Origin of the sequence: Sphingomonas sp. Root710 (assembly GCF_001429065.1) — a bacterium.
In the GTDB taxonomy this organism is placed as follows: Bacteria; Pseudomonadota; Alphaproteobacteria; order Sphingomonadales; family Sphingomonadaceae; genus Rhizorhabdus.
The window spans coordinates 1,634,913-1,859,927 of sequence record NZ_LMIB01000001.1 but is presented as its reverse complement, the minus strand read 5'-3'; the positions used below and the strand labels follow the sequence as shown (position 1 = coordinate 1,859,927).

At 63.4% G+C, this 225,015-nt stretch carries 223 protein-coding genes, 2 tRNA genes and 2 pseudogenes (2 of these 227 running past the window's edge); 107 read left to right on the top strand and 120 right to left on the bottom strand.

All coding sequences use genetic code 11. The features are described 5' to 3' along the window. A pseudogene (locus tag ASE00_RS24020) lies at positions 1 to 720 on the bottom strand (IS3 family transposase); its annotated part reaches 92 nt to the left of the window's first position; the annotation flags it as partial. A gap of 923 nt (positions 721 to 1,643) precedes the next feature. On the opposite strand from ASE00_RS24020, the gene ASE00_RS08725 reads away from it, so the two are divergent. Then, positions 1,644 to 2,474, top strand: a complete 831-nt coding sequence (locus ASE00_RS08725) for a DNA primase (RefSeq protein ID WP_200957892.1) — start codon at positions 1,644 to 1,646, stop codon at positions 2,472 to 2,474. Here the strand turns inward: ASE00_RS08725 and ASE00_RS22880 are convergent. From ASE00_RS22880 to ASE00_RS08700, 4 genes are all read right to left on the bottom strand, one after another. Then, positions 2,418 to 3,113: a GntR family transcriptional regulator gene (locus ASE00_RS22880; protein WP_082594534.1), complete on the bottom strand. Its 696-nt coding sequence runs from the start codon at positions 3,111 to 3,113 to the stop codon at positions 2,418 to 2,420. The genes ASE00_RS08725 and ASE00_RS22880 overlap by 57 nt on opposite strands. A 371-nt stretch (positions 3,114 to 3,484) precedes the next feature. Then, entirely contained in the window at positions 3,485 to 5,002 is a 1,518-nt protein-coding gene (locus tag ASE00_RS08715; protein ID WP_162256427.1) for a phytoene desaturase family protein, read from the bottom strand. A gap of 86 nt (positions 5,003 to 5,088) precedes the next feature. Next, positions 5,089 to 7,350 carry a TonB-dependent receptor gene (locus tag ASE00_RS22875; RefSeq protein WP_082594533.1) on the bottom strand — a complete coding sequence of 754 codons (2,262 nt, stop codon included), beginning with the start codon at positions 7,348 to 7,350 and terminating at the stop codon, positions 5,089 to 5,091. A gap of 428 nt (positions 7,351 to 7,778) precedes the next feature. Continuing rightward, the gene (locus tag ASE00_RS08700; RefSeq protein WP_056379082.1) at positions 7,779 to 8,528 is read right to left on the bottom strand and encodes an SDR family NAD(P)-dependent oxidoreductase; all 750 of its coding nucleotides are present in this window, start codon (positions 8,526 to 8,528) and stop codon (positions 7,779 to 7,781) included. 235 nt (positions 8,529 to 8,763) lie between these two features. On the opposite strand from ASE00_RS08700, the gene ASE00_RS08695 reads away from it, so the two are divergent. From ASE00_RS08695 to ASE00_RS08635, 13 genes are all read left to right on the top strand, one after another. Then, complete coding sequence (locus ASE00_RS08695; RefSeq protein WP_056379080.1) at positions 8,764 to 9,975, top strand: cytochrome P450; 1,212 nt, start codon at positions 8,764 to 8,766, stop codon at positions 9,973 to 9,975. Positions 9,976 to 10,228: 253 nt separating this feature from the next. Then, complete coding sequence (locus tag ASE00_RS08690; RefSeq protein ID WP_056379078.1) at positions 10,229 to 11,161, top strand: alpha/beta hydrolase; 933 nt, start codon at positions 10,229 to 10,231, stop codon at positions 11,159 to 11,161. 392 nt (positions 11,162 to 11,553) lie between these two features. Next, positions 11,554 to 13,614 carry a 3-hydroxyacyl-CoA dehydrogenase NAD-binding domain-containing protein gene (locus tag ASE00_RS08685; RefSeq protein ID WP_056379076.1) on the top strand — a complete coding sequence of 687 codons (2,061 nt, stop codon included), beginning with the start codon at positions 11,554 to 11,556 and terminating at the stop codon, positions 13,612 to 13,614. Next, positions 13,614 to 14,084, top strand: a complete 471-nt coding sequence (locus ASE00_RS08680; protein WP_056379074.1) for a MaoC family dehydratase — start codon at positions 13,614 to 13,616, stop codon at positions 14,082 to 14,084. The genes ASE00_RS08685 and ASE00_RS08680 overlap by 1 nt, the downstream gene beginning before the upstream one ends. A 23-nt stretch (positions 14,085 to 14,107) precedes the next feature. Then, positions 14,108 to 15,280 carry an acetyl-CoA C-acyltransferase gene (locus ASE00_RS08675; RefSeq protein ID WP_056379474.1) on the top strand — a complete coding sequence of 391 codons (1,173 nt, stop codon included), beginning with the start codon at positions 14,108 to 14,110 and terminating at the stop codon, positions 15,278 to 15,280. A 72-nt stretch (positions 15,281 to 15,352) separates the two neighbouring features. Further along, positions 15,353 to 16,171 (top strand): enoyl-CoA hydratase, encoded by an 819-nt coding sequence (locus tag ASE00_RS08670; protein ID WP_056379071.1) that lies wholly within the window; start codon positions 15,353 to 15,355, stop codon positions 16,169 to 16,171. Positions 16,172 to 16,411: 240 nt separating this feature from the next. Then, positions 16,412 to 17,203 (top strand): SDR family oxidoreductase, encoded by a 792-nt coding sequence (locus ASE00_RS08665; protein WP_056379070.1) that lies wholly within the window; start codon positions 16,412 to 16,414, stop codon positions 17,201 to 17,203. Positions 17,204 to 17,239: 36 nt separating this feature from the next. Beyond that, complete coding sequence (locus ASE00_RS08660; protein ID WP_200957891.1) at positions 17,240 to 18,859, top strand: FAD-dependent monooxygenase; 1,620 nt, start codon at positions 17,240 to 17,242, stop codon at positions 18,857 to 18,859. Between the two features lie 63 nt (positions 18,860 to 18,922). Continuing rightward, the gene (locus ASE00_RS08655; RefSeq protein ID WP_056379068.1) at positions 18,923 to 19,894 is read left to right on the top strand and encodes an NAD(P)H-dependent flavin oxidoreductase; all 972 of its coding nucleotides are present in this window, start codon (positions 18,923 to 18,925) and stop codon (positions 19,892 to 19,894) included. 210 nt (positions 19,895 to 20,104) lie between these two features. Continuing rightward, the gene (locus ASE00_RS08650; RefSeq protein ID WP_056379066.1) at positions 20,105 to 21,007 is read left to right on the top strand and encodes a hypothetical protein; all 903 of its coding nucleotides are present in this window, start codon (positions 20,105 to 20,107) and stop codon (positions 21,005 to 21,007) included. 145 nt (positions 21,008 to 21,152) lie between these two features. Then, complete coding sequence (locus ASE00_RS08645; protein WP_235538578.1) at positions 21,153 to 22,244, top strand: phosphotransferase family protein; 1,092 nt, start codon at positions 21,153 to 21,155, stop codon at positions 22,242 to 22,244. 38 nt (positions 22,245 to 22,282) lie between these two features. Further along, positions 22,283 to 23,506, top strand: coding sequence for an acyl-CoA dehydrogenase family protein (locus ASE00_RS08640; RefSeq protein ID WP_056379064.1), 1,224 nt, complete (start codon positions 22,283 to 22,285; stop codon positions 23,504 to 23,506). 209 nt (positions 23,507 to 23,715) lie between these two features. Then, entirely contained in the window at positions 23,716 to 24,366 is a 651-nt protein-coding gene (locus tag ASE00_RS08635; RefSeq protein ID WP_056379062.1) for a glutathione S-transferase family protein, read from the top strand. A 253-nt stretch (positions 24,367 to 24,619) separates the two neighbouring features. On the opposite strand, the gene ASE00_RS08630 is transcribed toward ASE00_RS08635, so the two are convergent. Both ASE00_RS08630 and ASE00_RS08625 read right to left on the bottom strand, forming a co-directional pair. Beyond that, the gene (locus ASE00_RS08630) at positions 24,620 to 25,816 is read right to left on the bottom strand and encodes an MFS transporter (protein WP_082594531.1); all 1,197 of its coding nucleotides are present in this window, start codon (positions 25,814 to 25,816) and stop codon (positions 24,620 to 24,622) included. A 90-nt stretch (positions 25,817 to 25,906) separates the two neighbouring features. Continuing rightward, complete coding sequence (locus ASE00_RS08625; RefSeq protein ID WP_056379058.1) at positions 25,907 to 26,767, bottom strand: fumarylacetoacetate hydrolase family protein; 861 nt, start codon at positions 26,765 to 26,767, stop codon at positions 25,907 to 25,909. A 269-nt stretch (positions 26,768 to 27,036) separates the two neighbouring features. Here ASE00_RS08625 and ASE00_RS08620 point away from each other — a divergent pair, with 269 nt between their 5' ends. The 3 genes from ASE00_RS08620 to ASE00_RS08610 all read left to right on the top strand — a co-directional run bounded on the left by ASE00_RS08620 (position 27,037) and on the right by ASE00_RS08610 (position 30,436). Then, positions 27,037 to 27,936 (top strand): VOC family protein, encoded by a 900-nt coding sequence (locus tag ASE00_RS08620; protein WP_056379055.1) that lies wholly within the window; start codon positions 27,037 to 27,039, stop codon positions 27,934 to 27,936. A gap of 162 nt (positions 27,937 to 28,098) precedes the next feature. Beyond that, a complete protein-coding gene (locus ASE00_RS08615; protein ID WP_235538577.1) occupies positions 28,099 to 29,190 on the top strand; it encodes an alcohol dehydrogenase catalytic domain-containing protein in 1,092 nt (363 codons plus the stop codon). Continuing rightward, the gene (locus ASE00_RS08610) at positions 29,138 to 30,436 is read left to right on the top strand and encodes an acyl-CoA dehydrogenase family protein (RefSeq protein WP_321164012.1); all 1,299 of its coding nucleotides are present in this window, start codon (positions 29,138 to 29,140) and stop codon (positions 30,434 to 30,436) included. The genes ASE00_RS08615 and ASE00_RS08610 overlap by 53 nt, the downstream gene beginning before the upstream one ends. 353 nt (positions 30,437 to 30,789) lie before the next feature. Here ASE00_RS08610 and ASE00_RS08605 read toward each other — a convergent pair whose 3' ends face one another. The 4 genes from ASE00_RS08605 to ASE00_RS22870 form a co-directional block, all read right to left on the bottom strand. After that, positions 30,790 to 32,508, bottom strand: a complete 1,719-nt coding sequence (locus ASE00_RS08605; RefSeq protein WP_235538576.1) for a class I adenylate-forming enzyme family protein — start codon at positions 32,506 to 32,508, stop codon at positions 30,790 to 30,792. 119 nt (positions 32,509 to 32,627) lie between these two features. Next, positions 32,628 to 33,425, bottom strand: a complete 798-nt coding sequence (locus tag ASE00_RS08600; RefSeq protein WP_056379047.1) for an SDR family oxidoreductase — start codon at positions 33,423 to 33,425, stop codon at positions 32,628 to 32,630. Between the two features lies 1 nt (position 33,426). Beyond that, positions 33,427 to 34,683, bottom strand: coding sequence for an acyl-CoA dehydrogenase family protein (locus ASE00_RS08595; RefSeq protein ID WP_056379467.1), 1,257 nt, complete (start codon positions 34,681 to 34,683; stop codon positions 33,427 to 33,429). 149 nt (positions 34,684 to 34,832) lie between these two features. Continuing rightward, a complete protein-coding gene (locus ASE00_RS22870; RefSeq protein ID WP_082594530.1) occupies positions 34,833 to 35,585 on the bottom strand; it encodes a tyrosine-protein phosphatase in 753 nt (250 codons plus the stop codon). Positions 35,586 to 35,815: 230 nt separating this feature from the next. Between ASE00_RS22870 and ASE00_RS08590 the strand changes: the two genes are divergently transcribed. From ASE00_RS08590 to ASE00_RS08580, 3 genes are all read left to right on the top strand, one after another. Further along, positions 35,816 to 37,093 (top strand): acyl-CoA dehydrogenase family protein, encoded by a 1,278-nt coding sequence (locus tag ASE00_RS08590; protein ID WP_235538575.1) that lies wholly within the window; start codon positions 35,816 to 35,818, stop codon positions 37,091 to 37,093. Positions 37,094 to 37,217: 124 nt separating this feature from the next. Continuing rightward, the gene (locus ASE00_RS08585) at positions 37,218 to 38,456 is read left to right on the top strand and encodes an acyl-CoA dehydrogenase family protein (RefSeq protein ID WP_056379042.1); all 1,239 of its coding nucleotides are present in this window, start codon (positions 37,218 to 37,220) and stop codon (positions 38,454 to 38,456) included. Positions 38,457 to 38,848: 392 nt separating this feature from the next. After that, a complete protein-coding gene (locus tag ASE00_RS08580) occupies positions 38,849 to 39,871 on the top strand; it encodes a LysR family transcriptional regulator (protein WP_056379040.1) in 1,023 nt (340 codons plus the stop codon). 382 nt (positions 39,872 to 40,253) lie between these two features. Here the strand turns inward: ASE00_RS08580 and ASE00_RS08575 are convergent, their stop codons facing one another. The 11 genes and pseudogenes from ASE00_RS08575 to ASE00_RS08525 form a co-directional block, all read right to left on the bottom strand. Beyond that, positions 40,254 to 41,465 carry a TrbI/VirB10 family protein gene (locus ASE00_RS08575; RefSeq protein WP_056379038.1) on the bottom strand — a complete coding sequence of 404 codons (1,212 nt, stop codon included), beginning with the start codon at positions 41,463 to 41,465 and terminating at the stop codon, positions 40,254 to 40,256. Further along, positions 41,462 to 42,298, bottom strand: a complete 837-nt coding sequence (trbG, locus tag ASE00_RS08570) for a P-type conjugative transfer protein TrbG (protein WP_056379036.1) — start codon at positions 42,296 to 42,298, stop codon at positions 41,462 to 41,464. Before trbG ends, ASE00_RS08575 begins: the two co-directional genes overlap by 4 nt. A gap of 2 nt (positions 42,299 to 42,300) precedes the next feature. Continuing rightward, positions 42,301 to 42,990: a conjugal transfer protein TrbF gene (gene trbF, locus ASE00_RS08565; RefSeq protein ID WP_056379034.1), complete on the bottom strand. Its 690-nt coding sequence runs from the start codon at positions 42,988 to 42,990 to the stop codon at positions 42,301 to 42,303. Then, positions 42,987 to 44,324, bottom strand: a complete 1,338-nt coding sequence (gene trbL / locus ASE00_RS08560) for a P-type conjugative transfer protein TrbL (protein WP_056379033.1) — start codon at positions 44,322 to 44,324, stop codon at positions 42,987 to 42,989. The genes trbF and trbL overlap by 4 nt, the downstream gene beginning before the upstream one ends. Positions 44,325 to 44,327: 3 nt before the next feature. Beyond that, positions 44,328 to 44,735 (bottom strand): putative entry exclusion protein TrbK-alt, encoded by a 408-nt coding sequence (trbK-alt, locus tag ASE00_RS08555; RefSeq protein WP_056379031.1) that lies wholly within the window; start codon positions 44,733 to 44,735, stop codon positions 44,328 to 44,330. Further along, positions 44,728 to 45,474 (bottom strand): P-type conjugative transfer protein TrbJ, encoded by a 747-nt coding sequence (gene trbJ / locus ASE00_RS08550; RefSeq protein WP_056379029.1) that lies wholly within the window; start codon positions 45,472 to 45,474, stop codon positions 44,728 to 44,730. The genes trbK-alt and trbJ overlap by 8 nt, the downstream gene beginning before the upstream one ends. After that, a complete protein-coding gene (gene trbE, locus ASE00_RS08545) occupies positions 45,471 to 47,924 on the bottom strand; it encodes a conjugal transfer protein TrbE (protein ID WP_056379027.1) in 2,454 nt (817 codons plus the stop codon). The genes trbJ and trbE overlap by 4 nt, the downstream gene beginning before the upstream one ends. Before the next feature lie 5 nt (positions 47,925 to 47,929). Continuing rightward, a complete protein-coding gene (locus ASE00_RS08540) occupies positions 47,930 to 48,193 on the bottom strand; it encodes a VirB3 family type IV secretion system protein (RefSeq protein WP_056379025.1) in 264 nt (87 codons plus the stop codon). Further along, a complete protein-coding gene (locus tag ASE00_RS08535; protein ID WP_056379023.1) occupies positions 48,193 to 48,507 on the bottom strand; it encodes a TrbC/VirB2 family protein in 315 nt (104 codons plus the stop codon). The genes ASE00_RS08540 and ASE00_RS08535 overlap by 1 nt, the downstream gene beginning before the upstream one ends. After that, complete coding sequence (trbB, locus tag ASE00_RS08530; protein ID WP_056379021.1) at positions 48,504 to 49,433, bottom strand: P-type conjugative transfer ATPase TrbB; 930 nt, start codon at positions 49,431 to 49,433, stop codon at positions 48,504 to 48,506. The genes ASE00_RS08535 and trbB overlap by 4 nt, the downstream gene beginning before the upstream one ends. Positions 49,434 to 49,718: 285 nt before the next feature. Further along, positions 49,719 to 49,979, bottom strand: a pseudogene (locus ASE00_RS08525) (endonuclease/exonuclease/phosphatase family protein); the annotation flags it as partial. Between the two features lie 205 nt (positions 49,980 to 50,184). Here ASE00_RS08525 and ASE00_RS23730 point away from each other — a divergent pair. Genes ASE00_RS23730 through ASE00_RS08510 form a run of 3 tightly spaced genes read left to right on the top strand, consistent with a single transcriptional unit; the run spans position 50,185 to position 52,255 of the window. Continuing rightward, entirely contained in the window at positions 50,185 to 50,379 is a 195-nt protein-coding gene (locus tag ASE00_RS23730) for a hypothetical protein (RefSeq protein WP_056379017.1), read from the top strand. Then, positions 50,376 to 51,554, top strand: a complete 1,179-nt coding sequence (locus ASE00_RS08515) for a nucleoside triphosphate pyrophosphohydrolase family protein (protein ID WP_056379015.1) — start codon at positions 50,376 to 50,378, stop codon at positions 51,552 to 51,554. The genes ASE00_RS23730 and ASE00_RS08515 overlap by 4 nt, the downstream gene beginning before the upstream one ends. Continuing rightward, entirely contained in the window at positions 51,551 to 52,255 is a 705-nt protein-coding gene (locus tag ASE00_RS08510; RefSeq protein WP_056379013.1) for a uracil-DNA glycosylase, read from the top strand. The genes ASE00_RS08515 and ASE00_RS08510 overlap by 4 nt, the downstream gene beginning before the upstream one ends. Here the strand turns inward: ASE00_RS08510 and ASE00_RS08505 are convergent. The 7 genes from ASE00_RS08505 to ASE00_RS08475 all read right to left on the bottom strand — a co-directional run bounded on the left by ASE00_RS08505 (position 52,222) and on the right by ASE00_RS08475 (position 58,842). Then, positions 52,222 to 53,013: a hypothetical protein gene (locus ASE00_RS08505; protein WP_056379011.1), complete on the bottom strand. Its 792-nt coding sequence runs from the start codon at positions 53,011 to 53,013 to the stop codon at positions 52,222 to 52,224. The genes ASE00_RS08510 and ASE00_RS08505 overlap by 34 nt on opposite strands. Beyond that, complete coding sequence (locus ASE00_RS08500; protein WP_082594529.1) at positions 52,985 to 53,671, bottom strand: C1 family peptidase; 687 nt, start codon at positions 53,669 to 53,671, stop codon at positions 52,985 to 52,987. The genes ASE00_RS08505 and ASE00_RS08500 overlap by 29 nt, the downstream gene beginning before the upstream one ends. Further along, on the bottom strand, positions 53,668 to 54,678 hold the full coding sequence (locus tag ASE00_RS08495) for an ImmA/IrrE family metallo-endopeptidase (RefSeq protein ID WP_082594528.1): 1,011 nt from the start codon (positions 54,676 to 54,678) through the stop codon (positions 53,668 to 53,670). Before ASE00_RS08495 ends, ASE00_RS08500 begins: the two co-directional genes overlap by 4 nt. 2 nt (positions 54,679 to 54,680) lie before the next feature. Next, entirely contained in the window at positions 54,681 to 55,046 is a 366-nt protein-coding gene (locus ASE00_RS08490) for a helix-turn-helix domain-containing protein (protein WP_056379009.1), read from the bottom strand. Further along, positions 55,043 to 55,378 carry a hypothetical protein gene (locus ASE00_RS08485; RefSeq protein ID WP_056379007.1) on the bottom strand — a complete coding sequence of 112 codons (336 nt, stop codon included), beginning with the start codon at positions 55,376 to 55,378 and terminating at the stop codon, positions 55,043 to 55,045. Before ASE00_RS08485 ends, ASE00_RS08490 begins: the two co-directional genes overlap by 4 nt. 71 nt (positions 55,379 to 55,449) lie before the next feature. After that, complete coding sequence (locus ASE00_RS08480; protein WP_162256426.1) at positions 55,450 to 57,222, bottom strand: caspase family protein; 1,773 nt, start codon at positions 57,220 to 57,222, stop codon at positions 55,450 to 55,452. Between the two features lie 396 nt (positions 57,223 to 57,618). Further along, positions 57,619 to 58,842, bottom strand: coding sequence for a hypothetical protein (locus tag ASE00_RS08475; protein ID WP_056379004.1), 1,224 nt, complete (start codon positions 58,840 to 58,842; stop codon positions 57,619 to 57,621). A 570-nt stretch (positions 58,843 to 59,412) separates the two neighbouring features. Here ASE00_RS08475 and ASE00_RS08470 point away from each other — a divergent pair. From ASE00_RS08470 to ASE00_RS08465, 3 genes are all read left to right on the top strand, one after another. Beyond that, positions 59,413 to 60,102 carry a restriction endonuclease gene (locus ASE00_RS08470; protein WP_056379002.1) on the top strand — a complete coding sequence of 230 codons (690 nt, stop codon included), beginning with the start codon at positions 59,413 to 59,415 and terminating at the stop codon, positions 60,100 to 60,102. Beyond that, positions 60,047 to 60,247, top strand: a complete 201-nt coding sequence (locus ASE00_RS24435; RefSeq protein ID WP_414819833.1) for a restriction endonuclease — start codon at positions 60,047 to 60,049, stop codon at positions 60,245 to 60,247. The genes ASE00_RS08470 and ASE00_RS24435 overlap by 56 nt, the downstream gene beginning before the upstream one ends. Before the next feature lie 420 nt (positions 60,248 to 60,667). Beyond that, positions 60,668 to 61,081: an EVE domain-containing protein gene (locus ASE00_RS08465; RefSeq protein WP_156405328.1), complete on the top strand. Its 414-nt coding sequence runs from the start codon at positions 60,668 to 60,670 to the stop codon at positions 61,079 to 61,081. Here the strand turns inward: ASE00_RS08465 and ASE00_RS08460 are convergent, their stop codons facing one another. The 3 genes from ASE00_RS08460 to ASE00_RS08450 all read right to left on the bottom strand — a co-directional run bounded on the left by ASE00_RS08460 (position 61,082) and on the right by ASE00_RS08450 (position 64,384). Beyond that, entirely contained in the window at positions 61,082 to 62,062 is a 981-nt protein-coding gene (locus tag ASE00_RS08460; protein WP_056378998.1) for a 50S ribosomal protein L11 methyltransferase, read from the bottom strand. Then, the gene (locus tag ASE00_RS08455) at positions 62,052 to 62,762 is read right to left on the bottom strand and encodes an SDR family NAD(P)-dependent oxidoreductase (RefSeq protein ID WP_056378995.1); all 711 of its coding nucleotides are present in this window, start codon (positions 62,760 to 62,762) and stop codon (positions 62,052 to 62,054) included. The genes ASE00_RS08460 and ASE00_RS08455 overlap by 11 nt, the downstream gene beginning before the upstream one ends. A gap of 260 nt (positions 62,763 to 63,022) precedes the next feature. Continuing rightward, positions 63,023 to 64,384: a methyl-accepting chemotaxis protein gene (locus tag ASE00_RS08450; protein WP_056378993.1), complete on the bottom strand. Its 1,362-nt coding sequence runs from the start codon at positions 64,382 to 64,384 to the stop codon at positions 63,023 to 63,025. A 163-nt stretch (positions 64,385 to 64,547) separates the two neighbouring features. Here ASE00_RS08450 and sdhC point away from each other — a divergent pair, with 163 nt between their 5' ends. The 4 genes from sdhC (at position 64,548) to ASE00_RS08430 (ending at position 69,114) form a co-directional block, all read left to right on the top strand. Further along, a complete protein-coding gene (sdhC, locus tag ASE00_RS08445; RefSeq protein ID WP_056378991.1) occupies positions 64,548 to 64,955 on the top strand; it encodes a succinate dehydrogenase, cytochrome b556 subunit in 408 nt (135 codons plus the stop codon). Further along, on the top strand, positions 64,955 to 65,344 hold the full coding sequence (sdhD, locus tag ASE00_RS08440; protein ID WP_056378989.1) for a succinate dehydrogenase, hydrophobic membrane anchor protein: 390 nt from the start codon (positions 64,955 to 64,957) through the stop codon (positions 65,342 to 65,344). Before sdhC ends, sdhD begins: the two co-directional genes overlap by 1 nt. Next, entirely contained in the window at positions 65,344 to 67,146 is a 1,803-nt protein-coding gene (gene sdhA / locus ASE00_RS08435) for a succinate dehydrogenase flavoprotein subunit (RefSeq protein ID WP_056378987.1), read from the top strand. The genes sdhD and sdhA overlap by 1 nt, the downstream gene beginning before the upstream one ends. 108 nt (positions 67,147 to 67,254) lie before the next feature. Continuing rightward, positions 67,255 to 69,114 (top strand): M1 family metallopeptidase, encoded by a 1,860-nt coding sequence (locus ASE00_RS08430; protein WP_056378985.1) that lies wholly within the window; start codon positions 67,255 to 67,257, stop codon positions 69,112 to 69,114. Positions 69,115 to 69,123: 9 nt separating this feature from the next. On the opposite strand, the gene ASE00_RS08425 is transcribed toward ASE00_RS08430, so the two are convergent. Next, on the bottom strand, positions 69,124 to 69,591 hold the full coding sequence (locus ASE00_RS08425) for a hypothetical protein (RefSeq protein WP_056378982.1): 468 nt from the start codon (positions 69,589 to 69,591) through the stop codon (positions 69,124 to 69,126). Between the two features lie 114 nt (positions 69,592 to 69,705). On the opposite strand from ASE00_RS08425, the gene ASE00_RS08420 reads away from it, so the two are divergent. Further along, positions 69,706 to 70,443 carry a sugar phosphate nucleotidyltransferase gene (locus ASE00_RS08420; protein ID WP_056378980.1) on the top strand — a complete coding sequence of 246 codons (738 nt, stop codon included), beginning with the start codon at positions 69,706 to 69,708 and terminating at the stop codon, positions 70,441 to 70,443. Here the strand turns inward: ASE00_RS08420 and ASE00_RS08415 are convergent. Next, positions 70,440 to 70,874 (bottom strand): HIT family protein, encoded by a 435-nt coding sequence (locus ASE00_RS08415; RefSeq protein WP_056378978.1) that lies wholly within the window; start codon positions 70,872 to 70,874, stop codon positions 70,440 to 70,442. The two genes, ASE00_RS08420 and ASE00_RS08415, sit on opposite strands and share 4 nt — an antisense overlap. Before the next feature lies 1 nt (position 70,875). Beyond that, positions 70,876 to 71,901 (bottom strand): CDP-alcohol phosphatidyltransferase family protein, encoded by a 1,026-nt coding sequence (locus ASE00_RS08410; protein WP_235538574.1) that lies wholly within the window; start codon positions 71,899 to 71,901, stop codon positions 70,876 to 70,878. Positions 71,902 to 72,089: 188 nt separating this feature from the next. Here ASE00_RS08410 and ASE00_RS08405 point away from each other — a divergent pair, with 188 nt between their 5' ends. After that, a complete protein-coding gene (locus ASE00_RS08405) occupies positions 72,090 to 72,821 on the top strand; it encodes an NTP transferase domain-containing protein (protein WP_235538573.1) in 732 nt (243 codons plus the stop codon). On the opposite strand, the gene ASE00_RS08400 is transcribed toward ASE00_RS08405, so the two are convergent. Then, entirely contained in the window at positions 72,818 to 74,341 is a 1,524-nt protein-coding gene (locus tag ASE00_RS08400) for a lipopolysaccharide biosynthesis protein (RefSeq protein WP_056378974.1), read from the bottom strand. The genes ASE00_RS08405 and ASE00_RS08400 overlap by 4 nt on opposite strands. A 121-nt stretch (positions 74,342 to 74,462) precedes the next feature. On the opposite strand from ASE00_RS08400, the gene ASE00_RS08395 reads away from it, so the two are divergent. The 8 genes from ASE00_RS08395 to lpdA all read left to right on the top strand — a co-directional run bounded on the left by ASE00_RS08395 (position 74,463) and on the right by lpdA (position 84,626). Beyond that, the gene (locus ASE00_RS08395; protein ID WP_056378973.1) at positions 74,463 to 75,245 is read left to right on the top strand and encodes a succinate dehydrogenase iron-sulfur subunit; all 783 of its coding nucleotides are present in this window, start codon (positions 74,463 to 74,465) and stop codon (positions 75,243 to 75,245) included. Between the two features lie 13 nt (positions 75,246 to 75,258). Then, entirely contained in the window at positions 75,259 to 75,705 is a 447-nt protein-coding gene (locus tag ASE00_RS08390) for a PaaI family thioesterase (RefSeq protein ID WP_056378971.1), read from the top strand. After that, a complete protein-coding gene (gene zapE, locus ASE00_RS08385; RefSeq protein WP_056378969.1) occupies positions 75,702 to 76,820 on the top strand; it encodes a cell division protein ZapE in 1,119 nt (372 codons plus the stop codon). Before ASE00_RS08390 ends, zapE begins: the two co-directional genes overlap by 4 nt. Positions 76,821 to 76,999: 179 nt before the next feature. After that, positions 77,000 to 77,962, top strand: coding sequence for a malate dehydrogenase (mdh, locus tag ASE00_RS08380; protein ID WP_056378968.1), 963 nt, complete (start codon positions 77,000 to 77,002; stop codon positions 77,960 to 77,962). A 64-nt stretch (positions 77,963 to 78,026) separates the two neighbouring features. After that, complete coding sequence (sucD, locus tag ASE00_RS08375; RefSeq protein ID WP_047165777.1) at positions 78,027 to 78,911, top strand: succinate--CoA ligase subunit alpha; 885 nt, start codon at positions 78,027 to 78,029, stop codon at positions 78,909 to 78,911. Positions 78,912 to 79,016: 105 nt separating this feature from the next. Continuing rightward, a complete protein-coding gene (locus ASE00_RS08370; RefSeq protein WP_056378966.1) occupies positions 79,017 to 81,938 on the top strand; it encodes a 2-oxoglutarate dehydrogenase E1 component in 2,922 nt (973 codons plus the stop codon). 1 nt (position 81,939) lies between these two features. After that, on the top strand, positions 81,940 to 83,193 hold the full coding sequence (odhB, locus tag ASE00_RS08365) for a 2-oxoglutarate dehydrogenase complex dihydrolipoyllysine-residue succinyltransferase (RefSeq protein ID WP_056378965.1): 1,254 nt from the start codon (positions 81,940 to 81,942) through the stop codon (positions 83,191 to 83,193). 41 nt (positions 83,194 to 83,234) lie between these two features. Beyond that, the gene (gene lpdA, locus ASE00_RS08360; protein WP_056378963.1) at positions 83,235 to 84,626 is read left to right on the top strand and encodes a dihydrolipoyl dehydrogenase; all 1,392 of its coding nucleotides are present in this window, start codon (positions 83,235 to 83,237) and stop codon (positions 84,624 to 84,626) included. A 61-nt stretch (positions 84,627 to 84,687) separates the two neighbouring features. Here the strand turns inward: lpdA and ASE00_RS24235 are convergent, their stop codons facing one another. The 12 genes from ASE00_RS24235 to ASE00_RS23390 all read right to left on the bottom strand — a co-directional run bounded on the left by ASE00_RS24235 (position 84,688) and on the right by ASE00_RS23390 (position 94,778). Further along, entirely contained in the window at positions 84,688 to 84,822 is a 135-nt protein-coding gene (locus ASE00_RS24235; protein ID WP_268801346.1) for a hypothetical protein, read from the bottom strand. 62 nt (positions 84,823 to 84,884) lie between these two features. Next, complete coding sequence (locus ASE00_RS23860; protein WP_156405327.1) at positions 84,885 to 85,034, bottom strand: hypothetical protein; 150 nt, start codon at positions 85,032 to 85,034, stop codon at positions 84,885 to 84,887. Between the two features lie 155 nt (positions 85,035 to 85,189). After that, the gene (fliL, locus tag ASE00_RS08350; RefSeq protein ID WP_056378959.1) at positions 85,190 to 85,795 is read right to left on the bottom strand and encodes a flagellar basal body-associated protein FliL; all 606 of its coding nucleotides are present in this window, start codon (positions 85,793 to 85,795) and stop codon (positions 85,190 to 85,192) included. Positions 85,796 to 85,812: 17 nt separating this feature from the next. Continuing rightward, positions 85,813 to 87,483, bottom strand: coding sequence for a flagellar hook-length control protein FliK (locus ASE00_RS08345; RefSeq protein WP_056378958.1), 1,671 nt, complete (start codon positions 87,481 to 87,483; stop codon positions 85,813 to 85,815). Continuing rightward, the gene (locus tag ASE00_RS08340; protein ID WP_056378956.1) at positions 87,484 to 87,909 is read right to left on the bottom strand and encodes a hypothetical protein; all 426 of its coding nucleotides are present in this window, start codon (positions 87,907 to 87,909) and stop codon (positions 87,484 to 87,486) included. Continuing rightward, positions 87,906 to 89,234: a FliI/YscN family ATPase gene (locus tag ASE00_RS08335; protein ID WP_200957890.1), complete on the bottom strand. Its 1,329-nt coding sequence runs from the start codon at positions 89,232 to 89,234 to the stop codon at positions 87,906 to 87,908. Before ASE00_RS08335 ends, ASE00_RS08340 begins: the two co-directional genes overlap by 4 nt. Further along, a complete protein-coding gene (locus tag ASE00_RS08330; RefSeq protein WP_056378954.1) occupies positions 89,231 to 89,872 on the bottom strand; it encodes a hypothetical protein in 642 nt (213 codons plus the stop codon). The genes ASE00_RS08335 and ASE00_RS08330 overlap by 4 nt, the downstream gene beginning before the upstream one ends. Beyond that, a complete protein-coding gene (fliG, locus tag ASE00_RS08325) occupies positions 89,865 to 90,899 on the bottom strand; it encodes a flagellar motor switch protein FliG (protein WP_056378952.1) in 1,035 nt (344 codons plus the stop codon). The genes ASE00_RS08330 and fliG overlap by 8 nt, the downstream gene beginning before the upstream one ends. Positions 90,900 to 90,903: 4 nt before the next feature. Continuing rightward, positions 90,904 to 92,634 carry a flagellar basal-body MS-ring/collar protein FliF gene (gene fliF / locus ASE00_RS08320; protein ID WP_056378950.1) on the bottom strand — a complete coding sequence of 577 codons (1,731 nt, stop codon included), beginning with the start codon at positions 92,632 to 92,634 and terminating at the stop codon, positions 90,904 to 90,906. Positions 92,635 to 92,637: 3 nt separating this feature from the next. Further along, on the bottom strand, positions 92,638 to 93,003 hold the full coding sequence (fliE, locus tag ASE00_RS08315) for a flagellar hook-basal body complex protein FliE (RefSeq protein WP_056378947.1): 366 nt from the start codon (positions 93,001 to 93,003) through the stop codon (positions 92,638 to 92,640). Between the two features lie 11 nt (positions 93,004 to 93,014). Then, complete coding sequence (locus ASE00_RS08310) at positions 93,015 to 94,316, bottom strand: sigma-54 interaction domain-containing protein (RefSeq protein ID WP_056378945.1); 1,302 nt, start codon at positions 94,314 to 94,316, stop codon at positions 93,015 to 93,017. A gap of 213 nt (positions 94,317 to 94,529) precedes the next feature. Continuing rightward, positions 94,530 to 94,778 (bottom strand): hypothetical protein, encoded by a 249-nt coding sequence (locus ASE00_RS23390; RefSeq protein ID WP_156405326.1) that lies wholly within the window; start codon positions 94,776 to 94,778, stop codon positions 94,530 to 94,532. A gap of 11 nt (positions 94,779 to 94,789) precedes the next feature. Here ASE00_RS23390 and ASE00_RS08305 point away from each other — a divergent pair, with 11 nt between their 5' ends. The 3 genes from ASE00_RS08305 to ASE00_RS08295 all read left to right on the top strand — a co-directional run bounded on the left by ASE00_RS08305 (position 94,790) and on the right by ASE00_RS08295 (position 97,900). Continuing rightward, the gene (locus ASE00_RS08305; RefSeq protein WP_056378940.1) at positions 94,790 to 95,614 is read left to right on the top strand and encodes a flagellin; all 825 of its coding nucleotides are present in this window, start codon (positions 94,790 to 94,792) and stop codon (positions 95,612 to 95,614) included. A 509-nt stretch (positions 95,615 to 96,123) separates the two neighbouring features. Beyond that, positions 96,124 to 96,948 (top strand): flagellin, encoded by an 825-nt coding sequence (locus ASE00_RS08300; protein ID WP_056378938.1) that lies wholly within the window; start codon positions 96,124 to 96,126, stop codon positions 96,946 to 96,948. Positions 96,949 to 97,132: 184 nt separating this feature from the next. Continuing rightward, complete coding sequence (locus ASE00_RS08295) at positions 97,133 to 97,900, top strand: hypothetical protein (RefSeq protein ID WP_056378935.1); 768 nt, start codon at positions 97,133 to 97,135, stop codon at positions 97,898 to 97,900. A gap of 75 nt (positions 97,901 to 97,975) precedes the next feature. Here the strand turns inward: ASE00_RS08295 and ASE00_RS08290 are convergent, their stop codons facing one another. From ASE00_RS08290 to ASE00_RS23725, 12 genes are all read right to left on the bottom strand, one after another. Next, positions 97,976 to 98,620 (bottom strand): sigma-70 family RNA polymerase sigma factor, encoded by a 645-nt coding sequence (locus ASE00_RS08290; RefSeq protein WP_414819841.1) that lies wholly within the window; start codon positions 98,618 to 98,620, stop codon positions 97,976 to 97,978. A 76-nt stretch (positions 98,621 to 98,696) separates the two neighbouring features. Further along, positions 98,697 to 99,560 carry an AAA family ATPase gene (locus tag ASE00_RS08285; RefSeq protein ID WP_056378931.1) on the bottom strand — a complete coding sequence of 288 codons (864 nt, stop codon included), beginning with the start codon at positions 99,558 to 99,560 and terminating at the stop codon, positions 98,697 to 98,699. Beyond that, the gene (gene flhA, locus ASE00_RS08280) at positions 99,557 to 101,701 is read right to left on the bottom strand and encodes a flagellar biosynthesis protein FlhA (RefSeq protein ID WP_056378929.1); all 2,145 of its coding nucleotides are present in this window, start codon (positions 101,699 to 101,701) and stop codon (positions 99,557 to 99,559) included. Before flhA ends, ASE00_RS08285 begins: the two co-directional genes overlap by 4 nt. A 186-nt stretch (positions 101,702 to 101,887) precedes the next feature. Next, positions 101,888 to 103,138, bottom strand: coding sequence for a multidrug effflux MFS transporter (locus ASE00_RS08275; protein WP_056378927.1), 1,251 nt, complete (start codon positions 103,136 to 103,138; stop codon positions 101,888 to 101,890). A gap of 129 nt (positions 103,139 to 103,267) precedes the next feature. Continuing rightward, positions 103,268 to 103,441, bottom strand: a complete 174-nt coding sequence (locus tag ASE00_RS23385) for a hypothetical protein (RefSeq protein ID WP_156405325.1) — start codon at positions 103,439 to 103,441, stop codon at positions 103,268 to 103,270. A gap of 277 nt (positions 103,442 to 103,718) precedes the next feature. Then, positions 103,719 to 104,765: a hypothetical protein gene (locus tag ASE00_RS23380; protein ID WP_156405324.1), complete on the bottom strand. Its 1,047-nt coding sequence runs from the start codon at positions 104,763 to 104,765 to the stop codon at positions 103,719 to 103,721. Between the two features lie 195 nt (positions 104,766 to 104,960). Further along, positions 104,961 to 105,275, bottom strand: coding sequence for a hypothetical protein (locus ASE00_RS08265; protein WP_056378923.1), 315 nt, complete (start codon positions 105,273 to 105,275; stop codon positions 104,961 to 104,963). After that, positions 105,272 to 105,550: a flagellar biosynthesis anti-sigma factor FlgM gene (gene flgM, locus ASE00_RS08260; protein WP_056378921.1), complete on the bottom strand. Its 279-nt coding sequence runs from the start codon at positions 105,548 to 105,550 to the stop codon at positions 105,272 to 105,274. The genes ASE00_RS08265 and flgM overlap by 4 nt, the downstream gene beginning before the upstream one ends. An 83-nt stretch (positions 105,551 to 105,633) precedes the next feature. Then, positions 105,634 to 106,182 (bottom strand): flagella basal body P-ring formation protein FlgA, encoded by a 549-nt coding sequence (locus ASE00_RS08255; RefSeq protein WP_156405323.1) that lies wholly within the window; start codon positions 106,180 to 106,182, stop codon positions 105,634 to 105,636. Positions 106,183 to 106,343: 161 nt separating this feature from the next. Next, complete coding sequence (locus tag ASE00_RS08250) at positions 106,344 to 106,844, bottom strand: flagellar motor protein MotB (protein ID WP_082594575.1); 501 nt, start codon at positions 106,842 to 106,844, stop codon at positions 106,344 to 106,346. After that, positions 106,841 to 107,530: a motility protein A gene (locus ASE00_RS08245; RefSeq protein ID WP_056379457.1), complete on the bottom strand. Its 690-nt coding sequence runs from the start codon at positions 107,528 to 107,530 to the stop codon at positions 106,841 to 106,843. Before ASE00_RS08245 ends, ASE00_RS08250 begins: the two co-directional genes overlap by 4 nt. Continuing rightward, positions 107,517 to 107,819, bottom strand: a complete 303-nt coding sequence (locus tag ASE00_RS23725; RefSeq protein WP_162256425.1) for a hypothetical protein — start codon at positions 107,817 to 107,819, stop codon at positions 107,517 to 107,519. Before ASE00_RS23725 ends, ASE00_RS08245 begins: the two co-directional genes overlap by 14 nt. Between ASE00_RS23725 and flgB the strand changes: the two genes are divergently transcribed. The 13 genes from flgB to ASE00_RS08180 all read left to right on the top strand — a co-directional run bounded on the left by flgB (position 107,793) and on the right by ASE00_RS08180 (position 118,560). Then, positions 107,793 to 108,146 (top strand): flagellar basal body rod protein FlgB, encoded by a 354-nt coding sequence (gene flgB, locus ASE00_RS08240; RefSeq protein WP_056378916.1) that lies wholly within the window; start codon positions 107,793 to 107,795, stop codon positions 108,144 to 108,146. The two genes, ASE00_RS23725 and flgB, sit on opposite strands and share 27 nt — an antisense overlap. Before the next feature lie 3 nt (positions 108,147 to 108,149). Next, a complete protein-coding gene (gene flgC / locus ASE00_RS08235; RefSeq protein ID WP_056378914.1) occupies positions 108,150 to 108,554 on the top strand; it encodes a flagellar basal body rod protein FlgC in 405 nt (134 codons plus the stop codon). Then, positions 108,551 to 109,231, top strand: a complete 681-nt coding sequence (locus ASE00_RS08230) for a flagellar hook assembly protein FlgD (protein ID WP_056378912.1) — start codon at positions 108,551 to 108,553, stop codon at positions 109,229 to 109,231. Before flgC ends, ASE00_RS08230 begins: the two co-directional genes overlap by 4 nt. Positions 109,232 to 109,255: 24 nt before the next feature. After that, complete coding sequence (locus ASE00_RS08225; RefSeq protein ID WP_056378910.1) at positions 109,256 to 110,563, top strand: flagellar hook protein FlgE; 1,308 nt, start codon at positions 109,256 to 109,258, stop codon at positions 110,561 to 110,563. 26 nt (positions 110,564 to 110,589) lie between these two features. Beyond that, positions 110,590 to 111,333, top strand: a complete 744-nt coding sequence (flgF, locus tag ASE00_RS08220) for a flagellar basal-body rod protein FlgF (protein ID WP_056378908.1) — start codon at positions 110,590 to 110,592, stop codon at positions 111,331 to 111,333. 25 nt (positions 111,334 to 111,358) lie between these two features. Continuing rightward, positions 111,359 to 112,147 (top strand): flagellar basal-body rod protein FlgG, encoded by a 789-nt coding sequence (gene flgG / locus ASE00_RS08215; protein ID WP_056378907.1) that lies wholly within the window; start codon positions 111,359 to 111,361, stop codon positions 112,145 to 112,147. Further along, a complete protein-coding gene (locus ASE00_RS08210) occupies positions 112,128 to 112,829 on the top strand; it encodes a flagellar basal body L-ring protein FlgH (protein WP_056378906.1) in 702 nt (233 codons plus the stop codon). Before flgG ends, ASE00_RS08210 begins: the two co-directional genes overlap by 20 nt. A 27-nt stretch (positions 112,830 to 112,856) precedes the next feature. After that, the gene (locus tag ASE00_RS08205; protein ID WP_056378904.1) at positions 112,857 to 113,957 is read left to right on the top strand and encodes a flagellar basal body P-ring protein FlgI; all 1,101 of its coding nucleotides are present in this window, start codon (positions 112,857 to 112,859) and stop codon (positions 113,955 to 113,957) included. Further along, the gene (locus ASE00_RS08200; RefSeq protein ID WP_056378902.1) at positions 113,954 to 114,319 is read left to right on the top strand and encodes a rod-binding protein; all 366 of its coding nucleotides are present in this window, start codon (positions 113,954 to 113,956) and stop codon (positions 114,317 to 114,319) included. The genes ASE00_RS08205 and ASE00_RS08200 overlap by 4 nt, the downstream gene beginning before the upstream one ends. Then, positions 114,319 to 115,674: a flagellar hook-associated protein FlgK gene (flgK, locus tag ASE00_RS08195; protein ID WP_056378900.1), complete on the top strand. Its 1,356-nt coding sequence runs from the start codon at positions 114,319 to 114,321 to the stop codon at positions 115,672 to 115,674. The genes ASE00_RS08200 and flgK overlap by 1 nt, the downstream gene beginning before the upstream one ends. Before the next feature lie 12 nt (positions 115,675 to 115,686). Beyond that, positions 115,687 to 116,544, top strand: coding sequence for a flagellin (locus ASE00_RS08190; protein WP_056378899.1), 858 nt, complete (start codon positions 115,687 to 115,689; stop codon positions 116,542 to 116,544). A 117-nt stretch (positions 116,545 to 116,661) separates the two neighbouring features. Continuing rightward, complete coding sequence (gene motA / locus ASE00_RS08185) at positions 116,662 to 117,525, top strand: flagellar motor stator protein MotA (protein ID WP_056378897.1); 864 nt, start codon at positions 116,662 to 116,664, stop codon at positions 117,523 to 117,525. Between the two features lie 30 nt (positions 117,526 to 117,555). Further along, a complete protein-coding gene (locus ASE00_RS08180) occupies positions 117,556 to 118,560 on the top strand; it encodes a flagellar motor protein MotB (RefSeq protein WP_056378895.1) in 1,005 nt (334 codons plus the stop codon). Positions 118,561 to 118,595: 35 nt separating this feature from the next. On the opposite strand, the gene ASE00_RS08175 is transcribed toward ASE00_RS08180, so the two are convergent. From ASE00_RS08175 to ASE00_RS08160, 5 genes are all read right to left on the bottom strand, one after another. After that, positions 118,596 to 119,468: a hypothetical protein gene (locus ASE00_RS08175; protein ID WP_056378893.1), complete on the bottom strand. Its 873-nt coding sequence runs from the start codon at positions 119,466 to 119,468 to the stop codon at positions 118,596 to 118,598. Positions 119,469 to 119,545: 77 nt separating this feature from the next. Next, the gene (locus tag ASE00_RS24230) at positions 119,546 to 119,668 is read right to left on the bottom strand and encodes a hypothetical protein (RefSeq protein ID WP_268801345.1); all 123 of its coding nucleotides are present in this window, start codon (positions 119,666 to 119,668) and stop codon (positions 119,546 to 119,548) included. Continuing rightward, positions 119,665 to 120,915 carry an adenosylmethionine--8-amino-7-oxononanoate transaminase gene (locus ASE00_RS08170; RefSeq protein ID WP_056378891.1) on the bottom strand — a complete coding sequence of 417 codons (1,251 nt, stop codon included), beginning with the start codon at positions 120,913 to 120,915 and terminating at the stop codon, positions 119,665 to 119,667. Before ASE00_RS08170 ends, ASE00_RS24230 begins: the two co-directional genes overlap by 4 nt. Beyond that, positions 120,912 to 121,541: a dethiobiotin synthase gene (gene bioD / locus ASE00_RS08165; protein ID WP_056378889.1), complete on the bottom strand. Its 630-nt coding sequence runs from the start codon at positions 121,539 to 121,541 to the stop codon at positions 120,912 to 120,914. The genes ASE00_RS08170 and bioD overlap by 4 nt, the downstream gene beginning before the upstream one ends. Then, positions 121,538 to 122,647: an 8-amino-7-oxononanoate synthase gene (locus ASE00_RS08160; protein WP_056379455.1), complete on the bottom strand. Its 1,110-nt coding sequence runs from the start codon at positions 122,645 to 122,647 to the stop codon at positions 121,538 to 121,540. Before ASE00_RS08160 ends, bioD begins: the two co-directional genes overlap by 4 nt. Positions 122,648 to 122,805: 158 nt before the next feature. On the opposite strand from ASE00_RS08160, the gene grpE reads away from it, so the two are divergent. Further along, the gene (gene grpE, locus ASE00_RS08155; RefSeq protein ID WP_056378886.1) at positions 122,806 to 123,348 is read left to right on the top strand and encodes a nucleotide exchange factor GrpE; all 543 of its coding nucleotides are present in this window, start codon (positions 122,806 to 122,808) and stop codon (positions 123,346 to 123,348) included. A gap of 162 nt (positions 123,349 to 123,510) precedes the next feature. Here grpE and ASE00_RS08150 read toward each other — a convergent pair whose 3' ends face one another. Together ASE00_RS08150 and ASE00_RS08145 are read right to left on the bottom strand one after the other, a co-directional pair. Next, positions 123,511 to 124,446: a sulfotransferase family protein gene (locus tag ASE00_RS08150; RefSeq protein WP_056378885.1), complete on the bottom strand. Its 936-nt coding sequence runs from the start codon at positions 124,444 to 124,446 to the stop codon at positions 123,511 to 123,513. Continuing rightward, entirely contained in the window at positions 124,446 to 124,898 is a 453-nt protein-coding gene (locus ASE00_RS08145) for a copper chaperone PCu(A)C (RefSeq protein ID WP_056378883.1), read from the bottom strand. Before ASE00_RS08145 ends, ASE00_RS08150 begins: the two co-directional genes overlap by 1 nt. A 162-nt stretch (positions 124,899 to 125,060) precedes the next feature. On the opposite strand from ASE00_RS08145, the gene dnaK reads away from it, so the two are divergent. The 3 genes from dnaK (at position 125,061) to ASE00_RS08130 (ending at position 128,894) form a co-directional block, all read left to right on the top strand. Beyond that, a complete protein-coding gene (dnaK, locus tag ASE00_RS08140; protein WP_056378881.1) occupies positions 125,061 to 126,956 on the top strand; it encodes a molecular chaperone DnaK in 1,896 nt (631 codons plus the stop codon). 198 nt (positions 126,957 to 127,154) lie between these two features. Continuing rightward, positions 127,155 to 128,294 carry a molecular chaperone DnaJ gene (gene dnaJ / locus ASE00_RS08135; RefSeq protein WP_056378879.1) on the top strand — a complete coding sequence of 380 codons (1,140 nt, stop codon included), beginning with the start codon at positions 127,155 to 127,157 and terminating at the stop codon, positions 128,292 to 128,294. A gap of 108 nt (positions 128,295 to 128,402) precedes the next feature. Then, positions 128,403 to 128,894 carry a methylated-DNA--[protein]-cysteine S-methyltransferase gene (locus tag ASE00_RS08130; RefSeq protein ID WP_056378877.1) on the top strand — a complete coding sequence of 164 codons (492 nt, stop codon included), beginning with the start codon at positions 128,403 to 128,405 and terminating at the stop codon, positions 128,892 to 128,894. Positions 128,895 to 128,992: 98 nt separating this feature from the next. On the opposite strand, the gene ASE00_RS23375 is transcribed toward ASE00_RS08130, so the two are convergent. Both ASE00_RS23375 and ASE00_RS08120 read right to left on the bottom strand, forming a co-directional pair. Further along, on the bottom strand, positions 128,993 to 130,027 hold the full coding sequence (locus ASE00_RS23375; protein ID WP_156405322.1) for an LPXTG cell wall anchor domain-containing protein: 1,035 nt from the start codon (positions 130,025 to 130,027) through the stop codon (positions 128,993 to 128,995). Positions 130,028 to 130,218: 191 nt separating this feature from the next. Beyond that, on the bottom strand, positions 130,219 to 131,628 hold the full coding sequence (locus ASE00_RS08120; protein ID WP_056378873.1) for a protein adenylyltransferase SelO family protein: 1,410 nt from the start codon (positions 131,626 to 131,628) through the stop codon (positions 130,219 to 130,221). Between the two features lie 37 nt (positions 131,629 to 131,665). Between ASE00_RS08120 and ASE00_RS08115 the strand changes: the two genes are divergently transcribed. From ASE00_RS08115 to ASE00_RS08085, 7 genes are all read left to right on the top strand, one after another. Continuing rightward, the gene (locus ASE00_RS08115; RefSeq protein ID WP_056378871.1) at positions 131,666 to 132,538 is read left to right on the top strand and encodes an alpha/beta fold hydrolase; all 873 of its coding nucleotides are present in this window, start codon (positions 131,666 to 131,668) and stop codon (positions 132,536 to 132,538) included. Positions 132,539 to 132,543: 5 nt separating this feature from the next. Continuing rightward, positions 132,544 to 133,674, top strand: a complete 1,131-nt coding sequence (locus ASE00_RS08110) for a glycosyltransferase (RefSeq protein ID WP_056378868.1) — start codon at positions 132,544 to 132,546, stop codon at positions 133,672 to 133,674. A gap of 115 nt (positions 133,675 to 133,789) precedes the next feature. Beyond that, positions 133,790 to 135,193 (top strand): NAD(P)H-dependent flavin oxidoreductase, encoded by a 1,404-nt coding sequence (locus ASE00_RS08105; protein WP_056379453.1) that lies wholly within the window; start codon positions 133,790 to 133,792, stop codon positions 135,191 to 135,193. 86 nt (positions 135,194 to 135,279) lie between these two features. Then, positions 135,280 to 135,978, top strand: coding sequence for a glutamine amidotransferase (locus ASE00_RS08100; RefSeq protein WP_056378866.1), 699 nt, complete (start codon positions 135,280 to 135,282; stop codon positions 135,976 to 135,978). A gap of 62 nt (positions 135,979 to 136,040) precedes the next feature. Beyond that, entirely contained in the window at positions 136,041 to 136,379 is a 339-nt protein-coding gene (locus ASE00_RS08095) for an STAS domain-containing protein (protein WP_056378864.1), read from the top strand. Between the two features lie 22 nt (positions 136,380 to 136,401). Beyond that, a complete protein-coding gene (locus ASE00_RS08090) occupies positions 136,402 to 137,367 on the top strand; it encodes an MBL fold metallo-hydrolase (RefSeq protein WP_056378862.1) in 966 nt (321 codons plus the stop codon). After that, entirely contained in the window at positions 137,351 to 139,387 is a 2,037-nt protein-coding gene (locus ASE00_RS08085; protein WP_056378860.1) for a CHASE2 domain-containing protein, read from the top strand. The genes ASE00_RS08090 and ASE00_RS08085 overlap by 17 nt, the downstream gene beginning before the upstream one ends. On the opposite strand, the gene ASE00_RS08080 is transcribed toward ASE00_RS08085, so the two are convergent. Together ASE00_RS08080 and ASE00_RS08075 are read right to left on the bottom strand one after the other, a co-directional pair. Beyond that, the gene (locus tag ASE00_RS08080; RefSeq protein ID WP_056378859.1) at positions 139,384 to 139,974 is read right to left on the bottom strand and encodes an OmpA family protein; all 591 of its coding nucleotides are present in this window, start codon (positions 139,972 to 139,974) and stop codon (positions 139,384 to 139,386) included. The two genes, ASE00_RS08085 and ASE00_RS08080, sit on opposite strands and share 4 nt — an antisense overlap. Further along, a complete protein-coding gene (locus ASE00_RS08075) occupies positions 139,971 to 140,402 on the bottom strand; it encodes a FecR domain-containing protein (RefSeq protein WP_056378857.1) in 432 nt (143 codons plus the stop codon). The genes ASE00_RS08080 and ASE00_RS08075 overlap by 4 nt, the downstream gene beginning before the upstream one ends. Positions 140,403 to 140,448: 46 nt before the next feature. On the opposite strand from ASE00_RS08075, the gene ASE00_RS08070 reads away from it, so the two are divergent. From ASE00_RS08070 to ASE00_RS08050, 5 genes are all read left to right on the top strand, one after another. Beyond that, complete coding sequence (locus tag ASE00_RS08070; protein WP_056378855.1) at positions 140,449 to 140,865, top strand: ATP-binding protein; 417 nt, start codon at positions 140,449 to 140,451, stop codon at positions 140,863 to 140,865. 31 nt (positions 140,866 to 140,896) lie between these two features. After that, a complete protein-coding gene (gene lgt, locus ASE00_RS08065; protein ID WP_056378853.1) occupies positions 140,897 to 141,760 on the top strand; it encodes a prolipoprotein diacylglyceryl transferase in 864 nt (287 codons plus the stop codon). 60 nt (positions 141,761 to 141,820) lie between these two features. Continuing rightward, positions 141,821 to 142,879, top strand: a complete 1,059-nt coding sequence (locus tag ASE00_RS08060; RefSeq protein ID WP_056378851.1) for a class I SAM-dependent methyltransferase — start codon at positions 141,821 to 141,823, stop codon at positions 142,877 to 142,879. A 124-nt stretch (positions 142,880 to 143,003) separates the two neighbouring features. After that, positions 143,004 to 143,264 carry a hypothetical protein gene (locus ASE00_RS08055; RefSeq protein ID WP_056378848.1) on the top strand — a complete coding sequence of 87 codons (261 nt, stop codon included), beginning with the start codon at positions 143,004 to 143,006 and terminating at the stop codon, positions 143,262 to 143,264. A 22-nt stretch (positions 143,265 to 143,286) separates the two neighbouring features. Next, the gene (locus ASE00_RS08050) at positions 143,287 to 143,481 is read left to right on the top strand and encodes a hypothetical protein (protein WP_056378847.1); all 195 of its coding nucleotides are present in this window, start codon (positions 143,287 to 143,289) and stop codon (positions 143,479 to 143,481) included. Positions 143,482 to 143,513: 32 nt separating this feature from the next. Here the strand turns inward: ASE00_RS08050 and ASE00_RS08045 are convergent, their stop codons facing one another. The 6 genes from ASE00_RS08045 to ASE00_RS08020 all read right to left on the bottom strand — a co-directional run bounded on the left by ASE00_RS08045 (position 143,514) and on the right by ASE00_RS08020 (position 148,121). Next, entirely contained in the window at positions 143,514 to 143,954 is a 441-nt protein-coding gene (locus ASE00_RS08045) for an EF-hand domain-containing protein (RefSeq protein WP_056378845.1), read from the bottom strand. Between the two features lie 31 nt (positions 143,955 to 143,985). Continuing rightward, positions 143,986 to 144,750, bottom strand: a complete 765-nt coding sequence (locus ASE00_RS08040) for a hypothetical protein (RefSeq protein WP_235538572.1) — start codon at positions 144,748 to 144,750, stop codon at positions 143,986 to 143,988. Then, entirely contained in the window at positions 144,662 to 145,099 is a 438-nt protein-coding gene (locus tag ASE00_RS08035; protein WP_056378843.1) for a response regulator, read from the bottom strand. Before ASE00_RS08035 ends, ASE00_RS08040 begins: the two co-directional genes overlap by 89 nt. 99 nt (positions 145,100 to 145,198) lie before the next feature. Further along, the gene (locus tag ASE00_RS08030) at positions 145,199 to 146,608 is read right to left on the bottom strand and encodes a pyruvate dehydrogenase complex E1 component subunit beta (protein WP_056378840.1); all 1,410 of its coding nucleotides are present in this window, start codon (positions 146,606 to 146,608) and stop codon (positions 145,199 to 145,201) included. A 1-nt stretch (position 146,609) separates the two neighbouring features. Continuing rightward, positions 146,610 to 147,731 (bottom strand): pyruvate dehydrogenase (acetyl-transferring) E1 component subunit alpha, encoded by a 1,122-nt coding sequence (gene pdhA / locus ASE00_RS08025; RefSeq protein WP_056378838.1) that lies wholly within the window; start codon positions 147,729 to 147,731, stop codon positions 146,610 to 146,612. Between the two features lie 105 nt (positions 147,732 to 147,836). Next, positions 147,837 to 148,121: an FtsB family cell division protein gene (locus ASE00_RS08020; protein WP_235538570.1), complete on the bottom strand. Its 285-nt coding sequence runs from the start codon at positions 148,119 to 148,121 to the stop codon at positions 147,837 to 147,839. Between the two features lie 434 nt (positions 148,122 to 148,555). Here ASE00_RS08020 and ASE00_RS08015 point away from each other — a divergent pair, with 434 nt between their 5' ends. From ASE00_RS08015 to cysK, 11 genes are all read left to right on the top strand, one after another. Continuing rightward, positions 148,556 to 149,191 (top strand): penicillin-binding protein activator LpoB, encoded by a 636-nt coding sequence (locus ASE00_RS08015; RefSeq protein ID WP_056378833.1) that lies wholly within the window; start codon positions 148,556 to 148,558, stop codon positions 149,189 to 149,191. 22 nt (positions 149,192 to 149,213) lie between these two features. Further along, a complete protein-coding gene (locus ASE00_RS08010; RefSeq protein ID WP_056378832.1) occupies positions 149,214 to 150,707 on the top strand; it encodes a hypothetical protein in 1,494 nt (497 codons plus the stop codon). A gap of 22 nt (positions 150,708 to 150,729) precedes the next feature. Next, entirely contained in the window at positions 150,730 to 151,206 is a 477-nt protein-coding gene (locus ASE00_RS08005; protein WP_056378830.1) for a hypothetical protein, read from the top strand. After that, on the top strand, positions 151,203 to 151,556 hold the full coding sequence (locus ASE00_RS08000; protein WP_056378828.1) for a hypothetical protein: 354 nt from the start codon (positions 151,203 to 151,205) through the stop codon (positions 151,554 to 151,556). The genes ASE00_RS08005 and ASE00_RS08000 overlap by 4 nt, the downstream gene beginning before the upstream one ends. After that, positions 151,553 to 152,386 carry a hypothetical protein gene (locus ASE00_RS07995; protein WP_056378826.1) on the top strand — a complete coding sequence of 278 codons (834 nt, stop codon included), beginning with the start codon at positions 151,553 to 151,555 and terminating at the stop codon, positions 152,384 to 152,386. The genes ASE00_RS08000 and ASE00_RS07995 overlap by 4 nt, the downstream gene beginning before the upstream one ends. A 33-nt stretch (positions 152,387 to 152,419) precedes the next feature. Beyond that, the gene (gene folK, locus ASE00_RS07990; RefSeq protein WP_056378825.1) at positions 152,420 to 152,902 is read left to right on the top strand and encodes a 2-amino-4-hydroxy-6-hydroxymethyldihydropteridine diphosphokinase; all 483 of its coding nucleotides are present in this window, start codon (positions 152,420 to 152,422) and stop codon (positions 152,900 to 152,902) included. A 37-nt stretch (positions 152,903 to 152,939) separates the two neighbouring features. Further along, positions 152,940 to 153,015, top strand: a tRNA-Lys gene (locus ASE00_RS07985). Positions 153,016 to 153,384: 369 nt separating this feature from the next. Further along, entirely contained in the window at positions 153,385 to 153,552 is a 168-nt protein-coding gene (locus tag ASE00_RS07980; RefSeq protein ID WP_056378823.1) for a Flp family type IVb pilin, read from the top strand. Between the two features lie 177 nt (positions 153,553 to 153,729). Further along, complete coding sequence (locus ASE00_RS07975; RefSeq protein WP_056378822.1) at positions 153,730 to 156,009, top strand: ATP-dependent helicase; 2,280 nt, start codon at positions 153,730 to 153,732, stop codon at positions 156,007 to 156,009. Between the two features lie 88 nt (positions 156,010 to 156,097). Next, positions 156,098 to 157,387: an MFS transporter gene (locus ASE00_RS07970; RefSeq protein WP_056378819.1), complete on the top strand. Its 1,290-nt coding sequence runs from the start codon at positions 156,098 to 156,100 to the stop codon at positions 157,385 to 157,387. After that, on the top strand, positions 157,384 to 158,301 hold the full coding sequence (gene cysK, locus ASE00_RS07965; protein ID WP_056378818.1) for a cysteine synthase A: 918 nt from the start codon (positions 157,384 to 157,386) through the stop codon (positions 158,299 to 158,301). The genes ASE00_RS07970 and cysK overlap by 4 nt, the downstream gene beginning before the upstream one ends. Positions 158,302 to 158,433: 132 nt before the next feature. Here the strand turns inward: cysK and ASE00_RS07960 are convergent, their stop codons facing one another. Then, positions 158,434 to 159,762: an AmpG family muropeptide MFS transporter gene (locus ASE00_RS07960; RefSeq protein WP_056378816.1), complete on the bottom strand. Its 1,329-nt coding sequence runs from the start codon at positions 159,760 to 159,762 to the stop codon at positions 158,434 to 158,436. 126 nt (positions 159,763 to 159,888) lie between these two features. Continuing rightward, complete coding sequence (locus tag ASE00_RS07955; RefSeq protein ID WP_056378814.1) at positions 159,889 to 160,548, bottom strand: GcrA family cell cycle regulator; 660 nt, start codon at positions 160,546 to 160,548, stop codon at positions 159,889 to 159,891. Positions 160,549 to 160,627: 79 nt separating this feature from the next. Between ASE00_RS07955 and ASE00_RS07950 the strand changes: the two genes are divergently transcribed. Then, positions 160,628 to 161,455 carry an ABC transporter permease gene (locus tag ASE00_RS07950; RefSeq protein WP_056378812.1) on the top strand — a complete coding sequence of 276 codons (828 nt, stop codon included), beginning with the start codon at positions 160,628 to 160,630 and terminating at the stop codon, positions 161,453 to 161,455. A gap of 336 nt (positions 161,456 to 161,791) precedes the next feature. On the opposite strand, the gene ASE00_RS07945 is transcribed toward ASE00_RS07950, so the two are convergent. Beyond that, positions 161,792 to 162,082, bottom strand: a complete 291-nt coding sequence (locus ASE00_RS07945; protein ID WP_056378811.1) for a hypothetical protein — start codon at positions 162,080 to 162,082, stop codon at positions 161,792 to 161,794. A gap of 144 nt (positions 162,083 to 162,226) precedes the next feature. Next, positions 162,227 to 163,225 carry a 2-hydroxyacid dehydrogenase gene (locus ASE00_RS07940; protein ID WP_056378809.1) on the bottom strand — a complete coding sequence of 333 codons (999 nt, stop codon included), beginning with the start codon at positions 163,223 to 163,225 and terminating at the stop codon, positions 162,227 to 162,229. Between the two features lie 86 nt (positions 163,226 to 163,311). Between ASE00_RS07940 and ASE00_RS07935 the strand changes: the two genes are divergently transcribed. The 4 genes from ASE00_RS07935 (at position 163,312) to ASE00_RS07920 (ending at position 165,744) form a co-directional block, all read left to right on the top strand. Further along, the gene (locus ASE00_RS07935; protein ID WP_056378807.1) at positions 163,312 to 163,833 is read left to right on the top strand and encodes an SH3 domain-containing protein; all 522 of its coding nucleotides are present in this window, start codon (positions 163,312 to 163,314) and stop codon (positions 163,831 to 163,833) included. 10 nt (positions 163,834 to 163,843) lie between these two features. Beyond that, positions 163,844 to 164,380 (top strand): GNAT family N-acetyltransferase, encoded by a 537-nt coding sequence (locus ASE00_RS07930; protein WP_235538569.1) that lies wholly within the window; start codon positions 163,844 to 163,846, stop codon positions 164,378 to 164,380. 92 nt (positions 164,381 to 164,472) lie between these two features. Further along, positions 164,473 to 164,943, top strand: a complete 471-nt coding sequence (locus ASE00_RS07925) for a VOC family protein (protein ID WP_056378806.1) — start codon at positions 164,473 to 164,475, stop codon at positions 164,941 to 164,943. 18 nt (positions 164,944 to 164,961) lie between these two features. Next, positions 164,962 to 165,744, top strand: coding sequence for a VOC family protein (locus tag ASE00_RS07920; RefSeq protein ID WP_056378804.1), 783 nt, complete (start codon positions 164,962 to 164,964; stop codon positions 165,742 to 165,744). Positions 165,745 to 165,882: 138 nt separating this feature from the next. Here ASE00_RS07920 and ASE00_RS07915 read toward each other — a convergent pair whose 3' ends face one another. From ASE00_RS07915 to ASE00_RS07900, 4 genes are all read right to left on the bottom strand, one after another. Next, entirely contained in the window at positions 165,883 to 166,482 is a 600-nt protein-coding gene (locus ASE00_RS07915) for a TIGR02466 family protein (RefSeq protein ID WP_056378802.1), read from the bottom strand. Positions 166,483 to 166,671: 189 nt separating this feature from the next. Then, on the bottom strand, positions 166,672 to 167,598 hold the full coding sequence (locus tag ASE00_RS07910) for a S41 family peptidase (protein WP_235538568.1): 927 nt from the start codon (positions 167,596 to 167,598) through the stop codon (positions 166,672 to 166,674). Beyond that, positions 167,595 to 168,539 carry a hypothetical protein gene (locus ASE00_RS07905; RefSeq protein WP_056378798.1) on the bottom strand — a complete coding sequence of 315 codons (945 nt, stop codon included), beginning with the start codon at positions 168,537 to 168,539 and terminating at the stop codon, positions 167,595 to 167,597. Before ASE00_RS07905 ends, ASE00_RS07910 begins: the two co-directional genes overlap by 4 nt. 11 nt (positions 168,540 to 168,550) lie before the next feature. Further along, on the bottom strand, positions 168,551 to 168,868 hold the full coding sequence (locus tag ASE00_RS07900) for a hypothetical protein (protein WP_056378796.1): 318 nt from the start codon (positions 168,866 to 168,868) through the stop codon (positions 168,551 to 168,553). Between the two features lie 421 nt (positions 168,869 to 169,289). Here ASE00_RS07900 and ASE00_RS07895 point away from each other — a divergent pair, with 421 nt between their 5' ends. After that, positions 169,290 to 169,685, top strand: a complete 396-nt coding sequence (locus ASE00_RS07895) for a hypothetical protein (protein WP_056379447.1) — start codon at positions 169,290 to 169,292, stop codon at positions 169,683 to 169,685. 294 nt (positions 169,686 to 169,979) lie between these two features. Here ASE00_RS07895 and rpsI read toward each other — a convergent pair whose 3' ends face one another. The 5 genes from rpsI to ASE00_RS07870 form a co-directional block, all read right to left on the bottom strand. Further along, positions 169,980 to 170,540: a 30S ribosomal protein S9 gene (gene rpsI, locus ASE00_RS07890; RefSeq protein ID WP_082594522.1), complete on the bottom strand. Its 561-nt coding sequence runs from the start codon at positions 170,538 to 170,540 to the stop codon at positions 169,980 to 169,982. After that, positions 170,540 to 171,019, bottom strand: coding sequence for a 50S ribosomal protein L13 (gene rplM / locus ASE00_RS07885; protein WP_056378794.1), 480 nt, complete (start codon positions 171,017 to 171,019; stop codon positions 170,540 to 170,542). The genes rpsI and rplM overlap by 1 nt, the downstream gene beginning before the upstream one ends. Before the next feature lie 118 nt (positions 171,020 to 171,137). Beyond that, positions 171,138 to 172,205 (bottom strand): COX15/CtaA family protein, encoded by a 1,068-nt coding sequence (locus tag ASE00_RS07880; RefSeq protein ID WP_414819832.1) that lies wholly within the window; start codon positions 172,203 to 172,205, stop codon positions 171,138 to 171,140. A gap of 217 nt (positions 172,206 to 172,422) precedes the next feature. Further along, a complete protein-coding gene (locus ASE00_RS07875; protein ID WP_056378790.1) occupies positions 172,423 to 172,824 on the bottom strand; it encodes a DUF6481 family protein in 402 nt (133 codons plus the stop codon). Positions 172,825 to 172,966: 142 nt separating this feature from the next. Further along, positions 172,967 to 173,173, bottom strand: coding sequence for a cold-shock protein (locus ASE00_RS07870; protein ID WP_056378788.1), 207 nt, complete (start codon positions 173,171 to 173,173; stop codon positions 172,967 to 172,969). 363 nt (positions 173,174 to 173,536) lie between these two features. Between ASE00_RS07870 and ASE00_RS23855 the strand changes: the two genes are divergently transcribed. Next, a complete protein-coding gene (locus ASE00_RS23855) occupies positions 173,537 to 173,713 on the top strand; it encodes a hypothetical protein (protein ID WP_200957887.1) in 177 nt (58 codons plus the stop codon). 34 nt (positions 173,714 to 173,747) lie between these two features. Then, complete coding sequence (locus ASE00_RS07865) at positions 173,748 to 173,987, top strand: hypothetical protein (RefSeq protein ID WP_156405318.1); 240 nt, start codon at positions 173,748 to 173,750, stop codon at positions 173,985 to 173,987. Positions 173,988 to 174,015: 28 nt separating this feature from the next. On the opposite strand, the gene ASE00_RS07860 is transcribed toward ASE00_RS07865, so the two are convergent. The 5 genes from ASE00_RS07860 to ASE00_RS07840 are packed head-to-tail and all read right to left on the bottom strand — an operon-like array spanning position 174,016 to position 179,147. After that, positions 174,016 to 174,918: a glycosidase gene (locus ASE00_RS07860; RefSeq protein ID WP_056378784.1), complete on the bottom strand. Its 903-nt coding sequence runs from the start codon at positions 174,916 to 174,918 to the stop codon at positions 174,016 to 174,018. 4 nt (positions 174,919 to 174,922) lie between these two features. Further along, entirely contained in the window at positions 174,923 to 175,714 is a 792-nt protein-coding gene (locus ASE00_RS07855) for an SDR family NAD(P)-dependent oxidoreductase (RefSeq protein ID WP_056378783.1), read from the bottom strand. 59 nt (positions 175,715 to 175,773) lie between these two features. Continuing rightward, entirely contained in the window at positions 175,774 to 176,478 is a 705-nt protein-coding gene (locus ASE00_RS07850) for a glutathione S-transferase N-terminal domain-containing protein (RefSeq protein WP_056378781.1), read from the bottom strand. A 30-nt stretch (positions 176,479 to 176,508) separates the two neighbouring features. After that, a complete protein-coding gene (locus ASE00_RS07845; protein WP_056378779.1) occupies positions 176,509 to 176,862 on the bottom strand; it encodes a hypothetical protein in 354 nt (117 codons plus the stop codon). A 14-nt stretch (positions 176,863 to 176,876) separates the two neighbouring features. Beyond that, the gene (locus tag ASE00_RS07840) at positions 176,877 to 179,147 is read right to left on the bottom strand and encodes a TonB-dependent receptor (RefSeq protein WP_156405317.1); all 2,271 of its coding nucleotides are present in this window, start codon (positions 179,145 to 179,147) and stop codon (positions 176,877 to 176,879) included. Between the two features lie 422 nt (positions 179,148 to 179,569). On the opposite strand from ASE00_RS07840, the gene ASE00_RS07835 reads away from it, so the two are divergent. Further along, on the top strand, positions 179,570 to 180,244 hold the full coding sequence (locus tag ASE00_RS07835; RefSeq protein ID WP_056378775.1) for a TetR/AcrR family transcriptional regulator: 675 nt from the start codon (positions 179,570 to 179,572) through the stop codon (positions 180,242 to 180,244). Between the two features lie 54 nt (positions 180,245 to 180,298). On the opposite strand, the gene ASE00_RS07830 is transcribed toward ASE00_RS07835, so the two are convergent. Next, on the bottom strand, positions 180,299 to 180,811 hold the full coding sequence (locus ASE00_RS07830) for a nuclear transport factor 2 family protein (RefSeq protein ID WP_082594521.1): 513 nt from the start codon (positions 180,809 to 180,811) through the stop codon (positions 180,299 to 180,301). Between the two features lie 193 nt (positions 180,812 to 181,004). Between ASE00_RS07830 and ASE00_RS07825 the strand changes: the two genes are divergently transcribed. Beyond that, the gene (locus ASE00_RS07825) at positions 181,005 to 181,955 is read left to right on the top strand and encodes a LysR family transcriptional regulator (RefSeq protein WP_056378772.1); all 951 of its coding nucleotides are present in this window, start codon (positions 181,005 to 181,007) and stop codon (positions 181,953 to 181,955) included. 333 nt (positions 181,956 to 182,288) lie between these two features. On the opposite strand, the gene ASE00_RS07820 is transcribed toward ASE00_RS07825, so the two are convergent. From ASE00_RS07820 to ASE00_RS07805, 4 genes are all read right to left on the bottom strand, one after another. Beyond that, positions 182,289 to 183,899 carry a hypothetical protein gene (locus ASE00_RS07820; protein WP_056378769.1) on the bottom strand — a complete coding sequence of 537 codons (1,611 nt, stop codon included), beginning with the start codon at positions 183,897 to 183,899 and terminating at the stop codon, positions 182,289 to 182,291. Continuing rightward, on the bottom strand, positions 183,896 to 184,609 hold the full coding sequence (locus ASE00_RS07815; RefSeq protein WP_056378767.1) for a hypothetical protein: 714 nt from the start codon (positions 184,607 to 184,609) through the stop codon (positions 183,896 to 183,898). The genes ASE00_RS07820 and ASE00_RS07815 overlap by 4 nt, the downstream gene beginning before the upstream one ends. Positions 184,610 to 184,857: 248 nt before the next feature. Then, the gene (locus ASE00_RS07810; protein ID WP_082594520.1) at positions 184,858 to 186,000 is read right to left on the bottom strand and encodes a vWA domain-containing protein; all 1,143 of its coding nucleotides are present in this window, start codon (positions 185,998 to 186,000) and stop codon (positions 184,858 to 184,860) included. A gap of 77 nt (positions 186,001 to 186,077) precedes the next feature. Continuing rightward, positions 186,078 to 186,617: a type 1 glutamine amidotransferase domain-containing protein gene (locus ASE00_RS07805; RefSeq protein ID WP_056378764.1), complete on the bottom strand. Its 540-nt coding sequence runs from the start codon at positions 186,615 to 186,617 to the stop codon at positions 186,078 to 186,080. A 273-nt stretch (positions 186,618 to 186,890) separates the two neighbouring features. On the opposite strand from ASE00_RS07805, the gene ASE00_RS24430 reads away from it, so the two are divergent. The 5 genes from ASE00_RS24430 to ASE00_RS07780 all read left to right on the top strand — a co-directional run bounded on the left by ASE00_RS24430 (position 186,891) and on the right by ASE00_RS07780 (position 191,772). Then, complete coding sequence (locus ASE00_RS24430; RefSeq protein WP_082594519.1) at positions 186,891 to 187,235, top strand: HGGxSTG domain-containing protein; 345 nt, start codon at positions 186,891 to 186,893, stop codon at positions 187,233 to 187,235. Between the two features lie 127 nt (positions 187,236 to 187,362). Further along, a complete protein-coding gene (locus ASE00_RS07795; protein WP_056378760.1) occupies positions 187,363 to 189,621 on the top strand; it encodes a xanthine dehydrogenase family protein molybdopterin-binding subunit in 2,259 nt (752 codons plus the stop codon). A gap of 20 nt (positions 189,622 to 189,641) precedes the next feature. Next, complete coding sequence (gene hemH, locus ASE00_RS07790; RefSeq protein WP_056379442.1) at positions 189,642 to 190,682, top strand: ferrochelatase; 1,041 nt, start codon at positions 189,642 to 189,644, stop codon at positions 190,680 to 190,682. 99 nt (positions 190,683 to 190,781) lie between these two features. Then, positions 190,782 to 191,504: an acetoacetyl-CoA reductase gene (gene phbB, locus ASE00_RS07785; protein WP_056378759.1), complete on the top strand. Its 723-nt coding sequence runs from the start codon at positions 190,782 to 190,784 to the stop codon at positions 191,502 to 191,504. Positions 191,505 to 191,520: 16 nt separating this feature from the next. Beyond that, the gene (locus tag ASE00_RS07780; protein WP_056378757.1) at positions 191,521 to 191,772 is read left to right on the top strand and encodes a ribbon-helix-helix domain-containing protein; all 252 of its coding nucleotides are present in this window, start codon (positions 191,521 to 191,523) and stop codon (positions 191,770 to 191,772) included. Here the strand turns inward: ASE00_RS07780 and ASE00_RS07775 are convergent. The 3 genes from ASE00_RS07775 to ASE00_RS07765 all read right to left on the bottom strand — a co-directional run bounded on the left by ASE00_RS07775 (position 191,766) and on the right by ASE00_RS07765 (position 199,012). Then, positions 191,766 to 192,728 carry a hypothetical protein gene (locus ASE00_RS07775; protein WP_056378755.1) on the bottom strand — a complete coding sequence of 321 codons (963 nt, stop codon included), beginning with the start codon at positions 192,726 to 192,728 and terminating at the stop codon, positions 191,766 to 191,768. The genes ASE00_RS07780 and ASE00_RS07775 overlap by 7 nt on opposite strands. Positions 192,729 to 192,922: 194 nt before the next feature. Then, positions 192,923 to 197,566, bottom strand: coding sequence for an NAD-glutamate dehydrogenase (locus tag ASE00_RS07770; protein WP_056378752.1), 4,644 nt, complete (start codon positions 197,564 to 197,566; stop codon positions 192,923 to 192,925). 207 nt (positions 197,567 to 197,773) lie between these two features. Then, positions 197,774 to 199,012 (bottom strand): hypothetical protein, encoded by a 1,239-nt coding sequence (locus tag ASE00_RS07765; protein WP_056378750.1) that lies wholly within the window; start codon positions 199,010 to 199,012, stop codon positions 197,774 to 197,776. Positions 199,013 to 199,188: 176 nt separating this feature from the next. On the opposite strand from ASE00_RS07765, the gene ASE00_RS07760 reads away from it, so the two are divergent. From ASE00_RS07760 to ASE00_RS07720, 8 genes are all read left to right on the top strand, one after another. Next, positions 199,189 to 199,264 (top strand) — tRNA-Thr (locus ASE00_RS07760). 154 nt (positions 199,265 to 199,418) lie between these two features. Further along, positions 199,419 to 200,636, top strand: a complete 1,218-nt coding sequence (locus tag ASE00_RS07755; protein WP_056378748.1) for a tyrosine-type recombinase/integrase — start codon at positions 199,419 to 199,421, stop codon at positions 200,634 to 200,636. A gap of 320 nt (positions 200,637 to 200,956) precedes the next feature. After that, entirely contained in the window at positions 200,957 to 202,090 is a 1,134-nt protein-coding gene (locus ASE00_RS07750; RefSeq protein WP_056378746.1) for a hypothetical protein, read from the top strand. A gap of 459 nt (positions 202,091 to 202,549) precedes the next feature. Further along, positions 202,550 to 203,632: a helix-turn-helix transcriptional regulator gene (locus tag ASE00_RS07745; protein ID WP_056378744.1), complete on the top strand. Its 1,083-nt coding sequence runs from the start codon at positions 202,550 to 202,552 to the stop codon at positions 203,630 to 203,632. A gap of 147 nt (positions 203,633 to 203,779) precedes the next feature. Beyond that, complete coding sequence (locus ASE00_RS07740) at positions 203,780 to 205,306, top strand: hypothetical protein (RefSeq protein ID WP_056378742.1); 1,527 nt, start codon at positions 203,780 to 203,782, stop codon at positions 205,304 to 205,306. 69 nt (positions 205,307 to 205,375) lie between these two features. Continuing rightward, positions 205,376 to 206,146, top strand: a complete 771-nt coding sequence (locus ASE00_RS07735; protein WP_156405316.1) for a hypothetical protein — start codon at positions 205,376 to 205,378, stop codon at positions 206,144 to 206,146. Positions 206,147 to 206,288: 142 nt separating this feature from the next. Next, positions 206,289 to 206,783 (top strand): c-type cytochrome, encoded by a 495-nt coding sequence (locus ASE00_RS22855; protein ID WP_082594517.1) that lies wholly within the window; start codon positions 206,289 to 206,291, stop codon positions 206,781 to 206,783. A 56-nt stretch (positions 206,784 to 206,839) separates the two neighbouring features. Beyond that, positions 206,840 to 207,343 carry a c-type cytochrome gene (locus ASE00_RS07720; RefSeq protein ID WP_235538567.1) on the top strand — a complete coding sequence of 168 codons (504 nt, stop codon included), beginning with the start codon at positions 206,840 to 206,842 and terminating at the stop codon, positions 207,341 to 207,343. Between the two features lie 114 nt (positions 207,344 to 207,457). Here the strand turns inward: ASE00_RS07720 and ASE00_RS07715 are convergent, their stop codons facing one another. From ASE00_RS07715 to ASE00_RS07650, 14 genes are all read right to left on the bottom strand, one after another. Continuing rightward, a complete protein-coding gene (locus ASE00_RS07715; protein WP_056378733.1) occupies positions 207,458 to 208,234 on the bottom strand; it encodes a quinoprotein dehydrogenase-associated putative ABC transporter substrate-binding protein in 777 nt (258 codons plus the stop codon). Further along, positions 208,231 to 209,187: a PQQ-dependent catabolism-associated beta-propeller protein gene (locus ASE00_RS07710; protein WP_056378731.1), complete on the bottom strand. Its 957-nt coding sequence runs from the start codon at positions 209,185 to 209,187 to the stop codon at positions 208,231 to 208,233. Before ASE00_RS07710 ends, ASE00_RS07715 begins: the two co-directional genes overlap by 4 nt. Continuing rightward, a complete protein-coding gene (locus ASE00_RS07705) occupies positions 209,187 to 209,762 on the bottom strand; it encodes a c-type cytochrome (protein WP_082594516.1) in 576 nt (191 codons plus the stop codon). The genes ASE00_RS07710 and ASE00_RS07705 overlap by 1 nt, the downstream gene beginning before the upstream one ends. After that, positions 209,740 to 211,611 (bottom strand): PQQ-dependent dehydrogenase, methanol/ethanol family, encoded by a 1,872-nt coding sequence (locus ASE00_RS07700; RefSeq protein ID WP_200957886.1) that lies wholly within the window; start codon positions 211,609 to 211,611, stop codon positions 209,740 to 209,742. Before ASE00_RS07700 ends, ASE00_RS07705 begins: the two co-directional genes overlap by 23 nt. Further along, positions 211,608 to 211,940 (bottom strand): c-type cytochrome, encoded by a 333-nt coding sequence (locus ASE00_RS07695; RefSeq protein ID WP_056378725.1) that lies wholly within the window; start codon positions 211,938 to 211,940, stop codon positions 211,608 to 211,610. The genes ASE00_RS07700 and ASE00_RS07695 overlap by 4 nt, the downstream gene beginning before the upstream one ends. Beyond that, positions 211,928 to 212,383: a hypothetical protein gene (locus ASE00_RS07690; RefSeq protein WP_056378723.1), complete on the bottom strand. Its 456-nt coding sequence runs from the start codon at positions 212,381 to 212,383 to the stop codon at positions 211,928 to 211,930. The genes ASE00_RS07695 and ASE00_RS07690 overlap by 13 nt, the downstream gene beginning before the upstream one ends. Beyond that, the gene (locus ASE00_RS07685; protein ID WP_082594515.1) at positions 212,380 to 212,991 is read right to left on the bottom strand and encodes a heme-copper oxidase subunit III; all 612 of its coding nucleotides are present in this window, start codon (positions 212,989 to 212,991) and stop codon (positions 212,380 to 212,382) included. Before ASE00_RS07685 ends, ASE00_RS07690 begins: the two co-directional genes overlap by 4 nt. Then, the gene (gene ctaD / locus ASE00_RS07680) at positions 212,984 to 214,927 is read right to left on the bottom strand and encodes a cytochrome c oxidase subunit I (protein WP_056378717.1); all 1,944 of its coding nucleotides are present in this window, start codon (positions 214,925 to 214,927) and stop codon (positions 212,984 to 212,986) included. The genes ASE00_RS07685 and ctaD overlap by 8 nt, the downstream gene beginning before the upstream one ends. Further along, the gene (coxB, locus tag ASE00_RS07675) at positions 214,924 to 215,889 is read right to left on the bottom strand and encodes a cytochrome c oxidase subunit II (RefSeq protein WP_056378715.1); all 966 of its coding nucleotides are present in this window, start codon (positions 215,887 to 215,889) and stop codon (positions 214,924 to 214,926) included. Before coxB ends, ctaD begins: the two co-directional genes overlap by 4 nt. Continuing rightward, positions 215,886 to 216,581 (bottom strand): cytochrome c oxidase assembly protein, encoded by a 696-nt coding sequence (locus ASE00_RS07670; protein ID WP_056378714.1) that lies wholly within the window; start codon positions 216,579 to 216,581, stop codon positions 215,886 to 215,888. Before ASE00_RS07670 ends, coxB begins: the two co-directional genes overlap by 4 nt. Before the next feature lie 102 nt (positions 216,582 to 216,683). Beyond that, positions 216,684 to 217,106 carry a GlcG/HbpS family heme-binding protein gene (locus ASE00_RS07665; protein WP_056378712.1) on the bottom strand — a complete coding sequence of 141 codons (423 nt, stop codon included), beginning with the start codon at positions 217,104 to 217,106 and terminating at the stop codon, positions 216,684 to 216,686. A gap of 348 nt (positions 217,107 to 217,454) precedes the next feature. Beyond that, positions 217,455 to 217,964, bottom strand: a complete 510-nt coding sequence (locus tag ASE00_RS07660; RefSeq protein WP_235538599.1) for a DUF305 domain-containing protein — start codon at positions 217,962 to 217,964, stop codon at positions 217,455 to 217,457. A gap of 380 nt (positions 217,965 to 218,344) precedes the next feature. Beyond that, on the bottom strand, positions 218,345 to 219,598 hold the full coding sequence (locus ASE00_RS07655) for a DUF2254 domain-containing protein (protein WP_056379438.1): 1,254 nt from the start codon (positions 219,596 to 219,598) through the stop codon (positions 218,345 to 218,347). A 135-nt stretch (positions 219,599 to 219,733) separates the two neighbouring features. Next, on the bottom strand, positions 219,734 to 220,138 hold the full coding sequence (locus tag ASE00_RS07650) for a glycine zipper 2TM domain-containing protein (protein WP_056379436.1): 405 nt from the start codon (positions 220,136 to 220,138) through the stop codon (positions 219,734 to 219,736). A gap of 196 nt (positions 220,139 to 220,334) precedes the next feature. On the opposite strand from ASE00_RS07650, the gene ASE00_RS07645 reads away from it, so the two are divergent. Further along, positions 220,335 to 221,606, top strand: coding sequence for a cation:proton antiporter (locus tag ASE00_RS07645; protein ID WP_056378711.1), 1,272 nt, complete (start codon positions 220,335 to 220,337; stop codon positions 221,604 to 221,606). Between the two features lie 51 nt (positions 221,607 to 221,657). On the opposite strand, the gene ASE00_RS07640 is transcribed toward ASE00_RS07645, so the two are convergent. The 3 genes from ASE00_RS07640 to ASE00_RS07635 all read right to left on the bottom strand — a co-directional run. Then, positions 221,658 to 224,039 carry a membrane-bound PQQ-dependent dehydrogenase, glucose/quinate/shikimate family gene (locus ASE00_RS07640; protein WP_056378709.1) on the bottom strand — a complete coding sequence of 794 codons (2,382 nt, stop codon included), beginning with the start codon at positions 224,037 to 224,039 and terminating at the stop codon, positions 221,658 to 221,660. A 75-nt stretch (positions 224,040 to 224,114) separates the two neighbouring features. Further along, positions 224,115 to 224,396 carry a hypothetical protein gene (locus ASE00_RS23365; RefSeq protein WP_156405314.1) on the bottom strand — a complete coding sequence of 94 codons (282 nt, stop codon included), beginning with the start codon at positions 224,394 to 224,396 and terminating at the stop codon, positions 224,115 to 224,117. 398 nt (positions 224,397 to 224,794) lie between these two features. After that, positions 224,795 to 225,015: the 3' portion of a translocation/assembly module TamB domain-containing protein gene (locus ASE00_RS07635; RefSeq protein WP_056378707.1), read on the bottom strand. The gene runs 3,982 nt beyond the window's last position; 221 of the gene's 4,203 nt are visible here — the last part of the coding sequence; its start codon lies beyond the right edge, outside the window; its stop codon occupies positions 224,795 to 224,797.

Sequence of the window (225,015 nt, the reverse complement as noted above, 5' to 3'; positions counted from 1 at the left end):
CCTCGATCGCCAGCGCCTCGCGGCTGAACACATCGACCACCGTCAGCATACGGATCTTCTGTCCATCGCTCAGCTGGTCGTGGACGAAGTCCAGGCTCCAAGCCTCATTCGGCTGCTGCGGCTTAGGCCGGGCTTGCCGATGCACGATCATCTTGCGTCGTCGCGGCTGTTTTGTCCGCAAAACCAAGCCTTCTTCGCGGTATAGACGATAAACGACGTTCTTGCCGACCTGCCAGCCTTCGCGCTTCAGCATGACATGGACACGGCGATAGCCATAGCGGATTCGCGTCGCCACGATCTCATGCATGCGCTGCCGGACCGCAGTGCGCGGGTCTCGCCTGCTCGGGCTACGCTGTGTCGATCGATGCTGTCGTGTCACCAGACAGGCCTTGCGCTCGCTGTAGCCGTGAGACGCCACGACATAAGCTACAACGTCCTTCATGAGCGCTGGCCGGGAAACTTTTTTGACAGCACATCCTGCAGCACGGCTTTGTCCAGGCTCAACTCGGCGACCAACTTCTTGAGCCGATTATTCTCCTCCAGAACCTGCTTCAGCTCACGGACCTGATCCGATTCCAGACCGGCATATTGCCGCTTCCACCGGTAGTAAGTCTGTTCGGTGATCCCAACGCGGCGGATCAAATCCGCTACCGGCATGCCAAGCTCGGCCTGCTTCAAAACCGACACGATCTGTTCAACCGAAAATCGCTGCTTCTTCATCGACGTACCTCCCTCCAAAAAGGAAATGCGCCGGAAAAACTAACTTACCGTTTGGACCAATTTTTCCCGATCACCTCACCGCCGATCACCTCANCGCACGTCGCGGGCAAGATCGGGATACAAAGCAGGGAGCTTTCCGACCCTGGCAGCCGCATCTTACGTTTCTGGCCTGCCCGTCACCCAGGAGGCCGACACGATCTGTTCAACCGAAAATCGCTGCTTCTTCATCGACGTACCTCCCTCCAAAAAGGAAATGCGCCGGAAAAACTAACTTACCGTTTGGACCAATTTTTCCCGATCACCTCACCTCACCAGCGGCACGAGAGCTGGGCGGAGCGCTTGCCCGACCAGCCGCAAGATCTCTGGGAGGCGCTGATCGCGCTCAGCGCCGAGGATCAGGCGGCGCTTTTCGCACATTGCGCGTCGTTCGGCATCAATGCGGTCTGGGAGCCGGCCAATCGCTATAATGAAGGCCGCGTCTCCGCACGGACCGTCTCAGGCCGGATCGAGCATGCCCAAGTTCTCGGCCGCGCCGCCGAGCTCGACATGGTCGCAGCGGGCTGGACCGCCACGGTCGACAATTACCTCGGCCGCGTCACGAAGGTCCGCATCCTGAGCGCGGTGGGCGAGGCCAAGGGTGCCGGGGTCGCGGCGCGCCTGACCGGTCTCAAGAAGCCCGACATTGCGAAGGAAGGCGAACGCCTGCTCGCCGGCAGTGGCTGGCTCGCCGAGCCGTTACGCACCCCGACCATCGAACCGGTCGAAGAACCGGCGGCCATCGACGGTGAACCGGCCGTGGAGTCCGAAGCGGCGCCGGAGCACGATAACGGGCAAGGCGAAGAGTCCTTCGCCATTGCGGCTGAATAGCTCGGACCAAGCTGGGGCCTGTCGCATGGCAGGCCCCATTTTCTTCGGAGACATCTATGGCCTCCATCGCTTCGAACCTGTCGCGGCAACTCGCCGACAATGCCGAGGCCGTATGCCGCCGCTATCTGTCCAAGGGTCACAAGGAAGGCCGCTATTGGCTCGTTGGCGATGTTCACAACACGCCCGGCCGCAGCCTCTATGTCCGTCTATCCGCGTCTCCGGACGGGCGCGGTGCTGCCGGCAAATGGACCGACGCGCAGAATGGCGATCATGGCGACCTGCTCGACATCATCGCCGCCGCCCGCGATTGCAGCACCATGCGCGAGACGCTCGATGAGGCTCGCCGCTTCCTTAGCATGCCGATCCCGCCGCCGACCGAGGATGCACCCACGCGTCGCGCCAAGGCTCCGACCGGGACGCCCGCCGCTGCTCGCCGTCTACGGGCGGCATCGCAACCGATCCTTCGCAGCCTGGCCGCGACCTATCTCGCAGGCCGGCACATCACCGATCTCTCCGGCTGCGAGGCGCTCGGCTACCATCCGCATTGCTGGTATCGCGCTTCGGAAGACGACGATCCCGATGTCTGGCCCGCATGGCCCGCGATGATCGCCGCCGTCACTGATCTGCATGGCACAATCACCGGCGTGCATCGGACCTGGCTGACGCCCGATGGGTCCGACAAGGCGCCCGTCGCCTATCCTCGTCGGGCCATGGGCCATTTGCTCGGGCACGGCGTCCGCTTCGGACGGAGTGGACGTGTCATGCTCGCCGGCGAGGGCATCCCGGCCGATCTAAGTGATGCTCCGCAGGGTCCCGATCCATTTCTCTGCTTATCCATTTTTCCCAAATGCATCAATAATGAGGCGTGTCGTTTCTTTAAAATGTGACGTTACAGCATCGACTAAGCCATCGGCATCGCGAGTAAGAGCTTTTTTTACGATTTTTCGGTGCTCATTATCAACATTCCTCTTCGGGCTAAATCCAGTTTTATAGGTCAAGCCCCGGTAACGCTCTGACTGTTCATATAGCGAGGCGTGAAGTGCAAGCAATCTGGGACTGCCGCACGCACTGACAAGGGCCGCATGGAACATCGCATGATTGTGAGCCCATGCCTGCCGAGGGCTGCTGTCAGGGTGGATTTCACTACGCAAACAATGCTCAGCCGCCAAAATCCTTCCCTCCCATGCGACGTCACCATTGTTAACCGAACGGCGCAGTGCAATGGCTTCAACTTCACATCGAAGGTCTGTAAGATCCTCAAGATCATTGACGGAGAGAGGGGCAACGACAAAGCCGCGCTGATCACGCGATAATACAAGTCTTTCAGGGACAAGCCGAGATAGTGCCTCGCGCACTGCACCGGGGCTGACATTTAGCTCGTTGGCCAACAACTGGATCTTGAGCTTTGTATCTGGAGCGTGCCTGCCCGATAAAATGTCTGAACGAATTACCTCATAGGCGAACGTAGCTTGGCTGCGAGGCTCCTCCGCAAACGAAAGCAGATTATCTTGATTCTGAGACAACATCGTTGGTTAACCAAATTATAGACGAAATGAGTATGGCACAGTGCCACTCCTGGCGCCACAGTTTACTACCGCATCCGCGACAGCCGCATAATGTGACCCGCGTTAAGGGTGTCGGCGATGGGTGTGCTGTAGGATGCCGTATCCGCTCCGTCTGCGGCAGCATCATGTCGTGCCTCGGCTTCGGCAACCGGGATGTTGCCGATGGAAATGAGCAATCGTCGATGGTTGAACCAGTCAAAACCCGATTGCGCCGTACCAGGCCGTTTCGAAGCTGCGCGGAAACAGATTCGTTCGGCGCCTTATCGAGAAATGCAAACATGACTGCGCCACCGCCGATCCTTTAAAGTGCGCTCGACAACACCCGTCTGTCGTCAATTATCTGAAGAAAATAAGTCCTTGAGCACGATTGCCGCAGCATTTCGTCCTCCGGCGCCATGTATGCCGCCACCGGGAAAAATGCCCGGGCCGGCGAGGTACAGGCGAGATACACTGGTCCTGTATTGATCCGCACCCATGCGCATGAGCATGCGACGTTCGACTCCGTTTGAGCGGTTGAAGCTTGCCTCAAATGGCATAAGATCGGAGCCGTTTATCAAGTGCCCGCGCCACATCTCAGCGAACGCTTCCGGATACATGTTTGCCACCATCTGCCATGTCGCTTCGTCCAACCGTTGTCCGGCGGCAAAGCTGCTCTCGGCTTCACCCAGGTGCTCGCCTGGCGGAGCCATGCTCCTGTCCCAAAGGCTATGTACGCGAACAATGCCGGCTGGCCGGGCGAGCCGCCCGCTACGGACATCAGCGAGATTGGCCAGAACGTCGGCAGGTGAAGTGAAACCGACCGCTGTTTTCAGGCAATGATTGATTTGGCCGTCATGTCGCGCCGAAAGGTAACTGGGCGGTCGGTGCAGGCGGAATGCGGCGCTCCCGATCGTAGTTGATTGCTGCGCGCGAAAGGCTGAAAGACTTGCCCGTTCCGTTGGCGAGATGCTGTCTGCAGGCAGCATCTCGTCGAAAAGCTGCAGGATTGGTGCAGCGAACACGACTGCTCGCGCAGCCCGGAAAGTGCCATCAGCCGTCTCGACACCCACCGCCTGATTGCCGTCGAGGAGAACGCGGACAGCTCGGGAAGATAGAATAAAGTCGACACCGACAGAAATTGCGACTCTGTGGAGAGCATGTACATAGCTCTCCATTCTTCCCAAAGGTAAAGTCCAGCGCCCCGCAATCCATATGGAGTACCCCAGAAAGGCCAGATCGCTTCCTGTCTCGTGCAAATCCACGCCAGTCTCGATGGCGAGTACGTAAAGTAAAAGTCTTATCTCAGGCGTCCGAAATAATGTGTCGATCAACGATTGGGCCGTGGCACGGCCCGATGCACTCCCAGGAAGCATCCCCTTGAACGTGCGCGCGATGGTAGAGCGCTGCCGTTCCATCCAGGCTGGATCGGGTGGCGCATACAAGCTATCCTGCAAGAGGGAGGACAGCGCAGCGCTACGAGACTTCAGCCGGACATAAGTGCGCGCATCTTCAGCCGAGTAGGCAGCCAAGCTTGCCCGGGTTAGTGGCAGCAGGTCCGGCCGGTGTAAGATGACTGGCGGGCGACCGTCGGCAAAAGCAACCCCAAGTTGAGCTTCAGGTTGCACCACGCTCACGCCAAGCGTGTCGGGCGCAACGGCTCTTGGCATGAGATCGGTGAACTGGAGCACGTTTGCGTGCGGACTATGCCGGTATCCGGGCTGGGGTTCCGCCGCCAGAGCGAGGCCGCCGACCTGTTCATGCTGTTCCACCAACGCAACCGACAAACCCGAATCAGCAAGATGGAGCGCGGCTGCTAAGCCATTATGGCCCCCGCCGACTATAATAACATCATAGGTATGCTGATCGCTCACCCGGCTTTGCACCGACACACGCCGAACCATTGTTCCGGCAGATCGTCAAAGCCGGGCATGCGCCTTAAATCCGAAAAAAAGCTCGATCAAAAGCCAATTCCGACAGTGACACCATATGTTCGCGGCGAGCGATAAGTGGTCTGCCTAAAAATGCCTTGAGAAGCACTGACCTCCGTCGTGGTGCTAATGATTCGCTTATTGGTCAGATTTCGCCCCCATAACGCAAGCGACAGCCCGGATTCAGTGTTGCGAAAGGATAGTCGCCCGTTTATTGTACCTACCGCCTTCTGGCTAGTATTTCTAAGATTTTCAAACGGTGTGTAATAGATACGACTCTGATAGCCATATTCTGCGCGAGCGCTAGACCTCCACGACCCACCAAGAGCTGCCTCATACTCCAGGCCGAGATTTGTGGAGAATTCCGGAGTGTTCGTCATGCGATTACCGGTAGCATCTCGCGTAATAGCTCCAATCGGCACATCGAAGGGGAACGTCGAAGGGCCGATCCCATCGGAAGCCGCCGGGAAGCTGGTATACACGGCGTGAAGATAGGACGCATTGCCATCCACCGAGAAGCCAGATCCAAGCGTGGCACGGAAGTCAGCCTCGACTCCTTTGATGCGTGCCTTAGCCGCGTTTATCACGCGAACCGCCGGAATACCGCTGGGCAATGCAAATATCGTCGTAACTTGAAGGTCGCTATAGTCCATCAAAAATGCCGCAACATTAAACATGACCTTTCTGTCAAAAAGCATGGACTTCAAGCCGATTTCGTAATTAGTCACCTTCTCCGGTGCGAACGGCGCCGTGTCGAACAGGCCGGCATTGAACCCACCCGCCTTGAACCCTCTGGCATAAGTCGCGTAGAAATTGAGGTCGCTAGTCGCTTTCCATTGTAATGTAACTTTCGGCGTGAACGAGTTGAAACTTTTGGTCTCGTCTATGACTTCCAGAGGGAAGGCAACTGGGGGAGTCAGAAGACTAAGCTGGCTAGTTTCGAAATCACTGTTTTTCTCGTGAGAGTAACGAGCGCCAAGTGTAATACTGAATCCAGACCCCAGTTCATAGCTAGCCTGCCCAAAGGCTGCATAAGATTTGGTACGGTAAGGATCGTAGGTAAGCGTAAGATCCAGGCCAGCGACCGGGATAATGGCGTTTTGGTAAAATGTACGCTTATTATCAAGGTAGAATCCGCCAATTAGCCATTGGAGCGGGCTATTGCTATTGGAAGATAAATTGAACTCCTGTGAGAACTCGGAGTTTGTCTCCTTGCGAATGTTCAGATTTACGAAATCAGCTGCGGATGCATCAGCGTCGAAGGGCGTATTTGATTTTCCGCGGCGCACTCCCGTCAAAGAGGTCATCGTTGCGAAACCCAAATCCCAGCTCAGCTTAAGGCGCGCACCATAGGCTATGATATCTTGGAAATTCGGCGAATTCCGCGTGGAGTCGTAACCCGTCGCGTTAGGAAAACCGGATAATGTGTTGAGAAGTGGCGCCTGCGGGAAGAGTGGAGTTACCTCTTCAGCAAACGTCGATTTCTGATGAGCATAATCTGCGGAAATCTGAACCGTCAAGTTGTCCGTGGCATCGAGCTCAAGTTTGGCACGCACGGCATTGACGTCGTTTCCATTGACGCGAGTGCCGTCATTCAGATTTCGCCCATAACCGTCGAGATTGCTCGTCTTAAATGCTACTCGAGCCCGAAGTCGGTCGCCGATGACTGGACCGCTGATGAACCCCTCAGCTTCGACTAAACCATAGTTTCCCACGGTTACCTGTGCGCCTGCTCGATTGTCGCTCGTCGGATCGCGAGTGATGATATTAATAGCACCACCGGTGGCATTGCGGCCGTAGAGAGTACCTTGTGGGCCGCGCAACACCTCTACGCGATCAACGTCAAAAAACGCCCCGGTCTGATCGTAACGGTTTGCAAGATAGATCCCATCGAGGTGGGCGGCAATTGCCGATTCCACACCAACATCGCTGTTTATTCCGCGAATTGATGTCCGGATTGTTCCGTTTCGATCCTGCCCGATGTTCAAACCCGCAGAAATAAACTGCAAATCAGCAAGGTTGCGCGTCCCCGAACTCGCTATGCGATCGCCACTGAAAGCGCTGATAGAGATCGGGACGGATTGGATCGTCTGAGAGCGCTTCTCAGCGGTGACAACGATTTCCTCGAGAGAACCATTCTGCTCTGTGACTTGGGAAGGCGTCCCATTTGCCTGAGCCTGAGCTGAGCTCGGCAGCATGATGGCTGCTACGCCAGCAGCTACAGCGATAGCTGAGCAGTCATTGGCAATTACAATTGTTTTTCCTTTACGTTTATCTGAGTAACAAGTCATATACCATCCTCCCTATATCTCGAATCTTACCGCATACTCAAAGTATGTTTATGTTATTTCAACATGTACTATATCAAAATAGATAATGTTGTGCAAGATATTGTTAAAAGTTGACGGTGACATTTATTGTATGCGAATAAATACTATTACCATATTTCTGTATATATAATCACCAACTAGCCATTAGATCTCAACACCCTCGACGCCTGATCCCTCGCCGAGCGCATAAAAATAAGATCAAGCTTAAAAAAAAATACTTTCTCTCGAAAAAGATGTCAAGCGGATTGCGGGGCTGGCGATAGATGCTATGCGCTGTCTCAATCTGGCGCGCCGCGCAGTTGCCGTGTCGGGCCGCCTCCAGCTTCACTGTCGACGGCCGGTCGGAATTGCCGGATGGTAAACGGGCACCGCGGACAGCGCGGCCGAAGTCAAACCTGGGCCATGCCGCCGTCGATAAAAATTTCGCTGCCTGTCATGAAGCTGCTCTCGTCGGATGCGAGAAACAATGCGCCGGCCGCGCTTTCCTCCGAATTGCCCATCCGGCCAAGAGGCGTCTGCGCAACGAGCGCGGCGACAATTTCGTCCTTATGTCCCGTGCTCTCAAGTCCGTTCATCAGGCCCGGCGTAGTCGTCGTCCCTGGTGATAATACGTTGACACGGATTCCCGTTCCCTTGAGATCAAGCGCCCAACTGCGCGCGAAATTCCGAATGGCGGCTTTCGTGGCGCTGTAAACACTGCACGCAGCCGCTCCCTTCGCGCCAGTCGTTGACCCAGTCAGGATAATGGAGCCACCTGCCGTCATGAGCGGAAGTGCCTTCTGAACCGTGAACAAGGTTCCTCTGACATTTATGTTGAAGACTCGATCAAACTCCTCCTCGGTGATGGTGCCTAGCGTTTCAAGCGATGCGACCCCGGCGTTCGCGAAAAGCACGTCAAGCCGCCCCGTCCGGGCTCTTATCGCCGCAAAGAGGCGGTCGAGGTCCGCTAAGCTAGATACGTCTCCCCGAACTGCGGTTACAGACGATCCGATGCTTGCGATCGCCTTGTCGAGCTCATCTTGACGACGCCCGGTGATAAAGAGTTCAGCGCCCTCGGCGACAAACAATTTTGCTGCAGCCAAACCAATGCCGCTGCTGGCGCCAGTTATTACTGCGGTCTTACCAGTTAGTCTTTTCATTACTGCACCCATCCTAAAATGCTGGATCAGATCATAGCTGACCCAGCGGCAATATGCATGGCGCAGAGCGACCGGACATACCCGGGAGCGCGCGTCGCCGGTGAAGTTTGAGAAATCATATTCTAATTGCCAAAAAGAATATTTTCTGTCAACAGTCGGCGTTGGCCTGATCAGGCGCTTTGGGTTCAAACCGAATGTGGACAGATGAGGCGGTCGTTCCGGAGAAGGTTAGCTTATGTTGGGCGAAACAAACTGTGTTGCAGAACTCGATCTCAATCTGTTCACTGATGAAAACCTTCGCGCGCCTTTCGAAGCGTATAGGACAATTCGAGATGCTGGGCCTGTGGTTCGCCTCCCGTTTTCTGACGTGTATGCCATTGGTCGGTTTGCCGATGTGCAAACCGCGCTTCGTTCATCGGCGTCCCTGATCAATGGAGAAGGTGTCGGGTTCAGCGAAGAATGGAACGCTACGCGTGGCACCAACGTGCTGCAAATGGACGGGCGCGCGCATGCGAAGTTGCGGGCAGTCGTCATGCGGCCCTTGGCGCCATCCAAACTCAAGGAAGTACGCAGTGAGCTAAAGCGTTTAGTGCGCGCACGAATTAGCGCACTCGTCGACGCAGGATGGTTTGATGCGATGAAGGACTTGGCGGCGTTTCTGCCAGTTGAGGCGGTGTCTCATCTGGTTGGATTGCCGGAAGCTGGTCGCGAACGGATGCTCGAATGGGCGGGAGCGAGTTTCAATATGATCGGGCCTAATCCTAACGATGCTGACATCGTTGCGACCGCAGGTGTGCGGCCATTTATGGCAAGCCTCACACCCGAGACAGTGAAAGACGGGGGTTGGACGGACGATCTGTTCAAGGCCGTCGACGCCGGCCGACTAACGCTTGCCGAGGCAACGAGCGCAATCAGCGCTTATGTCATTCCAAGTCTCGATACGACGATTCTGGCAAAGGGACATCTTCTGCACGATCTTGCTACTCATCGCGAGCAGTGGGACATGGTTCGCGCAAATCCAAGCAAAATACCTGCAGCGGTTTCGGAAAGTGTGCGTCGAAACTCTGTCTTGCGTTGGTTTGCGCGCGTTGCAGTTGAGGAGTATGGCGTTGACAATGTCACCGTGCCCAAAGGAGCCAGAGTGATGCTCCTTTATGGTTGCGCCAACCGGGATGAGCGTCGGTATCGAGAACCGGATAAATTCGACATCGACCGTGACGCGCGTGATCAGTTGGCTTGGGGCACCGGCACGCATATGTGCGCGGGAGTGCACCTGGCGCGCCTTGAGATGGAAGTCATGCTTGAAGCGCTTGTCGAGGCCGATGTAAGTTTGTCCTCCGCACCGCCCACACCCGGAATTAACCGCGGCCTTTTCGGGTATACGGAACTGCCCCTCCGGATCGATCGGCGTGGCACGCAAAGGACAGATCAAAATACCAATGGTTAGTTGTTTTGCTGTTGTCGGCCCCTCACCCGGGCCGTCTCGCTAATAAGGCATATAATCGCAACACATCGGCAAACTGCCTATCAGACAATCAAGGTGAAGCATGACTAGCGATAAATATGAGTCTTCGGATTTCACGGCTGTTAGACCAGATGCGCCACCAGCAATACCGGCCGGGAGCGGAAGATTACCCGTTCCGGGTTCGCTTCAGCCACTCCGTGCCAAGTTAGACTATGAGGCCCTGCGTCAACAACGCATGAAGGAAGTTGACGAGGAAACACGACTTATCAACGCACCGTTTGGCAGTATGCCTGAGTTTGATCCGGCTCCGCTGCCCGATCCTGGCGTTTTGGCTCCCGGCCTCAAGGCCTGGACTCTTAATGTTCCTGGCCCAGCGGGCGCGCTTCCGATGCGAATTTACATGCCTGAAGATCGCAGGGAGGGACCTATCGGTTTATATTTTCACGCGCACTCTGGCGGTTGGGCGACCAATGATGGTCTAGAGGCGTGCGACACCGAAAACAGCGCTTACGCAATCGCATGGGGCTGTGCCGTCGCCCACGTCGACTTTCGCGTGTCGTGGAAAGCGAAATTTCCTGCCGCCGTCGAAGATTGCTACGCGGCGTATAAATTTATTCTGGATCACGCCGACGATCTGGGCATCGATAGGACCAGGATTGGCGTCGGCGGCGGATGCACCGGAGCGAACCTGGCGACGGTCGTTTCATTGATGGCGCGCGATGAGGGCATTCAGGCGCCAGCTGTGCAGTGGTTGTGGTCGGCGGTTTTCGACACTAGAAATTGCGCACGCTCATACGACGAATATGCAAACTATGGTCTGACGCGGGAACTCGCGGAAACGGTCACCCGACTGTATCTGCGATCGACAGAGGACATGTTCGATTGGCGCGCTTCGCCAATACTTGCGCCTTCACTGGCCGGGCTACCTCCGGCGATCATTTGGGCCGGCGAGTGGGAAATCCTGCGTGACGAGGCCAGAGCCTATGCTGCACGCCTTTCTGAAGCGAGCGTGGACGTCACCTATATCGAAGGCCCCAAGCAGCCGCACGGCGGCATTTATGCCAACAACCCCAAAACGGGGAAGCCCACGCGCTACTCGCAAGAGACCTTGCCGAAGGTAAACGCACTGATGAGGCGCTTCATTGGGCCCGATGATCCCCTAGTCTAATTTTCCGGCGTAGGCAGTTGGCGAGAGTGGCAGACGCGGCATGCTGCCGCTGAGAATCTGATACGAAGGCGGAGGTCGTCCGCCGCGAGCCTGCCCAAACACAAGCATTAAAACGCGCAACCGGGGCACAACGGGCCACCTAATCCGTGCTGCTCCTCCAATTCGATATGAGCGCATCTGCGCAAACGATTTACCTAGAATTATATCTAGACACATTAAAAATATTTTTTTATAGCCTTAGTTAAGGGCGTTGCGGTTTGCCGGAATGCTTGGGCGCGTCATGAGCCGCGACGGTTCCTGAACGAGCAATCGAGCTGAGGTTGTGTCTCCCAAGTTCCGCGCTCCACCGCGCGCCAAGTGAGCAGGGCAGCGCCCCAAAAAAGGGATAAGGCATGATTGAGACAAGTCTCCAAGGATCTGTCCTCGAAATTTTGATCGCTAATCCTCCAGTGAACGCATTGGGGGCTGGGGTCCGCAAGGGGCTTGAAAGGGCGTTACGCGAAGCGATTCTTGACAGCGCGGTGAAGGCGATCGTGGTACGTGGTACCGGAAAATTCTTTTCTGCCGGCGCGGATATAAGCGAGTTCGACAATACGATTCCTGATCCGCAGCTGCCGGACATCATCAATCTGATGGAAACAAGTCCAAAGCCGGTTGTGGCCGCCATTCACGGATTAGCGTTTGGCGGCGGACTCGAACTTGCTCTTGGCGCGCATTATCGCATAGCCACACCTATAGCGAAACTTGGCTTGCCTGAAGTGGCGCTCGGCATTCTGCCTGGCGCTGGTGGGACGCAGCGGCTCCCGCGGATTGTGGGCGTCGAAGCTGCGCTTGAGATGATTGTGAGCGGCGCACCGATTTCCGCCGCCAAGGGCGCAGAAATTGGCTTGATCGACAAGCTAGCGGAAAATGAAGATTTGGCTCAGCAGGCCACCGCCTATGCGCGCACTCTGACGGCTCCGCGCCCAACTGGTGCCCGCGAGGTTACGGCTGACCCAGCCGTCTTCGAACAATTCGCTACAAAGAATGCTCGCAAAATAGATGGGTTGGACGCGCCCAAGGCGTGCATCGAAGCAGTCCGGGCTGCAGTAATCCTGCCGCTGGCACAGGGGCTTGAGCGAGAACTGGCATTCTTCCACGAATTGGTGGTTGGTCAGCAGTCCGAGGCGTTGCGGCATGTCTTCTTTTCCGAGCGGATGGCCGCTAAGATCGATGATCTGCCAAAGGAAACCACGCCGCGAAAGATTGCGAAGGTTGGCATCATCGGTGCTGGCACGATGGGCGGTGGAATTTCCATGAACTTCCTATCGGCCGGAATTCCAGTCACCATTGTCGATATGGCCCAGGAGGCGCTAGATCGCGGCATCGCTGTCATTTGCAGGAATTACGAAGCAACGGCTGCGAAGGGGCGCCTGACGACGGAGCAGGTCGGGACGGCGATGACGTTACTGACATCGTCGTTGGACTTCGGGGAACTCGCGGACTGCGACCTTATCATCGAAGCGGTCTACGAAGACATGGATATCAAGAAGCGGATCTTCGCTCGGCTCGACGAAATCGCGAAGCCGGGCGCGATACTTGCATCCAACACATCCTATCTTTCGATAGACGACATCGCCGACGTCACGTCGCGACCGGGTGACGTCGTTGGCCTGCATTTCTTTTCGCCGGCCAACATCATGAAGCTTGTCGAGGTCGTGAGGGGTGCGAAGACGGCGGCGGACGTGTTGGCAACGGCGATGGATTTGGCGCGTCGTATCGGCAAGCAGCCTGTCGTTTCCGGTGTTTGCTACGGCTTCATCGGCAATCGGATGCTTTTGCCACGGATCGATGGCGCGATAGACATGCTTGTGGAAGGCGCAACGCCTCAGCAGGTCGACCGTATCTCCGTGGACCTGGGAATGCCTATGGGGCCACTGCAGATGATGGATCTGGCGGGGCTCGATCTGGGTTGGCACCGGGACGTGAGCCGCATTGAAAGCGTGCGGGATGCGCTTTGCGCTGCGGGACGCTGGGGGCAGAAGACCGGCTGCGGCATCTACGACTATGATGATAAGCGCCGACCATTGCCTTCGCCTGCCGCTCAGTCGATCATCGACGCTTTTCGCGAGAAATCCGGGATTGTTCCACGCGCGATTTCCGATGAGGAGATCACGGCCCGTACGCTGTATGTCATGGTCAACGAGGGTGCCAAGATACTCGAGGAGGGCATCACCCAGCGTGCATCGGACATCGATGTCGTCTGGCTGAACGGATATGCCTGGCCGCGGCACACTGGCGGCCCGATGTATTGGGCCGAACATCTCGTCGGTCTTGAGGCGGTGGTTCAAAACCTGAATGCATATTCCAGGTCAATGGGCGAAAGCTTCTCGCTTTCGCCGCTGCTTGTGCGCGCAGCAACCAACCGGACGTCTTTCGAGGACGCCCGCGGCAAGCTCGGAGCGGGAAGCTGATGGCTGATCGTTTCGACGTGCCGAAAGGGGGCTTGAGCGCGACGCTGGAATACGCCTCAGCCCGGTACTCCGAATGGCTTTTGGTTGACCAGACGATGATCGACAGATTCGCGGATCTGACGTTGGATCGTCAGTATATCCATGTGGATCCGGTTCGTGCGGCTGAAACGCCGTTCGGGGGCACGGTCGCGCACGGCTTCCTGACCTTGGCGCTGCTGACACATCTTTTCGAAAACACACAAGGGGCGATTGCGCCCGGTGTTCAGATGCTGGTCAATTACGGCTTCGATCGGGTGCGGTTCATTCACCCTATCCGCGCTGGCGCTCGGATAAGGGGCGCCTTCACATTGATCGACCTTGTCGAAAAGCGGCCCGGCCAATTTCAGCAAACCCATGAGGTTGTCATCCAGGTGGAAGGCCTCAGCAAGCCTGCGATGGTAGCGAACTGGGTCACTCAATATCTTCAGTGAACTTGCAAAGAAGGGATTGCATCTTGCGCGAAGCCGTCATCGTTTCCACCGCCCGCACTCCGATCGGTCGGGCGTTTCGTGGCGCGTTCAACGCTACGCCTTCACCGACCCTCGCGGCTCACGCAATCCGCGCCGCGGTAGAGCGTTCGAGGATCGATCCAAGGGAGCTCCGGGACGTGGTATTTGGTTCGGCGTTGCCGCAGGGCGTGCAGGCGACCATCGGTCGTACCGCAGCGTTGCGTGCCGGACTTCCGATTGACGTCGCGGGCATGACGATCGACCGGCAATGTGCGTCTGGCCTCATGGCAATAGCAACAGCGGCCAAACAAGTGATCGTCGACCGCATGGATGTCGCGCTGGCCGGAGGTGTCGAGTCTATCTCGATGGTGCAAACCCCGGAACTGCGGGTGGACGCCGATCCGGAACTTGTCGCCCTGGTTCCGGCCATCTACATGCCCATGCTGCAGACCGCCGAAACAGTAGCCAAACGCTACGGTATTTCGCGTGAGCGCCAAGATGAATATAGCCTGCGGTCGCAGCAACGAACCGCCAGCGCGCAAGCTGCGGGAGCGTTCGACTCAGAGATCGTGCCAGTTACGGCGATAATGTCGGTTGCCGATAGAACCACCGGTGAGATTTCGCGCAAGGAAGTCACGCTCGACGAGGACGAGGGCAATCGTCCCGAGACGACCATAGAGGGGCTTGCTGCATTAAAGCCCGTCATTGAAGGCGGCGTCATCACAGCGGGCAACGCTTCACAGCTATCCGATGGTGCTTCTGCCTGCATAGTAATGGATGCGCGGCTTGCCGAACGACGTGGATTGGAACCGCTTGGCCGCTACGTCGGGATGGCGGTTGCCGGCACCGAGCCGGATGAGATGGGAATCGGCCCGGTGTTCGCAGTTCCCAGACTGCTGGATCGCTTCGGCTTGAAAAACGAAGACATCGGCCTGTGGGAATTGAACGAGGCGTTCGCCGTTCAAGTGCTTTACTGTCAGGACAAGCTTGGCATTCCCGACGAGCGGCTAAACGTCAACGGCGGCTCGATTTCAATCGGCCATCCCTATGGCATGACGGGAGCCCGTTGCACCGGTCATGCGCTGATCGAAGGCAAGCGGCGCGGCGCCAAATATGTAGTCGTCACAATGTGTGTCGGCGGAGGAATGGGCGCGGCGGCCCTGTTCGAGGTTTTCTGATGCGGAGGAGAACCGATTACGGGTGCATCCGATTGGACATTGGCAAGATCAGGCACAGATAAGGAACAATTCATGGACGTCACGACTGGCACGGACCATCTTCTTGCGACTCTTGACGGTGCCGTCCTCACATTGACATTGAACCGGCCACAGTCCCGTAATGCGATGTCTGACGAAATGCTGGAGGCGTTGGCCGAACAACTTGCTCGCGCCGAGGTATCTCCAGATGTGAGAAGCATTGTGCTGACCGGCGCCGGTCGTGGTTTTTGCGCCGGCGGGGACGTGAAGGCAATGGCCGATCCGCAGGCAGGCGCTGCGCCGGACATGTCCATTGACGAAAAGATCCATCTTCAGAGAATTATCCAGCGCCAAACGGCCGGACGGCTGTTTCATATGCCCAAACCGACTATCGCCTTCATCAACGGTGCCGCCGCAGGCGCAGGTTTGGTGCTCGCGCTTTCCTGCGACCTGCGAGTGATGTCGACCGATGCATTTCTCATGACCGCGTTCGCCAACGTGGGAGTTTCCGGAGACTTCGGTGGGACATATTTCATGACTAGGCTGGTTGGCGCCGCGATGGCGCGCGAGCTTTACTATCTTTCCGAGCGCGTTGCGGCAGATCGCGCGCTTCAACTGGGCCTCACGAACTGGTCCATCGAGCCAGACACTGCGGCATCATTCACGATGGAGATCGCCCACCGCCTCGCCAACGGTCCGAGCGTGTCTTATCGCTACATGAAAGAGAATTTAAATCGCGCAATATCAGGGGAAGCAGACGACTGCCTTGATATCGAAGCGACACATCACGTCCACTGCATGGCTACTGCCGATCACCGGGAAGCGACATCGGCCTTCGTGGAAAAGCGAAAGCCAATATTCGTCGGAGCGTGATCGGACCAGGCACTTAAGGGCTTGTCCGGCGGGACAAAGAACTGAGCAATGGCAAGCCATACAAGGGCTTAAAATCGGATTGATGAGCTAATGGCAACGCTTGGGATTCATCAATAAAGTATTGATCTTGTAAAAATATATATATAAGTTCAAGTTAGTACTGCTGGCGCAGTTCGAACCACGCCACAAAAAACGACTTCGCGTCACGGTTCCAGGCGCACCTAAGCGGGATTCCTAGGTATGACAAAAGATCTTTTTTCTCTTGAGGGCCGGGTTGCACTAGTTACCGGTGGATCTGCGGGGATTGGGAAAATGATCGCTGCGGGCTTTGTTGCGCGCGGTGCGCGCGTTTACATTTCATCCCGCAAAGCTGAGATTTGTGATGCCGTTGCCCGAGAACTCTCTGCATCGGGCGAATGCGTTTCCTTGCCTCAAGATATATCGACCGTGGACGGCTGCAAGGCTTTGGCTGCCGCGATCACGAGGAGAGAGCCAACGCTTGACATCCTCGTTAACAATGCCGGCGCGGCGTGGAATGCTCCGTTCGATACTTTTCCTGAGAGTGGATGGGACAAGGTACTCGATCTCAATCTGAAGTCACCGTTTTTCTTGGTCCAGGCGCTTCACGGCGCGCTGAAGAAAGCCGCCAGCCGAGGTTGGCCTGCGAAGGTAATAAATATAGCTTCCGTCGATGGCATTCGACTGAATCCGCTCGAAACCTATTCTTATCAGGCCAGCAAGGCTGGACTAATCCACTTGACGCAGCGCATGGCGGCGAGGTTGATCAAGGATAATATCTGCGTCAACGCTATCGCTCCAGGGCCATTCGCGTCCAATATGAACATTTTCGCACGTGACCAGGCCGATAAGGTGGCGCGCCACATTCCCGCCGGGCGCATCGGGCGCGACGAGGATATACAGGGTGCTGCCGTCTATCTCGCATCGCGCGCCGGTGACTACGCAGTCGGGATCGCGATCGCGGTCGATGGGGGCGCGACTTTCGCACAACCTCTCGAAAGCGGGCAAGGTTGATGATGGCAACTTGCAGATAGAGGGAGGGGTTAAGAAGTGGAAACGCTGCAGTCGACTCAGGTGCTGATCTCCGGAGCCGGACCTGCGGGTCTGGCTCTTGCCATAGAGTTGGGCAGCCGGGGAATTGCGTGTACCCTGATCGAGCGCAATGACCGCGTGGGATACGCGCCTCGCGCCAAGACAACCCACACGCGAACGCGAGAGCATTTTCGAAGGTGGGGGATCGCCGATGCGCTGGCTTCCGCTTCGCCACTGGGTATTGATTATCCTTCCGACATACATTTTGTCACTCGTCTTGGAGGATATCCGCTATCCAAGATCGAAAATGCGTTTAATTGCGCTCCTGATAGAAATGAACTTTACGCAGAGCACTCCCAGTGGATCCCCCAATATCTGGTCGAGCAGATCATGCGAGATCATTTGATATCATTCCCGAATGTGCGTGTTTGCTTCAAGAATGAGCTAATTTCGGCTGAACAGCGCGATCAAGTGGTGATCAGTCGCGTCCGTGACATTGCCAACGGCCAGGAATTCGACGTCGAAAGCGAATATCTGGTAGGCGCCGATGGAGCGCGCTCGTTGGTCAGGGACATTATCGGTGCGAAGATGGAAGGCCAATACGGCTTGGCGCACGCCTATAATATCGTGTTCCGTGCACCTGGACTGGCTGACGCTCACGGGCATGGGCCGGGCATCATGTATTGGCAAACCAATCCTGATATTCCGGGAACAATCGGCCCGATGGATCGGGATGACTTGTGGTACTTCATCCCCGGTAAGGCGGACGAAATAGATGTGCTGGACCAAGCGAGCGCCACTGACCTGATCCGGCGATCAACCGGAATTGACCTGCAGTTCGAGGTGCTCAGCGCAGATGAGTGGGTGGCCAGTCAGTTCATTGCAGACAAATATCGCAAGGGCCGAATGTTCATAGTGGGAGATGCCTGTCATCTCAATCCCCCTACTGGCGGCTATGGCATGAACCTCGGGGTGTCAGATGCAGTGGATCTTGGCTGGAAGTTAGCCGCAGTGCTCCAAGGCTGGGGCGGAAGTGCGCTACTCGAAGCATATGAACAAGAGCGTGGCCCAGTACATAAATTTGTGATAGATGCGGCGGTATCCAATCACGCCACCATGGCACTTCACAGCGAACTGCCAGCGGAGATCGAAGCCGATACGGCGCGAGGCGAGGCGTTGCGAGCTGATCTAGGGAAGAAATTGGCGGCAGGCCGGCTCCAGGAGTTTCAAAGTCTGGGAGTCATGCTCGGATACAGCTATTCCGGATCTCCGATTATCGTGTCCGAACAATGTGAAAAGCCAGCATCGTCGATGCACGAGTATCATCCGACGTCTCGTCCCGGCGCCCGTGCTCCCCACGCATGGCTAGAAAACGGCTGTTCGCTCTACGACACCTTTGGTGAGGAATTCTCTCTGCTCGTCTTTGATGACGCACATGCGGGTGATGTTCAACGCGCGCTTGCCGATGCCGAAGCGCTGAATCTGCCACTGAAAATAGTAATGCTGCATGATGATCGTGTCGCAAAATTATACGAACGTCCTCTGGTTCTTGTTCGCCCTGACCAGCATATCGCCTGGCGCGGTGATCATTGGCCGGGAATATCCGTACTCCAATGCGTTACCGGCAGAACATGTTGACGGACCGACTTTGCCCTATCTCTTTGATGAGGTCGCAGGGTGGCAGTTATATGGAGAGATTTCGTGAAAACACGCATTACCGAACTTCTGGCCATCCGGCACCCGATCGTACAAGGTGGCATGCACCATGTTGGATACGCCGAGATGGCCTCGGCAGTGTCCAATGCCGGCGGACTTGGTATCATCACCGGATTGACGCAGCGCACACCCGCCGATCTTGCTCGGGAGATTGCGCGATGCAAAGAGCTCACTGACAAACCCTTTGGCGTAAATCTGACGTTCTTGCCGTCAGTCACGCCTCCGGATTACCCCGGCTATGTCCGGGTCATTATCGACTCCGGTGTGAAGGTCGTCGAGACGGCTGGAAACAACCCGCAGGCTTATCTCCCCGCGCTGAAGGAAGCGAGCGTCAAGGTCGTGCACAAATGTACTTCGGTACGGCACGCGCTGAAAGCGGAAGCGATCGGCTGCGACGCGGTATCGATCGATGGTTTCGAGTGCGGCGGCCATCCCGGCGAAGACGACATACCAAACATGATCCTGCTGCCGCGCGCCTCTGAGGAATTGAAGATCCCGATACTGGCATCTGGCGGCATGGCCGATGCACGGTCTCTCGTTGCGGCGCTGGCCCTTGGCGCGGATGGAATGAACATGGGGACGCGGTTCATTGCGACCAAGGAGGCACCTGTCCACGATAACGTCAAGGCCGCGCTCCTGGCCGCTGACGAGCGCGACACACGGCTGATCATGAGACCGCTGCGCAACACCGAACGCGTTCTCATAAATGCGGCGGTTGAACGGGTTCTCGAAACAGAGCGGCAACGCGGCGCGGAAATCACCTTCGAAGATGTCATCGATGAAGTTGCCGGTGTCTACCCGCGAATCTTGCAAGGTGGCGAAATGGATGCAGGCGCATGGTCGTGCGGCATGGTTGCCGGGCTCATCCATGACATTCCGACATGCGAGGAGCTGATTGATCGTATTATGAGCGAGGCTGACGAGCTGATCCGCGGTCGGTTGGCAGGCCTTATTTGAGTTTGGCCGGATGCGTTACGGTCACGACGTCGGCTGTTTAGCGATCGCCTTCGCCCACGCACAAAGATGGGCCGAAACGTCGATGTCCATTTTCGAAGGGGTGTACCGTTGCGCGGAATGCAGTCGGCCCTGACGAAGTGTAATAAATATTCTATTCGTTTTAATACTGAAAAATGAGGGAAGGCTAGAATTGGCAGATTAGGGAGAAACATGATCATGGTTGCCGAAAACGAAACCGCCGTGGTGGTCGGTCCCCCCCAAATTCTTAAAAATCAAGCACAATCAAGCATCCATGATCCGGTGGAGGCCCAAAAACTCGGTTTCCGAGGGCCTGCGGTCGGAGCCAATGTCCATCTGGATCTGTTCGTGCCGCCGCTGACCGAGGTCTATGGCAACTGCTGGCTAGAGAAAGGCGCGTTGTCGCTCTATTTCCTGAATGTCGTGGTGTCGGGTGAGCAGGCGCGAGGCGTCGTCGAAAGGCCGTCTCACGACGGTGCTCAAGTGAATATACGAGAGGAGAGGGCGGATGATCCAAGTATCGTCGTCAGTTCCGGTACAGCTTCGCTTGGGGATCATTCTCGATCGGCACTGCGCACGCGCGATTTAAAAACTTGCGATGACGGTCAGCTTCGCATGCTCAAGGGCCTGAAGGTAGGGCAGCCGTTTGCTAGTCGCCAGCTAATCATTCCCCGCGCCCGGCAGGAACGACAACTTGAAGTTGGCGAACTGGCTGATCAAATGGGTTGGTATTCCGGTCGGTCGCCCTGGGGCGATCCGATCGCCTCGATGAACAATACCTCTTTGATGATGACCTTTTTGATAAATGACGACGATACGGTTGTTCCGAAAGACACCGTATCACCACATATCGGAGATGCGCTGTCCATATTCGGAGCATTCGAAATTGCATTCGAGAATGGCCCAGTCTTCCTCGACCGTCCATATACGATTGAAGGAAACGTCGTTGGAGTAGGCGATAGCCCAAAGACGGAGTTGTTGTGGTGGGACGCAGTTGCGCTAGACGGAAAAGGTGTGCCTGTTGTGCGAATGCGCCATTTGTTCCGATTTATGAAGGCTTCGTCTCCGCTTTACCCAGAGCTCAGCGCAGAGTGATCGCAAATACATCGTACAACGGATAAATGCTGCATTGATTAGATCTTTTTTGGTATTGATCACATGGAACCAAGAATAGCGAGCTTAGGTGTTTAGTGCACTGCTCTCTACTTCCTTCCAGTTTACTCGACATGGACTGTCAAACATGACTGAACAGAATGAAGATGCCATGGCCGCCGGCCAACAACATGAAGCGCTCAACTCGGGAACGAAAACAGTCGCTGACACCCACAAGTTCGAGGAAGCGCGGCTGGCCTCATGGATGCAGTCCAATGTTGAAGGGTATCACGGGCCCCTTGAGGTACGGCAATTCAAGGGCGGTCAGTCCAACCCGACATATCAGTTGGTCACGCCGGCCAAGAAATATGTCATGCGGCGCAAGCCACCCGGCAAGCTCCTTCCCTCCGCCCACGCCGTCGACCGGGAGTATAGGGTCATCACGGCACTTTATCCGACCGGCTTCCCCGTCGCAAAGTCATATGGACTTTGCACTGATGACGCAGTAATTGGCACGTGGTTCTATGTCATGGAGATGGTTGAGGGGCGCGTTCTTTGGGATCAAAGCCTGCCACAAAACGCACCCGTGGAACGCCGAGCCATCTACATGGCGCAGGTCAAGACATTGGCCGATCTCCATAATATCGACCACGCAGCGATCGGGCTGGCGGATTTTGGCAGGCCGGGCAACTATTTCGCTCGCCAGATCGCGCGTTGGACTAAGCAGTATGAGGCCTCTGGAGCCCCGCGTGTCGAGGAAATCGACAGGCTTATTGACTGGTTGCCCGCGACCGTACCTGATGATGACAGGTCAAGTATCGTTCACGGCGACTACCGGCTCGACAACATGGTGTTCCATCCAACCCAGTCGCGGGTTGCGGCCGTGCTGGACTGGGAACTCAGTACGATTGGCAATCCGCTGGCTGATTTCGCCTACCTTCTTTTCAATTGGCATGCCGGAATTATCACCGCCATTCCAGACTTGACCACGCACGGCATTCCGACTGTCGAGGAATATGTCGAAGAATATTGCCGGCTCACTGGACGCAGCGGCCTTCCCGACCTAGACTGGTATTTCGCTTATTGCAGCTTTCGGAATGTTTGCATCGTGCAGGGTATCCTCGGCCGCGTGCGCGACGGCAATGCCAACAGCCCGCAAGCCCATGCTGCGGCACAGGCGCAGTTACCAACTCTTGCCAATCTTGCGTGGAAATTCGCCGAGCGGGCTGGAGCGCGTTAAGGATGCGCACCGCTGACGGAATGGGATGATAATACGCGATGACCCTCAATTTTGCTCTTGAACATGAAGCCTTCCGCCAGGAAGTTCGCGCTTTTATTGCCGAGAATCTGGACGAACACATGCGCGCGATGATGGCACAGTCGAAGAACCATTATCTCGATAAGGCCGAGCAGGTTCGATGGTTCAAGCGCTTGGGGCGGAAAGGTTGGATCGCGCCCGGGTGGCCTGTTGAGTATGGCGGACCGGGCTGGGATCTGACCCAACGATACATTTTCGACATGGAAATGGCTATCGCTGACGCGCCTGATGCAAACAACATGGGCGTCAAGATGTGCGGACCCGTGTTGATGGCGTTCGGCACGCCGGAGCAAAAGGCGCAGCATTTACCGAAAATACTCAATAGCGACGTTTGGTGGTGTCAGGGTTACTCTGAGCCGAATGCTGGATCGGATCTGGCATCACTATCGCTTAAAGCTGAGCGCGACGGCGACGATTATGTGCTGAACGGGTCCAAGATGTGGACGACGCACGCGCAATGGGCCGATTGGATGTTCTGTCTGGCCCGAACGTCGAATGAAGGCCGTCGCCAGAACGGCATCTCCTTTTTGCTGATCGATATGAAAACGCCAGGCATCACCGTCGCGCCGATCGCAACGCTGGATGGGCCAGCGGAAGGCCAGCAGGAGGTCAACCAGACTTTCTTCGACAATGTCCGGGTCCCGGTCTCCAATCGCGTCGGCGCAGAAGGTGACGGTTGGACCTGTGCGAAGCATCTCCTTCAGTTTGAGCGAGGAGGAGCTCTCGCCCCTCTGGTAAAGGCGCGTCTGTCGAAGTTGCGACGGATCGCCAGCGTCGAGCGTGCCGATGACGGTCAGGCGCTAATTGAAGATCCTGATTTCTGGAGAAAGTTCTGCGACCTGGAAATTAGAATGGAGGCGCTCAGTGCTTTCGAACTGCGGACTTTCGCTGTGGGTGCCAAGGGTCAACCATTGGGGGCGGTGTCGTCGGCGCTCAAGGTGATCGGCAGTGAGCTCGTTCAGGCGGTAACCGAATTGGCTGTCGAAGCCGTCGGCGTCTACGCTCAGCCTTTTGTGCGCGACACTTGGGAAATGCTCCGCCCCGGCACTCGCGCGTTCCGCGCTGGCCCGAATTATGCTGCTGCAATATCACCTACTTACTTCAATCACCGCAAATACTCGATCTATGCCGGCAGTAATGAGATACAGCGCAACATCATCGCAAAAATGATCCTGGGGCTTTAGAGCGCGCCAGAAAAGTATTCTTTGCACGCAGGTTGTTCTGTCGCGCACGGTTGAGAAAAATTCGCTCACAATCATCCTTTTGCTGTGAGTGAGAGAAAACGCCCACCGATTATTTCGGTAAATTAGCCGGAGAGCAATGCGGTTCGATGAGGATGATTTATCTTAGATAAGCCATCATTTCTCCGTTTTCCAAATCAGGAGAGGAACCAATGAGCGTTATCAAGCTTTATGGATTCGCTGTCAGCACTCATGTTCGCTCCGCCCGCCTTGCGTTTCATGAGAAACACCTAGCCGTCGAGCTGCAGGAGATCATGGGAGAGCAATTGCAGTCTCCCGAATATACACGCATCAATCCGTTTCAGAAGATGCCGGCGCTCGAGCATGGAAGTCTCCGGCTTTACGAGACGCCCGCGCTGATGGCTTATGCGAATGCCATCGGATTGGGACCTTCTCTAGAGACCCAAGATCGAGTCGAGCGTGCGCGGATGTGGCAATTTGTAGGCGTCGCACAGAACTATTTACATCCTGTGGGCTGCATGCAGCTTTACTTCAATTCAGTACTCGCCCCTCTTTTCGACATGACTCCGGATGAAGCTGCAGCCGAGGCGGCCGTGGCGCCAACAGCCATCCACCTCGATGTTCTCGAAGAGGCTCTCGTGTCCGGCTACCTAGCGGGCAACGCCTTGAGTTTCGCTGACCTTTATTGTGGTGCGGCGGTCGATTACATCGCCCGTGCGAGAGGGGGGCGCGCCTTGGTGATGGATCGACCTAGGCTCAATGCCTGGCTCGCGAAATTGCGCGGGAGGGAAAGCTTCCAATCAACGTTTCCAGCTATGTTGCTTGGTACGGATCACGCGTGAAGCGAACTATGGCTCCATGCGTGTTATGAATAGCGGGTCACCTGCTATCGGCCCGCGCGCAAGTCTCGTATAGCTGTACAGGTCCCGTCCGGCGATGCTGCGAATTTGGAATATCAGCAATTTCATGTACGGTGCAGTATAATAACTTAAGCAGAGAGACCCAGTATGTCAGGGGGAAGCGCCCTCGATACCAACGCGGAGGGGCGCCAAGCAACTCTTGATGGCCTTGGGGTGTCGACGACTTCGGCCTTTGTTAGGGTGCTTTGCGCGAGTATGCGCTCCTACGCCCAGCTGCAAAAATAAGCATTATTATTAGGTCCAGCGCTGCATACGATCTCATTGCCGCAGAACTACTCTGCAAGCTTATTGCCGCCGAGCGCGCGATCAGCGGGGCAGCAAAGAATGTGATCAGTGTTAGCGTCGTATAGACACCGACAGCGCGACCGCGCATTCGGTCTGGCGTTTCCTCTAAAAGCCAGATCGAGAGCGTCGGCCCCAACAAGCCCTGGCCTATACCTACCAACGCTGCGCCTATGAATAACGTTGTCAGCAGCGACGCTTGGGCAATTACTATTGTCCCTATGCCTGCGGCCCCAAAAGCAAGAACTATTTTTGTTGATGGGGTCAGGCGCTGCAGTCTGGCGACGCTGAATGCCGCCAGGGCACTAGTCGCCGATACGGTAGCCAAGGCTAACCCCGTAAGCAAGGAACTGCCGACGGCCTTCTCTTGGAGCAGCGCGCCCAGTTCAAATGACGGGGGCATAATAAGCGCATTGCCCGCGACAGCCAAGCCGAAGATAAAAAACCACGCTGCCCGTGGAACTGCTCCCGCCGACGGCGTAGCGGTTAACGCGTCAACGTGCCCACTCCGTGCGATCGGCGCACGAGCAGTTATCAGCCCCAAAAAGAGAGGTATGCCAACAAACAAAGGTAGGAAAGCATATCGCCAATTTAGTTCACCGAGCGCACCGCTCACAATCGATACAAACATGCCGGCGACGGCCACAGCGGCACCCTGAGCGCTGAGCCACTTTTGCCGTGCATGGCCGGAATAATAATCACCGGTCAATGCGACGGCTGACGTCATCATTGCTCCAACAGCCAAGCCGACCACAGCACGCGAAACCAATATGAGTGTGAAAGATTCGACCCAGATCGGCATAACGGCACTGGCCGCGAAAACCGCAGCGCCGGGTACCAAAAGTTTTCGACGGTCAAGTCTCTCACCCAGCACGCCTGTGGCAACGCTGGAAAGCGCTGATGTAAGGAATGGCAGCACGGCGATCAGCGGGGCGAGCTCGGCAATATGGGGTTCGTTAGGAAAAGCCAGAATAACGGCCGGAAGTACCGGAAGCGCCGCGCAAACGGTCGCAATGATCATCGTCGTTGCACAGGTTAATAGAATGCCAAGCTTCACTCCCGCATCTCGATGCTCGCTTGCGTTGTTCATAATCACCTAAATCGCTATGGTATTTTATTAAGCACGAACTCGCTGGGGATCACACTCTGCCTAAGCCCGAGCCGAGAATTCGCGATCAAGCTACGGGCGTGCGAGGGTCGGACTGACAACCCGGTTTTCAATCGTACCGATTTGATCGACTTCACACCTGACGACATCGCCGACCTGAAGAAACTGTTGCGGCTTCATCGCAAGGCCTACGCCGCTGGGCGTACCCGTCGCCAACAAATCTCCTGGCTCAAGCGTAAAGGCATCCGAGAGGTAGGAAATCTGCTCCCAGACATTGTATACCAGCTCGCTGGTATTGCTATCTTGGCGCACATCACCATTCACATAGCAACGAATGCCGAGGGAGTGGGGATCGGAAATCTCATCAGCGGTCACAATCCAAGGACCAACCGGGCCATGTGTGTCGAACGATTTGCCCATGGTGAACGTAGGCGAATGCCCTTGCCAATCGCGAGCAGAAACATCATTGCACACCACGTAGCCAAAAACATAATTCTTCGCATTATCAACACTCACATGCTTGGCAACGTGCCCAATGATAACGCCAAGCTCAACCTCATAGTCGACCTTTTCACTAACGCCTGGATCAATATCGTCGAAAGGGCCAGAAATACAGGTGGTCTGCTTATTGAACCAAAATTGTTTCGGAGGAATGGAGGCACCGACCTCTTCGATATGCTTACGATAATTCATCCCAATCGCGAGATACTTGCCGGGGCGCTCAATTGGCGCCAGCAAAACTGGCTTTTCAACGGTCGTCTGGTCGCTGGAATCGAGCACAGCCTGAACGGCGGCAAGAGCATCCTTTCCGCCAGCGATTAATGACAGCATCGAAGGAAAGCGCGAGGACAATGATGCGAGAGAAACGGCTACTGCGCCGTTCATGACGCCAAGCCGTGGCGTCCCGTTATCGTCAAATCGAATCAAGCGCATGCAATTCTCCCTGGCTAGCGCGATGCCTAGAAACCTAGTAAAGGCAAAAAACCTATTTGACCACAGAAAAAATACTTTTTATGGCGTGACTTCGATGCGTTTCGCTACAACGTCTGGGCATACAGAGATAATGGATTGCTGGTTTGCCTCTATGAGATTTGCGCAGGCGCGGGTGATTATGGCCGAAGGCGGGTCCGCTGCTGGTCGTATAATGTGGCAGTTGCACAAAGCACGGGACGCGCGACGAGGCAAACAACACGAGGCCTGATATGAGCATTGCTAAGATTGAAGATATCGCGTTCGTGCGCTTTAATGCACCTGACCTCGCGGAAATGTGCTCGTTCATAGAAGATTTCGGGTTCTCTAGCCTGTTACATGACGGAAAGTTGTACGGCAGGGGAGCAGATGGCTCGCCATATCTTCATGTGACAGAACCGGGAAGTCCGGGATTCGCAGGGGTGGGCTTTCGCGTTTCTTCCCGCGCCGAACTTGAGGCGCTGGCGGAGCGTGATGCCGTGCCTGTAGTGAATTCTAGCGCGCCGGGTGGCGGTGCTGTCGTTCGACTCCATGATCCGGACGGCAACTCGGTAGATGTCGTGGGGGAACAGGAATTCGCCCCCGCCAAGCTTCTTCCACCGGCGTTGGTCAATTCACCTGGCGAACGGCGCCGTCTGCGCAGCTCTGTCCGCATTTCGGCCGGCGCGTCGAGTGTCTACCGCCTCGGGCATGTCGTGCTCAATGTCCGTGACTTTGCCGTGTCGGAAGCCTGGTATAAAGAGCGATTTGGGTTACTGACTTCGGACCAGGTCGAGAACGAGGAAGGCAAGCCATATGGCGCTTTTCTTCGGTGCGACAGGGGGGATATTCCAACCGACCATCATACGCTTTTCTTGCTGCAGTCATCGGAGCAGCTTGGTCTGAACCACGCGGCGTTCGAGGTTGTCGGCTTCGATGACCTAATGAGGGGGCACAGCTATCTCAAGGCACGCAACAGGCAGCATGCGTGGGGGGTGGGCCGCCACCTCCTTGGCAGCGCGATTTTTGACTACTGGCAAGATCCTTGGGGTAACGTAGTTGAACATTGGACTGACGGGGATCTGTTCATTTCGGCCGACCAGCCTAATGTTGTCGGAGATAAAGAACTGATCGGAACATTGTGGATGACATAGCCTGGCCGTCACGCTCGCCTATTATGCTGTATCTTACACTCATAAAGATCAAGTGACCATAAATATGTAGATGGATATCTTTTTATGGATAAGCCTATACTAACTGTCTCTCATCATTGATTGGAGTGAATAATGGCCTACAGTGGACGCCAGTTGCATTCGATGATCGATGCATCCGGAAACTTGACCCTGTCTTTGAAGCAAGTAATCGTTCCAGATCCTGATGATGACGAAGTTATTGTTCGTGTCGAAGCAACCCCGATCAATCCAAGCGATCTGGGCTTGCTGCTTGGACCTGCGGATGTTTCATCCCTCAAAGAAGATAGCGCCGGCTCAAGACTTACGTTCACCATTCCTCCCGGGCGGCTTGGACCGGTCGCCGGCAGGCTCGGTCAATCCCTGGCGGCGGGGGGCGAAGGCGCCGGTACTGTTGTTGCCGCCGGAAAAAATGCGGCGGAATTTGTCGGAAAGACTGTCGCGATGCTCGCGGGCGGCATGTATTCTGATTATCGCTTGATCCGCGCTGAGAATGTCGTCGTCGTGCCCGACGGTGCGACTGCCGCGCAAAGCGCGTCCATGTTCGTGAATCCGCAAACCTCGCTGGGATTTGTCGAAACGGCGCGACTCGAAGGTCACAAGGCTATCATTCACGCCCCTGCGGCGTCGAACCTCGGCAGGATGCTGCAACGGATTTGCCTTGCCGACGACATACCCCTTATCAATATCGTCCGCTCGCAGGCGCAAGTCGAGATAATGCGCAGTCTCGGCGCGACCCGAATACTTAACAGCAACGACGATGATTTTGTCGCCCGCTTGACCGATGAGATCGCAGCCGTCGAAGCCACGGTCGCGTTCGATGCGATCGGCGGCGGATCGCTAGGTAGCACAATTCTGCATGCGATGGAGCGTGCAGCAATACGCAACATGAAGGTCTACGACCGTTATGGATCTGATACTTTCAAGCAACTTTATATTTATGGAAATCTTGATCAATCAGAAACAATCATCAACCGGGCGGGGCTGGGATACAATTGGGGGGCTTGTGGCTGGCTCCTCCCGCCCTTCCTGCAAAAGATCGGCGAAGACGGCGCGGATCGATTGCGCAAGCGTATTGTAGACGAGCTTACAACCACTTTTTCAAGCCACTATACAAGAACCATAACGCTTTCAGAGGCTTTGCAACCCGAAATCCTCCGAGCCTATGCGCGACGAGCCGCTGGAGAAAAGTTCCTGGTCAACCCAGCTCTGGGCTAGCGGGTTAGATGGCCAGGCAGGCACGGTCGGTGCGGTTTCAAGTAAAGTCCCGGATAGCCGTCGTGTTAACACCGCCTGCTTCACCGCTGTACCGGAGAGCCCGATGGAACTGACATTGACAGATGAGCAACTGATGCTGCGCGACATGCTTGCCGCCTATCTGCTCGATAATTACAGCTTTGACAAACGACAGGCGATACTGGCTGACCCGCTCGGCTGGCGGCCACAAATCTGGAAAGCCTTTGCCAGCGAGTTGGGCATTCTCGGTGCATCATTTCCGGAAGAACTCGGCGGCATCAGCGGCGGCATGATTGAAAATATGGTGATCATGACCGAGCTGGGAAAGGCGCTCGTGATCGAGCCTTATCTAAGCACTGTCGTTATCGCCGGTGGCTTCCTGAAGCACTCCGATCATCCCGCCAGTGCAGATCTCATAACTGCGATCATCGGTGGCGAAGCGATCTTCGCATTCGCTCAGGCCGAACCCGAAAGCCGCTACAACCTCGCTGCCGTCAGGACTGCTGCGGTAAAGCAAGGATCAGGGTGGGTCCTGAACGGGCACAAGGCGGTTGTCATCGGAGCGCCTTACGCTACCCATCTGGTCGTCAGCGCACGGACGGCTGGCGCCGAGCGGGACCGCGCGGGGATATCCATTTTTATCGTCGAGAAGAGTGCAAAAGGCTTGACGACGCAGGACTTCGCGACGGTGGACGGAAACCGGGCTTCCGAAGTTTTCTTCAACAATGTGAGTCTTGCCGAGGATGCACTGTTGGGGCCGCTTGATAACGGCTTGCCGTTGATCGAGAGGGTAGTGGACGAAGCCATCCTGGCTACATGCGCAGAAGCTTGCGGCGTGATGCAAAAGCTGCTCAGCGGCACGGTCGAATTCACGAAGCAACGCGAGCAATTCGGTGTGCCTATCTCCACTTTTCAGGTGCTGCAGCACCGTATGGTCGACATGTTCATGCATGTCGAACAGGCAGAAGCGATGACTTTCTTGGCCAGCCTCGAAATGGAAGACGCCGCAGGTCGGGCGAGAGCCGTCTCGGCCACTAAAGTACAGGTAAGCAGGGCCTGTCGCTTCATCGGCCAGAATTCCGTCCAGCTGCACGGCGGCATTGGCATCACGGATGAACTGATGATTGGGCATTTCTTCAAACGCGCAACCATGATCGAAAATGCTTTCGGCAATGTCGATTACCATTTGCGGCGTTACCAAGCGCTAGGCCTCGACACGGCCGCGTAGCACTACTTTGGCAGAAGAGTGATTTTATGGATTCCCGTTCATGTTGACGGGTGATTCGGTGATTCATAGAGAGCTGGCGTTGGACGGATGTCGGGGATGGATGGTGATTGGGGGGAGCTGGACCGTTGGCAGGAGCCGTATCTGAAGGGCCTCGGTCACTAGGCGCGGCGGTGGATATGCCCGGCCTATTTCGCCGACCTGATCGGAGCGGGAGATCACAAGATCATCCTCTGATGGCGGCGCGGACGAGCGAAGTCGGCTACGCGCCGCATCTGTAACTGGCAATCGCATGGGCTGAAATCACACGTGCTTGCTGCCCCTTGCCTGATAGCCCCGACCTCTTGACGGGATCGTTATTCCGTATCTGCGAAAATCCGCTTCAATTCGCTCTTGAGGATCTTTCCGTTAGCATTCCGCGGTAAATGCTCTGGCAAAAACGAGATTCTGACCGGCACCTTGAAGGCCGCTGCGCGGTCACCGACCCAGGTTTGAAGCTCTTCTTCGGTGGCGAATGCCCCCGTTCGCAGGTGAACGACTGCACCAGGCTCTTCGCCAAGCGTTTTGTGCGGGATACCGACAACCGCAGCATCGATGACGTCGGGATGATCGTAAAGAATGTTTTCGACTTCGATGCAATAGATGTTCTCGCCACCTCGAATTAGCATGTCCTTTATCCGATCGATGATAAAGAGAAACCCTTCCTCATCGATCCGCGCCAGATCACCTGTGCGCAACCAGCCGTTCTGAAACATTTCAGCGGTCGCCTCCGGCTTGTTCCAATACCTCTTTACCACCTGAGGACCTTTGACCCACAGTTCGCCCACCATGCCCGGGGGAAGAACTGTTTGCCCATCCGCGGGGTCTCGTATTTGCATTTCGCCGACTGGGGCGGCGATGCCAACGCTCTCAGGATGGTCTTCGTAGTCTGGCCCCATGTGGCCTGCGAAACTCGCGCTAGTCTCTGTCATCCCCCAACCGGTGCCGATGGCGACGCCGGGAAACGCCTCCCGGATTTTCCTGGGCAGCTCGGGCGCAGATGGTGCACCGCCGTAACTCACGGTACGCAATGACGACAGGTCGTAATCACGGCGCATCGGATGCTCGATCAGCTGCCAGGGGATAGTCGGAACACCACCGATGTGATTGATTTTATGATGTTCTATCATACGAAGCGCTTGCTCGGCATCCCACCGCCGCATGAATATGATCTTGCCACCCGAATTCATCGTCGGAATAAATATCGAAGCAAGTCCCGTGACATGGAACAAAGGCACGACCATCAATGTGGTCTCTTGAGCTTGTTCCACCCCAGTACTGTCCGAACCCGGCTCGCCTAGTCGCACCAGCTTTCGCGCGTTGGCGAAGCTATTGGTCCATATGGCCGTAGTGATGTTTCGATGGGTAGCCAGTGCGCCCTTCGGGTTGCCGGATGTTCCCGATGTATAGAGAATGGTGGCGTCGTCTTCTGGGCCCAAGGCTACGTCCGGCAGGGCCTTCGCGGCCAGATTAGGCCATTCCTTGACAGACCCGATCAACTGCTCCAGCCTCTCTGTTTTGGGCGGCAGATTTCCGTTTGCCTTGCGTGCTACATAGACTTTTTCGACAAACCCAGCTTTGGCAACGAAATCGGAAATCTGACCCAGCCGCTCGCCATCGATAAATATAACTCGCGCGCCTGAGTCGATCAGACCGTATTTCAGTTCAGCGGATGCCCACCGAGCGTTCAGCGGGGTGACAATCGCGCCCACGAGTGCGGCGGCAAAAAAGGCAACCGGCCATTCCGGCAGATTGCGCATGATTATCGCAACCCTGTCCCCCTTTTGCACACCGTCGTCGATGAGGTGCTGAGCTAGAGCAATCGTGGCGCGTCTGAATGCATCATAAGTTACAGCGTCATGCTCGTAGATCATCAATACACGATCGGCGAATTTCTCCGTATCAAGGAAAATATCACGGAGATTGTTCGGAGCGAACTTCCAGGTTGAGCAGGTCCTATCTTCGATAACTTTCTGCTCTAGTTCAAATATTTCTCCAGAAGCGGTCATGCATCGATGGGCTTCTGCAATCGACATTACTGGGTTATATGATTTTCCCATAAGAGAACCTCGCGAGTGTCGTTCCAACGTGGCGATGCATAGTGCCGCGCGCTCATTGGTCCATTTTCAGAATAATCGGTTCGTTGGCGACGAAATTAATCTCCTCGCGCCCCTCCCAACCTCGCGCGCAGCCGGCGCATTCCCTGAATCCAGCGATCGTAATCCGCAGCTTTGCGTTGCATATATGTCATGACGATCGGATGGGGGAGAATTAGGAAAACTTCGGCAGCCAAACCACGGATTACGCTGTCGGCAACCTGATCTGGTGTTAGCACTCCGTCTATATTCTCCGCTTGCGAACTGGCATCTCCTTTGCGTAACATCGCCGTATCGACGGCTTGGGGGCACAGGATCGATACCTTGATTCCTTGATCGCCTTGCGTGATGGCGAGAGACTCTGCAAAACCAACCGCCGCATGTTTGGTGGTCGCGTAGGCTGCTCCGCCGATTTGTGAAAGCAGTCCCGCAGCGGAGACCGTGTTCAGAAAATAACCATTGCCGCGCGCGCGCATCCCTGGAATGACAGCACGGGCGGCATAGACATGCGCCATGACGTTGACTTCCCATGCCCGGGTCCAGACATCATCAGGAGATGAGGCCGCATTTTGCTCGTCCGTGTCGGGTTCTCCCACGCCTGCGTTGGAGCAAAAAAGATCGATCCCGCCGTGACGTGATTCAATGTCGGCAACCATGTCGATCATGGCTTGCCCATCAGTGACATCCAAAGTCACCGTCTCGCCACCGATCGCTGCTGCCACAGCCGCGGCCCGCTCACCATCACGGTCGACGACCACAACGAGTTTGGCGCCCTCGCGCGCGAAGCGACGGGCCAGGGCCTCTCCGATTCCGCCGGCCGCTCCTGTAACGACGATCACTTTGTTTTTCGGGTCCATCTTATTTTCCGATCTCCACCGCGGCTTTATACTTTCCGAACTCTGCGCGCGCGATGCTGCGAGCGTGCACTTCGTCCGGCCCATCGGCAATGCGCAGCGTGCGGACTGCTGCCCAATCATAAGCGAGGTGGAAGTCGGCGCTCACGCCTGCTCCCCCGTGCGCCTGAACCGCGTCATCGATAATTTGAAGCGCCATGTGGGGCGCTTGCACCTTGATCATCGCAATTTCGTTGCGCGCTGCCTTATTGCCCGCCCGGTCCATCATGTCGGCGGCTTTCAGGCAGAGCAGGCGCGTCATCTCAATATCGATGCGCGCCCGTGCGATGCGCTCCTCCCATACCGAATGGTCTGCGATGCGCTTCCCGAACACTGAGCGCGAAAGCAGGCGCCTGGTCATCGCTTCCAGGGCCTCTTCAGCGATGCCGATCGTGCGCATGCAATGATGGATGCGGCCTGGCCCTAGCCGCCCTTGAGCAATTTCAAATCCACGTCCTTCACCAAGCAGGAGGCTTTCTGCCGGTACGCGAACATTGGTGAGTGTAACCTCAGCCTCTCCGGTGGGGGCATGATCGTAACCGTAAAACGAAAGTCGGCGCTCGATAGTAATCCCCGGCGTGTCGAGATCGACGAGAATCATCGCCTGCTGACGATGCGGCTCGGCGCCGGGGTCTGTCTTTCCCATAACGATAGCGACCTTGCAGCGCGGATCGGGCACACCCGTCGACCACCATTTTCGGCCGTTGATCACATAGAAATCTCCATCGCGCCGGATGTCAGTTTGGATATTGATGGCGTCCGAGGAGGCTATGTCAGGTTCGGTCATCAAGAAGGCGGACCGAATCTCACCTTCCATCAACGGCTTCAGCCAGCGCTCTTTCTGAGCCCTAGTGCCATACCGGTGGAGAACTTCCATATTGCCTGTATCGGGAGCGGAACAGTTAAAAACCTCTGACGCCCAGTGAATGCGTCCCATCTCTTCTGCACAGAGCGCGTATTCCAGATTCGTAAGGCGTTCGCCCGTAAACTCGAAGCTATCGTCAACCTGTACGTTTGATCCGGTCGGCGGCATGAAAAGGTTCCAGAGACCTGCAGCCTTCGCCTTTTCCTTAAGGGTTACGACGCTTTGCAAGACCGCAAAGCGACCGCCAGCCTCAAGCTCTTGCCGGTGAAGCGAAACCACAGGACGCACCTCGTCCGTCATAAAATCGTGCACGCGATCCGAAAAATTTCGCTCTCGTTCTGTCAAAGAAAAATCCACGTCGAGATCCAATCAATAGAGTTTTCTGAAAGATATATATATTATCTGGCCTGTCCAGCCGTTTGTGGGGTTCGCAGCGCCGTCAGCCTGGGACGACGGCATTGAGCTCATTTCCGCTGGGCGCCTTACGTGGCACCGCTTGCCCCTCTTTACACGAGCAAAATATCGCGAAGCCGTTTCAAATGGCCCGCATCCAGCCGTAGTTCTTCCATGAAATAGTCGCTGATGTGGGGGTATCTGCGGTCGATGGCGTCTAATGCCGCTTCGATATAGGCGGGATCAGCCGCAGTCATTACTGCGATGGCTTCTGGCGGTAATCGACGGCGTACTGCTTCCTCGTCGACACGAGGAGCAAAGGTCTGATCTGTCGTTGGCCTAGCATGAAGAAGGGGGCCAGATCTTATGTAGTCTTCAATTATGGACGACCGGGGTACTCCCAAGGCTGCAAGTAAGACCGCGCATACTATGCCAGTACGGTCTTTGCCCGCCGAACAATGGACGACACATGGCGTGCCCTCTTCAAGAATGGATGTGAACACGTCGGCGATCACAGGCGCAAAAACGAAAGGAAGATCGCAATAGAAATCGTGCATAAGACGGCGAATGCCGGGCACGTCTGCTGAATATTCCAGCGCCATATCGACCAGCCGGCGTTTGTGGGGCGGTCGATATGTCTTTGTAACCAATCCTTCGCAAGACCAAGCCGTGGGCGCCCCCTCCCGTTCGAGGCGAGCGCGAAGGTCGTGGACGACCTTTATTCCCAAACCGTTCAGCATAATCAAATCGCCTTCGGACAGTCTGGCTAAGGCATTGGAACGGAAGAGCGCACCCAGAATAAGCTTCCGGCCGTCTTCTGTGCCCCAACCGCCGAGATCTCGGAAATTTGCCGCACCTTCCAACATAACCACCGCACCTCCTCATAAATCAATCGCGCATTTCCCTCGGTCACCGACGAAATTCGGCGGCCCCGGCAGTCCTTATACGGACTCTGAGACTCGCATGCCGATGCTAGCCATAAAAATATTTATTGCTTGCATAAATCTATTATGGCAATCAGCAAATGCTGCTGAATGCCGGGAGCGTGGAGTGCGCGGGCTCAGCAGCATAAGTAAATTCTGGAGAAATTTCTGACGTGACCCCTGATCAATCTGATCAATCTGAAGCCTCCTCCATGTTTGGTCGTGATCCAAGCGATCCGCTGAACGACTTGCGCATGAGCGAAAAGGCGGCTCCCCTCTACGATCACGTGAAGCGATTTATCGCCCAGACGGTTGAGCCGATGTATCAGGAATATGTCCGCCTAGGCGAAGGCTGGACCGAGCGCTGGCAGTTCGCGCCGGGACAGTTAGAGATCCTCGAACAAGCCAAGGATAAGGCAAAGGCCGAGGGGCTTTGGAATTTCTTCCTGCCCGACGCCGAGACGGGCGAAGGCCTCAGTAATCTTGATTATGCGTATATTGCAGTCGAGTTAGGCAAAAACTCGCTGGCCTCCGAAGTGATGAATTGCGCCGCCCCGGACACCGGCAATATGGAAGTGCTTGAACGTGTTGGCACGCCCGCCCAGAAAGAGCGCTGGCTGAAGCCGCTTTTGAACGGCGAAATCCGGTCGGCCTATGCCATGACGGAGCCAAATGTCGCATCATCCGACGCCAAGAATATTTCGACGAGCGCCGTCCTCGACGGCAACGACTGGGTGATCAACGGTGAGAAATATTATATTTCAGGCGCGGGCGATCCGCGCTGTAAAATCATGATCGTCATGGTCAAGACCAGCCCAAACGCTGCTCCTCACCGGCAACAGTCGCAAATATTAGTTCCGAAGGACACACCAGGTGTAAACATCCTAGGACCCATGCATCTGTTCGGTCATGATGTCGCACCGAGAGGTCACATGCATATTCGATTCGAGAATGTACGTGTGCCGAAAGATAACATGCTTCTCGGTGAGGGGCGGGGTTTCGAAATCTCACAGGTGCGCCTCGGGCCCGGCCGTATACATCATTGCATGCGGGCGATTGGCAAGGCCGAACGCGCGCTGGACCTGATGGTGACGCGCGGTCAGTCTCGCGAAGCCTTCGGCAAGCCGCTGATCATGCTCGGAGGCAATCTGGAAAAGGCCTCCCGCGCCCGAATCGAGATTGAGGCCATGCGCTTGATGGTCTTGAAGGCAGCAAAAGCAATGGATGTCCTCGGCAACAAGCAGGCGCGCGTCTGGGTGAGCATGGCTAAAGCCCTGGTACCCGAAAAGGTATGTCAAATTATCGATCAGGCCATTCAGATATACGGCGGCGCCGGAGTCTCGCAATGGACGCCGCTTGCTGACCTGTACATCGAAAGTCGTGAACTACGGCTGGCGGATGGTCCCGACGAGGTGCACCACATGATCGTGGGCCGAAATGAGTTGCGCTGATTAAGCGTCCAGCAGGAAGCGACGGGACGGCCTTCTTTAAACACTAAGTCCCAACGAATTCGCGCGCTTCCGATAGCAGAGCAGTAAAATAAAGGGAAATAAAGACGTGCCAAAGGTTCCTTCCATGTTCGGTCCCGACCCTAAAGATCCGCTGAACGACTTGCGCATGAGTGAAAAGGCGGCGCCGCTCTACAATCATGTCAAGCGGTTCATCGCCGAAATCGTCACGCCCATGACCGAGGAATTTGATCGATTAGGTCAAGGCAATCCCAATCCTCGCGCATATACGTCGAGGCAGATCGAAGTGCTGGAAGTCGCGAAGCAAAAGGCCAAATCACAGGGCTTATGGAATTTTTTCCTGCCCAACGCGGAAACGGAAGAGGGGCTCAGCAATCTCGACTACGCCTATATTGCCGTCGAGCTTGGCAAGTCGCCCCTGGCTCCGGAAACCATGAATTGCGATGCGCCGAACACGGGCAACATGGAGGTGCTGGAGCGTGTTGGCACGCCTGCCCAGAAAGAGCGCTGGCTGAAGCCGTTGATGGACGGCGAAATCCGCTCGACCTATGCCATGACGGAGCCGAACGTCGCGTCGTCCGATGCAAAGAATATTTCGACAAGTGCCGTCCTTGACGGCGACGAGTGGGTGATCAACGGCGAGAAATTCTTCACATCAGGTTCCGGCGATCCGCGCTGTAAATTGATGATCGCGATGGTGAAGACCAACCCGGATGCGCCCGCACGCCAGCAACACTCCCAGATACTGGTGCCGATGGATACGTCCGGAGTGAACGTTTTGGGGCCAATGTATGTGTTCGGGCAGGATCACGGACCGCGCGGACCGATGCACGTCAGGCTTGAAGATGTGCGCGTCCCCAAAGAAAATATGCTGCTGGGCGAAGGGCGGGGCTTCGAGATTTCACAGGTACGCCTCGGGCCTGGCCGTATCCATCATTGCATGCGGGCAATTGGTCAAGCCGAACGCGCGTTGGACCTGATGGTGACGCGCGGTCAGTCTCGTGAAGCCTTCGGCAAGCCGCTGATCATGCTTGGAGGCAATCTGGAAAAGGCCTCCCGCGCTCGAATCGAGATCGAGGCCATGCGCCTTATGGTCCTGAAGGCTGCCAAGGCGATGGACGCCCTCGGCAACAAGGAAGCCCGCGTCTGGGTGAGCATGGTCAAGGCGATGGTCCCTGAAAAAGTCTGTCAGATTGTCGATCAGGCCATACAAATACATGGTGGAACTGGCGTATCGCAATGGACGCCGCTTGCGGACATGTACATCGAGGCACGCTGGTTGCGCTTGGCAGATGGTCCGGACGAGGTGCACCATATGGTTGTTGGTCGCAATGAATTGCGTTAATTTCAGCTGTTCGACCGACGAATGCGTGCAAAGCTCGCTGCATAAAGTTTTTTCGCTTTGATAGTACTATCGAGAACCACCGAAAGCTTAACTGCTCCGGATTTTCGATCGGACTGGTACATGTTGACGAAAAGTAAGCCACTTCCGACAAGATCCAACTGTTGATTAGCACTGCGGAAGTTTCGGCCGCGCAAACAGTGCGAGTGCGGATTAATTAATGTTTAATGAATTTGCGCGCCGCTTTGGCGTTTAAAGTCGGAATGCTGCTAGAGATTGTTTGATTCGACCTGCGGCCTAGCGAGGTATCTTTTGCATCTACTCAGACTTACGCCAGTGCAAAAGCTCGCATTTCGAACGGCGACAAACTAGTATGACGGCCGGGACCGTTGTTAATGGACGACTCGCCGCGAAACAATCGCCGCCTTAGCGCCAACCGGCCTAATTTCAAGCAACTCGAGATATTCTTGAAGGTGGCGGAGACCCGGAGCTTTGCCGCTGCCCGCCAACTCCGCGTTAGCCAGCCCGCCGTGAGCCAGACGATCGCACGTCTGGAAGAACTATACGGAGGAGATCTGTTCGAACGTCGCCGGGGGTCACCCGCGGCGCTCACCCCTATCGGTCAAGCGATCTTGCCTTCTGCGAAGCTGCTCCTCTTCACAGTAGAGCACCAGATCGAACGCGCGCTGGCAACCGCGCAGAGCAACGCTGGCTCTTTGACAGTCGGATTTCACCCTGCGCTCGCACACGGTCCGGTAGGCGATGGCATTGCAGAGATTTGCGAGGCCAAACCGGACATCGCTCTACGTTTTATAGAGGGGCCGCCGGGCGACCTCTACCGCCGGCTCAACGAACGGAGTGTCGACATTTTGTTTACTCCGCTGCACCCGGAAATTGGTGAGGGAAGCAACATCCAGGAGCGGCTGTGGCGCCAGTCCCTGGTCCTCGCACTCTCCGACCGACATCCGCTCGCACATGCAAAAAGCGTTAAGTGGTTGGACCTGTCCGCAATCCCTATGATGCTCAAGTCCTGCCAAGGTGATCTCACTGACTATCGCGCATTTACCGCCCGGATGGGTGACCTGCCGTTCGAATGCAACCTCCACGAGGTTTCGCGCGGTACACTCATCGAACTGGTGCGGCGCGGGATCGGCGGTACACTCCATCTGGCTTCGGCGGCCCTACCGCGTTCCGGGATTCGCTATATTCCTATCGATGAGGACGATGCCGTCCTGTGGATCGAGGCGATCTGGCCGAAGCATGGTCGGAATCCCTTACGTCACCGATTGCTGGGTTCCGTGCGGAGCCATGCATCTCGTCGGACGCCCTCAGCGATCCGTCTCCGCCCGGCTGATCAATTCGCAAGCGTCGATCTCAACGACGTCGGCAAACTGGTCGAGCAATGTCACACTCGGTGACACCCTGCACATCTCGATCGATTCAAATGGTGCGCACTCACCCCGAGAACATGTGCCATCTCCTCCTGGGTGAGCTCCGTCTCTTTCCGAATTCGTCGAAGATTGATCGCGCGATTTTCCCGGAGATCCGTCCGGCATTTAATCACGCGATAAGAGCGATCGTTCCGATTCGGAATGCACCGAGGTGCGCCAACACTTCAACCAGTTCGACCATATCATTGTCACCCCGTCCTCGATCACCACGCCACGCCGAGACCGAGCGTCTGATCGAATTGGCACGCCGGTTTCTGGACCGACGCGATGAGGGAATTCTCGTTGCATACGTCGACCACGCGATCGAGACGCTGCACATTTCCGCCAAAGCTAATCCGGATCTCTAGTTCTACGGCACCGACCGGACTTCACCCCATGCCGGCAGAACCAGATCGCGGCTCACCAACACTTGCACTCTCGCCCCCGGCCGGACTGTGATAGTCGGCTGCACATCGAGTTGGCGACTGACAATCTTGTCGCCCGCATTCTCGACCGACCGACCGGCACTTTCTCGGATTGCGTAGGCGATGTCGCTATTGTCGCCGCCGCCCACCGTCGCCGCATTGGCAACGACGCCGAACAGCGTCGAGAGCAATCCCGCCATCAGCAGCTTGCCGGTATGGTTGTTGACGCGATCGGCGAATCCAGACTGACCCGCCGCGTCCGTGCCCATAAGGCGATCAAGGTCAATCGAACGGCCATCGGCGAAAATCATCCGCGTCCAGACCACCAGCGCACGCGACTGGCCATAAGTCACCCGCGCATCATAGACGCCGATCAGCCTCGTTCCTTGCGGCACGAGGCGGGTTCGGCCGCTGACGCTATCGAACACATCCTCGGTCACCTGCGCCACGACCTGGCCGGGAAGGTCCGAAGACAGGCCGGTAATGAGCGCCGCGGCGATCGTCGAACCTGCCGAGACGACATAGCGACCGGCCGGATCGGTGACCCGACCGCTGTTCACGCTGGGCTCGCGCCCGCCGCCCGCCACGAACGCGGCTTTCCGCGCCTGGGCATCGCCATTGGCCCCGGCTTCAGGCGTATTGGTCGTCGCCTGACCCTGAAGAGGCGATGCGTCTTGCGCCGCTGGCGTCCCGGAAGAGTGCCCACCTTCGCCCGCCCCTGCGAACAGCTTGCTCGCCCGCGCGCTGTCGCGCTGCTGGCGTTGGCGCTGCCGATCCACGCTGGCTTCATTGTTGATCGTCGTCGGCGCGGACGGCGTACCGGTCGCTGGCGGCGGTGTGATCGGCTCAGTCGCAGCCGGTGGTGCGCCAAGGTTCGCCGAGGCTGTCCGCGCCAGGTCACCATAATCCTTGGGCGCGTCAGCAAGGGCATTCGTATTGCGGCGCTCGACCGAAACGGTCTCCTGGGGTGCTGGGCTGTAATGACCTGCGGTTAGGCTGTAACCGAGCGCGGCCGCGACCCCGAGCGCGCTGACGCCGCACAGCCCGGTCAAAGCCTTGCGCGACAGGCGTCGCGGCGTCGGCGCCGGCGCCCGCGTCGCGATCGGCGGACGGGGCGCGGTGGGATCGCTTGGCGGATGATCTTCGTCGCGGCTCATGAGCGCTGCTGCCGGCTCCGTGTGCGCTCGATCCGCACGATCTGTTGCCGCTTGCTGCCAAGGCGCAGCTCAGCGACCGAGAACAAGCGATCGACCACCATGTAGCGGCCCGACACGCGGTAATTGACCAGTTCGGCCTTCTTCTCGCCGATCAGGAAGAGCGGGGGCAGCTCGCTCTGCGCGATCGTCTCGGGGAACAGCAGATAGGTCTTGGCCCCATCGTCGAACACCTCGACCGGCTTCCATGGCGGGTTCGCGCCCGACAGCCGGTACGCGAAATCGAGCTTGGCCGGATCGATGCCGGTCTGGACCTGCGTGTTGGCGACCGCCGCCGCGGCCTCGATCCTGGCCCGTATCGCGATCAGCTCGTCCTGCGGATAGGACCAGCCGACGCTCGCCATATAAGTCGCCGACGTCGAGCGCAGCTCGACATGGTAGGTTCGCTTGTCGGTGTTGATGACCAGGTTGGTCCTGAGACCCGGATCGGTCGGCTTGACGAGGATATGCGTGCGGCGACCGGCCCCACTGCCGCTCGCCGCCTCGCCGATTACCCAGCGCACGGTATCGCCCGCCGCCACCGCGCCCGTGTCCGAGAGCGTCTCGCCGTCCTGCAGCACGATATCGGTGACCTGGCCGACCGCGGCATAGACCTGATAGAGGCCGCCCGGCGCATAGACGAACAACTGGGTCGCACCCTGCCAGCCCGCAGAGCGCGGACTGACCCGCGCCGCTTCGGTCGCAGCGGCGACCGGCCGCGCCGACGACGATGCAGTCTGTGCGAGTGCTGGCGCGGCCGCCAACAGAAACGGTAATGCGATGGGAACTATGCGCATGGTCATTCTCCGAGATCTTGCGACCAGTTGATCGCGTGGACGTAGAGGCCGAGCGGATTGCGGCTGAGCGTCGCCGCATCGCTGGGTGTGCGGATCACGATGGTCAGGATTGCCGACCAATGGGTAGTCGCCGCGAGTTGGCCGTGCTCGTACCGGCGCTCGTCCCAGGCGACGCGGAAGCTGTCGCCGGACGCGCGGACCACATTCTTTACGTCCACCGAAATCTGGCGGTCGGCCAATTCAGCGAACGGGTCATTTGCGCGGGCATAATCGTTGAGCCCCGCCGCGCCCTGCTCGGTCGTGAAATCATAGGCGGCCGCAAGATTCTGCCGGAGCACGATCGGATCGGCGGGCCGCGACCGGACATTCTCGATGAAACGCGCGAGATGCCAAGCGATCTGCGGATCGGTCGGCCGATAGTCCGTCGTCGCCGGCGCGACCGAACGCGCAGCACCCAGGCGATCGACCTCGACGATATAGGGCACGATATGCGAGCCGAAGCGCAGCCTAAGATTGTCGACGACCGACAGCGACAGCAGCGCGGTCGCGCCGAAGGCCATCAATCGCCAACTATGCGCCTGCACCCGCGCCGAGCCGATGCGATCGTCCCACGCCTGACCGGCGCGCTGATAAGGGGTTTCAGGAACGGGCTCGCGGCCGAAGCGCGATGAGGGGCGGCGAAACGGGTTCATGAACGATCCTCCAGCGAGATGTGGGCTGATCCGCCGTGATGGTCGGAGGACCGCAAGGTGTGGGCGGCGAGCGTCGCGCCCTGGATCATCGCCTGTCGGCGACGGAGCTGCTTGGCCCAGGCCGGGGCGGATGCCTGCGCTGGTGGCGCAGCCACGGCCGGCTCACCACCCTCCGCTCCAAGCGCCGCGCTGCTCTCGCCACCGCTAGGTGCCGGTTCAGCTTCGGACGCGGCGGGTTCCGTACCACCGCCACCTGCGCTCCCGCCACCGCCGCCACCTCCCGGCGCCCCGGACGGCGGGGGAACCGTCGGAGCGCCGCCCGTCGGCGCCGGGGGAGCGGGTGGCGCCGACGAGGATCCGCCTGGCCCAGAAGCACCAGAGGCGCGCGAGCCAGCGGACCGGGAGAGGGTTGAAGCCGCAGCGGAGCCCGCCCGTCCGGCAAGGCCCGCAGCGCCCGCCACGCCCATCGTGGCGGCAGCTCCGATCCCGGCGACGGTGGCGCCGGCAGCGACCGCCGCGCCGGCCCCAAGTTGCGGGCCGCCCGAGATGAGGCCGGAGGCAATGCCGGGGCCGAAGATGGCGAGACCAAGAAGCGTGAGCGCGGCAAGCGCGAGGCTGGCGACCTGTTCGAGCGTCGGCTGCGCGCCGCCGAAATCGATCACGAAGTCGCGGAAGATGGTGGAGCCGATCCCGATGATCACCGCGAGGACGAGCACCTTGACGCCGGTCGCCATCACATTGCCGAGCACCCGTTCGGCGAGAAAGGCGGTGCGACCGAAGAGCCCGAACGGCACCAGCACGAACCCCGCCAGCGTCGAGAGCTTGAACTCGATCAGCGTGACGAACAGCTGGATCGCGATGATGAAGAAGGCGAGCAGGACGATCGCCCAAGCGAGCAACAGCACCGCGATCTGGACGAAGTTGGTGAAGATGCCGACCGGGCCGACCAAGAGCGAGGCCTGGTCGAGCAAAGGCTGCCCGGCATCGATCCCGATCTGTGCGATCTTGCCGGGATGGAGCAGATCGTCCGCACTACCCGAGCCGGCAGCCTTCAGGCCGATGCCGGAGAAGCTTAGATAGATGATCTTGGCGAGGCCGTTCCAATTCGCGATCAGGAAGGCAAAGAAGCCGACCTGCAGCGTCTTTTTGACCAGCCGCGCGACGATGTCGTCACCTTCGCCCCAGGTCCAGAACAGGAGCGCCAGCGTTACATCGATGACGATCAGCGAGCTTGCCAGAAACCCGACGTCGCCATGGATCAGACCGAAGCCTGAATCGATGTAGCGCGCGAACATGTCGAGGAAGCGGTCGATGACGCCCGTGCCTTCGCCCATGGCTCAGTGCTCCCATGTCGTTGAGGGCGCACCGGCGCCGGCCGGAACGGTCAGCGGATTGGCGGGCGCGGGTTCGATCGGCGCCGGCTCAACCGGCACCACCAGGCTACGACTCTCACCCATGAAGCGGCGCCGGTTCACTTCCCACGCCGCCCGGCAACGCGCGTCGTCGGTATCGGCGGGAAGCGTCCGGCAGCGCGTGAGCTCGGCGAGGAGCGGATCGACGTTCGGCTTCGCCGGTTCGCCCGTGGTGTCGCCGACCCGATAATGTGCCGCCGGCGGCTGAGCGCCACTGAGCGTGATCAGCACGGCTACGCCGGTCGTCGCGGCGGCAGCGGCGATCGCCGCCGATCGCCAGCCGAGCGCGGCGAACCGGCGGCGCGGCTTCGCAGGCTGTTCCTCTTCAGTCATGGAACAGGCTGACGCTTTGCGCGACATAGCCCGTGCCGCGCGCGAGGAACCGCTTTGTCTGCTCGCGGCCCTGCGCTTCGTCGGCCGCAGCGCGTGCGGACTCGATCGCCGTGGCCCGCGCCTGCGCCGCCAGCATCGCGGTGAGATCTGCAAGCTGGCGCGTTTGCAGTGCGATCAACTGATTGCCCGCCTGCGCCGCCTGCAGCGCACCCGTCGCGCCCTGGCTCGCGGTCACCAGCGTGCCCGCCTGGGTCCGTGTACCGTCGAGATTGCCGGTGACGGTGGCGCCGGTCCGTAGCGAATCCTGATAGGCCGCGAGAGCGTCGGTCCAGCGCGTCTGCGCATTGGTCACCAGGGTGCCCGACGAGGTGCCGGACAGCGAGCCCGCCGGATAACGCTGGCGGAACACCTGGTCGATGTCCTGCACCCGATAGGCGATCTGCTGCGCCTGGGTGATCAACGCCCGCGTTCGGTCGATGTCCTGCTGGATGCTCGACAGGACCGAGGTCGGCAGGTTGGTGAGATTGCGCGCCTGGTTGATCAGGCTTTGGGCCTGATTCTGGATCTGGGTGATCTGGTTGTTGATCTGCTGGAGGCTGCGCGCCGCCGTCAGCACATTCTGCGCATAGTTGGTCGGATCGTAGACGATGCCGCCGAACTGGGCGCTTGCGGGGGAACTCAGCGCCAGCGCGAGCGCAGCGGCGCCGAGAGCGAGCTTGGTGGTACGCGGACGGGTCATGGAACAACCTCCTCGGGCTTGAGCGATTCTGTGGTGAGAAATTCGGCGGCCCAGCCGAGACCGCGGTGGCGCGCCCAGGCAGCCGCAAAGCCCTCGGTCCCATGCTGCTCGACCAACGCGGTGATGGCGTTCAGGTCGGTGCGCGACGACGCTGCCGTGAAGGCGAGCGCGACCGGTCCAAGGCCCAGGTCGAACAGTCGATTGCCGAGCGCGGATTGGCAATAATAGTCGCGCTTCGGCGTGGCCGAGGCGATGATCTCGATCTGCCGGTCGTTGAGCCCGAACCGGCGATAGACGCCGAGGATCTGGGGCTCGAGCGCACGCTCATTGGCGAGGAACAACCGCGTCGGGCAGCTCTCGATGATCGCCGGCGCGATCGCCGAGCCTTCGATGTCGGCCAGGCTCTGCGTCGCGAACACCACGCTCGCATTCTTCTTGCGCAGCGTCTTCAGCCATTCCTTGAGCTGGCGGCCGAACAGCGGGTCGTCGAGCGCGAGCCAGCCCTCGTCGATCAGGATCAGGGTCGGGCGACCGTCGAGCCGCCGCCCGATCCGGTGGAATAGATAGGCGAGCACGGCCGGCGCGGCCGGCGTGCCGACCAGCCCCTCGGTCTCGAACGCCTGAGCATCGCTGTCCCCGAAATGCTCGATATCGCCGTCGAGCAGCCGGCCATAAGGACCGGCCAGCGTATAAGGCGCCAGCGCGCGCTTCAGGCCGGACGCCTGGATCAGCACGGTGAGGCCCGTAAGGGTGCGTTGCGCAACCGGCGCATCGGCGAGGCTGCCCAGCGCCGTCCAGAGATGCTCCTTCACCTCCGGGGTGATCGCGAATCCCTCGCGGGCCAGGATCGCGCCGAGCCAGTCCGACGCCCAGGCCCGTTCGTCGGCTTCGTCGATCCGCGCCAGCGGCTGCAGCGAGAGCGGCGCGGCGCCGCCACCGAGGGCGCCGCCGAGATCGTGCCATTCGCCGCCGACCGCCAATATCGCCGCGCGGATCGAGCCGCCATGGTCGAAGGCGAAGACCTGGGCGCCGCGGTAGCGGCGGAACTGCAGCGCCATGAAAGCGAGGAGCACACTCTTGCCCGATCCGGTCGGACCGACGACGAGGGTATGACCGATGTCGCCGACATGGAGTGAGAAGCGAAACGGCGTGCTGCCGAGGGTGCGCGCATGGAACAGCGGCGGGTCATTGAAATGCCCGTCGCTGGTCGGCCCCGCCCAGACCGCCGACACCGGCATGATATGGGCGAGGTTCAGCGTCGAGATCGGCGGCTGCCGGACATTGGCGTAGGGATTGCCCGGCAGCGAGCCGAGCCAGGCTTCGAGCGCGTTCAACCCTTCGGCGATGCAGGCGAAATCGCGGCCACGCACGATCTTCTCGATCGCCTGCAGCCTGAGATCGGCATCCCGCGGGCTGTCGCCCAACACCGTGATCGTCGTGGTGACATAGGCATAGCCCGCGATATCGGCGCCGAGATCCTGGAGCGCCGCATCGGCCTCCGCCGACTTGTTAGCCGCGTCGCTGTCGACAAGGACGCTCGCCTCGTTGGTCAGCACCTCCTTGATGATCGCGGCCAGGCTCTTGCGCTTGGAGAACCAGAGCCGGCGGATGCGCGTCAGCATGCGCTGCGCCGACACCTTGTCGAGGCAGATCGCGCGCGTCGTCCAGCGATAGGCGAAGCCCAGCCGGTTGAGCTCGTCGAGCATTCCAGGCACCGTCGCCGCCGGAAAGCCGGTGATCGACAGGCAGCGCAGGTGCTTGGCGCCCAGCTGCGGGGCCAGTCCGCCGACGAGCAGTTCGTCGGCCAGGAGCGCGTCGAGATGCATGGGCGTCTCGGGGACCGCGATCTGCTGGTCGTGGGTCGAGATCGTCGAATGCAGATAGGTGAGCGTCTCGGCCGGCGACAGCCAGACCGCCTCGGGCATGACGCCCTCGATCATGTCGAGCACCCGGCCCGTCTCGCGCTCGAAATCGTCGAGATGGTCGGCGGCCGTCGCGACGCCCTCGGCCCCGCCTTCATAGAAGAGCGATGACGCCTTCGACGTATCGTCAGCCGGGGGCAGCCATTGCAGCGTCAGATAATAAGCACTGGTGAAGTTGGGCCGGGTGATGTCGCCGCCTTCGAACAGGTCGCGCCGTTCTTCGTCGATCAGCATCGAGACCGGATCGGCGAAGCCGTCCGAGACGGGATAGCCGGGCGACGCCGTACGTTGCGCCTCGACATAGATCGCCCAGCCGGTGCCGAGCCGCTTCAAGGCATTGTTGAGCCGCGCCGAGGTCGCGATGAGTTCGGCCTGCGTCGCGCTGTCGAGATCGGGCCCACGAAACCGCGCGATGCGCAGGAAGCTGCCATCCTTGTTGAGGATGATGCCGGGTGCGATCATCGCCGCCCAGGGCAGGAAGTCGGAAAGCCGCGACGCGCGGCGGGCATGTTCGCGCAGGAACAACATGGGGCTTAGCTTTCGAACAGGGTGGGAAGCGCGATGTGACGGCGGGCGACAGGGAGGATCTGCGCGTCACGGCGGGCGGCGAAGACGGCGAGGCCATGGCCGACCACCGCCATCACAATGCCGGCGATCCACAAGCGCAGACCGATTCCGACCGCGGCCGCGAGCGTCCCGTTGACGATTGCGAGCGCGCGCGGCGCCCCCGCCAGCAGGATCGGCTCGGCCAGCGCCCGATGCACCGGCGCCGCGAACCCGGGCAGATCCTCTTGCATCAGACCAGCGCCCCGCCACCGAAGCTGAAGAAGCTCAGGAAGAAGGACGAAGCGGCGAAGGCTACCGACAGGCCGAACACGATCTGGATCAGCTTACGGAAACCGCCCGAGGTGTCGCCGAACGCTAGGGTCAGGCCGGTGATAACGATGATGATCACGCCGATGACCTTGGCGACCGGACCCTGCACCGAGTCGACGATCGACTGGAGCGGCGTCTCCCAGGGCATGCCCGAGCCGCCGGCCCAGGCCGGCGACGAGGTGAGGATCGCGGCAGCGAGAAGGCCAGCGCGCTGGAGGTTTTGCAAACGGGTCATGAGGCTGCTCCTGTGACAAGGTGGATGGTGAGAAGGCGGTAGGTGCCGTCGGGCTCGAGGCCCTCGACGCGGACCAGTTCGGACAGTCGGCGCTCGACGCCACGCCCGGTCAGCACCGCGATCACGTCGATCGTCTCGGCGATCAGCGCACGGGGCACATGGGTGATGGCTTCGAGAATGAGCTGCTCGAGCCGGTGCAGCGCGGCGGTCGCGGTCCCGGCGTGGATCGTTCCGATCCCGCCGGGGTGGCCGGTGCCCCAGGCCTTCAGCAGGTCGAGCGCTTCCGGGCCACTCACCTCGCCGATCGGAATGCGATCGGGACGCAGGCGCAGGCTCGAGCGCACCAGGTCGGTCATCGTGACGCCCGGTGCGGTGCGCAGCGCCACGACGTTGGCCGCGTCGCAGCGCAGCTCGCGCGTGTCTTCGATCAGGATGATCCGGTCGCTTCCGCTGGATGCGACGCCGAGTAGCGCATTGGTGAGCGTCGTCTTGCCGGTCGACGTGCCGCCGGCGACGAGGATGTTCGCGCGCGTTTGGACGGCTTGCGCAAGGTATGCCGCCGCCGTCGCCGTCATCGTGCCGGCAGCCACATAGTCTGCCAGCGCGAGCGGCAGGCTGGCCGGCCGGCGGATCGAGAAGACCGGCTCGGTCACCACCGGTGGAAGCAATCCCTCGAACCGCTCGCCGCCTTCCGGCAGCTCCGCCGAGACGCGCGGAGCACCCCTGTGAACCTCAGCGCCGACATGATGCGCGACAAGCCGAATGATACGCTCGGCCTGAAGCGGGCTCAGTTTCTCGTCGGTCGCCGCGATGCCGGTGTCGAGGTGATCGACCCATAGTCGCCCATCCGCATTGAGCATGATCTCGGCGACGTTCGCGTCATCGAGCCAGGCCGCGATCGCCGGGCCGAGCGCGGTCCGCAGCATCGCGGTTCCGCGTGCGTGAACGATAGCCGATGGCTGGGTCACTTGAGGCTGTCTCCGTGGATCGAGAGCCGCACGAGCGGCGCCGGAGACAGGTAAAGAATGCCAAATTCGGCCGCCTACAACAGCATTCCACGGGCGTCGTACGGCCGGCGAGGTCTGGATATATTGGCGCGGACCAGAAACGCGCGCGCTCGCCGGGTGGACCTTATTTCAACGGGAATTCGGCGCGAATCAGCCGGTCGTCAAACGCAGTCGCCAGCGCGGCGCGGAAGCCTATGTTCTTCCTCAGGCGGCCGACGACGACTTGCGCCGTCGCTTCGGGTTATCGGCAAGCTCGACCCAAACCGGTGCATGGTCGCTGGTCTTCTCCCAACCACGAACATGACGGTCGACCTGCGCATCCACGAGCCGATCAGCCAGCGCCGGGCTCAGCAGCAGATGGTCGATACGAAGTCCGGCATTGCGGGCATAGGCGTTCCGGAAATAGTCGAAGAAGGTATAGATCACCTTGCCCGGGTGGATGGTCCGCAGCGCGTCGGTCCAACCCTATTCGAGCAACCGGAAATATCCGCCGACTCCGCCAGCATCGGCGTCAGGATGACAGCTTCGCCGTCACCATTGAGCGCCGAGCGCGCCAAGCCGCGGCACCCTGCCGCGCCATCATAAGCCTAAGATTCCACAGGTTTCGGCCGGGAGGCTGCGACTTCCGCCAATCCTCGCCTTGCTCATGATTCCATGTTATCTTAGTTTCATGAAATCATCAGATCACGAGGAGCCGGATGAGTTTCTTCAGGTCCAGGTTCCGGCCATTACCAAGCGCGACCTCGGCCATCGCGCCGTCGAAGCCCGCGAACCTATCCGCTTGATCGTACTGCGCGCGCTAGCCGCCTATGGTGTTCCCGTACCGGCCGACGCGATCGCGGACCGCCGGCGGAGACCACGATGACCGACGACGATTTTGCACCCCTCACAATCGCCGATTACGCCGCCCGAGCGCTTGGCACCGATCAGCGCAGCGACGGCGGATCGATCACCTTTCCCATGCTCGGGCTATTCGGCGAAACCGGCAGCCTGTTGAGCGAGGTCAAGAAGAAGCAGCGCGATAAGGCATCCTACCTCGGCTACGCCGATACCGTGGCCGAGGAACTCGGCGATGTGCTCTGGTACATGACCGTGCTCGCCTCGCGGGTCGGCATCGGCCTCGACGAGCTCTGCGCCAACGTCGAGACGAGCTTCGGCAATTGGCGGCAGGGCGGCGACGCGGCCCTCAGTTTCGCTGCGCTCCAGCCGGCGATCATGGATCGCAAGACCGAACCGTCACCTGCTTTCGAAACCACGCTGCTGCGCCTCGCCGGCGAAGTCGGAATGCTGGTCAGCGATCAGCAAGCTGGCCATCTGTCCGACAATCGTGCCGCCTTTGCCGGGCGCCTCGTCGCGATCCTGCGGACGATCATCCATGCGGCGACCGACGCCGGCGTGACCCTCGAGGCCGCCGCCATTAAGAACCTCGCCAAGACCGCCGACCGTTGGCCCAGCGAGCGCATCTATCCGCAGCCCTTCGATGAAAGCGCCTTGCCCGACGAGAAGCTTCCCCGCATCCTGACGCTGGACGTCTACGAGCGCAATGTCCGCGGCCAGAGCTACGTCTATCAGCGCTGCAACGGCATCAACATTGGCGACCGTCTGACCGACAATGCCTTGGTCGCCGACGATTACCGTTTCCACGACGTCTTCCATCTCGCCCACGTCGCGGTGCTAGGCTGGTCACCGGTCATTCGCGCACTGCTGCGCCTCAAGCGCAAAGAAGATCCCAAGCTGGACGAAGCCGAGGATGGTGCGCGCGCCATCCTGATCGAAGAGGGGGTGACCACTTGGATATTCGGTCAGGCTGCCCGCCTCGATTATTTCGAAGGCATGAAGCCCGGAGACTTGCCCTTCGACCTACTCAAACATATCCGCCAGTTCGTCGCCGGCTATGAGGCGGCCGATTGTCCCTTGTGGCTATGGGAGGAGGCCATATTGGAGGGCTATGCCGCATTCCGCTTCTTGCGCGCCCATCGCCGCGGGCGCGTCCATATCGACATGATTCATCATCGCTTGCGTATCGAGGCCCTGCCGTGAAAACTCCCCGTTCCTTCGTTGCCGCGCTCGCGCGCACCCGCCTCGACTCGGTCTTCAATCCCTATGCCGAAGCCTGTCCCGAACATGACCGCGCGGACGCTCCGGCGCTACGGCGCCGTAATCTCGAAGCCTGGTTAGAAGCCGCGCTCGTCGCCCGGGTCGACACCATCTGGATCGCACGTGACCTCGGCTATCGCGGCGGCCGACGGACCGGCTTGCCCCTGACCGACGAAGTGCATCTCAAGGACGCCGGGACGCTGCTTGGCGGGATCGAATTTCACCGTGCAACGCGCGGCCCCGTCGTCGCCGAGCGGACCGCGGCCATCGTCTGGCGCATGCTGACCGCCATCGCCGAGCCCGCCGTGCTTTGGAACGTTTTTCCTCTCCACCCGCACGGAGCGGGCGATCCCCTGTCGAACCGTTGCCACACCCGCACCGAGCGGGAGGCCACCGCGCCGCTGCTGCGCGGCCTGATCGCGATCTTCCGCCCGCGCCGTATCGTCGCGATCGGCCGTGACGCCCAGCTCGCGCTCGAAGGGCTCGACATCCCCGTCACCGGCGTCCGTCATCCAAGCTACGGCGGCCAGGCCGACTTTATAGCCGGCATCGCCGCGCTTTACGGCGTCGATCCCGAGCGGCCCTCGGCCTCGCCCCAGCTGCCGCTCGATCATGCGGCGAGCGCGGGTTTGGCGCTGGCCTGATCGAACGCGGCGATCATCGCCTCGATCTGTGCTCGCGTCGCCTGGCCCTTGGCCTTCGACTTGGGCTGGTCAACCACCGCATGGGTCGAAATGACGGTCAGGCTGCCGACCTTGAGACCTGCCTCGTGCGCGACGAACTCCATCAACCGTCCGAGGCCGATGAGATTGCCGAGCAGCTTTTCGACGTAATAGTGGTTGCGGTACATCGCCGTCAGCGTCAGCGTCTTCGGATCCCCCGGCAGCAGCTTGAAGCTGAGGAAGCTCAGGCACTGCCCGCCATAAGGGGACTCATCGACGTCGCGATCGGGATCGAACAGCGACAGCTCGAATTTGTTGTTCGCCTTGACCGAGGGCGCCTTCATCCGGCTAACGATTTCCCATAGCTGATTGATCGGCGGTCCGTCGGCCCGCGGCACACTGATCATCCGCTCGAAATAATATCCCGACCAGCGGCAATTCTTGCGCACCTTTGCGAGCACCCGGCTGGTGAAGGCCTCGAAGAACGCCGGCGCGCCGTAGCGGTAGTAGAATTGCGATGGGAAGATCGTGTTGGCCACCGTCTCGACCGTCTTCTCATAGGGCCGCAGGAATGCGTCGACCGCCGCGACCCGCGGATCGTCCGTCCTGGTGCCGGTCACGGCGTTCGCGACATCGATGATGACATTATAGGCGGCATGGCCGGGCAGCGCGTCGACCAACCGAACGGCCTCGCGCCACGCGCTCGCACAGTCAGGCTGCGACGGGACGGGCAGATACATCGATATCCTCCAAGAGTGTTGCCGCCGCGAACAGTCGCGGCTTGAGGAAAGATTCAGTGAGCCAGGCGCAGCCGCCGAGACCCCAGCGCGGCCCCCAACTATTACGCACCAACAGCGCCGGACAGCCGTCGACCGTACCGTGCCCGCACGCGATGACCGCATGCCGCCGTGCCGGCTCGGGATGCTCGCCGATCGGCGGATCGACGACGCCGTCGCCACTGGGCTCGAAGAAACACCGCGACAGCATCAGCAGCAGGATCACCGGCCGGTGGGCGTCGAGCGACGCGGCGACCTGGTCAATCGCGGTCGATGTCAACATGCCCGCGCGACCATGCAGCGCGCCGAGTTCGGCCGGCGGGACATAATGGGCCATATCGGCCGGCAGCGCCGCCAGATAGGGCCAGGCCACTTCCATCGGCTGCCCGTCTTCTGCTAGCGACTGCACCATGACCGGCAGGACCGCGCCCCGCGTCGGCGGGCGCCCCGCACGCCGCTGCGCCTGATAGAAGGCATATTCGCAACACAACGGGTCCCACCCATCGCGCAGCGCGGCATGGGTGTCGCTCGCCGCAAAGGCGAGGCAGGTCGGACGCCCGCGCTGGTCGCGCGCCGCGCCGAACATGCCCCGCAAATCCTGGTGAACGTCAATCAGGCTCATGCCGCCTCGAGACGAATGCGACGCTCGGCGCGCGACAGGCCGACCTCTTCCGGCCCTGTGAAATCATAGTCGACCGCCAGGCTCGCCAGAGGTTCGTCCGGTTCCCACGGCCGCCGCTCGTCGAGCACGAGCGTTCCCCGGTTGGCTTCGCGCGTCGCGGCGGTGACGCGGCGCACGACCGGACCGCCCACACCGTCGCCATCCATGTCCTCGACCGCATCGCCGACGATTGCAAAGCCGCTCTCGCGCAGCTGATCGATGTCCCAGAGATAGCCGCCGCCGCTATGCTCCTCGAGCCGCAGGACAAACAAGTCATTGCGGCTGCCATCGATCCGAGTATTGGCATCACGTTCGGTCAGCAGCCAGACGTCGCCGCGATAATCCTGCGGTTGATAGTTCGCCAGCAGCGCTGCCTTCACTTGCTTCGGTTGGGTTTTGAGCAGATCCTGAACCCTGTTCTGCGGCAGCAGATTGTAGCGGCCGAGCGTGTAGCAGGTCGCCGAATAGCTGGCGCCCATCCGCAATGCGAGCTGGTAGACGGTGCTCGGCCGCGCAAGCGTTTCGCCCGTCCAGCCCTGCCGCTCGCAGTGCCACGCGATCAGCCATTGCGGCATCATGAAGCCCACTGCGAACGCATCGGCTTCGACTTCCTGGAAATCCATCGCCGGCGCCAACGTCGCGGCCATCCGCCGCAGGATTGTTTCGTCGTCGAGACTCAGTTGATGGTCGAGACAGAAGTGGCCAAGCTCGTGGGCGGCCGTGAAACGCTGGATCGCCATCGGCCGCTGGGTGGTGATCAACACGCCGGGCGCCGGATCGCTGATATAGGCGCCGAGCAGCCCTTCGAGCGGGCGGAGCAGCACCGGAAGATCGAGCGCATGGATCGCCGCGAACACGTCGACATTGCCGCCGCGCGCTTCGATCCTTTGCTTCTGCTCGAGACGCTGATGCAGGCGGCTCGCCGCCATCATCCCGCCGCGCACCGATCGGGCATAGCTGCTCGCCATCGTCAGGCCCGCGAACGCGTACGCAGATATTCGGCGAATCTTCCGAGCTCCGCGCGATCGGTCGGCGACAGCTCCGACGCGGCGCGCGCAAGATGCGCCACGTCGGGCGCATAGCTGGCCGCGGCTTCGTCCTCGCCGGTAAAATAGCCGACCGACTGGCGGTACAGCCGGGCGAGACGCGTCAGCTCGATCGCCTCGACCCGGCGCTGGCCGTTTTCGATATCGGTCAGCGCGGTGCGCGGAATCTTAAGATAGGACGCAACCTCTTCCTGCCGGAGCCCAAGATATTTGCGGGCCTCGCGCAGGCGTTCGCCCAGAAGGCGGCGGGCTTCCTCGTCCGTATCGGTGGGGACTGCGACAGCGCTCATGGCTTGCCTCCTTTCTTCTTCCACTCGGCTTCAATGCGGGGAATCAGATTCTTGATGGCGTTGTCGATCGAGCCGTAGCCGCCCGCCTTGACGACGCTTTCGGGCAGTTCGATCCCGATGATCGGCTCAACCGCGCACAAGATGTCGACGCACACCAGCGAATCAACCTGCACCGGCATCGCGCGGATCTGCGCGTCAATCGAGGGCAGCGCGATGCCCTTGATCTTCGCCATCGACTTGATCGTCTGCATGAGCTCGTCGTGCAGGCAGGTTTCAACCGCCGTGATTGGAAACGCTGTTGTTTGTGGTGCGGCGGGCGCGATTGTCGCCATAAAGCCTCTGTCTGCTATGAAGACACGATGGCTTTATAATGTCGGATTATCCGACATGCAAGTGCAATACGTTACGCCACCGCTAACATCTGTTGTGGCCGATATCGGCCGCGACCCAAGACGTGATCAGGGTGCGTCTCGACACCCGCGCCGACGAACCGGCTGAAGCCGACGCTCGATTGTGCGAAGCGGCCGGCACGATCGACATATTCGAGCGCAGCGCGCAGATTGGACTGCTTCCCGCCGTCGAGAGCGTCATTTTCGACGAACGGCCGCCAGAGATCGGCCTGCCGGAGGGCCAGCCCTAGGCTGTGCGCCACCAGCGGTGCGCCGCGATCGCTAAGCATCGTAAAATAGCGGAGCGCCTCTTCTATAACCGGTTGGCCGAGATCAAGCTCATCGCCCTCGCGGCGCCTCAGGAGCGTCTCCGCCCACAGGACCGGGCCATCGGCCAACCATGGGAACCACTCCGCCAGGTTGCGCGGCCAATCGTGAAGATAATCGATGGCGCCTGCCCGCAGCAGAAGATTGGTGGCGAATGCCGCCGCGACCGGCGACTCGCGCTTGCCACTGACGACGTCCTGAAGATCCGCAAGCTGCTCGATCGGCCGGGCTGCCGAGGCGAGATCGGCAAAGGCTTCGATCCGCTGTGCCTCGAACAGCGTCTGCCAACTGGACGGCAAGTAAACCTCCGCGCCCGCCGGATCGGCCAAACGCGCGCTCATTTGCCGCAGTTTCCACGGTCCTTCGCTTGCGTCAAACTGGATATCTAGTCGCACCGGGATCGGCTGCCAGGCATCGCGCGGGATCGCAATCGCCGCGCCGGTCGTGTCCTCGTCGCCGCCGGCGCCGGCGGCGATCCAGAGCGCTTCACCCTGGCCGGGTTGAACCGTCATGTCGACCCATGCCGCGATCCGGCCGTCAATCTCCTGCCTATGTGCGGCAAAGATCTCGGCGACCGTCGGATCGACGCTCTCCCCGGTCCAGGCATCTAGGAAGCGCAGCGACCTGATCCACGGATCGGTTACCGATTCATGGCCGAGCACCTCGTGCATCACATTGAAGTTGAACAGATCGCCTTTCACGCCTCCCGGCGCCGGCCCGCGCAGATCGCTGATCGCGGCCGTGTTCAGCGAACGGATGTTCTTTAACACGTCCGCGGCGCTGCGCTCGACCACCTCCTCGACATTCGCTGGGGTGGGTTCGCTAACCGCTGGCACGTCGCCGGCATCGAGCGGCGGTCCGGCTTTCAAAGCCACCAGCATCTCCGCATTGTAGGGATTGCCGTAAGGCTCGACCAACTGGATCGCCAGTGGGCTGTGCTCGGCCAGCAGCCGGTTCACTGCCCGCTTCACATGACCTTCGAGGGCTGCGAATTTCAAAGCCCAGGGCAGGTTTGTCGTGTCGTAGGGCACATAGGCGGGCGGCTCGCCTTGCAAGCCGCTGAGCACCGCCTGGGTGAATAAGGTGCCGGTCTCGTCCTTGACCTGATAAGATTTTAGCCCAGACGCGGTCGAATGCAGCCTGATAAGTCCATCAGGGCGGCGAACGGCGTTTCGATTGGGCTTGAGCGCGTCGTCGCCGACCAGATTGAGCAGACGCGCCGCTTGCGGCGCATCGCGGCAGGCATCGATGAAAAACAGCCCGCGGCTAATATTGTAGGTTTTGACCGCAGCGGTGGTCGGCTCAACCGCAATCGCTCGGCTCGCGCCCCCATCGGCCGCCCGCTGGGTCAGAACGTCGCTGGCGAGGATTGCTGGCGAGGCCGCGACCTCGACGCCGTGCCCCGAATAAAACAGCAACGCCACATTGGGATCGCCGGCGAGCCGCCCGGCCAGCGCCATCTCGTCCGCCCAAGCCGTGAGCGCCGCGCGCAGCGTTGCATAATCCGCCGCGCCAAAATGGCCTTTGACGAGCTGTACGACACGATCGCGCTCGTCCGGTCTTGGCGCCAGGTGCAAACGGCAGCTCGCAAGTGGCGCTCCGGCGACTTCACCGGCTTCGCACAGCCAATCGAAGAACATGGCCGCCGACAGAGCCGAGACCTCGAGCTGCCCCAAGCCGCCGCTATCGCCGGCGCGTTCGTTCCCCGGTGCGGTGCCGTCGGACAGATAGGGATAATCGCTGATCCCGATGATCAGCGCATGTACCCCGCAGCTGTCCGCCGTGGCGGCGCGCCACAATCCGGGAGTGTCGGTATCGGCTTCCAGCGGCATCTCTCTCGCCCCTCTTCCCGCCGCCTACAGGCGATCCGCAATGGCTTTGAAGAAGCTCGGCCGCGCCAAGAACCCGGTATGGGCGAAGAACAGCCCATACCCGGTATCATAGGCTTGGTCCTTCACATCGTCGAAAACCGGCTCCATGATGAACCCGACCAGATCGTTGCGGTCATAATAATTGGTCCAAGCCTTCACCCGTGGCGGCTTCGCCAGTTTGCCACCCTCCAGTGGGAGAGCTTGGCCAAGAAACAGCTGCATCTCGGCGAACAGCGACACCTGCGATCCGCAGGTGATCCAATGATCGACCTCGAAATCGTCCAGTACGGGATCGCCCGCGGCAAAATGCGCCAGCGCGTCATACACCAGCTGGCCGCCCATCGAGTGACTGACCACCACAATCTTCTCGCCTGTCGCCTTCTTGCGCTCCTGAGCACGCCGTAGCGCCGCCAGCATGCGGCTCGGGATTGGGCCCGGCGCACCCTGGTCGACCCGCCGGGTCAGGTAAGTAAACACGTCGCCGACGAAGTACGCAACGAATTCGTTCATCACGGGCCGCGCCTCGCCGAGCACCGTGCTGACCGCGTCGCCAGGCCAGGTCGTTGCCCGTCGCACGACTTCGCCGGCCTTTTCCATCCAACCGGCAAAGCCGCCCATGCCGATCAGCGTGCCGCCCTTGAGCGCCTCATCGACCCTGGCCACGAGTTTTCGCGCGCGCGCGGCATCATCTGCCTCATGCGCCGCGATCGAGTCCCACTGGTCAGCGACGGCCGCAGCGGCATCGGCGAGTGCGGCAAGTTCCGGATCATCAACAATCGGGTCCCTCGAGCCCGCCGGAAAGCAAGCCAGATAAAGATCGGCTAGAAAATCCGGCCGTTTCTCGCGCGGGACCGCGGATAAAGGCGCAACGGGCTCTTGTTCCGGAACCATAGCTGCACCGAGCACCGGTCCTGCCGCAATCGGCGCGACGGGCGAACGGTCGAACAATTTGACGTCGCTTGCGCCGCGCAGCGATCCGAGACCGGCGAAATCATCCGCGCCCCCCATTCCGAGCAGCGCGGTCCGCGGGCGAGAAGCCAGGTTCCAGTGAAAGGTCGCCGCAAGATCGCCCCAATAGACCGGCTCATAGTCGGGCGCGGTGCCGCCGACTGATAATTTGGGTGCCAGCCAGCGCTGAAAGGACTTTCCCAGGGCAATACCGTGATCTGGCGATCGCACCTTGACGCCGTGAACATAAATAATGGCCATGCTTGCTGTCTCCGCTCGCGCACAATTTAGCTATATTCTCCTCGCTTGGCTTCCCGATTTATCGGCGAAACGTTGGATTACCTCTGCCGCGCCCCGCCGGGGACCGTTGGCGTCGGCATCCCCTGAATATCTGACCGCTGCCTCGGTGCGCTACGGCATCTTCCGGAGAAGCTTCTCCGTGCTTCTCCTTGAGCGGCCCGCTATCTGATGCTACCGTAACGAGAGTTGTTCGTCCGCTAGATCTCAGACAGCATGGTTACGGCAAATCCGATTTGGGACTACAGCGTCGTCGATCATCGGGGCCCTTGGGTCCCGGAATTGGAGGTGCGAGGCGATTATCTCAGCAGCCTCGCCTCAGCTGGCGCTTATGAGTTTGAGTGCGACGCAGAACACATTTCGCCTGAGCGATATGAGTTCTACGATACCGCCCGTTCTGCGCTCAGAGGCGCTCGGTGGAAAGGATTTTTCGAACAGGTTAGGGGCGACCGACTTACGACTGAAATGTAGGACACCATCGCCGCTTCGTGCCGCCTTGAGGGCATTCCTGTTGTCGGCGATTATCCGAAATCGATGCAGGCTGCGATCCGGAGCTACGGTCGATTTCTTGCGAAGTTTTACATGGTCACTGCCTACAACGCTTCAGAGATCCTGCCTACCGGCGACGATTCCGAGGAGGGCTGGACGAGACGACTGACACAAACGTTGAGAATTTTTGGCGGTTGGCGATTCGCTTTCAGCGAAAGCTACAACGGCCGGGTGCATTCGACGGACATTCCGGGTATTTCTGCCGACGAAGCGGAAGCACAGGAGTTCGCTGCGAGCGAGCTGGCCGCGTTCTCGGCAGTTTCGCACGAGCATCCCGACCTGCTGCAGGCTTATATCACTTTTGCCGACCATATCGCGGTCGATATCCCAAGCCTCATGCCCTTTTGCCAACTAACAACGGACATTTGGGCCGCGCTCGACGTCACATCCAGAAATTTTCTGTCGCTGGTGAAGGCGCAGCCCGGCTACTTTGCGGCAATGAGTGGTCACCAGTTCGAAGCCGTCGTTGCGCAGATATTCCGCAACAACGGCTTTGAGGTCATACAAACCAAGCAGTCCCGCGATGGCGGCTACGATCTGCGGCTGGTCGTTCCGCTCTTCAGCAAACTCAAAGCGTCGTACCTCGTCGGAATGCAAAAATCCTCGAAAGGGGCGAATAATGGGCGTCGATGTTGTGCGCGGGCTCAAAGGTGTGGCCGACAATGTCCGCCATGACACAGCGGGCGGTGTCGTGGTGACAAGCACAACCTTCTCTGCAGACGCTCAAAAGGAGGCAGGAGCGTCCGGATGGACAATCGCGTTGATGGATCGGGGCGATTTGCTCGAACTGATGGAGAACGCAGAACGGTTGCGCCCCTAGCCCTTCGCAGAGCTGGACATTGCCGGGCTATTGGAAGGCAGAGTCTTCGAATGATAGCGTAGTAGGCCGACGGTAGAAGTGTTTTGTAGCGTTGGGTCCAAGTCGGCATCTGACACGGGTCTTCTGACCAATAGTCTTCGATTGATTGCGAAGGGGTGAAAAAATTTTTCGCGGAAAAAATGGCGCATTTTCATAAGCATAGAGTTTTGACAGGCTAGGGGGCGGATTCCAGACTGCAAAGCTCAAGAAAATATAATAGAATCAATTTGTTAATTGGCGTGAAGACAATCGAGTGGGAGTGAGAGATGCGGACGGCGGGGTGGTAAGGGAGAGTGCTTTCGTACCGGCCAGCTTGTCCTTTGTCTTTTTCGCGTCGAGGCTATAGCCTTCGTCCGTTGGCGACGACACAGGGGACCGATAATGACCACCTCGCACTGGCTGGTGAAGTCCGAGCCCAACGCCTATTCCTATGGCGATCTGCAGCGCGACGGGAAAACCGTGTGGGACGGGGTCCGCAACAATGCTGCCGCGCTGCATCTGAAGGCGATGCGGGACGGTGACGAGGTCCTCTTCTACCATTCACAGGAGGGGCTGGCGGTGGTCGGGATCGCGAAGGTGATCCGTACCGCCTTTCCCGACAAGAGCGACCCGGCAGGCCGCTTCGTCGCGGTCGAGCTGGCACCGGTTCGCGCGCTCAAGCGTCCGGTGACGCTATCCGAGATGAAGGCAGAACCCGCGCTCGCCGAGATGGCGATGCTGCGTCAGAGCCGCCTGTCGGTGTCACCCGTCAGCCCGGATCAATGGAGGACGATCCTGAAGATGGCGGACAGCTGATCAGTTGCGCCGCTTGACCATCCGCAGCGTCGGCCAATCGCCGCGGACGATGCTGTCGGCAAGATACATGCCCTGACGACGATACGCCCGTGCCACCGCCTCGGCCTGGGTATCGAGCAGGCCGGCTAGGATCAGCGAACCGCCCGGCAGCACGGCGTGGCCGAACACAGGCGCGAGTTCGATCAGCGGACCGGCCAGGATGTTCGCGATCAGCAGGTCATAAGGCAGGCGCGCCTTGAGCCGCCGGTGAGCGAGCTCCGCCGCGACCACCAGTTCGACCTGCCCGCGCCCGCGCCCGATCGGGATGCGGTTCGCCACGGCGTTCTCGGCGGTAACCTCGATTGAGACCGGGTCGATGTCCGAGGCGATCACCTTGGCGGCCGGCCACAGCGAGCGCGCGGCGAAGGCGAGGAGGCCGGTGCCGGTGCCGACATCGGCGATATCGTCGAAGCGCAGCCCGCTGCGGCGCAGCTTGTCGAGCATCATCAGGCAGCCGGTGGTCGTCTCATGATGGCCGGTGCCGAAGGCGCGGCCCGCGTCGATCACGAAGCCGGTCATGCCGTCGGGGGCGTGATCGGCATTATAGGGGGTGTGGACGAAGAAGCGCCCGGCGCGGATCGGATCGAGCCCCGATTGCGACAGTGTCACCCAATCCTCCTCGGGGATATGGGTGATGGCGGGCTTCAGGCCCTTCGCGCTCGGCACCAGCGCCAGGATCATCGCGATCAGCGCCTTGTCGGGCTTGGCTTCGACATAGACGTCGAGCTGCCAATCGTCGGGCTTGTCGGGATCAGGCTCGCTGGTCATCAGCGTCGGCGGCGGATCGAGCAGGGCGATCTCCGGCACCTCGCCCGCGAGCATCTCGCCCTCCGCCTTGTTGCAGGGCAGGGTGATCTTCCAGCTTCCGGCGCGCTCGGGTGCGAAAGGGAAGCCGGTCACGCCATCACCCTTCGGCTCCTTGGCGCGGGTCTTAGCGGACATAGCTGGCTCCATTGACGTCGATCACCGCCCCGGTCATCGAGGGCGGCGCGTCGAGTGCCAGGAATTTGACGGTTTCGGCGACCTCGGCCGGATCGGCTACGCGGCCCAGCGGGATATCGGCGAGCAATTTGTCGCCGCCGCGGCTGGCCAGATACTCCTCGGCCATGCCAGTCATGGTAAAACCGGGGCAGACCGCAAAGGCCAGGATGTTCTCGGTTCCGTAGCCGCGCGCGATCGTCTTGGTCATCGCCACCATGCCCGCCTTCGACGCCGCATAATGCCAGTGCGCGGGGCTGTCGCCGCGATAGGCCGCGCGGCTGGCGATGTTGATGATCCGTCCGCCGCCATGGCGGCGGAAATGGAGGACGGCGAGGCGGCAAAGCTCGGCCGATGCCGTCAGGTTGATCTGCATCGTCCGGTTCCACGCCTCGGTCCAGGCGGCGTCGGGTGCGTCGATCGAGACGGCTTCGAAGATACCGGCATTGTTGACCAGCACGTCGATCCGCCCGTCGAGCTGCTCAAGCGCCTGCTCCCAGATGCGGCGCGGTGCGGTCGGGTCGGTCAGGTCCGCGGTGACGGTGACGTCGTCGGGATCAGCCGATCGATGGCCGATGATCCGGACGTCCTCTCCCGCGAAACGTTCGATGATCGCCCTGCCAATGCCCCGGCTGGTGCCGGTAGCGAAGATATTGATGGTCATGAGGGGCGGGATAGGCGCAGGCGAGGATGGTGGCAACGGCAAGTGGGGCTATCCGTCCCCACAGGCCGTCATCCCAGCGAAAGCTGGGGTCTCTTTGCCTTCAATCCGAAAGAGAATGGGAGATCCCAGCTTCCGTTGGGATGACGATAAAAACCAAACGAGGCCCTTAGGCCCCGCAAGGCCGAACGGCCGCCCGAGCATATGCGAGGCAGCCAAGCGAGGCGGATGCCTCGCGCCCGGCGTTTGAGGGCTAGATCAAATCAAGCTGCAATCTTCGATACGAAGTCGCCAGCGATCGTCTCCAGGTTGGACAGCTCGCCATCGACGCGGCGGAAACCGGCTTCGAGGTGATCGATCTCGCCCGCGACGCTTTCGGTGTCGGCGCGGATCGCGGAGATGGTCGTCGACATCGAGTCGGCGGCCAGTGCGGTCTCGTCGACGGCGGCGGTGATCATGGTGACGGTCTGCGCCTGGGTCTCCATCGTCGTACGGATGCGCTCGGCGGAGGTCTGGACCTCGCCGACGATGTCGCGGATCGCGCCATTCGCCTCGACGGTTTGGCGGGTCGCGGCCTGGATCGCGGCGATCTTGGCGGCGATGTCGTCGGTGGCGCGGGCGGTCTGGCTCGCGAGGCTCTTCACCTCCTGCGCCACCACCGCGAAGCCGCGTCCGGCGTCGCCGGCGCGGGCGGCCTCGATCGTGGCGTTGAGCGCAAGCAGGTTGGTCTGGCCGGCGATGTCGCGGATCAGGCCGAGGATAGACTCGATCGCCTGGGCATGATCGGACAGGACTTCGGAGATCGCCACGGCATGCACCGAGCGGTCGGCGGCGCGGGTCGCGATCTGCGCCGCGACCTCGACCTCCGCGCGGCTTTCCTCGATCGCGCGGATCAGACCCGCGGCGGTGTGGGCGGCTTCGCGCATGGCGAGGGCGGACTGCTCGGCGGCGGCGGCGACTTCGGAGGTCTTGCCCAGCATGCCGCGTGCGGCGTGCGAGGTCTGGCCGGTCCGCTCGCGCAGGCCACGGCTGTCACCCAGCGCGCGGCTGAGCGTCTCGGAGATGTTCGACCGGAACTCGCGGCTCTGATGCGCCAGGCCCTGATGATGGGTGGCGCGGTTCTGCGCACCGACCACGGTGAAGGCCAGGTCGAAATAAAGTGCGTTCATGGCGATGATCGCATCGCAGCTGCTGGCTACGAAATCGGGATCGTCGGGAAAACGCCGGATGAGTTCCTGGCAGATGAGCGACGTCGCGCCAGAGGTTTTACGCGCGATCATGCTATTGTCGCCGCCAGCCATGGCATATGCGAATGCATTGCTGGCATAGGCCCGGGGCTGGGCGATGGTAAAGCCTTCGCTGAGAATCTCCCGCCAAAGACGCGTGGCGCGCGTAACGACATCCTCTCCGCCGACGACGCTGTCATAGGCGGCTTGGCTCTGCTTATCGACCTCAAAGGTGGTTCCGTAATAATCGCGCAGGCTTTCCAGCAACTCTTCGCCGCACCGTGTCCAGATCGCCTTGAGTCGCGAGTCGAGATCGCCGCGGTGATCATAGACGCGCATCTTGCGGCTGATCTCCTGATCGGACAATCCGATCGCGCTCACCTCTTGACCGTCCATCATGACTCCGTACGTCCTCTGATTCTGCGAGTGACCGCCGTTTTAGGCGGCAATGGTAAACAGGGCGTTGAGGTTGTTTCGAAAAGGGCGGATAAACTGTGGTTAAGCGCCTTGCATGGCGTGGCGCTTCGTCTAAGAACGTCGCCGTCGACAGAGGGAGGGCATCATGTCGCGCAATCCAGGGCGTCCGCTTTCGCCACACCTCACAATCTGGAAATGGGGACCGCATATGGTGGTCTCGATCCTGCACCGGGCGACCGGCGTGGGCATGGCCGTGGTTGCGGGACTTGGCTTCATCTGGTGGCTGGTCGCCGCCGCGAGCGGACCGGAGGCCTATGCCACCTTCCTGACCGTAGCCAGGCATCCGCTCGCCTATGTCGTGTGGATTGGCCTGACCTGGGCCTTTTTCCAGCATATGTTCTCGGCGCTGCGGCACTTCGTGCTCGATATCGGTGCGGGCTATGAGCTTAAGACCAACAAGATGGGCGCACTGGCGACGATGGCCGGATCGGTCCTGGTAACGCTGCTGATCTGGGGGCCGATCCTGGCCCGGCTGGCGCGGGGAGCGGAATAATGGGTTCGGGAACGGGAATCGGCCGCGTCCGCGGTCTCGGCTCGGCCAAGCATGGCTCGATGCACTGGTGGCGCCAGCGGGTGACCGCAGTCGGCAACCTGCTGCTCGCCACCTGGTTCGTCGTCTCGCTGTTCCGGCTACCCTCGCTGGAGCATGCCGCAGTCCTGCAGTGGATCGGTGCGCCGCTAGTTGCTGTTCCGCTGATTCTGCTGACGATCTCGGTTTTCTATCACATGCGGCTGGGGCTGCAGGTGTTCATGGAGGACTATGTGCATGAAGAAGGCAGCAAGGTCTTCTGCGTGCTGTTGCTCAATTTCTACGCGATCGCGGGCGCCGCGCTGGCGATCTTCTCGATCCTCAAGATCGCATTTGGGGGAGTGCCCGCCTGATGCCTACAGAATCCTCTGGCTCGGCTTACAAGATCATCGACCACCTCTATGATGCGGTGGTCGTCGGCGCGGGCGGCTCGGGCCTTCGCGCCACCATGGGAGCGGCCGGCGCCGGTCTCAAGACCGCCTGCATCACCAAGGTCTTCCCGACCCGCAGCCACACCGTCGCGGCACAGGGCGGCATCGCCGCCTCGCTCGGCAATATGGGCCCGGATCACTGGACCTGGCATATGTACGACACCGTCAAGGGGTCGGACTGGCTGGGCGACCAGGACGCCATCGAATATATGGTGCGCGAAGCGCCCGCCGCGGTGATCGAGCTCGAACATGCCGGCGTGCCGTTCAGCCGCACCGCCGAGGGCCTGATCTACCAGCGTCCGTTCGGCGGCCATATGCAGAATATGGGCGCGGGCCCGCCCGTGCAGCGCACCTGCGCCGCCGCCGACCGCACCGGTCACGCCATGCTCCACGCGCTCTATCAGCAGAGCCTGAAGTATGACGCGGACTTCTACATCGAATATTTCGCGCTCGACCTGATCATGGAGAATGGCGAGTGCAAGGGCGTGATCGCGCTCTGCATGGAAGATGGCTCGATCCATCGCTTCCGCAGCCATGCCGTCGTCCTCGCGACCGGCGGTTCTGGCCGCACCTATTTCTCCGCCACCTCGGCGCACACCTGCACCGGCGACGGTGGCGGCATGGTGCTGCGTGCGGGCCTGCCGCTGCAGGACATGGAGTTCGTCCAGTTCCACCCGACCGGCATCTACGGCGCGGGCGTGCTCATCACCGAGGGCGCGCGCGGCGAGGGCGGTTATCTGACCAACTCCGAAGGCGAGCGCTTCATGGAGCGCTATGCCCCGTCGGCGAAGGACCTCGCCAGCCGCGACGTCGTGTCGCGTTCGATGGCGGCGGAAATGCGCGAAGGCCGAGGCGTCGGCAAGAATGGCGACTATATCTACCTGCACCTCGATCATATCGATCCCAAGGTGCTGGCGGAGCGGCTGCCCGGCATCACCGAGACCGGCAAGATCTTCGCCAATGTCGATCTGACGCGCCAGCCGCTGCCGGTCACGCCGACGGTCCATTATAATATGGGCGGCATCCCCTGTAACTATCATGGCGAAGTCGTCACGCTGAAGGATGGCAACCCGGATACGGTCGTCCCCGGCCTGTTCGCAGTGGGCGAGGCGGCGTGCGTCTCGGTCCATGGCGCGAACCGCCTCGGCTCCAACTCGCTGATCGACCTGGTCGTGTTCGGCCGCGCGACGGGCTTCCGTCTCGCCGAACTGATCAAGCCGAACAGCAAGCATGGCGCGGTCGTCAAGGAAGCCGACGACAAGGCGCTCGCCCGTCTCGACCATTATCGCAACGCCAAGGGCGGGACGCCGACGGCGCAAATCCGCCTGAACATGCAGCACACGATGCAGAAGCATTGCGCGGTGTTCCGCGACGAGGAGCTGCTGCGCGAGGGCCTCGGCCTGATCGACAATGTCTATGCCAATCTGCAGGATGTTGGCGTCACCGATCGTTCGCTGATCTGGAACACCGACCTCGTCGAAACGCTCGAGCTCGACAACATGCTGCCGCAGGCTGTGGTGACGATGCATTCCGCCGCCAACCGCAAGGAAAGCCGCGGCGCGCATATGCATGAGAGCTACCCCGATCGCGACGACGAGAACTGGATGAAGCACACCATCACCTGGTTCGAGAAGGGCGCGGTCTCGATCGATTATCGTCCGGTGCACGATTACACGCTCACCGACGAAGCCGAATATGTGAAGCCCAAGCCGCGCGTTTACTGAGCGGCGCTTCCATGCGGTCGGAAGAGGGGGCTTCGGCCCCCTTTTCTATATCCGCCGCCGGGCGCGGGGCGGGTTGCAGCCGTTCGGCATCATCGCCATCTTCAGCCGATGCGTATCATCCTCCCCGCCTTGCTGCTGCTCGCCGCACCGCTCAGCGCCGCCGCGCCGGTACCCTCGCCGATCCTCACCACCCCCGACGCGCGCGATGCGCTGTCCTATGCGCGGCCGGAGGTGGCGCGCGTCACCCACGTCGATCTCGATCTGCGCGCCGACTTCGCCGCGAAGGTGATGCGGGGCTCCGCGACGCTCGATATCGCTGCGAAGCCCGGCGCGTCGGAGATCATCCTCGACGACAAGGGGCTGGTGATCGAGCGGATCACCGATGCTGGCGGGCGGGCGCTGACATGGGCGGTCGGCAAGGCCGACGATTATAAGGGGGCGCCGCTCACCATCCGGATCGGCGCGGCGCGGCGGATCGTCATCGCCTACCACTCGAAACCCGACGCCAGTGCGCTCGGCTGGCTGCCGCCCGAACTCACCGCCGGCAAGAAGAAGCCCTTCCTGTTCAGCCAGGGCCAGTCGATCGAGAATCGCAGCTGGATTCCCACCCAGGATAGCCCCGGTATCCGCCAGAGCTGGTCTGCGCGGATCACCGTACCGGCCGATCTCGTCGCGGTGATGAGCGGCACGCGGCTGACGCCCAGAGGGGAGCCCGCCGGCAAGAGCTGGAAGCGTTACCGTTTCCGGATGGAGCATCCGGTGCCGCCTTATCTGATCGCCCTTGCAGTAGGCGATCTCGCCTTCAAGCCGCTGGGTGCACGCACCGGGGTCTATGCCGAGCCGGTGACGCTCGCCCCCGCCGCGCGCGAGCTCGACGACACGGAGAAGATGGTTCGCGCCGCCGAAGGGCTGTACGGACCTTATCGCTGGGGCCGTTACGACATGCTCGTCCTGCCGCCGTCCTTTCCCTATGGCGGCATGGAGAACCCGACGCTGACCTTCCTGACGCCGACGATCTTCACCGGCGACAAGGCCAACACCGATGTCGTCGCGCATGAACTGGCGCACAGCTGGTCGGGCAATCTCGTCACCAACGCGACCTGGTCCGACAGCTGGCTCAACGAGGGCTTCACCACCTATTTCGAGAACCGTATCGACGAGATCGTCTATGGCAAGGAGCGCGCCGCGGTTCTTGCCGACCTGTCATGGGATGATCTCCAGCGCGATCTGAAGGAAGCCAAGCCGCCGGCCACCCGCCTTCACGGCGAGCCCGAGGAGCTTTATGGCGAACTCGCCTACAACAAGGGCGCGATCTTCCTGCGGACGATCGAACATGCCGTGGGCCGGTCGCGGTGGGACGCCTATCTGCGCTCCTATTTCGACCGGCACGCCTTTCAGCCGCAGACCACCGCCAATTTCCTCAAGGACATTCGCGCCCGGCTGGTTAAGGGCGACGCGGCGCTCGAGAAGCAGTTGCAGCTCGATGCTTGGGCTTATCAGCCCGGCCTGCCTGGCAACGCCTACCGCGTCCGTTCGGCCACGCTGGCGCAGGTCGATCGAGCGATCGAACAGGTCAGCGAGGGCGCACCGGTCGGGACACTGCCTTTCTCGACATGGGGTACCCAGGAGTGGCAGCGCTTCCTCAACGGTCTGCCGCGCAAGCTGTCTACCGAACGGCTGGCCGAACTCGACGGCGCAATGCGGCTGTCGGCTTCGCCCAATGCCTATGTTCGGTCGGCCTGGCTCGTGTTGGCGCTCGGCAACCGCTATCAGCCGGCGGTGGTATCGGCCGAAGAATATCTGCCGCGCATCGGCCGGATGCTGCTGATCCGTCCGGTCTATCGGACGCTGGTCGAGCAGGGCGCGTGGGGCAGGCCGATCGCCGAGCGCATCTATGCTGGCGCCCGGCCGCATTATCACCCGGTGACGGTGGCCTCTGTCGACAAGATCGTCGGTTTCACGCCCTGAACTCCTGGATCACTTCGCGCCGCGGCGCTTGAGCCGGCGCGCATTGGCGGTGGCGGCGGCGTGGACCGGGGACAGGCCGAGGCCGCCGAAGCGGGCGGCGCGCTCGGTGTTGTGAACCGCGTAGCTCATCCCGCGCGAGGAAAGTTCGGTCAGTTCAGCGATGCTCGGCGGGCGGCCGCGCATCATGAGGCGGCCCAGATTCTGAGCCTCGGAAAGGAAGGCCGCCTGCATCGACCACCATTCTGAGATCATCGCCCCGCCTCCCTTCGAAAAGGCCTCGATCTTCTCGGGCGCCATTCTGGCCAGCTCGGTATAATCGGCGGTTAGCGGTGATCGCATTGCCTCCGCCATTATGCCGGTGCGACGGACGATGACTTCGTGTGAAGCCGTGATGGTCGCCGATGCCTTGAGGCCAGCTTGCGAAAGGTCGAAGGCGGCAGACATCAGTCGGGTCCAGGCCGTGAAGGGATCGAGCATGAAGGGTCTCCCGCGCGCCGGAAGGGCCGCGTCGCAACATAACGCGGGAAAGCGCCAATCGGGGCCGCCGCTTTTCATCTTCCTGCCGCAATTCCGGCTTAGGGGCCCGGCCCCATGAAGAAAGCCATCATCCTTTCGGCGGGACAGGGGTCGCGTCTGCTGCCGCTGACCGCCGACCAGCCCAAATGCCTGATCGATTTCGCGGGCAAGAGCCTGATCGCGTGGCAGATCGCCTCGCTGGCCGCGAACGGTATCAGCGAGATCGCCGTGGTCACCGGGTTCCGTGATGCCAAGCTCGCCGCCGCGCTGGCCGATCTCGACATGCCCTGCGTTACGATCAGGACGGTGTTCAACCCCTTCTACAAGGTTGCGGACAATCTCGGCTCCTGCTGGATCGTGCGTGAGGAGATGGATCAGGATTTCATCATCCTCAACGGCGACACGCTGGTCTCGCCCGATATCGTCGGCCGCCTGATTGCGGGTGCCACCGCGCCGATCACCGTGACGATCGACGTCAAGGACGACTATGATCTCGACGACATGAAGGTGCAGCGTGACGGCGACCGGCTGCTGCAGATCGGCAAGCGGCTGGAACCGCATGAGACCAATGCGGAATCGATCGGCATGCTCGCCTTCAAGGGCGAAGGCCCGGCGATCTTCCGAGGCCAGGTCGAGGCGATGATGCGAACGCCCGAAGGCGTGCTCAACTGGTATCTGAAGGCGATCCACGCGCTGGCGCCGTCGGGCGTGGTGGGCACCGTGTCGATCGAAGGGCTCGACTGGGCCGAGGTCGACTTCCCCGAGGACCTGCCGATCGCGCGCGCGCTGACCGAAGGGTGGGTAAAGGCTTAACTAGGCCAGAGCCCTTTCAACCAGCCTGACAGACCCCTGACCTGATCCTCGCTCAGAGCGACCGCCTGGCCGAGCGCGGGCGGGCCTGCCCAGCCGGCGTCGGTGACCGACAGATCGTTCCATTCGCGCTCGCCCTCATAGCGGGGGATGACGTGGAAATGGACGTGCGGGTCGACCATCATCAGCATCAGATAGTTGATCTTCTGATAGGCGACCGCCTGAGTCAGCGCCGCTTCGATCTCGGCGGTGATCGTCGCAAGTTCGGAATGCGCCTCGGGCGGCAGCGCGCCGAAGGCGATGGCGTCGGACTTGGCGGCCAGGATGAGCGAGCCGAGCGTCGGCTGGGCCGGGCGAAGCAGTACGACCCAGTGCCGATAATCGCGGATCAGCGTTGCCGGATAGCCGAACTTGGTGATCGTCGCATTGGCCATCTTACACCTCGAGCCAGGAACGGATCTTGATGCCGCGCTGCCGCTTGCGAGTTGCCTGACGCAGCCTTACCGCGTGAAAGATACAGGATAGCACGGTCCAGATAGCGATGGCGATGATGCCGATATCGGGCCTTTTCAGCGCAGTCGCGACGAACAGGATCACCATGTTCGGGTTGCGCCGCGCGGTGATCAGGCGGAAATCGCTGTCGACCTTTTCCCAGACATGGATGTGCATGTTGCCGAAGCGGCGCATGAACACCCCCTCGATCAGCCGCTGCACCACATAGCCGGCGACGATCGCGATCATCACCAGTGCGAATTCGTGCGGGGCCAGCGCCAGCCCCCAATGTGTCAGGCCGACGCCCCACGCCCACCACCAGAAGGGGGGATGGACCAGATCGAGTCCATGGTCGAAGATATTACCCCAATAGCTCGACGTGATCGTGCAACGGGCAAGCTTGCCGTCGACCGTGTCGAGCACCATGAAGCCGAGGCCCGCCGCCATCCCTTCCCAGAAGCGGCCTTCCCAGAACAGCCAGGTCGCCAGCACGCACAATATCGCCCCGATTGCGGTGACCATATTGGGTGTCATGTGCAGCCGGGCGGCGATCCGCGTCAGCACCAGCGCCCATTCGGGCCACAGATATTTGGTCAGGATATCGGTCACGCCCTTATAGGCGCCGAAATAGGTCTTGCGCTCGATCGCGCGGACGGTCGCGGGCTCGAGCCGTTCGAGGACGGGTTCCTCGCGCTTGCGCAGCGCCTCGTTGTAGAAGACCCGGTGATCCTCCGCCCGGACCTCGCTCAGGCCTTCCGGGAAATCGCGCGCGCCGCCCTTTTCGACATGGGCGATTACCTTCTCGCCGTTCAGCGTCAGGACGTGACCGGGACGCGCCGCCATGAACTTCAGCCAGGCGGGCTCGAACACATGGCTGGCGGCAACCAGCAGCGCCGGCCCATTGCCGGATTTGTCGAAGGAAAATCTCTGGGCTCGGGCGATGCGGCGAAGCCGCTCGGTGCTGGTCATGCCCCAGATCCTGGTGGGGTTGGTTCCGACCGGGCGAACGGTAAGCGAGGCTACTGTCATGCTGTCCTTGGAATCTGCCTGGGCCAGCTTCCTTGCCCATCGCTCAAGGGACTGGCAAGGCTGGAAAGATGCAAAATGGTGGCTTTACGGTAATTGTCCTCGCGGGTCAGCGGCCCGGCAAGGACCCGATGTCGGAACATTTCGGTGAGCCGCGCAAGGCGTTGATCGGCGTCGCGGGCCAGCCGATGCTCGCCTGGGTGGGGGCAGCGCTGGCGGCGCGGAGCGACGTGAAGCGGATCGTGATTCTGGCGCAGGACAGCGACGCGCTGCTCGATCATCCCGGCACGCGCTGGCTGCGCGACGAACCGCGCGTGACGACGCGCGACTCCGGCGCGTCGATCGTCGAGGCGATCGGCGATACGCTGAAGGCGATGCCGGCAGCCTATCCATTCCTGCTGACCACCGCGGACAACGTCCTGCTCGACGATGCGATGATCGGACAGTTCACGGCGCGCGCCGATGGCGCCGATGTGGCTGTCGCGCTGGTTGAACGGCGCACGCTCGAAGCCGCTTATCCAGGAAACAAGCGCACCTGGCTGCCTTTCCGGGGCGGGGCCTATTCGGGCGCGAATATGTTCTGGCTCGGCGGCCCCGCCGCGCTCGATGCGCTGGCGGTGTGGCGGCGGATCGAGCAGCAGCGAAAGAAGGCGCGCGCCGTGCTCGGCGCGTTCGGTATCGGCCTGGCATTGCTCATCGCGGCGCGGCTGGTTACTCTCGATCAGGCGATGGCGCGCGCGGGCCGCAAGATCGGGGTGAAGGCGCGGGCAGTGGTGCTGCCCTTCGCCGAAGCTTGTATCGACGTCGACAAGCCGTCCGATCACGCGATGGTCGAGGAGATATTGCGCAAGCGGAGCGCCTAGAGCAGCCGCAGCCGCCGCGCCGTCTTGCCCAGCGCCAGCTTGTCGTCCTGCGACAGGCCGAAGCGGCCCGATAGCCAGATGCCGCCCATCAGCAGCGCCGCGCCGATCGCGATGCGGATCAGATGGTGCAGCGGCAGCAGCAGGTGTGAGGCGAGCAGGATCGACGCGCCGACGCCCGCCGCCACCGCCGCTGCGCGAGCGAAGGGCGGCGCGAAGGGTTGGATGCGCTTGTCGATCCACAATTGGATCATCGGCGTCACCACGCTGATCGCGATGCCCGCCGACACCGCGACCGCCATCCCGTCCATGCCGCCCTGCGGCAGCAGCAGCGCGCCCAGCGCCAGCGCCGCGGCCAAGCCGATCGCGCTGCCGACCAGCGGATGATGATAGCGGCTGATCACCGACTGGATCGACGATGCCTGCCCCGCCACCGCCTCGATCAGCCGGGTGAAGGTGAGCAGGGCGAGCGCCAGATAGGCGGCCTGTGCGGGTGCGCCGAACAGAGCGAGCAGGGCCCGCCCGCCGCCCGCGATCGTGCAGACGACGGGGGTGGCGACGACGATGGTCAGCCGCGTCGCGAAGCCGTAAATCTCGGCGACATGGCGCAGATCGTGGCGCACCGCTTCGGATGCGAGCGGCGCCATGACGTAGGAGAAGGCCTGACGGATCAACTGCACCGCGCTGGCGATCTTGCGCGCGATCGCGAACAGGCCCGCCGCGCTCGCGCCGCCCGCGCCGGGAATGATCAGGTTGAGGATCAGCGGCGGCGCATCGGAGAACAGGCGGCTGACGATATTCGAAGGCAGCACCGACAAGCCGGCGTATAGCGTTCCCCGCACCGGCCCGCCGCCGCCGCGCAGCGCGAGATCGAGCCGGTAATAGCGGGCGAGCAGCCGGGTCGAGAAGACGCAGGTGATGGCGAGCGAACAGATATGCGCGATCAGCAGACCCAGCGTGTCCGCCCCCAGCGCATATAGCAGGATGGCCGCGCCCATGCGGATGAACTGTTCCCACATCACCCGCAGGCGAATCTCGGGGCCGAACGCCTTGCGGGCCCGCAGGGCCGAGGTCGATATCTCGACATAGGCCCAGAAGGGCAGCGCCCAGGCGAACAGCGCGATGCCGGTCGCCAGCTTATCGCGGTCCTTGGCGGCGACGTTGACGATTTCCGCGATCCATTGCGCGCCGAGGCTGATGCCCAGCGCGATGATGATGCACGGCACTATACCGAACAGCATCGCCTGGCGCAGCGAGCGGGCGCGTTCGGCATCATCCCTGGCTTGCGGCACGACGCGCTGCAACGCGCTGGTCATGCCCAGGTCGGCGATATTCTCGATCAGGTTCACCGCCGACCACAGCACCATATAAAGGCCATAGGTCGGCAAGCCGAACAGCCAGACATAGAGCGGCTGGGAAATGATCTCGATCACCCCTCCGGCGCGCGCCAGCAGCGCCGTCCCGGCGCCTTTGGCGACCTGTCGCGAGCCGGGCGGCGGCTCGTCGGGAGGGGGGGATGACATTGCGCGTTTCTAGCGTTTCCCCTTTCCCTTTCAAGGGACCGGATTTTTAGGCGGTTATCCGTTGAGCAGTGCGGATCTATTCGCTATCGCGGCTCCAACGAGATGCAGGGGGTTCCGAGTCATGGCTGAGTTCGCACTTCCGAAGAACAGCAAGATCACGAAGAAGGGCAAGGTCCACAAGACCCCCGGCGCCAAGGAGCCCAAGTCCTTCAAAATCTATCGCTATGATCCCGACACGGGCGAGAATCCGCGGTATGACACGTTCGAGATCGATCTGGCCGATTGCGGCCCGATGGTCCTCGACGCGCTGATCAAGATCAAGAACGAGCAGGATCCCTCGCTCACCTTCCGCCGCTCGTGCCGCGAGGGTATCTGCGGCTCCTGTTCGATGAACATGGACGGCAAGAACGGTCTCGCCTGCACCACCTCGATTGAGGACTGCAAGGGCGAGCTGCGCATCACCCCGCTGCCGCATATGGACGTGATCAAGGACCTCGTTCCCGACTTCACCCATTTCTACGCGCAATATGCGTCGATCCAGCCTTGGCTGCAGACGGTCAGCCCCGCGCCGTCGGGCAAGGAGCGGCTCCAGTCGCCCGACGACCGCAACAAGCTGGACGGCCTCTATGAGTGCATCCTGTGCGCCTGCTGCTCGACCTCGTGCCCGAGCTACTGGTGGAACAGCGACAAGTTCCTCGGACCGGCGATCCTGCTCCAGGCCTATCGCTGGCTGGCCGACAGCCGCGACGAGATGACCGGTGAGCGCCTCGACGAGCTCGAGGATCCGTTCCGGCTCTATCGCTGCCATACCATCATGAACTGTTCGAACGTCTGCCCCAAGGGCCTCAGCCCGGCCAAGGCGATCGCGGAGATCAAGAAGATGGTGGTCGAACGCCAGATCTGATCGTTCGTTCGGGATGAGCAGTCTCGAAACTTCTCTCTATCTGTTCGAGCCGCACCCCGACATGCCGGGGTGGACCCGCTGGCGCGTCACGGATGACGCGCGGTTCAACGGGGTGGTCGGCGACCTCGCCGTCCGCCGCGACGGCGACCGCGCCGTTATCCGGATGCAGCCGCAGGCACGCCATTCCAACCTGATCGACACGGTCCATGGCGGCGCGCTGCTGACCCTGATCGACAATGCCCTGTTCATCGGCCCGCGCTTCCTGGGCGATGTCGGAATGGGCGGGGCGACGGTCGATCTCAGCACCCAGTTCACGGCGCCGGCCAATCTCGACCAGCCCATCGACCTGACCCTGGAGATCATGCGCGAGACCCGGCGGATGCTGTTCATGCGCGGGACGCTGGAACAGGGAGATACTATGGTGGCCAGCTTCATGGGGATCGTCCGCAAGACATCATGACCAGCGTCGTCGCCCGTTATGAGGAACTGCTGGCGGCAGGCGAACTGCGTCCGGATCCCGACCAGCGCGCCACGATCGGTCGGCTCGACGCCCTGGCCGCCGCGTTGGCGCAGCAACCCGCCAAGGGCAGCCTGTTGTGGCGGATGCTGGGCAAGGCGCCTGCGCCGGTACGGGGCCTCTACATGTGGGGCGGCGTGGGGCGGGGCAAATCGATGCTGATGGATCTGTTCTACGATTGCGTGCCCGTAGAATCGAAACGCCGTGTCCATTTCCACGAATTCATGCTCGAAGTGCACGACAGGCTGCGCGGCGAGCGGGCGAAGGAGAAGGGGGATCCCATCCCGCCCGTGGTCGAGGCGATCGCCGCCGAAGCGAAGCTGCTCGCCTTCGACGAGATGGTAGTCAACAATATGGCCGATGCCGCGATTCTCAGCCGGCTGTTCACCGGCCTGATCGTCGACGCCGGGGTGACCGTCGTCACCACGTCGAACCGGCCCCCGCGTGATCTCTACAAGGACGGGCTCAACCGCGAACTCTTCCTGCCGTTCATCGATCTGATCGAGGCGAAGCTCGACGTGTTGTGCCTGAACGGGCCGACCGATTACCGCCTGGAGCGCCTGGGCGGCATGCCGGTCTGGTATACGCCGAACGGGCCCGAGGCGACCGCGGCGGTGGCGCAGGCCTTCTTCCGGCTTACCGACTATCCGCCCGAGGATCGCGCGCATGTCCCCACCGCCGACATCGCGGTCCAGGGCGGGCGCACGCTGCACGTGCCAAAAAGTCTCAAGGGCGTCGCGGTCTTCTCGTTCAAGCGGCTCTGCGCCGAAGCGCGCGGCGCGGCCGACTATCTGGCGATCGCGCGCCATTATCACACGGTCATCATCGTCGGCGTCCCGTTGCTGGGGCCGGAAAAACGCAACGAGGCGTCGCGCTTCAAGGTGCTGATCGACGCGCTGTACGAGCATAAGGTGAAGCTGCTCGCGACGGCCGAGGCCGATCCGGCGCGGCTCTATCCCGATGGCGACGGCGCCTTCGAATTCGAGCGCACCGTGTCGCGGCTGATGGAGATGCAGAGCCACGACTATCTTGCGGCTGGACACGGCGCCGACGACTGACGCGCGCTGCTCTGCGGCGCTGCGGCAAACGCAGCTTTCAGCGGACCCCAAAAAACTTCGTGCCTTCGCACATGCAACGGTTGCCCCTTCGGGGCGACGGGGCTAAGCGGACCCCGCACTTTCGGGCGACCGCAGCGCGGTGGTTGCCTTCCTTAGCGATTTCACATCGGAGGGGTCGGATGGCTCGTACAAAAATTGCGTTGATCGGTGCTGGCAATATCGGCGGGACGCTCGCGCATCTCGCGGCCTCGAAGGAGCTGGGCGACGTCGTCCTCTTCGACGTGGTCGAAGGCGTGCCCCAGGGCAAGGCGCTCGATCTGTCGCAGTGCGGCCCGGTCGAAGGCTTCGACGCGAAGCTCAAGGGCACCAATGATTATGCCGACATCAAGGGCGCCGATGTCATCATCGTCACCGCCGGTGTCGCCCGCAAGCCGGGCATGAGCCGTGACGACCTGCTGGGCATCAACCTGAAGGTGATGAAGGCGGTCGGAGAGGGCATCAAGGCAAATGCACCCGATGCGTTCGTCATCTGCATCACCAATCCGCTCGACGCGATGGTGTGGGCGCTGCGCGAATTTTCGGGCCTGCCGCACAACAAGGTCGTCGGTATGGCCGGCGTGCTCGACTCGGCGCGCTTCAGCTCGTTCCTCGCCGAGGAATTCGGCGTTTCGGTCCAGGATGTCACCAGCTTCGTGCTTGGCGGCCATGGCGACACGATGGTCCCGGTCGTCGAATATTCGACCGTCGCGGGCATCCCGATCCCCGACCTGATCAAGATGGGCTGGTCGACCAAGGAGCGTATCGACGCGATCGTCCAGCGCACCCGTTCGGGCGGCGGCGAGATCGTCGCGCTGCTCAAGACCGGTTCGGCCTTCTACGCGCCCGCCACCTCGGCGATCGCGATGGCGGAGAGCTATCTGAAGGACAAGAAGCGGGTCCTGCCCGCCGCGGTCCATCTGACCGGTCAATATGGCGTCGACAATCTCTATGTCGGCGTTCCGGTCGTGATCGGCGCCAATGGCGTCGAGAAGATCGTCGAGATCGAACTGTCGGACGAGGCCAAGGCCAACCTCCAGGTCTCGGTGGATGCGGTCAAGGAACTGCTGGTCGCCTGCAAGGCGATCGACGGCTCGCTGGCCTGATCAACGCAAAGAAACCCGATCCCCGGCCTTGTCTGGGTGAACATGAAGGGATGACGCGCAGCTTATGAGTATCCTGGTCAACAAGAACACCAAGGTCATTACCCAGGGGATGACCGGTAACACCGGTACGTTCCACACCGAACAGGCGCTGGCCTATGGCACGCAGATGGTCGGTGGCGTGACGCCGGGCAAGGGCGGCACGACCCATATCGGCCTGCCCAACTTCGACACCGTCCACGAAGCCGTCGCTGCCACCGGCGCCGACGCCAGCGTGATCTATGTGCCGCCGCCCTTCGCGGCCGATTCCATCCTCGAAGCGATCGACGCCGAAGTGCCGCTGATCGTCTGCATCACCGAGGGCATTCCCGTGATCGACATGATCCGGGTGAAGCGTGCCCTGCAGGGATCGAAGTCGCGCCTGATCGGACCGAATTGCCCGGGTGTCCTGACCCCGAACGAGTGCAAGATCGGCATCATGCCGGGTTCGATCTTCAAGAAGGGTTCGGTGGGCGTCGTCTCGCGCTCCGGCACGCTGACCTATGAAGCGGTGTTCCAGACCTCGGCGATCGGCCTCGGCCAGACCACTGCGGTCGGCATCGGCGGCGATCCGGTCAACGGCACCAACTTCATCGACGTGCTCGAGCTGTTCTTGGCCGACGACGAAACCAAGTCGATCATCATGATCGGCGAGATCGGCGGTTCGGCGGAAGAGGAAGCTGCGCAGTTCCTGCGTGACGAGGCCAAGCGTGGCCGCAAGAAGCCGATGGCGGGCTTCATCGCGGGCCGCACCGCGCCTCCGGGCCGCCGCATGGGCCATGCCGGGGCGATCGTCTCGGGCGGCCAGGGCGGCGCCGAGGACAAGATCGCGGCGATGGAAGCGGCGGGCATCAAGGTGGCGGCGAGCCCCTCGGAGCTCGGCACCACCCTCGCAGAAGTACTGAAGGGATAAGCCGGGGGGCTCGCTATCGGCGAGTCACCGACTATATGTAGAGCGTAACCGAATTGCTGCGCTTCGGGCCTAAGTCCCGGGGTGGGTGCAGACAAGGAAGGTATCATGGGTATCGAAGGCGTGGCTTTCGACGGGCCGGAAGGTGTGAGTCCTTCATTCGTCGAGTCTCTCTATCGGCAATATCGCGCCGACAAGAATAGTGTCGAACCGAGCTGGCAGGACTATTTCGCCAGCGTCGAGGCCGAGGTTTCGGGCCCGAGCTGGGCCCGGCCGGACTGGCCGCCCAGCGATACCGATGCCCTGACCGCCGGGCTCGACCCGACCCAGATGGCGCCCGCGGCGAAACCGGCCAAGGCCGCGCCGCCCGCGCCTGTCGGCGCGCCGGCCGCCCCCGCGGCGGCCTCCGGCGTCAGCGAAGCCGAGATCGAACAGCGCGCGGTCGATTCGATGCGCGCGCTGATGCTGATCCGGACCTATCGGGTTCGGGGTCATCTGCTCGCCAATCTCGATCCGCTGGGCCTGTCGAAGCGCGACGAGCCCGCCGACCTTACCCCCGAATGGCACGGCTTCAAGGAAAGCGACATGGACCGCCAGGTCTATCTCGGCGGCTTCCTGGGGCTGGAGCGCGCGACCCCGCGTGAGATCATCGCCATTCTCCGCAAGAATTACTGCGGCAATGTCGGCCTCGAATATATGCACATCGGCGATGTGGAGGAGCGGCGCTTCCTTCAGGCGCGGATGGAAGGCAAGGACGCCGAGATCAGCTTCACGCCCGAGGGCAAGAAGGCGATCCTCAACAAGGTGATCGAAGCCGAGCAGTGGGAGAAATTCCTGGGCCGCAAATATGTCGGCACCAAGCGTTTCGGCCTAGACGGCGGTGAATCGATGGTCCCCGCGCTCGAAGCGGTGATCAAATATGCCGGCTCCTATGGCGTCAACGAAGTCGTCATCGGCATGGCCCATCGCGGCCGCCTCAACGTGCTGTCCAACGTGATGGCCAAGCCCTATCGCGCGATCTTCAACGAGTTCGCCGGCGGCTCGGCCAATCCGGAGGACGTCGGCGGTTCGGGCGACGTGAAATATCACCTCGGCACCTCGACTGACCGTGAGTTCGACGGCAACCACGTCCACCTCAGCCTCGCACCGAACCCGTCGCATCTCGAATGCGTTAATCCCGTCGTGCTCGGCAAGGCGCGCGCCAAACAGACCAAGGTCGACGATCTTGATCGCTCGACGGTCCTGCCGATCCTGCTCCATGGCGACGCAGCCTTTGCGGGCCAGGGCATCATCATGGAATGCTTCGGCTTTTCGGGCCTGCGCGGTTATCACACCGGCGGCACGATCCATTTCGTGATCAACAACCAGGTGGGTTTCACCACCTCGCCGCAATTTGCGCGTTCGTCGCCCTACCCGTCGGACATCGCGAAGATGGTCCAGGCGCCGATCCTGCACGTCAACGGCGACGATCCCGAGGCGGTTACCTTCGCCTGCAAGGTCGCGACCGAATTCCGCGACACCTTCAAGCGCGACGTTGTGATCGACATGTGGTGCTATCGCCGCTTCGGCCATAATGAAGGCGACGAGCCGGGCTTCACCCAGCCGCTGATGTACGAGGCGATCCGCAAGCATCCGCCGATCAGCGCGATCTACAGCGCCCGGCTGATCCAGGAAGGCGTGATCAACGACAACTGGACCCCCGCCACCGAGGCTGCGTTCGTCGAGAAGCTCGAAGGCGAGTTCGAGGCGGCGAAGGCCTATAAGGTCAACAAGGCCGACTGGTTCGAAGGCGACTGGACCGGTTTCGCCGCGCCGCGCGAGGCGATCACCGAGCGGCGCGCAGCCCAGACCGGCATCGGCGAGGATCTGCTCGCCGACCTCGGCCGCCAGCTCACCACCGTTCCGGAGGGGCTGACGATCCACAAGACGCTTGGCCGCATCCTCGACGCCAAGAAGGAGATGTTCGCCAAGGGCGAAGGCTTCGACTGGGCCACCGGCGAGGCGCTGGCCTTCGGCTCGCTGCTCAAGGAAGGCTATGGCGTCCGCCTGTCGGGCCAGGATTCGGGCCGCGGCACCTTCAGCCAGCGGCACGCGGTCTGGGTCGACCAGAAGGACGGTCACAAATATATCCCGCTCTCGGCGCTCGACCGCCGTTTCCAGGTGCTTGACAGCCCGCTCTCCGAATTCGGCGTGCTGGGCTTCGAATATGGCTATGCTTCGGCGGCGCCGAACACGCTGGTGATGTGGGAAGCGCAGTTCGGCGATTTCGCCAACGGCGCGCAGGTCATCGTCGATCAGTTCATCTCGTCGGGCGAAGCCAAGTGGCTGCGCGTCAACGGCCTCGTGATGCTGTTGCCGCATGGCTATGAAGGGCAGGGCCCCGAGCATAGCTCGGCCCGTCTGGAGCGCTACCTCCAGCTGTGCGCCGAGGATAATATGCAGGTCGCGAACTGCACGACGCCGGCCAATTATTTCCACATCCTGCGCCGGCAGATGGTCCGCAAGTTCCGCAAGCCGCTGATCATGATGACGCCGAAGTCGCTGCTCCGTCACAAGCTGGCGGTATCGTGCGCGGCGGATTTCACCGGGGACAGCCGCTTCCAGCGTGTGCTGGGCGATCCCAACGCCCCGGCGGACAAGGATGTGAAGCGGGTCGTGCTGGTGTCTGGCAAGCTGTTCTACGAGCTGGCGGAAGCGCGCGACGCGGCCGGCGACCAGAACACGGTCATCCTGCGGCTCGAGCAGCTCTATCCCTTCCCGGCCGACGCGCTGATCACCCGCTTGGGCCGCATGCCCAATCTGGAGACGGTCGTCTGGGCGCAGGAGGAGCCGAAGAACCAGGGCAGCTGGACCTTCGTCGAGCCCTATATCGAAAAGGTGCTCACCGAGGTCGGCGGCAAGGTCGCACGTCCCGTCTATGCGGGCCGCAAGGCCGCGGCCGCGACCGCGACCGGTCTCGCTCGAAACCATGCCGTGCAGCAGGCGGCGCTGATCGCCGACGCGCTCGGTCACGAAACAAAGGGTAAGTAAGATGGCTACCGATGTAGTGGTGCCGACGCTCGGCGAATCGATCACCGAAGCGACGCTGGGCCAGTGGCTCAAGAAGCCGGGCGAGGCGGTGAAGGCCGATGAGCCCATCGCCAGCCTGGAGACCGACAAGGTCGCGGTCGAAGTGCCGTCGCCGGTCGCTGGCGTGGTCGGCGAGTTGGTCGTCGGCGAAGGCGATACCGTCAATGTCGGCGCGGTGATCGCGCGGATCGAGGCGGGGGCTACCGCTGCGACCGCCGCCACCCCGGCGGTCGAGGACCGCACCGCGGTCGGCCAGGCCGAGGCGGCCTCTCCGCCCGAGCCCGCCGCCGCGCCCGCCGGCGAGGATGACGGCGATCCGGTCACGCTGTCGCCGTCGGTGCGCCGCGCGGTGCTGGAGCACGGCGTCGATCCGTCGAAGATCAAGGGCACCGGCAAGGACGGCCGCCTGACCAAGGACGACGTGATCGCCGCGGCGAAGAATGCACCAAAGCCGGCCGCGCCCGCGGCGGCGGCGCCTTCGCCGATCAGCGTGCCTTCGGCCTCGCAGGCCAATGGCCGCCGCGAGGAGCGGGTCCGCATGACCCGCCTGCGTCAGACCGTCGCAAGCCGCCTCAAGGAGGCGCAGAACACTGCGGCGATGCTGACCACCTTCAACGACGTCGACATGACGGCGGTGATCGAGGCGCGGAACAAGTATAAGGACCTGTTCGAGAAGAAGCACGGCGTCCGCCTCGGCTTCATGGGTTTCTTCGTGAAGGCGGCCTGCATGGCGCTGAAGGACGTGCCCGCGGTCAACGCCTCGATCGAGGGCGACGAGATCGTCTATCGCGACTATGTCGACGTGTCGGTTGCGGTGTCCGCGCCGAATGGCTTGGTCGTGCCGGTGATCCGCGACGCGCAGGCGCTGTCGGTCGCCGGGATCGAGAAGACGATCGGCGATTTCGGTGCGCGCGCCAAGGCGGGCACGCTGAAGATGGACGATATGAAGGGCGGCACCTTCACCATCTCCAACGGCGGCGTGTTCGGTTCGCTGATGTCGACCCCGATCATCAACCCGCCGCAGTCGGCGGTCCTCGGCCTGCACCGCATCGAGGAGCGCCCCGTCGTCCGTGACGGACAGATCGTCGCGCGGCCGATGATGTATCTGGCGCTCAGCTATGATCACCGGTTGATCGACGGCCGTGAGGCGGTCACCTTCCTCGTCGCGCTCAAGAACGCGATCGAGGATCCGACCCGGCTGCTGATCGACCTGTAATAATGCGCTCCGCCGGCATGACGGCGTGAGAAAGGTTCAAAATGTCTGATTATGATTTCGACCTGATCGTCATCGGCGCGGGACCGGGCGGCTATGTGGCCGCGATCCGCGCAGCTCAGCTCGGGCTCAAGACCGCTTGCGTCGAGAGCCGCGAGACGCTGGGGGGCACCTGCCTCAACGTCGGCTGCATCCCGTCCAAGGCGATGCTCCACGCGTCGGAACTCTATGAAGAGGCGGCCAGCGGCAAGCTCGCCAAACTCGGCGTCAAGACCACGGTGGAGCTCGACCTCGACACGATGCACGCCCAGCGCCGCGATGCGGTCAAGGGCCTCACCGGAGGCATCGAGTATCTGTTCAAGAAGAACAAGGTCGAATGGCTGAAAGGAATGGCCTCCTTTACCGGCAAGGACGCGATCAGCGTCGCGGGCAAGAGCTATCGCGCGAAGAACATCGTCATCGCCACGGGTTCCAGCGTCACCCCGCTGCCCGGGGTCGAGATCGACGAGAAGGTCGTCGTATCGTCGACCGGTGCACTCGAACTGCCCAAGGTGCCCGGCCATCTTGTCGTGATCGGCGGCGGCGTGATCGGGCTCGAACTGGGCTCGGTCTGGAAGCGGCTCGGCGCGCAGGTGACGGTGGTCGAATTTCTCGACCAGCTGCTGCCCGGCATGGACGGCGAGATCCGCAAGGAAGCCGCCAAGATCTTCAAGAAGCAGGGCATGGCGCTCAAGCTGTCGACCAAGGTAACCGGCGTGAAGGTCGATGGCGGTAAGGCGACCGTGACGGTCGAGCCCGCCGCTGGCGGCGCTGCGGAAACGCTGGAAGCCGACGCGGTGCTGGTGTCGATCGGCCGTCGGCCGAACACCGAAGGGCTGGCGCTCGAGCGCGCGGGTCTCACCGTCAACAAGCGCGGCCAGATCGAGATCGACCACGACTTCGCGACCGCCGTCCCCGGCATCTGGGCGATCGGCGACGTCGTCCCCGGCCCGATGCTGGCGCACAAGGCCGAGGATGAAGGCATTGCGGTGGCGGAGAATATCGCCGGGCTGACTGGCATCGTGAACCACGACGTCATCCCCGGTGTCGTCTACACCATGCCGGAGATCGCGGGCGTCGGCCTGACCGAGGAAGAGGCAAAGGCGCGCGGCGACGTCAAGGTCGGCAAATTTCCGATGATGGCCAATTCACGCGCCAAGACCAACCACGAGCCTGATGGCTTCGTAAAGGTCATCGCTGACGCCAAGACCGACAAGGTGCTGGGCGTCCACATCATCGCCTCGGTCGCGGGCACTATGATCGCCCAGGCCGCACAGGCGATGGAGTTCGGCGCGACCAGCGAGGACATCGCCTACACCTGTCACGCGCACCCGACGCATTCGGAGGCGCTGAAAGAAGCTGCGATGGCCGTCACTGGCAAGCCGATCCACATCTGATTTGCTTCAAGCGCCGGAAGCCGGACGGATATCCGGCGCCGGCGCTTGAGGCGAAATCAAATCAGATCGGCGAGATGCCGAGGAACTTCAGCACGCCGAGGACCAGCAGCAGCAGGGCGATCGCGGCGATGATGCCGCCGATGTTGAAGCTGCTCTTTTCGACGACCACACGTTCGTCGCTATTCACGTCTGCCATAATCGCTCTCCTCCAAACCTCGGCCTTCTAACGAGCGGATTTGGCGCGCTGTTCCCGCGGCATCACTGGCGTTTGAAATACTGAACTTCGCGCTCATGCCTTTCGGCGGCGTCGCGAGAGGAAAACGTCCCGAGGTTCTTGCGCTTGTGGGTCTTCGGATCGACCTTGCGCGAATAAAGGCGATACTCACCGGACTTGAGTTTGCGGATCATGTCGGTCTCCTTTCCGGAGGAAACCGCCAAGCCACGATAGCCGTTCCGCTCGGTACGCGGCCAGAACCAGCGATGCACCCAAAGAAAACCCCCTCGCGGGACGGCGAGGGGGTTGATCTCTTTTAAAAGCTACAGAAGCCTACTGAACGTCGGGCTTATTGCACGACAAGCGTCGTGAAATAGACATTGTCGATGCCGCCGAAACCGGTGCGCTGCTTGAGCACGTCGTTGATCGCGGTCTTGAGATCCTTCTGGAGCTTGAGCTTGCCCTCGGGGGTCGAGATGGTGAAGCTGTCCTGCTGCGACAGCGCCATCAGGATCGCCGAACGGATCGGCATCTCATTGTCCTTGATGTTGTCGATCACCTTCTGGTCGTAGAAGGTCGACGCACCGAGGCCGACCTGGGTGAAGCCGTCGGAGTCGCGCAGATTGGCGGTGAAGGGCTGTTCGAAGGTGTAATAGCTCGCCTTGTACTTGGTCGGATCGGGCGACTTGTCGGTCTCCAAACCAACCGGCAGCGTCTTCTTCTCGCCATGGCTGTCGTCTTCGCCATGACCTTCCTTTTTGACCAGCTTCGGAGCGTTGGGGTCTTCCTCGACCTCTTCCTTGTGCCCGCCGGCCAAGCCCGCGCCCGCAGCGTACAGCCCCGCGCCGACGCCACCGCCCGCGAAGACGATCGCCATAATGAGCATCATCAGGATGCCCTTCATCTTGCCCTTCTTCTTGAGCGCCTCAGCGGCGGGTGCGGCGGCACTGCTCATCGTTCAAATCCCATGGATCAGGCGTAAAGTTCACCGTCTTCGCGCAGGGCCGAATCACCGGCATCGTCACGAATCACCGCCTGTGTACGCACAAAAGGTTTAGAATCTTCTGACGACTGGCGTTGCTGGCTCTGGGCGAAGGCGGAACTGCTCCCGCCCTGCTGGTTTAGATCGACATGCGATTCGGCGACGCGCACGCCCTGCGCCCGAACTTCGGCGATAAGGCGCGGCTGGGCATCGGCGATGATCGCGCGCGCCTGATCGGTCTCGGCCGACAGCTTGATCGCGGTGCCCGCGGCGCTGTTGGCGATTTCGACGGTCAGCGCGCCCAGATGCTCGGGATTGAGCTGGAACTTCAGATGGTTCTGCCGGGTGACCGACTGGCTGATGTCGCGCGCCAGCTGGTCTAGCCACTGCGTGTCGCGGGCGAGATCGAGATGGCGGGTCACTGTCTGATCGACATGGCTCGGCGCGGCAGCAGAGGCGGCATCGGTGACCGGCGCGGAGTTCCAGTCGGCGGGTGTCACCGGGACTGGAAGCACTGGCACGGCAGCGGCCGGCGCGGGAGCGACGGCGGGAGCACCGGCGGGCGCTGCGCTGGCGGCCGGCGCTGCCGGCTGCTGGGCATCGTCGACTATGGGTGCATCGGATAGCGGGGCAGGCGCCGCCGTGACATCGGGCGCGTCAGCCAGCCGTGCCGGTTCAACGCTGGTTGCGATGTGCGGCTGCACCTTGGCGGCAACCGGACGATCGGTCTTGCGCAGCGGAGGAGCTTCGGCGGCTAGGCTGGCCATGGCTGCTGGCGCGGTCATGGTCTCGGCGGCCGCCGGATCGGCAGTTGCCGCTGCGGCGACAGGCGCAGCTATGGCGGCGGGTGTCGGCGGCGTCGCGGCGGCAGGCCGGGGCTGGATGAAGGGCACGACGACGTTCGAAGCCGCCGGACCGGTCGCAGCGGCAGCAGGCGATGCGGCGCTCTGCGCGGCCAAGGCGGATGGAACCTCGCCACTCGCCTCTGCGGGATGGAAAGCGGCCTTCAGCGACGCGACGATCGCTGCGATGTCGCGGCGGAGCGTCATATTCGCGGCCGCGTCCGGCGCAGGTTCGCTGTTGTCGGTGGGCATGGTCAGCGCCGCCATGTCCGCGATCGCGGGCGGCAAGGGCTGACGGGCAGTCGTCGCCGCCGGATCGATGGGCAGATCGGGCGCGACGGGCTGCGCACCGCTGGTCTCGACCGGCGCCGACACGACGGCAGGGGCGACGGCCGGAACAGCGGGCGTCGTAGCGATCGTCGCGGCGCGAGCAGCGACAACCGGCGCCGTGTCGGTCGTCGCCGAGACCGGAGCGGCTACGCGCGCGGCTGCGGCGGGCGGCACATTGACGCCGATCTGCCCGGCAAGGGCGAACAGCGCCTCGAGCTCGGCAACCAGATCGACGGGCTTCTCCGCGGTGGCAGGCTTGGTCTCGCCATCGGCGTGGGCCACGGGGACGTCGGTGGTTGCCTCTGCGGTCTCGGCTTCGCCGTCGCCCATATGCGGCGCGGTTTCGCCCTGCGCGGCCTGCCCATCGGGCTTGGCGCGCGACACCAGCTTGGCGAACGCTTCCGGCGTCTCACCCGCGGCGGGGGCAGGCGCAGCAGCGGGCACCGTCGCAAGAGCAATCGCGGAAGTCGAAAGCGCGGCAACGGCCATTTAGTAATTCCCCTGTTTCTTCAATATCTTCGGACGGAAGGCGGCGGTCACACGCGCCTCGGTCCAATCGGCCATCGCCTGCACGGCGCGCGCGTCGAGCTTCGCCGCGCTCTCCTGCCGCTGGCGGGCTTCCAGCCGTTCGGCGACCTTCTGTTCGGCGGCGGCGCGCGCCGAGACGATCGCGCTGTTTAAGCCGTCGCGCGCCTTGTCGAGCCGCTGGGCCAGTTCCCCGCGATTCTGCAGCACCGCCCCCGTCGTTGTCCCGCTTTCGACGGTCAGGCTGTCGCGCAACGACGCCAGCTTTGCGGCATTGCTTTCCAGATGCAGCACCTGCGCCTCCGCGGATGCCGCCGCCGACGCCGCCAGCAGGTGCTGGGCGCTGCGGACGCGGGTGATCCGCGCGCGTTTGCGGACGAGGTCCTTCATCCGCCGAATGCCTCAACCACGGCCTTGACCGAGTCAGCATAATCGACCCGGTCCTTCTGGCCCTGGCTGATGAACTCGAGGATGTGATCGTGGCGGGCGATCGCCACGTCGACGATCGGGTCGCTACCGGTGCGATAGGCGCCCATCAGGATCAGGTCGCGATTTTCCTCATAGACCGCCCACAGCCGGCGCAGGATCTGCGCGGCCTGCTGATGCTCGGGGCTGACGATGTCGCTCATCACCCGGCTCAGCGATTTGCCCACGTCGATCGCGGGGAAGACGCCCTGTTCGGCCAGGCTGCGCGACAGGATGATATGGCCGTCGACGATCGCGCGCGCGGTGTCGACGATCGGATCGTCGGTGTCGTCGCCATCGGCGAGCACGGTATAGAGCGCGGTGATCGATCCGCCCGAAGCTGCATCGACGCCGGCCCGCTCGATCAGACGCGGGATCAGGCCCAGCGCGGAGGGCGGATAGCCCTTCATCGTCGGCGGCTCGCCCAGCGACAGGCCGATCTCGCGCTGCGCATGGGCGACGCGGGTGAGGCTGTCGATCAGCAGCAGCACGCGCTTGCCCTGTGCGCGGAAATATTCGGCGATCGCGGTGGCGCGCATCGCGGCGCGCAGGCGCAGCACCGGCGGATGATCGGCCGGAACCGCGACGACCACGCTCTTCTGACGGACCGGGCCGGCCAGCTTGGTGGCCAGGAAGTCCGAGACTTCGCGGCTGCGCTCGCCGACCAGGCCGACGACGATGATGTCGGCGTCGGCGCCGGCGATCATCTGACCCATCAGCACCGATTTGCCGACGCCCGAACCGGCGGCGATCGCGATACGCTGGCCGACGCCCGCGGTGAGCAGCGCGTTGATCGCGCGCACGCCCATGTCGAACGGTTCAGTCACGCGGGCGCGGTCGAGGGGGTTGCCGCGCTTGCCGGCCAGCGGCCAGCGTTCGGACGTGGCGATCGGGCCGCCGCCGTCGATCGGATTGCCCAGCGCATCGACGACGCGGCCGAGCAGGGTTTCGCCGACATCGACCGAACCGCCGCGCCGATCCGGCTCGACCCGCGCGCCCGCGCTGTGCGGCGCATCGGCATCGAGCGCCATCAGCAGGGTACGGTTGCCACGAAAGCCGACGACTTCGGCGAGCGCGGCATGGCCATCTGCGTCGATGACGCGCGCGTTCGATCCGACCGGAACCGGAAAGCCGGTCGCTTCGAGCATCAGCCCGTCATAGGAGGCGAGACGGCCAACCCGGCGCGGGCCGGCATGGTCGATTTCCAGTGTGCCGAGCATCGCGTCGGCCTGAGCGGCGAGACCCATCATTTCGGCTGCACCATCATGTCGAGCTGCTGGCGCAGCTTGGCGAGACGCACTTGGGGGCCATCTTCGATCCAGCCTTCGCCGGTTTCCAGGACAATCGTGCCAGAGGCGAGATGGTGGTCGGGCGCCATCGGCAGGCCGAGGTCGACGCCGTTGAGCATCGCGATATCATCGGGGTTCATGCGCAATCGGGCAGGGCCCGATTCCGCGCTCACCAGTTCGGCGATCGCTTCGGCGCGGGCCTTGAGCATCGCCGGATCGATCTGCACCTCGCCGACGATCTGCCGGACGAGGCGGCTGACCGATTCGGCCAGCACGGCTGCAAGGGGGCCGGTCGGCTCGGGCTGGAGCGCTTCGGCCGAGCGGATCAGTTCGGCCAGCGCCTCGCGCTCACGCATGAATTCCATCATCACCGCCTGGCGGCCCTGCTCGAACCCTTCGGCGAAGGCCTCGTTGCGCAGCGTCTCGATGTCGGTGACCGGCGAACTCGCCTTGGGCGCGCTCGGCGCGAAGTCGCTGGCGCGGCGGCGGGGATGGCCCTCGCTGCCCCAGGGGGTGAAGCTGCCGGTCGCTGCGGGACGCGCCCAGGCGTCGACGCGGGTGGCTTCGCCGATATTCTCGGGGGTCCAGACCTCAGACAAAGTCGTCGCCCTTGCCGCCGAGGCTGATCGTGCCTTCCGCCGCCAGCTTGCGGGCGACGGCAAGCATCGCCTTCTGCGCTTCCTGGACATCGGCCAGGCGCATCGGGCCGCGATCGGCGATCTCGTCCTGGATCGACTGGGCGGCGCGGCTCGACATGCAGCCGAAGATCTTGGCGCGCAGCTTCTCGTCGGCGCCCTTGAGCGAGACGACGAGGATGTCGTTGTCGACCGCGCGGAGCAGTGTGCCGAGATCCTTTTCGCCGACCGCCATGAGGTTGTCGAAGATGAACATCTCTTCCTCGATGTTCCGGGCGACCGATTTGTCGAGCTTCTGCAGCGCCTTGATGATCCGTTGCTCGGCGGCCTTGCGTGACGAATTGACGATCTTGGCCGCTTCGCCTGCGCCGCCGCGGCGTGTGGTCGATCCGGTCGACTGCGCGGTGGCGGGGCGGTTGAGCAGTTCGTCGAGTTCGGTCAGCGCGGCCTCGGTGATCGGCCCCATAGTGGCGACGCGATAGACGAGGTCGGCCTGGATATCCTCAGGCAGCAGCTGGAGAACGTCGGCCGCGCGCTGCGCTTCGAGGAAGGCGAGCACGGTGGCGGCGATCTGCGGATGCTCGAACTCGATCAGGTTGGCGATCGCGCGCGCATCCATCCATTTGAGGTTCTCGAGCGCGTTGACGTGCTGGACGGGGGTGATCCGCTGCAGCACCTGATCGGCCTTATCCTGGCCGAGCGCCTTGTGCATGATGCCCTTGATCTGACGCTCGACCCCGAAGCCCAGGGTGGTGCGCACGCGGGCGCGGTCGCAGAATACGTCGAACACGCCGTCGATCTCGTTCTCGGAGATATTGGCGACGCCGAACATCGCGCCGCCGAGATGCTGGACCTCGTCCGGCTCCAGCCGGCTCAACACGGTCGCGGCTTCCTCCTCGCCGAGCAGCATCAGCAGGATCGCGGCGGCCTGGCTGCCACTGGGGGCGACCGGGGTCGCGTTCTCGGTATCGATCGGGGTTTCGTCCGCCATGATGTTACGCGGCTCCCGGCATGTCGGCGCGGATCAGGTCACGGACGACCAGCGCGGCGCGGTCCGGGTCCTGCTTCACGAAGTTGCGGATCAGTTCGGCGCGATTGGCATAGCCTGGCGTCGCCTCGATCATGTCGAGGGTTACGGGTTTGTTCGGATCGTGCAGCGCCTGCTGGGCCAGCGCCGACGCGATCTCGTTGCGGATCGCGGGGTTGGTGCTCGCCGGGACGCGGCCGCCCGAGGCGAGCGCGGCTTCGAGCGCGGCCTTCTTCTCCTCGGCATAGGCCGCGCGGCGCTTGAGCAGGGGCTTGGCGACGCCGAAGACGAGCAGCGCGACGACGAGCAGCGCGGACAGGTTGCGGGCGAGGGTCGAGACCCACGGCGCTTCCCACCAGTTCGGCTTGACCTCGGCTTCTTCGGCGACCGCGAAGCTGCGGGCCGACAGGGCGACGACGTCGCCGCGCGCCTGGTCCGCACCGATCGCGCCGCGCACCAGCGTTTCGATCGAGGCGAGTTCGGCGCGGCTGAACTTGCGGCTGCCTTCGCGCAGCGCGACGGCGACCGACAGGCGCTTTACCGTACCGATCGGATTGTGCGTGACCGAGACCTCGCGGCCCAGCTCATAGGTGCGGTTGTAATTTTCCGAGGTCTTTCCGGCATTTGCCGCAGCCGTCGTACCAGCCGGGGCATTGACGGTCTGCTGCGGCGCGGCGGTCACCTGGCTCGCGGCCGGCGGCTGGTTAGACAACGCGCCCGGGATACCCGAGGCTTCGCCGCCCGCTCCGTTCTTGTCTCCGGTCCAGGCGCCCTGTTCGGAGCGGACCACCGCAGTGTCCTTGGGGAAGCTTTCGCGGGTCGCCTGGGTTTCGGTGAAATCGACGTCGGCATGGACCTCGGCGGTGAAATTGCCGGGGCCGACGATCGGCGTCAGGATCTTGTTGAGCGCGTCGAGATAGCGCTGCTCGATCTTGTTCTGGATATCGACCTGCCGGGTCGAGGCCGCGCTCATCGGGTCGTTGCCCGAGGCGGAGAGCAGGCGGCCGGCCTGGTCGACCACCGAGACGTCGTCGGGCGACATGTTCGCCACCGACGAGGCGACGAGGTGGACGATCGCCTGGACCTGCGAGTCCGCCAGGGTGCGGCCGGCGCGCAGGCGCAGCATCACCGAAGCCTGTGGCTTGGCGTCGTCGCGCAGGAACACGCTGGGCGTCTCGGCTGCGACATGGACCTTGGCGGTGTCGACCGCGTCGATCGCTTCGATCGTGCGGGCGAGATCCATTTCGCGGGCGGTGCGCAGCTTCTCGCCCTCGACCGCGCGGCTTGCGCCGAGCGGAAGCGACGAGATCAGCGCGTCGCCATCGGGCGCGGCCTTGGGCAGGCCCTGCTGCGCGAGCAGCATCTTCGCCTGGTAGAAGCTGGTCTCCGGCACGGTCAGCGCGCCGGTGCCGCGATCGACCTCATAGGGGATGTTGGCGGCTTTCAGCGCGTCTGCGACGGCAGCCTTGTCGGCATCGCCCATGCCCGCGAACAGGTCGCGCTGCGGCGCACCCGACATCGTCGACCAGAGCAGCGCCGCGCCGCCGAGCAGGCCGACCAGGCCGATCATCGGCAGGCTGCGCTGCACGGCCGGCTGCGCGGTGAAGCCCTTGACCCGTTCGAGAACGGCCGAGGTGCCGACGCCGGCGGGCGCCGAAGACGCCATGACGGGGGCGGGGGAGGGGATGATGTCAGCCATATATTATACCGGCATGCTCATGATGTCCTTGTAGGCGGACAGGAGTTTGTTGCGGACCTGCAGCGTGGCCTGGAAGCCGACGCTGGCCTGCTCGCGCTGGAGCATGACCGCCGCGATATCGGTGGTTTCGCCGCGCTCGTAGCTTTCGCTGATCGCGCTGGCCTTGGCCTGCTGGTTGTTCACCTCGCCGATCGCGCCGCGCAGCGTCGAGACGAAGCTGCTGTCGGGCGCGCTGGTGGCATTGCCGATCGCGGCGGGGCCGGTGAGCGGGTTCGGAGCCGGGGCGGCGGCGGCCTTCTGCAACGCGCTGTTCTGCTGCAATATGGCGTTGCGCATCGCCATGAGGTTGCTGGTGTTGACGGTCGTCATCTAACCCCTCCTCAAGCCACGGCGCGCATATCGGCCCCGCGGGCCACGGCACGCATATCGGCGATGCGATAGCGCAGCGTGCGTTCGGAAATGCCGAGCCGCTGCGCGGCGCGGAGACGGTGGCCGCCGGTAGCGGCAAGAGCTTCCTCGATCGCGCGGGCCTGGCTGACCCGGCGGGCGTCGGCGAGGCGAACCGGGGCGGCCTCGACGGCGGCGGGCGCCGCGCCGGTGATGGTCTCGACCGCGGCCATGCGGAAGGCAGGGGCGGCGGGTGCGGCGTCGATCATCAGGTCGGCGGCTTCGATCCGGTCGCCGTCGCGCATCAGCATCGCGCGCTGCAAAACGTTTTCGAGCTCGCGGACATTGCCGGGCCAGCCATGGGTCATCAGCCGGTCGAGCGCGTTGGCGGTCGGCCAGGCGAGTTCCTGCTGTTCGGGCGTGTGGCGCAGCAGCAGCGCGGCGGAAATGGCGCGAATGTCCTGGCGGCGCTGGCCCAGTGGCTTGAGCATCATCGGCATGACGTTCAGGCGCCAGTAGAGATCGGCCCGGAAGCGGCCGGCCTCGACCTCGGCGGCGATGTCGCGATTGCCGGCGGCGATGATGCGGACGTCTACCGCGATCGGCGCGGTGGCGCCGACGGGAAGGACTTCGCGTTCCTGAAGCGCGCGGAGCAGCTTGGCCTGAAGAGCGAGCGGCAGTTCGCTGATCTCGTCGAGCAGCAGCGTACCCCCTTCGGCGGCACGGAACAGGCCTTCGCCCGAGCCGCTGGCGCCGGTGAAGGCGCCCTTCTGGTGGCCGAACAGCATCGCTTCGAGCATCGTCTCGGGCAGCGCCGCGCAGTTGACGGCGACGAAGGGCTTGTCGGCGCGCGGCGATGCGGCGTGGATGAAGCGGGCGACACCTTCCTTGCCGGTGCCGGTCTCGCCGAGCAGCAGCACGGTCGCATCGCTGCGGGCGACGCGAGCGGCGATGGAAAGGAAGCGGGCGCTTTCCGGCTCGCCGCAGGCCGGCATGGCGCGCGGCCGGATCAGTTCGGCGATCAGTGCGTGGCCGAACGCCATGTCTTCGAAACCGAAGACGATGGTGGCCGGGCGGCCGATCTTGGCGCGGCGCAGGATGGGCGCGCCGTCGGCGAAATCGATCAGGATGTCGTGCTGGCGTGCCAGGGCGGCTTCGGTCACGTGCAGGATGCGCTGACTGTCGCGGCCCGCGGCGGCGGCGGGATCGACCGGCGCGGTCTCGATGCCCGCGCCTGCCAGCCATGCGGCGAGCGTGGGGTGCGAACCTTGCGCTTTCTCGCTGATGCCGATCATGCTTCCTGCCGTCCTCATCGGATCCGGCGTGCCAGCCACGCCAATTCCTTCACGGACATGATTACCGGCGAATTAACTTAAAAAGTCTTAATAGACCGCGCGCCCTGCGCACCCGCGATGGCGTCCACGCAGGCGCGCGCGCGTAGGAGCACTCCAAAACCCCGCTTTTCCTGGGCCTTTTGCCGGTCGGCAAAAAGCTGCTCATTCTTTGGTCTAAGACGGCAAGGCTTTGCCGGGCAGCGGCGCGATGACGTCGGCCGTGGTGGCCAGCTGGGGAGCGAAAACCCTTTTTAGCAAAAAAATCCGATAAAAATATCGCTGTTTTTCAAGGGGATGGTGGTAACTTTCGGGCCTGCAACGATCGTGGTGAAATTTTCTGGTTAAAGCGGGGGTAAGCACGGCCGTTAATGGGATCGAGGCGAGAACGGCCAGCACCGGATCATCGCCCCTTAACAGGAACAAGGACTGATCCAATGACCGTCATCAACACCAACATCTCTTCGCTGCGTGCCCAGAATGCGGGCCGTATGGCTGACAGCATGCAGGCCACCGCGATGGCCCGTCTTTCGAGCGGCAAGCGCATCAACAGCGCCAAGGACGACGCCGCCGGCCTCGCCATCGCTTCCTCGATGACCGCTTCGATCCGCGGCATGGGTGTTGCGGTCCGCAACGCCAATGACGGCATCTCGCTCTCGCAGACGGCGGAAGGCGCCCTGGGTGAAGCCGCCAACATGCTCCAGCGTATCCGTGAGCTGGCCGTGCAGGCCGCCAACGGCACCTACCAGTCGAGCGACCGTGCCAACCTGCAGACCGAGGTTCTGGCGCTCCAGACCCAGATCTCCAATGTCATCACCGGCACGAAGTTCAACGGGAACACTCTGTTCTCGGCGACCTCGACCGCGACGAGCTTCGCGATCCAGACCGGCATCAACTCGGGGGACACCACGTCGATCTCGATCGGCGGCCTGAACAGCGTTGCCGCGGCCTATGCCAGCACGGTCACGGTCGACACCACGACCAACGCCGCCGCCGCGATCACCGCGTCGGACACCGCGCTGACCCAGGTCGCCAACGTCCGGGCCAATCTCGGCGCGAACCAGAACCGTCTGGAAGCCGCCGTCAACGTGCTGACCGCGAACATCACCAATCTGTCCGAGGCCCGCTCGCGGATCGAGGATACCGACTTCTCGGTGGAATCGAGCACCCTGGCCAAGGCACAGATCCTGTCGCAGGCCTCCACCGCGATGCTCGCCCAGGCGAACCAGAGCCAGCAGAACGTGCTGAGCCTGCTCAAGTAAACCGATTACAATTGCTGGCCGAGACGGCCCCCGGTGCATCGCATCGGGGGTCGTTTCGGTTTTTGGCGTTTTGGTTTTCTCCCTCAGACAGCGGGCGGCCACATCCTCGCGTCACGGCTTGCTCGCTAAGGTTTCGGACGCGCTGCACCCGCTTGCCTCTTCGAGCTTCGCTGGGGGCGGTGTGTGCGGCAGCCTCTTCTCTGCCGTCAGACACCGTCTTCAGCACGGCCAGGACGGTGCGCAAGGCGGTTAAGCACGCGCGAGAAGATTAATTCGTCCGACGAAGATGCGGCCGCATTCGACATTGGTCGAACCCAAAAACGCCCCGGAATCATTGGATATTGCGCGCCCGCGCGTAAGAGCCGGAGCCCTCGGACGAAACTAATTTATGGTTAATCCGGGTTAACCATCTTTCTTCCTTAAGCCTGGTTTCCGGGCGTCGTTAACCGGATCGTGGCGAGGACGGACATGTAGCCGGAACGCCGAGTAGTAGCGGAAGGATTACATCAATGGCTGTTATCAACACCAACGTTTCGTCGCTTCGTTCGCAGAACGCTGGCCGTCTCGCCGACAAGGCTCTGTCCACCGCGATGGAGCGTCTGTCGAGCGGCAAGCGCATCAACAGCGCCAAGGACGACGCCGCCGGCATGGCGATCGCTTCCTCGATGACCGCGTCGGTTCGCGGCATGAGCGTCGCGATCCGCAACGCCAATGACGGCATCTCGCTGGCCCAGACGGCGGAAGGCGCCCTCGGCGAAGTCAGCAACATGCTGCAGCGTGTCCGCGAACTGGCCGTCCAGGCCGCCAACGGCACCTACCAGTCGAGCGACCGTGACAACCTCCAGACCGAAGTCGCTGCCCTGCAGTCGCAGATCACCAGCGTCGTCACCGGCACGAAGTTCAACGGGAACACCCTGTTCTCGGCGACCTCGACCGCGACGAGCTTCGCGATCCAGACCGGCATCAACTCGGGCGACACCACGTCGATCTCGATCGGCGGCCTGAACAGCGTTGCCGCGGCCTATGCCAGCACGGTCAAGGTCGACACCACGACCAACGCCGCCGCCGCGATCACCGCGTCGGATACCGCGCTGACCCAGGTCAACACCGTCCGTGCCGGCCTCGGTGCGACCCAGAGCCGCCTCGACGCCGCCGTCAACGTGCTGACCGCGAACGTCAACAACCTGTCCGAAGCCCGTTCGCGGATCGAGGACGCCGACTTCTCGGCGGAATCGACGGCTCTCGCCAAGGCGCAGATCCTGTCGCAGGCTTCCACCGCGATGCTCGCCCAGGCGAACCAGAGCGGTCAGGGTGTCCTGAGCCTGCTTCGCTAAGGAATAGGCGGCCAACCCACCTCGGCCGTCCGATAGGCCCCCGGCGCAATATTTCCCCGCGCCGGGGGCCTTTTCCTTGAAAGTGCCCGGGACGTTTCGTTCCGGGATGTTGTGTATCGCGATGATCTCCGGCCGGCCGATCCGGCCGGCCGGGACATCGGGCAGCGTTCGACGGGAATAGATGATGGATGCGTCTTCTTCGGCCGGCGGAAATGGTTTCGACGCAGCGCTCAAAGCCCTCGAGGATCTGGAGACCAGCGTGGTCCAGACCCGCGAGGAAAAGCCCGTGATAGCGGTGGCGGCGGTTGCCGCGCCGGCTATCGAACCGGTCAGCGCGATCGGCTTCTCCGACGGGGACGACAATGCCCCTCCCGCAGTGATTGCTCCGGCCCTGGCCGTTGACGTGATCGAACTTCCCACCGAGGCCGCTGCACCGGTGGCTGCGGCCGAAGCCGCGACCCACCCTCTGCCCGCACCCGCCGTGCCCGCCGAAGCCGTCCCCGCGACGCCGGTTCAGGCCGCGGCCGCGCCATCTGCGGGCCGGTTCACCAGGATTGCAATCGGTCTGGGCCTTTTGTCGAGCGCGGTTTCCGCCGCCGGTCTGGTGGTCGCCGAGCGCGTGATCATGTCCGCGCAGCTGGTCGTCGCCGACGCGCGCGAACGTGCGCGTCAGGCCGAACAGGCCAACAAGCTGATACGCGATTTGCAGCTGGTCCGCGACAAGCAGATCGAATTGCTTCGGCTGCAGCAGGCGCAAGCGGCCGCCACGCCGGTGAGCAGCGAAGAACTCCAGCATCGCATGGACGCGCTACAGACCGGGCTGCTCGCTAGAGATCCGATGAACAACGTCGTGTCCGCGATCCGCGAGAGCCAGTCGGGCACCAACGCGCGCTTCAACGAATTCGGAATGAAGATCGACCGGCTGGAAGCAGCGGTGAGCGGTAGGCATTGATTGGCCTCAAACGCCGGGCGCCGACATCCGTCGCCAAGGTCGCCGATGCGACCGCCGGCGCTTGAGGCAACTAAATTAACGCCATTCTTTCAGGGAGCCGCGCAGCTTGTCGAGCGCGGCCTTCTTGATCTGGCAGACCCGTGCGGCGCCTATGCCAAGCGTCTGGCCGATTTCCTCAAGGTTCATCTCTTCGACGAAATAGAGCTGGAGAACCATCGCCTCACGTTCGGGCAGGTCGGAGATATGCTCGGCCAAGGCCTCCGCAAGCTCCTCGCGCTCGATTGTTTGGTCGGCGCGCTCCTCGACGTCGGCGAACCAGATCGACTGGTCCGAATAGACCTCGTCGAGTGACTCCTGATAGGTCGCGGCGGTTTCTTCCATCAGCGCGCGGAATGCCGCCCCGTCGAGGCCGAGCGCCTGGGCAAGTTCGGACTCGCTCGGGCTGCGGCCATGGGTCTTCTCGAAATCGGCCTTGGCCTTGAGCATCTGTCGGCGCTTGCCCATCGCCGACCTGCTCATGGTGGCATGGCGGCGGAGATGGTCGATCATCGCCCCGCGCACGCGCATCGATGCATAGGTGGAGAAGGCGTGGCCGCGATCCTCATAGCCGTTGGCCGCCTCGACCAGCGATATCATGCCGATCTGGATCAGATCCTCGATGTCGATCGCCGAGGAGACCCGGCCGTGGACGTGCCAGGCGATCTTGCGGACCAGCTGCATATGGCCGCGGACCAGCTCCTCCGGCCGGGCCTTCTGGGGCTTGCGGCCATAGGTCAGCTGTTGGGATTCTCGCGTCTCAGCCAGCACGAAGCACCGCCTCCATCCCGAAGAAGCAGTCGCCGCCTGCCTGCGCGCCGATGTCGAGTGTGTCGATCGTGCGGGCGAGGTGGCCGATGGCCTGCGCCGCGCGCGCATTGGGATATTGGTCGACGACGAGCCGGCGGCGTGCCGCGGCGGTCAGGACGCGCTCATCCTTGGGAACGCCACCCAGATAGCTGAGCGTGGTATCGGTCAGGAAGCGTCCGGTCACCTCGCGGAAGCGGCGGAACAGTTCGCGGCCCATCGCCTCGTCGGCGATCCGGTTGGTGACGATCGCGATGTCGCGCACGCCATGGTCGAGCGCGAGCAGCTTGACGGTGCCATAGGCGTCCATGAAGCGCTCGGCATCGGGGGCTAGCACGACGATCGGCAGGTCGGCCGAGGCGACCATGTCGAGCGTGTCGGGATCGGCGCTGCCGGGGGTGTCGACGATGACATAGTCGAGCGAGCGGCGATGCGGGCGAAAGGCGTCGGCGAGCTTGAGGCGGGCGGCGAGATCCACCCGGCCGGCGGCGTCGACGGGCCCTGCGGGAACGACGAACAAGGCTTCGGGGCCGTCGACGACGATCTCGTCGATGGTCAGGCGACCGCCGATCACGTCATCGATCGATTCCTTGGGGTTGAAGCCCATCTGGCGGGTCGCATCGGTGGGCCCGGGGTCGCAGTCGACCAGCATCGCGCGGCGGTGCATCTTCGACAGCGACAGCGCCAGGTTGGCGGCGATCGTGGTCTTGCCGACGCCGCTGCGGCCGCAGGCGATGCTGATCACCCGGGCGCTGCGCTGCAGATGGGCTGTGCCCGGCAAGTCCCGGAGGACCGGGATGGAGGGAGCGAGGGTCATTCTGCCGTCTCCATGGGCCGCGCGCCAAGTGCGCCGGCGCTGCCATTATGGGTGGGTCCGCCGCCCACGACCGCTGCGACCTCCACCGCCTTGCCATCGGGAATCTCGAGGAAGGACATGACGGGAGTCTCCGGCAGGTGGGGTTTGAGCAGGCGGGCGAGCGCACGGCGCGCGATCGGCGAGGTGACGATCGCGAAGCGGGTCGCGCTGTTGACCAGCGGGGCCGATGCTTCGGAGATCGCCGCGACGACCTTGTTGGCGAGCGCGGGTTCGAAGGGGTGGGCGGCGCCGGGCGAGGTGCGGACCGCCTGGGCGAGCAACGATTCGAGACCGGCGTCGAGGGTGACGACCGGCAGCGGCATCTTCACCGGCACCAGCGTCTGGACGATCAGCGCGCCGATCCTCGAGCGGATATTCTCGACCAGCGAGGCGGCGTCGGCCGACATCGTCGCCGCATCGACCATCGCTTCGGCGATGCGGCGGAAATCCTTGAGCGGCACGCCTTCGGCGAGCAGGGCACGGCAGGCCGCGGCGATCTGCGCCAGCGCGAGCGGCTGCGGGGTGAGGCCGGCGACCAGTTGGGGGGCGGCTTCCTTGAGCGCGTCGAGCAGGCGCTGCGCCTCGTCCATGCCGAACAGGTCGGCGGCGGCGGCGGCGATCACCTGGTTGAGGTGGGTAGCGACCACGGTGGCGGGATCGACGACGGTGTAACCCGCGACGATCGCGTCGCCGCGCTTGTCGGGGCTGATCCAGACGGCTTCCAGGCCGAAGCTCGGATCGCGGACCGCGCGGCCGTCGACCGTGCCTTCGAGATCGCCGCTGTCGAGTGCGAGCAGCTGGTCGGGATAGGCCTCGTCCTCGCCCATGATCACGCCTGCGACGGTGATGCGATAGGCGTTGGGCGGCAGGCTGAGATTGTCGCGGACGCGGACCAGCGGCACGACGAAGCCAAGTTCGCGCGACAGCTGGCGGCGGATGCCGGTGATGCGCGCCATCAGCGGCGCCCCCTTGCGGTCGTCGACGAGGCTCACCAGGCCATAGCCCAGTTCGAGGCCCAGCGCGGCGCCGTCCGAAATCTCGTTCCAGTCGATGCTGTTGGGCGAAACCGGCGCGGCGGCGGCGGCTTCGGCCGTGGCGACTTCCAGCGCGGTCTCGGCACTCTTCTTCTTGCTCAGCTTCCAGGCGGCGAAGCCGGCGACGCCGGAGGCCGACAGGATGATGAAGTGCGGCATGCCGGGGACGACGCCTAGCAGGAACAGGATGCCGGAGACCGGCGCCCAGGCGCGGGCCGAACCGAACTGGCTGGTGATCTGGCCCGACAGGTCGAGTGGTGAGGACACGCGGGTGACGATCGACGCGGCGGCGATCGACAGCAGCAGCGCGGGCACCTGCGCGACGAGCGCGTCGCCGATCGCCAGGATGATATAGGTGGATGCCGCGTCCGACAGCGACAGGCCGTGGCTCATCGTGCCGAGGATCAGGCCGCCGAGGATGTTGATCACCAGGATCAGCACGCCCGCGACGGCGTCGCCTTTCACGAACTTGGAAGCACCGTCCATTGAGCCGTAGAAATCGGCTTCGGTGGCGACTTCCTGGCGGCGCAGCTTGGCTTCGTCGGGGGTCAGCAGGCCGGCGTTCAGATCGGCGTCGATCGCCATCTGCTTGCCGGGCATCGCGTCCAGGGTGAAGCGCGCCGACACTTCGGAAACGCGGCCCGCGCCCTTGGTGATCACGACGAGGTTGATCACCATCAGGATGCCGAACACGAACAGGCCGACGGCATAGTCGCCGCCGATCAGGAAATTGCCGAAGCTTTCGATGACATGGCCGGCGGCGGCGGGGCCTTGATGCCCGTCGACCAGCACGACGCGGGTCGACGCGACGTTCAGCGCGAGGCGGAACAGTGTGGCGAACAGCAGCACCGTCGGGAAGGATGAGAAATCGAGCGGCTTGGCGGCGTTGAGCGCCACCATCAGCACCGCGAGGCTGATCATGATGTTGGCGATGAAGCCCATGTCGAGCACGAAGGACGGCACCGGGATGACCATCAGGCCGACTAGCATCAGCGTCGCGAAGGGCAGGATCGCGCTGCGGCCGGTAGCCGCCCACAATTTCCGGGTTACCGAGGCCGGCGCCGCCATGGCTCAGGCCTCCCGCCGCGCGAGGCGCGCAAAGGGCCGGAAACTGGCGGAAATCGATGCTCTCGGCATTATATCCTCGATGGCCTTCGCGTGATTACGAAGCGAGGAATGCCCGGAACGTGGTTAATTTTGCGTTAGGAAGCGTGAATATCGCTATCCGGGTTTAAGACTTTGGGATGAGCGCCGTTAAAGTTTCGGTGCTGGGGCCGTAGGATAGGGCGTTTCCACCGCCGCGCCGGTCGATGCACGCGCATCCATCCAGCGCAACAGAAGCCATGCCGCAGTCAATTCCACAGCCATCAGCGACAGCATCGATACGCCGCCGGCGGGTGGCATGAGGGTTACGAACCAGGCGACCACACCACCGCCGGCATAGATGCCGCAACCGAACAAGGCGGACATCGACCCGCTGCGCGACCGGTCTTCGGCAAGGGCGCATGCCTGCATATTGGCGGAAACCAGACCGTAGAGGCTGACCGTGAAGATCATGGCGGCGGCGATCAGCGGTGGGCCTGCCAGGCCTGCACCCACGGTCGCCACCGTGCACAGGCAGGCGATGGCTCCCAGCGCCAGGATCGAGCGGATCACCTGTGCCGGCCTGTATCGCCGCAGCAACCGCCGGTTGAACTGAGTCGCGCCGACGATGAGGACGCCCATTATGCCGAACAGCCACGAACTCTCGCTCGCTGACCATCCAAAGCTGTCCTGAAACAGCGGGCTTGCCCCACTATACCAGGTCATGAGCGGCATTGCCGCAAGTGCCGCCGCAAAAAGATGGATCAGGACGCGGTGGTTGCGGAGCAACGCGCCATAGGCCGCCAGCCGCGATTCCGAGAGCGCGAGCAACGCCGTCTCCTTGGTGCGGCTTTCGGGCAACCGCAACCATATGAAAGCGAGCAGAGACGCGCCGAGCGCTGCGAGAATCCAGAATATCGCGCGCCATCCGAACAGCGAAAGAACGGCGGCGCCGGCGATCGGCGCGAGAACCGGCGCCACACCCATGATCAGATGTTGCCAGCTGAACATCATGGCGGCGTCGGTGCCTTCGAAGCGGTCTGACACGATAGAGCGGGCCATGGCCATGCCCGAACAGGCACCAAGCCCCTGAAACAGCCGCGCGACGATCAGCTGCGAGAGCGAACCCGCCGCGGCGCAGGCGCAGCATGAGAGAACAAACAGGCCAAAGCCGATCAGCAATGGCAGCCTGCGGCCGACCCGCTCGGAGAGCGCGCCCCAGAATAGCTGCCCCGAGGAGATGCCGATCATGAAGGCGGCCACCGTCAACTGAACCGAGGCGGTCGGCGTGTGCAGTGAGCGCCCGATAGCCGGAAGCGCGGGCAGGTACATGTTGATGGAAATGGCACCGAATGCGCTCATCATGCCCAGCATGATGATGAGCGGGGCGACCCGCCTGGCCGAGAAGGACGTCTGGTTCATCGCGCAAACTGTGTCTGCGTAGCGCATATACACAAGACGCGCGGACGGATCTGCTAAGGGAAAGTCGATCCGGATTAAGATCGGCCCCGATTTCGAGGCTGGCGGGGATGGTCGGGGATGCGGCGGTCTCTACCGCCCCGGCTTGTACGTCGCGGGCGTGAAGTCAAATCGCCCCGCCGCATTGGCGAGCATGTCGATCCGCTGCTGGGTGCGGTCCGCGAGATAGCGGACGCAGGCGCGGGCGGCGTCGGCGAGACCAATCGCTTCGGTCAGCCGCGCCTGGAGGCCCGGCGTCCTGTGCATGACGCCGGGTGATTTCAGCGCCGCGACGCTCTCGCCAAAGGCGGGAAGCGAGGAATGCCCGGAACGTGGTCAATTTTGCGTTAGGAAGCGTGGATATCGCTATCCGGGTTTAAGACTTTGGGATGAGCGCCGTTAAAGTTTCGGAGTTGAGGCCATGCGCGGAGACATCTGGTTCGTCAGGACCGGGCGCGCCAAATGTGGTAGCTCAGGTTGCACCACCACACGCGTTCCGGCAATCCGCGATGAAGCGCGCCTCTCCGCAGATTAGGCGCGTATTTCAGCTTCCGCCCAGCACGCGGCTCCGCAAATAGGAAATAACGATCGCGGGATCCGAGCGTCGTTCGATATGCCACAGCAGCTTGGCGCTCGCGGTGATGGCATCATCTACTGTCGCGCCGCTTTTACATGACGAGGCGAGCGCAGGCACCTTGTCGGCCTTGCTATGCTCCTTGCTGTTTTGCGTGCTGTAATCGTAAAAGCGGCTTGGCAGATTACAGTCGATCACGGGCCGATAGGCCGGTTCGCTCGTCGTTCCGCGCGCCGCGTGACTTTGGGAATAGGAATCCTGAACGAGGTGGAGCAGTGCGCCCGCAGCCGCTGAGCGTGCGAGGTCCGTCCCGGCGGGACCGATAACTTCCGTACAGGTTTCTGACGAAACAGGGTTACTGCATCGCATGGCGAATAAGGTAGAGATCGTCCACGGGTGTTTAGCGGTTGATCCGCCACAAAAGGCAAAGTTCGGCGGGCGCATAGATGTCGAAATCGACGAGCTATTGTCTTTCCAGTAGCCACAATAATCTGTCGCAGGATCGATAAATCCGGCAGCCACGCCATAGGTGAAAGCGGCCCAGTCGATCAGCTTGGCGCGTGTATTCTCGAAGGTCTCGCTGGAAGACGACGCCATTGCATGGAAGAATTGCAAGCGACCATGATGTGAACTGCATAGCAGCCCCACTTGTCCAATTTCCGGAGACCGTCGAAGCACCGATTTGCAATTGAGTTTTGCGTTGAAGCCGAACTTGATCAGCGTGCGAGCTTTGATCTGACGTGTTGGATCGTCGGGCCAGCGTGCCGCCTGTCCGATTCCTTCGATCCTGGGATTTTTGGCATCGGAAAGAGAGGCCAGCTTCGCGACATAAGCGCTGCAATCGAGAGGCTCGGCTCCGCCTGCCACGCGCAAACACTCTGCCGCCGCGAAGCTCATCGATTCGTGCAAAGCTAAAAAGGGTCGAATTTCGTATGAACTGGCTGGCTGGGACACGCACAGGATAGCTGTCCAAAAAGCCGCGACCGTTGCAAAAAACCGTTTAGTGCTTCGTTTCATCTATGTCGCCCGCAGCCTATCGTCGCCGGGACACTATCCGGCCCCGTTGACGTCATTTCCTGACCAAGATTCGTAATCAAGTCTCGGCCTGAGATGGGTTCCAGAGCCCTTATTGAAGGGCAAGCGCGGGCAAACACTTAACGGAACTGGCCGCGAGCCGACTGTAGGCTTGGGTGTACGTGTCAGCGCGCGGGTCTAGCGCCCCGGCTTATAGGTCGCAGGGGTGCAATCGAAGCGGCCCGCCGCATTGGCGAGCATGTCGATCCGCTGCTGGGTGCGATCCGCGAGATAGCGGACGCGGGCGCGGGCGGCGTCGGCGAGACTCATCGCTTCGGCCAGGCGCGCCTGGAGGCCCGGCGTCCTGTGCAGGACGCCGGGTGATTTCAGTGCCGTGACGCTCTCGCCAAAGGCGGGAAGCGCGGCTTCGATCGCGTCGATATCATGCGCATCGAGCGCGGCTATCAACGCCTCGCTCGATCCGATCAGCCTGTCGACGGCGTCCTCGTTCACGCGTTCGCCTTGGGCAGGTCGAGCGCGATCATCTTGGCGGCGATCGCCTTGGCGTCGATCGGATATTGGCCCGAGGCAATCGCCTTGCGGATCGCCTCGATCTTGTCGCTGTTGATCGGCGGCCCGGCTTGCGCCAGCACCGCGACGAGCGAAGGCGACATCGTCGTGTCGCTGCCCGCCGTCTGCACGGCGTCGACCGGGGCTGCCGCCTCGACCTTACCGTCCTTGACCTGACCGATGCGGGTCGGGCTGGTCGAACCTACCCCATTGATCATCTCTGGTCCTTTCAAATCCGGCCTTTCGGCCAACATGTTTCCCACCATGCCGATGTTAACGACAGGTTTCGAATTCCTTTAAATCATTTAAATCCGATCAGCCGCACACGGCCGACATCGATCACCTCGGCGAACAAGGTGCCGGGCTTCGACGCGGCGGAAACGCGGATGCGGCCGCCGATATTGGCATCTTCCATCGCCATCGCGTCGACGCTGATCGAATAGGACTGGCCCTGCGCGATGAGCTGGACCGGATCGCCCTTGCGGATATCGGCCCTGGCGGCCATCGGGCGGTCGCCATAGGATTGCGCGCCGCCCACGCTCACCATGTTGGCGCGCATCAGCGGCACGCGCAGGCGCCAGCCTGCGGTGGTGCAGCGGACGGTGACCGCGCCCGCGGTGGGCGGGTCCACCTGGATGCCGATCGGGCAGGCGGCGAGCCGCATCCGCCGGTCGATCGGGGCCAGCGGCCCGCCAGGCTGGCCGACATCGGCGCCCAGCGTCGTCACGACGATCTGCTCGAGCTGGTTCAGGTCCTGCGCTGGAGGCAAGGCGGCCTGCGCATGGAGCGGCGCGGCGGCGAGAGCGAGGGGCAGGAAGGCGATGCGCGTCATGGCAAAACTCCGGGTCATGCGCGGGAGATATCCGCAGACCTGGAAAGAAATGGTTAACGCACCGGTTACCTTATGCGTCACTCCGGGGGAGGGCGGAGCCCCGGGGGCGCCTACGGCCAGCGGGACAGGCGCTTCCTGAGGCTCCGGCCACCGCCGGAGTGACGCTCTATATATAAGGGCTACCGCGTGGCGGCCCCCGGCATTTGCTGGACGGCGATGCGCTGGCCCTTCGCGGGGCCGCTGGCGCGCATCGGCGGGATGCTGATCTCGATCATCGCATCGGGCACGCCGCCCATCCGGATCGCGCGGGCGACCGCGGTGGTGCGGGCCGCCGACAATTCCCAGCTGTCCAGCCGCGCGGTCTGGCCGTCGCGGCCCTGGCTGGCGACGATCACGCGCTGCTTCGCCTTGGCGGCGGCCGCGCCGATCGCTCTCAGGCGCGCGGCCTCGGCTGGCTTCAAGATCGCTTCGTCGGCTTCGAACGCCTTCGTGGCGAGCAGGCCGTGGACCAGCACGTCGCCGCCCTTGCCGTTGCCCGATCCGCCGAAGGCGTCGCGCATGCCCGCCGCGAGCTTCAGCCGGTCGCCCGCCTGCGCCTGCATCATTACGAAGAAGGCCAGCAGCAGCAGCGCGAGATCGGCGAAGCTCAGCACCCAGCGTTGAGAGATCTCCCGCCTCATGCCGCGGTCCGCAGGCCGGGACGGGCAGGCCGGGTCTGCGCAACGCTGTCGATCTCGTCGCGGGCGAGCAGTTCGAGCTGCTTGCACGCGGCGGTCTGCCAGGCGAGTTCGGTTTCCGACAGGCTCTCCAGCCGTCCAGCGATCGGCGCGGCGATGCCTGCGGACAGGATGATGCCATATAAAGTGGTCAGCATTGCTACCGCCATGGCGGGGCCGATCCTGGCCGGATCCTCCATCTGTGCGAACATCTGGACCAGGCCGATGATCGTGCCGATCATGCCCATTGCGGGGCCGGTCTCGGCGATCGAGCGCCACACGCCGATCGCGGCCTGGTGGCGCAGACGGCGGGCGTCGATCTCGTCGGCGGCCCAGCGGGCGAAGTCCTGCGAATGGCGCGCTTCGGACAGTTCGCGCGCGGCGCGCAGCAGGAAGCGCTGCGCGGTCTCGACGCGGTCGACGCAGTTGATGCTGCGGACCTCGGCGAGTTCGCGGATACGGCTGACCGATACGCGCGCGGCTGCGGCATCGGCGGCCGGGTCGGCGCGGCCGAGCAGGCCCAGCGCGGAAAAGGCGCGGCCGATATGCGCCCAGGGCGATCGGAAGATGCTGGTGAGAAGCGTGCCGCCGAACACGATCGCGATGGCGGCCGGGTCGATGAATCGGGCGATCTGGTCAAGCAGGAACATCATTTCCCCAATGCCCGAAACGGGTCAACGCGCCGTTGCCGAACATGGCTAACGGACCCGGCAGGATCGACCGGCAAGTCTTTGCCGCAACCGGCAAGTCTTTGCCGCTCTCGCGCCAAATGCAGGAAAAATAGGGGGTTTCGGCCCCGTTAACCACATTTGGCACGGCAGTTGCTTGGGATGTGCCCAAGGCAGCCGTCGAGCCTGTTCGAACATGATTAACGGCGGCGGCTGACAGACTTTTAGAGGACGAAGCGAAAAAATGGCTGATCCGCTTTTCGGGGTACATGGCAAGGCGCTGGCGATCCGTTCGCAGCGGCTGGCGATGCTCGCCTCCAACATCGCGAACGCCGCCACGCCCAACTACAAGGCGCGCGATATCGATTTCCAGAAGGCGCTGTCCGACGCGACCGGGAATAGCGGCATGACCGCCGACCAGGCCGCCGAGAGCAACATCGGATACCGCGTGCCCTTGGAAACCTCGCTCGACGGCAACACCGTCGAACTGTCCACCGAACAGAATCAGTTCGCCGAGAACGCGATCCAGTACCGCACCACGCTTTCCTTTCTGGAAGGCCGGATCGGCACGGTCATGTCGGCGCTGAAGGGAGAATAAGGCATGGCCAATAATCTCTCGGTCTTCGACATCGCCGGCCGCGCGATGTCCGCCCAGATGGTCCGGCTCAACACCTCGGCTTCTAACCTCGCCAATGCGGGTTCGGTCGCGGGCAGCAAGGCCGAAGCCTTCCGCGCGATCAAGCCGGTCTTCTCCTCGGTCACCGACAGCCCCGGCGTCGCGACCGTGAAGGTCGATCAGGTGGTCGCCTCCAACATCGAACCCACCAAGCGCTACGACCCCAACCATCCGAAGGCCGACAAGGACGGCAACGTCTGGGAAGCGGGCGTCGATCAGGCGCAGGAGCTGGTCGAGATGATGGAAACCGCCCGCCAGTACCAGAACAACGTCCAGGTCATGCAGACCGCGAAGACGCTCACTCTCGACACGCTGAGGCTCGGCAAATGACGATATCCACCGGCAATAGCTATCTGGATAGCCTCACCGGCAATCCGAAGAGCGGCGGCACGACGACCACCACGAAGAGCAACCAGACGCTCGACCAGTCGTCCTTCCTGAAGCTGCTCACTACGCAGATGACCACGCAGGATCCGTTCGATCCGGTCGACAACACGCAGATGGTCGCCCAGATGGCGCAATTCTCGTCGACCACCGGCATCGCCGAGATGAACCAGTCTCTGAAGTCGATCATGTCGAGCCTGGCGTCGTCGCGCGTCGGCGATGCGGCAAGCTGGATCGGCAAGGCCGCGCTGGTCGAATCCAAGACGGCCGCGCCGCTGTCCGACGGCTCTTACGCCGGCAAGGTCACGCTGCCCGACAATGCGTCGAGCGCCAGCGTGAGCCTCGTCGATGCCACCGGCAAGGTGGTCTACACCGGCCGCGCCGAGAATGTCGCGAAGGGCGATCTTCCCTTCTACTGGGACGGCAAGGACCAGGACGGCAACGCCGTCGCCGGCCCGCTGACGATCTCGGTCTACGCCAAGGACAAGGACGGCAAGACGATGGACAGCTCGACCGCGAGCTGGACCACCGTGCAGGGCGTCCAGTCCCCGGCCAGCGGCACCACCAAACTCGTCACCGCGCTGGGCACCATCGACCCCGCCGACGCCATCCAACTTTCCTGATTTTCGGTAACGGAGCCTAACGAAATGTCCTTCTACACCTCGCTTTCGGGCCTGAAGGCCGCGCAGACCGACCTCGGTGTCATCTCGAACAACGTCGCCAATGTCGGCACCACTGCCTTCAAGCGCAGCAATACCGAGTTCGCCGATCTCGTCTCCTCATCGCCGACGCAGAGCGCCGGCATCGCGGGGCAGGGCACCCGCCTGCGCGCCATCAATCAGCAGTTCACGCAGGGCGGCCTGGCCAGCTCGGAGCGTTCGCTCGACCTCGCCATCTCGGGTCAGGGCTTTTTCGTCACCCGCGCATCGGGGTCCAACGCTCAGATCGCTTATACCCGCAACGGCTCGTTCAGTGTCGACAAGTCGCGCTACCTGACCGACAGCTCGGGCGCCTATCTGCAAGTGCTGCCGACCGATTCGACCGGTACCGTGACCAGCAGCGGCATCACCGCCATCCGTCCTGTCCAGCTGCCGCTGACTTCTGGCACTTCGAAGGCAACCGAGGAGATCGACCTCGCCGTCACCTTCCCTTCGGCTGCCGATGTTCCCTCGGCGCGCTCGGCCTACAGTGCGAGCAGCCCCTATGCCTTCGATCGCAACGATCCGAACAGCTACAACCAGTCGACGACGACGACGGTGTACGACACCGCCGGCACTGCCTACCCGATGACGACCTATTACATCCGCGAGAATATTCCGTCGGGCTCGACCACCGACACGAACTGGACAGCGCATACCTTCATCGGCGATCAGGAGCTCAGCTATGATGCGTCCGCGACGACGCAGCCCGCGCCGCTGACCCTGACCTTCGACTCGGCTGGCGTCATGACCGCGCCGACCGGCACGATCACGACCGACGCGATCACGCCGAGCGGGGCTTCGGCGCCGCTGTCCTTCGAGCTGACCTATGGCGGCGCGACCAAGATGGGCGCGGTTCCGTTCACGATGACCAGCTTCGATCAGGACGGCTTTGCCGCCGGTCAGCTCGACAACATCTCGATCGGCACCGACGGCCTGATCACCGCGACCTTCTCGAACGGTGACACCCAGGCGCTCGGCAAGATCGTGGTCGCGAACTTTTCGAATCCCGAGGGTCTGCGCCAGCTGGGCGACAGCAAGTGGAGCGCGACCGGCAATTCGGGAGAGCCGATGATCAGCGAGGCGGCCAGCAACGGCGCCGGCACGATCCAGTCGGGCGCGCTCGAGCAGGCCAATGTCGACATCACCGAGGAGCTCGTCGCGCTGATCCAGGCGCAGCGCAACTTCTCGGCGAACGCCAAGGCGATCGAGGCGGCGAACACGATGACCACCACCATCGTCAACCTGCGCTCGTAAGCAACGGACGCTGAGGGAAACCGGCCATGGACAAGCTGATCTATAGCTCATTGTCGGCGATGCGGGCGGCGATGGCGCGTCAGACGACGACCGCCAATAACCTCGCCAACATCAACACGGCCGGTTTCCGCTCCGAAATGAGCTCGAGCACCGCGCTCTGGCTTAAAGGCGATGGTTTCGAGAGCCGCGCCACCAACTCGGGCGAGGTCGTTTCGGCCGACATGTCCGAAGGCACGATCAACGAAACCGGCCGCGACCTCGACGTGGCGCTGCAAGGCAAGGACAATCTCCTCGCCGTGCAGAGCCGCGAAGGCGACGAGGCCTATACCCGCCGCGGCGACCTGCAGGTCAGCGACAGCGGCCTGCTGACCACCGGCGACGGCATGCCCGTGCTCGGCGACAGCGGGCCGATCACGCTGCCCGCCTATGACAAGCTGACCATCGCCGCCGACGGCACGATCTCGATCGTGCCGCAGGGCGGGGACCCGACTCAGATCCAGCAGGTCGACCGGCTCAAGCTCGTCGCCACGAACGGTACCGATATCGCCAAGGGTCTCGATGGCCTGTTCCGCGCCCGCAACGGCGGCACGCTGGCAGGCGATCCCGAAGCGACCGTCCGCCAGGGCGCGATCGAGGGATCGAACGTCAACGCCTCGGCCACGCTGATCGACATGATCGAGGCGAGCCGGGACTGGGACATGCAGGTGAAGATGATGAGCGCGGCCCAGGACATCGACAAGGCGTCGACCAGCCTGATGAGCCTCGACTGACCGAATTAGAACGGAGTAGCTTTCGATGAGCAACGCAGCATTGCACGTCGCCCGCACGGGCCTCGATGCGCAAAATATGCGCATGCAGGTGATCGCCAACAACCTGGCGAACGTCAACACCACCGGCTTCAAGCGTGATCGCGCGAGTTTCGAAACGCTCGCCTATCAGGCGATGACCGCGCCCGGCGCGGCTTCGTCGGAGTCGACCAAATATGCCACCGGCACCAATCTCGGCACCGGCGTGCAGATCAACGGCACCGCCAAGATCGACACCCAGGGCAGCCTCCAGTCGACCGGCAACGCGCTCGACATGGCGATCGAGGGCCCCGGCTATTTTCAGATCCAGATGCCCGATGGCCGCACCGGCTATACCCGCGACGGCAATTTCAATCTGTCGCAGGACGGCACGCTCGTGAACAGCGACGGCTTCCAGCTCCAGCCGCAGATCCAGATACCCGAGGGCGCGCAGAACATCACGATCGGCGCTGACGGCACCGTCAGCGTCACCCTCGCGGGCCAGACCGAGGCGAGCGAAGTCGGCAAGATCGAACTCGCCCGTTTCATCAATCCGGCGGGTCTTCAGGCGGGCGGCAACAACCTGCTCACCGAGACGTCCGCCTCCGGCCAGCCGCAGGTCGGCGCCGCCGGCGTCGATGGCCGCGGCAATATCCGCCAGGCGTCGCTCGAAGGCTCGAACGTCAATATCGTCGAGGAACTGGTCGACATGATCGAGACGCAGCGCGCCTACGAAGTGAACAGCAAGATGATCTCCTCGACCGACCAGATGCTGCAATATGTCAACCAGAACATCTAATCTCGACGTCATGGCCACCGCGCTCAACGGCGTCATCGTCGGGCTTTTCCTGCTCGGCGCGGCGACCCAGCCCGTCGATGCCAGGCAGCGTGAGCGCGCCGTCGAATATGCGCCGACCTATGCGGCCGAGCCGGTCGCGCCGGTCGCCAATGGCGCGATCTTCCAGGCGGCCAATGGCTATTCGGCGCTGACCAACGGCGCGCGCGCCGCGATGGTGGGGGATATCGTCACCATCTCGCTGGTCGAGCGCACCCAAGCCGCCAAGTCGAACAGCGCGTCGACCGACCGCTCGGGCGAGATCGGCCTGACGCCGCCGACCACCGGCCCCGCCTCCTTCTTCAATCCGACCGACATCGGGGCGAGCGGCGGCGGCAAGTTCCAGGGCAAGGGCGCCGCGGCGCAGTCGAACCAGCTCAACGGTGAGATCAGCGTCACGATCGCGCGCATCTATCCCAACGGGACGATGCTGGTGCGCGGCGAAAAGCTGCTGACGCTGAACCGCGGCGACGAGAATATCGCGATCACCGGGATCATCCGTGCTGCCGATATCGGCCCGGACAACCGCGTCGCTTCCACCCGCGTCGCCGACGCCCGCATCACCTATTCGGGCAAGGGCGAGATCGCGCGGGGCTCCCGTCAGGGGTGGCTTAACCGTTTTTTCAGCATGTTGAGCCCATTCTGATTTAAGTTTTTCGAGGAAGTGCCGTTCATGTATCGCGCGTTGATCACTTTCCTGTTCTGCTTCTCGGGCTTCGTCGTCTCCGGCGTGAGCCATGCCGAGCGGATCAAGGACATCGGGACCTTCCAGGGTCTGCGCGCGAACCAGCTGACCGGCTATGGTATCGTCGTGGGCCTCGCCGGCACCGGCGACGACAGCCTCGATTATTCGACGCTGGGCATGAAGGGCGTCGCCTCGCGCTTCGGCCTGCAGCTTCCCGCCGGGGTCAATCCCGCGCTGAAAAATGCGGCGGCGGTGATGCTGACTGCCGAACTGCCCGCCTTCGCCAAGCCCGGCCAGCGCCTCGACGTCACCATTTCGGCGCTGGGCAAGGCCAAGTCGCTGCGCGGCGGCACGCTGATCATGGCGCCGCTGCTCGGCGCCGATGGTCAGATCTATGCGATGGCGCAGGGCAATCTCGCGGTCGGCGGTCTCGGCATCGACGCCGCCGACGGCTCGAAGCTCACCATCAATGTGCCCACCGCCGGACGCATTCCTGGCGGGGCGACCGTCGAGCGCAGCGTCGACTCCGGATTCGCGACCACGCCGCAGCTCCGCTTCGACCTGTCCGAAGCCGATCTCACCACCTCGCAGCGCGTCGCCGCCGCGATTAACACCCGCCTGGGCCCGATCGCGCGCTCGATCGACGCAACGACGATCACCGTCGAGGCCGCGCCGGGCGCGGAGGTCCGCACCACGCTGATGAGCCGGATCGAGAATCTCGAGGTCGACACCGCCGACGCCCCCGCGCGCGTCGTGGTCAACGCCCGCACCGGCACCGTCGTCATCAATGGCGCGGTCCGCATCGCACCGGTTGCAGTCACCCATGGCAAGATGACCGTCCAGGTCGACGAGAAGCCGCAGGTGATCCAGCCCAACGCCTTCTCGAAGGGCGAGACCGCTGTGCAGCAGTCGAGCGCGATCAAGGTCGACCAGGAAGCCCGCCCGATGTTCGAGTTTCAGCCGGGCGCATCGCTCGCCGAGATCGTCAAGGCGGTCAACGCCATCGGTGCGTCGCCGGCCGACCTCGTCGCCATCCTCGAGGCGCTCAAGCAGGCCGGGGCGATGAAGGCGGAGCTCGTGGTGCTATGATCGATGGCGTTTCCATCAAGAGCGGCGCGCTTTCCGACAAGAAGGCGAGCGAGCTCGACCAGCTCAAGGCCGCGGCGAAGCAGTTCGAAGCGATCTTCACGCGTCAGATCATGAAGTCGATGCGCGATTCCAAGCTGGCCGACGATGATCTGTTCGGCAGCGACGCGACCGACCAGTTCCGCGAGATGCAGGATTCGAAGCTTGCCGATCAGCTGGCCGACAAGGGCGCGATCGGCATCGCCGACCTGCTCGTCAAGCAGTTCGAGGCGCGCGTCTCGAAGTCCGCCCCTGCGGCCGCTGCGCCTGCGGGTGCCGCCCAGGCTGGCACCGCTGAGGCACCGAAGGCCGGCGGGACGAGCTGATGAGCGACCTGCTCAACATCGGACGGTCGGGCGTCATCGCTTATCGCGCGGCGCTGTCGACGGTCGGTGAGAACGTCTCCAACGCGGAGACGGAGGGCTATACGCGTCGCACGGTATCGCTCGGCGAATCCGCGGTCTCGACGTCCAACAATTATATCTACCGCTCGTCGGCGGTGTTCGGCGGCGTGGAAGTCGGCGGCGTCCAGCGCGTGTTCGACAATTATCGCTCCTCCTATGCGCGTTTCGCCAATTCGGAAGCGGCACGGGCCGACGTCAAGGCGACATGGCTTGCCACGGCGGAGGCCGCGCTCGACGATTCGGACGTCGGCCTCGGCGTCAAGATGGGCAGCGTCTTCACCTCGGCGGAGGCGCTGAGCGCCGACGTGTCGAGCGACACCAACCGGCAGCAGGTGCTGACCACGCTGACCGACGCGGCCTATCAGTTCAACGCCACGGCCAGCAAGCTGCAGAGCGCGGCAGAGGGCGTCGCCACCGCGGCGCAGAACACGATCGACAAGCTCAACGGCGATTTGCAGACTTTGGCGCAGATCAATTCGGCCATCCGGCGCGCCGAGGACGGGTCCGCCGGCAAGGCTCTGCTGATGGACCAGCGCGATGCGCTGCTGAAGAATATCTCGGGCGCGATCGGCATCGACGTGAAGCTGCAGGACGATGGCCGCGCCGATGTCACGCTGCAGGGCGACGCCTCGGTCCATCTCGTCGACGCCGCAAAGACGACCCCCAGCTATGTCGGTATGATCCAGGCCAGCGACGGGCGTCTGTCGCTGATGGCATCGGGCTATGGCGCCGCGGTCACCATGTCGCCGCAGTCGGGCGCGCTGGCGGGCCTGGCCGACGTGTCGAACTCGATCGCGGCGCGCCGGCAGTCGCTCGATGCCATCGCGGCGAACTTCGCCAACGTCATCAACAGCTGGAACCAGGCCGGCATCGATCGCGATGGCAATGCGGGCGCGGCGCTCGTCAGCGGAACGACGGCGGCGACGCTGGCCGTCTCCACCACCGATCTGTCCAAGATCGCGGCGGCGTCGACCGGCGGCGTGGCCAATGGCAACGCACTGGCGCTGAAGAACTATCGCAACTCGGCGGGGCCGGAAGCGGCCTGGTCGCTCCTCGTCTCGAACCATGCGCAGACCGTGGCAGCGGCGAAGGCCGAGCAGAGCGCGACGGCGAGCCAGAAGGACGGCGCCTTTCTGCAGCTCGACGAGGTCACCGGCGTCGATCTCGACGTCGAAGCGGCGCAGCTGCTGCGGTTCCAGCAAGCCTATAACGGTTCGGCGCGGATCATTCAGATCGCGCGCGAGACGCTCCAGGAAATCTTCAATCTGTTCAGCTGAAGGATTTGAGCGGTGATCACGGCTACCCGATACCGCGCAATGGCGGAAATCAACCGGCAGGCGAAGCTCAGCACCGCCATCGCGCGTGCCGAGTCGGACATCTCGACCGGCAAGCGCATTCAGGTCGCTTCGGACGACCCGATCGCCGCGGCGCGGGTCTCGGTCATTCGCGCCGCGCAGGCCGATCAGGCCGTCTGGGCCCGAAACGTCCAGACCGCGAAGTCGATCGCGGGTCAGGTCGACACCGCTTTGTCGAACGTTTCGGACATCTTCAACCGGGTCAAGGAACTGACCCTGGCCGGTGCGTCGGAATCGGTTTCCAGCAGCGATCGCGCCGCGATGGTGCAGGAACTCAACTCGCTGCGAACCGCGTTGACCAATATTTCCACGTCGACGACGCCGACCGGCCAGTCGCTGTTCCCGACCGACGCACCTTTGCTGGTCTCGACATCGGCGACCCAGCGCCTACCCGCCACCGCGCAGCGTTCGACGGTCTTCGACGGCATCGCCTATGCCCATGGGACGGCGTCGCTCGATTGGGTGATTGGATCGGCGGTCGACGCGATCTCGACCGACGACGTTGCCGCGCGCCGGACGGCGGCGGACACGGCGCTCAGCGACATCGACAAGGCGGTCAGCCACGTCACCACCCAGCACGCGGCCCAGGGCCTGCGCGCCGCGCAGCTCGATAGCGCGGCCGAATCACTGGAAAGCGCGTCGATTCAGCTGTCGGAAGAGCGGAGCACGCTCGAGGACACCGACGTCGCGTCGACGGTGATGAGCCTCAATGCAAAGACGTTGAGTCTGCAGGCCGCCCAGATGGCGTTCGCCAAGGTCAATCGAAACACTTTGTTTGATCTTCTGAGTTAAAAGATTCTCACGACGGTTGGATAAAGCCTGTGCTTATCCCGCCGTTAACGTTGAGGGGGAAGGCGCGAAACCCGCGCAGATGTCCCGATATCGATATTCGCGTGGGAGTGTGCGTTCATGTTTGCAGGCATCGGCCTCGTCATTCTTCTCGCCATGGTGTTCGGCGGCTTCGCCATCACCGGCGGCGATCTCGAACCTGTGCTTCACGCGATCCCGCACGAAATGCTGATCATCGGCGGCGCCGCCGTCGGCGCGCTTGTCGCGGGCAATTCGATGAAGGAGCTGAAGGCCTTTGGCGGCGGCTTCGCCAAGGTGTTCAAGGGGCCGAAATATAACAAGAAGGACTATCTCGACGTCATCTTCCTCGTCTCCAGCCTGATGAAGAAGCTGCGCACCGAGGGGCCCGTCGCGCTCGAACCGCATATCGAAGATCCCAAGGCGTCGACCCTGTTCGCCGAATATCCCAAGCTCCTCAAGGACAGCACGCTGATCCACATGATCACCGACACGCTGCGCCTGATCGTCATCTCGTCGGGCACGCTCGATCCCATGGCGGTCGAGGACGTGATGGATAATGCGCTGAAGACCCACCACCATGACGAGATCAAGCCCGCCGACATGATGCAGGGCCTGGCCGACGCGCTCCCCGCACTGGGCATCGTCGCCGCCGTTCTCGGCGTGGTGAAGACGATGGGCTCGATCGACAAGCCGCCGGCGATCCTCGGCGCGATGATCGGTTCGGCGCTGGTCGGTACCTTCCTCGGCATTCTGCTCGCTTATGGCATCGTCGCGCCCTTCGCCGGCCGCTGCCGCCAGGTGATCGAGGCCGACGCCGCCATCTACGGCGTCGTCAAGCAGATCATCATCGCGTCGCTCCACGGCCACCCGCTGCCGCTGGTGATCGAGGCCGCGCGCTCGGGCATCACCCATGCCAACCAGCCGGCCTTCGCCGACGTGTTCGACGGCATGCGCGGCCGCTAAGCCCAAGCCTGGACAGGAAGACAGACAGTCATGGCGCAATCGCCTTCCAAGCGCGGCAAGAATGAGCCCGAACCCAGACCGATAATCATCAAGAAGATTATCGCGGATGGTCATGGCGGCCATCATGGCGGCGCCTGGAAGGTCGCCTATGCCGACTTCGTGACCGCGATGATGGCGTTCTTCCTGCTGATGTGGATCCTCGGCGCCACCACCGAGAAGCAGCGCAAGGGCATCGCCGACTATTTCACGCCGACGATGGTCCAGCTCAAGGAAAAGAGCGCGGGCTCGAACGGCCTGTTCGGTGGCGAGTCGATCATCGACAAGGATAGCTATCCGCACCGCGCTGCACAGACCGGCTCCAAGTCGATCACCATCCCCAAGGATGCGTCGGGCGGTGACAAGGAAGGCGGCGCGGCGCTGCGCGCGAAGGAGCGCGTGGCGTTCCAGAAACTCAAGGCGATCCTCGAAAAGAAGATGGCGTCGACGCCGGGCATGGCAGGCATGGCGAAGAACGTCCGCTTCATGGAGACCCGCGAGGGGCTGCGCATCGACCTCGTCGACCAGGCCGACTTCGCGATGTTCAAGTCGGGTACCGACCAGCTGTCGGACAAGGCGCGCGAGCTGATGCGGCAGGTTGCCGAGGTCACCGATCTCGCCGACAATGCAGTGATTGTCCGCGGCCATACCGACGCCATGCCCTATTCGAAGGGCCGGACGGTCAACAACTGGACGCTGTCGGCTGCCCGTGCCGAGGCGACCCGCCGCGCGCTGTCCGACTTCGGCGTGCCCAACAGCCGCTTCGCCCGGATCGAGGGCGTCGCCGATCGCGAGCCCTATGTGCCCGGGGATCCCTATGATCCGCGCAACCGCCGCATGTCGATCACGCTCGCCTGGTCTTCGGACCTGGGTGTGGGTTCGGGCGCGGGCGGCGACGCCCCCCGCCAGCCGGTCGACCTGATGGCCGGCGCAGGCGCCAACGATCCGACCGCAATGCCTGCTGCGGCAATGGCGCAGCTGGCGGCGAAGAAGCACTGAGGTTGAAAGGTCCCCCCCGAATGGGAGGGAAAGCGTCAAGCGTCCAGATTGGTGTCGCTGATCGTACCGTCGCCGCCCGAGGCGAGCATCATATAGGCGAGCATCGCCGTATTCGGATTGGGCTTCAGCAGGTTGAACCGCTGGGCGCTGCCCATCATCGCCAGCATGTCGCTGGTGTCGGGCGATCCCTTGCCGTCGCCTTCGAAGACTTCGCGGGCATAGGCCAGGCGCATGCGATCGGACGACAGCGGATCGGCGGCGCGGACCGGCGCAGCGGACGAGCCGTCATCGTCGATCTTCTTCGCCATCAGCGCGTAGACCTGGCTCAGCGAGCGGGCGTTGCCGCCATTGTCGTAGAAGATCGTGCGGTTGGCGCGCGCCTCGCGCGGGAACAGCGCGGCGGCGTTCATGTCGGGCCGCGCATCGGCGGCCTTCAGGAATCGGGTCGCGCCTTCCAGCCCCAGGAAATGCGCGAAATAGAGATCGGCGGGGCGCGGCTGGCGGCCCAGCGCCGATTGCAGGCCCTGGGCGTTGTCGCTGGCGAATTCGGCGGCCATCAGCGACGACGCCTCGGGATGGTTCTTGAGCGCCATCACCTGTTCGCGGACCGATCCATCGACCTTCCAGCTGCCGTCGCTGCGGCGGCTGATCGCGTCGGCGGCCCAGCCGAGGCCATGCTTGGCCCCGTACATCTTGACCGCGCCGAGCCAGCTCTGGTCGATGAACTGGAACAGGCCGCCGGCCGAGCTCGACTGCGCCTTGGCGTTGGGATTGAGCCCGCTCTCGGACTTGGCCTGATTGAACAGATAGGAGAAATCGACCCCGACGCGCTGGGCGGCGCGGCTGATCGCGCCGCGCACGTCATTGACGTCGCGTTCGATACGGCCGCCGAAACCGGTCAGGCTCATGAGGGATATCCTGTTAACACCCCTTAATTGTCGCTGATCATGGTTAACGAAAGGTTGCCGGCTCTCGCGGCGGCGTCTCAGACTTTCGGCTTATCCTTCTCGTCAGGCTTGCGCGGCAAGCGCTTGATCCGGGCGATGCCCGCGAACATCGGCAGCAGCAGGACGAACAGCAGGATCAGCGCGACGATCTGCTTCTTCATATGGCCACCTCCCGCGCCGCCGCCAGGATCGCGTCATAGATCGCGTCGAGATCGGCGTCGTCGATACAATAGGGCGGCATCACATAGACGGTGTTGCCCATCGGCCGGAGCAACAGTCCGCGACCGCGGAAGAAACGCCCGAGGGCGGGCGCCATCGCCGACAGATAGTCGCCATAGGGATCGACGAACTCCATCGCGGTGATCGTGCCCAGCTGGCGCTTGTTGACGATCGCCGAATGATCGAGCGCGTTCAGCCGCTTCGTCTGGCGATAGGTCAGGTCGAGGATGCGTTTGCGCACCGGCTCCTCGCGCCAGATGGCGAGGTTCGCATTGGCGGCGGCGCAGGCGATCGGATTGGCGGTGTAGCTAGACGAATGAAAGAACATCTTGCCGCGATCTTCGGAGCGATGTGCGTCGAAGATATCGCGGGTCGCCAGCGTCACCGCCAGCGGCACCGCGCCCCCGGTCAGCCCTTTGGACAGGCACATGATGTCGGGCGCGATCCCGGCTTGTTCGCAGGCGAACAGCGTGCCGGTCCGGCCCCAGCCGGTCATCACCTCGTCGGCGATGAACAGCACCCCTTCGCGCGCGCAGATGTCGCGCAGCGCCTTCAGAACGTGCGGCGGGTAGATCAGCATGCCGCCCGCGCCGAGGATCAGCGGCTCGACGATCAGCGCCGCGGGCGGATCCTGGGCGCATAGCCGTTCGAGCGCGGCGATTGCCGCCTCCCCGTCGGCCGCCGGGAAGGGAATGGTGTCGACATCGAACAGCAGCGGCTGATAGGCGCGGTTGTAGACGCCCCGCTCGCCGACCGACATCGCCCCGATCGTGTCGCCATGATAGCTATGTTCCATCACCGCGATGCGATGGCGGGGCTCGCCGCGGTTGAGCCAATAGCCGAGCGCCATCTTCAGCGCGACCTCGACACTGGTCGATCCGCTGTCCGAGAAGAAGACATGCTGGAGCGGCGCGGGGGTGATCTCGAAGAGGTCCCGCGCCAGCGCCTCGGCGGGTGCGTGCGTCCAGCCGGCGAAGATCAACTGGTCGAGATGGTTCGTCTGCTCGCGGATCGCGGCCATGATCCGGGGATGGCAATGGCCATGCGTCGTCACCCACCAGGAGGAAATCGCGTCGACGAAGCGCCGCCCGTCATCGGTGTAGAGCGCCGCTCCCTCGGCTCGGACGACACGGGGTATGTCCTCGTTCAGCCCGTGCTGGGTGAAGGGATGCCACACCGGCGACGTCATGGCGTGAAATCCTTCATGTCGAAGGCATCGTCGAACGCGCGGGCCAACCCGGCGGCATCGAGCGGATCGATCCGGGGCAGGCGGCCCAGCCGCTTGACCCGGCCGATCCCGGCGATGGTGCGCTCGCTCTCCTCATTGGCCTCGCCGACGAAAGCGATACCGAGAATCGGGATGTCGCGCGCGCGCAGTGCCTCGATCGTCAGCAGGCTGTGGTTGATCGTGCCCAGCGCGGTGCGCGCGACGAGGATCGTCTCATAGCGCCACTGCGCGAAGATGTCGGCGAAGAGCAATCCGCCCGCGAGCGGCACCAACAAGCCGCCCGCGCCCTCGATGACGAGGCGGCGGTCGCAGGGCGGCGGGACGAGCAGCGCGGGATCGATCACGACATTGTCGATCGCGGCGGCATGGTGCGGCGAGGCGGGCGTGTTGAGCTTATAGGCTTCGGGCAGGATGCGCTCGGGCGGCAGTCCGGAGAGCCGCCGCACGGTGTCGCTATCGGTGCCGTCGGCCAGCCCGGCCTGGACCGGTTTCCAGTAGCAGCCATCGATTGCGCGGGTCAGGCCAGCCGAGAAGACGGTCTTGCCGACATCGGTATCGGTGGCGGTGACGACGATTGCGTGGGTCATCGAATAAGCTCGTCCATCCTGTCGGCCAGTTGCGATACCGTCGCTTCGTCGACGTTGAGCGTCAGCGATATCCGCAGCCGCGACGTGCCTGCGGGGACGGTGGGCGGGCGGATGCCCCGTACATCGAAGCCGCTGTGCTGGAGCGCGCCGGCGATCTCCATCGTCCGGGCGTCCTCGCCGATGATGACTGGGATGATCTGCGTGTCCGTTGCGCCGAGGCGGGCACCGGCGAAGGCGATCAGCCGGGCCAGACGCTCGCGCCGTTCGGGCTGGGCGCGCAGCAGCCCCAGGCTGGCCCGCACCGCGGCAGCCGCGAGCGGAGAGGGGGCGGTAGAGAAGATGAAGCCGCGCGCCTTGTTGACCAGCACGTCGGCGAGCACGCGCGGGCAGCAGACCAGCGCCCCCTCACAGCCCAGCGCCTTGCCGCAGGTGCGCAGCGTGACGACGTTCTCGCGGCCTTCGAGCGCATGAGCGAGGCCCCGGCCATCGGGGCCGAACACGCCCGTCGCGTGCGCCTCGTCGATGATCAGAAACGCCTCCTCACGATCGGCCAGCGCGGTGAGTTCGGTCAGCGGGGCAGTGTCGCCGTCCATGCTGTAGAGGCTTTCGACGGCGATCCAGACGCGGCCCTTGTTGCCCGCCGCGCGCCAGTCGCGAATCGCGTCGGCGAAGGCCTGCACGTCACCATGCGCGGCGGCTACGGTGGCGGCGCGGCCGAGCCGCATCCCCTCATGCGCGCTGGCGTGGATCAGTTCGTCATGGACGATCAGGTCGCGGCCCGCCGGCAAGGTCGAGAAGATCGCGCTGTTGGCGGCGAAACCGGTCGAGAAGAACAGCGCCGCCTCGGTGCCGAAATAGGCGGCGGCCTCGGCCTCCAGCGCTTCATGCTCCGGATCGTTGCCGCGCAGCAACCGCGACCCGCCCGCGCCGATCGCGACCCCGCGGTCGAGCGCGGCGGTGACGGCGTCGCGCAGTTCGGGGGCATTGGCGAGGCCGAGATAATCGTTCGACGCGAAATCATGCCCGCTGCGCGCGATCAGCTTGCGGCTGCGCGACCGGCGCGCGATCAGGCTCAGGGCCTCGCGGTGGGTGTCGAGGATCGACATGCGGTGCCGATAGCGCGTGTTTTCGCGACCGTCATGCGCGTTTCTTGCGATCGTGAACGTCAAATTGCGCGCAACCACTGGTCGATCGGCTTCGTTTGACTATATCAGCGCGCGAAACGATGTACGGGCGCAGCCCGAAAGATGAACCGGAAGCAGGTATGAGCGAAGAGAAGATCGGCGAGAACGAGCTGGAGACCCCCGTGGCAGCGGAAGAGGAGGGCGAGGGCGATAGCCCCTTCGCGAAGCTCGAGGGCGAGCTGGAGAAGCTGCGCAACGAGGTGCTCTATGCACAGGCGGAGACCCAGAATGTTCGCCGCCGCCTCGAAAAGGAGAAGGCGGACGCCTCGGCCTATGCCGCGACCGGCTTCGCGCGCGACATTCTCTCGGTCGCCGACAATCTGTCGCGCGCGCTGCACGCGATCCCCGCCGACCTGCGTGACGATGACCGGATCAAGTCGCTGCTGACCGGCCTGGAGATGACCGGCAAGGAACTCGACAATGTGTTCCAGCGCAATGGCATCACCAAGATCGAGGCAATCGGTGCGAAGCTCGATCCGAACAAGCATCAGGCGATGGTCGAGCTGCCTCATGCCGAAGCCGAACCCGGCACGGTGATTCAGGAGATGCAGACCGGCTATATGATCAAGGACCGGCTGTTGCGTCCTGCGCTGGTCGGCGTGGCGAAGGCGCCGGACGCGTAAGCAAGATAAGCCCCTCCCTGCCAAGAGCTTCAGGTCAGCCATGCCCCCGGCATGGCTTAAACAGTCTGGGAGACTGTTTACCTGAAACTGGGTTGGGGTGGGTTAGTCCGTCCTAGAATGTTGGTGGTACGCCATATTGGTGTGATCCACCCCTAACCCTTCTCACTCCTCGGTGCGCGCCATCATTTCGGCATGCTCGCGTTTGAGGCGCGCCTTGGCCTTCTTGCGTCCGAAGCGCGCCGTATAGGCGCTCTTCAGCCAAGGACCCGTTCCCAGCAACTCGCGGCGATGGTTGGCCAGGGCGAGCTTGTTCTGCAGGTTGAGCGCCATCCGCCGCAGGATCGCGGGCGGGCGCACCGTCGCGCTGAGGAAATAGCCGTTCTGCAGCAGCCAGCGCGCGGCGCGATGTTCGGCGGCCGATAGCTCGGCGGCGTCGGCCTTGCGCCAGCGTCCCATCGGTTCGCGCTGAAGCGCCTGGGCGGGCCCCAGCATCGCCGGATCGAAGGGCAGTCCCAGATAGTCGCACACCCGCCGCAGCTCATATTCGGTGTCGCTGGCCAGCACTTCGTAGCGCAGGCTCAGCTGACGGTCGGCGGGTAGCTTGTGCGACATCCGGTCCCACAGCACCTCGGCCTCCACCCAGTCGGCGATGCCGTGCCACAGATTGCCCGCCCGGCGCGCCGCCACATTCGCCTGCGCCACGTCACGTCCGTCACGGACGAGGTGGATGAAGCGGGCGTCGGGCCACAGCCACAATATCCGGTCGAAATCATGCTGGAGCACCGCGCCCGCCACGGCGGCGCCGGGCTTGGAAGACGTGGCCTGGGCGAGCAGCGCCTGGGCGATGCCGGTGAAGCCGACGCCCGGCGGCACCGTCAGGCCGAGCCGCTTGAAGCGGAAGTTGAAATCCACCGAGCGCAGGAAGGCCTCGCGCTTCATGAAGCGGCCTTCGGGGCTGATCGCCTCGATCAGGAAATCGAAATTGGGCGCGATCGCGATGGCGGGGTGCTGGACGAGCAGCTGCCGGAAATTCTCCGCGCCCGATCGCGACGCTGCGACCAGGAACACCGGGGAGGATATCGGCGGCGTGCTGGCCATCAGTGGTGCATGCCCTCCATGTCGCCGCCAGCGGCCTCGGTCTTGGCCTCGACTTCGACCTTGGCGCCGCTCTTGAACGTGAACAGCAGCGGGATCGCGGTGCCCGGCGTGATCCGCGCATCGACTCCGAACAGCATCGCATGCTTGCCGCCGGGGGCGAACGCGACGTCCGCTCCCTTGGGCAAAGGCACATCGGCCATTTGCCGCATCGTCATCACGCCCCCATCCATGGCTTCCTCATGCATCTCTATCTTGTTCACCACCGCGCTGTCGATGCTCAGCAGGCGATCGTCCGTCTGCCCGCCCTTGAGCACGAAATAACCCGCGGCGGGCCGCCCCGCCACGGCGGGAAGGCGCACCCAGGCATCCGCCACGACGGGCTTCTCACCACCCTGGCGGTGACAGGCGGCGAGCGCCAGAAGGGCAAAGCTGACGGCGAGCAGACGACGCATTCGGGACTCCTTGCAAGACTGAGGCTCAATTAGTCCGGCTTGCGACTTGCAGCAATCGAATCCCCACCTATATCGCCCCCGTTCAATGCGATCCGCGTGATGCTCGCCTCGTTATCTGGGGGTGTCGACGGGATCGGCCTTTGGGGGTTTGAAAGGACTGGAATGGCTAAGGTTATTGGTATCGATCTGGGCACCACCAACAGCTGCGTCGCTGTCATGGAAGGCGGCAAGCCCAAGGTAATCGAAAATGCGGAAGGCGCGCGCACCACGCCGTCTATCGTCGCGTTCGCCAAGGATGGCGAGCGGCTCATCGGCCAGCCGGCAAAGCGCCAGGCGGTCACGAACCCGGACAATACGATCTTCGCGGTGAAGCGTCTGATCGGCCGCCGGTTCGACGATCCGATCACCAAGAAGGACACCGAACTGGTTCCCTATCACATCGTGAAGGGCCCGAACGGCGACGCTTGGGTGAAGGCTGGCGGCGAGGACTATTCGCCATCGCAGATTTCGGCCTTCACGCTGCAGAAGATGAAGGAAACCGCCGAGAGCTATCTGGGCGAGACCGTAACTCAGGCGGTGATCACCGTTCCGGCCTATTTCAACGACGCTCAGCGCCAGGCGACCAAGGACGCCGGCAAGATCGCCGGCCTCGAAGTGCTGCGCATCATCAACGAGCCGACGGCCGCGGCGCTGTCCTATGGCCTCGAGAAGAATGACGGCAAGACGATCGCGGTCTACGACCTCGGCGGCGGCACCTTCGACATCTCGATCCTCGAGATCGGCGACGGCGTGTTCGAGGTTAAGTCGACCAACGGCGACACTTTCCTGGGCGGTGAGGATTTCGACGCCAAGCTCGTCGAGTTCCTGGCGGCGGATTTCCAGAAGGCCGAAGGCATCGACCTGACCAAGGACCGGCTTGCGCTGCAGCGGCTCAAGGAGGCCGCCGAGAAGGCGAAGATAGAGCTGTCTTCGGCGCAGACCACCGAGGTCAACCTGCCCTTCATCACCGCCGACGCGACCGGGCCGAAGCACCTCGTCAAGTCGATCAGCCGCGCCGATCTGGAGCGTCTCGTCGAGCCGCTGATTCAGCGCTCGATCGAGCCGGTCAAGAAGGCGCTGGCCGATGCCGGCATGAAGGCAGGCGATGTGGACGAGGTGGTCCTGGTGGGCGGCATGACCCGCATGCCGCGCGTCCGCGAGGTCGTGAAGAGCTTTTTCGGCAAGGAGCCGCACACCGGCGTCAACCCTGATGAAGTCGTGGCGATGGGCGCGGCGATCCAGGCCGGCGTGCTGCAGGGCGACGTGAAGGACGTTCTGCTGCTCGACGTGACCCCGTTGTCGCTGGGCATCGAGACGCTGGGTGGCGTGTTCACCCGGATGATCGACCGCAACACGACGATCCCGACCAAGAAGTCGCAGACCTATTCGACGGCCGACGACAATCAGAACGCCGTCACCATCCGCGTCTTCCAGGGCGAGCGTGAAATGGCGGCGGACAACAAGCTGCTCGGTCAGTTCGACCTGATCGGCATTCCCCCGGCGCCGCGCGGCGTGCCGCAGATCGAGGTCACCTTCGACATCGACGCCAACGGCATCGTCAACGTCCACGCCAAGGACAAGGGCACCGGCAAGGAACAGCAGATCAAGATCCAGGCGTCTGGCGGTCTGTCCGACGCCGACATCGATCAGATGGTCAAGGATGCCGAGCAGTTCGCCGACGAGGACAAGAAGCGTCGCGAGGCGGCCGAGGCGAAGAACAACGCCGAAAGCCTGATCCACTCGACCGAACGCCAGCTCCAGGAGCATGGCGACAAGGTCGATGCGAGCCTCAAGGGCGAGATCGAGGCCGCGATCGCCGAAGCCAAGACGGCCGTCGAGGGCGGTGATGCCGCTGCGATGACCGAGAAGGCCCAGGCGCTCGCCCAGGTCGCGATGAAGCTCGGCCAGGCGATCTACGAGCAGGAGCAGGCCGCTGCTGCCTCGCCCTCGGCCGACGAAGCGCCGAAGGACGACAATGTGGTCGACGCCGAGTTCTCGGAAGTCGACGACAAGAAGTAAGACGATGAAGAATTCGGAGCCCGCCTTCCCGGGTGGGAGGGCAGGCTCCGGCTTCGCATTAGCTGTTTTTTGTCACCCCGGGCTTGACCCGGGGTCCCGCTGCTCTTCCATGCGGGAGAAAGCGGGACCCCGGGGCAAGCCCGGGGTGACGGGTAAGTTGTTGATGACGATGGGGCCGGATAGCGGGCCGGGGGCACGATGAGCACGGACATCGATTATTACGAACTGCTGGAAGTCGATCGCACCGCCGACGACAAGGTCATCAAGTCGTCCTACCGGCGGCTTGCGATGCAGTTCCACCCCGATCGCAACCCCGGCGATCACGAGGCGGAAGCCAAGTTCAAGGCGATCAGCCAGGCCTATGATTGCCTGAAGGATCCGCAGAAGCGCGCCGCCTATGACCGTTTCGGAAAGGCCGCATTTGAAAATGGCGGCTTTGGCGGCGGTGGCGGCCAGGGCGGCGGCTTCGAAGGCTTCTCCGACATCTTCGAGAATATCTTCGGTGAATTCATGGGCGGCGGCCGTGGCGGCGGCGGCCGGTCCAGCGTGCGGCGCGGCGCGGACCTGCGTTATGATCTCGAGATCAGCCTCGAAGAGGCCTATGTCGGCAAGCAGGCTTCGATCACCGTCGACGTCGCGGCGCCGTGCGAGACATGCGACGGATCGGGCGCGAAGCCCGGCACCGGCACCAGCAGCTGCAAGACCTGCGGCGGCCATGGCAAGGTGCGCGCGCAGCAGGGCTTCTTCGTGGTCGAGCGCACTTGTCCGGCCTGCCACGGCGCGGGCGAAGTTATCTCCGACCCCTGCAGCGATTGCCGCGGCGAAGGCCGCATCGAAAAGACCAAGACGCTCGATGTCGGCATCCCGGCGGGCGTCGACGAGGGCACCCGCATCCGCCTCACCGGCGAGGGCGAGGCCGGTGCGCGGGGCGGCCCGCCCGGCGACCTCTACATCTTCCTTCACCTGTCCCGCCACGAACTGTTCGAACGCGACGGCACTACGCTGTTCGCGCGCGCGCCGATCAGCTTCACCACGGCGGCGCTCGGCGGCACGATCGACGTACCCGGGCTCGACAAGACCCGCCACGAGATACGCATCCCGGCTGGTATCCAGTCAGGCAAGCAGATTCGCCAGCGCGGCGCGGGCATGCCCGTGCTCAACGGGCGGGGCCATGGTGATCTTGTGATCCAGATCGATGTCGAGACCCCCACCAAATTGACGTCGCGGCAGAAGGAATTGCTGGAGGAATTCCGCTCGACCGAGACTGGCGACGAGAGCCCGCAATCGAGCGGCTTCTTCACGCGGCTCAAGGGTATGTGGGAAGACCTGACCGACTGATCGTCGATAGCGACCGATTTCAACGCAAGGGACGGGAAGCCACTTTCCGGCCTATCGTTTAGACCCGATTCGTTGGCGGCTCAGCCGCATCGAAAAAGGTCTCGAACGATGACTCTGGCTTTCACCATGCTGCACTCCCCGGTCGGTCCGCTCAAGCTCGTCGCGAACGATGCGGGGCTGGTCGCGATCTTGTGGCCTGACGACGATCCTCGCCGGGTGCGGCTGGGTCCGCTCGCCGCAGATGATCACCATCCCATCCTGGTCGAAACCGCGCGGCAGCTTGCGGAATATTTCGCGCGCACGCGGACCCGCTTCGATATTCCGCTAGATTTTCAGGGCACCGATTTTCAAAAGAGCGTGTGGCGGGCATTGCTCGCCATCCCCTTTGGCGAAACCCGCAACTATGCCGCTATCGCACGGGAGGTCGGCCGACCAGCGGCGGTGCGGGCGGTAGGGGCCGCCAATGGGCGTAATCCCATATCTATCGTTGCGCCATGTCACCGCGTGATCGGGTCGAGCGGAGCGCTGACCGGCTTTGCGGGCGGGTTGAAAGCAAAGGAGTTCCTCCTCCGCCTCGAAGGCAGCCGCGAAGCCGCATAGGAAAAGGGCGCCGCCTTTCGCCCGCCCCACTCCCGTCGTCCAGGGGAGAAGGTCGCGAAAGGCGGCGCCCGCCAGCCCTATCGGGCGAGGCCGAAGCCTCAGCTCGAATAGGCGGGCCGGAAGCTGGGCCGCGGCTGCTGCGGCGCCTTGGTGGTCACATATTCGGTGTGACGCTGGGGCGCGGAGGCAGCGGTAGGTGCGGGCGTGTAAGCCGGGCTCGGCTGCGTGCCTTGGGCCGCCATGCGCTCACGCTGGTCGAAGAAGTTCGCGCGTTTCAGGCGGCGGCGCAGCGACAGCGAGCGGTTGTCCGGGGTAGGCCCGCGATAGGCAGCCTGGGTATGGCGGCCATAGCGCGACAGATCGAAGCCTGCGGGGATCGCTGTAACTGGCGCGTCGGACGACACCTCCTCCGGACGACGGGGCGACATTGGCGGCGCGGCATAGGCGGATGGCGTAACGGCGACGGGTTCGGCGGCGAACGCGGTAGCTGGCGCCGCAACCGGCATCGGTTCGGGCTCTACGACAGTCGTCATGGCTGCAGGAGCATGAATCACATCCTCATCGTCGCGACGGCGGCGCGAGAAGGCATATGCACCCCCCGCCAGGAGCAGCAGCGCGCCGGCCGCGCCAGCGATAGGCAGGACGTCGTTAGAGGTGTCGGTCGCCGGTTGAGCGGCGGGCGTTGGCGCCGGAGCCACTACGGGCTCAGCGACCGCAGGCGCTGGGGCAGCCGTCGTCGCGACAACGGGCGGAGCGGCGACGGGCGCAGGAACTTCCGGCGCTGTGGTCTGGGGGGCGGGCGCAGCAGTGCGCGGAGCGGCAGTTGCAGCGCGCGGAGTCGCGGTCGTCCGCGTCACGGGCGCTGCAGCTACAGCGCTGGGCTCAGTATTGGCCGACATATCTGGGCCGAGATCGACCGAGACCGGGGCGGGCGCCTTGCTGACCGCAACAGGTGTAGCGGCGGGCGCGGCAGTTACCGCTGGGGCCGGGGTTTCGACCGGAGGCGGCGTGACGGTGACCGGCGCGGCTGGGGCCACATCGGCTGTCTGCGCGAAGAGGGGGGTGGACGACATGGCGAGGACAGCGGCAATCGCGGTCAGGCCGGGGCGGAGCTGGTTGTTTGCGTACCTCATGCCCCTATCAACCACAAAAACACGCGTGAGTTGCACTCATCTCCGACAAAAAGACAACTTCACGGGATGAATCGAAGCTAATTGTCTTTTTGTCGTGCCTGGATGAATGAAACTATATTGTTCTATTCATCTGCGATTAATTGAAATGTCGCCGAGTTAACGCTGGGCCACCAATATGAATAGATGTTCATCTAAAGCATGGCCACTCCGCGCATTGCTTCACCCATCCGCCTGATCGCATCCACCTTCATGTTCAGGGGCTCCCAATCGTCGCGTTCGTCGATCGCGCTCCAGATCGCCTCGACCTCGTCGATCAGCATCGAACAGGGATTGGCGTCGCTCCAATAGCCATGATCGAACGAAGCATTGCTACGATAGGGCGCGACCGCCGTTGCGAATCCCTTGAAAGCATCACTCTCGTAGATCGCATCGGCGGGGGACGCTGCACGCCGCTGGCCGCCGCGCCAGTCGAAAAAGAAGCGATCGACGCCCACTTTGGTCTGCTGTAGCGCTTCGTCCATTGCCTGGATCAGCGCGAGATCGGTTTCTGCGCCCTGCGATACGATGCCAAGCCGCGTGCACAGCGCCTGGATGACCTCACCCTCATAATGAGCGGGCCAGGCGTCGAGCGCCGGGGCCAGTTCCTCGGCTTCGGCCACCGTGCGCAGCGCCTTGGCGAGCTGGACGACGTCCCAGTGGATCGCCTGCGCCTGGCGGCCAAAGGCATAGAGGCCCTGGCTGTCGAAATAGGCGGCGGTGAAATTGGGGTCCCAGGTCGGCAGCCAGCGCCACGGGCCATAGTCGAAGCTCTCACCGGTGACGTTGATATTGTCGCTGTTGAGCACCCCATGGACGAAACCGGCCGCCATATAGCTTGCTGCCAGCCGCGCGGTGCGGCGGCAGACCAGATCGAGCAGCTGGCCTGCCGGGGTATTGCCGGGCGTCTCGTCATAGAGATGGGTGAGCGTGTAGCCGATCAGGTCGCGCATCACATCGGCCTCACCCAGCGTCGCGAGCCGTTGGAAGCTGCCGATGCGGATATGGCCATGGCTCAAACGCACCATCACCGCCGCGCGGGTGGGGGAGGGCTCGTCGTTGCGCTGGAGCGCCTCGCCGGTCTCGATGATCGAAAAGGTCTTCGAGGTCTCGACTCCCAGAGCCTCGAGCATCTCGGTCGCCAATATCTCGCGCATTCCGCCTTTCAGCGTCAGGCGGCCGTCGCCGAATCGGCTATATGGGGTCTGTCCCGATCCCTTGGTGCCCAGGTCGAGCAGCCGGCCCGCGCCGTCGCGCAGTTGCGCGAACAGGAAGCCCCGGCCATCGCCGATATCGGGATTGTAATTGCGGAACTGATGGCCGTGATAGCGCAGCGCGAGCGGCTGGGGGAGGTTGCGGGGCAGGGGTTCGAACCGCCCGAAATGGGCGATCCACTGTTCGTCGCTCAAGGTATCGAGGCCCACCGCCTTGTCCCAGCGCCGGTTGCGGAAGCGCAGGATCGTCTTCGGGAAGATCGCGGCGCTTACCGGATCGGACAGGCGGCCCTCCAATGTCTCGATCCGGGGATCGGCATGATAGGCGGCGGCTTGCGGGGCGATGGTCATGCGGCGATATGGGGGTGACGACCCCGGAGGTGCAAGCATGGCGGATTGGGAAGACGGTTATTGGTGGTCGAAGGATGGCCTGCGTCTTCATTATCGCGACTATCCGGCCTCGCCGCGCAGCAGGCAGCTGCCGATCATCTGCATTCCCGGCCTCACCCGCAACGCCCGCGACTTCGGCGAGCTTGCCGACCGGCTGGCCGGCAAGCGGCGGATCATCGTCGTCGAACTGCGCGGACGCGGCGAGAGCGAACGCGCCAAGGATCCGATGAGCTATGTGCCCGCGACCTATCTGGAGGACCTGACCGGGCTGATCGTCGAGCAGGCGCTCGACCGCTTCATCCTGTTCGGCACCTCGCTCGGCGGATTGCTGTCGATGCTGATCACGGCGACCCAGCCGGGCAAGGTGGCGGGGGTGCTGCTCAACGACATCGGGCCCGAGATCGACGCCGATGGTCTTGCGCGCATCCGCACTTATGTCGGCCGCAACAGCAGTTTCCCCACCTGGCTTCACGCCGCCCGCGCGCTCGCCGACGTGCACCGCGGCGCCTATCCCGATTATGGCCTGGACGACTGGCTCCTCATGGCCAAGCGGCTGTGCCGCCTCACCGCCGCCGGCCGTATCGTGATGGACTATGACGGCGCGATAGCCGAGCCGTTCCGGGTTCCGGGCAACGAGGCGCCCGCCGATCTGTGGCCGTTGCTCGATGCGATGAAGCCGATCCCCAGCCTGCTGCTGCGCGGTGCCCGCTCCGACATATTGTCCGCCGCAACTGCCGACCGGATGGCGGCGGCACTGCCGCTGATGGAGCGGGTGGAGATCGCGCGGACCGGCCATGCGCCGACGCTGTTCGAACCCGAGAGCGAGGCGGCGATCGACCGGCTGCTCGCGCGCATCGCCAAGGCGGGCTGACGGGCATGGCCCGCCCCGCGCGGATCCTCCATTGCCATTCGACCTTCACGCTCGGCGGCAAGGAAGCGCGTGCGGTGCGGCTGATGAACGCGTTCGGGGACGCGGCCGAGCATGTCGTGCTCAGTGCCATGTCCGGCGCGCTGGCGGCGCGCGAGTCGATCGATCCCGCCATCCGGGTCGCCTTTCCGGCGGACGCGCCGCCGCTCCACGGCAAACCCGGATTGCACCGCTATGCCGATCTCGCGGCTTATATGGCGGGCTTCGATCTGGTGCTCAGCTATAATTGGGGGGCAATGGATGTCGTCGGCGCGCGACGGCTGTTCGCCCCGTCCCGCCGCCTGCCGCCGCTGATCCACCATGAGGACGGCTTCAACGAGGACGAGGCGGAGCGTCAGAAGCCGGCGAGGGTCTGGTATCGGCGGCTGATGCTGCCCGCCGCGGCAAAGCTGGTCGTGCCGTCGCAGCGGCTCGAACGGATCGCGCGCGGCATATGGCGGCAGCCGGCCGTGCGGATCGAACGCATCCCCAACGGCATCCGCCTGCCTGATGAAGCCGAGATCGCCGCGCCCCTGCCGATTCCCGGCGTTGCGCCGGGGGGCGGGCTGGTGATCGGCACCGTGGCGGGGCTTCGCCCGGTGAAGAATCTGCGCCGGCTGGTGCGGATTTTCGCGAAGGGCGCGCCGGGTGACGCCCGGCTGGTGATCCTGGGCGAAGGGCCCGATCGCGGCGCGATCCTCGCCGAGGCCGCGCAGGCGGGCGTGGCGGATCGGGTGATCCTGCCGGGCTTCGTCCGCGATCCCGTCCGCTGCATGGCGGGCTTCGACATCTTCGCCCTGTCGTCGGACAGCGAGCAGTTCCCGATCTCGCTGGTCGAGGCGATGGCCTGCGGGCTGCCGGGGCTGATGACCGACGTCGGCGATATCGCGGCGATGGCCGCGCCCGAGAACCGGCCCTTCATCCTGCCGCCTTCCGACGAGGCGGGGCTCGCGGCGGGGCTGGCGCGCCTTGCTGCCGATCCGGCGCTGCGCCGTTCGGTCGGCGCGGCCAATCGCGGGGTCGCGCTCCAGGAATTTGCGGAACAGGCGATGATAAACCGCTATCATAAGCTATATTGGGACGTAATGCGGACGATCTGAGACGGTAACATGTCTCATAAAGATCCGGGCGCGGAGATTTTGCGCGCATTTTATGGCGCTTCGCCTTATAGGGCCCGGATTCTGCGGCGTCGCTCGCGCGTGTTTGGAGGTCTCGTTGTTCAAGGGTTTGCGGCCTATCGTCTATGGCGGGCGCGAAGTGTGGCCCCTGATCGAAGGCGGTAAGGGCGTCTCGGCCACGAACCACGCCAGTTCCGGCGCGTGGGCGGCGGCGGGCGGCATCGGCACCGTGTCGGCTGTGAATGCCGACAGCTACGATCCCGACGGCAAGATCATCCCGCAGATCTACAACGCGCTCACCCGCCGCGAACGGCATGAGGAACTCATCGCCTATGCGATCGACGGCGCGGTCGAACAGGTGAAGCGCGCCTTCGAGATCGCGGGCGGCAAGGGCGCGATCAACATCAACGTGCTGTGGGAAATGGGCGGGGCCCAGCGCATCCTGCACGGCGTGCTGGAACGGACCCGCGGCATGGTCGCCGGCGTCACCTGCGGCGCGGGCATGCCCTACAAGCTCAGCGAGATCGCGGCGTCCTACGGCGTCAACTATCTGCCGATCGTGTCGTCGGGCCGCGCCTTCAGCGCGCTGTGGAAGCGCGCTTATTCCAAGGCCGCCGAATGGCTGGCAGGGGTGGTCTATGAGGATCCCTGGCTCGCGGGCGGCCATAACGGCCTGTCCAACGCCGAAGATCCCAAGGCGCCGCAGGATCCCTATCCGCGCGTCAAGGCGCTGCGCGAGACGATGCGCAGCGGCGGCATTTCGGACGATGTGCCGATCATCATGGCCGGCGGCGTCTGGTATCTGCGCGACTGGAACGACTGGATCGACAATCCCGAGCTCGGCCAGATCGCCTTCCAGTTCGGCACCCGCCCGTTGCTGACCCAGGAAAGCCCGATCCCGCAGGGATGGAAAGACCATCTAACCAAGCTGGAGCCGGGCGACGTGCTGCTCCACCGCTTCTCGCCGACCGGCTTCTATTCGTCGGCGGTCCGCAATCCCTTCCTGCGCAACCTCGAAGCGCGGTCCGAACGTCAGATCGCCTTTTCGGGCGAGGCCGCAGGCGACCATCAATATCAGCTTGATGTCGGCGTAAAGGGCAAGAGCTTCTGGGTGACGCTGGGCGACCTGCACCGCGCCCGCGAATGGTATGGCCAGGGCTTCACCAACGCGCTGAAGACGCCCGACAACACGCTGGTCTTCGTCACCACCGACGAGATGAAGATCATCCGCAAGGATCAGGCCGATTGCATGGGCTGCCTCAGCCAGTGCGGCTTCTCGTCCTGGGCGGACACCGAAGGCAACTCCACCGGCCGCCTCGCCGATCCGCGCAGCTTCTGCATCCAGAAGACGCTGCAGGACATCGCCCATGGCGGCCCGATCGACGAGAACCTGATGTTCGCCGGCCACGCGGCCTATAAGTTCAAGCAGGACCCCTTCTATTCGAACGGGTTCGTGCCGACGGTGAAGCAGCTCGTCGACCGGATTTTGACGGGGGACTGATCTCTACCCAGCGAATAGAGTTTAACTTGGAGCCATTCAAGAAGCTCTGGCCTTGGTTTCCGGCGTTTTGTGGCTAGTCTTGCGCCATGAAGACCGCGCTGATCATCCGCCACACCCCCTATGAAGGCATTGCCGGTTTCCGCGCCCCCGTCGAAGCGGCGGGCTATGAGATCGACCGGATCGACGTCACCGATCCGGCCTTTCCCGATATCGATTTCGACGCGCCCGATCTGGTGGTGATGATGGGCGGGCCGATGGGGGTCTATGAGACCGACCGTCATCCCTGGATCGCATGTGAGATCGTGCGGCTGGCGCGGCGGATCATGCTCGACCGGCCGACGATCGGGGTCTGCCTTGGCAGCCAGATGATCGCCGCCGCGATGGGCGCGCGGGTCTATCCGGGGCCGGTCAAGGAGGTCGGCTATGCGCCGGTCTCGATCACGCCCGCCGGCTATGGATCGCCGCTGCGCCATATCGAGGATGTGCCGGTGCTGCACTGGCATGGCGATACCTTCGATCTGCCTGAAGGCACCGAACTGCTGGCCTCGACCGGCCATTATGCGCATCAGGCCTTCCGGCGCGGCAACAACATCCTCGCGCTGCAATGCCATCCCGAAATGGGCGAGGATCCGCGCTTCGACGTCTGGCTGAAGGATGAGCCCTATATCGAGGCGGCGGGCACCAGCGTCGCCGATCTGCGCGCGCAGAACGACGATCATGGCGTCACCGCCGTCGCGGCGGGACGGCGGCTGATGTCCGACTGGCTCGATCGGCTCGATCTGTAATTGCCACATTCCCTGTTGCGGCAAAGCAGGTTAGCATGGCCGTGACGAGGGGGAGTGTCCGCATGGATTGGACAGAAAACGCACGCGATGGGGCCATTGTAGGGCTGCCGAAAGGCAAGATCGACGAGAGCAGCGCACAGGATTTCGGCACGAAGCTGGAAGAGGCGGTCGGCCGCGCCGGCGCGGCATCGGCGAAGCTGGTCGTCGATTGTTCGGGCATCTCCTATATGTCGTCGCGCGGCCTGCGCGCACTGACCCTGGCCAAGCGCAAGGCTGATGGGCTTCGCGTTCGGATAGTGCTTGCCGCGCCGAACGATATAGTGCGCGAGATCCTGGCGATCAGCCGCTACGACAAGCTTTTCGGCGTGACCGATACAGTCGATGGCGCGCTAGCCGCCTGACAATCATTTCAGGGGATATCGCATGCTCGTCAGGTTTTGGGGAACGCGCGGATCGCTGGCGGTGGCCCCGACCGCTCAGTCGATAAAGGGCAAGATCGCCCGCGCACTGGTTGCAGCGGGCGGGCGCAGCTTTGCCGACGAGAATGAGGCGGCTGCCTTTGTCGAGGGCGAACTCGATTTCGCGACGGGCGGCACCTATGGCGGGGCCACCACCTGCGTCGAGATCGAAGCGCAAGGCGACGGATCCTTCATCCTGTGCGATTTCGGCACCGGCGCGCGCGAGTTCGGGATCAATGCCTTCGGTCGCATCCTTCAAGGCCATAAACGGGTCTTCAACGTCTTCATGTCCCACCTTCACTGGGATCATATCAGCGGTTTCCCCTTCTTCGGACCGGCCTTCGATCCCAATACCCGGATCGTCATCCATTCAGGCCATGCCGATGCGGAGAAGGCGTTCCGGCGGCAGCAGGAGGAGATCAGCTTCCCGGTCGCCTTCGATTGGCTGCGCGCCAAGATCGAGTTCGTCATGCTCACGCCGGGCAAGACCTATCATATCGGCGGGGTCGATGTTCAGGTGATGGAGCAGCATCACAGCCACAAAAGCTACGGCTATCGCTTCACCGATACCGCCGGGAAGACCGCGATCTTCTCGACTGACAGCGAGCACAAGATCGACAGCATGGAGGGCGAGGTCGAAGTCGCGGCCTTCTTCCGCGATGCCGATCTGGTGATCTGCGACACTATGTATTCGCTCGCCGATGCGGTCTCGATGAAGGAGGACTGGGGGCACAGCTCGAACATCGTCGCGATCGATATCTGTCACGAGGCTGGCGCGAAGCGGCTGGCGCTGTTCCATCACGAACCCGTCTACAGCGACGACGACATCCAGCGGATGCACAGGGAAAGCATCCGCTATGAGGAGCTGACCCGGCGCGAGCAGCCGCTCGAGGTGCTGTGCGCCTATGACGGCCTTGAAGTCCGCCTTTAAACGTCACCATCGCATCTGGCTCGCCGGGGTTGCGGGCCTGCTGCTCGCATCGCTGCTCAGCGCCTGGGGCGGAGAGGCGATGCGCCGCCCGCTGTTCGACCTGTGGCAGCGGACCGCCCCGCGCGACATGTCAGGCACGAAGGTCCATGTCGTGCTGATCGATGGCGACGGGCTGGCGGCGGTCGGCCCCTGGCCCTGGCCGCGCTATCATATGGCGCGGCTGACCGAGGAGATCGCCGCGCGCCACCCGAAGGCGATCGGCTTCGACATGCTCTTCCCCGAACCCGATCGCGTTCGCCCCGACATCTTCGCGGCGCTCTATCCTGAGCTCAGCCTGGCTGCCGCTGCCGAGGTGCAGGCGCTTCCGCCGATGGACCGGCTGTGGGGACAGGTGATCGGCCGCGCGCCGGTCGTGCTCGGGCGCGCGGGCGTCGCCGCGGGCGGGAGCGACCCCGGCCAGTTGTTCGTCGACGCAGAGGTCAAAGGCGCGTTGCCGCCCGCGCTTCCCGCCGAGCCGCGCGTGATCGCCAATATCCCCGATCTCGAACAGGCCGCGCTCGGCCATGGCCTGCTCAACGGCCGCCCCGACAGCGACGGCGTCGTCCGGCGCGTGCCGACGCTGATGAAGGTCGGCGGACGGCCGATGCCCGGTCTGTCGCTCGAACTGGCGCGGATCGGGCTCGACGCAACCGCGATCACCGCCGGGCCTGGCAGCATCGCGATCGGCGAGCGGCGCGTTCCGGTCGATGATGAAGGACGGCTGCTGCTCCACTTCGGCCATTTCCCGCCCGAGGCGATCAGCTCCGCCGCCGATGTGCTGCGGCAGGGCTTCCCCGCCGACGCCTTCGCCGGACAGATCGTGCTGGTCGGTCTCGCCGCCGAGGGCACCGCCGACATCGTCGCGACCCCGCTCGCGGCCGAATATTATGGCCCGCTCGTCCAGGCGCAGGCGCTCGATGCGATCCTGCGCGGCGGCTGGCTCGAACGGCCGCGCTGGGCTGCCCCCGCCGAATGGAGCTTGGGGCTGCTATTGGCGCTGCTTGTGCTGCTGCTCGCGCCCGGCAGGCGGCGACTGTGGCTGCTTGCCCCCGCCATGATCGCGGTCACCGTTCCGGCCGGGGCGTGGTTCGCCTTCGCTGGCCTGTCATGGCTGATCGATCCGCTGCGGCCGCTGCTGCTCGGCGGAGTGACGGCGGCGGGTGTCGCGGGCGGGATGTTCGTCGAGGCACGGCGCGAGCGTGAGCGGCTGCGCGAGACGCTGGTGCGCGAACGCATCGCCGCGGCGGCGACCGAGGGCGAGCTTCAGGCGGCACGCACGATCCAGCTCGGCATGCTGCCGCCGCGCGCCGACCTTGCCCGCATCGATCCGCGCATCGATGTCGACGCGCTGCTCGAACCCGCCAGATCGATCGGCGGCGACCTCTATGACGTGATCCGCCTCGATGCCGATCGCATCGCCTTCCTGGTCGGTGACGTGACGGGGAAGGGGGTGCCCGCCGCGCTGTTCATGGCGCTGTCGAAGGCGCTGGCGAAGAGCGTCGTACTGCGCGGAACGCCGAGCCTCGCCGACGCCGCCTTCATCCTCAATGAGGAGCTGATGCGCGACAACAGCGAGTCGATGAACGTCACGATGCTGGTCGGTATCCTCGACGCCTCGACCGGCGACCTGGTGCTGATGAGCGCGGGACATGAGGACCCGCTCCATGTCCGCACCGACGGCACGATCGCGATTCACAAGCTCGACGGCGGTCCGCCCTTCTGCATCGTCGATTTCCCCTATCCCGACGAGCCGATGAAGCTCGCCCCCGGCGAAACGCTGGTGCTGATCTCCGATGGAGTCAGCGAAGCGCTGAACGGGGCCGACGCGCTGTTCGGTCATGAACGGCTGCTTGCCGCGCTGGAGGGCCGCAACAGCGCGACCGCGATGATCGAGTCGGTCCGCGATGCGGTGCGCGCGTTCGAGGATGGGACCGATCCGACCGACGACCTGACGGTGATGGCGGTCCGCTATCTGGGTTAGCGGACGATCACCACGACACGGCGATTTGCCGGGTTCGGCACGCCATCCCCGGTCTGCTCGCGCAATTCGCGCTCGCCGCGCCCGACCGCGCTCATCATGTCGCGCTCGATCCCCTGCTCGGCCAGCGCCGCGAGAACGTCTTCCGCGCGGCGCTGCGACAGCCGGTCATTGTCCTCGTCGCTGCCGACCGTATCGGTATAGCCGGTCACCTGTACCTCCGCGCCGGGCCGGCCGGCGATTTCCTTCTTGAGAAAGTCGAGCCCCGGCCGCGAGTCCGGGGTGAGCTCGGTGGTGCCTTCCTTGAAATAGAGGGTCAGACGGACCGGGCGTGGCGGCAACGCCTCGATCAGCGCTCGCTGTTGAGCGCTCAGCTTCGACGGGTCGATCGCCTTGGTGTGCGGCTTGCCTGCAAGGTTGGTGCGGCTGTTCAGTTCGCTGACGACGACCTCGGCCGGCTTGCCATTCTCCTCGATCACCGCGACCGCGCCCTGCTTGCCTTCCTCGCTCGGCAGCAGGGTGAGCGACGGCGTCGCGCAGCCGCTCAACAGTGCCGCGAGCGCGAGCGGCGGAATCAGGCGGCGGCTCATTTTGGCACCTCGACGATGAAGCGCGTGCCCCGCACGCCCAGCAGCGAGGTCGGCGTGCGCACCTTCATCGCATCCTGCTTCGACTTCGCGATCTGCCCCGAGACCACCGCGAGCGAACCCCGGTTGACGCGGGTGACGAAACTGCCGGCCTGGGTGGTGCGGTTATAGTCGAACTGATCGACCGAGATGCGGCTGTTCGGCCCGACCGAGAAGCGCGTGTCGTCGATGAAGGACAGGCTCATCTGCCCGTCCTTGCCGGTCACCAGCGTATCGCCGGGCTGCAGCTGAAAACCGGGCGCGGGCTTCAGCTTTGCGCTGCCCCGCTCGACCGTTGCAACGCCCATGATCCGCTTGACGCGGCCGATCTCCGCCCAGGCGGGTTGGGCGAGCACCGCAAGCCCCGACGCGATCAAAATAATCCTGCGCATGATTCTCGCCATCCCCATGACCAGTAAGGCATGACATAGCGCAATTATGAGCGCTCGCGACTCCAAATCGCCGTCGGTGACGGTCCGCTGCAACGGAGCGGAGGCGATCGAAGCCGCTTTGGCGGCGACGCGCGCCTTCGGGCTCGATCATACGCTGCATATCGACCGGGCGGCGCGGCTGGCAATCATCGTCGAAGAGCTGGTTCTCAACCTCGTCGAACATGGCGGCGTCGATGCGGCTGGCGACATCGAACTGAGCCTGGCGCTGGACGGCGAGGCCATCGAGATCGTGCTGGCCGACACCGGCGCGCCGTTCGACCTGCGCGAAGCCGCGCCCGGCGAGGTGATCCCCGAACGCGGCGGCGGCGCCGGGCTCGATCTGGTCCGCGCCTGGGCGGAGATCATCGACTACCGGTCGGCGGACGGCTGGAACCGGCTCCGGCTGCGGATGGGCCCGGGCTGATCTACCCTTCCTCTTGCCCCATCCCCCGGCTATGGCAGGCGCAGTCTGTTTCCGGGGAACGCCCTTGCACCTGCCCGTCCTGGCCAATGCGGCCTCCGCGCTTCATTTCGACGATCTACACCTCGATCCGATCGCGCTCGATCTCGGCCTTCTTCAGATCCACTGGTATTCGCTGGCCTATATCGCCGGGATCCTGCTCGGCTGGTATTATCTGACGCGCCTGATCGCGCAGCCCAACGCGCCGATGGCGCGGCGCCATGCCGACGATTTCGTATTCTACGCGACGATCGGCATTCTTGTCGGCGGGCGGCTCGCCTATGTCCTCTTCTACCAGCCCGACATCCTCCGCAATCCGATCGATATATTGAAGCTGTGGCAGGGCGGCATGTCGTTCCACGGCGGCGCGGCCGGGGTCTCGCTCGGCATCCTCTATATGGCGCGGAAATATGGCCTCAATTGGCTACGTATCCATGACTATATCGCCTGTTGCGTGCCGTTTGGCCTGTTCTTCGGGCGCATCGCCAATTTCGTGAACGGCGAGCTGTGGGGCCGCCCCACCGACGTTCCCTGGGCGATCATCTTTCCCAACGCGCCCGGCGGCGACCCGCGCCATCCGAGCCAGCTATACGAAGCCGGGCTCGAAGGCCTGCTGCTCGGACTGGTCCTGGCCTTCTTCTTCTGGCGGACCGACGCGCGCAACCAGCCGGGTAAGCTCGTCGGCATCTTCCTGCTCGGCTATGGGCTCAGCCGCTTCTTCGTCGAATATTTCCGTGAGCCCGATCAGCAACTGGGCACGCTCAGCTGGGGGCTGACCATGGGACAGACGCTGACGGTGCCGATGATCCTCGGCGGCGCCTATCTGATTGCCACCGCCAGGCGGAGAGTCGCGGCGTAATGCTTTTCTAACCAAATAAGGTTATGTCTCGCGGCGATTTACGTCGACGAATAGAGATATATGCAGACACCCGCGGACCTGGCCGACGCGCTGATCCGAAGGATAGAGGAGAAGGGGCCCATCCCCGTCGCCGACTATATGGAGGCGGCGAACGGCTGTTATTATGCCTCGCACGATCCTTTCGGCGTGAAGGGCGACTTCATCACTTCCCCGGAAATCAGCCAGATGTTCGGCGAAATGATCGGCATATGGTTCGCCGATATGTGGGCGCGCTCGCGTGCCTCGACGGTCCATTATGTCGAACTGGGGCCGGGGCGCGGAACCCTTGCCGCCGACGCCCTGCGCGCCATGGGGGCGCTTGGCCGCCATCCCAAGGTCCATTTCGTCGAGACCAGTCCGGTGCTGCGCAAGCTCCAGCAGGATCGTCTGCCCGACGCCACCTGGCATGACGGTATCGAGACGCTGCCGACCGACGCGCCGCTGATCATCATCGCCAACGAATTCTTCGATGCGCTGCCCTACCGCCAATATATCCAGACCTATAGCGGCTGGCGCGAGCGGATGGTGGGGCTGGGCGACGAGGGCTTCGCGTCGGTGCCGGGCGCCACCCCCGCCGAGGACAGCGTTCCCGAGCATTTGCACGATGCCGTTGCGGGCAGCATCTACGAGACGTCACCCGCCGGCCTGGCGATCGGCAATGCGCTAGCGAAGCGGATCGTGCGGCAGGGCGGGGCGATGCTCGTCATCGACTATGGCCATGAGAATTACGACGCGGGCGATACGCTCCAGGCGCTCAATGCCCATGCCTATGCCGATGTGTTCAGCAATCCCGGCGCCAACGATCTGACGGCGCATGTCGATTTCACCGCGCTCGGCGAGGCCGGGCGGCTGGCCGGCGCGCGGATCGAGGGGCCGGTGTCGCAAGGATATTTCCTGGGAACGCTGGGCATCGCCGCCCGCGCGGCGGCGCTGGGCCGCCATCATCCCGACCGCGCGGACGAGATCGGCGCCGCCTATCGCCGCCTCACCGACGAGGAGGAAATGGGAACCCTGTTCCGCGCGATGGCGATGATCAATCCGAAATGGCCCAAGGCGGCAGGTTTCGAAGCTGCGATTTAACCGAAAAGAAGTGCGCCGGGCTTGAGATTCTGGCGGTAGACGCTAGGGAAGCTTCCATCGAAATTGGTAGAATCGCGTCCGTTGCATGACGGCGTGGCGCCGACCTCCGGCGACAGGATAATTAATGACCACCGAAACCCTCGTTCTCATCGACCCCGACAGCGCGACCGTCGAGAAACGGAACATCGCGTTCAACGCGCTGGTCGACGAGGACAGCTGCAAATTTCTGCTGAGCATCGCCGATTTTCAGCAGTTCGGCGTGGAAGATCCGAAGGCCGACCCCGTGGGCTCGGTCGCCGCGATCTCACGCAATCTCGAATCCCTCATCCAGAGCAAGGCGCGCAAGAACGAATTGCTGCCGACCACCCGGCTCGCGCCGCTCTGATCCTGTTCCGAAGGACCTTACCATGAGCAACGTCGAAATTTATCGCGCCAACGCGGCCGCACAGCGCGCTGCCGCTGCCAACGCCACCCTGCCGAACCGCAAGGCGATGCACGAGCGGTCGGCGGAAAGCTGGGAAGCCATGGCCGCCAACGCGGCGGATACCATGGCACGCGCCAGCGTCAACGAAGCCGCCAAGGCCGCCGGCGCGCCGCGCTGACCCGATAGACCGCTGACGGCGGTCCTTGTCGGCTAGCTGTCGCTGTCCGGCACGCACGGCGCGGGCCGCGCCGCCTTGCGGGCGATGCGCGTGGTGGCGAACTCCGCAGGCGTCAGGGCCGCCGATTTGTCGGCATCGGCCTTGGCGAAGCGGTCGCTGGTCTTGATCGACCATTCCTCGAAGCTGAGCTTGCCGTCGCCGTTCGCGTCGAGCTTCGCATAAGCCTTGCGTCGCGTGGCGAGGAATTCCTCGCGGGCGACCTTGCCGTCGCGGTCCTTGTCATAACGCTGGAACCGCTTTTCCTCGCGCGTCTTCTCGGTCGCCGCGGGCGGCTCGGCCAGCGGAGCCGGTTCCGGCGCGATCGCAGGGACGGGCGGGGCGATCGGCGGGCTCGCGCCAAGCTGCTGCCACAGCACCAGCCCGCTGCCCGCGAGCAGCAGCGCACCCACGCCACCGGCCAGATATCGCCACATCGGCTGTCTCCCCCCTCGTTCGAGACCTAGTCTAGCGTCCGGTCAGCCGGTAGGCGAGGGCCCGAAGCAACCGTTTTGGCGCACCCTGCCGCCGCAACCGGGCGGGCGGCATCCGGGCGTCGCCCCGCGCCAGCACCGCCAGCAGGCCCAGCGGGCGCAGCGTGCCCGGCCAGCTGGCGATATCCGCGTCTGACAGCGCCGCGAGTGCGCGCTCGCGCGCGAAGCGGCGCGCATCCGGGTCACGCAGGCGATGGCCCAGATCGGCGAGTGCCCAGCCCGCACCTGCGCGCTTCGTCTCCTCCGGAGCGCCGCCGAGCAGTTGCGCGGACAGCGCGAACAGCCGTGCACCGCGCAGTTCGCCATGCGCGACGATCTCGGCTTCGCCCGGCTCCTCGCTGTCCAGCAGCGCGGCCCAGCCTTCTTCGAGGCCCGCCAGCGCCTCGCCGGCGAGGCCGCCATCGACGAGCAGGGTGGCCGCCGCGTCGAGCAGCGGCTCGGCGGGGACCGGCGCCTTGATGTCGTCGAGCCTGGCCAGCGCGTCGCGCCACCATAGCAGCCGCATCGCTCCGATCGCGGGTTCGCGCGCTGCGGCGACGATCGCGCCCATCCGTTCGTCGAGCCGCCACAGGCATTCGAGCGCGGCGCGCTTTGACGGCGTCGCGTAGTTGATGGCGAGCTGGCGTTCGGGATCGGCTAAAATGGCGAAATCAGACGGTCTGGTAGAATTCGCCGTCGAGATGGCGTTGCAGCGTGCCGAGCAGCGCGCCGCGCGTGAACGGCTTGCGGAGCAGCTCATATTGCGCGCCATAGCCCGCGGCGAGTTCGTCGCTGAACCCGCTGACCAGCACGATCGGCAGGTCGGGCCAGCGGCGGTTGAGGCGGCGCGCGAGCTGGACGCCGCTGAGGCCGGGCATCACCACGTCGGTCAGCACCATGTCGAACTGCAACTCGCCGTCTCCGGCGATCAGCAATGCTTCCTCGGCGGACGCGGCCTGGGTGATTTCGAGGCCCATATCCTCCATCATCATGCAGGTGATCTCGGCGATCTGGGCATTATCCTCCACGTAGAGGAGGCGGCCGACAAGCTCGTCGCTCGATCGGTTGGAAGGGGTCTGCCTGACGCCAGGCATATGTTCACCGAGCATGTGCCGTCTCCCGAGTCGAAACCGACTCGGGAGACACCTTACCATGTTTTCCTGACCTTCCCTTCCGCAATATTCCGTATTGGAGGGGAAATGCTCAAATTAATCCTTGTACATCACGGACTTAGCCGCCGCGACGACATCGGATACCTTGAGCAGTGCCGCCTTTTCCAGATTGGCGGCATAGGGCATCGGCACATCTTCGTTGGTGACGCGGCGAACCGGCGCGTCGAGGTCGTCGAAGCCTTCCTCCATCGCGATGGCGATGATCTCCGAGGAGATCGAGCATACCGGCCAGCCCTCTTCGACCACGATCATGCGGTTGGTCTTCTTGAGGCTGGCGAGCACGGTCGCCTTGTCGAGCGGCCGCAGCGTGCGCAGGTCGATCACCTCCGCGTCGACGCCTTCCGCCTCGAGCTGCTTCGCGGCTTCGAGCGCGACGCCCACGCCGATCGAATAGCTCACGATCGTCACGTCGCTGCCCTCGCGGCAGATCCGCGCTTTGCCGATCGGCAGGACATAGTCGTCGATCTTCGGCACGTCGAAGCTCTGTCCGTAGAGCAATTCATTCTCAAGGAAGACGACCGGATCAGGCGAGCGGATCGCGGCTTTCAGCAGGCCCTTGGCGTCGGCCGCCGAATAGGGCGAGATCACGATCAGGCCGGGCACGCTGGCGTACCAGGGCGCGTAATTCTGACTGTGCTGCGCGCCGACGCGGGCCGCAGCACCATTCGGACCGCGGAACACCACGGGGCACCGCATCTGGCCGCCCGACATATAGTTGGTCTTGGCAGCCGAGTTGATGATGTGGTCGATCGCCTGCATCGCGAAGTTGAAGGTCATGAACTCGATGATCGGCTTGAGGCCGCCCATCGCCGCGCCCGTGCCGATGCCGGCAAAGCCATATTCGGTGATCGGCGTGTCGATCACCCGCTTGTCGCCGAACTCGTCGAGCAGTCCTTGGGTGACCTTATAGGCACCCTGATATTGCGCAACTTCCTCACCCATCACGAAGACGTCGCCATCGGCGCGCATCTCCTCGGCCATCGCATCGCGCAGCGCTTCGCGGACGGTGGTCTTGACCAGCTCGGTACCCGCCGGAACCTCCGGATCGTCGCGCGTGTCGGCGACCGCGGCAACGAGGTCGCGCGCGCCGGTCTCCATCTTGTGCGGGGTAGGTGCTTCGGGGGCGGGTGCTTCCGCCTCGGCCTTGGGTTCGGGCGCGGCTTCGGCCTTGGGGTTGGGCTGGGCGGCGGCGCTCACATCCTCGCCTTCCTCGGCGATCCGCGCGATCACCGCGCCGACCTTCACGCCCTCGGTGCCCTCGGCGACCAGGATCTGCGCGACGGTCCCCTCATCGACCGCCTCGAACTCCATCGTCGCCTTGTCGGTCTCGATTTCGGCCAGGATGTCGCCCGACTTGACGGTGTCGCCTTCCTTGACGAGCCATTTGGCCAGCGTGCCTTCCTCCATGGTCGGGGAAAGCGCCGGCATTTTCAGATCGACTGCCATCTCAATATTGTCCCACCAGCACGTCGGTATAGAGTTCGCCGGCCTCGGGCTCGGGCGACTGCTCGGCGAAGTCCGCCGCTTCGGTGACGATCGTGCGGATTTCCTTTTCGAGCGTCTTCAGCTCGTCCTCGGTCACCCCCGCCGCTTCCAGCTCGCGCTTGAGATGGTCGATCGGATCGGACTTGTCGCGCACCGACTGGACCTCGTCGCGGCTGCGATATTTGGCCGGGTCGGACATCGAATGGCCGCGATAGCGATAGGTCTTGAGCTCGAGGAGGATCGGCCCCTTGCCGCTGCGCACCCACTGCACGGCTTCCTCGGCCGCGCCGCGCACCGCGAGCACGTCCATGCCGTCGACCTGCAGACCGGGGATGCGGAAGCTTTCGCCCCGGCGATAGAGCTGGTCTTCGGCAGAGGAGCGGTTGACGCTCGTGCCCATGGCATACTGGTTGTTCTCGATCACGAAGATGATCGGGAGCTTCCACAGCTCGGCCATGTTGAAGCTCTCATAGACCTGGCCCTGGTTCGACGCGCCATCGCCGAAATAGGCCATCGCGACGCCGCCATCGCCGGCATATTTATGCTTGAAGGCGAGGCCGGTGCCCAGGCTCACCTGCGCGCCGACGATGCCATGACCGCCATAGAAGCGATGCTCGACCGAGAACATGTGCATTGAGCCGCCCTTGCCGCGGCTGATGCCCGCCGCACGTCCGGTCAGCTCCGCCATGATCACCTTGGGGTCGATGCCATAGGCCAGCATATGCCCATGGTCGCGATAGCCGGTGATGACCGAATCCTTGCCGACCTCCAGCGCGGATTGCAGCCCGACGGCAACGGCTTCCTGCCCGATATACAGGTGGCAGAAACCGCCGATCAGGCCGAGGCCGTACAGCTGGCCCGCCTTTTCCTCGAAACGGCGGATGAGCAGCATCTGCCGATAGAATTCGAGCATCTCCGCCTTCGACGCCTTGTACCGATCTGGTTCGTTCGGGCGTTCGCGATTGGATAGCGCTGGTTGGGTGGTCTTTTTCGCAGCGGCGGCTTTCGGGGCCGAAGCCCTTGCTGCTGCTGGCTTGCGCGGCGCTGCTTTTGCAGTTGCGCGCGGCTGTGCTGGTTTAGCCAAGCGGATTGCTCCTTGTCCCGGGGAGGGGTGACGCCGCGCTTATAGGCGTTGGCCCGCGCAGATATCAACGCATCGCCGCCATCGGCGCCTAATTTTATTACACGTCTAGTTTCGTGGAATGATAATTTCGTCGGGTCGCACCTGGCCGGTGGAGCGCCGGACGAGCTCATCACCGAAGTCTGGATCGACCTTGGCGGGGTTCAGCAGCTCGGCATGATGGCGCAGCCGGTCGCGCATTGCCTGGGTGCGCTGGAGTTCCTCGCTCTTCACCCGCAGCTCGCGCTTGTACCCGCCCAGCGCCAGCAGCCCGTTGGGCCCGACCAGCGCGGCGCTGGCAAAATAGCCGATGATGAGAATCGCCACCGCCGGCAGAGCCGCAGTGCGGGCCATCTGGAAAAGAGGGACGCGATTCATCCAGGCACAGAATCACCGATGAGTCGCCCGATCAAGCCTTTTCACGCCCTTTCGTGCTGGATTCCCGATATTTTTTCGGTGCTTGCTCGTAACGTTCGACACGGCCTGACCGGTCTTTTGTCCGGGCCGACACAAGATGTTGTGTGCAGCTCGGCCGATCCGGGGCGTTACGTCCAATTCTGGTATCGCTCGGCCACCCTGCAATCCGTGCCGCCGATTGACGTTCGTCCTTGGTCAGGCGGCGAAACGGTTCCGGGTTGATCCAGGTTAGGGGAACAGGGTGGCTGTTCGGCGTGTCGATCTCATTTGGGACTTGACCCTAGTTACGCTGCGCCTAGCGTCACGACAGTCCAATCAGCTTGGGACCGGAGCGGGGGCGTTCCAGTAACGAGCGTGCGAACGGGGGTAAAATGTTGAATATGCGCCAGGCGGCTTTTGCCGCTGTTGTGTCCGCGAGCCTGATCGTTTCTGGCGGCGCTGCGATCGCAAAGGATCGCTCGCATCAGGCGGTCGATCTTGATCCCGATGCGCGCGGAATCGTTTCTGGCGTGGGCATCGAAGGACAGGATCTCGGCCGTATGGCGGATCAGATGGTCCGCGACCTGATGGCCAATCCGGAGATTTCGAACCGGGCGACGCCGCCGCGTATCATCCTCGACAGCTCGGACCTGCGCAACCAGAGCTCGCAGCGGATCGACAAGGACATCATCACCGACGAGCTGCGCGGCAAGCTGATGAATGCCGCGCGCGGCAAGATGCGCTTTGTCAGCCGCGAATTCATCGCCGCGGTCGAGCAGGAACGTGCGCTCAAGCGCGGCGGCGTGGTCGACACCGGCACGACCGGGCTGACCAAGGCGACCGCGGGCGCAGATTACAAGCTCGTCGGCAAGATCACCTCGCTCGACAGCCGCAACAACGATACCGGCATGCAGGAGCGGCTGACCGTCATCTCGCTCGAAATGCTCGACCTCGAATATGGCACGCTGGTGTGGAACGGGACCTACAAGATCCGCCGCGCCGGGGCCGACGACGTCGTCTATCGCTAGTCTCACGCTGGACGAGGGTTCTATGAGGATGATCAAGGGGCTGGCGGCCGGGGCGGCCGCCGCATGTCTGGCATCGATGGCGGCGATGACCGCCCAGGCGCAGGAGCAGGCGGCTGGCGCTGCTTCCGCCGCCGCTGATCCGGCCGCCGCCAAAGCCGCGGCCAAGGCGCGCGCCGCCCAGCTGAAGGCGTGGAAGGCGCAATATGGTCCCGGCCCCTATCCCGACGAGATGGAAGCCTATCTCGCCAACCGGCAGGAAAAGCTGCGCGAATATTATCGCGTCCTCTATTATGACGGTGAGCATAATGCCGTGCTCAACTTCGAGCGGCTCGGCCTGCTGGCGATGGAGCTCGGCTATTATGCCGATGCCGAGAAGGCGTTCGACGGCGCACTCGACCGCATCGAGTCTTTTTACGGCAAGGACGCGCAGGCGCAGAAGGCGACCAGCACCACCCGGCTCGAAGTGAACAAGGATTTCAAGGGCGAGCCCTATGAGCGGGCGATGGCCTATTATTATCGCGGCCTGCTCTATCTGCGGAAGGGCGATTACGACAACGCCCGCGCCTCGTTCAAGGCGGCCGAATATCAGGACACCGTCTCTGCCGACGAGACCTATCAGTCGGATTTCGGTCTGCTGACCTATCTGCAGGGCTGGTCATCGCACTGCGCGGGCGACAAGGGCCAGGCCGAGGACAGCTTCGCCGACGCCGCGAAGATCGATCCCAAGCTCAAGACCCCCGGGCCCAGCGACAATCTGCTGATCCTGTCCGAACTGGGCAACGGACCGGTCAAGGCGACCGATGGCCAATATCAGGAAAAGATGGTGTTCCGCGAAGGCACCGGTTTTGCCGAGAATGGCGCGATCGTGACGCTGGGCAGCGGCGCCGCCACGCGCGCCTGGCCGATGGCGCAGGGCGCGAACCTCTACACCCAGGCGTCGACCCGGGGCGGCCGCGCGATCGACGGCATCCTCAACGGCAAGGCGCAGTTCAAGGCCGGGCTGGAAACCACCAGCGCGCTGGCTTCGACCGTCGGCTCATCCGTCGTGCAGCAGATGGGCGGCAACATGCTCTACGCGCAGGGCGCGGGCATGCTGCTCAACGCCTTCTCCAAGACCGTCCGCCCGAGCGCCGATATCCGCATGTGGGACAGCCTGCCCGCGACCATCCTGGTCGGCACGACGCGCTGGGGCGCGGGGGCGGCGCCGGCGAAGGGCAAGGCGGCCAAGGGCAAGAAGCCCGCGGTCGGCAAGGCGGTGGCGGCCGCCGCGGCTGCGGCATGGAGCGTGCCGGCGGTCAGCATGGCCTATCGCCGCGACGACAAGCCGCTCGAGGTCGCGGGGATCAAGCCGATGACCGCGAGCGCGGGCAAGTGTGGCATCGTCTGGTCGCGCTCGCGCAGCGCCGCCAGCTTCGGTCCCGCCGCGCCGGGCGACAATGTCAAGGTCGCCGCCCAGCGCAAGCAGGACAAGGCCGCCTGGGCCAAGGACGAGGCGTTTCGCGCAACCCTGCGCTAGTTGCTTTTTGGGGAGACGGTTGATGAGGATTTCACTGCTCACCGCGATCGCCGCCGGGGCGCTGATCGCCCTGCCGGCGCAGGCGCGCGAGAACCGGCCGGTCAAATGCGATATTGGCGACGCGAAACATTCGGTGTCGTCGGGCGGACCGGCGCTGGTCGCCAACGTGCCCTCGTCGATGACGCCGATCGATCTCAACGCGGTGCAGATGACCGACAAGAAGCTCGCCAACCGGGTCGTCGTCGAGGCGATGTTCGCGCGGCGGACCGAGACCAATTCGGTCGAGGTGATCACCCGCTTCGTCAACTGCACCAAGAAGGTGGTCGAGCTCGACGCGCGCTCCTCCTTCATGGACGCCGATCAGGTGCCGACCGAGGATTCGACCTTCTGGAAGAAGGTGATCCTCCAGCCCAAGGCCACCGGGGTCTATCGCGGGCTGTCGATCGGCCGCGACGAGGTCAAATATTATCTCGTCGAAGTCCGGACGTCGCAGCCATGATCCGGGCGGCTCTCACGCTCGCGGTCCTGTTCGCGGCAAGCGCGGCGCAGGCCGGACAGGATGTTCCTGCGCCGCGCGCCATCCGCCAGGTGCAGCCGCTGCTCGCCGCCGCCCCGCCGCAGGGCTTCGCGCAGCCGCGCTGGCGCGAGACGCCGCCCGTCATGCAGGGTTGGTCGGACGACCGCTATGTGCCGGTCGTCGGTTTCGGTGAAATGAGCGCCTGTGAGGCCCGCGCGCGCGCCGGGGTGAAGGCGCAGGGTGATGTCTGGGACGACGAGGGCGACGAGGGCGACGAGTTCGCCGCCTTTGACGACGACGATTTCGCTTCCGGTTGGGAGGATATGCGATGAGCGTGACGACGAAGCTGTCGGCGGCTCTGGGATTCGCGCTGCTGCTGGCGACCGGCGCCGCCGCCCAGGAATATCGCCAGGGCATGCCCGAGGTGCTGAAGGCGCCGCCGCCGCCGCCGAGTGCGGGGCAGGTCAACGCCGCCACGGCCAGCGCCTTCCGATCGGCCTATGCCCGGCGCAAAAGCCCGCGCATGGTGATCTTCTGGAACCGCCAGCTCACCGACTCGCTGTCGACCAGCTATGAGGAATGGTCGCGCTACACGCTCGCCGATGGGCGGGTGATCGACAAGACCCAATATTATGACGGCTCGACCACGGTCGCCGGACGCGGCGTGGAGGCCGAATACCGGTCGGGCCGCACCGCCGTCACTGCCGATGGCGCGCGCGAGACCGGCCTGCCCGAGCGTGCCGACTGGCGTGCAGCACAGGGGTTCAACCGCACGATGCTGTCGGGCGGGGCGCGGCTGATCGATCGCACGCTGATCATGCGTTCGACCGCGCTGAACAAGGGCGTCGACCGCGGCGACGCGCAGTCGGTCGAGATGTCTGCGCTGCTCGGCAAGGCCGAACTACTCGTCGAAGTACTTCAGACTCCTGACGACGACGCGCCGAGCGGCTATACCTTCCGCGTCGACGTCAAGGATATCCGCAGCGGCACCCTGCTCGCGACGGTCGTCACCCAGGGCAATCCGCCGCCATCGGGGCCGGGGCGGTTCGTTGCCGGACCCAATGGCTATCAGCGCGAACGGCCTGTGCCGCCGTCGATCGATCAGGTCGGTGCGCGCGTCGCCGCAGAAGTGATGCAGGCGCTCGTCGCCAACTGGGGGTAGAATAGGCGGCGTCCGTCGCTATAGGCGGACGCCGTGCCCCATCGTTACGCCATCGCGATAGGATCGAACCGCCGCCATGGCCGCCATGGCGCGCCGGCCGGCGTGGTGCGCGCGGCGATCGCGGCGTTGCAGGACATCGGGCTGGTAGTGATCGCGGCCTCGCCGGTCATTCGCACCCCCGCGCTCGGTCCCGCGGGGCGCAGTTTCGCCAATGCGGCGGCGATCGTCGAGGGTGATGTCGATCCGCCCGTGCTGCTGGCGCGGCTCAAGGCGATGGAGGCGGCATTCGGCCGCCGCCGGGGCCGCCGCTGGGGCGCGCGTGTGCTCGATCTCGATATCATATTGTGGTCAGGCGGGGCCTGGATCGGGGGGCCGCTCGTCATCCCGCATCGCAGTCTGGAGCAGCGCGACTTCGTCCTGAAGCCGCTGTCGCTGATCGCGCCCGGCTGGCGGGTGGGGCGGGGCGCCCGCACGGTCCGGCAGGCGCGGGCGCGGCTTATCCGTGCTTTGGGTTGACCGCCGCAGCCGCGCCCAATAGGGAGGCGGCGTCGGTGGGTCCGTAGCTCAGTCGGTAGAGCAAGCGACTTTTAATCGAGAGGTCCCGGGTTCGAATCCCGGCGGACCCACCAGACGCCTCCTCACGATATCGCTGATCAGTTGAGGAAGAGCCCGACCAGCTGGCTCACGCCCAGCCAGAACGCGCCCGAGGCAATCACTGCGGCGACGAGATAGGCGTGGGGCGGAAGGCGATCGACCATGTGAAGAAATCCCTGTTGGCTATGACCTCGCTCATGCGGGATTTATGCAAACGCTGCCAGCGATCACAGTTAATAAGTTTAATCGCTTTTCTAACTCAATATCCTGCGGCGGCATCGCTCAACGGCGGGAAACTGGCGGATTAACGTGGTTTCACCTCCCTTAACTCTAGCTTGTTACGCCCGCTTAATGGCGTCGGGTTTAGACCAAAGTCGTACGAGAGGCGAATAAAGGACAATTCCATGCAGAAGCTTTTTAGCCTGGCCCGCGACAGCCGCGGCGCGACGGCCATCGAATATGGCTTGATCGCTGCCCTGATCGCCGTCGCCGCCATCACCGCGATGACCGCGCTGGGCAATCAGCTTTCCACGACGTTCAATAACGTCAGCAACAATATGAAGGCGTCCTAACACCCTCTCTCATCGCCTTCCGCTGCCCGGGTCGGTTTAGCCGGCCGGTCCGGGCCCGTGGCGGCGGCCTTTCCATGGTGGATGGAGCGGCCGCCGCCACCTGGAGACGGACATTTTCGGGCAGCCCGGCGTGCGGCGGGCTTGCCCCGGAGACCGGCGTTCCCTAACTGTTCACGGGTGACTCAGGACATTCCCGCACCCGAACCCGGCTATCTGCGCGGCCTCAATGCGCCCCAGCGCGAAGCGGTGCTGACCACCGAGGGGCCGGTTCTGGTCCTGGCGGGGGCGGGCACCGGCAAGACCGCAGCGCTGACCGCGCGGCTCGCGCATCTCGTCGCGACGCGCCGCGCCTGGCCGTCCGAGATCCTCGCCGTCACCTTCACCAACAAGGCCGCGCGCGAAATGCGCGATCGGGTCGGCCGGCTGCTCGGCGCGGCGGTCGAGGGGATGCCCTGGCTCGGCACCTTCCATTCGGTCGCCGCGCGGATGCTGCGCCGCCATGCCGAACTGGTCGGTCTCACCCCCAGCTTCACCATCCTCGACACCGACGATCAACTGCGTCTGCTCAAGCAGCTGCTCGCCGCTGCCGACCTCGACGAGAAGCGCTGGCCGGCGCGCCAGCTGGCGGGGCTGATCGACCGCTGGAAGAACCGCGGCATGACCCCGCTCGATGTCGATGCGGGCGAAAGCGAGCTGTTCGCCAACGGCCGGGGCAAGGAACTCTACCAGCAATATCAGGACCGGCTGCGCGCGGTGAACGCCTGCGACTTCGGCGACCTGCTCCTCCACATGCTCGTCATCCTGAAGAGCCACCGCGACGTCCTTGCCGATTATCAGCAGCGCTTCCGCTATGTGATGGTCGACGAATATCAGGATACCAACAGCGCCCAATATCTCTGGCTCCGCCTGCTCGCGCAGGAACGCAAGAATATCTGCTGCGTCGGCGACGACGATCAGTCGATCTATTCGTGGCGCGGGGCCGAGGTGGCCAACATCCTGCGCTTCGACCGCGACTTCCCCGGCGCGGCGGTGATCAAGCTCGAGCAGAATTACCGATCGACCCCGCATATCCTGGCGGCGGCGAGCGGGCTGATCGCCAACAATGGCGGGCGGCTCGGCAAGACGCTGTGGACCGAGGAGGGCGAAGGCGAGAAGGTTCGCATCGTCGGGATCTGGGACGGGCCCGAGGAGGCCCGCCGGGTCGGCGACGAGATCGAGAGCCATGAACGCAACGGCGGCAAGCTCGACGACGTCGCGATCCTGGTCCGCGCCCAGTTCCAGACCCGCGAGTTCGAGGACCGCTTCATCGCGATCGGCCTGCCCTATCGCATCGTCGGCGGCTTCCGCTTCTACGAGCGCGCCGAGATTCGCGATGCGCTCGCCTATCTGCGGGTGATCAGCCAGCCCGCCGACGATCTCGCCTTCGAGCGGATCATCAACACCCCGAAGCGCGGCCTCGGCGACAAGGCGGTGGCGAAGCTCCACACCCTTGCCCGCGCCGAGGAAATTCCGCTGACGCTCGCCGCCGCGCGCATCCTCGGCACCGACGAATTGACCCCCCAGGCACGCCGCGCGCTCGGCAATCTGGTCGGTGACATCGCCCGCTGGCGGGACCTGCTCAGCCAGCTGCCGCATGCCGAGCTGACCCGCCAGATCCTCGAGGAGTCGGGCTATGTCGCGATGCTCCAGAACGAGAAGTCGACCGAGGCCGACGGCCGGCTGGAGAATCTGAGCGAACTGGCGCGGGCGATGGAGGATTATGAGAACCTCCCCGATTTCCTCGAACATGTCAGCCTGGTGATGGACAATGACGCCGATGCCGACGCGGCGAAGGTCACGATCATGACCATGCATGCCGCCAAGGGCCTCGAATATGGCACGGTGTTCTTGCCGGGCTGGGAAGAGGGCGTCTTTCCGTCACAGCGGTCGCTCGACGAAGGCGGACTGGCGAGCCTCGAGGAGGAGCGGCGGCTCGGCTATGTCGCGATCACTCGCGCGCGGCGGCGCTGCACGATCCTTCATGCCGCCAATCGCCGCATCTACGGGCAATGGACCTCGTCGATCCCGTCGCGCTTCGTCGGCGAACTGCCGCCCGCGCATGTCGAGAGCGAGACGACGATGTCAGGCGGGGAGTCGCTGTGGCGCGCGCAATGGTCCGAACAGGCCGATCCCTTCGCCCATGTCGGACGCGGAACCGGGCGTGGTCCTGGCTGGCAGCGCGCGACCGCCGCGGGCGGCCTCGGCAAACCCGCCTCCGGCTCCCGCGTGGTCGAAGCACGCGCCTCGGCGGTCAGCTTCGCCCAGCCGTCGCGCAAGGATATCGCGCTCGGCCAGCGCGTCTTCCATACCAAGTTCGGCTATGGCGCGGTGGTGGAGATCGAAGGCAACAAGCTGGAGATCGACTTCGAACATGCTGGCCGTAAGCGGGTGCTCGACAGCTTCGTCAGTCTTCCCTGATCTTATATTTCTATCGATATAGTAGAAATTGACCGCGTCGCCTCAGCGGCGGTTGCCGAGGGGCGCTGCTAAGGCCTAGAGAACAGCGATGGCGAAGCCGCAATCCCCCTTTTCGATTCCCGCCTTTCGCCATTATTGGCTCGCGCGTTTCTGCTCGACGATCGCGCTCAATTCGATGGTCGTGATCATCGGCTGGCAGGTCTACGACGTCGCTCGCCGTACCATGCAGCCGCGCGAGGCGGCGGTGCAGCTAGGCCTGGTAGGGCTGGCGCAGTTCCTGCCGTTGATGGCGCTGACCCTGGTGACGGGGCTGGTTGCCGACCGGTTCGACCGGCGCTGGATCGTCCGCGCGACCGTCGGGCTGGAGGTGATCTGCGCGACGGCGCTCGCGCTGCTCACCTGGCGCGATGCGGTCAGCTTGCCGGCCTTGTTCATGATCGCCGCGCTGCTCGGCGTCGCCCGCGCCTTTTCCGGTCCGGCGTTCCAGGCGCTGTCGCCCAATCTCGTTCCACCGGCGATCCTGCCGGCAGCGATAGCGACCAGTTCGGTGGCATGGCAGATCGGGGGGATCATCGGTCCGCCGCTCGGCGGGTATCTCTATGCTATTCATCCGCCGCTCGCTTATGCGGTCAGCGCGGGACTGCTCCTCAGCGCATGGATCAACCTGATGATGATCCCGCCGGTCCCGCGCACCGCCGGTGGTGGACGCGGCAATCCGTGGCCCCAGATGATCGAAGGGCTCGCCTATGTCCGGCGCAACCGGCTGGTGCTGGGCGCGATCTCGCTCGATCTTTTCGCGGTGCTGCTGGGTGGGGCGACGGCGATGCTGCCGATCTATGCCCGCGACATTCTGCACATCGGTTCGTCGGGGCTGGGCCATCTGCGCGCCGCGCCGGCGGTTGGCGCGACGGTCGTGGCGATCTGGCTGAGCCGCCGCCCGCTCCAGCGCAATGTCGGCGCGAAACTGCTGGTCGCGGTGGCGGTGTTCGGGGTGGCGACGGTGATCTTCGGCCTGGCCCACAAGACCCCGATGCCGATGCTGGTCGCGCTCGTCTGCCTCGCCATGCTCGGCGCGGCGGATATGGTCTCCGTTTTCATCAGACAGTCGCTGATCCAGATATATACGCCCGATGCGATGCGGGGGCGGGTGAGTGCGGTGTCGATCCTTTTCATTTCGGGGTCCAATGAGCTTGGCGAGGCGGAGTCCGGCTTCCTCGCCGCGCTGATCGGGCCGGTCGCCGCGGTGGTGGCGGGCGGCATCGGGACGATCATGGTCGCGGCCTTGTGGGCGAGGCTGTTCCCGGAGATATTGCGCGCGCGGACCTTCGATCCGCCCGCGCCGTTGGAAGAAGCATCCTCTTTGGAGAAGGCAGCATGACGAAATCGGCATCGATATTGGATACGATCGGCGGCACGCCACATGTGCGCATCAACCGGCTGTTCGGCGATGCCGAGGTCTGGATCAAGTCCGAGCGCAGCAATCCGGGCGGATCGATCAAGGACCGCATCGCGCTGGCGATGATCGAGGACGCGGAAAAGTCGGGCAAGCTGAAGCCCGGCGGCACGATCATCGAACCGACCAGCGGCAACACCGGCATCGGCCTCGCGCTCGTCGCGGCGGTCAAGGGCTACAAGCTGGTGCTGGTGATGCCCGAGAGCATGTCGATCGAGCGGCGGCGGCTGATGCTGGCCTATGGCGCGAGCTTCGATCTCACCCCGCGTGAAAAGGGCATGAAGGGCGCGATCGAACGCGCTCTGGAACTGCAGGCGCAGACCCCCGGCGCGTGGATTCCGCAGCAGTTCGAAAATCCGGCGAACATCGAGGTTCATGTCCGCACCACCGCCGAAGAGATCTTCGCCGATTTCAAGGACAGCCCGATCGACATCCTGATCACCGGCGTCGGCACCGGCGGCCACATCACCGGCACCGCGCAGGTTCTCAAGAGCCGCTGGCCGGGCCTCAAGGTGTTCGCGGTCGAACCGACGCTGTCGCCGGTCATCTCGGGCGGCCAGCCGGGCCCGCACCCGATCCAGGGCATCGGCGCGGGCTTCGTGCCGACCAACCTCCACACCCAGCTGCTCGACGGCGTGATCCAGGTCGATCCCGCCGACGCCAAGGACTATGCCCGCCGCTCGGCGCGCGAAGAAGGCATGCTGGTCGGCATCAGCTCGGGCGCGACCCTGGCGGCGATTGCCCAGAAGCTGAAGGAAGCGCCGGGTGCGCGGGTGCTCGGCTTCAACTACGACACCGGTGAGCGTTATTTGTCGGTCCCGGACTTTTTGCCGGAGTAAAAACCCCTCTCCCTTCAGGGGAGAGGGAGGGGCCCGCCGCGTAGCGGTGGGAGGGTGAGGGCACGCTGGAGGCTAGGCCCGCGACTCACCTGGCGCGCCGATTTCGGGCTGCGGACTGCCCCCGGCAGTCCGCTAATCGCCCTCGATCCCCGCACTCCCGATCGACTGATCGATCAGCCCCGCGCGCATCATCAGCCAGAACAGGATGATGCCGGGCAGCGCGGCGAGAGTGGTGAGCAGGTAGAAGTTCACATAGCCGACCGCTTCGATCATCGCCCCGGCGGTGGTGCCGGTGGCGATGCGGCCCACCACGCTGGCGGCGGCGGAGATCAGCGCATATTGCGCGGCGGTGAAGCGCAGGTCGCACAGCGCGGAGAAATAGGCGACGACACAGACGCCGCCGATGCCGCTGGCGATATTCTCGAAGCCGATCGCCCCCGCCATCGCCCAGTTGTCATGGCCGATCTGCGCGAGACCCGCGAAGCTCAGGTTCGATACGCCCATCAGGATCAGGCTGAACAGCACCGATCGCTTCATCCCCAGCCGCGAATAGAGGATGCCGCCGATGAAGATGCCGATCAGATAGGCCCAGAAGCCCATGCCGATGTCGTAGATTGCGATCTCGTCATTGCTGTAGCCGAGGTCGTCGAACAGCAGCCGGAAGGTGAGATTGGCGAGGGTGTCGCCGATCTTGTGGAGCAGGATGAACAGCAGCACCAGCGCCGCGCCGCGGCGGCGGAAGAATTCGGCGAGCGGCCCGACGATAGACGCCACCAGTTCGCTGCGCGTCTGCCGCATCGCCGGTTCGCGGTGCCGCTTGGGCTCGCCCATGATCAGCGCGGTGATCATCGCGGGCAGGGCGAAGGCGGCGCACAGGATATAAGCCGCGTTCCAGCCGAGCCGGTCCGCAGCCACCAGCGCCAGCGCGCCCGCCGCGGTCGATCCGATCCGCCAGCCATATTGCGACATGCCCGCACCGACGCCCAGTTGCCGGGCTTCGAGCAGCTCGATGCGATAGGCGTCGATGATGATGTCGAAGGTCGCTCCCGCCGCGCCCACCAGGATCGCGGCGATCGCCGTCTGGGCGAGACTGGCTCTGGGATCGACCAGCCCGAGATGGACGACCGCGGCGATCACCAGCACGCCGATCACCAGCATCCACGAGACGCGCTGGCCAAGCCGCCCGATCACTGGCAGGCGGACGCCGTCGACGATCCACGCCCAGAGAAATTTCAGGTTGTAGACGAGGAAAGCGAGGGTGAAGGCGGTCACTGCCTTCTTGTCGATCCCATCCTGCGCCAGCCGCGTCGTCAGCGTCGCGCCGATCATCGCATAGGGAAAGCCCGAACTCATGCCCAGGAACAGCGCGGCCAGCGGTGCCGGCTCCGTATAGGGCCGGATCGCGCCGATGATGCCTCGCCCCTGGACGGCCGCGCCGTCCGCCCCCGATGTGCTGCTCATCGTGCGAGCATAGCGGGATGGTGCATGGAGGGAAGGGGAAGCTGTCGAATGAGACCCGGGCCCGTGCGTGCGTGACCCGCCCAGCCCCGAGGATGAGCGGATCGGAATCCGCTCACACCGCGAGGATTATCGGACCCGTGGGCCACCGAACGGCAACGGCGGTGGCGGACGGCGGTCGCGGCGGGGCAACTGCGCCTGATAGGCGACCGAGCAATGGTCGAGGCAATAGGGGAAGCCGGGGTTGATCGGCTCGCCGCAGAAATGGAAGTCGGGCTCGCCCGGGTGGCCGAGCGGCCATTTGCAGATCTTGTCGTTCAGATCGAGCAGGCTCGTCTTGTCAGCCATCTCCGCCGACGGCTTGGCGGGGACCAGACGGCGCGGCGGCGCGGGCGCGATCGGAGCAGACTGTTCGCCCGGCGTCTGGCGCTGGAAGCCGCCGGGGCCGATCGAGCGCACCATAGGCTGCGGCGCGGCGGGCCGCTCAACGGGAGCCGGGGCTGCGACGGGCGCGGGGGCCGGGGCGGGGGCCGGGCGCGGCGCAGGGGCTGCGGCGCGTTCGGGGGGCGGGGCTGCGGGGGCGGCTGGGGCGCTGGGCGCGCTCGGCGATGCGGCCGCAGCGTCACCGCCCTTCACCGGAGAAGGGCGTGCTTCGAGGCCAAGGCGGTGCGCCTTGCCGATCACGGCGTTGCGGCTGACGCCGCCCAGTTCGTCGGCGATCTGGCTGGCGGTCATCCCCTGACCCCAGAGGCGCTTGAGCTGATCGATCCGTTCGTCGGTCCAGGACATGTCTTACCCTCGGTTTTCGCCTGCATCCGGCGAGCCGGGCTCTTGCAGGCGGAGCGGGGAGCCGATAGGCGAAATGCCCATGAGCGACCAGCCCAAAAAAATCATGATCCCTCCGCCAGGCGTGCCGGTTATCCCGTTCTTCAACTGGGGGGGAATGCGTGCCCTCTATGTGAAGGAGGTGAAGCGTTTCTTCAAGGTCCAGCTGCAGACAATCTGGGCCCCGGCGATTCAGACGCTGTTATATCTCGTCGTCTTCACCGTGGCGCTGGGCAGCGGCGACCGTCAGGTGATGGGTCATCCCTTCGCCAGCTTCATCGCGCCGGGCCTGATCATGATGGGCATGATGCAGAACGCCTATGCGAATGCCAGCTTCTCGCTGCTCGTCGGCAAGATGCAGGGAACGATCGTCGACTATCTGATGCCGCCGCTGTCGACCGGCGAAGTGCTGACCGCGCTGGTCGGCGCGTCGGTCACCCGCGCGATCCTGGTCGGCTTCGCGGTATGGCTCGCCATGGCCTTCTGGCCGGGCGTCGACGTCACCCCGGTGCATCCGCTGGCGATGATCTGGTTCGGGATCATGGGATCGCTGATGCTCAGCCTGTTCGGCGTGCTGACCTCGATCTGGGCCGACAAGTTCGATCATGCCGCCGCGATCCAGAATTTCGTCATCGGCCCGCTGTCGCTGCTGTCGGGCACCTTCTATTCGGTCGAAGCCCTCCATGCCGGTTTCCAGACGGTCAGCCACCTGAATCCGTTCTTCTACGTGATCTCGGGCTTCCGCTATGGCTTCCTCGGCATCACCGATTCGCCGATCCTGATCGGTGCGGTGGCGCTGCTGGTGGTCAACCTGGCGCTGATCGCGATCAGCTATACCGCGCTCGACAAGGGCTGGAAGATCAAGAGCTAGGGGTTTCTACCCAACGTCCTAAACCGTTATGCTGAACTTGGGCGTGTCATCACTTGGCCGTGACGGTTACCGTCACCCTGAACTTGTTTCAGGGTCCACCATGCCACCTGCTCCGGCGCTCCCGTGGAGGAGTGGATGCTGAAACAAGTTCAGCATGACGAAGGTAGAATGTGATGGTCCGGAGCCGCAGGCTCCGCAAGCGCGAACGCGCGCCCGAGCTTATTGCGAGGAAGCCAAGCCGGGCGGATGCCCGGCGCCCGGCGTCTGAGGGCGCAAACAAAACACATAAATAAGGCCGCCCCTGCCGGAGCGGCCTTATCGAGACCTCAGTCGGCCTTATTTATAGTGACGGCGACCGTGCTTATCGACCCAGTATTTGCGGCCGTAGCTATCGCGATAGTAACGATGCTTGTTCTTGTTCAGCGCGGTGATGGCGGTACCGCCCACGGCGCCGATGATCGCACCGTCACCCGTGCTCAGGCCCGGAATCACCGCACCAGCGACCGCGCCGCCGCCTGCGCCGATCAGCGCGCCCTTGGCGAGGTCGCCCGCGCTCTGCGCAAAAGCAGGGGTTGCACCAGCAACGGACAGGGCAACCGCCGTTGCGATCAGCTTGTTCGTCTTCATGACCTATTCCCTTCTCCAAAAAACCTGCTCAGAGAACGTAGCCTAATCTACTATGTTCCACCGTTCATCTGACGTAGTTTTTCTAGCGATCGGAGAATGAACGCGGCCTGAAACGACCGTTCATTTGCGGGCTAGTGTTTGCGGCTAGACCCAGCCCTCGAACACCTGGTCGCGCGGGCGGTGCCCGTCGACCCAGGTGCGGATGTTGGCGATCACCTTGTCGCCGGTCGCGGCGCGCCCCTCGAAGGTCGCCGATCCCATGTGCGGCAGCAGCACGACATTGTCGAGCGCCAGCAGGCGAGGGTCGATCGCGGGCTCGTGCGCGAAGACGTCGAGCCCCGCGCCGCCGATCGCGCCACGCTCGAGCCGCTCGACCAGCGCTGCCTCGTCGATGATCGTGCCACGCGCAGTGTTGATCAGATATTGATGCTCGGCCAGCAGGCCGATGCGGCGCGCGTCGAGCAGATTGTCTGTCTCGGGCGTGTGCGGGCAGTGGACCGAGACGATGTCGTTCTCGGTCAGCAGCCGGTCGAGATCGGGCTGATAGGCCGCCCCCAGCTCCTGTTCCAGGCTTTCGGGCAGGCGATGGCGGTTGTGATAGCTGATCGCCAGGTCGAAGGCGCGGGCGCGACGGGCGACCGCCTGGCCGATCCGCCCCATGCCGATGATGCCCAGCCGCTTGCCGTTGATCCGGTGGCCCAGCATCGACACCGGGCCCCAGCCGGTCCAGCGGCCCGACCGGACCAGTTTCTCGCCCTCGGCCAGCCGCCGCGGTACCGACAGGATCAGCGCCATCGTCATGTCGGCGGTGTCCTCGGTCAGCACGCCGGGGGTGTTAGTGACGATGATGTCGGCCGCGCGCGCGGCGCGCAGGTCGATATGGTCGACGCCATTGCCAAAATTGGCGATCAGGCGCAGCCGACCCTTGCCCGCCTCGATCACCGCCGCGTCGATATGGTCGCTGATCGTGGGAACCAATATGTCGCAGCGGGCGGCGGCGGCGGCCAGCGCCCCGGCGTCCATCGCGACGTCCCCGTCGTTCAGCTCGACGTCGAACAGCTCGCTCATCCGCGCCTCGGTGTCGGCGGGCAGGCGCCGCGTGACGATCACCTTGGGGCGGCGGGGGCGGTCTTGTTCGGCCATGGTCCGTCGCTAATCCCGCCGGCTGCGGAGCGCAAGCATGTCGGCATGCCGCCTGGACTCTTGAACGGCGGCGGCGGGACTCTACTATGGCCCCGGGGGCCCAACACATTGGCCGAACACAGGGGACGATCGTGAAGAAGCTGGGCTGGTTGCTGCTGGCGGCATTATCGGTGGCGACGGGGGCGGAAGCGCAGGAGCGCGCCGTGCCCTACTGGGCCTCGATCGCGACCGGCGATGCGCTGCTGCGCACCGGGCCGGAGCGCACCTACCCTGCCACCTGGCGCTACCGCCGCCGCGATCTGCCGGTGCAGGTGGTGCAGGTCTATGGCAACTGGCGGCGGATCCGCGAGCAGGACGGCACCGAGGGCTGGATGCTCGCGACCCTGCTCAGCGCGAAACGGACCGCGGTGGTGACCGGCACCGCTCCCGCGCCGATGCACGCCGATCCCAGCAGCGGATCGGGCCTCAACTGGCGCGCCGAGCCCGGCGTGGTCGGCAAGATCAGCGAGTGCGAGAGCGGCTGGTGCCTGTTCGATGTGAACGGCAAGAAGGGCTATATCGAGATCAACCGGATCTGGGGCGTCGATCCCGGCGAAGTGGTCGAATGAAGCGTCGCATATGGTGAATCTGGGCCCCACGCTGGAAACGCCCCGGCTGATCCTGCGTCCGCACCGGCTAGACGATTTCGAGGCCTGCTGCTTCCTCCACACCGATCCCGAAGCGGTGCGGATGATCTATCAGAAGCCGCCGACCCGTGAGGAAAGCTGGCAGCGCATGCTGCGCTTCGTCGGTCATTGGGCGCTGCTCGGCTATGGCCTGCTGCTCGTCGAGGAGCGCGCGACGCGCCGGGTGGTGGGGGAGGTGGGCCTCGCCGATTTCCATCGCGGCCTCGGCGATGATTTCGATCCCTGGCCCGAATTCGCCTGGATGATATCGAGCGACGTCCATGGCCATGGCTATGCGACCGAAGCGGCGCAGGCCGTGCTGCACTGGATGGAGGCGACCCACGCGCCGGAGCGGATGGTATGCATCATCGATCCCGACAACGCGCCGTCGCTGCGCGTTGCCGAGAAGCTGGGTTTCCACCATTTCGGCAGGGCGGAGTATAAGGGCAAGCCGGTCGTCAAGCTGCGCCGCCACATCCCGGCCCGCTGACGTTTCGCCGCAAAAAATTGTCGCGGCTGTAGGATGGCGTAGCCTTGGGCCGTCGTGGCGGCGTTCTGGCTCTTGCGACAAAGGAATATGCCATGTCCCGGATTACGCCCTGCCTGTGGTTCAAGGACCAGGCTGAGGACGCCGCGCGCTTCTATGTCTCGATCCTGCCCGATTCCCGCATCGACGCCGTCTACACCTCGCCGGTCGACTCGCCCGGCCCGAAGACCGGCGATACGCTGATGGTCGAATTCACCCTGGCCGGGCAGAAATTCCAGGCGCTCAACGGCGGGATCGACGCCGGCTATAATCTGTCGGTGTCGATGTCCTTCGGCGCGCGCGACCAGGCCGAGCTCGACCGGATTTGGGATGCGCTGCTCGACGGCGGCAAGCCTCAGGAATGCGGCTGGCTGTCCGACCGCTACGGCCTTCACTGGCAGATCGTCCCCGAGAATTTCAGCGCGCTGATGGCGGACCCCGTCAAGGCCAGGGCGGCGATGACAGCGCTGTTCACGATGGTGAAGATCGACATCGCGGCGATCGAGCGCGCCGTCGCCGAAGCTTGAGAAGAGAGGAGAGGCAACATGGCCAACAGATTCTTCTGGTACGAACTGATGACCAGCGATCAGCAGGCGGCCGAGGCGTTCTACGCCGACGTCGTCGGATGGAAGCTCCAGCCTTTCCCGGCCAACGGGCATCCCTATACGGTGCTGGAGGTTGATGGGCGCGGCGTCGGCGGGATCATGCCGATCCCGCCTGAGGCCGCCGCGAACGGGATGCAGCCCTGTTGGGTCGGCTATGTCCATGTCACCGATGTCGACGCCGCCGTGGCGAAGCTGCGCGCCGGCGGGGGAACGGTCCACCACGTCCTCGATCCGATCCCCCATGTCGGCCGCATCGCGGTGGTCGCCGATCCGCAGGGCGCGATGTTCAACCTGCTCCAGCCCGACGGGCCCGATATGCCGCCGCTGCCGATGGGAACGGCCGGCACTGTCGACTGGCACGAACTGCACAGCAGCGATTGGGAAAAGGCATTCGCCTTTTACGCGGATCAGTTCGGCTGGACGAAGACCGACGCGATGGAGATGGGGCCGCTCGGCACCTATCAGATGATCGCGATGACGCCGGTCGGGGGCGATACGAACTGCGGCGTCACCAACGGCGCGATGTACAACGACGCCCAGGCCCCGCACCCCTATTGGAGCTTCTACGTCCATGTCGACGCGATCGACGCGGCGGTTGGCCGGATCGAGGCCGGTGGCGGCAAGGTCCTGATGGGCCCGCAAGAGGTGCCCGGCGGTATGTGGGTCGTCAACGCGCAGGACCCGCAGGGCGCCAGGTTCGATCTGGTCGCGCCGAAGCGGTAAATCCTATCTTTTCTAAAAGCCCCGCTCATCCTGAGGAGCCATTGAGCGTAGTCGAAATGGCGTCTCGAAGGACGTCTCTCTCCTTCGCCAAGGCTCAGCCCCTCTTCAGGATGAGCGGATATGTTCAATCGATCGCCCCTAGCTATAATTGAAACTCACGCTGATCCGGTCGCCCTTCGCCGCGCTCGGCGGCACCTCGTGGCGCAGCCAGCTTTCCCACAGCAGCACCATGCCCGGCTTCGGCTCGGCATAGACGAAGCTCTGTGCTTCCTCCGGCGCGTCGTGGGTGCGTTGCGGGGCGGCCATCATCAGCGGCAGGCGCGGGTCCTCCAGCTTCAGCCCGCCCGATCCCGGCGGCACCGCGACATAGAAGGTGCCCGAAATCACGCTGTGCGGGTGGATATGCCCCGAATGGGTGCCGCCGGACTTGAGCAGGTTGACCCACAGGCTGTCGAGCCGGAGCCTGCGGCCCAGCTCCATATGCGAGGCTTCGGCGAAGCGGCGCACATGGGTATTGAGCAGCTTCACCAGATCGGCGAACGCCGGATCGCGCGACGGCAGGTCGTTGAGCGAGGCATAGGATGTGTAGCCGCGATAGCCATGCGCCTTCGACCAGCCTTGCCCGGCGCGATCCTCATCGGCGAGCATCCGCACCGACTGCTCGAGCTCTTCGACCAGCGCGTCATTGTCGATCATCGCCTCATAAAGGCGTGTCACGAAGAGGGATCGGATCGTCATCCCGCGTCATGAGCATGGTGGCGGCGGAGTTTCAAGCGAACCCTTTTCCCTACTCCGTCATGCTGAACTTGTTTCAGCATCCACCGGGCGGCAGGAGCGAAGCAGGAGGAATGACCCGCAGGCGCCCGTTCCTTCCCATCTGTTGCTCGTTCCTGCTGGTGGATGCTGAAACAAGTTCAGCATGACGGCTTAGGTTTGAGCTTTGGTCCCCAGCAGCAGCGCCACCGCCTTGGCCAGCGCCGCGTCGTTCGGCGTCTTCGCGGCGGACACGCGATATTTCGGCGTGAAGCCGTTACCCTCCAGCCGGGTGCCGTTCGCCGTGCGGATGTCATATTCGGCGACGGTCAGCTGCCCGCCGCCGGGCAGCGTGTAATCGACCCCGCCAGTCACCGCGCCCGCGCTCCGCTCGCCGACCGTATAGGCGCGCCCGCTCTCGCCCAGATAGAAGGCCAGGATCTCCGCCGCACTCGCCGTCTGCGGGCCGACCAGCACCGCGAGCGGCCCGCGATAGGCATCGGCCCCCGCGCCGCGCGTGCTCTCCTCGATCACCTTCTTGCCGGTCAGCCGGATCAGCAGCGCCTTGCGCGGCGAGAACAGCCCGGCGATCTTGTCGAGCACGTCGTCACGCCCGCCGCCATTGCCGCGCAGGTCGAGGATCACGCCGCGCAGATCGGGCGCATCGGCGATGGCGTCCGCAATCCACTTGTCGTCGCCCGGATCGAACTGGTCGAAGCCGATCAGCAATATCCCGCCCGGCATGTGCACCAGCCGCCGGTTCGGCTCCATATCACGCTCCTCGGGCGTCTCGCGCGACCAGCGCAGGTCGGCGGGGGAGGTGGCGTAGACATGGCTGTCGTCGAGCTGGTCGAGCATCCGGTTGACCACGGCGTAGAGCTGCTTCTCGTCGCGCGCCGCCATCGCCTTGGGATAATATTCGTCGCGGATCGCGTTCCAGTCATTGCCGCCCATCGTCCGGTCCCAATAGCGCTCGGCGACCAGCGTCCACGCCTTGTCGAAAACCCGCTCGTTGAGTGAGCCCCGCGCTGCGGGCGAGGAGGCGGACAGGCCCATGGTCAGGCCCAGCAGCAGGGAAAGGCGGGTCAGGGGACGCATCATGGTCTTCCGTCAAAGGCGCAGCGCAGCGTCAGCCGCTTCGCGATCGTGTCGAACAGCGCCTCGCTGCAGCGATCGAGCCGGTCGCGGCCGATCAGCACCACCGGCCAGGCGCGCTGCTGCTCCACCTTCTTCTGCACGACGATGTCGCCGTCCTCGGCTGGATCGGCGGGAAAGGCGATGTTGCCCGCGAAATCGGCGGTGCGGACGCGCAACTGGTCGAAGCGGAAACCCGCGATGCTCACCGGCTGCGCAAAGCCGAGAGTCGCGGTCGGCCGCTCGATGCCGAACGCGGCGACAGTCGGCGCACCCTCGCTCAGCCGTCCGCCATGCGCACGGGCGAGCAGTGCCCCGGCAGAGGATGTCGCGACGCTGTCGGCGCGGTTGAGCGAGAATTGCACGAGGATATCGCTGCGCGCGACCCGCACGGGGGCCTGTGGCCCCTGCTCGTCATTGTCGTCGATCCGGAAATCGGCGCTCTGCCCCGGATCGGCCATGGCGGGTCGCGCAAAACGGATCGTCGCATAGGGAAGCAGGCCGATGCCGATCTCGCCATCGACGCCCGCGCAGCAATCGCGGCCATTCGATGCGACGGTGACGATCATCTTGCGCTCGTTGATCTCGATCGGCGCCGCGGCTTCCACGCCCTTCAGCGTCTCCCGCCCGATCTGCGCATCCGCGCCAGGCTCGAAGCGGAACCTCTCGTCGGGCGGGCTGGCTTCCAACCGGGCTGCGGCGGCGGGGTTGAGCTGGATCAATCTCTTGGCCTCCAGCCCAACCCGCAGCCGCAGCGGCACGTCGCCGATGCGGAGCTCGATCACCGGATTATCCATGTCGAGCCGCAATTGGCCGGTCGGCGGCGGCGGTTTCTTTGCCGAAGCCGCCGCCGTCATGATCGCCAGCACGAGCGGCCATCCCGCCCGCACCGGCCTCATGCCCATCATCGTGCGCCGGATCAGCGGTGGCGATAGCTGCGATAGCGCTCCGCCGTCGTGCGCGAACCCGTCGCATGGCGCGGCGCATAATAGCTGCGGCTGCGATAGGTGCGGTGGTGGCCCTTGTTGATCAGCGTGTTGTACAGCGCACCGCCGGCCGCGCCCACCAGCGCGCCTTCGCCGACCGACAGGCCCGGGATCACCGCGCCCGCCACGACGCCGCCGGCCGCGCCAATCCCGGCGCCGCGCAGGATGTGCGACGCGCTTTGCGCATTCGCAGGGGCCACAGCGCCAAAGGACAGCAGGGCGGCGCCGCCAAGCACAAGCAACTTATTCATGGCAGTCACTCCTCAAAGGTTCCGGACAGGCAACGGGCAACAAACCCCGCGGTTCCCGCGTTCATCGGAGGGCAAGGAAATCGCCCTGCAAGTCCGTCTATGGGTGCAGACCCCCTATTTGCGAGGGCGAGATGGAGACTAAAAAGGCTGCTGGAAGAGAGGACGTGCAGCCAGATACAGATAGTATCTGGCAATCGGCCGACCGTGCCAGCAGCCTTTTTAGTCCCACCCGAAGGGCAGGGCCATGCGAGCGCCGGGGTGTGTCGAAACGCTCGAACGGAGTGTGTCTCCATTCTTCGCGCTTCTCCTGCCCCAGCATCTCGCATGGCCCTGTCTCGCTCCTCGCAAATAGGGGGTCTGCACCCATACATTGTCGGTTCAGTTGATGAACGGCATATTGCTCGCAGAAGGAGAGTTCATCATGCGCGCTACACTGTGCCTTATCGGCGGTATGTTGATGGCCGCCGCCGTCCCTGCCCATTCGGCGCCGCGGGTCGAGCCCGAGGCGCGGCTGGCTAAGGCGCTCGCCGGGCGGGTCGCCGGAAAACCGGTCGATTGCATCCAGCTGCGTCAGATTCAGTCGAGCGAGATCTTCGAGCGGACCGCGATCCTCTACAAGTCGGGCAGCACCTGGTACGTCAACCGCCCCGCCTCGGGCGCGAACTTCCTGAACCGCGACGATGTGCTGGTCACCGACACGCACAGCTCCAACCTGTGCAGCATCGACATCGTCCGTTTGCTCGATTCAAGCTCGCACTTCCCCAGCGGCTCGCTCGGCCTCGGCAAGTTCGTCCCCTACACCAAGCCCAAGGGCTGAGGGGCTCGTCCTTCTCTTCCGTCACCCCGGACTTGATCCGGGGTCCCGCTTCTTCCTCCAGCCTGGCCAAGAAAAGCGGGATCCCGGATCGAGCCCGGGATAACGAATAAAAAACGGGCCGCCATCGCTGGCAGCCCGTTTTTTGTGTCCAAGACGGATCGACATTCGGTCCAGATCGAGCCGAAAATGGTGGTCCTTCGTGACCCGGAGCGCAGCGTACGACTGTACGTGAGCACCGGAAGCGCGGAGGACCGCCATTTGCAGGCCGATATGGGCCGAATGGCGGTCCGGCTTTTAGCGCTTCGAGAACTGGAAGCTGCGGCGGGCCTTGGCCTTACCATACTTCTTACGCTCGACCGCGCGGCTGTCGCGGGTCAGGAACCCGGCGGCCTTGATCGGCGCGCGCAGGATCGGCTCATATTTGGTCAACGCCTGGCTGATGCCGTGCTTGACCGCGCCGGCCTGGCCCGAAAGGCCGCCGCCCTTGACGGTCGCGATGACGTCATAGGCGCCCTCGCGCTCGGCCACGCCGAACGCCTGATTGATGACGAGACGCAGCGTCGGACGCGCGAAATAGACTTCCTGGTCACGGCCGTTGACCGTGATCTTGCCGGTGCCGGGCTTGATCCACACGCGGGCGACAGCGTCCTTACGACGGCCGGTCGCATAGGCGCGGCCCTGGGCGTCGATTTCCTGCTCGCGCAGCGGGGTGGTCGGCAGGACCTGGACCGGCGCGGCCGCGATCGGCGCTTCGTCGGTGGTGTAGGCCGGGGTCTCGGCGGCCGCGACGGGGGCGGGGGCCTCCGCGCCGGTCAGCGCGGCGAGATCGGAAAGCGACTGGCGGTTATCGGACATTATGCGCCCACCTTGTTCTTGCGGTTCATCGACGCGATGTCGAGGACTTCGGGGTTCTGGGCGGCGTGCGGATGCTCCGCGCCCTTGAAGATGCGCAGGTTGCGCATCTGCTGACGGCCCAGCGGCCCGCGCGGGATCATGCGCTCGATCGCCTTTTCCAGCACGCGCTCGGGGAAGCGGCCTTCGAGGATCTTGTCCGCGCGGGCTTCCTTGATGCCGCCGGCATAGCCGGTGTGGCGATAATAGACCTTCTGGCCCAGCTTCTTGCCGGTGAAGCGAACCTTCTCCGCGTTGATGATGATGACGTTGTCGCCACAATCGATGAACGGGGTGTAGCTCGGCTTGTGCTTGCCGCGCAGGATGTTGGCGATGATCGAAGCGGCGCGGCCGACGACCAGCCCTTCCGCGTCAACGATATGCCACTTCTTTTCCACCGTGTGCGGCGTTGCCACCTTGGTGGTCTTCATGAGCGCCTTCATGGGCCTGGACCTTTTTCAAACGAATGACGCCGCCCGGTTGAGAGGCGGCGTGAACGGGGCGCTAATGCACAGAGACACCCAAAAGAGTCAAGCAAATTGGGCCCAAATTAATGAGGTATCATGATACCTTTCGATATCCGGTTCCGCTGCCGATGCCATGCGCCGCCCACAGCAGCGCGCCCAGCAGCAGCACCGCGACCCCCTGATGCGCGACCGCGACATGGATGTCGACGCCGGTCAGCAGCGTCGCGATGCCCAGTGCGATCTGGACGATCAGCAGCGTCGCGACGGCATGGACGGGCCCCGTCGCCCCGCGCGCCTTGGCTACCCGCGCCACTGCGAGCGCGGCGATCAGCGCCACCCACGCCCACCAGCGGTGGATGAACTGCACCACCACCGGATTGTCATAGAGATTGGCGATGCCCAGCGCCGGGTTCCACCCGCCCGCCGGAAACCATTCGTCCCCCATCTTCGGCCAGCTCGCAAAGGCATAGCCCGCGCGCAGGCCGGCGACGAACGCCCCCAGCATGATCTGGACGCCCAGGATCAGGACCGCCGCCAGGCCCAGCCCGCCGATCCGCGCCGGCCGCGCCGCCGGATCACGATGCAGCCGCAACAGGTCGAGCGCGGTCCACAGCAGCGCGGAAAAGATCGTCAGCGCCGCGATCAGGTGGATCGCCAGCCGGATATGGCTCACCTCGGTGCGCTCCGACAGGCCGGAATAGACCATCCACCAGCCGATCACGCCCTGCAGCCCGCCCAGCGCGAAGATGCCGATCATCCGCCAGCCATAGCCGGCGGGGATCGCCCGCTTCCACCACGACACGAGCATCACGCCCGCCAGCACGAAGCCGATCCCCCGCGCCAGCAGCCGGTGGAGATATTCCCAGAAATAGATTTCCTTGAACCCCTCCAGCGTCATGTGGAGGTTGAAGGCGGCATATTGCGGGATCGTCTTGTAATTATCGAACTCGGCCTGCCACTCGGCGTCGTTGAGCGGCGGGATGACCCCGCGGATCGGCTTCCACTCGGTGATGGACAGCCCGGACTCGGTCAGCCGCGTGATCCCGCCGACCAGCACGATCGCGAAGACGAAGGCAGCAAGGACGAATAACCAGTGCGCCAGCGCGCGAGGGCGCGGCGACGGAGCGGCGGGGCGGGCGAGGAGAGACATGGCGCGCTCCATGCGCTTTTGCGCCCTGCGTCGCAAGGGAGGCCAGGCGGTCTTGCCCACGCCTCCCCGGAACTGGATGGACATCTGGGCATATCGGCATTCAGTTCAGACCGAGCCGAAAACAGTGGTTTTCCGTGACCCGGAGCGCAGCATACTCAAATGTACGTGAGCACCGGAAGCGCGGGAAAGCGCCCTTTGCAGGCCGGTGTGGGCTGAATGTCGCTACGCCTCAGCGGCGTCCCTGACGCGCCTTGCGCGCGGCATAGCGTGCGTCGCGCGCGGCCTTCCGGTCCTCTTCGGTCCACTGGGCGCGCTCGGCCACCTTCTTGGCGGTCGCGTCGGCCTGGGCCTGCGCAGCGGCTTCGTTCCTGGCCTTGATCGCGGCCTCAGCAGCTTCGGCGGCCAGGCGCTCGGCCTCACGCTTCTGCTCGGCCGCCTCGGCTTTGGCCTGTTGGGCGGCGATCCGCTTTTCCGCGGCGGCGGCTTCCCGCGCCTCGCGACGCGCGGCCTTTTCAGCCATCACTGCCGGATCTACCGGGGTGCGGTTCCGATATTTGGCGAGCGCTTGGGTCTTCGCTTCCGCAGCGGCCTTCTGCCGCTCCTGAAAACCCGGATTCTGAAATCCTGCCATATTAAGTCTTGGTCATCCTTTGCCAAAGTCAAAGCGCCCGGAACGTCGCCGCAGCGACGCTCCGAACGCGCGTCAGGCCGTTTAGATCCTGACGGATGGCCGATCCAGGGCAAAGCGCCGCGAGGGCGCCTTGCCGACGGGATCAGGCCGCTTGCAGATTGACGGCCGAGGTCTTGCCGCGGCGGTCGGTCTCGAGCTCGTACGAAACGCGCTGATCCTTGTCGAGGGTGCGCATGCCGGCGCGTTCCACCGCCGAGATATGGACGAAAGCGTCGTCGCCGCCGGTCTCCGGTGCGATGAAGCCATAGCCCTTGTCATTGTTGAAGAATTTCACGGTTCCGGTGATCATATGGGTATCCTTTGTCCCACGGGTGACGGGCATACTCCAACAGCGGAGCATCCCGGCTTCTTGAGGCTATAAGGGGACAGGTGGACGCCACGGCGCCAAATATCCGTCGAATGCGACGTCAGCACGGCTACTATGGCACATAAGGGTCGGAAAAGAAAGACGAGGCCGCCAGATTTTGATGTGGGCCGCACGCGCCGGTCGCGCTGCGTGCTTCCAGCCATGATCGGACAATCGATAAATCCGGCCCCGGGGGGTATGAAATCCGCCGCCGGCTCCCTATATACATGATGTTGCTGGCCGAATGTCTGCATGCGCCAGTTGATCCGATGATCCGCCGCGCTCCTCTCTTCGCAGGAGACCATCATGGATCTCAACGATCTTCTTCACCGTCACCAGGTTTCTCTCATGCGCAGCGCTGCGGCGGTCTGCGCGCCCTCCCGCCTCGCGCATCTCGGCCTCGCCAAGGGCTATGCCCGGCAAATCGATTCGCTGCAGCGCACGCTGGGCGCGACGCCCGGCAGCCTGTTGATGCGCGCGTGATCCACGCGCCGGTTCGAAGGAAAATATGATGCTCATGACTGCAACATTCTGCCGCGATCAGGAACATGCCCAGCGCGTCCGCGCCGCAGGTTCGACCCTCGCCAATATTCGCGAGGTCGCCGAACGGGCCGCCCTGGCTTGGGCTGCCGAGGCGGCGCTCGCCGATGCCCGGGAGGCGCGCCGCGAAAGACTGGCGGGGGGCCCGTCGCGGCCGCAGGGCCCCGGCGAACTGGCCGACAACGAGAATCCCGATCGCGGCATGGTCGACGCATGAGTGAGGGCGGGCCGCGATCATCACCCGCTTATTCGTAACGGCGCACCCGCGCCCGCCGCAGCATCTTGTCTTCCAGCGAATAATAGAGCCAGATCGCCTCGCCCTGCACCAGGCATGACGCCGCAAAGGCGATGTCCACCGCGTCGCGGCTCTTGGCCGGCGGCGGCATGATGATCGGCTCCAGCCCGCGCCCCGTCACCCGGCTGAAATCGGGCGCGAAGCTGATCCAGCCGATCCGCCACCGCGCATCCGCGGTCGCGCCATTATAGAACATTACCGGATCATGGCCCGGCCGCTGCACGATCGGCCCGGTCGACAGATGCCAATTGTCCCAGCCGTCCTCGCGGATCGAGAAGGGGTCGTCGACGACCGTCCATGGCCCCTCCACCGTCGGCCCCTCCGCCATTCCGATCCGCGACGCATTGTCCTTGGCATATTCGTAGAACAGCCTGAACCGGCCGTCCGATCCTTGCGCCAGCGTCGCTTCCTTGATGTTGCCCTCGCCTTCGGGCGCCTTCAGCATCACCCGCTGCTCCCGCAGGTCGGTCAGGTCCGGCCCCTTCGCCACCAGCAGCGCGCCCTGCGATCGCTTCGCGTCGACCCCGGTGTAGAAGATCAGATAGGCGCCGTCCTCGCCGCGCACCACGGTTGGGTCCTCGCACCCGCCGGCATCGTCCGGATTGGGCCCGGGCCTGATCGCCGGCGCCTCCCGCATCCGGAAATTCACGCCGTCATCGGAATTGCCGCCCCAGATGATCCCCGTCGGATCGCCCGGCCCCAGCGGGTTGGGCAGCACGCGGACGAGCAGGCGATAGGTATCTCCCTCGGTCCATACGAACGGGCTCATCAGGTCATGATGCGCCAGCCGCCCGTCGGGCCCGGCAATGTCCAGCGTCACCTGCTGCAATTCTTCCACGACATAGGCCACCATCGCGTCAGGCTCCTTGCGCGACGGTCAGCGACAGCGCCCCGTCGATCGTCACGGTGGTGCCGGTGATATAGCCGGCGGCGGGCGACAGCAGGAACAGGATCAGGTCGGCCACCTCGTCGGGCGTCCCCGCGCGGCCCCAGGGGATCGCGCTCTCCTTGCGCCGCAGCTCGTCGGGATGGTCGAGCGCGCTCTGGTTCATCGGCGTCAGGATCATCCCCGGCGCGATCCCGTTGACCGCGATATGCCGGGGGGCAAGCTCGAGCGCGAGCGTCGCCGTCAACTGCGCCAGCCCGCCCTTGGCGGCGTCATAATCGACGCCGCCCGGCCGCGGCGCACGCTCATGGATCGACGAGATGTTGACGATCCGCCCGCCCCGCCGCGCGGCGTCGAGCGCCCGCACCATCCGCCGGCACGTCAGGAAGGGGCCATAAAGATCGGTCCGCATCAGCCGGTCGAACTGCGCCAGCGCCATGTCGGGCAGCATCACGCCGGACATGTTGAGCCCCGCCGAATTGACGAGCAGGTCGGCCGTGCCGAACGCGCGCTCCGCCCGCTCGAACAGCGCCTCCACCGCCTGCTCGTCGCCGACATCGGCCTGCACCGCCACCGCCTTGCCGCCGCCCCGAACGATCGCCTCCACCGTCCCATCCGCGGCCGCCGCATCGGCGAAATAGGTAAGGACGACCGGCAACCCCGCCTTGCCCAGCCTGATCGCCGCAGCCCGCCCGATCCCCGACTCCCCGCCCGTCACGACGGCGACCGAGGCCGGGTCGAAAGATAAGATATGCTGTGCCATGCGCCGTTAACTGCCGGCGGGCGATTAGGATGCGAGGGTATGCGTTCGAAACCTGCGCGCTAACCCCGCTGGCGCACCTGCTGGGCGGTCTGGCCGAAGAGGAATTTCCGGGACTCGTCGGTGACCTTCACGTTGGAGTCGATCGCATCGGCAAGCGTCCGCATGCGATCGATCGCGGGGCGCTGCGATATCGTCGCGAACCATCGTTGCACATGCGGAAAGTCGTCGAGCGATTGCCGTTGCTGCCCATGCTCGGCAACCCAGGGGTAGCAGGCCATATCGGCAATCGAATAATCACCTGCGATATAGTCTCGCTCGGCCAAAAGCCGGTCAAGCACGGCATAAAGCCGCCCGGCTTCATTGAAGAAGCGCGTCGTCGCATAGTCCTGCCCGGGCGGGGCATAGCCATGGAAGTGATGGCTCTGCCCGCAGATCGGGCCCAGCCCCGCCATCTGCCACATCAGCCAGCTATGCACCTCGGCCCGCCCGCGAATGTCGGCCGGCAGGAACTTACCGCTCTTCTCGGCGAGATAGAAAAGGATCGCGCCGGACTCGAAGACGCGCAGCGGCTCTCCGCCATCGGCTGGGGCATGGTCGACAATGCCGGGGATGCGGTTATTGGGAAACAGCCTCAGGAACGAGGGTTCGAACTGCTCGCCCTTGGTGATCGCAACCGGCGTGACCTTGTAGTCGAGCCCGGATTCCTCGAGGAAGATCGCCACCTTTTTGCAGTTCGGGGTCGGATAATAATAGAATTCGATCATGTCCGGTTCCTTGGCGACGGCAGTCTATGTTCACCAGATGTGCAGGATCGCGCGCAGCACCCAGATAATCAGCATCGACGCCGTCATGATCACGGAGAGGAAGAGGCTGATGAACAGCGCGCGGCTCTTCGTTTCGATCGCGAACAGCATCACCGCCGCCTGGATGGTGCCCAGCAGCAACATCATCATCGGGGAGAAGCCGTCGAGCGATCGCCCGGTCGCCACATTGTAGAGACCGGGCATGAGCGCCGGCGGGTTGAGATAGACGCTCTGCCCGGCAAGCTTCCACCATCGCCGGCCGAACTGCGGCCGGAAACGGTCGTGCAGCCGATCGAGAAGGTCCGGGCGACCCTCGCCGGCCCGGACCGTCGATATATCCGTCACCTCCCGCCGCCCGGTCAGAACTTGCGGCCGAGCGTGAGGCTGTACCAGCGCGGCCGCCCATAGGCCTCGACCGAACAGCCGCAAATGCCGCTCAGGTCGAAGCCGACCGTCTTGTAGCGCTTGTCGGTGATGTTCTGGACATCGAACACGAGCGACCACAGGTCGCGTTCGTCGGTCCAGCCGATGCTGGCCCGGCCGACGACATGGCCGGGGACCCGGGTGCTCGTATAATTGGTGAGCGAGTACCAGAAGGTGCCCGTATAGTCTGCCCCCGCGGTCAGGGCGACATTGCCGGTGCCGATGTCGAAATCATAGCGGGCCTGGGCCGATCCTTTCCACTTGGACGTATAGGGCGCGATGCGCGTGACCAGCGACGGCCCGCCCAGGTCGACGTCATAGACCTTGTTGTTGGTGTAGCTGCCCGACAGCTGCACCGCGAAATGCGGCGCGGGTTTGGCCTCGAAATCGACCTCGCCGCCATAGGTCCGCGCATCGCGATTGGTGACCTGGGTGGAAAGGCCGATCAGATTGAACGCCTGGTAATTCTGGTAGTCATAATAGAATATCGCCGAGTTGAACCGGGCGGCGCCATCGAACAGCGTCGCTTTCTGGCCGATTTCAAAGGCGTGCAGCGTCTCGCTCCGATAGGGGATCGCGCTGTCGGGATAGGCGGTGCCGCCGGCGAAGGGCACGTTGAAGCTGCCCGCCTTCGTGCCGCGGTTATAGCCGGCGTAGAACATCAGGTCCCGGCTGGGATGAAACTCGATCTGCGCCTTGCCCGAATAGAGCATCTTGTTGCTATGCCCGCTGAAGGGCGTCCGCGCAGGGCCGATCAGGCTGCCGCCCAGCGTGTACAGGGTCGAGGAATAGTCATAGTCCTTGACCTCCTTCGTCGCGCGGAAGCCGGCGACGATGGTGAACTTCGGTGCGAAGTCATATTCCAGCTGGCCGAATGCCGAATAGGAGTCGGTCCTGAGCGTCGCGAGGTCGTCGGCCCGCACATTGCCGACATAGATCCAGTTGCGCTGCGGGTTAACGCCCGACTTGATGTGGAGATAATAGAGGCCGCCATACCAGCGGAACTCTCCCTTGTCGCGGAAGATGCGGATTTCCTGCGAGAAATTGTCGGCGAAGTCATTGTTGTTGGTGTCGATCAGCAGGAACGAGGTCGAATCGTCGTCGACGAAATTATGATTGGTGGTCTTCTTGTAGTCGGTGATCGAAACGATCTGCGGGCCGACGTCCCAGGTCAGCTTGGCGGTGGCCCCGGTCATCGAATTGCCCAGGCCATGATGCGACTGGGCCTGCGCGGATTCCATGGTCAGATGCTTCGGATCGGATGCAGGCGTGCCGAGCCCGGTCGGCCCCGCGACCGCGACCGAGTCGATCACATTGTTGCCGGCGTCGAACACCTGGCGGACCGACGCCGCGAAATAGGGCCCCCATGACGTCCACGTCCGCGAAGCGTGCACGGTCAGCAAGGCGGTGAAGTTGGTCTTGGGGTCATATTCCAGATGCGCGCGCAGGGCGAAGCCATGCTCGCCGCCAAGGTCGCCGCCGAGGGGGGACGTGTTCTTTATCCACGCGCCGTTGCGATTATAGACCCCGGCGACGCGGAAGCTCAGGACATCCGAGAGCGGGCCGCCGACGGCGCCTTCGAACCGCAGCGTGCTGTGCGAACCGCCGGTGGCGCGCGCATAGCCCTGATAGCTGTCGGTCGGCTTCTTGGTGAAGATGTTCACGATGCCGCCGGTGGCGTTCCGCCCGAACAGCGTGCCTTGCGGCCCCTTCAGCACCTCGACATGATCGACGTCGAGCAGGCCGACCGAGGAGATCGAGTTCGCCGCGACATAGCCATCGTCGATATAGACGGCGACGGGGGACTCCGCGGACCCGACGAAATCCTGCTGGACCACGCCGCGAATGCCGAACAGCACGACCTGGCCACCGGCCGCGCCCGCTACGTTCAGACCCGGCACGACATTGGCGAGCTGTGCCGCCTGCAGGATATTGGCCTTGACCAGCTGGTCGCTGGTCACCGCCTGCATCGTGATGCCGACCTGCTGGATGTTCTGGGTTCTTTTCTGGGCGGTGACGACGATCTCGTCGAGCCGGCCGCTATCGCCTGCGGCCTGGCCGCTCTGGGCATGTCCGGCCGACGATAGTGCCGCTGTGATCGCGAATGTCGCGAGCGTGCCGGCAAATCTGCTCAGCGCGCGGCCCCGAAACCGGCCATGGTTCGGCGATTGATAAGCAGTCGGACGTTTCCCTGAAATGTCTTGCATGATCACCCCCTGTTTTTACTCGATGCATGTCCTCGACCGACCAGCGGTTGCTGGACGCGCATGGCCGGCGCCGTGTCGCGCGCCGATCGCATCGCGCCGGAGCGGTGAACCGCGCCGTCTGTCGATCTCATGACGTCTCCCAATCCGGCTCGGCGCTCCATCGAGCCCGCCTGCCAAGGCATCCCGCAAATGCGCCGCGCTGTCCACAAAAAAATACTTTGAAGTATTAATACTATGAAGTATCTTGTTAAGATATTGAGATAGATGATTTTTATCGAGGTGCCGCTCAGTTGTCCGGCGCCCCTCGGCGCGGCACTTGCTTTGGCGTCACGCACGAAAGCGGTGGACCGCGCAGGCGGAACGTTTAGGTATCCGGGGTCGCCGATCGGTGGTCGGAGGGCCGGGGACAGGGTGGAAGCGAGTTGGAACAAAAGCGTTCGAAGAAGAAACTGTCCTCCGCGCTGCCGCGCCCTGCGGCCCGGTCGCGCACATCGTCCGCCTATTCGCTGCGGGCGGAGCGGACGCGGGCGAAACTGATCGATGCTGCGGTCGAGGAATTCTCGTCGGAGGGATTTCATGAAACCAAGATCAGCGACATCGTATCGCGCGCCGGCCTGACCCAGCCGACCTTCTATCTCTATTTCAAGAATAAGGAGGCGCTATACGATCATCTGGTGGACAAGGTGCATGATGACCTGCTCGAGGTGATCGATCGCGCGCGGCTTCCGGCGCAACTGCCCGGCCTCGCGGTTCGCACCAATGCGCGCAACTCGATCCGCGCCTTCCTCCAATATTTCGTTGATCATCCGAAGCTCGCCCGCATCGGCTATTTTGCGCCTGAAGCCGGCGCGCGCATTCGCGGCAAGATCGCCGAAGTGGTCGCGCGCAACATCGCCTTCGAACAGCAGCACGGCTATTTTCGCGACGATATCGACCCCGTCTTCGCTGCGCATTGCTATGCGGGAATGGTCGATCAGCTGATCAAGAACTACATCATCACCGCATCGATGGATGCGGACGCATTGGCCGACGCGGCGGCCGAAGTCCTGCTGGGCGGCATATTGCCGGCCGCCGACGGCCCCGGCCGGCCGCAATAGTCGATGCCGCGAAAATGAAGAGGCCCGGCGACCGTCACGGCCCCGGGCCCGCCGTCATTTCACCGCGGCCAGAACCGCGTACATATTCTTGACGTTTTCATCGAGGACGTGGGAATTTCCCTCGTTCCAGTAGATGACCTCCTCGCAGCCGCGCATCCGCCAGCCATCCGCGGTGCGCACGAAATCATCCTTATAATAGCCGACGACGGTCTGCACCGGCCCACCATGCTTGTTCGGCATCCAATGCTTGCCCTGCAGGATGCACAGCACCATCGCCTCGTCACCCCTTATGTCGAAGCTCACCGGGGTCTTCAGATGCTGGCTGTGCGGCATGGTCTCGAACAGCGCCTTGATCGCATCCATCCAGTCGGAGATGTGATAGCGGGCCACCTCTCCCGGCGTGAAGTTGACGTCGTTTGCCTTGAAATAGATCTCGCCGTCGATCCAGGCACTCCGGTACAGATCCCAGTCGCGCGAATCCATGCCATAGGTGTAGCGGCCGATGACGTCGGACAATTCCGCCCGGTCGGCCAGGGTCCTGATCATGCTTTCCATTGTCTCGGGCATCGGCGCTCTCCTGTCCTGGCTATGGTCACGCGATCGATCCGCATTGTTTCGCCGTCACCGGATTGCGGATGGTCGATCGCTCGTCTGGCGGCCCCGCCGGGCGGCTGATCCTTTTGCGAAACCTCTATTATCCTCGACAGGGGAATAAAACTCACCCACAGAGCAAATCTGTTTTGCTGTTTCCGGGATAAATATGTCCATCCGCCCTAGCTGGCTGGCTTATGGCCACTTCTTCGTCGCGGTGGCCGAGGCGAAGAGCTTCACCAAGGCGGCGGTGGCGCTCGGCGTGCCGACATCGGTGCTGTCGCGCAGGGTGGCCGAGCTCGAAGCGACATTGGGGCTCATGCTGCTCAATCGCACCACGCGGCGCGTCGAACTCACCGACAGCGGCCAGCGCCTTCTCGCCAGGATGCGGCATATTCTGGAGGACGCGCAGGCGGCGCTCGAAGGCATAGAGGAATATCGCCAATCGCCCTCGGGGCTCATCCGCGTATCGATGCCCAACTCCGTCGCGATCCATCTCGCGCCGCCCTGGATCATGGAGTTCAACCGCCTCTATCCGGCGATCAGCATCGAAATCGATACCCATCCCGACCATGTCGATCCCGTTGCCGACGCCTTCGATATCTGCATCCATGATATGCCGGTACAGGGCGGATCGCGCACCGTGCGGCGCCTCGCCTCGTTCAATCGCGGGCTGTTCGCCTCGCCGCGCTACCTGGCCGAACGGGGCGTGCCGCGGCACCCGCGCGATCTGGCCCGGCACGAATGCATCTGCCTCGGCCTGCGAACGCCGGGCCGCGCGACATGGACGATGACGCGCGGATCGGATCATGTGACGGTCGACGTGGCCGGCCGGATCGCCCTGGTCAGCCCCGACCTCGGATGGGCCTTCGCCCGCGAAGGCGCGGGGATCACCGCCATCGTCAGGAACAGCTATGCCGCCGACATATCCGAAGCCCGGCTCATACCCATATTGCCCGACTGGGATTATGAGCCGCTGATCGTATCGGCGTCGATGCCCGACCGGATGGTGACCGGCAAAACACGGGCATTCCTGGATTTCTTCGCGCAGAAGATGATGGTGGCAAAGGCAGCGATGGAGTCTCTTGGCACGGGAAGTCATCCGCAAGCGGCGGATTAGCAGGCGCCGGATATTTGCCTACCCACGATGGCAACCGTCGCCTCCCATCGGCGAAACGCAACCGCTCTAAAGCGTTCCAGCCGCCCACCGGAAAAATTCGTTCAGCTCTACCTCTTTTTCCCTCCTGCAAGCGGGAGGGGTTAGGGGTGGGCTGTGCAGGAAGCGAGCTTACGCGTTACCTCGCGCTGCCAGCCGATGGAAATGTTCCCCGATGTCGCCGGCGTTACCAACAGCTTTGGGTCGGCATTGCGGAAGCCCTCAGTGTGAGGTGTCCCTGCCGGTCGACTGCCACACCGTCGATATTGCAACTGACCCTACAGAGAATGTTGAATGCTACCCTGATAGGTACTCAAGCACCGATGCCACGGCCGCGTTCCGCATTCGTCGAGCTCTTATGTCTCCCACGTACTTTGCCAACTTGAGCTGCTCCTCGGTCGCTTCCAAGACTGCCCCCACCGTCTGCAGACCGAGTTCCCGAAGTTTTTCCTTTTGCCATTGGGTCAGGTCGAGGACTTCGATGTCTTTGGCGAGCTGGCGTTCGAGATGGCCGCTATCATCGCTGTCGCCCTTAAGTGCGACAGCTTCCAATAGACCCCTGTATACGGAATGATTGGCCCCGTATTCGGTCATTCTCTTTGGGGTGAGCGATTTCGCTATATCAAATGATTGGCTTGCCGGATTAGCATCAAGAGCGAACAGGCATCCTAGGTTAACCATATACCTTTTGCCAACCTCACTGCGAGTTGCGCGGATGCCGGCTTCCATCTCGTTTAAGACACCAGTGTAGCACAAAATACGCAGCGCTTCCTTTACCACCTCTGGTGCATCTCTATGAATCCAGAAGTAGGCGCTGGTGTTCTTGTCACTGGCTAAATATGATTCGTTCTTCGAACGCAGGTCGGGCAGGACTGTGTTTTCGATGAACTCCCTACCCCAATCGATAACTTCTCGATGTCCGTAATATTTTTCAGCTAGTGCAGAATGCTCGGACCAAATAGAAGTGCGATAGTGGCTTCTCATCACTTCATTAACTTCGCTCGCTGAAACAGCCGGGGCCTCTGCCAAAGTCTTTAAAAGAATCCTTGGGTTGCCCGAGCAAGCATAGGCAAGGACAGCAAAATTTCTTCCATTCTGCACGATTCTTCGCTGCGTCGTGCTGTCAGCCTGCTTCTCAACAATCTCCCGCATGTTCTCAACGTACTTTGAATCAAGGACATCTCGATCGATGTGGACCAACGTCGCATCGTGATTTGGCTGAAATGTCTCGCCAAAACTGGTCACGCCGGGATATACAGCAGCATTACAAGACAGGCAGTGGCTTCGGAGATCACGGAACATCGTGAAAAATTGCCGCTGCTGTTCTGGCAAAAATATGTGCGCCGCTTCGTCTATGAGAAAACAGAAGCGTTCAATATTAAGTCTATCAGAAAGGTCCTCAAAAGCGTCCTTAAAATCCTCAATGGAAGGCACGGCGCTCGCGTCGATTGCCTCCGCCGGTTTACGATATGAGTCTTCATAAGCTTGAGCAATTGCCTCGATTTTGGTCGGGCCAAGCTTGGAGGTAACTGGCTCGCCTGCCAGTAAGCCAATGCTGGCAGGTACTCCGCCAAGGAGGCCGGCTCTTTCAAGGGAGCGAATTGCTACCGAGCAAAGTCGAGCAAGCATCCAATTTCTGAACTGATGCTCGTCGCCGCTCTTTATCAGTGAGCTGCGCACGAAGCTAACGTAAACCGGGAATACGCGGTCTTCCTGAAATGAGGCAAGCATCTCATTTTGAGCCACCCGCAATAGGAATGACTTGCCGACTCCTCTGCTGCCGACAATGATCGCAGGATTTCGGCTTTTGAGCGCGTTGATCGCCGTGCGGTCCTGCGCAGTCTCTGCGAAGTACGCACCGACCTCGTCAGGCTTGATATCCTCAGTTCTATAGAAGAAGTCGCTCACTTGCCTGCTACTCCAAACATCGATTGAATTTCAGGCAAATCTCCAAAACTCTCAAGGACTAGAGGTTCGACGGCCTCCTTGCCGGAGCTGCTCAGCTCGGGCAGATAACGTGAGACGAACTGGAATAAAATACACAGTCTTACGGTCGCCACCTTATCGTGAAAAATTTTTGACCGATTGGAGTCGTAAGCAACGACGAGATCAGTGTCCTCATGTGTGCCAGGATTGCCATGTACGTACTCAGAGCATTCGCGATAAACCGTTGAAGCAAGACTCGAATATTGCGAACGATAATCGCGAAGAGATGGATTGAACGCTTTCATAAAATTATGAGAATACACGCCCTTTTCTGGGTCCGTCAGCGTAGACCACCAGATATCATCATGACCTTGGATCCAGAGACGCATCTTCATCTGGTTGGCGGAAAAATATATCGCCGCTGTAAATAACTCGAAAGCGAGCCTTAAGCTGGAAAAAGCGTGGCGATAATTACCAAACAAGACCGCTTCTAGCGAATATTGGTATTCCCGACACGCCTGCATGAAAATAGAACGCTCAGCCCCTACAATGGCGCCAAGCATGATCTCAAAATCTTTCAGGACATTATGAGAGGCGATGTGTAAAGCGAAGGTGGGTTTATCAGCGACACACTCTGCCATGATCGCAGATCTGCGTTCTGTTAACCCTTGGTAGTAGCTTGCGACGTCCATTCGAGCCTCATAGCAGCCACGTCGAGAGGAGCCAGCGTATTTATGTTGCGCTGGCGATGGTCGAGTAAGATTTCGTTTGGCAGGCCGCGGCTGCGCGACCGGATTAAAGGCATTGAAATGTTAGCCTTCTGGGCTAGGGGCGGCCAAGTGCTACGTTTAGACCAACTTCATATTATCGCCCTGCCGCGCCGCGCGGCCATCGCAATGTGTGAAGCCATGGGGCACGATCCAACCGGAACCCAGCCGAATTATCGAACGGCGTCGGCCTCCGCGTCGATCGACCTACGCGCCTGCGCTTCACCATTTTGCAGCTGCGCGCGATAGTCTTTCAGCCGGAGTTCCATTTTAGCGTGGCGCTCCTTCAGCAATGCTTGAGCCGCCCGAGCGAATGGCACGGCTTCGCCCCGCACGGCCCGCGCGGAAATGTCGTTGCTGATCCGGACGTTCTCGCTGCTGATGATGTTGCTGACGCACACCGCTGCGCTGCTCAGCGCGTTCGACGTTTGCACGGCATTGCCCGCCACCGCATTGCTCCGGCGTATGGCGTTGGAGGCCTGCCGGTTGGACTCCCGCACTCTGTCGAGCGTTCGATCATAATCGGCGCGGCTGTTGACGTTGACGAAATTGCCACCCCCCGCATCGGACACGGCCTTCAGCGCCGCCGCCTCGCTGGACGGCAGACCGAAGCCGATGATGTTGATGATCGCCCGCGTGGCGCCGCTGTTGATTCGCCGCGCGGTTGCCACGGCATCGCCTCCGCAGGTCTCCTCGCCATCGGACACGACATAGATGACCTGCTCGCCCGGGGTCGCCGAACGGGACAGCAGCGCCTCCGCCTTCGAAAGGCCGGCGGCAAGCGGTGTCCATCCCACGGCCCGGACACGGGAAACGGCAGCGCCGAGCCCCGCACGATCGCTGGACATGGGGGCTAGGATGTCGACGCCCGCGCACGATCGGGCTTTGCCGGCGTCGCTGTTGTCGCCCTGTTGCCCGAAGACGATCAGCGAGGCTTCGACCGATGACGGCAAGCCATCGACGAAGCGCGAGACGGAATCGCGCGCCAGATCGAGTTTGGTCTGGCCGCCGATCCGACCTGCCATCGATCCCGAGCCGTCAATTGCAATGACGACACGAACGGGAGGAATGCGCGGGCCGATGGCATCGCTCGTCCGCGCTTGCAGCTGCGGCTGGTCCAGCCCCACATTCGTGAAGCAGCGATCCGGATTGTCGGTAATGAACTGGCCGACATAGGAACGCGCCTGTTCAACCTCGCCCGCGCTGGTGCTGCCCAGTGCCGTCGAATTGCCGTCATTGGCTGCATCTTTGGGGCCTCCGCATCCGCAGAGCGCCAATGCCATCACAGCGGGAACGCAGCGTTGAATAATGCTCATCGGAATAGCCTGATTCCATGATCGCCGATCCCGGACCGCGGTGACCGGATGCTGCCTCGCTTCGGGGCCCGTCGACCTCAAGCCGCCGAAATCGCCTTGAGCAAGGCCGCATTGAAGGCGGGAATGTCATCCGGCTTGCGGCTGGTTATGAGGTTGCCGTCCACCACCACCTGTTCGTCGACGACCTCGGCACCGGCATTGGCGAGATCGGTGCGGATCGATGGCCAGCTGGTCAACCGGCGCCCGTCGATCACATCCGCCTCGGCCAACAGCCAGGGGCCATGGCAGATGGCCGCAACCGGCTTGTCCTGATCGAAGAAGTCACGAACGATGCGAAGCGCATCTTCTTCCATGCGCAGCGTATTCGGATTGGCGACGCCGCCGGGGATGACGAGCGCGTCGAAATCCTCGGTGCGGACATCTGCTAGGGCGACGTCGGGCGTGATCGTCTCGCCCTTCTCATGATGTTGCATGCCCTGAATCGGCTCGCGCTTGTTGGAGGCGAGCGTCACCTCCGCCCCGGCATCGAGCAGCGCCTCTCGCGGCTTGAACAATTCCGATTGCTCAAAGCCATCCGTGGCGATGATCAATATCTTTGCGCGCGAAACCTCGGTCATGGGGGAACTCCTTGGAAGTCGGGCCAGAACGAAAGCCGCGGTAGGGTCGTTCCACGGGCCGGTGCAGATAGCGCAGCGCCGTGCTTCAGCGAACGATGACGAATCGGCCGCGGATCGGTGGGTTTTCCGCTTTCCATTATTGCAGACCAGTCTTTTGCCGGCCCGGCTTTAGGCATCGCCAACCGGCCTCGTCCGAATAATGGCTTAAGCGTGTTTCCTGTTTGTTCTTGCCATGTAGGGTTTCAGCAGCAAACTCGGTGCCTCGATCAATTGATGGTAGCCGTCACTGTGCAGAACGTAGCAACCCAATCCGCACAACCCGAAATCCTCGCCAACGCGCCACGCTGCGGAGCCCGCACCCGATCCGGAACGCCGTGCCGCTCGCCCGCCGTCAAAGGCAACCGGCGCTGCCGCATGCACGGCGGCAAGGGCAGCGGCGCGCCGCGCGGCAATCGTAACGCCTGGAACATGGCTGGCATTCCGCGCGGATCAGGGAAATCTCGCGCTATGTGCGCGCCACCAATCGAGCCTCGGTCGCTCGCTTTGCCGAGCCCGCTGCGCCGAGTGCCGCCGCGCGGGCGCGGCCCGGCATGTCGGCCACAGGGACAGAAAAAATAAAAACACAAAATTCGCACAACAACCCCATGCACCCCGATTTTCCGCGAATCATTCGCAACTGGCGCGTCGCCCAAATCTCCCCGCCAACCCCCTTCTCCTCTCCCGCCGCCCCGCCTATCATGCCGCCATGCACGCACGCATCGATCGGGGGGGAGGGCCGGGCAAGGCCGGCCATGGCATCACCAGGCGCAAGCTGCTCATTGGCGGCGGGCTCGCGACCGGGCTGGTGGTCGGCTGGGCGGTCTGGCCGCGCAATTATGCGCCCAATCTCTTGGCCGGGCCGGGCGAGCATGTCTTCAACGCCTATCTCAAGATCGGCGCCGACGGCCGCGTCATCGTCGCGGTGCCGCAGGCGGAGATGGGGCAGGGCGTCTATACGTCGCTGCCGCAGATCCTGGCCGATGAGCTGGGCGCGGACTGGCGCACGGTCGGGGTCGAACCCGCGCCGATCAACCCGATCTACGCCAACAGCCTGCCCGTCGAAGAGGAGCTGGAACGGCGGCTCCCCGCCTGGCTCCACGGCCCGGGACAATGGGCGGCGCGTGAGATCGCGATGCGGATGAAACTGACGATGACCGGCGGTTCCTCGTCGATCCGCGTGTTCGAAAGCCGGCTGCGCGAGGCGGGGGCGGCGGCGCGCGCGCTACTCTGCATGGCGGCGGCGGAGCGCTGGAAGATCGACTGGAACGCCTGCGACACCGCTGCCGGCTTCGTCGTCCGCGGCGACGACCGCATCCGCTTCGGCGAGCTGGCTGGGGCCGCGGCGGGGATGATCCCGCCGGATACCGTCCCGCTGCGCGAGGCGGCGGAGCGCACCCTGGTCGGCCAGTCGGTGCCGCGCATCGATCTGCCCGCCAAGGTCGACGGATCGGCGCAGTTCGGCGCGGATATCCGCCTGCCCGGCATGGTCTATGCCTCGATCGCGCACGGCCCCTATGGCGGCGCGCGGCCCACGAAGATGACCACCGCCGATGCCGAGGCGACCCCGGGGGTGATGGCGGTGCTCACCAATCCCGGCTGGGTCGCGGTGGTCGGCACCAACTGGTGGGCCGCCGATCGCGGGCTCCAGGCGCTCGCTGTCGAGTTCGAGACGAGCAAGGCGCGGCCGGACGACGGCTCGATCCGCCGCGCGCTGTCGGCGGCGCTCGACGGCGGCGATGCGAAGCGCTTCACCGAACGCGGCGATCCCGACGCGGCGCTGGCCGGGCAGGGGGTGATCAACGCCAGTTATTCGGTGCCGATGATCGTCCACGCGCCGATGGAGACGCTCACCGCCACCGCGCGCTTCACCGACGATCGCGTCGAGATCTGGGTGCCGACCCAGGCCGCGCCGATGACCCGCGCCGCCGTCGCCGCCGCGATCGGCTTCGACGAGGGGCGGGTGACGATCTATCCCACGCTGGTCGGCGGCGGCTTCGGGCGCAAGGGAGAGGTCGACGCCGCGGTCGAGGCCGCGATCATCGCGCAGAAGCTGAAGAAGCCGGTCCAGCTCGTCTGGCCGCGGCGTGAGGATATCCAGCACAGCCGCTTCCGCCCGCCCGCCATGGCGCGGATGAAGGCGCGGCTGGGCGCGGGCGGCACGATCGCAGGCTGGTCCGCCACCATCGCCGCGCCGTCGATGGGCGGGCAGACGCTCGACCGGATGGGCGGCAAGCCGATGAAAGACAGCTACGGCCCCGAATATGGATCGATCGAAGGCGCGGTGCCGCCCTATGCGATCGACGCGCTCGCGGTCGAACATGCCGAGGCGCTGACCGGCGTTCCCGTCGGCGCGTGGCGCTCGGTCGCCAACAGCTACACCGCTTTCTTCACCGAGAGTTTCATCGACGAGGTCGCGCTGGTCGCCGGGCTCGATCCGCTGTCCTTCCGCATGCAGGCGCTGTCGCACCAGCCCCGGCTCGCCCGCTGCCTCCAGATGGCGGCGTCGATCGGCGCGTGGCAGGGCGGCGAGCCCGGCGTCGGGCAGGGGGTTGCGGTGCACAGCTGCTTCGGCAGCCATGTCGCGATCCTCGCCGAAACCCGGATCGAGGGGGAGGAGATCCGGGTGTCGAACATCACCGCGGTCGCCGACCTCGGCCGGGTGATCCATCCGGATATCGTCCGGCAGCAGATCGAAGGCTCGATCTACTGGGGGTTGTGCAACGCGCTCGGCAATGCGGTGTCGATCAAGGGGGGCATGGTGACCGCACAGAATTTCGATGGTCTCGGCTTCCCGCCGCTCACCGCCATGCCCGAGATACGCGTCGAGCTGATCCCGTCCAAGGCTGCCCCGGGCGGGGCGGGGGAGATCGCGGTCCCGCCCGTCGCGCCCGCTATCGCCAACGCCGTCTTCGCCGCCACCGGCAAGCGCCTGCGCCATCTTCCGCTGCGGCTGGCCGACGCATGAGCGATCTTTCCTCCGGCGCCATGCCGGCGCCCGCACTGCCAATCGCGCACCCGCCGGTTCCCGCCCCCCGCATCGGCGTCCTGCTGGTCAACCTCGGCACGCCCGATGCGCCGACCGCGGCAGCGGTGCGGCGTTACCTCGCCGAGTTCCTGTCGGACCGCCGCGTGGTCGAGATCCCTGCTCTGCTCTGGCAGCCGATCCTGCGCGGTATCATCCTCAACGTCCGCCCGAAGAAGTCCGCCCATGCCTATGACCAGGTCTGGACCGAGGAGGGCTCCCCGCTCGCCGCGATCACCGCGCGGCAGGCGGCGGCGCTGCGCGATCGCTTCGCCACGCGCTTCGGCGATCGGGTCATCGTCGATCATGCGATGCGCTACGGCAGGCCCGCCATCGCCGATCGGATCGCCGCGCTGAAGGCCCAGGGCTGCGAACGCATCCTCGTCGCGCCGCTCTATCCGCAATATTGCGGGGCGACGACCGCCAGCGTCAACGACGCGGTCTTTCTCGCCGCCGCGGGGATGCGCTGGCAACCTGCGCTGCGGACCCTGCCGCCCTATCATGACCATCCCGCCTATATCGACGCGCTGGCAACATCGGTCCGCGAGCAACTGGCGGGGCTGGATTTTGAGCCCGACGCGATCGTCGCCAGCTTCCACGGCATGCCGCGCCGCACCCTCGACCTTGGCGATCCCTATCATTGCCATTGCCAGAAGACCGCGCGGCTGCTCGGACAGGCGCTGGGCCGCGATCTGATCGTCAGCTTCCAGTCGCGTTTCGGCCGCGCCAAGTGGCTCGATCCTTCGACCGAGGCGACGTTCGAGCGGCTGGGGCGCGAGGGCGTCCGGCGGATCGCGGTGGTCGCACCCGGCTTCGCCGCCGATTGTCTCGAAACCCTCGAGGAACTCGCGCTGCGCGGGCGTGAGCAATATCTCGCGGCGGGGGGCGAACGCTTCGCCTATTTGACCTGCCTCAATGACGACGCTCCGGGCATCGCGATGCTCGACCATGTCATCGTGGAGCAACTTGGCGGATGGATAGCGGCGGGTGATGATTCGAAATGAATCATATCTGGACCAAATTTTAGCCGCTTCAGACGCTTTCCCTGCCGGACATCCGGCACTAGCATCGCGGAGCATCATTTCTTACTCGGGAGAAAATATATGGCGCGTGTCGCGATCGTTACCGGCGGAACCAGGGGCATCGGCGAGGCGATCAGCCTCGCGCTGAGGGACGCGGGCGTGGTCGTCGCCGCCAACTATGCCGGCAATGAGGAGCGCGCGAAGGCCTTCACCGACCGGACCGGCATCAAGGCCTATAAGTGGGACGTCGCCGATTATGACGCCTGCCAGAAGGGCGCCGAGCTGGTCGAGGCCGAGCTGGGCCCGGTCGACATCCTTGTCAACAATGCCGGCATCACCCGCGACGGCACCATCCTGAAGATGAGCTATCAGGACTGGAAAGAGGTGATGGACACCAATTTGGGCGGCTGCTTCAACATGGCGAAGGCCACCTTCCCGGGCATGCGCGCGCGCGGCTGGGGCCGGATCGTCAACATCGGCTCGATCAACGGCCAGGCCGGCCAGTACGGCCAGGTCAACTATGCCGCCGCCAAGTCGGGCATCCACGGCTTCACCAAGGCGCTGGCGCAGGAAGGCGCCAAGGCCGGGGTCACCGTCAACGCGATCGCGCCGGGCTATATCGACACCGACATGGTCGCCGCGGTGCCGCAGGACGTGTTGGCGAAGATCGTTGCCCGCGTGCCGGTCGGCCGTCTGGGTCAGGCCGACGAGATCGCCCGCGCGGTGACCTTCCTGTGCGCCGAGAATGCGGGCTTCGTCACCGGATCGACGATGTCGGTCAACGGCGGCCAGCACATGTACTGACGAACGGGATCGCGCGGTGGCGGGCCCGGTCAAGCGTTCGGTGAACATTGCCGGCCACGCCACCTCGATCACGCTCGAGCCGGTCTTCTGGGATGCGCTGGTCCGCGCGGCGGGGGAGGAGGCGGTGCCGCTCAACGCGCTGGTCGCGCGGATCGACGCCGAACGGGTCCAGGATGACGCCCTGCCCAACCTCGCCAGCGCGATCCGGGTCTGGCTGTTCCGGCGGGCGGTGGCTGGGGCCACCGCTGCGGGGGTGGAGGATCAGTAGACCGCCTGGCGGTAGAGGCCCTGGTCGGTCATCTCCTGCAGCACGTCCTCGCCGAGCAGGCTGAGCAGCGCGGAGTTGACGTCGTCGCCCATCAGCCTGCTGCCGCAGACATAGATGGCGGCGCCCGCGAACACCCAGTCGAGCAGCGGGGTCTGCGCGTCCTCGATCTGGTCGGTGACATGGCGCTGCTCGCGGCCCTCGCCGGGGAAGACGAGGTCGCAACGTTCGAGATGGCCCGACGCGACCCAGTCGGTGATCACCGCGGCGAGCACCTTGTCGCCCGAACTGTTGCGGTCGCCGAAGATCAGCCAGTTGCGCGTCCCCGCGGGCCGCGCCTTGATCTGCGCCTGCAGCCCCGCGAGGCCGGTCGCATTGCCGATCAGGATCAGCGGGGTGTCGTCGGGCGGGGGCAGGAAGCCGGGGGTGTCGCGCAGCGCGAGCGCGACCTGCTGCCCGGTCCCGATCTCCTGGCACAACCAGCGCGAGCGGCGGCCTTGATCGGGGCCTTGCTGTGCGCACAGCCGCACGACGATCTCGATCGCGCCCTCTTCAGGCAGCGAGCCGATCATATAGTCGCCGGCCGGCGCGCCGAGCGCCGCTTCGCCTTCCAGAACGTCGGCGGGCGGGCCGCAATAGATGTTGGCGACCGCCCCGGCACGCCAGCGCGGCAGGCCATCCTCGGGCTCCAGGCGCAGCCGGTAGAGCGGTCCGCCGGCCGAATCCGGATTGGCGATCTCGCGCCCGACCAGCCGCCAGGCGGCATAGGGCGGCAAAGGCGCCGGTGCTGCTGCCGGCGGCGCGGAGGCGGGAGAGGCGACGGGAACGGCGGGACGCGGATCGGGCGCCTCGAACCCGCCACCGCCATGGCTGCGGCGCGTGAGCACGAAGGCAAGCAGGATGAACAGCAGGACGGCGAGGCCGGCGCCGGCCAGCATCAGATAGTTGAAGCCGCTCACCGACAGCCCCGCAGCAGGATCGATCGCATCAGCCGCTGCCTCCCATCAGCCGCAGACGGGGAAGATCGATCGAACCGACGCGCGATTTACCATGCGCAGATCCCATCGTCAGCACCCCTTGCGTTCACGATGATAGGCGCGCTGCAGGCAGGGTGACAATGATCCAACGGGACGATTCTACAATAAGTTACCTTTCATCTCGTGAGCAGTGCGCGCGCCTGTGCGGCGATCTGGCCGAGCATCGCCGCGGTTGGCGCGGCCGCGCCCCGCGCGCGTTCGACAGTCTGACGGAACTGATCGGCGCGCGCCTGATGCTGGTCGATCCAGTCGCGAACCGCCTTGCCCGGATCGGTCTTGCCGTGGCGTGCCAGGAAATCGAGCCGGATCTGGCCGAACTCGCGCGCCAGCCCTGCGACGAGCAACCTTTCCCAGCTGTCTGCGCTGCGGAAGCGCATCGCGGCGGACTTGGCCCAGTCGAGGCCCAGCGCTTCGCCCAGCACGACATAGGCGCGGGTGACGTCGACTTCATCGGCGGCCAGTTCGCTTGCCAGCGCAGCGGTGCCGATCGCGCCTTCCAGTTCGGCGATCCGCGTCACCGCGTCGATCAGCGCCTTGTCGACCCCGTCGGTGCCGATCCGCTGGCGCAACATCTCGGACTGCTGGCGCGCCTCGGCCTTGATCAGTTCGCCCCGCGCCTTATCGAGCCGTGCGAGACCGGGCCGCAGCATATCGACCATCGTGCCGATGTCGGTGTCGGGCGCGGTGCTGCGCAGCAGGTCGGCGACGTGCGACCGGCCAAGTTCGGCGAGGGTGTCGAGCAGCGTCAAGCGCGCCTGTTCGGTGATCGTCGCCTGTTCGACCTTAGTGAACAACGGCTCGAGCTGGAACAGCGCGTCGATCGTGAAATAGGCCGCGGCGACCTGCGCCAGCGAGCAGCCCTCCTCCTCCGCCATCTCGAACGGCGCGACGAGGCCAATCCGGTTGATCACCCGGTTCGACATCTTGGTGGCGATGATCTGCGGGCGCAACCGGTGCGCGTCGATCGCGTCGGCATGCTCCTTCTGCATCGCCAGCGGGAAGGCGGCGTGCAGCAACGGAGTCAGCATCGGATCAGCGGTCCGCTCGCTATTCTCGATCGCGTCCTGCAGCGCCAGCTTGCCGTGCGACAGCAGCACCGCCAGCTCGGGCCGGGTCAGCCCGTGCTGGTCCTGCGCGCGGCGCAGCAGCATCTCGTTATTGTCGAATCCGTCGACCGCGCGGTTGACGCGGCCCGCTTCCTCCAGGATCTCGATGACGCGCAGCTGCGACGGCAGCGCCTCCGCGCCGCCCCTTTCGGCGAGCGACAGCGCAAGCGTCTGCAGCCGGTTGTCCTCCAGCACGATATGCGCGACGTCCCCGGTCATCTTCTCGAGCAACGCGTTTCGCTTCTCGAAGGCGAGGCGGCCCTCGATCATCTCGCGGTTGAGCGCGATCTTGATGTTGACCTCATTGTCCGAGCAGTCGACACCCGCGGAATTGTCGATGAAGTCGGTGTTGATCCGCCCGCCCTTCGCCGCGAAGGCGATGCGTCCGGCCTGGGTCACGCCCAGATTGGCGCCTTCGCCGATCACCCGCGCACGGACCTGATCGCCATCGACGCGATGTGCTTCATTCGCTCGGTCGCCGACTTCGGGATTGGTTTCGGAGCGCGCCTTCACATAGGTGCCGATCCCGCCGAACCAGAGGAGGTCGACCGGCGCCTTGAGGATCGCCGCGATAAGCGCCGATGGATCGAGCACATCGTCTTCAATGCCCAGTGCGGCCTTGACCTGCGGGGTGATCGGGATCTCCTTCTGGTCGCGCGGGAAGACGCCGCCGCCCTTGGAGATCAGCTTCGCGGAATAATCGGCCCAGCTCGACCGGGGCAGCGCGAACATGCGCTTGCGCTCGGCGTAACTCTTCGCCGCATCGGGATCGGGGTCGAGGAAGATGTGGCGATGATCGAACGCCGCGACCAGTCTGATCGTCTCCGACAGCAGCATGCCGTTGCCGAACACGTCGCCCGACATGTCGCCGCAGCCGACGACGCGGATCTCGTCCTTTTGCACGTCGACGCCCATCTCGGCGAAATGGCGCTGGACCGATACCCAGGCGCCCCGCGCTGTGATGCCCATCGCCTTATGGTCGTAACCATGGCTGCCGCCCGAGGCGAAGGCATCGCCCAGCCAGAAGCCGCGCTCGACCGCGATCGCATTGGCGACGTCGGAGAAGGTCGCGGTGCCCTTGTCGGCGGCGACGACGAAATAGGGATCGTCGCCGTCACGGATCGCGACCTTGGGAGGATGGACCACCTTGCCCTCGACGATATTGTCGGTGACCGACAACAGCGCGCGGATGAAGATGCGGTAGCTTTCCGTGCCCTCGGCCAGCCAGGCATCGCGATCGGCCATCGACGGCAACTGCTTGGGATAGAAGCCGCCCTTCGCGCCGGTCGGGACGATCACCGCATTTTTTACGACCTGCGCCTTCATCAGGCCCAGTATCTCTGTCCGGAAGTCGTCGCGCCGGTCGGACCAGCGCAGGCCGCCGCGCGCGATCGGGCCGCCGCGCAGGTGAATGCCCTCGACACGTGGGCTGTAGACCCAGATCTCGCGCCACGGCACCGGCGCGGGCAAGCCGGGAACGCCGCTAGAATCGATCTTGAAGGCCAGCGCTTCGGCCGCTGCGGGAGAGAAGGCGTTGGTGCGCAGCGTCGCGCGCACGACCGCGCGGAAACGGCGCAGCATGCGATCGTCGTCGATCGCCTTGACCTTCTTCAGGCCGGTTTCGATCTCGCCGTTGATCCGTTCGGCCTCGGCCTTGTCGCTGCGCGACGGGTGATGCAGCGCGCGGAAATAGGCGATTACGTCGCGGGCGACGCCGGGCGCCTTCTTCAGCGCTTCGACCGCCGTACCGAGACCATAAGCGAAGCCGGTCTGGCGCAGATAACGGAACCAGGCGCGGAACAGCAGCGCCTCATCCGGCGAGAGCCCCACGGTCACGATAAGCTCGTTGAACAGGTCGTTCTCCGCACGGCCTTCCAGCGTGGCGGCAATCGCGGCTTCGGCGATGCCGGCTCGCTCGATCAGGCTGGCGGCGGTCGCCGCGTCGGCCAGGTCGAGCCGGAATTCGTGAATGAAGCTCGGCTTCTCGCCGTCGAGGGTGGTCGGGATCTCCTCGATCACGCGAAAGCCGAAATTCTCCAGCACTGGCACCGCCTCGGACAGCGGAATCAACGCGCCGCGCCGATAGATCTTCATCCGCAGCCGATTTTCGGGATCCTTATCACTGCGATAGAGCCGGCAGCTGCGCGCATCGCCGTCGGGCAGGGCGTTCAGCCGCACGATGTCGGTCGCCGCCTCGGCCGGGGTCGAATGGGTGCGATAAGCTATCGGGAAGGATTCGGCATAGTCGATTGCAAGCCGCGCCGAGCGGTTGCCCGTTTCCAGTTCGGCCAGCTGGGCTTCGACCGCCGGCTCCCAGCCTCGCAGCATCTCGGTCAACCGCGCGTCGAGCGGCGCGCTGTCGGGCGTGGACGCCTCGGGCGGCAGATCGAACATGTAGCGGATCTGCGCGATATCACCCTCGCCCAGATGCAGCGACCAGTTGGACATCGTCGCGCCGGTCGCATCGGTCAGCATCTCCGCGATCGCGGTGCGCCGCGCGGTGGTGAGCAGCTCGCGGGGCAGCCAGACGAAGGCCACGAGATGTTCGCCCAGGGTCGAACGCGCCATTTCGATACGAGGACGCGGCCTGTCGACCAGCGACATCGCGGTCAGCGCGACGCGCTCCAGGGCTTCGGGCGGGAGGGCGAGGATCAGGTCCGGCGGAAGTTCCGACAACGCATGATGCAACGCCTTGCCTGCATGGCCGCGCGGATCGAAGCCGAGCCGCTCCTCGAGAGCTGCGAGCCGGCTGCGCAGCACCGGGATATCCTCTGTGGCGGCGCGCAGCGCCGCGCTGGTCCAGAGACCCGCATGGACCGATAAGCCCGTCACCTTCTTGCCGGTGCGCACCGGCGTGACGATCAGATCGAGCGGTGCGCGGCGATGCACGGTCGACCGGCAGTCCGACTTCATCAACAGGGGCGCAGCGCCCCCGCTCTCGAACCACTCGACTGCCGCCTGCGCGATCGAGGCGCGCCAGAGCACCGGCTCGCCGACCCGCAATATCCCCAGCCGCTCGCTGGCCTCGCCCCTGGCCGAGTCGACACGGTGGCCGAGCAGGGTGAGATTGCCGTCGAGCAGCCAGCGGAGCAGCGCCGCACCCTCGCCGTCGGGCAGTGATTCGGCGGCGTCGCGCAGCGTCACCTGCATCTGCGGCCAGTCGCGTACCGCGGCGCGGACATCGGCGAGGACGCGGGCGATCGTCTGCGCGAGTGCCTGACGTTCGCGCGCGTCGATCCGCTCGGCCTCCAGATAGATCAGGGATTCGTGGCGTTCGCCGGTCGATCCCTGCGGCAGCAGTGCGATCAGCCCGCCGTCCTGGTCGCGTCGCACCGCGGCGACGGGGTGGAGCAGGCGGCGGACCTCCACCCCCTGCGCGGCCAGCGTGGCGGACACCGAGTCGACGAGAAAAGGCATGTCGTCATTGACGACCGCGATCCGCATCAGGCGGCGTCCGCCGCTATTGCCGGCGATGCTCTGGATGGCGATCGCCGCCGCACCGGGCAGCCGCCGCCGGGCCGTCTGGGCCAGGAAGGCGGCGGCCGCGTCGAGCCGCTCTCCGCTTAAATCGTCGGTTTCGCCGGGAAGTGCGCCGGTCGTCAGCGCCTTGGCGAAGATCTGGGTGAAATCCTGCGCATCGGATGCCTCAGGCATCTTCGTAGCGGTATCCATCTTAGGTCGGCTCCTGCTCCCCGCGCCGGTCTGCGCCGGTCTGCGTTGGGAATATGAAGGCAGCTATGGACCCAGATCATGACGGTCACAACCCGCGGCGAACCCCGTAGCGATATTCGCAAGGGTGATGCGGCGGGCGGCGCAACCCGGTCATATCATGACCCGGATCGCAGCTTTTGTGTAATTTTATCAGGCGGTAAAGCGCTTAAGCGCCTTGTCGACCAGCGAGCGCTCGACGATCGGACGCGATAGGATGGCCACCCGTCCGTCGCTTTCACGCCGGGCGACGAGCAGCATGATCTCTCCTTCGACGTCGCCCAGGTCGACGACGGCCCGGGCGGGCGCGCTGCCCAGCATCATCCGCGCCGACTGGGCGCGGTCGACCTTGAGCGCCGGACGCCGCTCGCCGCGTTCGGCGGCGACGACCGCCTTGATCCCGCCGGCCAAGCCCGACAGCCAGGAGCCTAGCATGCCCGCGGTTAGGCAAAGCCGGCGCGCATGGGTGAGCACCGCAGCGAACTCGGTCAGCCGCTTGCGATCATAATCACGGCCGAACACCAGCTTGACGACCGGTGTCATCGGCGCGCGCGCCTGCGGCACGATGCCCGCCTCCGCGAGCAGTGCGGCAAATCCTTCGGCGTCGGCATCAGCGGCAAGAGCAACGTCATAAGCGAAGGACAGCGCGCGATAGAGCGCATGACGGCTGCGGCCTTCGCAGTCGCGTGCTTCATGTGCCAGTTCGCGGGCGTCCTCGATGAGTTCGGCGAGCGAGAGGCTCTCGTCGATCAAAGCGGAGGGAGTGGCGGCGGGCACCTCTTCCTCAGCCTCGGCTACCGGCTGGGCCGGGCCGGCAAAGGCGGTGGTCACCGCCTGGACGATGTCGGGCGACAGGGCATGCTCGCCCGGTTCTTTCCAGTTCACGACGCCATGGATCAGGTCGATGACCTTGCCGTCGGAGGAATAGGGCATGAGGATGCCGCGATAGAGCATCGGCTGGCCGCGCAGGCTGACGAATTCGGCTTCGAAGCCGACCGGCGCGCGGTTGTCGAGGATTTCGGTATAATGTTCGGTGAGCCGCGCCAGGATCACGCGCGACGGCACATCGGCCACGGTGCGGACGTCGGCGCCGATCTCGCCCTCCGCGCGCAACGCGTCGCCAAGATAGGCGATCGTCGGATTGGTCCGGTCGGCGGTGAAATCGAGCAGCACCGAATAGGGGCCGAATTCGCCGAGCTGGTCCGAATCGAGATCGTCGATCGACGGATAATCGCGGCCGTTGAGCAGCGACAGCCACAGCTCATAGGCGCGGACATGCATGCGGCGTTCGTCGGTGCCGATCATCGGCGGCAGGTCCATGCAAGGCTCATCGCTGATCGGGAAATCCCAATCGGTTAGATCCTCCGCAGCGAACGAGCGATAATCTTCCATCTTCGGTCCTCAACATCGACGCGCGATCACGCGGGTTCGCCACGATCGCCGGGACTCTATGCGCCCGGGCGGGTTGAGGATTGGTAAAGGCCGGAACAATCTTCGCGATCGTTCGCGATAGAGCGACCCGGCGCTTGAACAAGCCGGTGAGCGCTGTTAAGGGCGCGCTTCGGTTCGCCGCTTTAGCTCAGTTGGTAGAGCATCGCATTCGTAATGCGGGGGTCACAGGTTCGAGTCCTGTAAGCGGCACCAGTACATATAGAGAACATGGGTAGAAAACCCTTATAAAACAGGCTATAACTGGCCTGTTAGCGTCTCATGTTTTCTCACTATGTTCCACCGTGGTCCACTCAAAGCGGGCCAAAAAACATGGGACCACGAAGCTTCGAAGGAGGCGTGGCCCACTATGCTTACCACCACCCAAATCCGCTCCCTCAAACCGGCGAATCGCCCTTACAAAGTCGCGGATGCCAAGGGGCTCTATCTATTGGTGCAGCCTACCGGCTCCCTGCTCTGGCGCTTCCGTTTCAGAAAGTTCGGGGTCGAGAAGAAGCTTTCCTTCGGCTCGTTCCCTGACGTGTCCCTGCAGGACGCCCGCAAGGCCCGCGATGAGGCGCGTAATCAGCTTGAGGAAGGGGTCGATCCGGTTGAGGAAAAGCGCCAACGTAAGCTCGAGGCCGAGCTGGCCGCCAAGACGACCTTCGATCTCGTCGCTGAGGAATATATCCAGAAAATCGAGCGGGAAGGGAAGGCGCCCGCCACGATTAAGAAGGCACGCTGGTTTCTCTATCTGCTCAGTCCGATTGGTAAGCGCCCGATCGCGTCGATTACGCCGCACGAGTTGCTGGACGTCCTCAAGAGGGTCGAGCGACGGGGGCATCATGAGACCGCCTTGCGTCTTCGCGCCTTTGCAGGCCGCGTCTTTCGCTATGGTTTTGCGACGCTGCGCACAGAGCGAAACCCGGCCGATATTCTGCGGGGCGCCCTCGTCGTGCCGCAGGTGAAGCATCATGCCGCGATCGTCGATCCAGCGAGGGTGGGAACCCTGCTTCGTGCTATCGACGACTATAATGGTCGCCCCGAAACGGTATTTGCTCTCCGGCTTGCTCCGCATGTTTTCCTGCGGCCGGGAGAGTTGCGGCAGGCGAAATGGGGGGAAGTGGATTTCGCTGAGAAGGTCTGGAGGGTCCCGGCTGAGCGGATGAAGATGAAGCAACCGCACGCTGTGCCGTTGTCCAAACAGTCTCTCTATCTGCTCCAGGAACTACGATCGCTGGCGCGCCAGAGCGAGTTTCTTTTTCCGGCGCTTCACACCACTCGGCGGCCCCTGTCCGAGAATACACTCAATGTTGCCCTGCGGCGGCTCGGATATGGCCATGACGAGATGACGAGCCACGGCTTCCGGGCGATGGCCAGTACGTTGCTCAATGAATCAGGCTTATGGCATCCGGATGCTATCGAGCGGGCGCTCGCGCACGGCGAGCACAATAAAGTAAGGGCAGCCTACCACCGCGGGGCGCATTGGGCTGAGCGGGTTCGCATGGCGCAGTGGTGGTCAGATTATCTCGACCGGCTTCGGATTGGCGGAAAGGTTGTGAGAGGTAAGTTTCGGAAGCCTGCCTAGGCGGATTTTGGGCTGGGGCTGACTGACGGGTTCACGTTTCGCATTGGCGAAAGTCGACAAAGGCCGACAAGCCTCAATTTTAAATCAAGCTGCCATCCCTCGTGCTGATTTGACGAAGTTTACTGCGGGTACGTAACAGGAGCATGGTCAGCGAAGGATTGAAATGACTGGCGCTAACTTACAGTCAGTGGAATTTCCGAAGATGTGAGGTTCATCCGGTCCCTGCCGGATGCAGCGTCAATGCGATGTCTTATCGAAATGCTTATGTTACCAGGCGGTTCGAGGGGCAGCCGAGATCGGACGGGGGGAAAGGTTTTTAGATGATTGGTTCAAGGCTAGCCGCGACAGGCGCGCTGTACTCCTTGATGGTTGGTGCAACAGTGCCCGCCGCAGCCGAAAGCTGGGGTTTTGATGCGCGGCCTGGACCTCTATTGCCGGTGGGTCAAGCGGTGGACGCCCAGGCGGGCATCGGGGACGTCAAAGGTCCTATGGGAATCCGTATGGCCTGCTACGAACTTCCGTTCGAATCCGACCGGGCCTATCGTATTACGGTCAGGGTGGATCGGGCGAGTAGCGGCGCCTGGGTTGCAGATGGTTGTGAAAATAGCGCTACAGTACTCAAAGACTCTAACGCGGATGCGCAGGCTGATAAGCTAATCTTGTATCGTACACATGACCTTGGAAACCGGGCGCGGTTTCTGCGCGTGAACTTGTGGGGTCGCGGGAAACCCTACCGCGTCATGCTCGAACTGGTCGCGTCCACGCCTAGCGAGTTGACGGCATTCGATGCAGAGGTCCTCCGAGCGGAAGAAGCGCGAGTGTTGGCCCGGCAGCGAATGGCGCAGCAGCGAGCTTCGAGATCTGACTCCGGGCTATTTGGCGCGTTAGCGATGGGAGTTGGTGCTGCGCTGGGGGGCGGGAACGCGGAGCAGGTCGCCGGGTTCGCCATGAAAGGTGCTGAACTTACCAGCGACGACGCGAATATGCGCAGTGCGCTCGCTGGGCAGGCTGACAGCCTCATCGCATCCGGTACTCAGCACATGATGGATAAAAATAAGTACCGGAGCGGTGCCAGTCCGAGCGGTACGCCCGTGCAAGCTCCGACGATTGATGTTGGATCGCAGACGAAGTTGGCCTCCTCTGGCAGTTCACCGTCAGCACAGCAGCCGGGTATCACCATGTATGGCTTTTGCTGGGCGAGCGTTACCGATGCGGGCGACAGCCCGATCTACCATTCGCAGGTCGGGCGCACAGATCGGTATCTGAACGGCGCCACGGCCGACTTTCCCAATGACTCGTGGATCCATCGGATGGAGCGCGAGTTTGCAGGACAGATCGGAGCTCACGCTGGTCTGATCTGCTACGAAAATGCTTCTTCCTCAGGCTTCGATTACACCATCTCCATGAATTCCCAGGGACACCCGATCATCCAAGTGCCCTGGCGGCCATATTGACCAGCAACGGCGCAACGGCTTCATCGACCTCCCTTCCTCTCATGAAGGGCATTATGGGACTTAGCTCCGCCGTGTCGGCAGCTTCGGTGGCTACGCCCTGTGCTTGATTTACGATCTACGATGAGTTCAACACTCGGCTGCTGAACGGGTGCATTGCCCATGCCTCTTCGAGCCGCTCATGCCCGATGCTTCGGATGCGTCATGAGCTTGCTGTCGACTGCGCCCGTTATGACAGCCTGAGAAGACGCCATGGAACACCACGACATGTTCGAGATGGTAGGGGTGTTGACGCTGTGTTGCGTCGCGCCATGTCTACGACGAACTAGCCGCCGATGTGGTGGACGCGTTCCGAAGGTGCTCTCGTCACAACGCCTTGAAATGCCGCCTGAACCGGGCTTTATTCTGCGGTGGCAGGCGTAGGCTTGGGAACGACGACTCTGCCGGAGCGAGCGTTTATCAGTGCCAGAAGTCGATCTCATCGCCGACATTTATGAAGCGGGTGCGATCCCGTCGCGGTGGCCAGCGCTTTTGGACCGCATCGCCCGACGTCTTGCCGCTCGCGGCGGCAACTTGATTCGCAGCACCGATAGTGGGCTGGTCGTCCACAGCTCGGAACACATGGTCGAAATCTCTGCTGATTTCGATCGGCTTGGCTGGAACCGCGACAACAGCCGTGTCGGCCGGCTCATCGCGCGTCAGCCATATGCCGGGTTTCTCTCGGACAGCGACCTGCATACCGAAAAGGAACTTGCGACACTGCCGATGTACGTCGAATTCCTCAATCCGCGCGGCGTGGCCGCGGGATCCGGTACAATGATCCAGGGCAGTCGCGACGACGCACTGATTGTGGCAATCGAGGGCTTCGCCGATCATGCCGCCTCGCGCGCGGCGTCACCCTACCTCAATGCACTCCGCCCGCATCTCGCGCGTGCTGCGATGCTGAGCGCTTTGGTTGAAGAGGGGCGTCGTCGCGCGGTGATCGCGGCGTTGGAAATGATAGGCGTGGCGGCCGCGCTGCTCGATGGCCAAGGGCGGTTAAGGGAGGCCAATGCCGCCTTCCTCACGTTCACCGGCACGCTCTTGCATGACAAGCATGCACGGATCGAGATCGTCCATCCCGCTGCCAATCAAACGCTCGCCAACGCGCTCGATCGCCTACGCAAAGGCGGTGGCGGTAGCTCGATGCCTCTGCGCGATGCGGACGGGCGGGCGATTGCCGCGTTACACCTGGTGCCTATCGTGAGGCAGGCGCGGGACCTGTTCCCCGAAATGAGCGGGATAGTGATCATTGCCGATGCAGCTAACCGACGAATGCCAAGCGCCGACCTGCTGCAGATGTTGTTCGATCTGACCCCGACGGAGGCGATCGTCGCTCGCCATATCGCGGGCGGCGCGGCACCCGGCGGAATCGCCGCCGCGATGGGCTGTAGTGTCGTAACAGTACGCAGCCATCTCAAGACCATTTTTTTGAAAACGGGCGCGACCCGTCAGGCCGATCTCGCCAGCCTGCTCGGCGCGTTCAGCGGCTTCGCTGCCAGTTAAGAGCGCCTCCTTCATTTGAAGGAGGCGGCGGTCAGTGGGAGGCGGTAGGTTGCAAGTCGGAGCGCGGCGGGAGCGGCTGCAATGCGGCGTAAGATGTTTTGGGGGGGCGCTATGGCTCGGAAATTTGGTACGGGGATCGCGGTCACGATGGCGATGTTTCTCGCGGGCAGGGCGGCTGCGCAAGACGATAGCCTTGCCAAGGCCTATGCAGCGCAATGTGCCGCGGGCGAGCAGACCGCGGCCTGCAAAGTGCTGCGCGATGCGATCGATAAGCAGGATCCGCCCGAGTCCGCTGCGGCGGACGCCAATTCGGTGTGGATCGGTGCCTCGTTGCACATGTACACCAGCCGCGAACTCGGAAAATTGTCCGATCCGGATCGGCCGCCGGCGCGGATTGAATTCACCTATCCCACATCGCCGGCGCGCATCGCGGGGTTGCTTCCTGGCGACATCGTGATGACGGTCGCCGGCGCCCCCGTTTCCTTGGAAACGATGGCCGAAACCGTTCGCGCCCAGCCCCTTGGCAAGCCGATCGATATCGGCATTCTTCGCCGCGGCGTTGCGTCGATCCTCACGATGACGCCGACTTCAAGGCCTGACATAGATACCGCCTTGGCATTGGCGCGAACTGACAAATCGATCTCGCGCGACGAGTCCGCGCGCAGACTCTATCCGGGAAGGGCGATCTCGGCGGCGACCTCCGAGCAAGATGCCGGTGACAGCGGGATTTGGCGCGTAGCCTGTTATGGGATAGATGCGCCGGTCGGCAGCGGGGTCCGCGTCGATCTTGCTCCATACGGCCAGCGCGCGGTGCTGATGATCACCAATAGTTGTACGCCGCGGTCGGGTTCCTTCGCCGCCGAGGACAATGGCGGCCCGCGGGGTGATCTGACCGCCATCACGGAGCGCAAGAGCTGGCGGTTATACGCGCAGGCTTGGCTGCGCGGATCGGGCAAGAACTATAAGATCGGCGTTACCCTCCTCTCCCCCCGCGAGCTCGCCGCATGGCGCGCACAACAGCAGCAAGCCGCGCTGGCCAAGGCCCAGGGCGGCGACAGCGGCCTGCTGGGCGGGTTGATGATGGCAGCGGGTGCCGCGATGGCCGGCGGTAATGCCCAGCAGGTGATGGGTTTCGGCATGAAGGGGGTCGAGATGACCACCGACGATGCCCTGACCCGTCAAGCGGTGAGCGGCGTCGGCGATCAAATGGTCTCTGATGGTGTGCGAACGATGGCAATGCAGCATGCGCAACACGCCGCGCAGGCGGCGGGCCCAACCCAGGGTGGGGTGGCTGGGGCAAGGGCGGCCGTCGCGCCGACGCAGCCGGTGGTGGCGGTAGCTGGCAGGACCACAGGCGTCAGTGGCACCGGCGGCATACCGCTGCGTTTCTACTATACTGTCGCTCTCGTGCCGGGACCAAAGAGCACACGCAACTTGGTGTGTTTCAGTGAAATCGTCTCCCCCTCGGCTTCGATCGATCCACATGGTCAGGATCATTATGCAAAGGTCAACGCTGCGGCAGAGCCCTATCGTTCGCGCTTCCTCGACGAATGCAGCCGGCGCGGCCAACTCTTTGGCAATCCGACATTGGTCAGTAACGTCGAACAGGGGGCAAACTTCGACTCCATCCACCGCCTTCGGCATCCGGAGGACATTTATGTTCGGATCGATTGAACGCGGCAGGCCGGCTGCGCGGGAGGCAAACCCCGGCTCCCGGCCTGCCACGGCTCCAGTTGCTGGGTGATGTTCGTGGCGGCTAGGGCGATTAGACAATCCATGACAAGAATTGGTCACCGCTGTGACGATTTGCGGGGGTGGGGCACGCAAATCCGATGGTCGATCGGCGTTGCTGCGCTGCTGATCGCAGGGCTGGTTTCGAGTCCTGCGCTGGCGGGCGAAGTATTCGTTCTGGGTAACACCCAGAGCGGTCATGTCGTGATCCGCGGCAACAGTGTGGATGCCGCCGACCAGGCTAATATCGCGGCGAAGGCTATCCGTCCCGCCGGCTGGACTCTGCTGTTCGCTGACGATGCGCCAGGTTGGGGTGCGGTCGTTTGCGTTCATCATGCCAAGGGCTTCACTTTCTTTCCGGCTACCGGCCAGCCGAGCGAGGTCGATGCGATCAAGCTGTCGCAAGCAGCGGCGCAGAAGTTCGTCGCCACCGTCGGCGGTTCTCTAGTGCTGCTTTGCGCGCCGCATTGGAACAATCGCGGCGATCCTATCGCATTCGGGTCGGCGGGGCTGGAGAGCATGACCGCAGCGCAGCCGGAAAAGGCTGTCGTCGATCGCGCCATCTCCGCCGCCAAGGGGATGGTCTATCGTCAGGTGTCCCACTCACAGGAGGATTATAACCGCTACTGCGTAGCGCCGCGGCCGTCCGCGAAGGCAGAGCTGGCGCCGATCGGCAATGGCGTCGTTCGGCGCATCGACAAACGACCGCCGCCCAAGATTTGGCGTGCGGCAGATTGGTGCCCGAAGCATGAGCCTAGTGCGACGGTGGGTATCCGTAACTAATACCTGGCTCGTTGCGCTGTCAGCGCGCGCACCACCGGGAATCTCCTTTCATCGTCGCGACGAGAAGTGGGCTAGTCAGGCCGACCCAAAGCCGTCCATATCGCGGCATGCGGTTTGCCAGCCGTGCGAGAGGTAGAGCGACATGAACGATGCCGCGATCGAGATGGGGGCCGAGCGACTCTGTGGCGCGCGTGCCGGCGCGAGCCCGTGCCAGCTCGATGATCTGCGCACCGAAAAACATCGCATTGAGCGTAAACATGCTTCCATCGCGCGGCGCTTAATTATGCGCGCGATTTTAATATTAGCGCCGGCTATAATGAGCAGCTGCCAGCAATTGCCCGCTACGCCAGTCGCTATGGGTCGAGCCGATGAGGGAGAGCTCATGATAGCGCGCGAGGCCTGCGGTTCGTGCCATCTTATTCCTGGCATCGAGGGGGCCGATGGTATGGCAGGTCCCTCGCTTGCGCATTTCGCATCACGGCAGATGATCGTCGGAGTGCTCGCGAACTCTCCTGGTAATCTAGAGCATTATCTCAAATCGCCCGCGTCGATCGTAACGACCAACGCGATGCCCGATCAGCACCTTACCGACGAGCAGGCGCGCAATATCGCTGCCTACCTTTATACGCTCCGCTGATGGCGATCCGGCGAAAAATTGGGACAAAACCACTGCTACTCGGATGGCTGCTAGGGATGTTGACTGCGGCAGTCATCGGCCTCCTTGTGTCGGCCCTGATCCTGTTCGGTATCGCCTATGATACCAGTGCCGACAGTCCTCACCCCAAGCCGATCGCTTGGGCGATCCACATGACGATGATTCATTCCGTGAAATGGCGCGCCGCCACCGGCGGACCGCCGCCTACCATGGATCGGGCAAGGCTGCTGGCCGGGGCGAAGGTGTACGAGGCGCGATGCATAGAGTGCCATGGCGGCCCCGGCGTCGCCAGGGCGCCGTGGGTGAGTGCCATGCTGCCGACGCCGCCCTTCCTGCTCGATGCGCGGGTACGTTGGCGGCACCACGAACTCGAACATATCGTGCGGCATGGCGTAAAGATGACCGCCATGCCGGCATGGGGAGAGTTACTCTCCGATCGGCAGATAACCGACGTCGTAGCGTTTGTCGAAGCGGTGCCGATGTTGGCTCCGGGCGATTTTGCCCGGCTTCGCGAGAGTGTTCGCGCTCAGCCGGCGAACTAATCAAGATCCGCGACGGCGTTGGCAAGAGCGGGCGCTCAAGAGTGGTACCCTATTTGGGCGATATCGCTCAAAGCCGGAGATGAGCGCCAAAGAGCCATACCGCGGAGCTGAAGTTCACTGTGTATCGACCACAGGCACACCATATTGGTGGAGGATAGCCCCAATCGCTGGCTTTTCGCTTTCGAGGATCGTTTCCACCTTTCGACGCAGCTGCGGATCGTCACGGCGAACGCCCATCGAGATATCGTACACCATCGGCCATTGACCCTGGTCGAGCCACGGCGTCACATTCTCGATCCTGAGCGGAACGACCGCGTGGCGGGAATACCAACCCGCCAGCGGTCCCCACACAATCGCAGCGTCGATGTCGCCATCGGCGACGGCCTTGATGATCGCGGTCGGGGGATTGGGTCGCGCATAATCGCCGTAGATCATATATCCGCGAACATTATCGATCAGTCCCCGCACCGACAGCGCATGCGCCGGAGGTGTGTTCTGTGCATCGTTGCCGACCATCTGGACGCCGATCGACAGCGTCTTGAGGCGCGGGTCATCGAGCGTCAGTCCGCTCAGTGGCCGGTCCTCTCGCGTGACGAAGACATAGGTCGAGCGATACCAGGGGCGTGTTGTCGCCACCATCTCGACCCCGCTCGCGACCCCTGGCCAGATATCGCATTTCGCTTCGCCGAGCGTGTTGCGAACATAGCCGCGACGCTGTGCCCACCAGACATAGCGGACCCTGCGACCAAGATCATGGGCGACGATTTCCGCGACCTCGTTTTCGAAGCCCTCTCCCGCCTGGTTCGAAAAGGGCAGATTATTTGGGTCCGCGCACACCACCAGATCGGGCGATGGGACGACCGCCGCGATCAGCGCGAGAAGGCCGATCATGGCACGGCCACCACGCCCCACGGGCGCTCTCCGAGCTTGACCGTCCGGATTACTTTGTTGGCCTGAAGATCGATCACGGTCATGTCCGATGACAGGCCCGCGACGGCATAAAGCCGACTTCCGTCGGGCGACAACGCGATCCCCCAGTTGCGCTCACCGACGGGAAAAACACGCACGAGCTTATGCGTTTCGGGATCGAGCTCGGCGACATGATTGCCCCTGCCGAGCGCCACGAACAGCCGCTTGCCGTCGCGTGTCACGAGTAGTTCGACCGCCTGCACGGGATCGATGTCGGGCATCAGCTTCACAAGATCGATCGTGTCGGTGATCTTGTGCGTGGCGGGATCGAAGATCGCGATCGTCCCGCGCAGTTCCGATGTGACCCACAATTGCTTGCCGCCACTCAGAAAAATCGCCGAGCGTGGACGTGAGCCGACCAGCGCGCTGTCGAGCACCTTGGCCGATGCCACGTCGATGAAGTGGGTGGTGCTCGATGTCTCGGCGGTGGCGATCACCAGCTTGCCGTCTGGGCTGACGGCCATCCCTTCCGGTTGCGGACCAACAGGAACCGAGGCGATGGCCTTGTTGCTGGCGATATCGAGGAATGTGACCGCGCTGTTGTCTTCGTTGGCGATATAGAGCCGGGTACCGTCCGGACTGACGACGAAGCGCTCGGGATCCGAACCGGAAGCGAGGCGACGAACGATCTTGCGCGTCGCGAGATCGACGACGTCGATGGTGTTGGCATTGCCCGCCGCAACGTAGAGGCTCTTGCCGTCGGGCGAGACCGCCAGCCCACGCGGGCGCGCGTCCACCGCTATGTCGGCCTGGACAGCACCGTTTACGCCATCGATGACGTGGAGGACGTTTTTCGTCTCATCCGAAACGAGCACTGTGTCGGCGAGCGATGGCGATGCCGCGAACAGGACAAGGGCCAATAATCGGCGCCGCATCAATCCGCCTTCACCGTCGACGTATAATCGTTGGTGGTATCTTTGGGCGGCGTCCAGCCCCCATGCGCGTCGGCCGATCTCGGTACCGGGGCGGGGGACTGGCCCGGCGTTGGGCCATGTTGCGCAGCAAGGGTCTCCGGTAGCGAAAGCGAGCGCACATAGGCGGCGATCTGCCAGATTTGCCCGTCGGGGATCTTGCCGCCCCAGCTTGGCATCCCGTTGGGCCGGCCCTCGACGATCGTCTGGTGAATTTGCGCGAGCCGCCCGCCATAGACCCATACGTCGTCCATCAGCGACGGGCCCATGCCACCGCCGCCGGCCGAGTGGCAGCCGGAACAGTTATAGGCCTTGTAGAGCTTCATGCCGGTAATGACGGCAGCGGGATTGTCATAATATTGCGCGGCCCGCGGATCGTCGGTGACAAGCGCAGTTTCGGTGCCCGGGGTGATCCCACTGTCGATCACGCCTTGGTGATCCGGCTGCTCGGCAGGCATTCCTCCCTTGTCCGCCTTGTGGCAGGCGGCCAGCCCCAGGAGCGCGAGTGTGATGATGCTAGTTGGGAAGCGCAAAGACATACAATGTCCCTCCCGCGGTGGTTTTCTTGGGGAGATCGCTCATCGCGTTGACCATGCCAAGCGCTGCCGATCCGTCGCGCGGATCGACCGGGCCCGAGACCACCGCGCCGGCCCAGCCACCCACGCCCGACAGCACGGCGACATATTGATGACCGTCGGGGCCGCGATAGCTGATCGGCTGACCGATGATGCCGCTGTCGACCTTGTATTTCCACAGCTCCTTGCCGGTGCGCGCGGACACAGCCTTGAACCAGCCGTCCATCGTTCCGTAGAAGACCAGGTCACCACCCGTGACGACCGTCCCCGACCAGATCGGCAGATCCTCCTTCACCTCCCAGGCGGGCCGGCGCATCACCGGATCCCAGGCGGTCAGAACCCCGCGATTGCCACCGGGCCCCGGCTTCATATGCACCTCTGCACCGACATAGGGCGTGCCCGAGATGTAGTTCACCTCGAGGTTCATCCAGTCCATGCACATATTCTCGTGCGGAATGTACATAAGGGCCGTGCGCGGGCTGAAGCTCGACGGATTCCAGTCCTTGGCGCCGCTCGCGGTCGGGCAGATGTTGCGGATAACCTGGCCAAGCTTGGTCTGCTTGGTCGGGTTCACCTTCAGACGGCCGGTGGCAAGATCGACGCCTTCCGATGAGTTGATCGGACCGTAAGGATCGGCGGAGAGCACCTGGCCATTGGTACGATCGACAACATAGACATAGCCATTGCGATCGGGATGGATCAGCACCTTGTGCATCTTGCCGGCAAACGGCATGTCGAGCAGAATCTGCTCATTGACGCCGTCATAGTCATGCTCGTCGTGCGGAGACATCTGGTAGTACCAGCGCGCTGCTCCGGTATCGGGATCGCGCGCAAAAATGCCGGTGGTCCATTTGTTGTCGCCTGGGCGTTGCTCGGCATTCCAAGGCCCAGGATTGCCGCTGCCATAAAGAATCTGGTTGAGTTCGGGGTCATAGTTGACCCAGCCCCAGACATTGCCGCCGCCAATCGTCCAGGCCTGAGCCGGCCAGCTCTTCACGCCGAGATCCTTGCCGCGGTCCATTGCATAGAAGGGCTTGAAGCCCGGGCCTATCAGCACGTCCTTGTCGGGGCCGGTATTATAGGCCTTCCAGGCGACCTTTCCGGTCGCTTCGTCCAGGGCAATGATCCAGCCTCGCACCCCCATCTCGCCGCCCGAATTGCCGACATAGACTTTGCCGTTGGCGACCAGCGGCGCCATCGTCATCGTCTCGCCTTTGTTGATATTCCCGAGCTGGGTCTTCCACGCGGGTTTACCGCTGTTGATGTCGACCGCGATGGTTTGACCGTCGAGCGTGTTGAAGATGAACTTGCCCTTGTCGACGGTGCCGCCGCGATTGACGACGTCGCAGCAAGCAACCCCCTGGGCGGCGGGCAACGGTTTGGGCGCGTAACGCCATTTTAGCGGCGCGCCCGGCTTCGTCAGATCGAGTGCGTAGACCAGGTTGGGAAAGGCCGTGACGACATACATCGTCCCGCCCGCTACGATAGGCGCCGCTTCCTGGCCCTTGTTGACGCCAAGCGAAAAGCCGAACACCGGACGAAGCTTCGCGACATTGGCGGGATTGATCTCGGCCATCGCCGAATAGCGAGTCGCCGCATAATTCTTGGCGGGCATCGTCCATTGCCCGTCGTCGGCGGGAGCAAGCCTGGGATTGGCGTTGGTACGTCCGGCCGCTGGGGTCGGCGGACTGAGAGCGCGGCCGATCTGCGCTCGCGTGAACACTTCCCCCGCAGGGACGGGTGCGGGAACGGACTGTGCGAGAAGCGCGGCGGGTGCGGATGCCAAGGCTAGCAGGGCGAGGCGTTTCATCATGATCTGTCCAGCGTGTAGAGGTAGTCGGCGATGATCTTCGCCTGGGAAGGGCTGAGCCCGGTCGATGGCATCGCACCGCCCGGTTGCATCGCCTGCGGATCGATCAGCCAGCGGGTCATGACATCCGGGCGGTTTGGATACCGGCCTGCGAGGATCTGCTGGCGTGCTATGCCGGAGAGGGGCGGCCCGACCGTGCCCGTCGCGGTGGCGATGCCAGGGACGACATGGCAGGCCGCGCAGCGCTCGGCGATCAGCGCTTTCGCGGCCGCATGCGGATCGTGGCAGGCTGCGAGCGGCGCCAGGGCGATGGCCGCGATCAACCGGCGCATGGCGGCACCAGAACGAAGGCGACGAGCGTGACAAGGATGGTCACGGTGAAGGTGGCACCAAGGATTACGCCCCACAGCGCAACGAAGCGTGTGCGGCCGTGGCCGATGTCGGCGAGATGCCGGGTGCCTCCGCTCATTTCTTGTTTGACCTCGGCGAACTTGCGCCAAGCGACCAGCCCAGAGGCCGCTGCGATCAAGGCGCAGATAATCGACACGCCGACCGCAGCCAGCGGATAACCGGGCTTGGGCTCGGCCCAACGTATATCGCCTGGGAAGCATGCCCAGCTTGTCATCGCAAAGCCGGCGGTCAGCTGCGTGAGCCAGGCGAGCGGACCTGCCATGAGGATGAAGGCGGTCAATGGCGCGGCCAGCTTGTCGGCATGCGGGGCCGGATGATGGCTGAGACCACCTGTGCGCTCACCGCTGTTGCTGCGCCCGGTCATAGCCCGAACCCGAGATAGGGGGTCAGATAATAGGTGGTGAACACGAATAGCCAGACGATGTCGACGAAATGCCAGTAGAGCACACCGACCGACACGACGATGCGCCGGCGTGGCGAGAAGAAGCCTGCTGCCGTCCAGCCGAACATCGTGAGAAGAATGACGAGCCCGATCAGGACATGGGCCATGTGGAAGCCGGTTGTCGTGAAATAGAGCGAGGCATAGGGCGACGTGGCGAACCGGAACGACTTGCCCGCCCATTCATGCATCTGGATCGCGGCGAACGCGGCCCCAAGGACGAAGGTGATACCGAGACCGAGCAGCGTCTGGAGTTCGTTGTTCTTCTCGACTCCCTTCTCGGCCCATAACGCCGTGAAGCTCGATGCGAGCAGCATGATCGTGCTTGGGATAGCGGGGAAAAGAGCCGGACGGGGTTCGAGCACCCAGCCCGGCTGCGCGGTCGCGGCGCAATAATAATAGCTGAACAGCAGATAGCCGAACAAGCTCGCTTCGGACGCGACGAGCATCAGCACGCCCGACCAGCCCATGCCCTTCCGGCCGATTGGACCGACCGGAAGCCGGCTAGGCTCAGCCAACACCTGCTCAACCATCGACCCGCTCCTCGATGCGCTCAAGCAGGCCGGCCCGGGGCCATACCCAGAGTAAAAGAGCCGCTGCGGCGCCGACACCGCCGATGGCGACGATGATCCAATATTTGAGCAACAAGCCGACAAACAGGATCGCAAGACCCAGCGTGAGCAGGAACGGTGCGTAGCTGTCCTGCGGCATTTCTGCGATGCGCTCGGGCTCGGCATCCATCGCGCTTGTCAGGATCGTCTCCTTGCCCTGATCGAGCGTCATCCCGCGATCGAGCGTCGAGCGCTCTTCGCTTTCGTCGATCCGGCCTTCCCAGAGCGGATGGCGCGAGGCGACCGTCGGAATTACCGCGAAATTATAAGGCGGCGGTGGCGATGAGGTGGTCCATTCAAGGGTCGGTGCATCCCAGGGATTGCGCCCGGCTACCGTTCCGTTCCGCCAGCTCTTCCACACGTTGATGAAGAACAGCAGCACCCCAATCGCGAAGACAAAGCTCCCGATCGAGGTGATCAGGTTGAGCGTGTTCCAGCCCATGCCTTCCGGATAGGTGTAGATGCGGCGCGGCATGCCCAGCAGACCGGTGAGATGCATCGGCAGGAAGGCGAGGTTGAAGCCGAGAAACATCGTCCAGAAGTTCCAGCGGCCGAGACGCTCGTCCATCATCCGGCCGGTCATCTTGGGGAACCAGAAATAGACCGCGCCGACGACGGGAAAGACGTTGATGCCGATCAGGACATAATGGAGATGAGCCACGACGAAATAGGTGTCGGTCAGTTGCCAGTCGACCGGAACGCTGGCGGTCATGAACCCCGAGACGCCGCCGATGACGAACAGCAGGATCATTGAGGCGAAGAATCGGGAAGCGGTCGTGATTACCGGCCGTCCAGTCCATATCGTCGCGAGCCAGGCGAAGACCGCAACCGCGCTCGGTACGGTGATGATTATGGACGCGCCCGAGAAGAAGCTGAGCGAAAGCCCCGGCAGGCCGGTCGCAAACATATGATGCACCCAGACACCGAAGCCGAGGATCATCGTGGAGACGGTCGACAGCGCTACGAGCGAATAGCCGACGAGCGGGCGGCGGCAAAAGACCGGCAGGCCGTCCGACACCATTCCCATCGCCGGCAGCACGATCGCGTAAACCCAGGGATGGCCGAACAGCCAGAACAGATGCTGCCACAACAGCGGTTGACCGCCGGCGGAAGGCTGGAAGAAGCCAGTACCGAACTGCCGGTCCATCCACAGCAGGAAGAAAGCGAGACTGACGGCGGGGACGACGATCAGATTGGCGGCGCTCGCGGTGAGCGTACCCCACACCATGATCGGCAGCCGGTTGATCGACATGCCTGGCGCGCGCGTCTTGAAGCAGGTGACGAGGAAGTTCGCGGCACCGACCGACGTCGAGATGCCGAGCAGGATCATCCCCAGGCCATAGAAATCCTGGTTGAGCCCCGGGCTGTACGCCTTCTCGGCATAGGGCACGTAATTGAACCAGCCATCATTCGGTCCGGCACCGACGACAAAGCCCGCGTAGAGGAACAGCGCAGCCGCCAGGTAAATCCAGTAGCTCAGCGCATTCAGCCGCGGAAAGGCCATGTCCCGGCTGCCGAGCAGCAGCGGCCATAGGTAATTGGAGAAACCCGACAGCACGGGCGACGCATAAAGGAAGGTCATCGTCATCCCGTGCGTCGAGAAAAGCTCATTATACTGATCGGGCGTCAGCAAATGGAGATTGGGGCCGGCAAGCTGCAGCCGCAATACCAGCGCCTCGATTCCGCCGATCGCGAGCAGCACGAAGGCCGTCACGATATAGCGGATGCCGATCTGCTTGTGATCGACGCTCGACAAGAAGCCGCGCCAGCCCGGCGGCGTCTCCCAGGTCGCGTGGAGGCGCGCGCGCAGGATATCATTGTCGTCACCAATCTGTGGGGTGCGAAAGGCGGCCTTCATTGGAGCGTTTCCAGGTAGGCGCGGATATCGCCGAGCTGCGGTCCGCTCAAATGCTGATTGGGCATCAAACTGCCGGGTTTGATCCCTTGAGGCGCCTGGATCCAGCCGGTCAGCGAGCCTGGATTGTTGGGGAGTGTCCCGGCCGCGATCATGCGGCGGCTCATCAGGTGGGTGAGATCGGGACCATAATAGGAGGAGGCGTTGGTACCGCGAACGGCGTGACACAGGCCGCAGCGATATTCGACGAGCGCAAGCCCACGGGTCTGTTCGGGGCTGCGAGGCGGGGGCGCCGTCTGAAGCTGCGCCTGGCGCCAGCGCGCGAAGGCGGCGGGACTTTCGGCGACGACTTCAAACGCCATCTTGGCATGCTGGGCACCACAATATTCGCTGCATTGCCCCCGATATCGTCCGGGCTGAGCGGCCTGCAACCAGCTCTGGTTGGTCTGGCCGGGGATGACATCGGTTTTCCCTGAAAGCTTGGGCACCCAGAAGCTGTGGATCACGTCCTGACCATGCAGGCGCACCAGCACGGGGATCCCGACAGGTATGTGGATTTCGTTGGCCGTAGCGAAGCTGTCCGACGGGAGCGCGCCCTCATAGCGGACTTCCCACCACCACTGATGCGCGGTTACATCGAGGACCAGGCCCGGATTGTCGGGCGGAACCGCGACCTGCGCGAGAGCGGCCATCGTCCAGACAAGGGTCATGACCAGCGGGACTGCGGACAGCATCAACCCCACAGTGATCCACCGCAGTCCGCTCTGGTCTTGCCGTGCGAGCGGTGTGGCGACTGTCTCCGCTGCCCCGCCATGGGCCTTCGACCGCGCGACGCCGACCCACAGCAGGACAGCGACGATCACGCAGACCAGGATCGATATGCCGAGGGTGAACCATGTCAGCGGTACCGTCGCTGCAGCCCGCTTGCCCGCACTTGTCAGAAAGGCAAGCGGCGTCGCGCTCATGCGGCCCTCGCACCGTCGATCGCGCGCCAAGCCAGGCGGAAACTGCGCGTCCCTACCCAGAGAAACAGCAGGCAACCGGGCACCCACATCAACGCGCCACCGAGCTGCTGATCACTCAGCGGCGTGAAACCCCAGGCTTCGGTCGTGAAATAATGCGGAGTGAACATTGCGTGACGGGAAAGTGTCAGCACCGCGCCCAGCATACCCATCTGGACCGAGGTGATCGTACCCGCAGCCAAGGTGGAAAAGCCACTGCGGGCATCATGGTTGAGCAGACTTGCCCAGAGCCAGATTCCCGACCCGAAGAGCGAAACATGCATTGTCCAGTAAATGGCGTCCGACGTGAACGTGGCGGCATATGGCGCGGGCATATGCCAGAGCCACAGAAGCACGAAGAAAAGCGCGGTTGCCGCCCAGGGTTCCCCGCGGACGCGCGGCAGGCCGGCGGCGAGCAACGGTGCCGCGATGAGCAGCAGGATCATGTGCTGCCCGACTCTGGCGGAGAAGAGGGAGACCGAAAGCGCGCACAGTGGGGAAATGAAAGCCGCCGCCGCGGTGGCCCACCCTGAAATTGCAAGCGTCGCGGACTTGCCATGGCGGTGCATCCAAGCGGTATGGAGCGCGGCGGCCAGCAGAAGCGCAAGGATCAGAGGAGGATCGATATTGAACCGATCCAGCAGACCGCCGGGCACCGGCGGGGCTCCACAATAGGGCTGAATTGGTGCCATCCAGGCATCCCCTCTCCCGCCTGCCAACGTGCCAGGGAGCAATTTTGTTCCAACCATCATCATGGGTTAGTCAGCTTCGAAGGCCCTTGAGGCCGCCTCGACGACCTCATTGTCCTGATCGACCGTTCCGCCGCTCGCTCCGACCGCGCCGATCACTGTGTCGCCGTCCCTGATCGGTACGCCGCCGCCGAAGATCACGATCCTGTCACGGTTCGTGCTGTCGATGCCGAACAAAGGTTTGCCTGATTGCGCCATCTTCGCGAGATCGTCGGTCGCCATGTCAAACGCCCTCGCAGTGAAGGCCTTGTTGATCGCAATATCGATGCTGCCGAGCCAGGCGCCGTCCATGCGTACATGGGAAATGAGGTTGCCCCCGGCATCGACCACCGCCAGATTGTACGGAACGCCGATCGCCTCAGCCTTGGCTTCGCCTGCCGCGATAAGGCGGCGTGCATCATGAAGCGTGAGCGTTTTAAATGTTGAGGGCATTGCCGAACTCCGATTGAAGAAACGAACCCTCGCAAAACGTCTGAGCAGCAAATCGGATCGTCGCGATTCCAGATTGTCGGCGGCTCAGACCGGCGGCCCTGATGTCGTCTGTCACGCACCTTTGCTTGGTCTGCCGGTTAATCCGCACCCAGACCGTGAAGCCCGGCATTGTATTCATGAATGCCGGTGTTGAGGCGACGCCCCTCTGATCCGCGCGAAACCTCTAAGGGTTTCGCGCATATTCGCATCACTCAAGCTTTCGTCGCAGCTCGACATGTCCGGTCAGATCGCCCTTGCTGACCACGAGGCCAGTAATATGAGCCTATCGACCGGTTCTCGAACCCAATGTCACCCAATAGGCGCCCGAGTGTCGATCCCGGTACTCGCATCGGTCTGAGGCTTCGGTGGAGGCACGCCGCGGTCGCGATAGGACCGCAGCTCGGGCTGGCCGACTGGCGTGGGATGCTGCTTCAGCCGCGTGATCATCCGTTTCATCTGCGCGATCTCTCTGATCTGCGCGTCGATTATTCCATCGGCTAGGCGTCGGACCTCCGGGTCGCGGATATGGGCTCGCTCGCTCGTCATAATGGCGATCGAATGATGAGGGATCATCGCCTCGATGTAGGAAAGGTCGTCCACGGTTTCCTGGCTACGAACCAGCCAGAGCGCGATGGCGAACAACACAGCGCTTCCGGCCATGATCGCCATATTGAGCCAGCGGACGGGGTACATTTTCCACATGAACGCCATCATCAGCGCCGCCATCGTCGCGCCCATGAGGAGCGCCATCCAGGCACGAGTCTGGCTGAACTCGACATGCGATAAAAGATAGGTGTTGAGATACATCAGGCCGAACATCACGATGGTCGACGTGATCACCATGATTGCAAATCGGCCATAGCCCATTGCCATCGCTGCATGCTTTTCGGGGCGCATACCTAATCTCCCGTTGGGATCCTGATTGGCGGACATCGGGGCAACTTCCGTCGACCACGGGCGTTCCCCCAAAATATCGGAGGACGATATTTCTCATGCGTTCTTCAATTTCGGCCGTGCGGTGAGCGTAGCAGCAGCTTGGGCAATATCGTTGGCTGGGTGGGCCACGGCACCGACAATGCTAGCGGTATAGCGATGAAGTGGCGGCTTTGACGATTTCGATTCGAACTGACGTTGCCGAAGACGATCCTGATCATGACCCCAAATCGAGCCGAGGCGGGCCGCTTCATTGTTCCGATCAATCAGCGCGCGCGTGACTGGATCATCTGCCGCTCGTGCGTCATCGTCAGCGACTGCAGCGATCGCTTGACGACATGGTCGATCTGCGTAGCCGCGGGTCCTTTGAACAAGGTTGGTGCTCGCTCGGCCAGCGCATCGAGCACCGCCAGCAGCCTGATCTGCACTTCGACGATGTTGCTCGCATCGCGGCTGATCGGATTGAAGAAACTCATAAATAGGTCGGGAACGTCCAACTCCGGAGCGTGGATGTTCTGGAGCGCTGAGGCATCGCGATCATCAAACGCGTCGGCGAATGCCAACAAGACGCGGAGGCCCGCGCCGAGCACTTCGATCGCTGTACCCGGATCGTTGACCGCCGGAGACAGCGCGCGCGATGCGATTTCCGACAGGACGATAATGCCAAACCGCGGATCCTGCTCATATTCGCGGTCGTCGGCCACGGTCACGCAGTCGCGCAGATCGTCCAGGATCTGTTGCTCAGCGGACGGAAAGACCTGCAACACCGCTCGGGTCGGATGCACCAGCGTGCCGGGCATCGCCACGATGTGGACCTTCAAGCCATGATGCTCTGCAATCGAATCGAGCTTCGCGGCATCGATGTGAACGATCACACCGCAGCGTGCGGCATGGATAGGGCAGGCCTCACCCGGAATGGCAACCGCGGGCTGGGCGCCAAGGCGCGGCACGCGGCCCGCGTCCCGAAAGGCGGGCAGGGCGGCTTGTTCGACCCTGCGGATCGTGTCCCCGACGCGGCCGAACTTGCCGAGTTGCTCGATCCATCTCAGCAGGGTCGCGACGATCACCAGCAACACGATCAACGTCGCGCAAAACAGGATGATCCGGCCTTTGCCGTTGTAGATACCGGCGGCAAGGCCGATGACGCCGACGATGCTGAACAGGAAACTGCCTACAAAGGTGGCCAGCGTGTTCTGGGCCACGGGGTCTGCCAGAAGCAGCTTGGTCGATCTCGGCGTAACATTGGAGGTCGCAGCAGAATAGGCTGCCACCATGATCGACAGCGAGAACGTCGTCACCGCCAGCATGCTGGAGGCCAGGATGTTGAGGATATGATCGACCGACCCGGCCGCCAGCGTCAGCTTGGGATCATAGGGTAGATATGGTCCGACGAATGCGGCGAGCAATGCGACGAAAACAGCGGCACCACTGAAGAGTGATGCCCTTACCCAGATTTGCTTCCGGAATTGTCGAAGGAGCCAAGCCGTTCGGCCCAGGAAGGAAACGCTGTTGTCACGCATCGACATACTCCACCTTCAGCGATGCGGGCGGCGACAGAGCATTGTTGCCGCCGGCCAATCTTCGCGCTCGCGGCGCCGATCGCCGTGTAACGACAGCCCGGCGGGCGCCGCGCGCCCGCCGGTTTCGCTGGCGGCTCACTTACATTTAGCGTCTCGGTCGATCGCGCGGCCAGCGAGCGCGCCCCCGGCCGCGCCCAACAGCGTGCCCAGTGTTTCCGAGCCGCCCGGGGCAATGACATTGCCGAGCACGCCGCCGGCAATTCCGCCGACGATCAGGCCGGTCGTTCCGTCGTTCCGGCGGCAATAATATCGACCGTCCTGGCCGCGATAAATACGATCATTCCGGCTAAGGCGTCGCTCCCGATAGCGCCGATCCTCGCGATAATATCGACCGGCGTCATAGCCGCCATAGGCCGGGTCAGGGCGATTATAGTCGTAGTTCCGGTAGGTCGAGTCGACGCGATGTCGCCCGCCGCCATCGCTCATGCACCCGGAGACCAAGGTCGATGTGGCCAGCAGGCCGATTGCGAGCAGTCGCATCATACACTCCTTCATGTTCTGGTGTCCTGTTCGAATGCCTCAGGGCGGCAATCGTTGCGTCGTCGCGACAAATGGGGGCAGCTCCGGCGAGGGGCTCGACGCCCCTGATCGCGAATCTAATCGTTTTCTATCGCTCGCGACGGTCGCGTGAGATGTCGCTGTCGCGCTGAGTGCGAAGGCCCTAGGACATGGCTTCATGATCCACGGCATCATCATCACACCATTCGATGCGGCTTCGATACTGATCGTTCTCGCTGCGGTCCTTGGCTATCTGAATCATCGCTTTTTCGGTCTACCGCCGTCGGTCGGGCTGACCGTCATGGGCGCGATCGCCTCGCTGATCGTCGTCGGACTGGACAGGCTATGGCCGGAGGGCGGCCTGAGCGGCGAGATCGTCGGCTTCGTCGCCGGAATCGATTTCCATGCGACACTGATGGGGGGCATGCTCTCCTTTCTGCTGTTCGCCGGCGCATTGCACGTCGACTGGAGCGAGTTGCGGCGGGGCCGCTGGCCAATCCTTATCCTCAGCACGATCGGCGTTCTGCTTTCGACGGTGATCGTCGGCGGCGGATTTTTCTTCCTGTCTGGCCTGCTCGGACTGACGATGCCGCTGCCCTGGTGCCTGGTGTTCGGGGCTCTGATCAGCCCGACCGATCCTGTGTCGGTGATGGGTATCCTGATGCGCGCCAACGTCACCCCGATGCTCGAGGCCACGGTCGCCGGAGAAAGCCTGTTCAACGACGGCGTCGGCGTCGTCATCTTCGCGATCATCCTGGCGACAGCCTTGGGAAGCGAGCCGTTTTCGGCGGCGCACGCCGCCAGCCTCTTTTTCATGGAAGCGGGTGGCGGTGTAGCGCTTGGTCTGCTGATTGGGTGGGTCGCGTTCAGAGGAATGCGCTCGATCGATGACTATAAGGTGGAAGTCATGATCAGCCTGGCCGCGGTCATGGGAGGATATGGCGTGGCGAGCTGGCTGCATGTCAGCGGGCCAGTCGCGATGGCGGTCGCCGGCCTGGTCATCGGGAACGCCGGATTCGCCCATGCGATGAGCGACACGACCCGGGATTATCTCGTCAAATTCTGGGCGTTGATCGACGATATTCTCAATGCGGTGCTTTTCCTGCTGATCGGACTGGAGGTCGTGACCATCCCCGCCGATATGCGCTTCATCGCGTTGGGCCTGTTGGCTATCCCCTTGGTCCTGCTCGCCCGGACCGGCTCGGTTGTCGGACCGCTCTTGCTCCTCCGCCCGTTCCTGTCGCTCGGGCCGCTCGCGCCGGTCACGCTCATTTGGGGCGGACTGCGCGGCGGCATTTCGGTCGCCCTCGCCTTAGGGCTTCCGGAAAGCCCAGCCCGGTCGATTGCGTTGACCGCCACCTATACCGTTGTCATCTTCTCTGTGATCGTGCAGGGCGGCAGCATCGCGCGGGTTCTCGCCTGGTCGGCCAGGCGGCATGCGTCGGACTGAGCCGCACGCGCCGACCGTGGAAGCAATGCAGCATTCCCGCATGACAAAGGGTCAGCCTGCGCGGGGCAGCGCATAGGCGACGACCGCATCGCCGATCGGCGTCTCCATGAAATGATGGCCGCCGGCCACGATCACGACATATTCCCGGCCACCAGCCTCATAGACCATCGGCGTCGCCTGACCGCCGGCGGGCAGCGTGTCCGACCAGAGCGTCTTGCCCGTCTTGAGGTCGATCGCCCGGATCAGGTTGTCGGTGGTGGCGGCTACGAAGATAACACCTCCGGCCGTCACCACCGTGCCGCCATTGTTCGGCGTGCCGATCGTGAACGGCAGCATCGAAGGTATGCCGAAGGGACCGTTGGTGCGCGCCGAGCCAAGCGGGCGGTCCCATATCGTCTTACCCGTCGCGATGTCGATCGCCCGGATCCCGCCATAGGGCGGTTGCTTGCAGAGCATGCCGGTGAGCGGCATCCGCCAGCCGGCGTTGACATTGATCGCATAGGGCGTGTGGGCCTGAGGATCGCCCGCACCTTCGGCGCCGCCGATCTTGCCGCGGGCCTGATCGCGCGGAGTCCAACCTTTACGATTCGCCTCCGCTCGGGGCACGAGGCGGACATAATTGGGCATATCGTTATAGTTGGCGACGATGATGCCGCGGCGCGGATCGACCGCTACGCCTCCCCAGTCGGTCCCGCCGTTATATCCGGGATATTCGATTGAATGGCGGTCGCTTTCCGGCGGGGTGTAGAAGCCCTTGTAGGAAGCTTTGCGGAACTGGATGCGGCAGATCATCTGATCGATCGGCGACATGCCCCACATATCCCGCTCGGTAAGTGCCGGCTTGCGCAAGGTCTGCCACAGCGAAACCCGCTGGAGCCGCGCGCGCTGGGCTGGCTCGACCCCGCCGCCGGGCGCCCTGATCAGGCCGACCGGCGTCAACGGATGGCCCGTGCGGCGGTCGAGGACATAGATGTCTCCCTGCTTGCTGGGCAAAACCAGCGCGGGGATACCGCGATAGTCGATGAGTGTCGCCTGCGCGCCGAAATCATAATCCCAGACATCGTTGCGAACGGCCTGGAAATGCCAGCGCGGTTTCCCGGTTTTCACGTCGAGCGCGACCAGCGATGTGGCAAACCCATTCTCCTGGGGCCGGCGCAGGCTGCTGTAATAATCGGCCGAGGCGTTGCCCATCGGCAGGTAGACGAGGCCGAGCGCCTCGTCGCCCGATGCCGCCGTCCACATGTTCGGGGTACCGCGGGTCCAGATCTGGCCGGCGGGCGGCACACCGGTGATGTCGGGGCGCATCATGTCCCAGGCCCAGCGCAGTTTGCCGGTCACCGCGTCGAAACCTTCGATGACGCCCGAGGGCGCCCAGCGATCCTGTCCGTCAAGCACCTGATGACCGACAACGACAACGCCGCGGACGATCGTCGGCGGAGAGTTGATCGAGACATAGCCATCGCGAACCTGGCCCATGCCGGTCTTGATGTCGGCTTCGCCATTTGTGGCGAAATCGGAGCAACGCCGGCCGTTTCGGGCATCGATGGCGAACAGGCGTGCATCGAGCGTGCCCCAGATGATCCGGGCGGCGCACGGCGCCGTCGCGGGGACGTCGGGCACCTGGTAGAAGCTCACGCCGCGGCAGGCGGCGGTGTAGGGGATCGCTTTGTCGGAGACCCGCGGATCGAAGCGCCAGCGCTGTTTTCCGCTCACCGCATCATAGGCGACGATCATGCTCTTGGGCGTACAGACGTAGAGCGTGTCGCCAATCTTCAGCGGCGTGTTCTCGGCGCCATAGGTCTTCCTGATATCCGGGTTGGACGGCAGATCGCCGGTGTGGGCGAGCCAGACCCGTTGGAGCTTGCCGACATTGTCGGGCGTGATCTGGGCCAATGGCGAGAAACGGCGCGCGCTATAGGACCCGCCATAAGCCGGCCAGTCGGCACCGGCTGCCAGGGGCGAGGGATCCGCCATCTCCGCGCGGCCGAGCGGCAAGGCGGCCATGACCTGGGGAGCGGTGAAATGTCCAATGATAGCGAAGCTAACGACCGCGACGAGGATCACAGCGGCTGTCGAACCCAGCGCCGCTATCCAGCGGCGCGACGCGGTTGTCATCGTCGGGCGGACGAGGATGGCGGCAATCAGCAGCGCCAGGGGAGCGATTATGCGAGGCACCAAAGCCCAGCCATTGGCACCCACCTCCCAGAACGCCCAGCCAAGAGTCGCAACGAAGATCGCCATATAGAGCCAGATTCCAAGCTCGCGTCGGCGGATCAGCAGCGTACCGGAGGCGAGCATCGCGATCCCGGTGAGGAGGTAGTAGAGCGACCCGCCTAACATGGCGAGCCACGCCCCCCCGATCGCCAAGACAAGGCCAATGAGGGCGATCATCGCGCCGAGGATCAGCGGCGCGATGAGGCGGTGTCGGGCCATGTCTGAGGCGTTCACTTCTTATACTCCCGGGAGCGGTAAAGGCACAATCGCGAGACAGGTCCGCAGTTCCTGAACCTATCCCATTTTCCCGCTGCGGAACCATCGACCGACCATGGTCATGCGGGTCAATTCACAGCCACAATCGCGACATCGGGCATGGTCCACACCTGACGCATCGGTGGTCACCTTGCGGGCGGCGTTATGTTTGCCCAGGTGGCAACCCGGCGTTGGGGCCGGACGCCCGCCCGCCGATCGATGTGGCCGCGTATTACTGCTGTCTGACGCGGAACCAATCGCGGATTCGTCGACGTCATTGTCGGAAAGGATTTCCATGATGGCCTTGTCACGCGCCAGCATTCGCCTGATCGTAAGTGCGGCACGATGGTCGCCGCGTATCGGGGACGAAACGCGCGCCTGATCCGAATTGCCGGTAATATTCGGCCATGGAATGCGGGAATACCGGCCGGGGCAATCGACCTCGAGCAGCGATGAGTTTCAATCTGATATAGCATAGGGTCAATAGAGCGGCTGATGCGCTGATATAATAAAACATAATCTCCTCTGGGCCATGGAGCGCTCTCAAAGCGGTCCTGATTCTGGATAGGATATTTATATCGTAATACGATATAAATATCAAGGATGGGATGTTCCTCAGGCGCTGAGGCGCGCCGGAGTCGGCCTATTTTGATCGTCGAGCAGGCCCCGATGAGCGGACGATTGCAATCAAGGAATCAAGGAATCAAGGCCGTCGCGGGTCAGTACTCCTTTGAATAGCGCAGGCTGACGTTCGAGCCACCGAACGAGCCGGTCTGACTGAGAATGCTCAGCGCTTTCGATATGGCGACTTCGATCTGGGTCGCCGTGAACCCACGCGCGTCGGTGATGATCTCCACATAAATGTCATTCGAGATATATTGTCCGGCGGCGAGCGCGGTACCGCGTCCCGCGGTCTTGTCGGCGCCCAGCACGCGCAGCC

Bases quoted from the DNA above. Each gene is read 5' to 3' on its own strand.
- ASE00_RS07810 (WP_082594520.1), bottom strand. From the start codon at position 186,000: ATGAGCATTATTCAACGCTGCGTTCCCGCTGTGATGGCATTGGCGCTC.
- mdh (WP_056378968.1), top strand. From the start codon at position 77,000: ATGGCTCGTACAAAAATTGCGTTGATCGGTGCTGGCAATATCGGCGGG.
- ASE00_RS24430 (WP_082594519.1), top strand. From the start codon at position 186,891: ATGGTAGCCGTCACTGTGCAGAACGTAGCAACCCAATCCGCACAACCC.
- ASE00_RS08175 (WP_056378893.1), bottom strand. From the start codon at position 119,468: ATGAGCCTGACCGGTTTCGGCGGCCGTATCGAACGCGACGTCAATGAC.
- flgK (WP_056378900.1), top strand. From the start codon at position 114,319: ATGAGCGACCTGCTCAACATCGGACGGTCGGGCGTCATCGCTTATCGC.
- ASE00_RS07695 (WP_056378725.1), bottom strand. From the start codon at position 211,940: ATGCGCCGGTTGATCGCGGCCATCGCCCTGGCGCCGCTCGCAGCCTGC.
- ASE00_RS22855 (WP_082594517.1), top strand. From the start codon at position 206,289: ATGAACGATGCCGCGATCGAGATGGGGGCCGAGCGACTCTGTGGCGCG.
- ASE00_RS08415 (WP_056378978.1), bottom strand. From the start codon at position 70,874: ATGGCCAATGCGACGATCACCAAGTTCGGCTATCCGGCAACGCTGATC.
- ASE00_RS08295 (WP_056378935.1), top strand. From the start codon at position 97,133: ATGGATGCGTCTTCTTCGGCCGGCGGAAATGGTTTCGACGCAGCGCTC.
- ASE00_RS07955 (WP_056378814.1), bottom strand. From the start codon at position 160,548: ATGTCCTGGACCGACGAACGGATCGATCAGCTCAAGCGCCTCTGGGGT.
- ASE00_RS07960 (WP_056378816.1), bottom strand. From the start codon at position 159,762: ATGAGCAGCACATCGGGGGCGGACGGCGCGGCCGTCCAGGGGCGAGGC.
- ASE00_RS07660 (WP_235538599.1), bottom strand. From the start codon at position 217,964: ATGTTCGGCCTGATGTATCTCAACACCTATCTTTTATCGCATGTCGAG.
- ASE00_RS08290 (WP_414819841.1), bottom strand. From the start codon at position 98,620: ATGCAGCTGGTCCGCAAGATCGCCTGGCACGTCCACGGCCGGGTCTCC.
- ASE00_RS07920 (WP_056378804.1), top strand. From the start codon at position 164,962: ATGGCCAACAGATTCTTCTGGTACGAACTGATGACCAGCGATCAGCAG.
- ASE00_RS07905 (WP_056378798.1), bottom strand. From the start codon at position 168,539: ATGATGGGCATGAGGCCGGTGCGGGCGGGATGGCCGCTCGTGCTGGCG.
- ASE00_RS07930 (WP_235538569.1), top strand. From the start codon at position 163,844: ATGGTGAATCTGGGCCCCACGCTGGAAACGCCCCGGCTGATCCTGCGT.
- ASE00_RS08210 (WP_056378906.1), top strand. From the start codon at position 112,128: ATGTCAACCAGAACATCTAATCTCGACGTCATGGCCACCGCGCTCAAC.
- ASE00_RS08115 (WP_056378871.1), top strand. From the start codon at position 131,666: ATGGCGGATTGGGAAGACGGTTATTGGTGGTCGAAGGATGGCCTGCGT.
- ASE00_RS08500 (WP_082594529.1), bottom strand. From the start codon at position 53,671: ATGAGCCTGATTGACGTTCACCAGGATTTGCGGGGCATGTTCGGCGCG.
- trbG (WP_056379036.1), bottom strand. From the start codon at position 42,298: ATGCGCATAGTTCCCATCGCATTACCGTTTCTGTTGGCGGCCGCGCCA.
- ASE00_RS07940 (WP_056378809.1), bottom strand. From the start codon at position 163,225: ATGGCCGAACAAGACCGCCCCCGCCGCCCCAAGGTGATCGTCACGCGG.
- ASE00_RS08480 (WP_162256426.1), bottom strand. From the start codon at position 57,222: ATGGCGCTGGCCGGGCGGCTCGCCGGCGATCCCAATGTGGCGTTGCTG.
- ASE00_RS08450 (WP_056378993.1), bottom strand. From the start codon at position 64,384: ATGATGGACGGTCAAGAGGTGAGCGCGATCGGATTGTCCGATCAGGAG.
- ASE00_RS07900 (WP_056378796.1), bottom strand. From the start codon at position 168,868: ATGAATAAGTTGCTTGTGCTTGGCGGCGCCGCCCTGCTGTCCTTTGGC.
- ASE00_RS07980 (WP_056378823.1), top strand. From the start codon at position 153,385: ATGCAGAAGCTTTTTAGCCTGGCCCGCGACAGCCGCGGCGCGACGGCC.
- ASE00_RS08470 (WP_056379002.1), top strand. From the start codon at position 59,413: ATGCAGGCTGCGATCCGGAGCTACGGTCGATTTCTTGCGAAGTTTTAC.
- ASE00_RS23730 (WP_056379017.1), top strand. From the start codon at position 50,185: ATGAAATCATCAGATCACGAGGAGCCGGATGAGTTTCTTCAGGTCCAG.
- ASE00_RS08080 (WP_056378859.1), bottom strand. From the start codon at position 139,974: ATGAGCCGCCGCCTGATTCCGCCGCTCGCGCTCGCGGCACTGTTGAGC.
- ASE00_RS08070 (WP_056378855.1), top strand. From the start codon at position 140,449: ATGAGCGCTCGCGACTCCAAATCGCCGTCGGTGACGGTCCGCTGCAAC.
- ASE00_RS08430 (WP_056378985.1), top strand. From the start codon at position 67,255: ATGCGTATCATCCTCCCCGCCTTGCTGCTGCTCGCCGCACCGCTCAGC.
- flhA (WP_056378929.1), bottom strand. From the start codon at position 101,701: ATGGCGGCGCCGGCCTCGGTAACCCGGAAATTGTGGGCGGCTACCGGC.
- ASE00_RS07935 (WP_056378807.1), top strand. From the start codon at position 163,312: ATGGCCCCGGGGGCCCAACACATTGGCCGAACACAGGGGACGATCGTG.
- ASE00_RS08285 (WP_056378931.1), bottom strand. From the start codon at position 99,560: ATGACCCTCGCTCCCTCCATCCCGGTCCTCCGGGACTTGCCGGGCACA.
- ASE00_RS08695 (WP_056379080.1), top strand. From the start codon at position 8,764: ATGTTGGGCGAAACAAACTGTGTTGCAGAACTCGATCTCAATCTGTTC.
- rpsI (WP_082594522.1), bottom strand. From the start codon at position 170,540: ATGTCCGATAACCGCCAGTCGCTTTCCGATCTCGCCGCGCTGACCGGC.
- ASE00_RS08145 (WP_056378883.1), bottom strand. From the start codon at position 124,898: ATGCGTCGTCTGCTCGCCGTCAGCTTTGCCCTTCTGGCGCTCGCCGCC.
- ASE00_RS24230 (WP_268801345.1), bottom strand. From the start codon at position 119,668: ATGAAGAAGCAGATCGTCGCGCTGATCCTGCTGTTCGTCCTGCTGCTG.
- ASE00_RS08725 (WP_200957892.1), top strand. From the start codon at position 1,644: ATGGCCTCCATCGCTTCGAACCTGTCGCGGCAACTCGCCGACAATGCC.
- sdhC (WP_056378991.1), top strand. From the start codon at position 64,548: ATGTCGCGCAATCCAGGGCGTCCGCTTTCGCCACACCTCACAATCTGG.
- ctaD (WP_056378717.1), bottom strand. From the start codon at position 214,927: ATGAAGGCCGCCTTTCGCACCCCACAGATTGGTGACGACAATGATATC.
- ASE00_RS08120 (WP_056378873.1), bottom strand. From the start codon at position 131,628: ATGACCATCGCCCCGCAAGCCGCCGCCTATCATGCCGATCCCCGGATC.
- ASE00_RS23725 (WP_162256425.1), bottom strand. From the start codon at position 107,819: ATGTACCCCGAAAAGCGGATCAGCCATTTTTTCGCTTCGTCCTCTAAA.
- ASE00_RS08170 (WP_056378891.1), bottom strand. From the start codon at position 120,915: ATGACGTCGCCGGTGTGGCATCCCTTCACCCAGCACGGGCTGAACGAG.
- ASE00_RS08420 (WP_056378980.1), top strand. From the start codon at position 69,706: ATGAAGAAAGCCATCATCCTTTCGGCGGGACAGGGGTCGCGTCTGCTG.
- ASE00_RS07870 (WP_056378788.1), bottom strand. From the start codon at position 173,173: ATGATCACCGGAACCGTGAAATTCTTCAACAATGACAAGGGCTATGGC.
- ASE00_RS07740 (WP_056378742.1), top strand. From the start codon at position 203,780: ATGGCGATGTTTCTCGCGGGCAGGGCGGCTGCGCAAGACGATAGCCTT.
- ASE00_RS07880 (WP_414819832.1), bottom strand. From the start codon at position 172,205: ATGGAGCGCGCCATGTCTCTCCTCGCCCGCCCCGCCGCTCCGTCGCCG.
- ASE00_RS08160 (WP_056379455.1), bottom strand. From the start codon at position 122,647: ATGTCGATCCTCGACACCCACCGCGAGGCCCTGAGCCTGATCGCGCGC.
- ASE00_RS07915 (WP_056378802.1), bottom strand. From the start codon at position 166,482: ATGACGATCCGATCCCTCTTCGTGACACGCCTTTATGAGGCGATGATC.
- ASE00_RS07995 (WP_056378826.1), top strand. From the start codon at position 151,553: ATGAGCGTGACGACGAAGCTGTCGGCGGCTCTGGGATTCGCGCTGCTG.
- ASE00_RS08345 (WP_056378958.1), bottom strand. From the start codon at position 87,483: ATGGCCGTTGCCGCGCTTTCGACTTCCGCGATTGCTCTTGCGACGGTG.
- ASE00_RS08575 (WP_056379038.1), bottom strand. From the start codon at position 41,465: ATGAGCCGCGACGAAGATCATCCGCCAAGCGATCCCACCGCGCCCCGT.
- ASE00_RS08060 (WP_056378851.1), top strand. From the start codon at position 141,821: ATGCAGACACCCGCGGACCTGGCCGACGCGCTGATCCGAAGGATAGAG.
- ASE00_RS07720 (WP_235538567.1), top strand. From the start codon at position 206,840: ATGTTGACTGCGGCAGTCATCGGCCTCCTTGTGTCGGCCCTGATCCTG.
- ASE00_RS08390 (WP_056378971.1), top strand. From the start codon at position 75,259: ATGAGCAGTCTCGAAACTTCTCTCTATCTGTTCGAGCCGCACCCCGAC.
- ASE00_RS08670 (WP_056379071.1), top strand. From the start codon at position 15,353: ATGGACGTCACGACTGGCACGGACCATCTTCTTGCGACTCTTGACGGT.
- ASE00_RS08100 (WP_056378866.1), top strand. From the start codon at position 135,280: ATGAAGACCGCGCTGATCATCCGCCACACCCCCTATGAAGGCATTGCC.
- ASE00_RS08130 (WP_056378877.1), top strand. From the start codon at position 128,403: ATGACTCTGGCTTTCACCATGCTGCACTCCCCGGTCGGTCCGCTCAAG.
- ASE00_RS08310 (WP_056378945.1), bottom strand. From the start codon at position 94,316: ATGATCGGCATCAGCGAGAAAGCGCAAGGTTCGCACCCCACGCTCGCC.
- ASE00_RS08635 (WP_056379062.1), top strand. From the start codon at position 23,716: ATGAGCGTTATCAAGCTTTATGGATTCGCTGTCAGCACTCATGTTCGC.
- ASE00_RS08610 (WP_321164012.1), top strand. From the start codon at position 29,138: ATGCGCGACGAGCCGCTGGAGAAAAGTTCCTGGTCAACCCAGCTCTGG.
- ASE00_RS08010 (WP_056378832.1), top strand. From the start codon at position 149,214: ATGAGGATGATCAAGGGGCTGGCGGCCGGGGCGGCCGCCGCATGTCTG.
- trbB (WP_056379021.1), bottom strand. From the start codon at position 49,433: ATGCTGCGGACCGCGCTCGGCCCGGCGATCGCGGCCTGGCTCGATGAC.
- ASE00_RS07710 (WP_056378731.1), bottom strand. From the start codon at position 209,187: ATGCGGCGCCGATTATTGGCCCTTGTCCTGTTCGCGGCATCGCCATCG.
- fliG (WP_056378952.1), bottom strand. From the start codon at position 90,899: ATGGCGGACGAAACCCCGATCGATACCGAGAACGCGACCCCGGTCGCC.
- fliF (WP_056378950.1), bottom strand. From the start codon at position 92,634: ATGGCTGACATCATCCCCTCCCCCGCCCCCGTCATGGCGTCTTCGGCG.
- ASE00_RS24235 (WP_268801346.1), bottom strand. From the start codon at position 84,822: ATGGCAGACGTGAATAGCGACGAACGTGTGGTCGTCGAAAAGAGCAGC.
- phbB (WP_056378759.1), top strand. From the start codon at position 190,782: ATGGCGCGTGTCGCGATCGTTACCGGCGGAACCAGGGGCATCGGCGAG.
- ASE00_RS22875 (WP_082594533.1), bottom strand. From the start codon at position 7,350: ATGACTTGTTACTCAGATAAACGTAAAGGAAAAACAATTGTAATTGCC.
- bioD (WP_056378889.1), bottom strand. From the start codon at position 121,541: ATGACCCACGCAATCGTCGTCACCGCCACCGATACCGATGTCGGCAAG.
- ASE00_RS08685 (WP_056379076.1), top strand. From the start codon at position 11,554: ATGATTGAGACAAGTCTCCAAGGATCTGTCCTCGAAATTTTGATCGCT.
- ASE00_RS07910 (WP_235538568.1), bottom strand. From the start codon at position 167,598: ATGATGCGTCCCCTGACCCGCCTTTCCCTGCTGCTGGGCCTGACCATG.
- ASE00_RS07815 (WP_056378767.1), bottom strand. From the start codon at position 184,609: ATGGACGTCGCAAGCTACTACCAAGGGTTAACAGAACGCAGATCTGCG.
- ASE00_RS08075 (WP_056378857.1), bottom strand. From the start codon at position 140,402: ATGCGCAGGATTATTTTGATCGCGTCGGGGCTTGCGGTGCTCGCCCAA.
- ASE00_RS08200 (WP_056378902.1), top strand. From the start codon at position 113,954: ATGATCGATGGCGTTTCCATCAAGAGCGGCGCGCTTTCCGACAAGAAG.
- ASE00_RS07685 (WP_082594515.1), bottom strand. From the start codon at position 212,991: ATGGTTGAGCAGGTGTTGGCTGAGCCTAGCCGGCTTCCGGTCGGTCCA.
- ASE00_RS08050 (WP_056378847.1), top strand. From the start codon at position 143,287: ATGAGCAACGTCGAAATTTATCGCGCCAACGCGGCCGCACAGCGCGCT.
- ASE00_RS08665 (WP_056379070.1), top strand. From the start codon at position 16,412: ATGACAAAAGATCTTTTTTCTCTTGAGGGCCGGGTTGCACTAGTTACC.
- ASE00_RS08255 (WP_156405323.1), bottom strand. From the start codon at position 106,182: ATGACCCGGAGTTTTGCCATGACGCGCATCGCCTTCCTGCCCCTCGCT.
- ASE00_RS08400 (WP_056378974.1), bottom strand. From the start codon at position 74,341: ATGTCATCCCCCCCTCCCGACGAGCCGCCGCCCGGCTCGCGACAGGTC.
- ASE00_RS08110 (WP_056378868.1), top strand. From the start codon at position 132,544: ATGGCCCGCCCCGCGCGGATCCTCCATTGCCATTCGACCTTCACGCTC.
- ASE00_RS08605 (WP_235538576.1), bottom strand. From the start codon at position 32,508: ATGTCGATTGCAGAAGCCCATCGATGCATGACCGCTTCTGGAGAAATA.
- ASE00_RS08630 (WP_082594531.1), bottom strand. From the start codon at position 25,816: ATGAACAACGCAAGCGAGCATCGAGATGCGGGAGTGAAGCTTGGCATT.
- fliE (WP_056378947.1), bottom strand. From the start codon at position 93,003: ATGACGACCGTCAACACCAGCAACCTCATGGCGATGCGCAACGCCATA.
- ASE00_RS08020 (WP_235538570.1), bottom strand. From the start codon at position 148,121: ATGGCCCGCACTGCGGCTCTGCCGGCGGTGGCGATTCTCATCATCGGC.
- ASE00_RS08625 (WP_056379058.1), bottom strand. From the start codon at position 26,767: ATGCGCTTGATTCGATTTGACGATAACGGGACGCCACGGCTTGGCGTC.
- ASE00_RS08640 (WP_056379064.1), top strand. From the start codon at position 22,283: ATGACCCTCAATTTTGCTCTTGAACATGAAGCCTTCCGCCAGGAAGTT.
- ASE00_RS08465 (WP_156405328.1), top strand. From the start codon at position 60,668: ATGACCACCTCGCACTGGCTGGTGAAGTCCGAGCCCAACGCCTATTCC.
- ASE00_RS08690 (WP_056379078.1), top strand. From the start codon at position 10,229: ATGAAGGAAGTTGACGAGGAAACACGACTTATCAACGCACCGTTTGGC.
- sdhA (WP_056378987.1), top strand. From the start codon at position 65,344: ATGCCTACAGAATCCTCTGGCTCGGCTTACAAGATCATCGACCACCTC.
- ASE00_RS07830 (WP_082594521.1), bottom strand. From the start codon at position 180,811: ATGCCCGAGACAATGGAAAGCATGATCAGGACCCTGGCCGACCGGGCG.
- ASE00_RS07640 (WP_056378709.1), bottom strand. From the start codon at position 224,039: ATGGCCCGACACCGCCTCATCGCGCCGCTGATCCTCGGCGCGATGATC.
- ASE00_RS08040 (WP_235538572.1), bottom strand. From the start codon at position 144,750: ATGAGCTGCTCCGCAAGCCGTTCACGCGCGGCGCGCTGCTCGGCACGC.
- ASE00_RS07690 (WP_056378723.1), bottom strand. From the start codon at position 212,383: ATGACCGGGCGCAGCAACAGCGGTGAGCGCACAGGTGGTCTCAGCCAT.
- ASE00_RS22870 (WP_082594530.1), bottom strand. From the start codon at position 35,585: ATGTTGGAAGGTGCGGCAAATTTCCGAGATCTCGGCGGTTGGGGCACA.
- ASE00_RS08475 (WP_056379004.1), bottom strand. From the start codon at position 58,842: ATGGCCATTATTTATGTTCACGGCGTCAAGGTGCGATCGCCAGATCAC.
- ASE00_RS08015 (WP_056378833.1), top strand. From the start codon at position 148,556: ATGTTGAATATGCGCCAGGCGGCTTTTGCCGCTGTTGTGTCCGCGAGC.
- ASE00_RS07945 (WP_056378811.1), bottom strand. From the start codon at position 162,082: ATGAAGACGAACAAGCTGATCGCAACGGCGGTTGCCCTGTCCGTTGCT.
- ASE00_RS08615 (WP_235538577.1), top strand. From the start codon at position 28,099: ATGATCGATGCATCCGGAAACTTGACCCTGTCTTTGAAGCAAGTAATC.
- ASE00_RS08000 (WP_056378828.1), top strand. From the start codon at position 151,203: ATGATCCGGGCGGCTCTCACGCTCGCGGTCCTGTTCGCGGCAAGCGCG.
- ASE00_RS08045 (WP_056378845.1), bottom strand. From the start codon at position 143,954: ATGTGGCGATATCTGGCCGGTGGCGTGGGTGCGCTGCTGCTCGCGGGC.
- ASE00_RS07825 (WP_056378772.1), top strand. From the start codon at position 181,005: ATGTCCATCCGCCCTAGCTGGCTGGCTTATGGCCACTTCTTCGTCGCG.
- ASE00_RS08250 (WP_082594575.1), bottom strand. From the start codon at position 106,844: ATGAGGCGGGAGATCTCTCAACGCTGGGTGCTGAGCTTCGCCGATCTC.
- ASE00_RS08245 (WP_056379457.1), bottom strand. From the start codon at position 107,530: ATGTTCCTGCTTGACCAGATCGCCCGATTCATCGACCCGGCCGCCATC.
- cysK (WP_056378818.1), top strand. From the start codon at position 157,384: ATGACGAAATCGGCATCGATATTGGATACGATCGGCGGCACGCCACAT.
- lgt (WP_056378853.1), top strand. From the start codon at position 140,897: ATGGCAGGCGCAGTCTGTTTCCGGGGAACGCCCTTGCACCTGCCCGTC.
- ASE00_RS07895 (WP_056379447.1), top strand. From the start codon at position 169,290: ATGCGCGCTACACTGTGCCTTATCGGCGGTATGTTGATGGCCGCCGCC.
- ASE00_RS08650 (WP_056379066.1), top strand. From the start codon at position 20,105: ATGATCATGGTTGCCGAAAACGAAACCGCCGTGGTGGTCGGTCCCCCC.
- ASE00_RS07970 (WP_056378819.1), top strand. From the start codon at position 156,098: ATGGCGAAGCCGCAATCCCCCTTTTCGATTCCCGCCTTTCGCCATTAT.
- ASE00_RS07850 (WP_056378781.1), bottom strand. From the start codon at position 176,478: ATGATCGAATTCTATTATTATCCGACCCCGAACTGCAAAAAGGTGGCG.
- ASE00_RS08410 (WP_235538574.1), bottom strand. From the start codon at position 71,901: ATGACCAGCACCGAGCGGCTTCGCCGCATCGCCCGAGCCCAGAGATTT.
- ASE00_RS08055 (WP_056378848.1), top strand. From the start codon at position 143,004: ATGACCACCGAAACCCTCGTTCTCATCGACCCCGACAGCGCGACCGTC.
- ASE00_RS08095 (WP_056378864.1), top strand. From the start codon at position 136,041: ATGGATTGGACAGAAAACGCACGCGATGGGGCCATTGTAGGGCTGCCG.
- ASE00_RS23860 (WP_156405327.1), bottom strand. From the start codon at position 85,034: ATGATCCGCAAACTCAAGTCCGGTGAGTATCGCCTTTATTCGCGCAAG.
- ASE00_RS07655 (WP_056379438.1), bottom strand. From the start codon at position 219,598: ATGCGTGACAACAGCGTTTCCTTCCTGGGCCGAACGGCTTGGCTCCTT.
- ASE00_RS22880 (WP_082594534.1), bottom strand. From the start codon at position 3,113: ATGTTGTCTCAGAATCAAGATAATCTGCTTTCGTTTGCGGAGGAGCCT.
- ASE00_RS08580 (WP_056379040.1), top strand. From the start codon at position 38,849: ATGGACGACTCGCCGCGAAACAATCGCCGCCTTAGCGCCAACCGGCCT.
- ASE00_RS08455 (WP_056378995.1), bottom strand. From the start codon at position 62,762: ATGACCATCAATATCTTCGCTACCGGCACCAGCCGGGGCATTGGCAGG.
- ASE00_RS08300 (WP_056378938.1), top strand. From the start codon at position 96,124: ATGGCTGTTATCAACACCAACGTTTCGTCGCTTCGTTCGCAGAACGCT.
- ASE00_RS23855 (WP_200957887.1), top strand. From the start codon at position 173,537: ATGGATCTCAACGATCTTCTTCACCGTCACCAGGTTTCTCTCATGCGC.
- flgM (WP_056378921.1), bottom strand. From the start codon at position 105,550: ATGATCAATGGGGTAGGTTCGACCAGCCCGACCCGCATCGGTCAGGTC.
- ASE00_RS07750 (WP_056378746.1), top strand. From the start codon at position 200,957: ATGATTGGTTCAAGGCTAGCCGCGACAGGCGCGCTGTACTCCTTGATG.
- ASE00_RS08370 (WP_056378966.1), top strand. From the start codon at position 79,017: ATGGGTATCGAAGGCGTGGCTTTCGACGGGCCGGAAGGTGTGAGTCCT.
- ASE00_RS07650 (WP_056379436.1), bottom strand. From the start codon at position 220,138: ATGCGACTGCTCGCAATCGGCCTGCTGGCCACATCGACCTTGGTCTCC.
- ASE00_RS08645 (WP_235538578.1), top strand. From the start codon at position 21,153: ATGACTGAACAGAATGAAGATGCCATGGCCGCCGGCCAACAACATGAA.
- ASE00_RS08205 (WP_056378904.1), top strand. From the start codon at position 112,857: ATGTATCGCGCGTTGATCACTTTCCTGTTCTGCTTCTCGGGCTTCGTC.
- ASE00_RS07805 (WP_056378764.1), bottom strand. From the start codon at position 186,617: ATGACCGAGGTTTCGCGCGCAAAGATATTGATCATCGCCACGGATGGC.
- rplM (WP_056378794.1), bottom strand. From the start codon at position 171,019: ATGAAGGCGCTCATGAAGACCACCAAGGTGGCAACGCCGCACACGGTG.
- flgB (WP_056378916.1), top strand. From the start codon at position 107,793: ATGGCTGATCCGCTTTTCGGGGTACATGGCAAGGCGCTGGCGATCCGT.
- ASE00_RS07700 (WP_200957886.1), bottom strand. From the start codon at position 211,611: ATGATGAAACGCCTCGCCCTGCTAGCCTTGGCATCCGCACCCGCCGCG.
- ASE00_RS08490 (WP_056379009.1), bottom strand. From the start codon at position 55,046: ATGAGCGCTGTCGCAGTCCCCACCGATACGGACGAGGAAGCCCGCCGC.
- ASE00_RS08495 (WP_082594528.1), bottom strand. From the start codon at position 54,678: ATGGCGAGCAGCTATGCCCGATCGGTGCGCGGCGGGATGATGGCGGCG.
- ASE00_RS08150 (WP_056378885.1), bottom strand. From the start codon at position 124,446: ATGGCCAGCACGCCGCCGATATCCTCCCCGGTGTTCCTGGTCGCAGCG.
- dnaK (WP_056378881.1), top strand. From the start codon at position 125,061: ATGGCTAAGGTTATTGGTATCGATCTGGGCACCACCAACAGCTGCGTC.
- trbE (WP_056379027.1), bottom strand. From the start codon at position 47,924: ATGTTGTTCCTGCGCGAACATGCCCGCCGCGCGTCGCGGCTTTCCGAC.
- ASE00_RS07860 (WP_056378784.1), bottom strand. From the start codon at position 174,918: ATGGTGGCCTATGTCGTGGAAGAATTGCAGCAGGTGACGCTGGACATT.
- trbJ (WP_056379029.1), bottom strand. From the start codon at position 45,474: ATGACCCGTCCGCGTACCACCAAGCTCGCTCTCGGCGCCGCTGCGCTC.
- ASE00_RS23375 (WP_156405322.1), bottom strand. From the start codon at position 130,027: ATGAGGTACGCAAACAACCAGCTCCGCCCCGGCCTGACCGCGATTGCC.
- zapE (WP_056378969.1), top strand. From the start codon at position 75,702: ATGACCAGCGTCGTCGCCCGTTATGAGGAACTGCTGGCGGCAGGCGAA.
- lpdA (WP_056378963.1), top strand. From the start codon at position 83,235: ATGTCTGATTATGATTTCGACCTGATCGTCATCGGCGCGGGACCGGGC.
- flgC (WP_056378914.1), top strand. From the start codon at position 108,150: ATGGCCAATAATCTCTCGGTCTTCGACATCGCCGGCCGCGCGATGTCC.
- ASE00_RS07665 (WP_056378712.1), bottom strand. From the start codon at position 217,106: ATGCCCTCAACATTTAAAACGCTCACGCTTCATGATGCACGCCGCCTT.
- fliL (WP_056378959.1), bottom strand. From the start codon at position 85,795: ATGAGCAGTGCCGCCGCACCCGCCGCTGAGGCGCTCAAGAAGAAGGGC.
- grpE (WP_056378886.1), top strand. From the start codon at position 122,806: ATGAGCGAAGAGAAGATCGGCGAGAACGAGCTGGAGACCCCCGTGGCA.
- ASE00_RS08335 (WP_200957890.1), bottom strand. From the start codon at position 89,234: ATGATGGGTCTCGCCGCTCAGGCCGACGCGATGCTCGGCACACTGGAA.
- ASE00_RS08585 (WP_056379042.1), top strand. From the start codon at position 37,218: ATGTTCGGTCCCGACCCTAAAGATCCGCTGAACGACTTGCGCATGAGT.
- ASE00_RS07705 (WP_082594516.1), bottom strand. From the start codon at position 209,762: ATGTCTTTGCGCTTCCCAACTAGCATCATCACACTCGCGCTCCTGGGG.
- ASE00_RS08340 (WP_056378956.1), bottom strand. From the start codon at position 87,909: ATGAAGGACCTCGTCCGCAAACGCGCGCGGATCACCCGCGTCCGCAGC.
- ASE00_RS08230 (WP_056378912.1), top strand. From the start codon at position 108,551: ATGACGATATCCACCGGCAATAGCTATCTGGATAGCCTCACCGGCAAT.
- trbK-alt (WP_056379031.1), bottom strand. From the start codon at position 44,735: ATGACTGAAGAGGAACAGCCTGCGAAGCCGCGCCGCCGGTTCGCCGCG.
- ASE00_RS08680 (WP_056379074.1), top strand. From the start codon at position 13,614: ATGGCTGATCGTTTCGACGTGCCGAAAGGGGGCTTGAGCGCGACGCTG.
- flgG (WP_056378907.1), top strand. From the start codon at position 111,359: ATGAGCAACGCAGCATTGCACGTCGCCCGCACGGGCCTCGATGCGCAA.
- ASE00_RS08005 (WP_056378830.1), top strand. From the start codon at position 150,730: ATGAGGATTTCACTGCTCACCGCGATCGCCGCCGGGGCGCTGATCGCC.
- ASE00_RS07865 (WP_156405318.1), top strand. From the start codon at position 173,748: ATGACTGCAACATTCTGCCGCGATCAGGAACATGCCCAGCGCGTCCGC.
- motA (WP_056378897.1), top strand. From the start codon at position 116,662: ATGTTTGCAGGCATCGGCCTCGTCATTCTTCTCGCCATGGTGTTCGGC.
- ASE00_RS08305 (WP_056378940.1), top strand. From the start codon at position 94,790: ATGACCGTCATCAACACCAACATCTCTTCGCTGCGTGCCCAGAATGCG.
- ASE00_RS08405 (WP_235538573.1), top strand. From the start codon at position 72,090: ATGTCGGAACATTTCGGTGAGCCGCGCAAGGCGTTGATCGGCGTCGCG.
- ASE00_RS23365 (WP_156405314.1), bottom strand. From the start codon at position 224,396: ATGCTGGCGCGTGACAAGGCCATCATGGAAATCCTTTCCGACAATGAC.
- ASE00_RS08515 (WP_056379015.1), top strand. From the start codon at position 50,376: ATGACCGACGACGATTTTGCACCCCTCACAATCGCCGATTACGCCGCC.
- ASE00_RS07755 (WP_056378748.1), top strand. From the start codon at position 199,419: ATGCTTACCACCACCCAAATCCGCTCCCTCAAACCGGCGAATCGCCCT.
- ASE00_RS07645 (WP_056378711.1), top strand. From the start codon at position 220,335: ATGATCCACGGCATCATCATCACACCATTCGATGCGGCTTCGATACTG.
- ASE00_RS08505 (WP_056379011.1), bottom strand. From the start codon at position 53,013: ATGTATCTGCCCGTCCCGTCGCAGCCTGACTGTGCGAGCGCGTGGCGC.
- trbF (WP_056379034.1), bottom strand. From the start codon at position 42,990: ATGAACCCGTTTCGCCGCCCCTCATCGCGCTTCGGCCGCGAGCCCGTT.
- ASE00_RS07735 (WP_156405316.1), top strand. From the start codon at position 205,376: ATGTTCGTGGCGGCTAGGGCGATTAGACAATCCATGACAAGAATTGGT.
- ASE00_RS08090 (WP_056378862.1), top strand. From the start codon at position 136,402: ATGCTCGTCAGGTTTTGGGGAACGCGCGGATCGCTGGCGGTGGCCCCG.
- ASE00_RS07950 (WP_056378812.1), top strand. From the start codon at position 160,628: ATGAGCGACCAGCCCAAAAAAATCATGATCCCTCCGCCAGGCGTGCCG.
- sucD (WP_047165777.1), top strand. From the start codon at position 78,027: ATGAGTATCCTGGTCAACAAGAACACCAAGGTCATTACCCAGGGGATG.
- ASE00_RS07875 (WP_056378790.1), bottom strand. From the start codon at position 172,824: ATGGCAGGATTTCAGAATCCGGGTTTTCAGGAGCGGCAGAAGGCCGCT.
- flgF (WP_056378908.1), top strand. From the start codon at position 110,590: ATGGACAAGCTGATCTATAGCTCATTGTCGGCGATGCGGGCGGCGATG.
- ASE00_RS08225 (WP_056378910.1), top strand. From the start codon at position 109,256: ATGTCCTTCTACACCTCGCTTTCGGGCCTGAAGGCCGCGCAGACCGAC.
- ASE00_RS08425 (WP_056378982.1), bottom strand. From the start codon at position 69,591: ATGCTCGATCCCTTCACGGCCTGGACCCGACTGATGTCTGCCGCCTTC.
- ASE00_RS08620 (WP_056379055.1), top strand. From the start codon at position 27,037: ATGAGCATTGCTAAGATTGAAGATATCGCGTTCGTGCGCTTTAATGCA.
- trbL (WP_056379033.1), bottom strand. From the start codon at position 44,324: ATGGGCGAAGGCACGGGCGTCATCGACCGCTTCCTCGACATGTTCGCG.
- ASE00_RS07770 (WP_056378752.1), bottom strand. From the start codon at position 197,566: ATGCCTGAGGCATCCGATGCGCAGGATTTCACCCAGATCTTCGCCAAG.
- ASE00_RS08180 (WP_056378895.1), top strand. From the start codon at position 117,556: ATGGCGCAATCGCCTTCCAAGCGCGGCAAGAATGAGCCCGAACCCAGA.
- ASE00_RS08030 (WP_056378840.1), bottom strand. From the start codon at position 146,608: ATGGCAGTCGATCTGAAAATGCCGGCGCTTTCCCCGACCATGGAGGAA.
- ASE00_RS24435 (WP_414819833.1), top strand. From the start codon at position 60,047: ATGGGCGTCGATGTTGTGCGCGGGCTCAAAGGTGTGGCCGACAATGTC.
- ASE00_RS08700 (WP_056379082.1), bottom strand. From the start codon at position 8,528: ATGAAAAGACTAACTGGTAAGACCGCAGTAATAACTGGCGCCAGCAGC.
- ASE00_RS08035 (WP_056378843.1), bottom strand. From the start codon at position 145,099: ATGCTCGGTGAACATATGCCTGGCGTCAGGCAGACCCCTTCCAACCGA.
- hemH (WP_056379442.1), top strand. From the start codon at position 189,642: ATGCCGGCGCCCGCACTGCCAATCGCGCACCCGCCGGTTCCCGCCCCC.
- ASE00_RS07765 (WP_056378750.1), bottom strand. From the start codon at position 199,012: ATGGAAGATTATCGCTCGTTCGCTGCGGAGGATCTAACCGATTGGGAT.
- ASE00_RS08275 (WP_056378927.1), bottom strand. From the start codon at position 103,138: ATGAACCAGACGTCCTTCTCGGCCAGGCGGGTCGCCCCGCTCATCATC.
- ASE00_RS23380 (WP_156405324.1), bottom strand. From the start codon at position 104,765: ATGAAACGAAGCACTAAACGGTTTTTTGCAACGGTCGCGGCTTTTTGG.
- ASE00_RS07925 (WP_056378806.1), top strand. From the start codon at position 164,473: ATGTCCCGGATTACGCCCTGCCTGTGGTTCAAGGACCAGGCTGAGGAC.
- ASE00_RS07795 (WP_056378760.1), top strand. From the start codon at position 187,363: ATGCACGCACGCATCGATCGGGGGGGAGGGCCGGGCAAGGCCGGCCAT.
- ASE00_RS08460 (WP_056378998.1), bottom strand. From the start codon at position 62,062: ATGTCCGCTAAGACCCGCGCCAAGGAGCCGAAGGGTGATGGCGTGACC.
- ASE00_RS08395 (WP_056378973.1), top strand. From the start codon at position 74,463: ATGGCTGAGTTCGCACTTCCGAAGAACAGCAAGATCACGAAGAAGGGC.
- coxB (WP_056378715.1), bottom strand. From the start codon at position 215,889: ATGAGCGCGACGCCGCTTGCCTTTCTGACAAGTGCGGGCAAGCGGGCT.
- ASE00_RS07715 (WP_056378733.1), bottom strand. From the start codon at position 208,234: ATGATCGGCCTTCTCGCGCTGATCGCGGCGGTCGTCCCATCGCCCGAT.
- ASE00_RS07855 (WP_056378783.1), bottom strand. From the start codon at position 175,714: ATGGCACAGCATATCTTATCTTTCGACCCGGCCTCGGTCGCCGTCGTG.
- ASE00_RS08540 (WP_056379025.1), bottom strand. From the start codon at position 48,193: ATGCAAGAGGATCTGCCCGGGTTCGCGGCGCCGGTGCATCGGGCGCTG.
- ASE00_RS07840 (WP_156405317.1), bottom strand. From the start codon at position 179,147: ATGCAAGACATTTCAGGGAAACGTCCGACTGCTTATCAATCGCCGAAC.
- ASE00_RS23385 (WP_156405325.1), bottom strand. From the start codon at position 103,441: ATGCACAGGACGCCGGGCCTCCAGGCGCGGCTGACCGAAGCGATTGGT.
- ASE00_RS08485 (WP_056379007.1), bottom strand. From the start codon at position 55,378: ATGGCGACAATCGCGCCCGCCGCACCACAAACAACAGCGTTTCCAATC.
- ASE00_RS08600 (WP_056379047.1), bottom strand. From the start codon at position 33,425: ATGGACCCGAAAAACAAAGTGATCGTCGTTACAGGAGCGGCCGGCGGA.
- odhB (WP_056378965.1), top strand. From the start codon at position 81,940: ATGGCTACCGATGTAGTGGTGCCGACGCTCGGCGAATCGATCACCGAA.
- sdhD (WP_056378989.1), top strand. From the start codon at position 64,955: ATGGGTTCGGGAACGGGAATCGGCCGCGTCCGCGGTCTCGGCTCGGCC.
- ASE00_RS08535 (WP_056379023.1), bottom strand. From the start codon at position 48,507: ATGACCCGTTTGCAAAACCTCCAGCGCGCTGGCCTTCTCGCTGCCGCG.
- dnaJ (WP_056378879.1), top strand. From the start codon at position 127,155: ATGAGCACGGACATCGATTATTACGAACTGCTGGAAGTCGATCGCACC.